The 222,110-nt window shown below is 67.6% G+C and carries 215 protein-coding genes and 2 pseudogenes (2 of these 217 running past the window's edge); 123 read left to right on the top strand and 94 right to left on the bottom strand.

The window, feature by feature from the left end; translation table 11 throughout:
• Positions 1–231 carry the final stretch of a GNAT family N-acetyltransferase gene (locus BA022_RS15580; RefSeq protein WP_088888049.1) on the top strand. The gene continues 270 nt to the left of window position 1, outside the view, so the window shows 231 of its 501 coding nt (coding positions 271–501); its start codon lies beyond the left edge, outside the window; it ends in the stop codon at positions 229–231.
• A gap of 106 nt (positions 232–337) precedes the next feature.
• On the opposite strand, the gene BA022_RS15585 is transcribed toward BA022_RS15580, so the two are convergent.
• A complete protein-coding gene (locus BA022_RS15585) occupies positions 338–2,434 on the bottom strand; it encodes a TonB-dependent copper receptor (protein ID WP_041836130.1) in 2,097 nt (698 codons plus the stop codon).
• Positions 2,435–2,535: 101 nt separating this feature from the next.
• Positions 2,536–2,922: a hypothetical protein gene (locus BA022_RS15590; RefSeq protein ID WP_088888050.1), complete on the bottom strand. Its 387-nt coding sequence runs from the start codon at positions 2,920–2,922 to the stop codon at positions 2,536–2,538.
• 103 nt (positions 2,923–3,025) lie between these two features.
• Here BA022_RS15590 and BA022_RS15595 point away from each other — a divergent pair, with 103 nt between their 5' ends.
• Entirely contained in the window at positions 3,026–3,511 is a 486-nt protein-coding gene (locus tag BA022_RS15595; protein WP_011807154.1) for an NUDIX hydrolase, read from the top strand.
• Between the two features lie 30 nt (positions 3,512–3,541).
• Here BA022_RS15595 and BA022_RS15600 read toward each other — a convergent pair whose 3' ends face one another.
• The 6 genes from BA022_RS15600 to BA022_RS15625 form a co-directional block, all read right to left on the bottom strand.
• Entirely contained in the window at positions 3,542–3,976 is a 435-nt protein-coding gene (locus BA022_RS15600; RefSeq protein ID WP_015914634.1) for a PaaI family thioesterase, read from the bottom strand.
• A complete protein-coding gene (locus BA022_RS15605; protein ID WP_015914633.1) occupies positions 3,973–4,185 on the bottom strand; it encodes an acyl-CoA carboxylase biotin carboxyl carrier protein subunit in 213 nt (70 codons plus the stop codon). Before BA022_RS15605 ends, BA022_RS15600 begins: the two co-directional genes overlap by 4 nt.
• A gap of 11 nt (positions 4,186–4,196) precedes the next feature.
• Positions 4,197–5,558, bottom strand: a complete 1,362-nt coding sequence (locus BA022_RS15610; RefSeq protein WP_088888051.1) for an acetyl-CoA carboxylase biotin carboxylase subunit — start codon at positions 5,556–5,558, stop codon at positions 4,197–4,199.
• Entirely contained in the window at positions 5,555–7,627 is a 2,073-nt protein-coding gene (locus tag BA022_RS15615; protein ID WP_088888052.1) for an acetate--CoA ligase family protein, read from the bottom strand. Before BA022_RS15615 ends, BA022_RS15610 begins: the two co-directional genes overlap by 4 nt.
• Before the next feature lie 13 nt (positions 7,628–7,640).
• A complete protein-coding gene (locus tag BA022_RS15620) occupies positions 7,641–8,642 on the bottom strand; it encodes a tripartite tricarboxylate transporter substrate binding protein (protein ID WP_088888053.1) in 1,002 nt (333 codons plus the stop codon).
• Positions 8,643–8,722: 80 nt separating this feature from the next.
• A complete protein-coding gene (locus BA022_RS15625) occupies positions 8,723–10,270 on the bottom strand; it encodes an acyl-CoA carboxylase subunit beta (protein ID WP_088888054.1) in 1,548 nt (515 codons plus the stop codon).
• A gap of 162 nt (positions 10,271–10,432) precedes the next feature.
• Here BA022_RS15625 and BA022_RS15630 point away from each other — a divergent pair, with 162 nt between their 5' ends.
• Positions 10,433–12,082, top strand: a complete 1,650-nt coding sequence (locus tag BA022_RS15630; protein ID WP_088888055.1) for a sigma-54 interaction domain-containing protein — start codon at positions 10,433–10,435, stop codon at positions 12,080–12,082.
• Between the two features lie 32 nt (positions 12,083–12,114).
• On the opposite strand, the gene BA022_RS15635 is transcribed toward BA022_RS15630, so the two are convergent.
• The 4 genes from BA022_RS15635 to BA022_RS15650 all read right to left on the bottom strand — a co-directional run bounded on the left by BA022_RS15635 (position 12,115) and on the right by BA022_RS15650 (position 16,979).
• Positions 12,115–13,092, bottom strand: coding sequence for a Bug family tripartite tricarboxylate transporter substrate binding protein (locus BA022_RS15635; protein WP_088888056.1), 978 nt, complete (start codon positions 13,090–13,092; stop codon positions 12,115–12,117).
• A gap of 84 nt (positions 13,093–13,176) precedes the next feature.
• On the bottom strand, positions 13,177–14,403 hold the full coding sequence (gene tcuB, locus BA022_RS15640; protein WP_047349259.1) for a tricarballylate utilization 4Fe-4S protein TcuB: 1,227 nt from the start codon (positions 14,401–14,403) through the stop codon (positions 13,177–13,179).
• A gap of 5 nt (positions 14,404–14,408) precedes the next feature.
• Positions 14,409–15,833: an FAD-dependent tricarballylate dehydrogenase TcuA gene (gene tcuA, locus BA022_RS15645; protein WP_418236223.1), complete on the bottom strand. Its 1,425-nt coding sequence runs from the start codon at positions 15,831–15,833 to the stop codon at positions 14,409–14,411.
• A 171-nt stretch (positions 15,834–16,004) separates the two neighbouring features.
• Positions 16,005–16,979 carry a LysR substrate-binding domain-containing protein gene (locus BA022_RS15650; protein WP_088888058.1) on the bottom strand — a complete coding sequence of 325 codons (975 nt, stop codon included), beginning with the start codon at positions 16,977–16,979 and terminating at the stop codon, positions 16,005–16,007.
• Positions 16,980–17,128: 149 nt separating this feature from the next.
• On the opposite strand from BA022_RS15650, the gene mnmA reads away from it, so the two are divergent.
• A complete protein-coding gene (gene mnmA / locus BA022_RS15655; RefSeq protein ID WP_088888059.1) occupies positions 17,129–18,241 on the top strand; it encodes a tRNA 2-thiouridine(34) synthase MnmA in 1,113 nt (370 codons plus the stop codon).
• Between the two features lie 237 nt (positions 18,242–18,478).
• Positions 18,479–20,140: an L-lactate permease gene (locus BA022_RS15660; protein ID WP_088888060.1), complete on the top strand. Its 1,662-nt coding sequence runs from the start codon at positions 18,479–18,481 to the stop codon at positions 20,138–20,140.
• A 107-nt stretch (positions 20,141–20,247) separates the two neighbouring features.
• Here the strand turns inward: BA022_RS15660 and ssb are convergent, their stop codons facing one another.
• Complete coding sequence (gene ssb, locus BA022_RS15665) at positions 20,248–20,793, bottom strand: single-stranded DNA-binding protein (RefSeq protein WP_011807147.1); 546 nt, start codon at positions 20,791–20,793, stop codon at positions 20,248–20,250.
• 134 nt (positions 20,794–20,927) lie between these two features.
• The gene (locus tag BA022_RS15670; protein WP_088888644.1) at positions 20,928–22,109 is read right to left on the bottom strand and encodes an MFS transporter; all 1,182 of its coding nucleotides are present in this window, start codon (positions 22,107–22,109) and stop codon (positions 20,928–20,930) included.
• A 289-nt stretch (positions 22,110–22,398) separates the two neighbouring features.
• Here BA022_RS15670 and uvrA point away from each other — a divergent pair, with 289 nt between their 5' ends.
• Complete coding sequence (gene uvrA / locus BA022_RS15675; protein ID WP_088888061.1) at positions 22,399–25,488, top strand: excinuclease ABC subunit UvrA; 3,090 nt, start codon at positions 22,399–22,401, stop codon at positions 25,486–25,488.
• Between the two features lie 233 nt (positions 25,489–25,721).
• Entirely contained in the window at positions 25,722–27,215 is a 1,494-nt protein-coding gene (gene putP, locus BA022_RS15680; RefSeq protein WP_088888062.1) for a sodium/proline symporter PutP, read from the top strand.
• A 61-nt stretch (positions 27,216–27,276) separates the two neighbouring features.
• Here the strand turns inward: putP and BA022_RS15685 are convergent, their stop codons facing one another.
• The 5 genes from BA022_RS15685 to pyrF form a co-directional block, all read right to left on the bottom strand.
• The gene (locus tag BA022_RS15685; protein ID WP_088888063.1) at positions 27,277–29,238 is read right to left on the bottom strand and encodes a methyl-accepting chemotaxis protein; all 1,962 of its coding nucleotides are present in this window, start codon (positions 29,236–29,238) and stop codon (positions 27,277–27,279) included.
• Positions 29,239–29,550: 312 nt separating this feature from the next.
• Positions 29,551–30,525, bottom strand: coding sequence for a M14 family metallopeptidase (locus BA022_RS15690; protein WP_088888064.1), 975 nt, complete (start codon positions 30,523–30,525; stop codon positions 29,551–29,553).
• Positions 30,522–31,514, bottom strand: coding sequence for a Bug family tripartite tricarboxylate transporter substrate binding protein (locus tag BA022_RS15695; protein ID WP_041836128.1), 993 nt, complete (start codon positions 31,512–31,514; stop codon positions 30,522–30,524). Before BA022_RS15695 ends, BA022_RS15690 begins: the two co-directional genes overlap by 4 nt.
• 121 nt (positions 31,515–31,635) lie before the next feature.
• Positions 31,636–32,532 carry a LysR family transcriptional regulator gene (locus BA022_RS15700; RefSeq protein ID WP_088888065.1) on the bottom strand — a complete coding sequence of 299 codons (897 nt, stop codon included), beginning with the start codon at positions 32,530–32,532 and terminating at the stop codon, positions 31,636–31,638.
• Positions 32,533–32,549: 17 nt separating this feature from the next.
• Positions 32,550–33,374, bottom strand: coding sequence for an orotidine-5'-phosphate decarboxylase (gene pyrF / locus BA022_RS15705; RefSeq protein ID WP_088888645.1), 825 nt, complete (start codon positions 33,372–33,374; stop codon positions 32,550–32,552).
• Positions 33,375–33,481: 107 nt separating this feature from the next.
• Between pyrF and BA022_RS15710 the strand changes: the two genes are divergently transcribed.
• Positions 33,482–34,381, top strand: coding sequence for a DMT family transporter (locus BA022_RS15710; protein ID WP_088888066.1), 900 nt, complete (start codon positions 33,482–33,484; stop codon positions 34,379–34,381).
• A gap of 67 nt (positions 34,382–34,448) precedes the next feature.
• On the opposite strand, the gene BA022_RS15715 is transcribed toward BA022_RS15710, so the two are convergent.
• The 6 genes from BA022_RS15715 to def all read right to left on the bottom strand — a co-directional run bounded on the left by BA022_RS15715 (position 34,449) and on the right by def (position 38,839).
• Positions 34,449–35,642 carry a phosphoglycerate kinase gene (locus tag BA022_RS15715; RefSeq protein ID WP_088888067.1) on the bottom strand — a complete coding sequence of 398 codons (1,194 nt, stop codon included), beginning with the start codon at positions 35,640–35,642 and terminating at the stop codon, positions 34,449–34,451.
• 89 nt (positions 35,643–35,731) lie between these two features.
• Positions 35,732–36,067, bottom strand: coding sequence for an AzlD domain-containing protein (locus tag BA022_RS15720; protein ID WP_011807136.1), 336 nt, complete (start codon positions 36,065–36,067; stop codon positions 35,732–35,734).
• A complete protein-coding gene (locus tag BA022_RS15725; protein ID WP_088888068.1) occupies positions 36,064–36,813 on the bottom strand; it encodes an AzlC family ABC transporter permease in 750 nt (249 codons plus the stop codon). The genes BA022_RS15720 and BA022_RS15725 overlap by 4 nt, the downstream gene beginning before the upstream one ends.
• Positions 36,810–37,781 (bottom strand): methionyl-tRNA formyltransferase, encoded by a 972-nt coding sequence (gene fmt / locus BA022_RS15730; RefSeq protein ID WP_088888069.1) that lies wholly within the window; start codon positions 37,779–37,781, stop codon positions 36,810–36,812. The genes BA022_RS15725 and fmt overlap by 4 nt, the downstream gene beginning before the upstream one ends.
• Before the next feature lie 33 nt (positions 37,782–37,814).
• On the bottom strand, positions 37,815–38,330 hold the full coding sequence (locus BA022_RS15735; RefSeq protein WP_088888070.1) for a hypothetical protein: 516 nt from the start codon (positions 38,328–38,330) through the stop codon (positions 37,815–37,817).
• Complete coding sequence (def, locus tag BA022_RS15740) at positions 38,327–38,839, bottom strand: peptide deformylase (RefSeq protein WP_011807132.1); 513 nt, start codon at positions 38,837–38,839, stop codon at positions 38,327–38,329. The genes BA022_RS15735 and def overlap by 4 nt, the downstream gene beginning before the upstream one ends.
• Before the next feature lie 202 nt (positions 38,840–39,041).
• Here def and BA022_RS15745 point away from each other — a divergent pair, with 202 nt between their 5' ends.
• Together BA022_RS15745 and dprA are read left to right on the top strand one after the other, a co-directional pair.
• Positions 39,042–40,301 (top strand): LysM peptidoglycan-binding domain-containing protein, encoded by a 1,260-nt coding sequence (locus BA022_RS15745; protein ID WP_228403629.1) that lies wholly within the window; start codon positions 39,042–39,044, stop codon positions 40,299–40,301.
• 52 nt (positions 40,302–40,353) lie between these two features.
• Complete coding sequence (gene dprA, locus BA022_RS15750; protein ID WP_088888072.1) at positions 40,354–41,514, top strand: DNA-processing protein DprA; 1,161 nt, start codon at positions 40,354–40,356, stop codon at positions 41,512–41,514.
• Positions 41,515–41,721: 207 nt separating this feature from the next.
• On the opposite strand, the gene argC is transcribed toward dprA, so the two are convergent.
• On the bottom strand, positions 41,722–42,654 hold the full coding sequence (argC, locus tag BA022_RS15755) for an N-acetyl-gamma-glutamyl-phosphate reductase (RefSeq protein WP_088888073.1): 933 nt from the start codon (positions 42,652–42,654) through the stop codon (positions 41,722–41,724).
• A gap of 176 nt (positions 42,655–42,830) precedes the next feature.
• Between argC and sucC the strand changes: the two genes are divergently transcribed.
• The 8 genes from sucC to BA022_RS15795 all read left to right on the top strand — a co-directional run bounded on the left by sucC (position 42,831) and on the right by BA022_RS15795 (position 50,665).
• Complete coding sequence (sucC, locus tag BA022_RS15760) at positions 42,831–43,991, top strand: ADP-forming succinate--CoA ligase subunit beta (RefSeq protein ID WP_011807128.1); 1,161 nt, start codon at positions 42,831–42,833, stop codon at positions 43,989–43,991.
• A 19-nt stretch (positions 43,992–44,010) separates the two neighbouring features.
• Complete coding sequence (sucD, locus tag BA022_RS15765) at positions 44,011–44,904, top strand: succinate--CoA ligase subunit alpha (RefSeq protein WP_011807127.1); 894 nt, start codon at positions 44,011–44,013, stop codon at positions 44,902–44,904.
• A gap of 156 nt (positions 44,905–45,060) precedes the next feature.
• Positions 45,061–45,744: a TerC family protein gene (locus tag BA022_RS15770; RefSeq protein ID WP_088888074.1), complete on the top strand. Its 684-nt coding sequence runs from the start codon at positions 45,061–45,063 to the stop codon at positions 45,742–45,744.
• Between the two features lie 281 nt (positions 45,745–46,025).
• Entirely contained in the window at positions 46,026–46,841 is an 816-nt protein-coding gene (locus tag BA022_RS15775) for a Stp1/IreP family PP2C-type Ser/Thr phosphatase (RefSeq protein WP_088888075.1), read from the top strand.
• A gap of 104 nt (positions 46,842–46,945) precedes the next feature.
• Positions 46,946–47,599: an FHA domain-containing protein gene (locus tag BA022_RS15780; RefSeq protein ID WP_088888076.1), complete on the top strand. Its 654-nt coding sequence runs from the start codon at positions 46,946–46,948 to the stop codon at positions 47,597–47,599.
• A gap of 201 nt (positions 47,600–47,800) precedes the next feature.
• Complete coding sequence (locus tag BA022_RS15785; protein ID WP_088888077.1) at positions 47,801–48,304, top strand: pilin; 504 nt, start codon at positions 47,801–47,803, stop codon at positions 48,302–48,304.
• 57 nt (positions 48,305–48,361) lie between these two features.
• Positions 48,362–49,141, top strand: a complete 780-nt coding sequence (gene tfpZ / locus BA022_RS15790; RefSeq protein ID WP_148665186.1) for a TfpX/TfpZ family type IV pilin accessory protein — start codon at positions 48,362–48,364, stop codon at positions 49,139–49,141.
• A gap of 45 nt (positions 49,142–49,186) precedes the next feature.
• Positions 49,187–50,665, top strand: coding sequence for a PglL family O-oligosaccharyltransferase (locus tag BA022_RS15795; RefSeq protein ID WP_187305977.1), 1,479 nt, complete (start codon positions 49,187–49,189; stop codon positions 50,663–50,665).
• A 24-nt stretch (positions 50,666–50,689) separates the two neighbouring features.
• Here the strand turns inward: BA022_RS15795 and moaC are convergent, their stop codons facing one another.
• Positions 50,690–51,193 carry a cyclic pyranopterin monophosphate synthase MoaC gene (moaC, locus tag BA022_RS15800; RefSeq protein WP_088888080.1) on the bottom strand — a complete coding sequence of 168 codons (504 nt, stop codon included), beginning with the start codon at positions 51,191–51,193 and terminating at the stop codon, positions 50,690–50,692.
• 111 nt (positions 51,194–51,304) lie between these two features.
• Here moaC and BA022_RS15805 point away from each other — a divergent pair.
• A pseudogene (locus BA022_RS15805) lies at positions 51,305–52,869 on the top strand (M48 family metalloprotease).
• Here the strand turns inward: BA022_RS15805 and BA022_RS15810 are convergent.
• The 3 genes from BA022_RS15810 to BA022_RS15820 all read right to left on the bottom strand — a co-directional run bounded on the left by BA022_RS15810 (position 52,837) and on the right by BA022_RS15820 (position 54,590).
• Positions 52,837–53,193: a phage holin family protein gene (locus BA022_RS15810; RefSeq protein WP_041836445.1), complete on the bottom strand. Its 357-nt coding sequence runs from the start codon at positions 53,191–53,193 to the stop codon at positions 52,837–52,839. The pseudogene BA022_RS15805 and the gene BA022_RS15810 sit on opposite strands and share 33 nt — an antisense overlap.
• A gap of 143 nt (positions 53,194–53,336) precedes the next feature.
• Positions 53,337–53,810, bottom strand: a complete 474-nt coding sequence (locus BA022_RS15815) for a hypothetical protein (RefSeq protein WP_088888081.1) — start codon at positions 53,808–53,810, stop codon at positions 53,337–53,339.
• Positions 53,811–53,858: 48 nt separating this feature from the next.
• A complete protein-coding gene (locus BA022_RS15820; RefSeq protein ID WP_011807113.1) occupies positions 53,859–54,590 on the bottom strand; it encodes a TerC family protein in 732 nt (243 codons plus the stop codon).
• Between the two features lie 523 nt (positions 54,591–55,113).
• On the opposite strand from BA022_RS15820, the gene BA022_RS15825 reads away from it, so the two are divergent.
• Both BA022_RS15825 and BA022_RS15830 read left to right on the top strand, forming a co-directional pair.
• Complete coding sequence (locus BA022_RS15825) at positions 55,114–55,557, top strand: DUF3717 domain-containing protein (RefSeq protein WP_088888082.1); 444 nt, start codon at positions 55,114–55,116, stop codon at positions 55,555–55,557.
• 40 nt (positions 55,558–55,597) lie between these two features.
• Positions 55,598–55,903: a putative signal transducing protein gene (locus BA022_RS15830; protein WP_011807111.1), complete on the top strand. Its 306-nt coding sequence runs from the start codon at positions 55,598–55,600 to the stop codon at positions 55,901–55,903.
• 73 nt (positions 55,904–55,976) lie between these two features.
• Here BA022_RS15830 and BA022_RS15835 read toward each other — a convergent pair whose 3' ends face one another.
• On the bottom strand, positions 55,977–56,537 hold the full coding sequence (locus BA022_RS15835) for a YaeQ family protein (protein ID WP_011807110.1): 561 nt from the start codon (positions 56,535–56,537) through the stop codon (positions 55,977–55,979).
• Positions 56,538–56,613: 76 nt separating this feature from the next.
• The gene (gene purB / locus BA022_RS15840; RefSeq protein ID WP_088888083.1) at positions 56,614–57,993 is read right to left on the bottom strand and encodes an adenylosuccinate lyase; all 1,380 of its coding nucleotides are present in this window, start codon (positions 57,991–57,993) and stop codon (positions 56,614–56,616) included.
• Positions 57,994–58,109: 116 nt separating this feature from the next.
• Here purB and BA022_RS15845 point away from each other — a divergent pair, with 116 nt between their 5' ends.
• Positions 58,110–58,724: a glutathione S-transferase family protein gene (locus tag BA022_RS15845; RefSeq protein ID WP_011807108.1), complete on the top strand. Its 615-nt coding sequence runs from the start codon at positions 58,110–58,112 to the stop codon at positions 58,722–58,724.
• 294 nt (positions 58,725–59,018) lie between these two features.
• Here BA022_RS15845 and BA022_RS15850 read toward each other — a convergent pair whose 3' ends face one another.
• The 6 genes from BA022_RS15850 to glnE all read right to left on the bottom strand — a co-directional run bounded on the left by BA022_RS15850 (position 59,019) and on the right by glnE (position 69,228).
• Positions 59,019–59,606 (bottom strand): glutathione peroxidase, encoded by a 588-nt coding sequence (locus BA022_RS15850; RefSeq protein WP_041836126.1) that lies wholly within the window; start codon positions 59,604–59,606, stop codon positions 59,019–59,021.
• A gap of 213 nt (positions 59,607–59,819) precedes the next feature.
• Positions 59,820–62,915, bottom strand: a complete 3,096-nt coding sequence (locus BA022_RS15855; protein ID WP_088888084.1) for an efflux RND transporter permease subunit — start codon at positions 62,913–62,915, stop codon at positions 59,820–59,822.
• 9 nt (positions 62,916–62,924) lie between these two features.
• On the bottom strand, positions 62,925–64,097 hold the full coding sequence (locus BA022_RS15860; RefSeq protein ID WP_088888085.1) for an efflux RND transporter periplasmic adaptor subunit: 1,173 nt from the start codon (positions 64,095–64,097) through the stop codon (positions 62,925–62,927).
• Between the two features lie 16 nt (positions 64,098–64,113).
• Positions 64,114–65,568: an efflux transporter outer membrane subunit gene (locus BA022_RS15865; RefSeq protein WP_088888086.1), complete on the bottom strand. Its 1,455-nt coding sequence runs from the start codon at positions 65,566–65,568 to the stop codon at positions 64,114–64,116.
• Positions 65,565–66,332, bottom strand: coding sequence for a CerR family C-terminal domain-containing protein (locus BA022_RS15870; RefSeq protein ID WP_187305978.1), 768 nt, complete (start codon positions 66,330–66,332; stop codon positions 65,565–65,567). Before BA022_RS15870 ends, BA022_RS15865 begins: the two co-directional genes overlap by 4 nt.
• A gap of 157 nt (positions 66,333–66,489) precedes the next feature.
• The gene (glnE, locus tag BA022_RS15875) at positions 66,490–69,228 is read right to left on the bottom strand and encodes a bifunctional [glutamate--ammonia ligase]-adenylyl-L-tyrosine phosphorylase/[glutamate--ammonia-ligase] adenylyltransferase (RefSeq protein WP_088888087.1); all 2,739 of its coding nucleotides are present in this window, start codon (positions 69,226–69,228) and stop codon (positions 66,490–66,492) included.
• A gap of 122 nt (positions 69,229–69,350) precedes the next feature.
• Here glnE and BA022_RS15880 point away from each other — a divergent pair, with 122 nt between their 5' ends.
• Genes BA022_RS15880 through BA022_RS15895 form a run of 4 tightly spaced genes read left to right on the top strand, consistent with a single transcriptional unit; the run spans position 69,351 to position 77,081 of the window.
• Complete coding sequence (locus tag BA022_RS15880; protein ID WP_088888088.1) at positions 69,351–73,469, top strand: YhdP family protein; 4,119 nt, start codon at positions 69,351–69,353, stop codon at positions 73,467–73,469.
• A complete protein-coding gene (locus BA022_RS15885) occupies positions 73,466–74,281 on the top strand; it encodes a carbon-nitrogen hydrolase family protein (protein ID WP_011807100.1) in 816 nt (271 codons plus the stop codon). Before BA022_RS15880 ends, BA022_RS15885 begins: the two co-directional genes overlap by 4 nt.
• Positions 74,281–76,431: a two-component system sensor histidine kinase NtrB gene (locus BA022_RS15890; protein WP_088888089.1), complete on the top strand. Its 2,151-nt coding sequence runs from the start codon at positions 74,281–74,283 to the stop codon at positions 76,429–76,431. The genes BA022_RS15885 and BA022_RS15890 overlap by 1 nt, the downstream gene beginning before the upstream one ends.
• Entirely contained in the window at positions 76,431–77,081 is a 651-nt protein-coding gene (locus BA022_RS15895; RefSeq protein WP_011807098.1) for a response regulator transcription factor, read from the top strand. Before BA022_RS15890 ends, BA022_RS15895 begins: the two co-directional genes overlap by 1 nt.
• Before the next feature lie 88 nt (positions 77,082–77,169).
• Here the strand turns inward: BA022_RS15895 and BA022_RS15900 are convergent, their stop codons facing one another.
• A complete protein-coding gene (locus BA022_RS15900) occupies positions 77,170–77,820 on the bottom strand; it encodes a YiaD family glycine zipper/OmpA-like lipoprotein (protein ID WP_088888090.1) in 651 nt (216 codons plus the stop codon).
• A gap of 190 nt (positions 77,821–78,010) precedes the next feature.
• Positions 78,011–78,160 (bottom strand): hypothetical protein, encoded by a 150-nt coding sequence (locus tag BA022_RS19345; RefSeq protein WP_187148588.1) that lies wholly within the window; start codon positions 78,158–78,160, stop codon positions 78,011–78,013.
• Here BA022_RS19345 and mltA point away from each other — a divergent pair.
• Positions 78,093–79,301: a murein transglycosylase A gene (mltA, locus tag BA022_RS15905; RefSeq protein ID WP_187305979.1), complete on the top strand. Its 1,209-nt coding sequence runs from the start codon at positions 78,093–78,095 to the stop codon at positions 79,299–79,301. The genes BA022_RS19345 and mltA overlap by 68 nt on opposite strands.
• Positions 79,302–79,409: 108 nt before the next feature.
• Here the strand turns inward: mltA and BA022_RS15910 are convergent, their stop codons facing one another.
• The 4 genes from BA022_RS15910 to BA022_RS15925 form a co-directional block, all read right to left on the bottom strand.
• Positions 79,410–81,119 carry an MFS transporter gene (locus BA022_RS15910; protein ID WP_088888092.1) on the bottom strand — a complete coding sequence of 570 codons (1,710 nt, stop codon included), beginning with the start codon at positions 81,117–81,119 and terminating at the stop codon, positions 79,410–79,412.
• Positions 81,120–81,193: 74 nt separating this feature from the next.
• Positions 81,194–82,474, bottom strand: a complete 1,281-nt coding sequence (locus BA022_RS15915; protein ID WP_228403631.1) for a DUF5666 domain-containing protein — start codon at positions 82,472–82,474, stop codon at positions 81,194–81,196.
• A 20-nt stretch (positions 82,475–82,494) separates the two neighbouring features.
• Positions 82,495–83,352, bottom strand: a complete 858-nt coding sequence (locus BA022_RS15920; protein WP_088888094.1) for a DUF6502 family protein — start codon at positions 83,350–83,352, stop codon at positions 82,495–82,497.
• Between the two features lie 300 nt (positions 83,353–83,652).
• Positions 83,653–84,159: an Lrp/AsnC family transcriptional regulator gene (locus BA022_RS15925; RefSeq protein WP_011807092.1), complete on the bottom strand. Its 507-nt coding sequence runs from the start codon at positions 84,157–84,159 to the stop codon at positions 83,653–83,655.
• A 176-nt stretch (positions 84,160–84,335) separates the two neighbouring features.
• On the opposite strand from BA022_RS15925, the gene BA022_RS15930 reads away from it, so the two are divergent.
• Positions 84,336–87,956: an indolepyruvate ferredoxin oxidoreductase family protein gene (locus BA022_RS15930; protein WP_088888095.1), complete on the top strand. Its 3,621-nt coding sequence runs from the start codon at positions 84,336–84,338 to the stop codon at positions 87,954–87,956.
• Between the two features lie 85 nt (positions 87,957–88,041).
• Here the strand turns inward: BA022_RS15930 and BA022_RS15935 are convergent, their stop codons facing one another.
• The gene (locus tag BA022_RS15935) at positions 88,042–89,172 is read right to left on the bottom strand and encodes a mechanosensitive ion channel family protein (protein WP_088888096.1); all 1,131 of its coding nucleotides are present in this window, start codon (positions 89,170–89,172) and stop codon (positions 88,042–88,044) included.
• A gap of 391 nt (positions 89,173–89,563) precedes the next feature.
• Between BA022_RS15935 and yajC the strand changes: the two genes are divergently transcribed.
• From yajC to BA022_RS15955, 4 genes are all read left to right on the top strand, one after another.
• On the top strand, positions 89,564–89,896 hold the full coding sequence (gene yajC, locus BA022_RS15940; protein ID WP_015914577.1) for a preprotein translocase subunit YajC: 333 nt from the start codon (positions 89,564–89,566) through the stop codon (positions 89,894–89,896).
• A 94-nt stretch (positions 89,897–89,990) separates the two neighbouring features.
• The gene (gene secD, locus BA022_RS15945) at positions 89,991–91,889 is read left to right on the top strand and encodes a protein translocase subunit SecD (RefSeq protein WP_088888097.1); all 1,899 of its coding nucleotides are present in this window, start codon (positions 89,991–89,993) and stop codon (positions 91,887–91,889) included.
• Positions 91,890–91,903: 14 nt separating this feature from the next.
• The gene (gene secF, locus BA022_RS15950) at positions 91,904–92,857 is read left to right on the top strand and encodes a protein translocase subunit SecF (RefSeq protein WP_015914575.1); all 954 of its coding nucleotides are present in this window, start codon (positions 91,904–91,906) and stop codon (positions 92,855–92,857) included.
• Between the two features lie 83 nt (positions 92,858–92,940).
• Positions 92,941–95,295, top strand: a complete 2,355-nt coding sequence (locus tag BA022_RS15955) for a DUF1631 family protein (protein WP_088888098.1) — start codon at positions 92,941–92,943, stop codon at positions 95,293–95,295.
• 241 nt (positions 95,296–95,536) lie between these two features.
• On the opposite strand, the gene recX is transcribed toward BA022_RS15955, so the two are convergent.
• Both recX and recA read right to left on the bottom strand, forming a co-directional pair.
• Positions 95,537–95,992, bottom strand: a complete 456-nt coding sequence (gene recX / locus BA022_RS15960; RefSeq protein ID WP_088888099.1) for a recombination regulator RecX — start codon at positions 95,990–95,992, stop codon at positions 95,537–95,539.
• Positions 95,993–96,073: 81 nt separating this feature from the next.
• Positions 96,074–97,195 (bottom strand): recombinase RecA, encoded by a 1,122-nt coding sequence (gene recA / locus BA022_RS15965; protein WP_011807084.1) that lies wholly within the window; start codon positions 97,193–97,195, stop codon positions 96,074–96,076.
• A 154-nt stretch (positions 97,196–97,349) separates the two neighbouring features.
• On the opposite strand from recA, the gene BA022_RS15970 reads away from it, so the two are divergent.
• The 3 genes from BA022_RS15970 to BA022_RS15980 all read left to right on the top strand — a co-directional run bounded on the left by BA022_RS15970 (position 97,350) and on the right by BA022_RS15980 (position 100,093).
• Positions 97,350–97,844: a MarR family winged helix-turn-helix transcriptional regulator gene (locus BA022_RS15970; RefSeq protein WP_088888100.1), complete on the top strand. Its 495-nt coding sequence runs from the start codon at positions 97,350–97,352 to the stop codon at positions 97,842–97,844.
• Between the two features lie 49 nt (positions 97,845–97,893).
• Positions 97,894–98,568 carry a response regulator gene (locus tag BA022_RS15975; RefSeq protein WP_011807082.1) on the top strand — a complete coding sequence of 225 codons (675 nt, stop codon included), beginning with the start codon at positions 97,894–97,896 and terminating at the stop codon, positions 98,566–98,568.
• A gap of 79 nt (positions 98,569–98,647) precedes the next feature.
• Entirely contained in the window at positions 98,648–100,093 is a 1,446-nt protein-coding gene (locus BA022_RS15980; RefSeq protein ID WP_088888101.1) for a sensor histidine kinase, read from the top strand.
• Between the two features lie 81 nt (positions 100,094–100,174).
• Here BA022_RS15980 and BA022_RS15985 read toward each other — a convergent pair whose 3' ends face one another.
• Complete coding sequence (locus tag BA022_RS15985) at positions 100,175–101,101, bottom strand: LysR substrate-binding domain-containing protein (protein WP_015914570.1); 927 nt, start codon at positions 101,099–101,101, stop codon at positions 100,175–100,177.
• Between the two features lie 110 nt (positions 101,102–101,211).
• Between BA022_RS15985 and BA022_RS15990 the strand changes: the two genes are divergently transcribed.
• The 3 genes from BA022_RS15990 to BA022_RS16000 all read left to right on the top strand — a co-directional run bounded on the left by BA022_RS15990 (position 101,212) and on the right by BA022_RS16000 (position 104,417).
• Entirely contained in the window at positions 101,212–102,177 is a 966-nt protein-coding gene (locus BA022_RS15990; protein WP_011807079.1) for a Bug family tripartite tricarboxylate transporter substrate binding protein, read from the top strand.
• A gap of 18 nt (positions 102,178–102,195) precedes the next feature.
• Positions 102,196–103,134, top strand: coding sequence for an N-formylglutamate amidohydrolase (locus BA022_RS15995; RefSeq protein WP_088888102.1), 939 nt, complete (start codon positions 102,196–102,198; stop codon positions 103,132–103,134).
• 314 nt (positions 103,135–103,448) lie between these two features.
• Complete coding sequence (locus tag BA022_RS16000) at positions 103,449–104,417, top strand: tripartite tricarboxylate transporter substrate binding protein BugE (protein ID WP_088888103.1); 969 nt, start codon at positions 103,449–103,451, stop codon at positions 104,415–104,417.
• Between the two features lie 128 nt (positions 104,418–104,545).
• Here the strand turns inward: BA022_RS16000 and BA022_RS16005 are convergent, their stop codons facing one another.
• The 3 genes from BA022_RS16005 to BA022_RS16015 are packed head-to-tail and all read right to left on the bottom strand — an operon-like array spanning position 104,546 to position 106,832.
• Positions 104,546–105,277 carry a sporulation protein gene (locus tag BA022_RS16005; protein ID WP_088888104.1) on the bottom strand — a complete coding sequence of 244 codons (732 nt, stop codon included), beginning with the start codon at positions 105,275–105,277 and terminating at the stop codon, positions 104,546–104,548.
• A 59-nt stretch (positions 105,278–105,336) separates the two neighbouring features.
• Positions 105,337–106,194 carry a biotin--[acetyl-CoA-carboxylase] ligase gene (locus tag BA022_RS16010; protein ID WP_088888105.1) on the bottom strand — a complete coding sequence of 286 codons (858 nt, stop codon included), beginning with the start codon at positions 106,192–106,194 and terminating at the stop codon, positions 105,337–105,339.
• Entirely contained in the window at positions 106,191–106,832 is a 642-nt protein-coding gene (locus BA022_RS16015) for an SET domain-containing protein (RefSeq protein WP_088888106.1), read from the bottom strand. Before BA022_RS16015 ends, BA022_RS16010 begins: the two co-directional genes overlap by 4 nt.
• A 110-nt stretch (positions 106,833–106,942) precedes the next feature.
• Between BA022_RS16015 and BA022_RS16020 the strand changes: the two genes are divergently transcribed.
• The 13 genes and pseudogenes from BA022_RS16020 (at position 106,943) to BA022_RS16065 (ending at position 118,115) form a co-directional block, all read left to right on the top strand.
• Positions 106,943–109,888 carry a DNA topoisomerase III gene (locus BA022_RS16020; protein WP_088888107.1) on the top strand — a complete coding sequence of 982 codons (2,946 nt, stop codon included), beginning with the start codon at positions 106,943–106,945 and terminating at the stop codon, positions 109,886–109,888.
• 4 nt (positions 109,889–109,892) lie between these two features.
• Positions 109,893–110,243, top strand: a complete 351-nt coding sequence (locus BA022_RS16025) for a DUF4124 domain-containing protein (protein ID WP_088888108.1) — start codon at positions 109,893–109,895, stop codon at positions 110,241–110,243.
• Positions 110,244–110,515: 272 nt separating this feature from the next.
• A pseudogene (locus BA022_RS19220) lies at positions 110,516–110,677 on the top strand (nuclease-related domain-containing protein); the annotation flags it as partial.
• Positions 110,678–110,887: 210 nt separating this feature from the next.
• Complete coding sequence (locus BA022_RS16030; protein ID WP_088888109.1) at positions 110,888–111,592, top strand: hypothetical protein; 705 nt, start codon at positions 110,888–110,890, stop codon at positions 111,590–111,592.
• 81 nt (positions 111,593–111,673) lie between these two features.
• Complete coding sequence (locus BA022_RS16035; protein WP_088888110.1) at positions 111,674–111,919, top strand: DUF1010 domain-containing protein; 246 nt, start codon at positions 111,674–111,676, stop codon at positions 111,917–111,919.
• Positions 111,920–111,935: 16 nt separating this feature from the next.
• Complete coding sequence (locus tag BA022_RS16040; protein WP_088888111.1) at positions 111,936–112,181, top strand: DUF1010 domain-containing protein; 246 nt, start codon at positions 111,936–111,938, stop codon at positions 112,179–112,181.
• Positions 112,182–112,241: 60 nt separating this feature from the next.
• On the top strand, positions 112,242–113,690 hold the full coding sequence (locus tag BA022_RS19225; RefSeq protein ID WP_148665188.1) for a P-loop ATPase, Sll1717 family: 1,449 nt from the start codon (positions 112,242–112,244) through the stop codon (positions 113,688–113,690).
• Positions 113,691–114,035: 345 nt separating this feature from the next.
• Entirely contained in the window at positions 114,036–115,148 is a 1,113-nt protein-coding gene (locus tag BA022_RS19230) for a hypothetical protein (protein WP_148665189.1), read from the top strand.
• An 86-nt stretch (positions 115,149–115,234) separates the two neighbouring features.
• Positions 115,235–115,687 (top strand): hypothetical protein, encoded by a 453-nt coding sequence (locus BA022_RS16045; protein WP_088888112.1) that lies wholly within the window; start codon positions 115,235–115,237, stop codon positions 115,685–115,687.
• A 9-nt stretch (positions 115,688–115,696) separates the two neighbouring features.
• On the top strand, positions 115,697–115,987 hold the full coding sequence (locus tag BA022_RS16050; protein ID WP_088888113.1) for a hypothetical protein: 291 nt from the start codon (positions 115,697–115,699) through the stop codon (positions 115,985–115,987).
• Between the two features lie 242 nt (positions 115,988–116,229).
• Entirely contained in the window at positions 116,230–116,622 is a 393-nt protein-coding gene (locus tag BA022_RS16055; RefSeq protein ID WP_088888114.1) for a VOC family protein, read from the top strand.
• Between the two features lie 18 nt (positions 116,623–116,640).
• A complete protein-coding gene (locus tag BA022_RS16060; RefSeq protein ID WP_088888115.1) occupies positions 116,641–117,402 on the top strand; it encodes a 3-oxoacyl-ACP reductase in 762 nt (253 codons plus the stop codon).
• Positions 117,403–117,416: 14 nt separating this feature from the next.
• A complete protein-coding gene (locus tag BA022_RS16065; protein ID WP_088888116.1) occupies positions 117,417–118,115 on the top strand; it encodes a glutathione S-transferase N-terminal domain-containing protein in 699 nt (232 codons plus the stop codon).
• Between the two features lie 204 nt (positions 118,116–118,319).
• Here BA022_RS16065 and BA022_RS16070 read toward each other — a convergent pair whose 3' ends face one another.
• The 4 genes from BA022_RS16070 to BA022_RS16085 all read right to left on the bottom strand — a co-directional run bounded on the left by BA022_RS16070 (position 118,320) and on the right by BA022_RS16085 (position 123,313).
• Complete coding sequence (locus BA022_RS16070; protein ID WP_088888117.1) at positions 118,320–120,407, bottom strand: acetate--CoA ligase family protein; 2,088 nt, start codon at positions 120,405–120,407, stop codon at positions 118,320–118,322.
• Between the two features lie 203 nt (positions 120,408–120,610).
• Positions 120,611–121,597 carry a tripartite tricarboxylate transporter substrate binding protein gene (locus BA022_RS16075; RefSeq protein WP_088888118.1) on the bottom strand — a complete coding sequence of 329 codons (987 nt, stop codon included), beginning with the start codon at positions 121,595–121,597 and terminating at the stop codon, positions 120,611–120,613.
• A gap of 181 nt (positions 121,598–121,778) precedes the next feature.
• Positions 121,779–122,156 carry a Zn-ribbon domain-containing OB-fold protein gene (locus BA022_RS16080; protein ID WP_088888119.1) on the bottom strand — a complete coding sequence of 126 codons (378 nt, stop codon included), beginning with the start codon at positions 122,154–122,156 and terminating at the stop codon, positions 121,779–121,781.
• Positions 122,157–122,161: 5 nt separating this feature from the next.
• Entirely contained in the window at positions 122,162–123,313 is a 1,152-nt protein-coding gene (locus BA022_RS16085; protein WP_088888120.1) for a thiolase family protein, read from the bottom strand.
• A gap of 235 nt (positions 123,314–123,548) precedes the next feature.
• On the opposite strand from BA022_RS16085, the gene BA022_RS16090 reads away from it, so the two are divergent.
• Entirely contained in the window at positions 123,549–123,746 is a 198-nt protein-coding gene (locus BA022_RS16090; RefSeq protein WP_088888121.1) for a hypothetical protein, read from the top strand.
• An 8-nt stretch (positions 123,747–123,754) separates the two neighbouring features.
• Here BA022_RS16090 and BA022_RS16095 read toward each other — a convergent pair whose 3' ends face one another.
• The 13 genes from BA022_RS16095 to BA022_RS16150 form a co-directional block, all read right to left on the bottom strand.
• Positions 123,755–124,300, bottom strand: a complete 546-nt coding sequence (locus BA022_RS16095; RefSeq protein ID WP_088888122.1) for a phage virion morphogenesis protein — start codon at positions 124,298–124,300, stop codon at positions 123,755–123,757.
• Positions 124,301–124,403: 103 nt separating this feature from the next.
• Positions 124,404–125,597, bottom strand: a complete 1,194-nt coding sequence (locus tag BA022_RS16100) for a phage minor head protein (protein WP_088888123.1) — start codon at positions 125,595–125,597, stop codon at positions 124,404–124,406.
• A complete protein-coding gene (locus BA022_RS16105) occupies positions 125,590–127,071 on the bottom strand; it encodes a DUF935 domain-containing protein (protein WP_088888124.1) in 1,482 nt (493 codons plus the stop codon). The genes BA022_RS16100 and BA022_RS16105 overlap by 8 nt, the downstream gene beginning before the upstream one ends.
• Positions 127,072–128,538 (bottom strand): terminase large subunit domain-containing protein, encoded by a 1,467-nt coding sequence (locus tag BA022_RS16110; RefSeq protein WP_088888125.1) that lies wholly within the window; start codon positions 128,536–128,538, stop codon positions 127,072–127,074.
• Complete coding sequence (locus tag BA022_RS16115; RefSeq protein ID WP_088888126.1) at positions 128,538–129,083, bottom strand: phage protein Gp27 family protein; 546 nt, start codon at positions 129,081–129,083, stop codon at positions 128,538–128,540. The genes BA022_RS16110 and BA022_RS16115 overlap by 1 nt, the downstream gene beginning before the upstream one ends.
• Positions 129,084–129,086: 3 nt before the next feature.
• Positions 129,087–129,395 (bottom strand): hypothetical protein, encoded by a 309-nt coding sequence (locus BA022_RS16120; protein WP_088888127.1) that lies wholly within the window; start codon positions 129,393–129,395, stop codon positions 129,087–129,089.
• Positions 129,395–129,739 carry a hypothetical protein gene (locus tag BA022_RS16125; protein ID WP_088888128.1) on the bottom strand — a complete coding sequence of 115 codons (345 nt, stop codon included), beginning with the start codon at positions 129,737–129,739 and terminating at the stop codon, positions 129,395–129,397. The genes BA022_RS16120 and BA022_RS16125 overlap by 1 nt, the downstream gene beginning before the upstream one ends.
• Positions 129,729–130,313, bottom strand: coding sequence for a DUF2514 domain-containing protein (locus tag BA022_RS16130; RefSeq protein ID WP_088888129.1), 585 nt, complete (start codon positions 130,311–130,313; stop codon positions 129,729–129,731). The genes BA022_RS16125 and BA022_RS16130 overlap by 11 nt, the downstream gene beginning before the upstream one ends.
• On the bottom strand, positions 130,310–130,852 hold the full coding sequence (locus BA022_RS16135; protein ID WP_088888130.1) for a lysozyme: 543 nt from the start codon (positions 130,850–130,852) through the stop codon (positions 130,310–130,312). The genes BA022_RS16130 and BA022_RS16135 overlap by 4 nt, the downstream gene beginning before the upstream one ends.
• 117 nt (positions 130,853–130,969) lie before the next feature.
• Positions 130,970–131,836 carry a hypothetical protein gene (locus BA022_RS19235; RefSeq protein ID WP_148665191.1) on the bottom strand — a complete coding sequence of 289 codons (867 nt, stop codon included), beginning with the start codon at positions 131,834–131,836 and terminating at the stop codon, positions 130,970–130,972.
• Between the two features lie 11 nt (positions 131,837–131,847).
• On the bottom strand, positions 131,848–132,360 hold the full coding sequence (locus tag BA022_RS19350) for a DUF4124 domain-containing protein (RefSeq protein WP_187305980.1): 513 nt from the start codon (positions 132,358–132,360) through the stop codon (positions 131,848–131,850).
• Positions 132,357–132,791 (bottom strand): hypothetical protein, encoded by a 435-nt coding sequence (locus tag BA022_RS16145; RefSeq protein WP_148665192.1) that lies wholly within the window; start codon positions 132,789–132,791, stop codon positions 132,357–132,359. Before BA022_RS16145 ends, BA022_RS19350 begins: the two co-directional genes overlap by 4 nt.
• Positions 132,792–132,801: 10 nt before the next feature.
• Complete coding sequence (locus BA022_RS16150; protein WP_088888132.1) at positions 132,802–133,182, bottom strand: helix-turn-helix domain-containing protein; 381 nt, start codon at positions 133,180–133,182, stop codon at positions 132,802–132,804.
• A 163-nt stretch (positions 133,183–133,345) separates the two neighbouring features.
• Between BA022_RS16150 and BA022_RS16155 the strand changes: the two genes are divergently transcribed.
• Complete coding sequence (locus BA022_RS16155) at positions 133,346–133,579, top strand: helix-turn-helix domain-containing protein (protein WP_088888133.1); 234 nt, start codon at positions 133,346–133,348, stop codon at positions 133,577–133,579.
• Positions 133,580–133,657: 78 nt separating this feature from the next.
• Here the strand turns inward: BA022_RS16155 and BA022_RS16160 are convergent, their stop codons facing one another.
• Positions 133,658–133,930: a hypothetical protein gene (locus BA022_RS16160; protein ID WP_088888134.1), complete on the bottom strand. Its 273-nt coding sequence runs from the start codon at positions 133,928–133,930 to the stop codon at positions 133,658–133,660.
• A gap of 107 nt (positions 133,931–134,037) precedes the next feature.
• Between BA022_RS16160 and BA022_RS16165 the strand changes: the two genes are divergently transcribed.
• From BA022_RS16165 to BA022_RS16315, 34 genes are all read left to right on the top strand, one after another.
• On the top strand, positions 134,038–134,508 hold the full coding sequence (locus BA022_RS16165; RefSeq protein WP_013516994.1) for a hypothetical protein: 471 nt from the start codon (positions 134,038–134,040) through the stop codon (positions 134,506–134,508).
• Positions 134,509–134,511: 3 nt separating this feature from the next.
• The gene (locus tag BA022_RS16170; RefSeq protein ID WP_013516993.1) at positions 134,512–134,697 is read left to right on the top strand and encodes a hypothetical protein; all 186 of its coding nucleotides are present in this window, start codon (positions 134,512–134,514) and stop codon (positions 134,695–134,697) included.
• Positions 134,698–134,708: 11 nt separating this feature from the next.
• Positions 134,709–135,023, top strand: a complete 315-nt coding sequence (locus BA022_RS16175; protein ID WP_088888135.1) for a helix-turn-helix domain-containing protein — start codon at positions 134,709–134,711, stop codon at positions 135,021–135,023.
• Positions 135,024–135,034: 11 nt separating this feature from the next.
• Positions 135,035–135,973: a hypothetical protein gene (locus BA022_RS16180; protein WP_088888136.1), complete on the top strand. Its 939-nt coding sequence runs from the start codon at positions 135,035–135,037 to the stop codon at positions 135,971–135,973.
• A 10-nt stretch (positions 135,974–135,983) separates the two neighbouring features.
• A complete protein-coding gene (locus BA022_RS16185; RefSeq protein WP_088888137.1) occupies positions 135,984–137,732 on the top strand; it encodes a DDE-type integrase/transposase/recombinase in 1,749 nt (582 codons plus the stop codon).
• Positions 137,729–138,937 (top strand): AAA family ATPase, encoded by a 1,209-nt coding sequence (locus tag BA022_RS16190; RefSeq protein ID WP_088888138.1) that lies wholly within the window; start codon positions 137,729–137,731, stop codon positions 138,935–138,937. The genes BA022_RS16185 and BA022_RS16190 overlap by 4 nt, the downstream gene beginning before the upstream one ends.
• Before the next feature lie 3 nt (positions 138,938–138,940).
• Positions 138,941–139,093, top strand: a complete 153-nt coding sequence (locus BA022_RS19355; RefSeq protein ID WP_187305981.1) for a hypothetical protein — start codon at positions 138,941–138,943, stop codon at positions 139,091–139,093.
• Positions 139,090–139,356 carry a hypothetical protein gene (locus tag BA022_RS16195; protein ID WP_088888139.1) on the top strand — a complete coding sequence of 89 codons (267 nt, stop codon included), beginning with the start codon at positions 139,090–139,092 and terminating at the stop codon, positions 139,354–139,356. Before BA022_RS19355 ends, BA022_RS16195 begins: the two co-directional genes overlap by 4 nt.
• Entirely contained in the window at positions 139,353–139,964 is a 612-nt protein-coding gene (locus BA022_RS16200) for a hypothetical protein (protein ID WP_088888140.1), read from the top strand. Before BA022_RS16195 ends, BA022_RS16200 begins: the two co-directional genes overlap by 4 nt.
• Positions 139,961–140,161 (top strand): hypothetical protein, encoded by a 201-nt coding sequence (locus BA022_RS19240; protein ID WP_148665193.1) that lies wholly within the window; start codon positions 139,961–139,963, stop codon positions 140,159–140,161. Before BA022_RS16200 ends, BA022_RS19240 begins: the two co-directional genes overlap by 4 nt.
• Positions 140,162–140,172: 11 nt before the next feature.
• Positions 140,173–140,427 (top strand): hypothetical protein, encoded by a 255-nt coding sequence (locus BA022_RS19360; RefSeq protein WP_187305982.1) that lies wholly within the window; start codon positions 140,173–140,175, stop codon positions 140,425–140,427.
• 11 nt (positions 140,428–140,438) lie between these two features.
• Entirely contained in the window at positions 140,439–140,963 is a 525-nt protein-coding gene (locus tag BA022_RS19365) for a host-nuclease inhibitor Gam family protein (protein WP_187305983.1), read from the top strand.
• A 3-nt stretch (positions 140,964–140,966) separates the two neighbouring features.
• Positions 140,967–141,185, top strand: a complete 219-nt coding sequence (locus BA022_RS16210) for a hypothetical protein (protein WP_148665195.1) — start codon at positions 140,967–140,969, stop codon at positions 141,183–141,185.
• Positions 141,182–142,084: a recombination-associated protein RdgC gene (locus BA022_RS16215; protein WP_088888143.1), complete on the top strand. Its 903-nt coding sequence runs from the start codon at positions 141,182–141,184 to the stop codon at positions 142,082–142,084. Before BA022_RS16210 ends, BA022_RS16215 begins: the two co-directional genes overlap by 4 nt.
• On the top strand, positions 142,081–142,425 hold the full coding sequence (locus BA022_RS16220; RefSeq protein WP_228403635.1) for a hypothetical protein: 345 nt from the start codon (positions 142,081–142,083) through the stop codon (positions 142,423–142,425). The genes BA022_RS16215 and BA022_RS16220 overlap by 4 nt, the downstream gene beginning before the upstream one ends.
• Before the next feature lie 3 nt (positions 142,426–142,428).
• Positions 142,429–142,668, top strand: coding sequence for a hypothetical protein (locus BA022_RS16225; protein WP_088888144.1), 240 nt, complete (start codon positions 142,429–142,431; stop codon positions 142,666–142,668).
• Positions 142,665–143,111 (top strand): regulatory protein GemA, encoded by a 447-nt coding sequence (locus tag BA022_RS16230; protein ID WP_088888145.1) that lies wholly within the window; start codon positions 142,665–142,667, stop codon positions 143,109–143,111. The genes BA022_RS16225 and BA022_RS16230 overlap by 4 nt, the downstream gene beginning before the upstream one ends.
• Positions 143,104–143,529 carry a Mor transcription activator family protein gene (locus tag BA022_RS16235; protein WP_088888146.1) on the top strand — a complete coding sequence of 142 codons (426 nt, stop codon included), beginning with the start codon at positions 143,104–143,106 and terminating at the stop codon, positions 143,527–143,529. The genes BA022_RS16230 and BA022_RS16235 overlap by 8 nt, the downstream gene beginning before the upstream one ends.
• Before the next feature lie 120 nt (positions 143,530–143,649).
• Positions 143,650–144,843, top strand: a complete 1,194-nt coding sequence (locus BA022_RS16240) for a peptidase (protein WP_088888147.1) — start codon at positions 143,650–143,652, stop codon at positions 144,841–144,843.
• 33 nt (positions 144,844–144,876) lie between these two features.
• Complete coding sequence (locus BA022_RS16245; protein WP_088888148.1) at positions 144,877–145,812, top strand: major capsid protein; 936 nt, start codon at positions 144,877–144,879, stop codon at positions 145,810–145,812.
• A gap of 2 nt (positions 145,813–145,814) precedes the next feature.
• Positions 145,815–146,159: a hypothetical protein gene (locus BA022_RS16250; RefSeq protein ID WP_088888149.1), complete on the top strand. Its 345-nt coding sequence runs from the start codon at positions 145,815–145,817 to the stop codon at positions 146,157–146,159.
• Positions 146,160–146,165: 6 nt separating this feature from the next.
• Positions 146,166–146,504 (top strand): capsid cement protein, encoded by a 339-nt coding sequence (locus tag BA022_RS16255; protein WP_088888150.1) that lies wholly within the window; start codon positions 146,166–146,168, stop codon positions 146,502–146,504.
• Positions 146,505–146,509: 5 nt separating this feature from the next.
• Positions 146,510–147,025 (top strand): phage protein Gp36 family protein, encoded by a 516-nt coding sequence (locus BA022_RS16260; RefSeq protein ID WP_088888151.1) that lies wholly within the window; start codon positions 146,510–146,512, stop codon positions 147,023–147,025.
• A gap of 1 nt (position 147,026) precedes the next feature.
• Positions 147,027–147,506, top strand: coding sequence for a phage tail terminator protein (locus BA022_RS16265; protein ID WP_088888152.1), 480 nt, complete (start codon positions 147,027–147,029; stop codon positions 147,504–147,506).
• Positions 147,507–147,508: 2 nt separating this feature from the next.
• The gene (locus BA022_RS16270; protein ID WP_088888153.1) at positions 147,509–148,276 is read left to right on the top strand and encodes a phage tail tube protein; all 768 of its coding nucleotides are present in this window, start codon (positions 147,509–147,511) and stop codon (positions 148,274–148,276) included.
• An 84-nt stretch (positions 148,277–148,360) separates the two neighbouring features.
• Positions 148,361–151,405, top strand: coding sequence for a tape measure protein (locus tag BA022_RS16275; protein WP_088888154.1), 3,045 nt, complete (start codon positions 148,361–148,363; stop codon positions 151,403–151,405).
• Entirely contained in the window at positions 151,402–151,785 is a 384-nt protein-coding gene (locus BA022_RS16280; RefSeq protein WP_088888155.1) for a hypothetical protein, read from the top strand. Before BA022_RS16275 ends, BA022_RS16280 begins: the two co-directional genes overlap by 4 nt.
• 6 nt (positions 151,786–151,791) lie before the next feature.
• On the top strand, positions 151,792–155,367 hold the full coding sequence (locus BA022_RS16285; protein ID WP_088888156.1) for a hypothetical protein: 3,576 nt from the start codon (positions 151,792–151,794) through the stop codon (positions 155,365–155,367).
• Positions 155,368–155,378: 11 nt separating this feature from the next.
• Entirely contained in the window at positions 155,379–156,557 is a 1,179-nt protein-coding gene (locus BA022_RS16290; protein ID WP_088888157.1) for a hypothetical protein, read from the top strand.
• A 3-nt stretch (positions 156,558–156,560) separates the two neighbouring features.
• Positions 156,561–157,955, top strand: a complete 1,395-nt coding sequence (locus BA022_RS19370) for a hypothetical protein (RefSeq protein WP_187305984.1) — start codon at positions 156,561–156,563, stop codon at positions 157,953–157,955.
• Positions 157,952–158,377 (top strand): hypothetical protein, encoded by a 426-nt coding sequence (locus BA022_RS16300; protein WP_088888158.1) that lies wholly within the window; start codon positions 157,952–157,954, stop codon positions 158,375–158,377. Before BA022_RS19370 ends, BA022_RS16300 begins: the two co-directional genes overlap by 4 nt.
• Positions 158,378–158,387: 10 nt before the next feature.
• On the top strand, positions 158,388–160,292 hold the full coding sequence (locus BA022_RS16305; protein WP_088888159.1) for a hypothetical protein: 1,905 nt from the start codon (positions 158,388–158,390) through the stop codon (positions 160,290–160,292).
• Positions 160,285–160,506: a hypothetical protein gene (locus tag BA022_RS16310; RefSeq protein WP_088888160.1), complete on the top strand. Its 222-nt coding sequence runs from the start codon at positions 160,285–160,287 to the stop codon at positions 160,504–160,506. Before BA022_RS16305 ends, BA022_RS16310 begins: the two co-directional genes overlap by 8 nt.
• 148 nt (positions 160,507–160,654) lie before the next feature.
• Positions 160,655–161,446, top strand: coding sequence for a DNA adenine methylase (locus tag BA022_RS16315; protein ID WP_088888161.1), 792 nt, complete (start codon positions 160,655–160,657; stop codon positions 161,444–161,446).
• Between the two features lie 81 nt (positions 161,447–161,527).
• On the opposite strand, the gene BA022_RS16320 is transcribed toward BA022_RS16315, so the two are convergent.
• Positions 161,528–162,343 carry an IclR family transcriptional regulator gene (locus tag BA022_RS16320; protein WP_088888162.1) on the bottom strand — a complete coding sequence of 272 codons (816 nt, stop codon included), beginning with the start codon at positions 162,341–162,343 and terminating at the stop codon, positions 161,528–161,530.
• Between the two features lie 219 nt (positions 162,344–162,562).
• Here BA022_RS16320 and BA022_RS16325 point away from each other — a divergent pair, with 219 nt between their 5' ends.
• The 7 genes from BA022_RS16325 (at position 162,563) to BA022_RS16355 (ending at position 168,071) form a co-directional block, all read left to right on the top strand.
• On the top strand, positions 162,563–163,324 hold the full coding sequence (locus BA022_RS16325) for a tRNA-uridine aminocarboxypropyltransferase (protein WP_088888163.1): 762 nt from the start codon (positions 162,563–162,565) through the stop codon (positions 163,322–163,324).
• 64 nt (positions 163,325–163,388) lie between these two features.
• A complete protein-coding gene (locus BA022_RS16330) occupies positions 163,389–163,949 on the top strand; it encodes a hypothetical protein (protein ID WP_011807054.1) in 561 nt (186 codons plus the stop codon).
• 171 nt (positions 163,950–164,120) lie between these two features.
• Entirely contained in the window at positions 164,121–165,125 is a 1,005-nt protein-coding gene (locus tag BA022_RS16335; protein ID WP_088888164.1) for an SDR family oxidoreductase, read from the top strand.
• 178 nt (positions 165,126–165,303) lie between these two features.
• On the top strand, positions 165,304–165,705 hold the full coding sequence (locus BA022_RS16340; protein WP_088888165.1) for a hypothetical protein: 402 nt from the start codon (positions 165,304–165,306) through the stop codon (positions 165,703–165,705).
• Between the two features lie 42 nt (positions 165,706–165,747).
• Positions 165,748–166,176 carry a VOC family protein gene (locus tag BA022_RS16345; RefSeq protein ID WP_011807051.1) on the top strand — a complete coding sequence of 143 codons (429 nt, stop codon included), beginning with the start codon at positions 165,748–165,750 and terminating at the stop codon, positions 166,174–166,176.
• Positions 166,177–166,442: 266 nt separating this feature from the next.
• Entirely contained in the window at positions 166,443–167,486 is a 1,044-nt protein-coding gene (locus BA022_RS16350) for a pirin family protein (protein WP_088888166.1), read from the top strand.
• A gap of 111 nt (positions 167,487–167,597) precedes the next feature.
• Positions 167,598–168,071: an FKBP-type peptidyl-prolyl cis-trans isomerase gene (locus BA022_RS16355; RefSeq protein WP_011807049.1), complete on the top strand. Its 474-nt coding sequence runs from the start codon at positions 167,598–167,600 to the stop codon at positions 168,069–168,071.
• Between the two features lie 58 nt (positions 168,072–168,129).
• Here BA022_RS16355 and BA022_RS16360 read toward each other — a convergent pair whose 3' ends face one another.
• Complete coding sequence (locus BA022_RS16360; protein ID WP_011807048.1) at positions 168,130–169,047, bottom strand: gamma-glutamyl-gamma-aminobutyrate hydrolase family protein; 918 nt, start codon at positions 169,045–169,047, stop codon at positions 168,130–168,132.
• Positions 169,048–169,219: 172 nt separating this feature from the next.
• Here BA022_RS16360 and BA022_RS16365 point away from each other — a divergent pair, with 172 nt between their 5' ends.
• Positions 169,220–169,564, top strand: coding sequence for an HPF/RaiA family ribosome-associated protein (locus BA022_RS16365; protein ID WP_015914545.1), 345 nt, complete (start codon positions 169,220–169,222; stop codon positions 169,562–169,564).
• Positions 169,565–169,662: 98 nt separating this feature from the next.
• Here the strand turns inward: BA022_RS16365 and BA022_RS16370 are convergent, their stop codons facing one another.
• The 3 genes from BA022_RS16370 to tkt all read right to left on the bottom strand — a co-directional run bounded on the left by BA022_RS16370 (position 169,663) and on the right by tkt (position 173,458).
• Positions 169,663–170,223 (bottom strand): DUF924 family protein, encoded by a 561-nt coding sequence (locus BA022_RS16370; RefSeq protein ID WP_047351172.1) that lies wholly within the window; start codon positions 170,221–170,223, stop codon positions 169,663–169,665.
• 144 nt (positions 170,224–170,367) lie between these two features.
• The gene (gene gap / locus BA022_RS16375; protein ID WP_088888167.1) at positions 170,368–171,369 is read right to left on the bottom strand and encodes a type I glyceraldehyde-3-phosphate dehydrogenase; all 1,002 of its coding nucleotides are present in this window, start codon (positions 171,367–171,369) and stop codon (positions 170,368–170,370) included.
• Positions 171,370–171,421: 52 nt separating this feature from the next.
• A complete protein-coding gene (gene tkt, locus BA022_RS16380) occupies positions 171,422–173,458 on the bottom strand; it encodes a transketolase (RefSeq protein ID WP_088888168.1) in 2,037 nt (678 codons plus the stop codon).
• A 163-nt stretch (positions 173,459–173,621) separates the two neighbouring features.
• Here tkt and BA022_RS16385 point away from each other — a divergent pair, with 163 nt between their 5' ends.
• Complete coding sequence (locus BA022_RS16385; protein ID WP_088888169.1) at positions 173,622–174,437, top strand: nucleotidyltransferase family protein; 816 nt, start codon at positions 173,622–173,624, stop codon at positions 174,435–174,437.
• A gap of 23 nt (positions 174,438–174,460) precedes the next feature.
• Here the strand turns inward: BA022_RS16385 and BA022_RS16390 are convergent, their stop codons facing one another.
• Positions 174,461–175,300, bottom strand: coding sequence for a hypothetical protein (locus BA022_RS16390; RefSeq protein ID WP_088888648.1), 840 nt, complete (start codon positions 175,298–175,300; stop codon positions 174,461–174,463).
• A gap of 66 nt (positions 175,301–175,366) precedes the next feature.
• Here BA022_RS16390 and BA022_RS16395 point away from each other — a divergent pair, with 66 nt between their 5' ends.
• From BA022_RS16395 to BA022_RS16435, 9 genes are all read left to right on the top strand, one after another.
• Complete coding sequence (locus BA022_RS16395; RefSeq protein ID WP_088888170.1) at positions 175,367–176,758, top strand: aminopeptidase P N-terminal domain-containing protein; 1,392 nt, start codon at positions 175,367–175,369, stop codon at positions 176,756–176,758.
• 83 nt (positions 176,759–176,841) lie between these two features.
• Complete coding sequence (gene pyk / locus BA022_RS16400; protein WP_015914538.1) at positions 176,842–178,278, top strand: pyruvate kinase; 1,437 nt, start codon at positions 176,842–176,844, stop codon at positions 178,276–178,278.
• A gap of 153 nt (positions 178,279–178,431) precedes the next feature.
• Positions 178,432–179,496, top strand: coding sequence for a class II fructose-bisphosphate aldolase (gene fba, locus BA022_RS16405; RefSeq protein WP_015914537.1), 1,065 nt, complete (start codon positions 178,432–178,434; stop codon positions 179,494–179,496).
• Between the two features lie 211 nt (positions 179,497–179,707).
• Positions 179,708–180,823, top strand: coding sequence for a Re/Si-specific NAD(P)(+) transhydrogenase subunit alpha (locus tag BA022_RS16410; RefSeq protein WP_088888171.1), 1,116 nt, complete (start codon positions 179,708–179,710; stop codon positions 180,821–180,823).
• 24 nt (positions 180,824–180,847) lie between these two features.
• Complete coding sequence (locus tag BA022_RS16415; RefSeq protein ID WP_228403637.1) at positions 180,848–181,567, top strand: hypothetical protein; 720 nt, start codon at positions 180,848–180,850, stop codon at positions 181,565–181,567.
• 48 nt (positions 181,568–181,615) lie between these two features.
• Positions 181,616–181,945: an NAD(P) transhydrogenase subunit alpha part 2 gene (locus tag BA022_RS16420; protein ID WP_015914535.1), complete on the top strand. Its 330-nt coding sequence runs from the start codon at positions 181,616–181,618 to the stop codon at positions 181,943–181,945.
• A gap of 11 nt (positions 181,946–181,956) precedes the next feature.
• Positions 181,957–183,381, top strand: coding sequence for an NAD(P)(+) transhydrogenase (Re/Si-specific) subunit beta (locus tag BA022_RS16425; protein WP_088888172.1), 1,425 nt, complete (start codon positions 181,957–181,959; stop codon positions 183,379–183,381).
• 129 nt (positions 183,382–183,510) lie between these two features.
• Positions 183,511–185,190 (top strand): long-chain-fatty-acid--CoA ligase, encoded by a 1,680-nt coding sequence (locus BA022_RS16430; RefSeq protein ID WP_015914533.1) that lies wholly within the window; start codon positions 183,511–183,513, stop codon positions 185,188–185,190.
• Between the two features lie 248 nt (positions 185,191–185,438).
• Positions 185,439–186,194, top strand: coding sequence for a 5'-methylthioadenosine/adenosylhomocysteine nucleosidase (locus tag BA022_RS16435; RefSeq protein ID WP_088888173.1), 756 nt, complete (start codon positions 185,439–185,441; stop codon positions 186,192–186,194).
• Between the two features lie 213 nt (positions 186,195–186,407).
• On the opposite strand, the gene corA is transcribed toward BA022_RS16435, so the two are convergent.
• The 9 genes from corA to tsaB form a co-directional block, all read right to left on the bottom strand.
• Positions 186,408–187,394, bottom strand: a complete 987-nt coding sequence (corA, locus tag BA022_RS16440) for a magnesium/cobalt transporter CorA (protein ID WP_015914531.1) — start codon at positions 187,392–187,394, stop codon at positions 186,408–186,410.
• A gap of 231 nt (positions 187,395–187,625) precedes the next feature.
• Entirely contained in the window at positions 187,626–187,925 is a 300-nt protein-coding gene (locus BA022_RS16445; protein ID WP_228403640.1) for a hypothetical protein, read from the bottom strand.
• Between the two features lie 29 nt (positions 187,926–187,954).
• Positions 187,955–188,209: a sulfur carrier protein ThiS gene (gene thiS / locus BA022_RS16450; protein WP_088888175.1), complete on the bottom strand. Its 255-nt coding sequence runs from the start codon at positions 188,207–188,209 to the stop codon at positions 187,955–187,957.
• 89 nt (positions 188,210–188,298) lie between these two features.
• Positions 188,299–189,588 carry an NAD(P)/FAD-dependent oxidoreductase gene (locus BA022_RS16455; protein WP_088888176.1) on the bottom strand — a complete coding sequence of 430 codons (1,290 nt, stop codon included), beginning with the start codon at positions 189,586–189,588 and terminating at the stop codon, positions 188,299–188,301.
• Between the two features lie 123 nt (positions 189,589–189,711).
• Entirely contained in the window at positions 189,712–191,559 is a 1,848-nt protein-coding gene (locus BA022_RS16460; protein ID WP_088888177.1) for an aldehyde ferredoxin oxidoreductase family protein, read from the bottom strand.
• Positions 191,560–191,599: 40 nt separating this feature from the next.
• The gene (locus BA022_RS16465; protein WP_047351546.1) at positions 191,600–192,094 is read right to left on the bottom strand and encodes a 4Fe-4S dicluster domain-containing protein; all 495 of its coding nucleotides are present in this window, start codon (positions 192,092–192,094) and stop codon (positions 191,600–191,602) included.
• A gap of 194 nt (positions 192,095–192,288) precedes the next feature.
• Positions 192,289–193,062, bottom strand: a complete 774-nt coding sequence (locus BA022_RS16470) for a uracil-DNA glycosylase family protein (RefSeq protein WP_088888178.1) — start codon at positions 193,060–193,062, stop codon at positions 192,289–192,291.
• The gene (gene rimI / locus BA022_RS16475) at positions 193,059–193,535 is read right to left on the bottom strand and encodes a ribosomal protein S18-alanine N-acetyltransferase (protein WP_011807026.1); all 477 of its coding nucleotides are present in this window, start codon (positions 193,533–193,535) and stop codon (positions 193,059–193,061) included. Before rimI ends, BA022_RS16470 begins: the two co-directional genes overlap by 4 nt.
• Entirely contained in the window at positions 193,532–194,242 is a 711-nt protein-coding gene (gene tsaB, locus BA022_RS16480) for a tRNA (adenosine(37)-N6)-threonylcarbamoyltransferase complex dimerization subunit type 1 TsaB (protein ID WP_088888179.1), read from the bottom strand. The genes rimI and tsaB overlap by 4 nt, the downstream gene beginning before the upstream one ends.
• 50 nt (positions 194,243–194,292) lie before the next feature.
• Here tsaB and dacB point away from each other — a divergent pair, with 50 nt between their 5' ends.
• The 3 genes from dacB to BA022_RS16495 all read left to right on the top strand — a co-directional run bounded on the left by dacB (position 194,293) and on the right by BA022_RS16495 (position 197,808).
• Positions 194,293–195,774, top strand: coding sequence for a D-alanyl-D-alanine carboxypeptidase/D-alanyl-D-alanine endopeptidase (dacB, locus tag BA022_RS16485; protein ID WP_418236097.1), 1,482 nt, complete (start codon positions 194,293–194,295; stop codon positions 195,772–195,774).
• Positions 195,775–195,959: 185 nt separating this feature from the next.
• Positions 195,960–197,099 carry an SGNH/GDSL hydrolase family protein gene (locus BA022_RS16490; RefSeq protein WP_088888181.1) on the top strand — a complete coding sequence of 380 codons (1,140 nt, stop codon included), beginning with the start codon at positions 195,960–195,962 and terminating at the stop codon, positions 197,097–197,099.
• Between the two features lie 34 nt (positions 197,100–197,133).
• Positions 197,134–197,808 (top strand): OmpW/AlkL family protein, encoded by a 675-nt coding sequence (locus tag BA022_RS16495; RefSeq protein WP_088888182.1) that lies wholly within the window; start codon positions 197,134–197,136, stop codon positions 197,806–197,808.
• Positions 197,809–198,029: 221 nt separating this feature from the next.
• Here the strand turns inward: BA022_RS16495 and BA022_RS16500 are convergent, their stop codons facing one another.
• The 6 genes from BA022_RS16500 to BA022_RS16525 form a co-directional block, all read right to left on the bottom strand.
• Positions 198,030–198,983 (bottom strand): SGNH/GDSL hydrolase family protein, encoded by a 954-nt coding sequence (locus tag BA022_RS16500; RefSeq protein ID WP_015914520.1) that lies wholly within the window; start codon positions 198,981–198,983, stop codon positions 198,030–198,032.
• Between the two features lie 72 nt (positions 198,984–199,055).
• On the bottom strand, positions 199,056–200,054 hold the full coding sequence (locus tag BA022_RS16505; RefSeq protein ID WP_088888183.1) for an L-threonylcarbamoyladenylate synthase: 999 nt from the start codon (positions 200,052–200,054) through the stop codon (positions 199,056–199,058).
• Between the two features lie 11 nt (positions 200,055–200,065).
• Positions 200,066–201,241, bottom strand: a complete 1,176-nt coding sequence (locus tag BA022_RS16510) for a 5-(carboxyamino)imidazole ribonucleotide synthase (protein WP_088888184.1) — start codon at positions 201,239–201,241, stop codon at positions 200,066–200,068.
• On the bottom strand, positions 201,238–201,735 hold the full coding sequence (purE, locus tag BA022_RS16515; protein WP_088888185.1) for a 5-(carboxyamino)imidazole ribonucleotide mutase: 498 nt from the start codon (positions 201,733–201,735) through the stop codon (positions 201,238–201,240). The genes BA022_RS16510 and purE overlap by 4 nt, the downstream gene beginning before the upstream one ends.
• 71 nt (positions 201,736–201,806) lie before the next feature.
• The gene (locus BA022_RS16520) at positions 201,807–202,148 is read right to left on the bottom strand and encodes a ribbon-helix-helix domain-containing protein (RefSeq protein ID WP_015914516.1); all 342 of its coding nucleotides are present in this window, start codon (positions 202,146–202,148) and stop codon (positions 201,807–201,809) included.
• A 135-nt stretch (positions 202,149–202,283) separates the two neighbouring features.
• Positions 202,284–202,865, bottom strand: coding sequence for a DJ-1/PfpI family protein (locus BA022_RS16525; protein ID WP_088888186.1), 582 nt, complete (start codon positions 202,863–202,865; stop codon positions 202,284–202,286).
• A gap of 184 nt (positions 202,866–203,049) precedes the next feature.
• Here BA022_RS16525 and trxA point away from each other — a divergent pair, with 184 nt between their 5' ends.
• The 3 genes from trxA (at position 203,050) to BA022_RS16540 (ending at position 207,146) form a co-directional block, all read left to right on the top strand.
• A complete protein-coding gene (gene trxA / locus BA022_RS16530; protein WP_088888187.1) occupies positions 203,050–203,958 on the top strand; it encodes a thioredoxin in 909 nt (302 codons plus the stop codon).
• Positions 203,959–203,981: 23 nt separating this feature from the next.
• The gene (locus BA022_RS16535; protein WP_088888188.1) at positions 203,982–204,824 is read left to right on the top strand and encodes a YbaY family lipoprotein; all 843 of its coding nucleotides are present in this window, start codon (positions 203,982–203,984) and stop codon (positions 204,822–204,824) included.
• A 213-nt stretch (positions 204,825–205,037) separates the two neighbouring features.
• Positions 205,038–207,146: a TonB-dependent siderophore receptor gene (locus BA022_RS16540; protein WP_088888189.1), complete on the top strand. Its 2,109-nt coding sequence runs from the start codon at positions 205,038–205,040 to the stop codon at positions 207,144–207,146.
• Positions 207,147–207,199: 53 nt separating this feature from the next.
• On the opposite strand, the gene BA022_RS16545 is transcribed toward BA022_RS16540, so the two are convergent.
• On the bottom strand, positions 207,200–208,120 hold the full coding sequence (locus tag BA022_RS16545) for a phosphoribosylaminoimidazolesuccinocarboxamide synthase (protein ID WP_011807013.1): 921 nt from the start codon (positions 208,118–208,120) through the stop codon (positions 207,200–207,202).
• A gap of 376 nt (positions 208,121–208,496) precedes the next feature.
• Between BA022_RS16545 and hpf the strand changes: the two genes are divergently transcribed.
• The 3 genes from hpf (at position 208,497) to hprK (ending at position 210,429) form a co-directional block, all read left to right on the top strand.
• Entirely contained in the window at positions 208,497–208,850 is a 354-nt protein-coding gene (hpf, locus tag BA022_RS16550; RefSeq protein ID WP_011807012.1) for a ribosome hibernation-promoting factor, HPF/YfiA family, read from the top strand.
• A 133-nt stretch (positions 208,851–208,983) separates the two neighbouring features.
• Entirely contained in the window at positions 208,984–209,451 is a 468-nt protein-coding gene (locus BA022_RS16555) for a PTS sugar transporter subunit IIA (protein ID WP_011807011.1), read from the top strand.
• Positions 209,452–209,472: 21 nt separating this feature from the next.
• Complete coding sequence (hprK, locus tag BA022_RS16560) at positions 209,473–210,429, top strand: HPr(Ser) kinase/phosphatase (protein ID WP_011807010.1); 957 nt, start codon at positions 209,473–209,475, stop codon at positions 210,427–210,429.
• Positions 210,430–210,442: 13 nt separating this feature from the next.
• Here the strand turns inward: hprK and fur are convergent, their stop codons facing one another.
• Positions 210,443–210,859 (bottom strand): ferric iron uptake transcriptional regulator, encoded by a 417-nt coding sequence (fur, locus tag BA022_RS16565; protein ID WP_088888190.1) that lies wholly within the window; start codon positions 210,857–210,859, stop codon positions 210,443–210,445.
• Positions 210,860–210,972: 113 nt separating this feature from the next.
• On the opposite strand from fur, the gene BA022_RS16570 reads away from it, so the two are divergent.
• From BA022_RS16570 to BA022_RS16585, 4 genes are all read left to right on the top strand, one after another.
• Positions 210,973–211,512, top strand: coding sequence for an outer membrane protein assembly factor BamE (locus tag BA022_RS16570; RefSeq protein WP_418236098.1), 540 nt, complete (start codon positions 210,973–210,975; stop codon positions 211,510–211,512).
• A gap of 76 nt (positions 211,513–211,588) precedes the next feature.
• Positions 211,589–212,410, top strand: coding sequence for a 4-hydroxy-tetrahydrodipicolinate reductase (dapB, locus tag BA022_RS16575; RefSeq protein WP_088888192.1), 822 nt, complete (start codon positions 211,589–211,591; stop codon positions 212,408–212,410).
• 7 nt (positions 212,411–212,417) lie between these two features.
• A complete protein-coding gene (locus tag BA022_RS16580) occupies positions 212,418–213,077 on the top strand; it encodes a MotA/TolQ/ExbB proton channel family protein (RefSeq protein ID WP_088888193.1) in 660 nt (219 codons plus the stop codon).
• Positions 213,078–213,091: 14 nt separating this feature from the next.
• On the top strand, positions 213,092–213,532 hold the full coding sequence (locus BA022_RS16585; protein ID WP_047351530.1) for an ExbD/TolR family protein: 441 nt from the start codon (positions 213,092–213,094) through the stop codon (positions 213,530–213,532).
• Positions 213,533–213,616: 84 nt separating this feature from the next.
• On the opposite strand, the gene BA022_RS16590 is transcribed toward BA022_RS16585, so the two are convergent.
• Entirely contained in the window at positions 213,617–214,897 is a 1,281-nt protein-coding gene (locus BA022_RS16590) for a mechanosensitive ion channel family protein (protein ID WP_088888194.1), read from the bottom strand.
• A gap of 143 nt (positions 214,898–215,040) precedes the next feature.
• Here BA022_RS16590 and leuS point away from each other — a divergent pair, with 143 nt between their 5' ends.
• From leuS to holA, 3 genes are all read left to right on the top strand, one after another.
• Positions 215,041–217,773, top strand: coding sequence for a leucine--tRNA ligase (gene leuS, locus BA022_RS16595; protein ID WP_088888195.1), 2,733 nt, complete (start codon positions 215,041–215,043; stop codon positions 217,771–217,773).
• Positions 217,774–217,786: 13 nt separating this feature from the next.
• On the top strand, positions 217,787–218,296 hold the full coding sequence (locus tag BA022_RS16600) for an LPS-assembly lipoprotein LptE (RefSeq protein WP_011807002.1): 510 nt from the start codon (positions 217,787–217,789) through the stop codon (positions 218,294–218,296).
• Between the two features lie 73 nt (positions 218,297–218,369).
• Positions 218,370–219,416: a DNA polymerase III subunit delta gene (gene holA, locus BA022_RS16605; protein WP_011807001.1), complete on the top strand. Its 1,047-nt coding sequence runs from the start codon at positions 218,370–218,372 to the stop codon at positions 219,414–219,416.
• A gap of 57 nt (positions 219,417–219,473) precedes the next feature.
• Here the strand turns inward: holA and BA022_RS16610 are convergent, their stop codons facing one another.
• Entirely contained in the window at positions 219,474–219,767 is a 294-nt protein-coding gene (locus BA022_RS16610; RefSeq protein ID WP_015914502.1) for a hypothetical protein, read from the bottom strand.
• Between the two features lie 90 nt (positions 219,768–219,857).
• Here BA022_RS16610 and BA022_RS16615 point away from each other — a divergent pair, with 90 nt between their 5' ends.
• Positions 219,858–221,138 carry a glutamate-5-semialdehyde dehydrogenase gene (locus BA022_RS16615; protein ID WP_088888196.1) on the top strand — a complete coding sequence of 427 codons (1,281 nt, stop codon included), beginning with the start codon at positions 219,858–219,860 and terminating at the stop codon, positions 221,136–221,138.
• Positions 221,139–221,202: 64 nt separating this feature from the next.
• On the top strand, positions 221,203–222,110 hold the 5' portion of the coding sequence (gene trkA, locus BA022_RS16620; RefSeq protein ID WP_088888197.1) for a Trk system potassium transporter TrkA. The gene runs 547 nt beyond the window's last position; the window shows 908 of its 1,455 coding nt (coding positions 1–908); its start codon is at positions 221,203–221,205; its stop codon lies off the right edge, out of view.

Consider the following 222,110-nt stretch of genomic DNA (forward strand, 5'->3'; position numbering starts at 1 on the left):
GCGGTGCTGCCCGCCTGCGCCGGCCGGGGCCTGGCGCGTGCGTTGCTTACGCGGCTGCTGCCGCGGGCCCGCGCGGCGGGGCTGCGCCACACGGCACTGGTGTCGGTGCAGGGCTCGCAGGCCTACTGGGCGCGCCAGGGCTACGCCGCACACCCGGTGCATGACGCCGCGCAGCGGCACCACCTGGACAGCTACGGCGCTGGCGCGGTGTACATGGTGCAGGCACTGTAAAAACGATAGCTGTTAGCGCTTGCCATCAAAGGGTTTCAGAACGTTTTCTTCCTGAATGCGCCATTCGGCAAGCGCGACCAGCTATCTTTTTAATTACCTCCGAAGCCTAGAACTGCAGGTCCGCGCGCAGCCACAGCGTGCGGCCGGGTTCGTTGATGCGCACGCCGCCCGGGTAGCCGAAGCCGGCGTTGCCCGCCAGGTTCAGGTGCTCGGCGTAGTTCTTGTCCAGCAGGTTGTCCACCCCGGCGGCAAGCTTCAGCTGCGCGTTGATGCGGTAGCCCGCGTGCAGCGACAGCACGCCGAAGCCGGCGCTTGCGCCCAGGTCGCGGCCCACCACGTTGCCCTGGCCGTTGGCATGGCGGTGCTGCGCGGCCACCAGGCGCCACAGGCCGCCGGCGCTCCACGGGCCCTGGGCGTATTCCAGGCCCAGGCGCGCCTCCAGCGGCGGCATCTGCGGCAGCGGGCGGCCTTCACTGGTGTTGCGGCCCCAGCTGTAGGCCAGCGTGCCCTGCGCCGTCCACGCCGTGCCCAGGCGCTGGCTGGCGCCCAGCTCCAGCCCGGCGGTGCGGGCGTCGACGTTGCGCACGGCCGATTTCATGCCGGTGTAGTCGAACAGGATGTAGTCGCGCACCACGCCCACATAGGCCGAGGTCCACAGCTGCCAGTCCGCGCCCTTCCACTGGGCGCCCATGTCCAGCTGCGTGGTCTTCTCGGGGCGCAGCGTGGCGAAGGCGTTGCCGGCGCTGGCCGCGCTGTTGCCGGGGGAGATCAGCTCCCAGTAGTCCGGAAAGCGCTGCACGTGCCCCAGGCCCGCGTAGACCAGCGCGCCCTGCGGCGCCAGCGTGCGTTCCCAGCGCACGAAGCCGCTGGGCATGGCCGAGCGCGTGCGGTGGTCCGCGCCGGCCGCCGGGGCCATGCCGCCCATGCCGCTCGGGGCAGGGTAGCGCCAGGCCTCGGCGCGGTCCAGGCGCAGGCCGCCCACCCAGCGCGTGTCGGCCTGGGCCTGCCATGACAGTTCGGCAAATGCGCCCAGGTTCTCGAACTTGGCGTCGCGCATCCAGGGCTTGCTGTCGTAGGGCACGCTGGGCGTGCCGCTGCGCTTGTCGTGCGGGCTGCGCTGTGCGTCCAGGCCGGTCTCCAGCTGCCAGTCGGGCTGCCACTGCAGCGTGGCGGCCACGCGCGCGCCCTCAGTGGTGCGCCGCACGTTGCTGGCCATGGGCATGGACATGCTGCCGCCGGGCTGGAAGGTGCGCAGCGTGAAGTTGTCCATCACGTGGTCGGCGCGATTGCCGTAGACCTGTGCCTGCAGCTTGGCCAGCCAGGGTGTGAGGTGGCGCTTCTCGAAGCGCAGGCCCCAGCTCTCGCGCTTGAACTGCGTACCGTCCATGCCGCGCCCGCCGTAGCGCGCCTCGCCGTCGCCCGTGCCGGCGCTCAGCTCCAGCAGCGTGTCGGCGTCGGGCGTGAAGCCCAGCGCCACGTCGGTGTTCCATTTGTCCCAGGCCGAGGGCACGCGCCGTCCGTCGCCGTCCTTGTAGTCCTGGCCGTGGGAATGGTTGGCGGTCACGCGCACGTACACCTGCGCGTTGCCGGCCTGAAAGTCCACGTTCTGGTCGTTGCGCCCGGCGCTGGCGCCCAGCAGGCTGGCGCTGAGGCGCACGCCGGGTTCGGTGAAGTCAGGGCGCTCGCGGTCAAAGCGCACCACGCCGGCCGAGGTGCCCGGCCCCCAGACGACGGTCTGCGGCCCCTTGACGACGGTGAGCGTGTCGTAGGTCTCGGGCGAGATGTAGGAGCTGGGCGCGTCCATGCGCCCCGGGCAGGCGCCCAGCAGCTGCGTGCCGTTGGTCAGCAGCGGCAGGCGCGAGCCGAACTGGCCGCGGAACACCGGGTCGCCGTTGGAGCCACCGCTGCGGATGGCCGAGAAGCCCGGGATGGTCTTGAGGTAGTCGGCCGCGTCGCTGGCCGGCACGGGCTGGCGCGGCTGCTTGGGGTCGGCCACCACCTGCACGGGCGAGTGGTCGTGCACGGCCGTGACGACCACGTCGCGCAGCGTGTGCTCGGGGGCCGCAGCCGCGTTGTTCACGGCGTCGCTCGCGGCCAGGGCCGGGCCGGCCAGCAGCAGCGCGCAGGCCAGCGCGCAGGGGGTGAGGTGCGAGGACAGGGGCGCGCACCGCAAGGCAGGCGCGCGGAAGGAATATGCAGTCATGAGAAATCCACGCCCGGCGCTGCTCGGCCGCGGGGGCGGCAGATCAGCGCGCAGGCAAACAACGGAAGGCGCCTGCCCCAGGGGCCGGCGGGTGGTTGCAGTCAGGCGTGGGTGGAAGGCGGGCCGCGCGGGGGCAGCGGCGCCTGGGCGCGCCAGGCCGCCACGGCCGGCGCGCGGCTGCGCTGGGCGGGGTGCACGCGCGGGGCGGGCGGGCGCATGGCGGCCAGTGCCAAGGCTGGCGGTGTGGCCAGGGCAATGCACAGCAGGCAGCCGGGGTCGGCATGGTGGCTGTCGTGCGCAGCCGGGTCGGCGTGCGGCGCGGGGCCACCCGCGGGTGCGGCGAAGCAGACGTCCAGGTGCGCCAGGTCGACTGCCGGCAGCGCCTGGCGCACCTGCACGTTGGCCCACAGCGCCACCAGCCACGCACACACGAACACCGCGAGGACCGCGGAGCCCAGGCGTCGGTGGTGGCGAATGCGCTGCAGCATGGGGTGGGGATTATCCCGAGCGCTGCACGTTCGGGGCGCGCCGGAACTTGACCCAGCGCAAGCCGTAAGAAAGTGTCCACATGCGCTGGTGATAATCGCGGCCATGCCAAACCGCTGGAAACCCAACGTCACCGTGGCCGCCATCGTCGAGCGCGAGGGCCGCTTTCTGTTCGTCGAGGAAGACACGGCCGACGGGCTGCGGCTGAACAACCCCGCGGGCCACCTGGACCCGGGCGAGTCGCCCATCCAGGCCTGCGTGCGCGAGGTGCTGGAGGAGACGGCCTACGACTTCGAGCCCACGGCGCTGGTGGGCGTGTACCTGAACCGCTTCACCCGCACGCGCACGGGGGATGACATCACCTACCTGCGCTTTGCGTTTGCGGGCAATGTGGGCGCGCACCACGCCTGGCGGTCGCTGGACGACGGCATCCTGCGCGCCGTGTGGCTCACGCCCGACGAGCTGCGCAGCTGCAGCGCGCGCCACCGCAGCCCGCTGGTGCTGCAGTCCGTCGAGGATTACCTGGCGGGCCGGCGCGCGCCGCTGGACTTGATCCACACCGACGCCAGCGTGCTGCAGACGCCGGGCTGATGGCGTCTGGCGGCGCTTCAATGAGCGGGATCAGCCCAGCGCCACCAGCTTGAACACCGCGCGCGCCGTGCAGACCACATTGCCGGCGGTGTCGATGACGTTGCCCTCGCAGAACACGGTGCGCGCGCCGCCGCGCAGGATGCGGGCCTCGATCAGCAGGTCGGTCGTGGCCGTGGCGAGAAAGTGGGTGTTCATCTCGATGGTGATGACGCCCAGTCCCAGCGGGTCGTGCGAGCGCGCGGCGGCACTCAGCGTGAAGTCCAGCGCGCTCATCATCGCGCCGCCGTGGCCATGGCCGCGGCTGTTGGCCAGTTCCGGCCGCAGCGGCAGGCGCGTGCGCGCCAGGCCGGGTGCCAGGCTCACAGGCGTGAGGCCGATGTGGCGCATGAACGGCACGTCGATGCCGAAGTAGCCGCGCGCCAGCGCGGCGGCCTGCAGCTCGTCAGGCGGTGCGGTGGCGCTCATTCGATCTCCGCAACGGCCTGGCCTTCGGCGATCTGCTCGCCTACGGCGACGAGCAGCTTGCGCACGATGCCGGCGGCCTCGGCCTCGACGGGGATTTCCATCTTCATCGACTCGACGATGATGAGGGTGGCACCGGCGTCGATGGCGGCGCCTTCGGCGGCTTCGATGGCGGCGACCAGGCCGGCGATGGGGCTTGCAATGGTGGTCATGGCGGGTTCCTTCAAGGTTGGGGGCTCAGCACGCGCTGGGCGATGCCGGTGTCGATGCGGCCAGCCACGAAGTCGGCGTGGGCCAGGATGCGCTGGATGAACGGGATGTTCGTCTTCACGCCCTCGATGCGGGTCTGTGCCAGCGCCGCCTGCAGGCGCGCGATGGCGTCCCTGCGGTCGTGGCCATGGGCCACGAGCTTGGCGATCATGGGGTCGTAGAACGGCGTGACGGACGCGCCCTGGGCATAGCCGGTCTCCACGCGGATACCGTCGCCCGTGGGCAGTTCGAAGCGTGCCAGCGGCCCCGGCGAGGGCAGGAAGCGCACCGGGTCTTCGGCATAGATGCGCGCCTCGATGGCATGGCCGCTGGCCTGCATCGGGCCGGGCAGCACCTGGCGCATGTGCATGCCGGCAGCCAGGCGGATCTGGGCTTCGACGATGTCGATGCCGGTGATCTCCTCGGTCACTGCATGCTCGACCTGCAGGCGGGTATTCATTTCCAGGAACACGAAGCCGTCTTGCGGTGTGTAGAGCATTTCCACCGTGCCGATCACGTCGTAGCCGATGCGCGCCAGTAGGCCCGACAGCAGCAAGCGCATGTCGGCCAGCTGCGCCTCGGGAATGCCCACGGGGCGGGCTTCCTCCAGCACCTTTTGGTGGCGGCGCTGCACCGAGCAGTCACGCTCGAACAGGATGCGCACCTCGCCGTGGCGGTCGGCCAGCACCTGGAATTCGATGTGGCGCGGCGCCTCGATCAGCCTTTCCAGGTACAACTCGGCCGAGCCGAAGAACTTGGCGGCGATGCCGCTGGCCTTGGCCCAGGCGGCGGCCAGCGCCTGCGCATCGCGCGCGGGCAGCATGCCGATGCCGCCACCACCGCCGGCGGGCTTGACCAGCACCGGGTAGCCGATGCGCGCGGCCGCGGCCAGCGCCTCATCGCTGCTCGCCAGCACCGGCGAGCTGGCGGCCTGGGGCATGCCTTGCCCGGCCATGAAGGCGCGCGCCTGCGTCTTGTGGCCCAGTTCGCGTATCCAGCGCGGCGATGGGCCGATGAAGCACAGGCCCTGCCGCTGCACGGCCTCGGCGAAGCCGGCGTTCTCGGACAGAAAACCGTAGCCCGGATGCACCGCGTCGGCGCCGCTCTCGCGCGCCACGTCGAGCAGGCGCGCCTGGTTCAGATAGCTCTGCTGGGCGGGCGCGGGGCCGATGGCCACGGCCCGGTCGGCGGCGCCCACATAAGGCAGGCCGGCATCGGCCTCGGAATACACGGCCACCGATTCGATACCCATGTGGCGCAGCGTGCGGATCACGCGCGCGGCCACGGCGCCCCGGTTGGCGACGAGCACGCGGCGGGGCAGGCGAGCCTCGGTCATACGGCACCCTCCAGCGCCATGGCGACGACGGCATCGACGATCACGGGCGCCTGCGCGCCGCGCGCCACCAGCACCGGGTTGGCATCGACCGACTGCACCTGGCCCGCCTGGGACAGCATCCAGTCGCCCAGGCGCACCATCATGTCGGCCAGCGGCTCCAATGCCACCGCGGGCATGCCGCGCACGGCGGCGAACGCGGGCGCGATGGCCAGGCGCTCGATGGCGGCCAGCGCCTGCGCGCGGCCGAAGGGCGCGACCAGGAATTGCACGTCCCTGAGCGTCTCGACCAACACGCCGCCCTGGCCGATCATCACGGCCACACCGAATTCGGCATCGACATGCGCGCCCAGCGCCAGCTCGAAATCCGCCTTGTGCTGCGCGCCCAGCAGCAGGCCGCCGTCCTGCGCGCCCAGGCCGCGCAGCGTGGCCGCGAAGTCGTGCAAGGCCTGCACGGCCTGGTCCGCCTCGCGCAGGTTCAGCCGTACCAGGCCATGCTCGGACTTGTGCGCCAGGTCGGCCGACACGCCCTTGGCCACCAGCGGCGCGGACAGCGTGCCGAAGGCGGCGCGCACCTGCTCCTCGCTGGTGGCGACCGTATGGCGCATCACCGGCAGGCCGGCGGCTTGCAGCCGGGCCAGGCTGGAAGGTTCGTTCAGCGTGGTGGATGCGGCTGCCTTGGGTGCGGAAATGGCCGGGGGCTGGGCGGCAGCGCCCGCCTGCTCGGCCAGCAGCGCCAGGCCGCGCATGGCGGCGCGCTCGCTCCAGAAGGTAGGCACGCCCTGGGCCTGGAAGGCCTGGGCCACCCAGTCCTGGTTCACGCTGACGGCGATCGGCATGCCGCTGTCCTGTGCGAAGCGGCTGGCCTGGGCGGCGAAATCGGCAAAGTCGTAGCCCTCGCCGCCGATCGGAAAACCCACATGCACCAGGTCGGCCGCGCCGCTGCCGGACAGCGCCCGCAGCGTGTTGCCGAAGGTCTCGGGCTTGCCCAGCAGGGCCGTGGTCATGTCGATGGGGTTACGCGCCGTCACGTAGGACGGCAGGGCCTGCTGGAGCCCTGCGAGCGTGGCGGCGTCGAACTGCTCCACGGCCAGGCCGAACTCCTCGGCCGCATCCGCCGCGAGCACGCAGGTGGCGCCGGAATTGCTGATGCTGACCACCCGGGGGCCGCGCGCGGCGGGTTGCGAGAGAAACAGCGGCGCGTAGTCGATCAGCTCGCGGAAGTCCGCCAGGCGCGGTATGCCGTGCTGGCGCAAGAAGGCATCGGCCAGCGCGTCCTCGGCCGCCAGCGCGCCGGTGTGCGAGCTGGCCGTGGCCTGGCCGGCGCTGGTGCGCCCGGCCTTGACGGCCAGGATGGTGACGCCGCGCTCGCGCGCCAGCCGCGCGGCCTCGGCCAGGTAGGCACTTTGGCGCAAGGTCTCGACGTAGAGCACGACGAGGCGGATGCGCTCGTCCTGCACCACGGCGCGCACGGCCTCGGCGGCGCAGATGTCGGCCTCGTTGCCGGTGGAGACCATGTAGCGCACGCCTATGCCCGCACGGCGCAGCCCGCCGTAGAGAATGGCCGCGCCCGCGCCGCTCTGGCTGACGATGGCCACGGGGCCGTCGCCCGGCGGGCTCTCGTTGATCATGGTCGAGAAGTTGAGGATGGCGCCGCTGGCGAAGTTGGCCACGCCCTGGCAATTGGGGCCAAACAGGCGTAGCCCGCCACGCCGGGCGCGGGCTAGCAGATCGGCCTGTTGCGCGCGGCCCGCATCGCCCAGTTCGGCAAAGCCGGACGAGTAGATCACCGCCGCCTTGGCGCCCACGGCCACGCAGTCGTCGATGGCGGCGGCCACGTCTTCGCTGGGCAGGCTGATGACCACGGCGTCGGGCGCCTCGGGCAGCGCCCGCAGCGATGCGTAGGCGGGCAGGCCCTGCACCTCGCTGCGGTTCGGGTTGATCGGGAAGATGCGGCCCGCGTAGCCGTGGCGGCGCATGTAATCGATGGGCCGGCCACCGGCCTTGATGGGGTTGTCCGACGCGCCGAGGATGGCCACGGCGCGGGGGCTCAGTGCGTACAGCACAGACATGCCTGGCTCCTTTTCAATCCAGCGCGATGGCTTCGCGCTGGATCACCTGCTTCCAGTCCGCCACCTCCTTGGCGATGCGCTGGCCGAAGGGCTCGGGCGCCAGCATCACCATGTCGCCCTGTTTGCTGAGCACGTTGCGCGCATGCTCGTTCTGGAGCATGCTTTTCGTTGCCTCGTAGAGCTTGTCCACGATGGCCGGCGGCGTGCCGGCCGGCGCGAACAGCCCGGCCCAGAAGGTGACGTTGAAGTCGGCGTAGCCGGCCTCGGCCATGGTGGGCACGTTGGGCAGCTGCTTCATGCGCTGGGGCGCGGTGACGGCCAGCGGCAGCAGCTTGCTGGCGGCGATTTGCGGCAGCGCGCTCCAGGTGTCGAACTGGGTGTCCAGCTCGCCGCTGAGCACCGCCAGCTGCGCCTGCGAGGCGCTCTTGTACGGCACATGCGTGGTCTTGACGCCGGTACGGTTGCTCCACTGTGCAAACGCCAGATGGGCGATGTTGCCGGGGCCGGCCGAGCCGTAGCTGATCTTGTCGGGGTTGCGCTTGGCGTAGGCGATCACGTCCTGCGCGCTGCGGATCTGGTGCTTGCTGGCCCAGTCCGGGTTGGCGGTGAGGATGAAGGGCGCGTCCAGCAGCATGGTGACGGGCGCGAAGTCCTTGGGCTGGTAGGTGATCTTCTTGTAGATCTGCGGGTTGATGGTGATGCTGCTGGAGTTGGTGACCAGCAGCGTGTAGCCATCGGGCGCGGAGCGGGCCACCTCGCCCACGCCGATGGCGCCGTTGGCGCCGGGCTTGTTGTCCACGATCACTGGCTGGCCGAGCTGCTTGCTGAGCTGATCCGACACGGCGCGGGCAATGGTGTCGGTGAACGAGCCTGCCGGAAAGCCCACCACGATGCGGATGGGCTTGGCGGGCCAGTTGTCAGCCTGAGCATGTGCGGGCGCGGCGGCCAGCCACGATGCGGCCAGGCACAGCGCCAGGGTGGCGCGGCGTGTCGGTTGCCAGTGTTTTGCGGTCATTGTGTCTCCTTGGGGTTTTAGTGGAATCGGCCTCCAACGCTTGCATATCAAGCGCTGACAGCTATGGTTTTTGGTATGGATCAGGGGCGCAGGCCAAAGCGCGGCGCCCCGGCCTCGCGCAGCGGCGCGGCCAGGTTGGCGAACTCGCACAGCAGCCGGCGCGTGTCGCGCGGGTCGATCACCTCGTCGATGCCGAAGGCCTCGGCCGTGCGGAACGGCGAGGTCAGGCTGCGCACGCGCTGCTCGATCTCGGCGCGCTTTTGCATCGGGTCGTCGGCGCCTTCGATCTCGGCCTTGTAGGCCACCTCGAGCCCGCCCTCTATGGGCAGCGAGCCCCAGTTGGCCGAGGGCCAGGCATAGCGGAAATTGAAGCGCCCCATGTGCTGGTGGCCGGCGGCGGCCACCCCATAGGCGCGGCGCACGATGATGCTGCACCAGGGCACCGTGGCCTGGTAGACGGCGGCCAGCGCGCGCGCGCCGTAGCGCATGATGCCGGCCCGCTCGGCCTCGACGCCGATCTGGAAGCCGGCGATGTCCACCAGGTTCAGCACCGGCAGGTGGAAGGTCTGGGCCAGGTCGACGAAGCGCGTGAACTTCTCGGCCGAGGGGCCGTCCCAGCCGCCGCCGTAGAAATACGGGTCGCTGGCCACCACGGCCACGGGCCAGCCGTCGATGCGTGCCAGGCCCGTGACGATGGCGCGGCCCCACTGGCGGCCCATCTCCAGAAACGAGCCCTGGTCCACCAGGCATTCGACGATGGGCCGGATCTTGTAGACCTTGCGGCCGTCGCGCGGAATGGCCGAGAGCAGCCATTCGTCGCGGCGCGCGGCATCGTCCCGCACCTCGCCGCGCGCGGGCAGCTCGTGCACCGACGGCGGCAGGTAGGACAGGAAACGGCGCACGCGCTCGAAGGCCTCCTCCTCGCTGGCCACCTCGTCGTCCACCACGCCGTTGCGCGTGTGGATCTGGCTGCCGCCCAGCTCCTCCTTGGTCACGTTCTGACCGATGCGCGCCACCACCGGCGGCCCGGCGTTGAACAGCTGGGCCGTGCCCTTGACCATCAGCGAGTAGTGGCTGGACGCCACGCGCGCCGCGCCCATGCCGGCCACCGAGCCCAGCGCCAGCGACACCACGGGCACGGTGGAGAGGTTTTCGACCACCTGGCTCCAGACCTTCATGGTCGGCACGCTGGTATAGCCCTTGGTCTCGATGTTGCGCACCGAGCCGCCGCCGCCCGTGCCGTCCACCAGACGCACCATGGGCAGGCGCAGGTCGTGCGCCATCTTTTCGGCAAAGATCAGCTTGTCGCCCACGGCGCCGTCGTTGGCGCCGCCGCGTACGGTGAAGTCGTCGCCCACCACCACCACGGGGCGCCCGCCGATGCGTGCGCGTCCCATCACCAGGTTGGACGGGGTGAACTCCACCAAGCGGCCCAGGCTGTCGTACTGGCCCGAGCCGGTGAGCGAGCCCACTTCCGTGAAGGAATCCGGGTCCGTGCAGGCGCTGATGCGCTCGCGCACCGTCAGCTTGCCCGCGGCCTTGTGGCGCGCCACCTTGTCGTCTCCGCCCATCTTCGCCGCCAGCGCATGGCGGTATGCGATCTCATCCACTTCGGGTTGCCAACTCATGTCATTGCCTCCTGTGCACAAGACAAAGCACAACCCATGCCAGTTCGCAAATGATTGATTTTTATTGGGTTTTTTTGGTGGCCAGAATAAGTGTCCTTTTTGTGGACACAAACAGTGGACGCCGAGGACAATGTGTCCGCCAAAAACACACTACCGATACCGATGCAGACAGTCTTTCTTTCCGAGCAGCGGCTTGGCGTCCTCGTCTGGCAGCGCGGTGAGCCCGCACCCGTGGCGCGGCTTGGGCTGGCGCGCGATCCGCTGCTGTGCGCCGCCGTGACTGAGAAGTGGGCCGCGCGCGAGCCGGGGCCGGGCACACTGTTCCATGTCGATGTGCCCGGTGGGCGCGGCGCCAGCGCACGCTACGCGGTGGTGGCGCTGGGCGACGAGGCCGTGGAAGTCGCCCTGGTGCGCCCGGCCGACGCATCGGCCGCGCTGCTCGACTTCGTGGCGTCCGTGCCGTTTGCATTCGCCATCCTGAACATGTTCCTCACCAACCCGTACCAGGCCATCACCGTGGCCGACCACGAGGGCCTGATGCGCTACATCAGCCCGGTGCACGAGAAGTTCCTCGGGCTGGCGCCGGGCGCGGCCATGGGCCGCAGGGCCGAGGAGGTGATCCCCAACTCGCGCCTGCCGCAGGTGGCCCGCAGCGGCAAGGCCGAGATCGGCGAAATGCTGCAGCTCGGCCCCGGCGTGACGCGCATCGTCAACCGCATGCCGGTCTTCGAGGGCGGCGCGCTGGTGGGCGCGGTGGGCCAGGTCAGCTTCAGCGGCATGCCGGCGCTCAACCGCATGCAGCAGCGCCTGAACCAGCTGCACGATGAGGTGCAGCATTACAAGCGCGAACTGCACCAGCTCAAGCGCACGCCCTCCTCTGGTGCCATGGTGGGCAGCAGCGCGCCCATGCAGCGCCTGGCGCGCGAGATCGACGCCGTGGCGCCGCTGGACGTGCCCGTGCTGATCCTCGGCGAAAGCGGCAGCGGCAAGGAGCTGGTGGCCCAGGCCCTGCATGCGCGCGGGCGCGATGCCCAGGCGCCGCTGGTGAGCCTGAACCTGGCCGCGCTGCCTGCGACGCTGATCGAGGCCGAGCTCTTCGGCTACGAGGCCGGCGCCTTCACCGGCGCCAAGAGGCAGGGCCAGCCCGGCAAGCTGGAGCAGGCCGAGGGCGGCACGCTGTTCCTCGACGAGGTCGCCGACATACCGATGGAGATCCAGGTCAAGCTGCTGCGCGTGCTGGAGGACCGGCAGGTGCAGCGCCTGGGCGCAAGCGAAGGGCGGCGCGTGAACTTCCGCATCGTCGCCGCCACGCACCGCGACCTGCGCGCACTGATCGACAGCGGGCGCTTCCGGCTGGATCTGTACTACCGCTTGAGCGGCGTCGTGCTGCAGGTGCCGGCGCTGCGCCAGCGCGTGGAGGATATTCCGGCCCTGATGCAGCGCTTCGCCGAGTCGTTCTGCGAGCGCAATGGCCTCGCCCTGCCGCGCATAGCGCCGGGCGTCATCAGCTACCTGGCGCAGCAGAGCTGGCCGGGCAATGTGCGCCAGCTGCGCCAGCGCGTCGAGGAGGCGCTGGTGTTCTGCGACGGCCAGCTGCTGAGCGTCGAGAACTTTGCCCGCCACCAGGATCTGCCGGCCCGGCCGGCGCAGCCGCCCATGGCGCCGCCTGCGCCTGCGGCGATGCCTTTGAGGAGCCTGGAGCACGCGGCCATCCTCGACGCCATTGCGCGCCATGGCGGCAACAAGAAGCGTGCGGCACAGGAGCTGGGCATCTCGCGCTCCTACCTCTACAAGGTATTGGCAGGCGGCTGAGTCCAGAAGCCGTCAGTGCGTGGCAGCGGCGCTCACTGCGCCGTGATCCTGCGCTCGCGCACGATGGCGCCCCACTGGTCGTATTCCTTCTTCATGAAGCTGGCGAGCTCGGCGCGCGTGGTGGGGTGGGGCGACAGGCCGTGCTTGTTCAGGGCCTCCTTCACGCCGGCGTCGTTCAGCGCCTTCACGATCTCCTTGTTCCAGCGGTCCAGCAGCGGCGCGGGCGTCTTGCCCGAGGCCACGAAGGCGTACCAGTTCAGCGCCTGAAAGCCCGGGAAGCCCGACTCCGCCACCGTGGGGATGTTCGGCAGGTAGGCCGGGCGCGTCAGGCCGGTGGTGGCCAGCGGAATCAGCTTGCCCGCCTCCACGTGCGGCATGGCGGTGGGCGGCGCGGCGAAGTAGCTGGTCACGCGCTCGCCCAGCAGGTCCTGCAGCGCGGGGGCGCCGCCCTTGTAGGGCACGTGGACCATGTCGATGCCGGCACGCTGGTTGAACAGCTCGCCCGCCAGGTGCGAGGCCGAGCCCGCGCCGGTGGAGGCATAGTCCACGCTGCCGGGCTTGGCCTTGGACAGTTGCACGAACTCGGCCAGGGTCTTCACGCCCGCGCCCTTGTGCACCACCAGCACGTTGGGGAAGTACACCCCGCCCGAGATCGGCGCCAGGTCCTTGAACGGGTCGTAGGGCAGCTTCATGAGGTGCGGCGCGATGGTCAGCGGACCCACCGAGCCGAACAGCAGCACCGTGCCATCCGATGCGCCCGCGGCCACCTGCTGGTGGGCGATATTGCCGCCCGCGCCGCCCTTGTTCTCCACCACCACGGACTGGCCGATGTTCTCGGCCAGCTTCTTGGCGATCAGGCGGGCCGCCGCGTCGGCTGCGCCCCCGGGCGCAAAGCCCACGACCAGCGTGACCGGCTTGGCCGGCGGAAAGTCCTGCGCCAGTGCCGGGCCGGCCCAGGCGACGGAGGTGAGGGCCACGGCGGCGGCCTGGATCAGGGTGCGTTTTTTCATGGCGAGGCTCCTTTAGTCGTTGTAAGTCAAATGGTGCTCTAGCGTTTATCCATCAAGCGCTAGCAGCTATGGTTTTAGAAGCAATCAATCGCTGCCCAGCCCGATCGGGTTGGGCTGGCGCTTTTCGGTGGTGTGGCGCAGCAGCGCCGCCGTGCGGAACACGCCGTGGGCGAACTTGCCGTAGGGCAGCGTGGCAAAGAGGGCCATCACCGCGCCCAGGTGCAGGCACAGCACCAGGGCCAGCGCGGGCGCGGCCGACGGGGTGATGCGCACCAGCCACAGCGCCAGGCCGCTGGCGGCCACCAGGAACAGCAGGGCGATGAAGCCCAGGTCCATGGGTTTTTGCGCGGCGTCGCCGTGTGCGGGGTGGCGCGTGCGGTTCAGGTACCACAGGCCGATCGTGCCCAGCACCAGCATCACGCCGCCCGCCACGCCCAGCAGTTTGGGAATGCTGGGTGCCTCGTAGGGCGCCGGCCAGCCGAAAACGTAGTGGTACACCGTGGCCAGCGAGGTCGCGGCAAAGCACAGCAGGAAGCCGTAGAACGTGAGGTGGTGCGCGCGGCGGCGCTTGAGGGTGTAGGCGTCGTCCTCGTTGTGGCAGCCGTCGCCATGGCCGCCGTCCAGGTACTTCAGGCGCAGCACGTCGTGCGCGGCCTCGGTGGCGGCGGGGGCGCTCACGTCGGCGCCGCTGGTGGCGGGCTTCACGTCCTTCCAGAAGCGGCGCACGCCCATGGACAAGGCCAACACCACGAACAGGAACACCGGCGCGAACAGGCCCACCAGCAGGTTGTGCGGGAACAGGCGGTAGAAGTTGCCGCCCAGGTCCGCGCCCCACAGCGCGCCGAGCCCGCCGCCCTGCAGCGCGGCGCCCAGCACCAGGAACAGCGTGAGCGCGACCACGAGGGCCAGCGACAGCGTGAGGCCGTTGCGGCGGTACAGCCGGCCCAGCGCGGGCGGCCAGGCGTAGTCGGCGTAGGTCTGGCCGCGCACCTGGGCCATGGCTTGCGGGATGTTCACGGCGAATTCGTGCGGCGGCGCGTACTGGCAGGCGTGCAGGCAGGCGCCGCAGTTGTGGCACAGGTTGGCCAGGTAGTGCACGTCGGCCTGGGTGAAGTCCAGGCGGCGCGTCATGGCCGGGAACACGGCGCAAAAGCCCTCGCAGTAGCGGCAGGCGTTGCAGATCTGCATCTGCCGCGCCACCTCGGTCTCGGCGGCGCTCTGCGCCGGCGCGGGCACGATGGGAATCACGCGGGCGGGCCCGCCCTGGGCCAGGCCTATCGCTTCGTCGGTCAGGGATTTCAGGGTTTGCATGGTGTTCAGCCCTCGTCGTTCACCGCGCCGTGCGCGGCAGCCTGGCCCGCGGCGGCCAGCGCGGCGTTGCGCCCGGCGATGCGACCGAAGGCCGTGCCGATCGACATGCCCACGCCCGCGGTGTAGCCCTTGCCCAGCACGTTGCCGGCCATCATTTCGCCCGCCACGAACAGGTTGCGGCTGGGTTGGTCGGCGAAGCGCACGGCGGCGGTGTCGTCGGTGTGCAGGCCCAGGTAGGTGAAGGTGACGCCGGGCTTGAGCGCGTAGCCGTAGAACGGCGCGGTGTCGATGGGCCGCGCCCAGTGGGTCTTGGCGGGCGTCAGGCCCTCGGTATGGCAGTCGTCCAGCGTGGTGTGGTCGAACTGGCCCACGCGGCAGGCGGCGTTGTAGGCGTTCAGCGTCTGCATGAAGGTCTCTGCGGGCAGGCCGAGCTTTTCGGCCAGCGCGGGCAGGCTGTCCGCCTTCACCCCGGGGAACACCGGCGGCATGAAGCGGCCGATGGCCTTGCTGTCGATGATGGAGTAGCCGATCTGCCCCGGCTGCTGCGCCACCAGGCGGCCCCAGATGGCATAGCGCTTGGGCCAGAAGTCTTCGCCCTCGTCGTAGAAGCGCTCGCCCTCGCGGTTGACCACCACGCCCAGCGAAACGCAGTCGATGCGGGTGCAGATGCCGCCGTCGTACAGTGGCGCGCGTGCGTCGATGGCCACCATGTGCGCCTGCGTGGGGTCGCCGATGCCGTCGGCGCCGTGGTCGTCGAGCAGGTGCTTGAGCAGCACGCCGCGGTTGTAGGCCGTGCCGCGGATCAGGAAGTTGTCGGCCGGCCACTCGCCGCGCGCGTTCTGGCCCCAGGCCTCGCGCAGCCATTCGCGGTTGGACTCGAAGCCGCCGGCGGCCAGCACGCAACTCTTGGCGGTGATGCGCTGGCCCTTCACCCAAGCGGCCTGGAAGGTGCCGTTCTCGATCTCGATGCGCTCCACGGGCGATTCGTAGCGCACCTGCACGCCCAGCGCCTCGGCGCTGCGGTAGTAGGCATTCACCAGCGCCTTGCCGCCGCCCATGAAGAAGGCATTGGTGCGCGCCACGTGCAGCGTGCCGGCCAGCGCGGGCTGAAAGTGCACCCCGTGGCGGCGCATCCAGGGACGGCAGGTGCTGGACGCGCGGATCACCAGGCGCGCCAGGTGCTCGTTGGTCTGGCCGCCGGTCACCTTCAGCAGGTCCTGCCAGTACTCTTCTTCAGGGTAGGCATCGACCAGCACGTCCTGCGGCGCGTCGTGCATGCAGCGCAGGTTGCGGGTGTGGGCGGAGTTGCCGCCGCGCCAGGCGCGCGGGGCCGATTCCAGCAGCAGCACGCGGCTGCCGGCCTCGCGGGCCATCAGCGCGGCGCACAGGGCGGCATTGCCGCCGCCGATGACCAGGACATCGGTGTCCATCGGGGGAGATTGCATAGATTTCGCTCGTGGGGGCGCACCCCGGGGCGAGGGGCGCAGCAGTCGAGCGTGGACTGTAGGCAGCGGCCCGCCAGCCGTGCAGCCGCGGGCGGGTATGGGGGTATCACGAACGGTGATGGCTGCGCGCCCGGGCGCGACGCCCGAAAGCAGCCGCTACGGGGCGGGAACCCCTGCCGGTGCCTGCGCCAGCAGTGAGGTGCCGATCCAGCGGCCCTCCGTGACCAGGCCGCGTGCACAGTCCAGCAGCACCACGCGCGCGGCCAGTGCGGCGGGGGACAGCTCTTCGTCCGGCAGGCTGCACAGCAGGTTCACGCGCCGCGCCGGCGCGCCCGTGAGGCGCGCGCACTGAAAGCGCGTGGCCGCGTCCGGGTAGCGGCCCAGTGCCGCCCAGGGCTGCAGCGTGGAGCCCAGGCCGGCGTCCACCGCGGCCATCACCATGGCCAGCGAGTCCACTTCCAGCACCACATGCGGGGCGATGCCCGCGCTGGCAAAGGCCGTGTCCAGCGTGCTGCGCAGGCCGTGCGGGCCGGTGGGCAGGATGAGCGGCTCCTCGCGTAGCTCGGTGATCGCCACCTCGGCGGCCAAGCGCGGGGCGGCGGCGCCGCGCATCAGGAACAGGTCTTCCTCCAGCAGTGGCTGGATTTGCCAGCGCTGGGTGCGCCCGGCCAGCTGCGCCTGGTGCAGGCGCGAGTCGAACAGCACGGCCAGGTCCAGCTCGCGCGCATGCAGCATGGCCGAGAGGTGGCCCGACATGCCCTCCACCATGTGCAGCCGCACGTCGGGGTAGCGCGCGCGCATGGCCTGCATCAGCGGCAGCCCCAACAGCGCCGAGGTGGTGGGCGCCAGGCCCACGGTGACGGTGCCCGACAGCCGCGCCTGCTGGGCGGCGCGCACGGCCTGCTCGGCATGGCGCAGGGTGAGTTGCGCCTCGCGGAAGAACGCGGCCCCGGCCTCGGTGGGGGCCACGCCGCGCGGCGTGCGGTGCAGCAGGCGCGTGGCCAGCTCGCCCTCCAGCCGCGTGATCTGCTGGCTCAGCGCGGACTGCACCAGGTTCAGGTCGAGCGCGGCGCGGCTCATGGAGCCCAGCTCCACCACCCGCACGAAATATCGCAATTGCCGCAGTTCCATCGTCTCCAACACCCGGTTGACCCCAGGCGCCGCCCGGCCGGGGTGGGCTGGGATAATCGCACACCTATGAAATATGCCCCCCACGCTCCCCACTTCGTGTGGTCGCTGCCCCCCAAGGGGGCCGCTTTTCATCTTGGGGCGGCCCGGCGATGAAAAAACACCGGGTCGTGGTGGGCCTGTCGGGGGGCGTGGACTCCGCCGTCACGGCGCACCTTCTCAAGCAACAGGGCCACGAGGTGGTCGGCATCTTCATGAAGAACTGGGAAGATGACGACGACAGCGAGTTCTGCTCCAGCCGCCAGGACTTCCTGGACGCGGCCAGCGTGGCCGACGTGATCGGCATCGAGATCGAGCACGTCAACTTTGCCGCCGAGTACAAGGACCGGGTGTTCGCCGAGTTCCTGCGCGAATACCAGGCCGGCCGCACGCCCAACCCGGACGTGCTGTGCAACGCCGAGATCAAGTTCAAGGCCTTCCTGGACCACGCCATGCGCCTGGGCGCCGAGAAGATCGCCACCGGCCACTACGCGCGCGTGCGGCAGAACCCGGCCACGGGCCTGTTCGAGCTGCTCAAGGGGTTGGACCCGTCCAAGGACCAGAGCTACTTTCTGCACCGCCTGAACCAGGCGCAGCTGTCCAAGACGCTGTTCCCCGTGGGCGAGCTGCACAAGACCGAGGTGCGCCGCATCGCTGCCGACATCGGCCTGCCCAACGCCAAGAAGAAGGACTCCACCGGCATCTGCTTCATCGGCGAGCGGCCATTCCGCGAGTTCCTCAACCGCTACATCCAGCATGCGCCCGGCCCCATCCTGGACGACCGCGGGCGCAAGCTGGGCCGCCACGTGGGCCTGTCGTTCTACACGCTGGGCCAGCGGCAGGGCTTGGGGATCGGCGGTGTCAAGGAAAAAGGCGCGCAGCGCGGCGCGGGCGACCATGCGCCCTGGTTCGTGGCCCGCAAGGAGCTGGAGACGAACACCCTGCGCGTGGTGCAGGGCCACGAGCACCCGTGGCTGCTGTCGCACCGACTGGATGCGCAGGACGCGAGCTGGATTGCCGGCCATCCGCCCGCAGCAGGCGCCTGCGCGGCCAAGACGCGCTACCGCCAGCAGGACGCCGCCTGCACGGTGCTGGCCGCACAGGGCGACGCCTTCAGCCTGCACTTCCCTGAGGCGCAGTGGGCCGTGACGCCGGGCCAGTCGGCCGTGCTGTACGACGGTGAGGTGTGCCTGGGCGGTGGGGTGATTGCGGCCGTGAACGGCTGAAAGCCCGCCCGGGGGGCGTGGGCGGCATCAGGGGATACCCGAATAGCCGGGATGCCGGACCTGCGTCCTTGCTATGGTGTGAAATTGCTTCAGTACCGGCCTCCGGTTTTTTCACGCTGCGTCGCGGGCGGGCTTTCTACAGTCTCGTCCGCGCCGCTCCAGCCGGTTGACCTCCGGTACTGGGCGTGCGAGGCATTTCTCCTTCCAAAACCGGGACAACAACAGGGGGCACAGGCTATGGTCTGGCAACAAATCTACGACCCACTGGGCAATATGGTCATCTCCACCGCACTGGCCGCGCTGCCGGTGGTGGTCATGCTCGCGGCCTTGGGCTTTTTCCACATCAAGGCGCATATCGCGGCAGGCATGGGCCTGATCACGGCGCTGCTCGTGGCGGTCTTCGTCTACGGCATGCCGGGCGACATGGCCGGCCGTGCGGCGCTGTTCGGTGGTTTCACCGGCCTGCTGCCCATCGGCTGGATCGTGCTGAACATCATCTTCCTGCACCAGCTCACCGAGCAGAACGGCAGCTTCGCCGTGCTGCAGGATTCGCTCTCGGGCATCACCGAGGACCGCCGCATCCAGCTCTTGCTGATCGCCTTTTGCTTCGGCGCGTTCTTTGAAGGCGCGGCCGGCTTCGGCACCCCCGTGGCGGTGACGGCGGCCATCCTGATCGGCCTGGGCTTCTCGCCGCTGGCGGCCTCGGGCCTGTCGCTGATCGCCAATACGGCGCCGGTGGCCTTTGGCGCCCTGGGCACGCCGGTGATCACGCTGGCCAAGGTGCACGGCTACGACCTGATGGAGGTGACGGCCATGATCGGCCGCCAGCTGCCCTTCTTCTCGCTGCTGGTGCCGTTTTGGCTGATCTGGGCCTTCGCCGGCCGCAAGGGCATGATGGAAATCTGGCCGGCCATCCTGGTGACGGGCGTGTCCTTCGCCATTCCTCAGTTCCTGGTGTCCAACTTCATCGGGCCCGAACTGGTGGACATCATCGCCGCCATCGTCTCCATGGTCTGCCTGGTGGCCTTCCTGCGCGTGTGGAAGCCCAAGACGGTGTGGACGTCGCCCTCGCTGCGCGGGCATGACCCCAGCGCCGCAGAGGCCAAGCCGCCGCAGCCGGTCAAGCGCCACAGCACCCAGGCGCTGGTGGCCGCCTGGACCCCCTGGGTCATCCTGTCGGTGTTCGTGTTCATCTGGGGCCTGCCCTCGGTCAAGGCCTGGCTCAATGGCATCTTCGCGCCGGCCTTCCCCATGGCCGGGCTGCACAACCTGATCGAGAAGGTGCCGCCCGTGGTGCCCGCGCCGCACAAGGAGGCCGCCGTCTACACGCTGAACCTGCTGTCGGCCACCGGCACGGGCATCCTGCTGTCGGCCGTGGTGAGCGCGCTGGTCATGAAGTACAACCCGGTGGCCATCGTCACCACGTTCTTCCGCACCTTCTGGCTGGTGCGCTACTCGCTGCTCACCATCGTGCTGATGCTGGCGCTGGGTACGCTCACGCGCTATTCGGGCACCGACACCACGCTGGGCCTGGCTTTTGCCAATACCGGCGTGCTGTACCCGTTCTTTGGCACGCTCATGGGCTGGATCGGCGTGGCGCTCACGGGATCGGACACGGCCTCCAACGTGCTCTTCGGTGGCATGCAGAAGGTGGCAGCCGAGCAATTGGGCCTGTCGGCCAACCTGATGGGCGCAGCCAACAGCTCGGGCGGCGTGATGGGCAAGATGATCGACGCGCAGTCCATCGTCGTGGCCTCCACCGCCACCCGCTGGTTCGACCACGAGGGCGACATCCTGCGCTACGTGTTCTTCCACTCCATCGCGCTGGCCTGCCTGGTGGGCCTGTACGTGACGATGCAGGCCTATGTCTGGCCGTTCTCGCTCATGGTGGTGCACTGATTTGAGTGTTTTTGGGCTGCAGCGCTTGTCCATCCAGCGCGAGCAGCTATCACTGCAATAGCAAACGGGCGCCCTGGGGCGCCCGTTGTGCTTGGTGCGAGGCCGAATCAGAACGGAATGTCGTCGTCCATGTCGTCAAAGCCCGATGCGGCGCGCGGCGGCTGTGCCACGGGCGCGGGGGCGGGGCGGGCCGCGGGGGGGGCGGGGCGCGGCGCGGGTGCGGCGCGGCGCGGGGCCTCGTAGCCGCCACCACCGCCGCCGCCGTTGTCGCCGTAGCCGCTGTCGTCATAGCCGCCGCCCTGGCCGCCGCCCATGCCCTGGCGGCTGCCCAGCATCTGCATGGTGTCGGCGCGGATTTCGGTGGTGTAGCGCTCCTGGCCGCTCTGGTCGGTCCATTTGCGGGTGCGCAGGCTGCCTTCCACGTAGACCTGGGAGCCCTTGCGCAGGTACTGGCCCACGATCTCGGCCAGGCGGCCGTTGAAGACCACGCTGTGCCATTCGGTGGCTTCCTTGTTCTCGCCGGTGTTCTTGTCGCGCCAGCGGTCCGTCGTGGCGATGCGCACGTTGGCGACCTGGTCGCCGCTGGGGAAGGTGCGCATCTCGGGGTCGCGCCCCAGGTTGCCGACGATGATGACTTTGTTCACGGATGCCATGAAAAATCCTTGTGCTTAGCCCGGACGGCAGGGAAGGGTTCCGGGCCAGATGAGTCCAACAGGCGACCCCTGCGAGGCCGCAGGTGCGCAGCATAGCGGCTTGCACGCCGCCGGTGCGCCGGAGGGTGAAAAAATCAGTGGCCGCCGCCGCGTCCCACCGGCCGCAGCGGCCAGGTGATGAGCAACCACAGGGCCGTGAGCACGGCGGTGGCGGTGAACAATCCCGGCGCGCCTGCCCACTTCGCCAGCGCGCCGCCCAGCGCACCGCCCGCGAACAGGCCCAGCGACTGCAGCGTGTTGTAGGCGCCCAGCGCCGCGCCGCGCAGGTTGGCCGGCGCCATGCGCGACACCAGACTGGGCTGCGTGGCTTCCAGCGCGTTGAAGCCGCAGAAGAAGATGAACAGCAGCGCCGCCACCGGCATCAGCGATGGCGCAGCGCCTCCGGCCGCCAGCAGGCCAAAGCCCATCTGCACCACCAGCACCAGTCCAATGGCGACCAGCAGCGCCGCGCGCAGCCGCCCGCGCCGCTCCATGGCAAACAGCCCGCCCATGGCGACGAAGGACAGCACCACGGCCGGCAGGTACACCTGCCAGTGCGCGTCCTTGGGCAAGCCGGCCTGCACCAGCAGGGCCGGCACGGCCACCCACATGGCCATCTGCACCGTGTGCAGCACGAACACGCCCAGGTTCAGGCGCAGCAGGTCGGCATGGCGCCACACGTCGGCCAGGCGCCCGCGCGGTGCGTCGGCATGCTGCACCGGCTCGGGCGGCACCATCCACAGCACCACGGCCACGCCGCCCAGCGCCAGCGCGCAGGTCAGGCCGAAGAGGCCGGCCAGGCCGATGTGCGCGGCCAGCAGCGGCGCCGCCACCAGGGCGATGGCGAACATCAGCCCGATGCTGGCGCCCACCAGTGCCATGGCCTTGGTGCGCACCGCGTCGCGCGTCTGGTCGGCCAGCAGCGCCGTGACGGCGGCGGACACCGCGCCCGCACCCTGCAGCGCGCGCCCCACCAGCAGCCCCATCACCGAGTCGGCCAGCGCGGCGAGCAGGCTGCCCGCGGCGAAGACCAGCAGCCCCAGGACGATGACACGCTTGCGCCCGAAGCGGTCCGACGCCATGCCCAGCGGCAGCTGCAACACCGCCTGCGTGAGCCCGTAGATTCCCATGGCCAGCCCCACCAGTGCGGGGTCATCGCCGCCCGGGTACTTGCGTGCCTCCAGCGCGAACACGGGCAGCACCAGGAACAGGCCCAGCATGCGCAGCGCGAAGATCAGCGCCAGGCTGACGCTGGCGCGGCGCTCCAGTGGGGTCATGGCGGTGGAGGGCGGAGTGGGTGTGGTGGTGTCCGGCACGGGCGCGGGGGCAAGTCAAAGCACGGATTCTCACCCATGGCCGGGCCGCACGCGGCAGGGCGGGCCATCGCGGCGTGTGGCGAATTGGGCATGAAATCGCGGTCAGATGCAATACAGATGAGCGCAAACAGCTATTTTTTGGGAGCATCTGCATGGCTTACCAGACTGACGCCCAGGGTGCTCCGGCCGCGGCTTCTGCGCGGGCGGGGTGGGTGACCTATCATCGTACGTTTGCCTCCAGGCACGCGCGATGCCCACCTTCGAGCCACCCTCCGACGATCGCCACCCTTCGCCTGCCGATGCGGCCGGAGGGCGCCCACTGGCGCAGGTCCTGCGCGAGCAGCGCATCAGCATCCGCGGGGCGCGCACGCACAACCTCAAGAACATCGACCTGGACATCCCGCGCAACCAGCTCGTGGTGATCACCGGGCTGTCGGGCTCGGGCAAGTCCAGCCTGGCGTTCGACACGCTGTATGCCGAAGGGCAGCGCCGCTATGTGGAGAGCCTGTCGGCCTATGCGCGGCAGTTCCTGGGGCGGCTGGACAAGCCCGATGTGGACCTGATCGAGGGTCTGTCGCCGGCCATTTCCATCGAGCAGAAGGCCACCAGCCACAACCCGCGCTCCACCGTGGGCACGGTGACCGAGATCCACGACTACCTGCGCCTGCTGTTCGCGCGCGCGGGCACGCCGTACTGCCCGGACCACGGCCTGCCGCTGTCGTCGCAGACCGTGAGCCAGATGGTGGATGCGGTGCTGGCCTTGCCCGAGGACACCAAGCTCATGTTGCTGGCGCCCGTGGCACGCCAGAAGAAGGGTGAGTTCACCGAGCTGTTCACGCAGATGCAGGCGCTGGGCTACGTGCGCTTTCGCGTGGACGGGCAGATCTACGAGCACGAAAGCCTGCCGCAGCTCAAGAAGACCGAGAAGCACGACATCGACGTGGTGATCGACCGCTTGAAGGTGCGCCCCGACGCCCAGCAGCGCCTGGCCGAGAGCATCGAGGCCGCCCTGCGGGTGGGCGGGCACGAGGGCAACGGCCGGGTACTGGCGCTGGAGATCGACTCGGGCCAGGAGCACCTGTTTTCCAGCAAGTTCGCCTGCCCGGTGTGCAGCTACTCGCTGCCCGAGCTGGAGCCGCGCCTGTTCTCGTTCAACTCGCCCACGGGCGCCTGCCCCGCGTGCGACGGCCTGGGCCAGCAGGAGGTGTTCGACCCCGCGCGCGTGGTGGCTTTCCCGGCCATCAGCCTCGCCAGCGGCGCCATCAAGGGCTGGGATCGGCGCAACGGCTACTACTTCGCCATGCTGGAGAGCCTGGCGCGGCATTACGGCTTTGATGTGGAGACGCCCTTCGAGGAGTTGCCCGAACGCGTGCGCGAGGTCATCCTGCACGGTTCGGGCGAGGAAGAGATCGCCTTCAGCTACCTGCTGGACAGCGGCCCGAACAAGGGCAAGCCCATCGTCAAGAAGCACCCCTTCGAGGGCATCCTGCCCAACATGGCGCGGCGCTACCGTGACACGGACTCGGCCGTGGTGCGCGAAGACCTCGCGCGCTACCGCAGCGCGCAGCCCTGCCCCGAATGCCACGGCGCACGCCTGCGCCGCGAGGCGCGCCATGTAAAGGTGGGCGAGGGCGACGCCGCGCTCGGCATCTACGATGTGAGCCACCGCACGCTGGCGGACGCGCTGCAGTGGTTCGCATCGCTGCAGCTGGCCGGCGCCAAGGCCGAGATCGCCGGCAAGATCGTGCGCGAGATCGCCGCGCGCCTCACCTTCCTGAACGACGTGGGCCTGTCCTACCTGAGCCTGGACCGCAGCGCCGAGACGCTCTCGGGCGGCGAGGCGCAGCGCATTCGCCTGGCCTCGCAGATCGGCAGCGGCCTGACCGGCGTGATGTACGTGCTGGACGAGCCCAGCATCGGCCTGCACCAGCGCGACAACGACCGGCTGATCGCCACCCTCACGCGGCTGCGCGACCTGGGCAACAGCGTGATCGTGGTGGAGCACGACGAGGACATGATCCGCGCCGCCGACCACTGCGTGGACATGGGGCCCGGCGCGGGCGTGCATGGCGGGCGCGTGATGGCGCAGGGCACCTACGACGAGCTGTGCGCCAACCCGCAATCGCTCACCGGCCAGTACCTGAGCGGCGCCAAGACCCTGCCGGTGCCTGCGCGGCGCACGCCCTGGCTGCCCGTGTTGCAACAGAGCGCCGCAGCGCCCGAACCCGACAAGAAGCCCAAGTCGCGTTTTCCCGAGACGGCAGCCAGCCTGCGCAAGAAGGAGCGCCTGGCCGAGCACCGCGCCACGCAAGGGCAATTGCAGGCGCTGCGCGTGGTGGGCGCCACGGGGCACAACCTGAAGGGCGTGAGCGTGCAGTTCCCGGTGGGCCTGTTCACCTGCGTGACGGGCGTGTCCGGCTCGGGCAAGAGCACGCTGGTCAACGACACGCTGCACAAGGCCGTGGCGCGCCAGCTCTACCGCGCGCACGACGAGCCCGAAACGCATGAAACCATCGAGGGGCTGGAGTATTTCGACAAGGTCATCAACGTCGACCAGAGCCCCATCGGCCGCACGCCGCGCAGCAACCCGGCCACCTACACGGGCCTGTTCACGCCGATCCGCGAACTGATGGCCGAGACCACCACCGCCAAGGAGCGCGGCTACGGCCCTGGGCGCTTCTCCTTCAACGTGGCGCAGGGCTCGGGGGGCGGGCGCTGCGAGGCCTGCCAGGGCGACGGCGTGGTGAAGGTGGAAATGCACTTCCTGCCCGACGTATACGTGCCCTGCGACGTGTGCCACGGCCAGCGCTACAACCGCGAGACGCTGGAGGTGCAGTGGAAGGGCAAGAACATCGCCCAGATCCTGGACCTGACGGTGGAGGACGCCCACGCCTTCTTCAAGGACGTGCCCACGATCGCGCGCAAGCTGCAGACGCTGCTGGACGTCGGCTTGTCCTATATCCGCCTGGGCCAGAGCGCCACCACGCTCTCGGGCGGCGAAGCGCAGCGCGTGAAGCTGGCGCAGGAGCTCTCCAAGCGCGACACCGGCCGCACGCTCTACATCCTGGACGAGCCCACCACCGGCCTGCATTTCGCCGACATCGACCTGCTGCTCAAGGTATTGCTGCAGCTGCGCGACGCGGGCAACACCATCATCGTCATCGAGCACAACCTGGACGTCATCAAGACCGCCGACTGGGTCATCGACATGGGCCCCGAGGGCGGGGCCGGCGGCGGCACCGTGGTGGCCGAGGGCACGCCCGAGCAGGTGGCCCACAATGCGGCCAGCCACACGGGCCGCTACCTGGCGCCATACCTGTCTGCCGCCCCAAATCAGTAGTAACCCTGAGGTTTTGCGCCGCCGGCAGTTACAGTTGCGCGCCGCGGCGGAGTGTTTCACTACGCCAGCGCGGCTTTATGGCGAATGATTGGGCGCGGGCTCTGGAATCATCGCGCCACTTCGCTGGCCGGCGCTTGCCGGCACGGCAGCCCCCGGCCTCCGCGCCGGCTTCTCCTCCACTTTTTTGGCAGGACTTCGCGGCGCGCAGCGCGCCCCGCGGGCCTGGACGTTTCATGAACCTGCTAGACCCGACCGTCATCACCTTCGGCATCTACCTGCTGGCCATGCTGTTCATCGGCTGGCTGGGCTACCGCGCGACGACCGACCTCTCCGACTACATCCTGGGCGGGCGCAGCCTGGGCAGCTTCGTCACCGCGCTGTCGGCCGGCGCGTCCGACATGAGCGGCTGGCTGCTCATGGGCCTGCCCGGCGCGGTGTACCTGAGCGGACTGAGCGAGGCGTGGATCGCCATCGGCCTGACCATCGGCGCCTACCTCAACTGGCGCCTCGTGGCCGCGCGGCTGCGCCTGTACACCGAGCGCACCAACAATGCCCTCACGCTGCCCGACTACCTGGCCTCGCGCTTCGAGGACGGCGCCAACGTGCTGCGTCTGGTGACCACGGCGGTGATCCTGGTGTTCTTCACCATCTACTGCGCCTCGGGCGTGGTGGCGGGGGCGCGCCTGTTCGAGAGCATGTTCGGCCTGCCCTACCAGACGGCCCTGTGGGTCGGGGCGCTGTGCACCATCGCCTACGTGTTCATCGGCGGCTTCCTGGCGGTGAGCTGGACGGACACCATCCAGGCCTCGCTGATGATCACCGCGCTGATCCTGGCGCCCGTGGTGGCCTACTTCGCCGTCACCGGCGAACTGCAGGCCGGCCAGAGCCTCACCGAGATGATCGGTGCGCAGAAGCTCGACCTGATGCACAACGCCAGCGTGATCGGCGTGGTCTCGCTCATGGCCTGGGGCCTGGGCTACTTCGGCCAGCCGCACATTCTGGTGCGCTTCATGGCGGCGGATTCGGTGGCCTCCATCCCGCGCGCGCGCCGCATCGGCATGACCTGGATGGTGCTGTGCCTGGGCGGCGCGGTGGCTGTGGGCCTGGTCGGCATCCCGTACTTCGCGGTGCACACGCAGCAGGCCACCGGCGTGCAGGCCAATGCCGAGACGGTGTTCATCGAGATCGCGCGCCAGCTCTTCAACCCCTGGATCGCCGGCCTGCTGCTGGCGGCCATTCTGGCGGCGGTGATGAGCACGCTGTCGTGCCAGCTGCTGGTGTGCTCCAGCGCGCTGACCGAGGACATCTACCGCGTGTTCCTGCGCAAGAACGCCACGCAGCGCGAGCTGGTGTGGGTGGGCCGGGCGATGGTGTTCGCCATCGCCGTGGTGGCGATCGTCATCGCGGGCAACCCCAACAGCCGCGTGCTGTCGATGGTGAGCTACGCCTGGGCGGGCTTCGGCGCGGCGTTCGGGCCGGTCATCCTGCTGTCGCTGTTCTGGCGCGGCATGACGCGCAACGGCGCGCTGGCCGGCATCGTGGTCGGTGCCGTGACGGTGGTGGTGTGGAAGCAGGGCGGCTGGCTGGGGCTGTACGAGATCGTGCCCGGCTTCGTTCTGGGCGCGCTGGCCGTGGTGCTGGTGAGCAAGCTGGGCAAGCAACCCTCGCCCGCCATGCTGCAGCGCCACGACGCGGTGGACGCCGAGATGGCGCGTCTGCAGGCCTGAGGTGATTGCGGGTTTGAGGAAAAGTGGCCTCAAACCCTTTCTGGATAAGCGCTAACAGCTATTAATTAGGTAGCGCAACGGCGTGCGGTCGTTCGCCCAGCTTGAACACCGCCACGCCTGCCACCAGCTCCTGCGCCTGGCTGCGCAGGCTGGCGGCGGCGGCAGCCATTTCTTCGACCAGCGCGGCGTTCTGCTGCGTGGTCTGGTCCATCTGGCTCACGGCCTCGCCCACCTGGGCCACGCCCAGCGACTGTTCGCGGCTGGCGTTGCTGATCTCGCCCATGATGTCGTTGACGCGGCGCACGGCGGTCACCACGTCTTCCATGGTCTTGCCGGCGCGCTCCACCAGCGCATTGCCGCGTTCCACGTCATGCACGCTGGCGGAGATCAGCTCCTTGATCTCGCGCGCAGCGCCCGCGCTGCGCTGCGCCAGGCTGCGCACCTCGCTGGCCACCACGGCAAAGCCGCGGCCCTGCTCGCCGGCGCGCGCGGCCTCCACGGCGGCGTTCAGCGCCAGGATGTTGGTCTGGAACGCGATCGAATCGATCACCCCGATGATGTCCGCGATCTTGCCGGACGAGCTGTGGATGCCGTGCATGGTCTGCACCACCTGCGCCACCACCTCCCCACCCTGCGCGGCCACGCCGCTGGCGCTGGTGGCCAGCTCGCTGGCACGCGCGGCGCTGTCGGCGTTCTGGCGCACGGTCGCGGTCATCTGCTCCATCGATGCGGCGGTCTCTTCCAGAGCGCTGGCCTGGCTTTCGGTGCGGGCGGCCAGGTCGGTGTTGCCCTGCGCGATCTGCGCGCTGGCCGTGGCCACGCCCTCCGCGCCCTGGCGCACGCGGCCCACCACCTCGGTGAGCTGGCGGCGCATCTGCAACAGCGCGGCGATCAGGCGGCCCATCTCGTTGCTGCCGTGGGCGATGTCGCTGCCCGACAGGTCACCGCGCGCCACGGCGCGGGCCAGCTCCACGGCCTGCGCCACCGGCTGCGTGATGGAGCGCACGAAGACCAGCATCAGCACCGTGGCGCCCGCCAGCGTGCCCAGCAGCGCCAGCGCCTGCCACGCCAGCGTGGCGCGCAGGCGGTCGATGCGCGCCTGCAGGGCCTCGTCCACGCCCTGCATGGCCTGGGCGTTCAGTGCGTACAGCGCGTCGATGGTGCGGGTGTAGGTGTCGAAATACTCCTGTGCCGGCAGCGTCAGCGTGTCGGCCTGCAGCAGGGCCTTGTCGGCCAGGGCCAGCGTGGCCGTGATTTGCGCGTCCAGCGTGCGCGCGGGCGCGCCCAGCGTGGCAGCAAAGGCAGGGCTCGCCTCGGTGGCGCGCGCCAGGTTGCGCAGCGTGTCCCCCTGCAGCTCCACTACGCGCTGGCGCAGCGACTGCAGCAGCCCCTTGGCCTCCAGCGGCAGCTCGCCGCCGCGGCCCAGGAAGCCCGCGCCCTGGGCGCGCATCACGCCCAGCTTCTCACCCAGCTGCGGCGCATGCACCAGCGAGGCCTGGATCAGCGCGTTGGTGGCGAAGTCGGGGTCCAGCTGCAGTTCGTAGCTGTGCAGCAGTTGCTCGCCGGTCTGCAGCAGCGACGTGATCAGCGCCGTGTGCTGCGCCGTGCTTTGCGCGGCGGGCAGCGAGCGCGCGGCCACGGCCGGCTCCAGCTGTTGCCAGGCCTGCTGGGCGCGCTGCCAGGCGTCGCGCTGGGCCGCGGGCACCTGCGCCGCGTCCAGGCGGGCGGTGGCCTCGGCGAAGGCTTTGTTCACCGCATCGCGCGCGGCCGGGCGCCGGGCGGCCAGCGTCTCGTCGCCGCCCAGCATGCCGTTGGACAGGCCGCGGTGCACCTGCAGCCCCTGCACCACCTTGTGCAGCGCCAGCAGCGGCGGGGCGCCACGGGCCTCGTGGCGGGCGCGCGCCAGGTCGTCGAGCGCGCCGCTCACGAACAGCCAGGTGGGCACGGCGCTCATGAGGATGCCGGCGAGGCCCAGGATGAGGAACTTGTAAAGCAGCGGCAGGCGCTGAGAAAGCGAGGTCATAGCGGGAACCTTTCCTTGTCCGCGAGACCGCCTAGTGGGCGGGCGAGACAAAGAGATGTCAAGGACGTGTAACGTAATGTTATTCGGCAAAAACCTGCCTGTCCTTGAACGAGTTCAGCTTTTTGGGCGCGCAGGGGCTCCATCCCGTCCCAGAGGTGTTGCGACGGGTTTAAGGGTGTTTTTGACCTCTAAACCAATAAATACGGGCGCTAGCAGCTATCAGTATGGAAGCGAAACCTGCGCATGCCCCAGACGCTGCCACGCGGCCGGCCTGCCCTGCGCGGGCGAAGCACCGGCCGCTGGTCGTGCCGCCTACAGCGGCCGCCGCGTGGCGAAGCGCACCACCGTCACGCCGGCACGCGCCTGGCGGGTGCTGGGCATGACCAGCACGCAGTCGTCGTACGGCGTGGTGACGGGCTCGCCATCGTTGTCGCCGATGACGGTACCGGCCTGGGGAATCACCTCCAGGCCCGTGAAGGGCTGGGTGAAACGAAAGCGCTCGCTCCTGGCGACCACCGGGCCGGTGACTTCCAGTGCCCACTGGCGCGGCGCGTCGGGCAGGCGCCAGCCGGGCAGCCCACGTGCCAGGGCGGCGTAATCCACCACGCCGGCCGCTTGCAGGAAGCGCACGCACTGGTCCTGCGCCACGGCGCGGCTGGCCGGGTCGCCATGGAAGCCGCATTCGACGAGCAGCGAGCGCGTGTCGCCGCCCTCGGCATCGGGCTGGCCGAAGCGGCCATAGTCGCGCATGCGGGTGCCGTCCTTGTGGCCCGCGTCCACCACGATGTGCTCGGGCGCGGCCAGGGTGCGCGCGAGGTGCAGGTTGCGCGGCTGCATGCCGGTGAGCAGCAGCGGCGCGCAGGGCTCGTGCATGGAGTGCAGGTCCAGCAGCCAGTCGGCCTCGGCCACGAAGGGGCGCAGCGCGGCCGCGCGCCGGCGCTCCAGCGTGTCGCCGGCGTCCATGCGCGCATCCACCCACTGGCGGTTGAGGTCTTCGTCCACGAAGCGGGCGGCGTCGTGGTGGTGGGGGTCGAACCGGTCGAACGCGGCCAGATTGCACAGCGCCAGCGTCAGCGTGCCGCGCGCGGGGCGCAGGCCGGCTTCCAGCAGGCCCTTGAGCGCCCAGGCGCCGCACAGTTCGTTGCCGTGCACGAGGGCGCTGATCATCACGTGGCGGCCCGGCGTGCCGGAGTCGAAGCGCCACACGCCCTCGGTGCCGGTGTTGCCGGCCCGCCAGGCGCCGAGGTCGGGCGCGGTCAAAGTGAAAGGCAGGGGAGCGCTCATCATTCTTCGATCTTGGCGAACTCGATGATCTTCTTGTACTTGGCGACCTCTGCGGCGAGGAACTTGTCCACGTCCAGGCTGGGGGATGCCACGGTGGAGCCCGCGGCTTCCATTCGCTTGCGGAAGTCCGGCGACTCCAGCGTCTCGTTGAGCGCCTTCTTGAGCCGCTCGGCCACGGGCTTGGGCAGGTGGGCGGGCGCCATGAGGGCGAACCAGGTGCCGATGTCCACGTTCTTGTACTGCGCCGATTCGGCCAGCGCCGGAATGTCGGGCGCGACGGTCGAGCGCTTGGCCTCGGTGGTGCCCAGGGCGATCACTTTGCCGCTCTTGATGTGCGGCAGGCCGCTGGAGAGCACGAACACGCCGAACTCCAGGTTGTTGCCCACCAGGTCGTTGGTGAGCGGCGCCACGCCGCGGTAGGGGATGTGCGTCATGAACAGCTGGCCCTGTTCCTTGATCATCTCGCCGGCCAGGTGCAGCGAGGTGCCCACGCCCGAGCTGCCATAGCTGAGCTTGCCGGGGTTCTTGCGCACGCGTTCGGTGAACTCGGCCAGGTTCTTCACGCCGGTGCCGGTGCTGGCCACCAGCACCAGGGGCTGCGAGGCCACGAGGCCGATGGCGGTGAAGTCCTTGATGTCGTACTTGACCTTCTTGGTCACCAGCTTGTTGATGGCGATCTCGTTGCTGGCGCCGACCAGCAGCGTGTAGCCGTCGGGCGCGCTGCTGGCCACCTTCTGCGCGCCAATGGCGCCGCCCGCGCCGCCCAGGTTCTCGATCACCACGGGCACGCCCAGGCGGTTGGACAGCTCCGCGCCCACGGCGCGGCCGGTCAGGTCGGTGCTGCCGCCGGGCGGATAGCCCACGACGATGGTGATGGGCTTGCTGGGGTAGGCGGGCGCTTGCGCGAAAGCGGCAGGGCTGGCAGCGGCAAGCAGCGCGGCGCTGGCCAGCAGCGCGCGGCGCAACGGGGCGGGGGTGCGGGAAGTGTGCATGGCGTTTTCCATAGGCAGGTCGAGGTGGGTGCCATTGTGAAAAGCGCATCGTGGCGGCGTCGTGCCGAAGTGGCACCAGGCCGTGCATTGTGGGCACGCGGCCCGCGGGTTTATCCGGGGATCACTGGCGCGCCAATGTGGCCCACAGCGCCTCGGCCCAGGGCGAGAGCCGGCGCTTGGGCCGGTACATGCGCACGTCGAAGCGCACCTGCATGCGCTCGTCGCCCGCGCGGGCCAACCGCCCGGACTGGCAGTCGGCATGCACCATGGACCAGGGCAGCCAGGCCACGCCCAGGCCGCGCAGCACGTACTCGTACTGCGCGTCGGCCGAGTCGCATTCCACCACGCGCGCCAGGCGCGGCGCCAGCGGGTCATGCGCCAGGCGGTCTTCCACCAGCCGGCCGAGCGCCAGCGTGTGCGAGTAGGCGAGGTAGGGCACCGCATCCGTGCCGCCAAAGTGGTGCAGCGGCGCACCGCCGGCGCGGGCGCGGGAGACAGGCACCAGGCGGTCGCTGGCGAGTGTGAGGTGGGTGAACTGCCGTGCGTCCAGGCGCACGGCGAGCGAGGTGTGGTGGTAGGCCAGGGTGAAGTCGGCCTCGCCACGCTCGATCATGGCCACGGACTCATCCAGCGCACAGGTGCGCACGCGCAGCTCGCCGCCCGCCAACACGGGCTGTATGCGGGCCAGCCAGTCGGCCACCACGGTGCGTGCCAGGGTACGACCGGTGGCCAGGGTGACCGTGCGCGCCTGCCGCCCTGCGATCGCACGCAACTCCTCGTGCGAATGGGCCAGGTTCTGCGCCATCTGCTGCGCGGTTTCCAGGAAGGCCTGCCCCGCGGGCGTAAGCCGCACGGGCCCGCCGCCGTCGCGCTCCGTCAGCGGCGTGCCGGCCCACGCCTCCAGCGCGCGGATGCGCCGTCCGAACGCCGGGTGCGTCACATGGCGCAGTTCCGCCGCGCGGGTGAAGCTGCGCTCATGCGCCAGGGCGATGAAGTCCTCCAGCCACTTGAGTTGCATGGCCGGAAAACGCTGGGCTAGGCGCGCGCGGCGTTGAGCGCGGCGCGCGTGGCCTGGGCTGCGCTGCGTGCGGCCGCGGCAAAGTCCGCACCGCTGGATGCGTAGAGCACGGCGCGCGAGGAGTTCACGATGATTGGCCCGTCGGCGCGCAGCCCGGCGCGCACCGTGGCGGCTGCGTCGCCGCCCTGCGCGCCCACGCCGGGGATCAACAGCGGCAGCGTGGGTGCCAGCGCACGCACGCGCTCTATTTCTTGTGGGTACGTGGCGCCCACCACCAGGCCGAGCTGGCCGTTCTTGTTCCAGGGGCCCTGCGCCTGGCGGGCCACGTGCTCGTACAGCAGCGGCTGGCCTTCGACGCTGGCCAGGCGCTGGGCCTGCAGGTCATCGCCACCGGGGTTGGAGGTGCGGCACAGCAGAAAGGCACCCTTGCCGTGGTAGGCGAGGTAGGGCTCGATGGAGTCAAAGCCCATGAAGGGCGAGAGCGTCACGGCATCCGCGCCATAGCGCTCGAAGGCTTCCTTGGCGTACTGCTCGGCGGTGGAGCCGATGTCGCCGCGCTTGGCGTCCAGGATCACGGGCACATGCGGGGCGTTGCAGCGCATGTGCTGCATCAGGCGCTCCAGCTGGTCCTCGGCACGGTGCGCAGCGAAGTAGGCGATCTGCGGCTTGAAGGCGCACACCAGGTCGGCCGTGGCGTCCACGATGGCGGCACAGAAGTCGTAGATCTTGTGCGTCTCGCCACGCACGGACTCGGGAAAGCGCGTGGGTTCGGGGTCCAGGCCCACGCACAGCAGGGAGTCGTTGCGCGTGGTGGCGTCGCGCAGCATGTCAAGAAAAGTCATGTCCGTGATTTTAGGCAACACCGTGCCGCTGCCGTGCGCCATGGCGTCCTGGTGTTTTCGCGGGCGGCTTCGGCAAGGACGGCGCCTGCCCGGCACAATCGCCGCCCATGCCTGCTCTTTCCCGCCGCCAGCTCGTCGTTCTTGCCCTGTTGACCCTGGTGTGGGGCCTCAACTGGCCGGTGATGAAGATGGGTGTGGCGCACTTTCCGCCGCTCACCTTTCGCATGGCGTCGCTGTGGCTGGGCCTGCCCATCCTGGCCGCGGTGATAGGGGTGCGCAAGCTGCCCTTCACTATTGCGCGCGCGCATTGGGGCCGCGTGGCGCTGCTGGCGCTGACCAACATGGTGCTGTGGCATGTACTCATGATCCTGGCGATCCCGCAGCTGTCCAGCGGACGCGCGGCCATCCTGGGCTACACCATGCCCATCTTCTCGGCCGTGCTGGGCGCGCTGGTGTTCGGCGACCGCCTGGCCGGTCGTGCGTGGGTGGGCGTGGGCGCGGCGCTGGTGGGCGTGTTGCTGCTGCTGTGGCATGAGATCGGCGCGCTGGGCGGCAGGCCCCTGGGCGTGACGTTGATGCTGGTGTCTGCCGCGAGCTGGGCCATGGGCACGCAGCTGTTGCGGCGCCTGACCGTGCCGGTGCCGCTGCTTACGCTGTCGTTCTGGATGGTGGCCATCACCTGCGTGGTACTCACCGTGCTGGCGGTGGCGTTCGAGCGCGAGCGCTGGGTGGCACCCGACGCCCAGGCCTGGGCCGCCATTCTCTACAACGGGCTGCTGGCGCTGGGCTTTGCGCAGACGGCGTGGTTCTTCCTGGTGCGCACGCTGCCGCCCGTGGCCTCCACGCTCAGCGTGATGATGATTCCGGTGCTGGGGGTGTTCAGCGGCGCGCTGTGGCTGGGCGAGGTGCTGCATTGGCAGGACTGGACCGCCGTGGGCCTGATGGCCGTGGCCATCGGCACCGTGCTGTGGCCGGCCCGCGCCGTGCAGGCGCAGGAGTTCAAGTAAAAAGAGCTGCTAGCGCTTATGCAATAAGCGCCAGCAGCTCTGATTTTTATAGCGTTCTGGGGCGGGATCAGCCTGCCGCGCGCTTTTGCAGTATTTCGATGGCCGGCAGGGTCTTGCCCTCCAGCACCTCCAGGAACGCGCCACCGCCGGTGGAGATGTAGCCCACGTCCTTCTCGATGCCGTACTTGGCAATCGCCGCCAGGGTGTCGCCACCGCCGGCGATGCTGAAGGCGCTGGATTCGGCGATGGCCTGCGCGATGGCCTTGGTGCCGCCCGCGAACTGGTCGAATTCGAACACGCCCACGGGGCCGTTCCAGACGATGGTGCCCGCGGCCTTGAGCTGCGCGGCCAGTTGGGCCGCCGTCTCGGGGCCGATGTCCAGGATCAGGTCGTCCTCGGCCACTTCGCTGGCCTTCTTCACGGTGGCGGGCGCGTCCGCGGCGAAGGCCTTGGCGACCACCACATCGGTGGGGATCGGCACCTCGGCGCCGCGCGCGGCCATGGCGGCGATCACGGCCTTGGCTTCGTTCACCAGGTCGGGCTCGGCCAGGCTCTTGCCGATGGGCAGGCCGGCCGCCAGCATGAAGGTGTTGGCAATGCCGCCGCCCACCACCAGGCCGTCCACGTTCTTGGACAGGCTTTGCAGGATGGTCAGCTTGGTCGAGACCTTGGAGCCGGCCACGATGGCGACCAGCGGGCGCTTCGGGTTGGCCAGCGCGGTCTGGATGGCGTCGATCTCGGCGGCCAGCAGCGGGCCGGCGCAGGCCACCTTCGCGTACTCGGCGATGCCGTAGGTCGTGCCCTCGGCGCGGTGGGCGGTGCCGAAGGCGTCGTTCACGTAGATGTCGCACAGCTGGGCCATCTTCTTCGCCAGCTCGGGGTTGTTTTTCTTCTCGCCCTTGTTCACGCGGCAGTTTTCCAGCAGCACGACCTGGCCGGGCTGCACCTGCACACCGTCCACCCAGTCGGCCACCAGCGGCACCTCGCGCCCGAGCAGCTCGGACAGGCGCTGGGCCACCGGGGCCAGCGAATCCTCGGGCTTGAACTCGCCTTCGGTGGGGCGGCCCAGGTGGCTGGTCACCATCACGGCGGCGCCGGCTTCCAGCGCCATCTGGATGCAGGGCACGGAGGCACGGATGCGCGTGTCCTCGGTGATGCGGCCGGCGTCGTCTTGCGGCACGTTCAGGTCGGCACGGATGAACACGCGCTGGCCACGGGCCTGGCCCTGGGCGCAAAGGTCGGAAAAGCGAAGGATGTGCATGGGAACAGTGGGTGAGTGTGCCGCGCCGTCACGGTGCGGTCATGAAAACTGCGCGGATTGTAGGCGCCTGGTAACCGCGCCGTAACTCTCTACCAGCCCAGCCCGATGTGCAGCGGCAGGTACACCGCCATACCCACGACGATGGTGCCCAGGATGCCGCGGCGCCAGAAGTAGTAGCCCGCGGCGGCAGCCACGGCGGGCAGCCGTGCGTCCTGCAGCGTCTGGATCAGCGCGCCCTGGCTCATGACCAGCTCGGGCGCGATGACCCCGGCCAGCGCGGCCAGCGGCGCGTACTTCAGGCCGCGGCGCAGCCAGTCGGGCATCGGCAGGTCGCGCTCGGGGATCATGAAGAACGCGCGCGTGAGCAGGGTGATGCCCGCCAGCCCCAGGATGGCGATGGCCGGCTCGATCCAGGCACCGTTCATGTGTCGCCCCCCGCGGCGCGGGTACGCGCACGCCGCAGCGCACGCTCGGCCGCTTCGGCGGCCAGCCCTGCTGTGACGGCTGCGGCGATCGCCACCAGGATGTTGAGCTTGAGCGGCAGCGCGAAGGTGGCCACCGCCGCCGTGCAGGCCACGGCCGTGGCGAGCCAGGTGGCGCGGTCGTTCAGCATGGACAGCAGGATGCCCAGCAGCGCCAGCACGCCCGCAAAGCCCAGCCCCCAGGACAGCGGGATGGCGTTGGCCAGCACGATGCCTGCAATGGACGGCACCTGCCAGGCCAGCCAGTTGGCCGAGGCCGCGCCCCAGAAATAGGGCACCTGCTCGGGCGCAGGCACGGGCTTGGGAAAACGCTTCATGAAGCTCACGAAGATCACATCGCCGCTGAAGTAGCCCAGCGCCAGCCGGTGGCGGCGCGGCAGGTGGGCGAAGTAGCTGCGCCACATGCTGCTGAAGATCACGAAGCGCAGGTTCACACAGGTGGCCGTGAGCCACACCACCCACAGCGGTGCGCCCGCCACCATCAGCGGCAGCACGGCCAGCTGTGCGCTGCCGGCATACACCGCCAGCGACATGAACAGCGCCATCGGCAGCGACATGCCGCTCTTGGCCATGGCTACGCCCGTCACCAGGCCCCAGGCGCCGATGCCCAGGCAGGTGCCGGCCATGTCACTGGCGCCCTGGCGGAAGGCCGGGTCGCGCAGCTGGGCGCGCAGGAAAGGCAGACTCATGGGGCGGCGCCCAGCACCATGCCTGGCGCCAGCGGGAAGCCGCGCAGGAAGTCCGCGGCGGGCAGCCGCTTGCCGCCCGCGCGTTGCAGCACCGTCAAGCGCAGCAGGCTGCCGGCGCCGCAGGCCACGCCGATGCCGTCGGCATCTATAGACAAAATCTGGCCGCAGGCCGCATCCAGCGTGCGCGAGCAGCTATCTATTTCGCAGCTCCATACCTTGATGGCATCGGCCCCCAGCGTGGTGGCCGCGCCGGGGAAGGGGTCGAAGGCACGCACGCGCCGGGCGATCACCTCCGCCGGCTGGTTCCAGTCGATGGTGCTTTCCGCCTTGTCGATCTTGTGCGCGTAGGTCACGCCCTCGGCCGGCTGCGGTGTGGGTTTGAGGCCCCCGCAGGCGGCCAGCTCCAGCGCCTCCACGATCAGCCGCCCGCCCAGCTGCGCCAGCCGGTCGTGCAGCGTGGCGGTGGTATCGGCGGGGCTGATGGCGGTCTTTTCCAGCAACAGCATGTCGCCGGTATCCAGGCCCGCGTCCATCTGCATGATGGTCACGCCGGTTTCCGCGTCGCCGGCCTCGATGGCGCGGTGGATGGGCGCCGCGCCGCGCCAGCGCGGCAGCAGGCTGGCGTGGATGTTCAGGCAGCCGAGCCGGGGCGTGTTGAGCACCCACTGCGGCAGGATCAGCCCATAGGCGGCCACCACCATCACATCGGCCTGCGCAGCCTCGATGGCGGCTTTGGCGGCCGCTGCGTCCTCGGGGTATTTGCCATCCAGGCGCAGGCTCAGCGGCTGCGCCACGGCGATGCCGTGCTGCAGCGCGCACTGCTTGACGGGTGAAGCCTGCAGTTTCATGCCGCGGCCCGCGGGGCGGTCGGGCTGGGTCAGCACCAGGGGCACGGTGAATCCCGCGGTCAGCAGGCGTTCCAGGGCCACGCGCGCAAACTCGGGCGTGCCGGCAAAAATGACTCTCATACAACGCGTGGAATAGCGGCCCCGGGGTGGGGCTCAGTGAAAGGGGTCGTTGTCGTTCAGCCGCTCGTCCGTGAACATCACGCGCTGCACGACGCCCGCTGGGTCGATGTGCACATGGGCCTGGCGGGGCTCTCCATTGTCACGAAAGCGGTAGGTCCAGATATCGCCATTGAAGCGCGCCACCTTCTCCACCAGCGCAGGCGGGCCGAAGGTGCGTCGCACGGCTGCGCGCGTATCGACGCCATTGCGCAGCGCATGGAAGTGCTCCAGCGTCAGTACCTGCTCCACCCGCACCAGGCGTTGCTGGGCGTCAAAGTCGAGGTGGTAGACCTGTTGGCCTGCGGGCTGGCGGCTGTAGACCAGCCGTTCTCCGCCTTCCGGGAGCATTACGGTCAGCGTGGGTGCGCCCATGGTGCGCTCGATGTCCGCACGCGGCGTGCCTGCTTTCTGCCATTCGGGTACGGCGCAGCCCGCCATAAAAAAAGCCAGCAGCAGTGCGCTCCAGCGGAGCCGGCGCGGTGCGGTTGCGTGCGCCGGCAGCGGGGTCATGCGCGTTCGGCCTGCTTCTGCTGCTTCAGCAGCTTGGTCTTGATGCGGTTGCGCTTCAAGGGCGACAGGTATTCCACGAACACCTTGCCCAGCAGGTGGTCCATCTCGTGCTGGATGCACACGGCCAGCAGGCCCTCGGCCTCGATCACGCGCGGCTGGCCGTCGCGGTCCAGCGCGCGCACGTGCACGGCAGTGGAGCGCTCCACGCCATCGTAGATGCCAGGCACCGACAGGCAGCCCTCGTCGCCCACCTGTTTCTCGGCACTGGCCCAGGTGATCTCTGGGTTGATCAGCACCAGCGGCGTGTCGCGCTCTTCGGAGACGTCGATCACCACGATGCGCTCGTGCACATCGACCTGCGTGGCGGCCAGGCCAATGCCATGGGCGTCGTACATGGTGGCGAACATATCGTCCACGATGGCGCGCACGCGCTCATCCACCGCCGTCACGGGCTGGGCTACCTTGTGCAGGCGAGGATCGGGGTAACAGAGAATCGGAAGAATTGCCATGGCAGAGCGCTCAATATGTCGCTATTTTCGCCACTTTTGCCCGCCATTGCGGGGCCCAATCACAATAATCGTTGCCCGATCAAGGGCTTGGGCACAGAATCTCAAATGGTTTGTAATGTATTCGCGGCAGTTTCTTCTGTAAAACAATTAACTGCACCGCAGCGAGAGGGGCGTTTTTCCAATGAATGACACGAGGAACAATATGGCGGCTCAGGCCCGTATGCGCGTGACGGCGCTCGGCGCACTGGCTTTGTTGGCGGGTGCCGCCATGGCACCGGCGGCGCAGGCCCAGAATTACCCGATTACCTCCGAGCAGCGCGCCACCGCGCAGCAGGTGGCCTCACGCGGCGTTCCCCTGTCCGAATTGGCCGCCAATGCGCCCGATACCTACGTGGTGAAACGCGGAGACACGCTGTGGGGTATTTCCGGTATGTATTTGAAGCGCCCCTGGCGCTGGCCGGAGCTGTGGGGCATGAATCTGCAGTCCATTCCCAACCCGCACCTGATTTTCCCGGGCCAGACGCTGTACCTGGAAAAGGCGGACGGCTATGCCCGCCTGAGCACCAGCCGCAAAGGCGCACCCGAGACCGTGCGCGTGTCGCCGCGCACGCGCTATGACAGCCTGGCCGGCACGGCGCTGCCCACGCTCAAACCGCACCTGATCGAACCCTTCCTCGTCGAGCCTCTGGTGGTGGACGAGCTCACGCTGCAGCAGGCCCCGCGCATCGTGGCCACGCGCGACGAACGCATGATCATGGCCAACGGCGACCGCGCCTACGTGCGCGGCCCTGAAGGCAGCCCCCTCGTGATGGCGCCTGGCGTGCCGCGCCAGTACCGTGTGTTCCGCAACGCCATTCCGCTGAAGGATCCGCACACTGGTGAGGTGCTGGGCTACGAAGCGCAGTATGTCGGCCGCGCCGAACTGGTGCGCAGTGAAACTACCACTCCCGTGCCCCAGAGCGATGTAGCGCGGGGCAAGAGTTCCAGCGAGGGCCGGGGGGAAGTGCTGGAGGGGCAAGCCGACGGCACAGCGGTGGACATCGTTCCCGCCACGGTGGACCTGAGGGGCGCGAAGGAAGAGATCCGCGCCGGCGACCGCCTGCTGCCCGCACCACAGCGCAGCTTCAACAGCTACACCCCGCGGGCACCGCTGGGCCCCGTGGATGCCAGCGTGGTATCGATCTACGGCAGCGCGGCCGTGGCCAACGCCGGCCAGAACCAGGTGATCACCATCAACCGCGGTACGCGCGACGGCATGGAAGCCGGCCATGTGCTGCAGCTGCTCACCAAGGGCGAGCGCTTCAAGGACAAGACCGACGAGCAGCGCGCCATGGTGCGCCTGCCCAGCGAGAGCAATGGCGTGGCGATGGTGTTCCTCACGTTCGACCGCGTGTCCTACGCCCTGATCCTGCAGTCGCAGCAGGCGGTGCGTGTGGGCGACCGTCTGGTCAACCCCGAGTAAGCCCCGGGCGCCGCCACCTGCGGGCGGCCGCTCCCCCGCCTTGTCACCGCGCATGCAACGCGACGAACTGGCCGCCTGGCTGCGACTGACGCTCACGCCTGGCGTGGGCAACGGTGCCGCGCGCAGGCTGCTGGCCGCGTTCGGCCTTCCCCAGAACATCTTTGCGCAGGGCGAGAGGGACTGGCAGTCCTGCGTCACCACCGCGCAGGCGCGCGCGCTCGCCCGCGTGCCCGAGGAGCTGGAGTCGCTGACCGAGCGGACGTGGCAGTGGCTGCTGGACGGGCGGGCGCCCGCGCAGCCGGCGCACGGCATCGTCACGCTGGGTGACGAGGCCTATCCTCCTGCGTTGCTGGCCACCGAGGATCCGCCGCTGCTGCTGTACCTGCTGGGTGCTCCGCAGTTCGTGCAGGGCGGCGCGCCGTTCGCGCCGGCGCACAGCCTGGCCATGGTGGGTAGCCGCAACCCCACGGCCCAGGGGGCGGACCATGCGCGGCAGTTCGCACGCGCTCTGCGGGAGGCGGGTTTGTGCATCGTTTCGGGCCTGGCGTTGGGCATCGACGCGGCGGCGCACGAGGGCGCGCTGATCGATCCGCCCGACGGCGCCGCGCCCGCCACCATTGCCATCGTGGGCACCGGGCTGGACCGGGTGTACCCGCGTGCCAACAAGGAGCTGGCCCACCGCATCGCACGCCACGGCCTGCTGGTCAGCGAATACCCGCTGGGCACGCCGCCGTTGCCGGCCAATTTTCCCAAGCGCAACCGCATCATCTCCGGCCTGTCGCAGGGCACCCTGGTGGTGGAGGCGGCGCTGGCCTCGGGCTCGCTGATCACCGCGCGGCTCGCGGCCGAGCAGGGGCGCGAGGTGTTCGCCATACCCGGCTCCATCCACGCGCCCCAGTCGCGTGGCTGCCACGCGCTGATACGCCAGGGCGCCAAGCTGGTGGAGTCGGCGCAGGACGTACTGGAAGAACTGCGCTGGCATGCGCCGGCAGCCGCCATCCCTGCGGAACAGCCCGCACCCGAGGAGCCCCTCGCGCCGTCGTATCAATGTGTGCTGGATGCGCTGGGGTTCGATCCGCTGGGGCTGGACGCACTGGTGGCGCGCACCGGGCTGGATGCCGCCACGCTGCAAGTACGGCTGCTGGAACTGGAACTGGAGGGGCGTGTGGCGCGCCTGCCCGGCGGGCTGTTCCAGCGCGTGGGGCAGGCCTGAAAGCAGCGCCGCCAGCGCTTTGCGGTGCCCGCCTTCGGGGCGGGGGCTTGCCGCGCGGCCTTGACCGCTCGGCGGATCAGCCGGCGCGGTACGGGTACGTGTTTGCTATATAAAAATGAGCTGTTTCCGCTTGCTGTACATCCATTTCAAAGGATTTTTCCGTTGAAACCTGGATGAAATAAGCGCAGGCAGCTATATTTTTTGATGTTATAGCCCGAGCATCAACCGCAGGTTCTGCACCGCGGCGCCGCTCGCGCCCTTGCCCAGGTTGTCCAGGCGCGCCACCAGCACGGCGTGGCGGTAGCTCTCATTGGCGAACACGCGCAGTTCCAACTGGTTGGTGTCGTTGAGCGCCAGGGCATCGAGCTTGCCGTCCTGGGTGGGCGGCAGCACCTTCACCCACTGCTCGGGCGTATTGCTCTTGGCGTAATGGGCCGCCAGTGCGTCGTGCAGGTCCGCCGCCTTCGGCTGGCCGGGCAGCAGGTCCAGATGCAGCGGCAGTTGCACCAGCATGCCCTGGCGGAAGTTGCCCACCGAGGGGATGAAGATCGGGCGGCGCGTGAGCCCGGTGTACTTCAGGATCTCGGGCAGGTGCTTGTGCGACAGGCCCAGCGCATACAGCTCAAAGGGCGCCGCCTGGCCTTGCTCATAGGCCTCGATCATCGTACGGCCGCCGCCGGAGTAGCCGCTCACCGACGGCAGCGCCAGTGGGTGGTCGGCGGGCACCAGGCCGGCGTCGACCAGCGGGCGCAGCAGGGCGATGGCGCCGGTGGCATAGCAGCCGGGGTTGGATACGCGCGTGGCGCTGCGCACGGCATCCACCTGGCCGGGTGCCAGTTCGGGAAAGCCGAACACCCAGCCCGGCGCCGTGCGGTGGGCGGTGGAGGCATCAATGATCTTGATGGCGCGGCCGGTCTCGGCAGTGATGGCGTCCACCAGCGCGACTGTTTCGCGCGCGGCATCGTCGTGCAGGCACAGCACGACCAGGTCCACACCGGCGATCAGTGCGCGCTTGGCGGCGGCGTCCTTGCGCAGTTCGGGGGCGATGCTGACCAACTCCACCTGGGGCATGGCCTGCAGGCGCTCACGAATTTGCAGGCCGGTGGTGCCTGCCTCGCCATCAATAAAGACCTTGGACATCGAGTAGCTCCTGCAAGGGCCGGCCCAGGGAGGGGGCCGGGGGCGTAAGTTATATCCACATCAATGGTGCGTCGCAGCATGATACATTTACCGGCTGCCATTCCCGAGCATGCGGCTGTATTTCCGCTCTTCGGCAGAACGGGTACAAACACCATCCTTCCCCTGAGAGAGACCTCATGAAGATTCACGAATACCAAGGCAAGGAAATCTTGCGCAGTTTCGGCGTGCCCGTCCCGCGTGGCATCCCCGCTTTCACGGTGCAAGAAGCCGTGGAAGCCGCACAAAAGCTCGGCGGCCCCGTGTGGGTCGTGAAGGCCCAGATACACGCCGGTGGCCGTGGCAAGGGCGGTGGCGTGAAGGTGGCCAAGACCATTGATGACGTGAAGGCACGCGCCAGCGAGATCCTGGGCATGCAACTGGTCACGCACCAGACCGGCCCTGAAGGGCAGAAGGTGCGCCGCCTGTACATTGAAGATGGCGCCGACATCAAGAACGAACTGTATGTGTCTCTGGTCACCGACCGTGGCACGCAGAAAGTGGCGCTGATCGCTTCCAGCGAAGGCGGCATGGACATCGAGGAAGTGGCCCACTCCACGCCCGAGAAGATCATCACCGAGATGATCGATCCCCTGACCGGCATCACGCCCGAGCAGTCCAAGAAGGTGGCCGCAGCCATCGGCCTGACGGGTGCTTCGGTGGACCAGGCGGTGGACCTGTTCGCCAAGCTCTACAAGTGCTACATGGACACCGACGCGTCCCTGGTCGAGATCAACCCGCTGAATTGCGACTCCAAGGGCAACCTGATGGCCCTGGACGCGAAGTTCAACTTCGACGCCAACGCGCTGTTCCGCCACCCGGAAATCGTGGCCCTGCGCGACCTGGACGAGGAAGATCCGGCGGAAGTCGAGGCCTCCAAGTTCGACCTGGCCTACATCTCCCTGGACGGCAACATCGGCTGCCTGGTGAACGGCGCGGGCCTGGCCATGGCCACCATGGACACCATCAAGCTGTTTGGCGGCGAGCCGGCCAACTTCCTGGACGTGGGTGGCGGCGCCACCCCCGAGAAGGTCACCGAAGCCTTCAAGATCATGCTCAAGAACCCCAAGGTCAAGGGCATTCTGGTCAACATCTTCGGCGGCATCATGAAGTGCGACACCATCGCCACCGGCGTGATCACCGCCTGCAAGGCCGTGAACCTGCAGGTGCCGCTGGTCGTGCGCATGAAGGGCACGAACGAAGAGCTGGGCAAGAAGATGCTGGCCGAGTCCGGCCTGCCCATCATCAGCGCCGACACCATGGCGGAAGCCGCCACGAAGATTGTCGAAGCCGTCCGTTAAGCAGGCCCGGAGATAAAACATGTCGATCTACATCAACAAAGACACCAAGGTCATCACCCAGGGCATCACCGGCAAGACCGGTCAGTTCCACACGGAAAAGTGCCAGGAATACGCCAACGGCAAGAACTGCTTCGTGGCGGGTGTGAACCCCAAGAAGGCCGGCGAGAAGATTTTTGACATTCCAATCTTTGGGTCGGTCAAGGATGCCGCCAAGGAAACCGGTGCTACCGTCTCCGTGATCTACGTGCCGCCCGCAGGCGCGGCCGCCGCCATCTGGGAAGCCGTCGAGGCCGACCTGGACCTGGCGATCTGCATCACCGAAGGCATTCCCGTGCGCGACATGCTTGAAGTGCGCAACAAGATGAAGGCCAAGGAAGCCGCCGGCGGCAAGCGCACGCTGCTGCTGGGCCCCAACTGCCCTGGCCTGATCACGCCGGACGAGATCAAGATCGGCATCATGCCCGGTCACATCCACAAGAAGGGCCGTGTGGGCGTGGTGAGCCGTTCCGGCACGCTGACCTACGAAGCCGTGGCACAGTTGACCGAACTGGGCATCGGCCAGTCGTCCGCCGTCGGCATCGGCGGCGACCCGATCAATGGCCTCAAGCACATCGACGTGATGAAGGCTTTCAACGACGATCCTGACACCGACGCCGTGATCATGATCGGCGAGATCGGCGGCCCCGACGAGGCAGAAGCTGCCCGCTGGTGCAAGGCCAATATGAAGAAGCCCATCGTGGGCTTCATTGCCGGCGTGACCGCTCCTCCGGGCAAGCGCATGGGCCATGCGGGCGCGCTGATCTCCGGCGGCGCCGATACAGCCGACGCCAAGCTGGCCATCATGGAAGAGTGCGGTTTCACCATTACCCGCAATCCTTCCGAGATGGCTCGTCTGCTCAAGGGCCTGCTGTAATCCGCGAGCGTGGCGCGGTGTAGCACGCCAGGTTACGCAAAATTACGCACGCGCGAGAGGGTCTACCCTCTCTACACTGTCTAGCTCCAACACAAAAGAAACGCCAGCTTGGTTAACCCAGGCTGGCGTTTTCGATTCATAACACTGGAGCCATCAATGGAGTACTTGAGCAATGCCGATTTCTGGATCGGCCTGGTGAAGATCGTCTGGATCAACATCATTTTGTCGGGCGACAACGCTGTCGTCATCGCCTTGGCGGCGCGTTCGCTGCCTCCGCAGCAGCAGAAGAAGGCCGTCATGTTCGGCTCCGGCGCGGCAGTGGTGTTGCGCATCGTATTGACGGTAGTGGCGGCCAAGCTGCTGGAGCTGTCCTTCCTGCAGATCGTCGGGGGCTGTCTGCTGCTGTGGATTGGTTATCAACTCCTCACGGGCGAAGAGGAAGATGACGGCGCATCCAAATCCGCAGGGGGCATGTTCGCGGCCATCCGCACCATCCTGATTGCCGACCTGGTGATGAGCCTGGACAACGTCATAGCCGTCGCCGCCACTGCCCAGGGGAACATGGTGCTGCTCGTCCTGGGGCTGGCCATCAGCATACCGCTGGTGATCTTCGGCTCCACCCTGATGATCAAGCTCATGGAACGCTTTCCCGTCATCGTCACGCTGGGGGCCGCGTTGATCGGTTGGGTGGGAGGCGAGACCATCGTCAACGACAACTTGCTTCACGATTACGCGATGGGTCATCCGTGGCTCCACTACATAGCGGCCATAGCGGGCGCCGTGCTGGTGGTGATGGTGGGCAAGCTGATGCAATCCCGCGGCGAACCTCGGCAGGCCTGAAAAGGCTGGCGCGCGTTAGTGCGACGGGAATGTGCCGCGACCTGACGGACATGTACTTGAAGTAGCAAAAATGGCAGGCGAAGGGGCTGCGTAGGGCCTCTTTTGCAACACACGTCAACGGGCCTGGCTTGCATGCGTTCAACATCATGACGGACCTGTCGCCCCGTGCGCCTCGACTATGATGCGCAGTCCCGCAATGCCGGTTGTGAGGGATATGCAGCGATGCCCTCCTCAACCGCATGTAAAGCGCCTTCGCGTGAGGCGTCTCGCGGGAGTCTCTTATGAAACCTCTGCCGATGCTGAGCTACGAATTCTGCGCGTTGACGGACACGGGGCGGGTGCGCTCCAACAACGAAGACGCTGTGGCCATCCATGAGACGGCGCAGATGGTCATCCTGGCCGACGGCATGGGGGGCTACAACGCGGGCGAGGTGGCTGCCGGGATGGCGATCACCTACATCGGCACCGAGATGGTCCGCTGGCTGCAAGGCGACGGCTCCGCGGCATCACCTTCGGATGTACGGCATGCACTAGAGGCCTGCGTGGACAACGCGAACCACGCGATCCTCGGTGCCTCGATGTCCAACCCGCAGTACCTGGGAATGGGTACCACGCTGGTCGTCGGCGTGTTCCGTGACGACCGGCTCATTCTCGGCCACATCGGTGATTCGCGCTGCTACCGGTGGCGCGAGGGCCTCTTGCGGCAGATCACGCGCGACCACTCGTGGTTGCAGGAGCAGATCGACCTGGGACTGCTCACGCCGGCACAAGCAGCCGTTTCGGGGCAGCGCAACCTGGTTACACGGGCGCTGGGGGTGGATGTGTCCGTGCACATAGAAATCAACGAATTTCCTGTCGAGCCCGGTGACTTGTTCATTCTTTGCTCCGACGGCCTGACGGATATGTTGAGTGACGAAGATTTGGCCGAACTGGCGCGGATGCCCATTGCGCTACAAGATAAAGCGGCGCGCATGGTGGCCATGGCCAACGCCATGGGAGGGCGGGACAACATCAGCGTAGTGCTGGCGCAAACGCAACTCGCTCAGGACGCCAAAAAACGCGGCGGCCTCATGGCGCGCCTGCTGCGCACCTCGTGACCCTTCCGCCAAGCTCAGCCCGACCGCCAGGGCTTCATTTGCCTGTGCCCGGAAATTGCTACTTCCCTCTACTAGCTAAGTTGTTTGGATAAGGAAAAGTGATCATGCCCAGAATGGTCGTGTCGATCGATGGAGTTGTCATCAAGGAAGTTACCTTCACCAAGGAACGCACAACGGTAGGCCGCCGCCCCTACAACGACGTGGTCATCGACAACCTTGCCGTCAGTGGTGAACATGCGGTCTTCCTCATGATTGGGGATGATGTGGAAGTGGAGGACCTCGGCAGCACCAACGGCACCTATGTCAACGGCAAGGCCATCAAGCGACAGCCTTTGCGCAACGGCGATACGGTGGAATTGGGGAAATACAAGATCCGCTTCCTGCACGAAGAGCCTGGTCATGACTATGAGAAGACGATGGTCTTCAAGCCCGGCATGCTGCCGCCCTTCAGGCCGGAGACTCCAGCGCCTGCACCGGCACTCGCAGCAATCACGGCTTCCGTGCGGGTGATGACAGGCCCTGCGGCGGGCCGCGAAGTAGCCCTTGCAAAAGTCGTCACTACTATTGGAAAACCTGGAGTGGCCGTAGCGTCCATCACGAAGCGACATGGCGGCTTCGTGTTGGCGCATGTGGAAGGCGGGGGTGTCCCCCTGTTGAATGGCGAGCCTGTGAGCGATAGGCCTGTCGCTCTCAAGAATGGCGATCGGATCGCTTTGGCCAGCACGGAAATGGAATTCGTGCAAAGCGCGAATCGGTAACTGAACATTTGTGCGCGACAAATGTGTCGTTTTGTGATGTTTGTGCAGACCGTTTAGGAGGGGTGTGCGTACTTCCCTCGGTTCAATTGTGGCGAAAGAAATATTTAGTTTCAAATAAGGAGTGGCACGAAAGCTGCTCCCTTGTAGCCAACCCGCGGGCTTTTCTGCGGGGGGCTAACTATCTAATCCGAGGAGGAATTTATGAAGCGTATGCTCCAACAGGGTTTCACCCTGATCGAACTGATGATCGTGGTAGCCATCATCGGTATTCTGGCTGCTGTGGCACTGCCTGCTTATCAAGACTACACCGTGCGCGCTCGCGTGTCGGAAGGTCTGGTGATGGCTTCTGCCGCCAAAGTGAACGTGCAGGACGTGCTGGCCTCCGGTAACCCGCAAGACGACGCCAGTGGGTATGCAACGGGCTATACGGCTCCTGCGGCAACGCGCAACGTGGCTAGCGTGGGTATTGATCCCACGACCGGCAGAATTACTGTCTCGACCACTGCTGCGGCAGGTGCTGGCACCGTGATCATCACTCCCAACGCTCCGGCAGGCTCGGCTCTGCCTTCGGGTGTTGATCCCTTCACGCCTCCTGCACAATCGGTCGCTTGGCGTTGCATGGTTGCCGGCGCGCAGGCGGGCTCCTTCGTTGGTACGCAAACCGGCACCCTGGCGGCTCGTTTCGCGCCCTCTGAGTGCAAGTAAGCTGCCGGCATTCGCCCTAAAAGAGCGCTGCGGCGCTCTTTTTATTATCCGTTTAACATGCAGTGGCGTTCGCGTTTTCATGAGGCTGTAAAGCCTGCCTTGTTCCATCTGGCTTGTAGCGCCTTGATTGCGTTGCTGGCAGCTTCCCTGGTTTTTGGGGTCTGGTATCCATCACCCTATGACCAGCTTGCGGGCGGCCGTGATTTGCTGCGCTACATCGTACTCGTAGACGTAATTTGCGGTCCCCTGCTGACATTTTTGGTGTTTGATCGCCAAAAGTCGCGCAGAGCTCTGGTGACGGACATCGGCGCGATCGTGTTGCTGCAACTGCTGGCCCTGGGCTACGGGCTCCATAGCATGGCGCAGGCTCGGCCGGTGTTTCTGGCGTACGAGGGAAGCCGCTATCGGCTGGTCAGTGCGGCGGACGTGGACAAGGAGTCTCTACCGCTCGCGCGACCGGAGTTTCAGTCGCTGCCTCTTACGGGCCCACAGTGGATAGGCGTGCGCGTCAGCCAAGAGACAGACAGGGACTTTCCGGCGAGCGTGCAGTTGTCTCTGGCTGGTTTGCATTCCGCGTTTCGTCCCCAGCGTTGGGTGCCTTATGACAATCAAGTGGATGCGGTACGCGCCGCGTTGCTACCGCTGGAGAACCTCCTAGCGAAGCATCCTGATGATCGGGAGCTTGTGAACGCGGCACTTCTGAAGCATGGTTTGAAGCCTCAGCAGGTCGGCTATCTGCCGCTGTCGGCCGAGAAAGCAAGCTCCCCGGATTGGGTGGTTCTCGTGGAACGAAAATCTGGTGAACCCAGCGGCTTTCTCCCGCTCGATGGGTGGTAGCCGACAATGAATATGCAACACCGTGTACGACAAATAGTAGTCGTATTGTTACTGATCAGCCCATGGCTGTGGCCCCTGACATTTGGTCCTTATGCCGAAGCCATGCCCTGGCTTTTTTCGTTAGGGGTGGCAGCACTGCTGTTGGCACTGTGGCCTCAGGGTGAGGTTACTCGGCTGCTGGCATTGGCCTGGGTGTGGGCTGCCACCCTGAGCGTGTTACCTGAGATGCTGCAGTATTTCGGCTTGGCTCGTCTTGAATTCTTTTGGCCATGGATCCGAGATACGGCGCCGGGTTATGCCAGTGGCAACATCGGCCAACCCAACCAACAAGCGACCTTGCTGGGAATGGGGCTGTGGGCGTCATGCTGGTTAATACGCTCGCAGGGCCGCTTTTGGGCTTTGGGGGTAGCAGGTGCCATTATTGCCGTCGGCATGGCTGCCACGGCATCGCGCATTGGTACTGTGCATTTGGTTGCCGTTCTGTTGTTGATCCTTCTGTGGGGAGGCCAGGACCGTAGGTGCATGCTCCAGTGGTATGCCGTAGTGCTGGCTTTTTATCTTGCGGGAGCGTTGGCGCTGCCACTTTTGGCATCGCAGGTCGGCATAGAGGACGCACGTAGTCTCTGGATCCGGATTCAGAATGGTGAGGGCAGTTGCGGTAGCCGGCGCTTGCTGTGGGGGAATGTGTTGGAACTGATTGCTGCCAAGCCCTGGTTGGGATGGGGCTGGGGCGACCTGCGGTACGCGCAATACATGACGTTGTTCAAAGGCCCCCGGTGGTGCGCCGTCTTGGGTAATGCCCACAATCTGCCTTTGCATCTGGCGGTAACTCTTGGGGTCCCCGCCGCATTGTTTTTTTGCACCTTGGTTGCGCTTGTCGTGTTACGTGAGAGACCTTGGCGCGAGCGTGATTCGCGCCGTCAGCTTGCGTGGGGCGTTCTGGTACTGTTTGCGTTGCATAGCTTGGTAGAGTTCCCACTCTGGTATGGCCCTTTTCAGATTGCCGCCGTGGCTTGCATCTACGTGCTGTGGAAGACCAGGAATTCAGAGGGTTGGGCTTGCGTCGCCCCAACGAAACGGGGTGAGGTGTTGCGCTACGGCGCAGCAGCAGCGATGCTAGGGGCGAGTATTTTTGGATTCAGTGACTACTGGCGTGTAAGCCAGCCGTATTTGCCCCCTGAGCATCGTGTAGAAGGGCTACGAGGGAACCACGATGGGCAGAAGACACTTGTCTATGCTTCCAAAACTGTCTTCTTTCAGAACCAAGCGCTATTTGCGCGGTTGAATGCGCTCACTGTCGATAATGATAATGCGCTGGTTGTTAACCAACTTGCGACCTATCTGCTGCATTTCTCGCCAGAACCACGCGTGCTGGAGAAGTTACTAGATAGCGCATTTTTTCTGAATGAGATGGAACAGGCGAGGTTCCACTCGGTACGGTTTCGAGCGGCATACCCCAAGGAATATTCCGCATGGGTCAAGTCCCGCTTCCCGTCTGGAGGGTGGGATGTAACCTCTCACTGAGTGGACATTGGCGCTGCGGAGGACCTATTCATTGTCACGCTCCGCAGCCACAAACGTTCCCGATTTCCCGCCGTGCTTCTCCAGCACCCTGACCCCCGTCATCACCATCCGCTTGTCCGCCGCCTTGCACATGTCATAAACGGTGAGCAGCGCTACCTGCACGGCGGTCAGGGCCTCCATCTCCACCCCGGTAGGCCCCACGGTTTCCACCGTAGCCGTGCATTGCACAGCGCTGTCGGAAGGCAGCAGTTCGAACTCCACGGCCACGCGGGTAAGGGCCAGGGGATGGCATAGCGGGATCAGTTCGCTGGTCTTCTTGGCTGCCATGATGCCGGCGATGCGCGCTACGCCGAGCACGTCGCCCTTCTTGGCGGTGCCCGACTCGACCAGCACGAGTGTGGCGGGCTGCATCTCGATGCGGCCCGTGGCAATGGCCACGCGGTGCGTGGCCGGTTTGGCGCCGACGTCCACCATGTGGGCTTGGCCTTGGGCGTCGAAGTGGGTGAGGGGAGAGGGGGACGTTGTCATAAGGCGGGTTTACAACCGGGTGCGAAACATTCCAATGGCCGGGGCATCATACGGCCATGTGCAGATGGCCGCGATTGATGGCCGGCCCGTTCCCGCGGGTGGAGGAGTTGTGTGCAAGGTTTTCTACAAAATTGGCTCCCAGCGCCCAGCTGGAAAGCGCTGACAGCTTCTTTTTTTATAGCATTTGGCTCCCTGCAAGCACCGGCTGTGGTGGCACAGCCATCGCTGCCCACACTGGGAGATGGCCTGGAGATGACGACCAGCGCCGAGCGCAAGCTGGGCGACCGCATCATCCGCGAGCTGTACCGCGACCCGGATTACATCGATGACGCGGTGCTGAATGAGTATGTGCAGGGCCTGTTTCAGCCACTGGTGCAGGCTGCCAAGGCGCGGGGGGAATTGTCGCCCGAACTCGAGGAACGCTTTGCCTGGGAGATCTTGCTGGGCCGCGACCGTACGGTGAACGCATTTGCCCTGCCGGGCGGCTACTTCGGCGTGCATCTCGGGCTGATCGGTGTGGTGAGCACGCGCGACGAACTCGCGTCGGTGCTGGCACACGAACTCAGCCATGTCACTCAGCGCCATATTTCACGCCTGATCGCGCAGCAGGGGCGGCAGACGCCGCTGATGCTGGGTGCGCTGATCCTCGGCGCGCTGGCGGCGAGCCGCAGCCCCGATGCGGCCCAGGCCCTGATGGTGGGCGGGCAGGCGCTGGCCGTGCAGAGCCAACTGAACTTCTCGCGCGACATGGAGCGCGAGGCCGACCGTGTGGGCTACGGCCTGATGGCGCCCGCCGGCTTTGCGCCGCAGGGCTTCGTGGGCATGTTCGACAAGCTGCAGCAGGCCAACCGCATCAACGACAACGGCAGTTGGCCCTACCTGCGCAGCCACCCCTTGACCACGCAGCGCATTGCGGACATGCACAGCCGCATTCCGCCGGGTGCGGCGCAGCCCGCGCAGGCTACGCTGGAGCACCTGATGATGGCTGCGCGCGCGCGCGTGCTGATGCGCCCCGGTGTCGACGCTTGGCGACAGTGGGTTGCCGAGCCGCAGGACGCCGGCTTTGCCGCACGGCCCGCACGGCAGCGGGTGGCGGCCTGGTATGCGGCCACCCTCAGCGCGGTGCAGTTGGGCGACATGGCGGCTGCGCGCAAGGCGTTGCGTGCGCTGCAGTCCAGCGCAGGTACCGATGCTGCCGCGTTGCGCCAGGCGCGCCTGCTGGGTGCCGAGCTGGAGCTGGCTGCGGGCGACGCGCCCGCGGCGCTGACGTACCTGCAGGGCAGCGTCGTCACGGAAGGCAGCGGTGTGCCCAGCGCGCCCGCGCCCGCACGGCCAGAGATGCTGCTGCGCACCCAGGCCCTGCTGCGCACGGGCGCGGCAGGCGAGATGGCGGGGCCCTTGCAGACCTGGGTAGCCACGCATCCTCGGGACGCGACCGTCTGGCAAGCGCTGGCGCAGGTATGGCAACAGCAGGGGCAGTCCCTGCGCGCCGTGCGCGCCGAGGCCGAGGCACACGCCGCACGCTATGACTACGCGGCCGCGGTGGATCGTTTCAAGGCGGGGCAGGACCTTGCGCGGCGCAGCAGCGCGGCGGGGATTACATCGAAGCGTCGATCATCGACACGCGGCTGCGTGCCGTGGAGTCACTTCTTAAGGAACAGGCCGCCGAGCGCTGATTCAATCAGCATGCCCAGCAGAGAGTAGATCAGCGAACCGATCAGCGCGGCGGTAAAGCCGTGTACCTGAAAACCGTCGCCCAGCACCGAGGCGGCGGCCCAGAACATGAGCGCGTTGATCACGAAGAGGAACAGCCCGATGGTGACGATGGTCACCGGCAGCGTCAGCACCACGAGGACCGGGCGCAGCACCACGTTGAACAGGCCAATCACAAAGGCTGCGATCAGTGCAGCGCCGAAGCTGCGCACCTCCACGCCGCTGTAGAGGTAGGCCACGCAAAGCAGGGCGGCCGCGCTCAGCAGCCATTTGAGCAGTAGTCGCATGGCGCGCAGCATAGCACCGGGCCGGCGAATGCGCCGCGCCGCATGCGGCATGAGAGCGTGTAAAAAAAAGCCGGCCCATCTGCGCTTGCACGCGATGGGCCGGCTGGGCTGAACAGTGGTTTTGCCGAGTCCTGCCGTGCCGATCAGTCGGCGGCCAGCATGAACAGCAGGCCCAGGCTGGCGAGCGAGCCGGGCACCGTCCAGCGCCGTGGCGGTTTGCGCACGATGACCGGCGCGGCGGCGGGCGCTGCGTCGGTCGGGGTGTTCACCTCCTGTTCCAGCTTGGGGCGACGGGCGTCTACCACCCTGCACGCGCCATGCTCGGCCTGCAGCTGCGCCAGCAGCTCGGGCAGCGGCCCCTTGGCCAGTACCGTGCTGATGGGCGCACCCTCCGCCCGCAGCCAGGGCTGCAGCTGGGCAAACAGCTTGTCCGCCCATTTGGCGCGCCAGTTCTCGCGTGCGCTATGGCTCACCCATTTGCTGATGCGGTGCGTCATGCGCGGTGCGCAGGCCACCAGCACCCAGTGGATCGTGCCCGCAGTGGCGGGGGCCGTCAGCGGCTCCAGGACTTGCCGCGCGTAGGCTGCGTCGTCCACATACACGATGACCTTGTCCATGGCGGATCTCCTGTCGGGCCTATGGGTGCGTGTGCAGGAAGGCCTGTTTCAGCCGTGCTGTGCAGGGGCCGTCTTGCCGCGCTGCGCGACGATGGCCTTGCCGACCACCAGCACCAGCAGGGCGCCGGCCACGCTGGCGGCGTACTTCAGAGTGTCGGACTGCTCCAGCTTGAACATCCACTGCCACTTGTCGGGGTTGGCCAGCGCGGGGTCAGAGACCAGCATGCCGCCGGCGATCCAGCCCAGCAGCATGCCGCCGGCGGTGATGATGACCGGGAAGCGCTCCATGAGCTTGATGACCAGTTGGCTGCCCCACACGATGATCGGGATGGAGATCAGCAGGCCCAGCACCACCAGCAGCAGCGAATGGTCGCCCGCATTCTGCGCGGCGCCGGCAATGGCGATCACGTTGTCCACGCTCATCACCAGGTCGGCCACGATGATGGTCTTGATGGCGGCCAGCAGCTTGTCGCTCTCGGCCACGCTGCCGTGGCCGTCCTCGTCGGGGGCCAGCAGCTTCACGCCGATCCACACCAGCAGGATGGCGCCCACCACTTTCAGGAAGGGCAGGTTCAGCAGCGTCATCGCGAAGGCGATCAGGACCACGCGCAGGATGATGGCGCCCGCCGTGCCCCAGATGATGCCCTTGGTGCGCTGCGCGGGCGGCAGCTTGCGGCAGGCCAGGGCGATCACCACGGCGTTGTCACCACCGAGCAGGATGTCGATGATGATGATCTGCCCCAGTGCAACCCAGAACTCGGGTGAAGTCAGAAATTCCATAAAGTCCTCGTTATCAGTAACCGAAAGGAGGCCCGCAGCCACTGTAGGTGGCGGTGGGCGGCTCCGCAAGAGAGACACTGCACGGTGACCAGGGACTCGTCCACCCGCGTGGGTTGCGACGCGCGAAGAGGTAAGGACGGCCTTGATCAGCCCCGCAGGGCCATCAAAGGTCTTGCTCAGCCCGCATGCGATGCGTGGCGCATGCCGGGCCCGGGCTGCCGGAAGCGGTGCGCTTCGTACTGACGACAGACCGAGAGCCTCCGCACCCCGGGGCCGATGGCCGTCAGGACTTGGAGGTCAGGAGCTACTCCCCTTCGAACCTGCGATTGGAACATGCCACGAGGGCGGCGCGCAAGCGGCAGGCGTTTTTTGCGCAAGGCGGTTTGAAGAAAATGTTGCCAGATGCGCGACGGAATATGTCTGCCATGCTAGTTAAAACATAGCGAATGGCCCTGGCGACCCCGCCGCCATGCGCATGGAACACACCGGGACTGGCGGTATCATCGGCGCGCCCCTACCTGCCATGTCCTGCATCCACGTCGCCGATATCGAAGCCGCCATCAACCATTGGCGCGCCCGCGCCCCATCGCCCGATGGCGTGGGACTGGCGCCGGAAATCGAGGCGCTGGCCGAGGTGTATGGCCGCATGGTGTTTGCGCGGGCCGAGGACGTGGCGCCGCAGCAGATGCCCGCCGCGGCGCTGGCGGCGTGGCTGGCCTGGTATGAGACCACGCCCGACACACCGTGCATCGCCATCTGCTCCACCAGCCAGGGGGATGAATGGTGCAAGGGCTGCGGGCGCAGCTTTGCCGAGGTGCAGCACTGGTTGGCGATGAGCCCGATGGACAAGCGCGCCGTGTGGCGGCGCATCACCCGCGAGGGCGCGGCGCTGCGCTTCACGCGCTATGCCGAACGTGCGGCTGAGCGCCCCGCCGATTGCGCCGGCGGCGCTCCCGGCGCTGGTTGACCGGCTTTACGGCGGGGCGCGCGCCGGCTAAGGTGGCCGCATGCTGCGTTTGACCCAGGCCCCCGATATCGCCATGGCCACGCTGTGGCGCGACCTGCTGTGCGAGGCCGGCATGCCCGCCAGCGTGCAGCGCCAGCATCTGGGCGCGGCGGCGGGCCACCTGCCGCCAGGAGAGTGCCTGCCCGAGATCTGGCTCACGTACCCCGAACATGCAGAACGCGCCCGTGCGCTGCTGCGGGAGTTCCAGCATCTGCCGCAGCGCCAGTGGCGCTGCCACGCGTGCGGCGAGGCGATCGAGGGCGGCTTCGAGCAGTGCTGGAATTGCGGCGCCTTGATGCCGCAGTAGATTGCTATTTATTCAGGAGCTGGTGGCGCTTGTTGGTCGGGCGCTAGAGGTGTTTTTTGCTCAAAACGCCACGTTACTTCCAGCGCAGCGGTTCCACATGCACGCTGCCCAGGGTGCTGCTCAGCGTGAGGCCGCCTTCCTGTACTGTCGCCTGCAGCTGCATGCTGCGCTCGGCCAGTGTCGCCAGCTGCTGGGCGGCGTCGGCGGGCAGGCGCCAGACCTGCAGCTTGTCCAGCCGCGTGAGCTTGTTCTCGATGCCCTTCCACCACACTTCGGCTGCGTGGTGAAAGCAATAAACGATGACCGCATCGGATTTGCTGCAGGCCTTGGTCAGCGGCTTGTCCTCGGGCTGCCCGACCTCGATCCACAACCGCTTGCGACCCGTGAAGTCGGTCAGCGATACGTCCGGGTCCTCCGGATCGGACAGGCCCGCGCCGAACGCCAGCGTGCCATCGCCCTGGCAGGTGTCCTGCAGTTCATGGGCCTGCAGCGCCAAGGCGGCCAGCCGCACCATCATGCGCTCGTCGGTCTCGCTGGGGTGGCGCGCCAGGGTGAGTGCATGGTCGGCGTAGTAGCCGTGGTCGATGTCCGCGATTTGCAGGTTCGCCTTGAAGATGGTGGACTTGAGGGCCATGGGATGCTTTCAAAATGAGAGCTGCCCGCGCTTGACTGGCAAGCGCGGGCAGGCAAAAAGGCTCAAACCGGCTGGATCAGACGCGGCGCGCCAGCTCGGCCGCCTTGCCGGTATAGCTGCCCGGCGTCATGGCCAGCAGGCGGTCCTTGTCGGCTTGGGGGATCTCCAGGCCGTTGATCAGCGCGTGCAGCGCCTCGGCCGTCACGGTCTTGCCGCGCGTGACTTCCTTGAGCTTCTCGTACGCGCCCTGCACGCCGTAGCGGCGCATCACGGTCTGGATGGGCTCGGCCAGCACTTCCCAGCTGGTGTTGAGGTCGTCGGCCAGGGCTTCTTCGTTCAGCTCCAGCTTGTTCAGGCCGGTCATCAGCGAGGTATAGGCCAGCGTGGCGTAGCCCAGCGCCACGCCGATGTTGCGCAGCACGGTGCTGTCGGTGAGGTCGCGCTGCCAGCGGCTGATGGGCAGCTTTTCGGACAGGTGCCTGAGCAGCGCATTGGCCAGGCCCAGGTTGCCCTCGGCGTTCTCGAAGTCGATGGGATTGACTTTGTGGGGCATGGTGGACGAGCCGATCTCGCCCGCCTTGAGCTTTTGCTTGAAGTAGCCCAGGCTCACGTAGCCCCAGATGTCGCGCGAGAGGTCCACCAGGATGGTGTTGGCGCGGGCGATGGCGTCGAACAGCTCGGCCATGTAGTCGTGCGGCTCGATCTGGATGCTGTAGGGCTGGAAGGTGAGGCCCAGGCCCAGCGGCTCGGGCGTCTCCACGACCTTGCGGCTGAAGGCTTCCCAGTCGAAGTCGGGCCAGGCCGACAGGTGGGCGTTGTAGTTGCCCACGGCGCCGTTCATCTTGCCCAGGATCTTCACCGCCGCGATGCGCTCGCAGGCTGCCTGCAGGCGCACGACCACGTTGGCCAGCTCCTTGCCCACCGTGGTGGGGCTGGCGGTCTGGCCGTGGGTGCGGCTGAGCATGGGCACGTCGGCAAACTGGTGGGCCATCTCGCGCAGCTTGAGCACGATGCGGTCCAGGCCCGGCAGGATGACCTGGTCGCGGCCCGAGCGGATCTGCAGCGCATGGCTGGTGTTGTTGATGTCCTCACTGGTGCAGGCGAAGTGCACGAACTCGGCAGCCTTCTCCAGTTCGGGGCGGGCCTCGAACTTGGACTTGATCCAGTATTCGACCGCCTTCACGTCGTGGTTGGTGGTCTTCTCGATGTCCTTGATGGCGCTCGCGTCGGCCTCGGAGAAGTTCTTCACCAGGCCCAGCAGGTAGGCGCGCGCGCCGGTGGACAGTGGCTTGAACTCCGCAAATCCCGCGTCCGACAGCGCGATGAACCAGGCCACCTCCACCTGCACGCGGCGGTGCATGTAGCCGTGCTCGCTCATGATGGGACGCAGGGCGGAGAGTTTGGCGGCGTAGCGGCCGTCAAGGGGCGACAGGGCGGTGATGGTGGACAGGCTCATGGGCCGTCATTGTAGGTGGGCGCCTGGAATGCTGAGGGGCTGCGGCCGGCCGGCGCGCCCGCCCTAGAATCGCGCTCACCCGACCAACCCCATCCTCCCAGGCGCTGCACACCACCATGAAACTGATCGGATCAAATACGAGCCCCTACGTGCGCAAGGTGCGCGTGGTGCTGGCCGAGAAAAAGCTGGATTACCAGTTCGTCGAGGAGAACGTGTGGGCCGACGACACGGCCATCAGCGCGTCCAACCCGCTGGGCAAGGTGCCCTGCCTGATCATGGAGGGCGGTGAGGCGGTGTTCGATTCGCGCGTGATCGTGGAATACCTGGACACGCTGTCCCCCGTGGGCAAGCTCATTCCCGCCCTGGGGCGCGAGCGCGCCGAGGTCAAGACCTGGGAGGCGCTGGCCGACGGCCTGCTGGACGCCGCCATCCTCGCGCGCCTGGAGGCCACCTGGGCCGGCCGTCAGGACGGTGAGCGCAGCCAGGCGTGGATCGACCGGCAGCTCGCCAAGGCGCGCGCCAGCCTGCAGTCCATGAGCAAGGGGCTGGGCGACAAGCCTTATTGCAGCGGCATCCACCTTACGCTGTCGGACATTGCCGTCGGCAGCGCGCTCGGGTGGCTGGAGTTCCGCTTTCCTGACATCGCCTGGCGCACGGACCACCCCAACCTGGCCCGCCTGATGGACAAGCTGATGCAGCGCCAGAGTTTCATCGACACCCAGCCGCGCTGAACCGCCGACCCACTGGGCCTAAAGAAAAAGCGCGCCTTCCGTGAGGAAGTGCGCGCTTTTTGCTGCGGAATAAAAAAAGTTGCGAAGCGCCCCGAAACGAATGAAGAGAGGGAGGGAGGAGAAGCGCCCCAGGGTTGCAGCCAGGCCGGGCCTGGAAGGCTTCGCAACTTTAAAAACGGTTATTCGGATCACGCCGCGATGGACTCGCGGCCACGGTTAGCTCCTAGAGTGGGGGTGATGGTAAAAAGTTCCAGATCTCACCCATAAAAAAATTCAAAAAAATTTCACCAAGCCTCAACGCGGTGCCGCCAGTTGCTGCTCGATGGCCTGGATCAGCGCTTTGCTGTGGGGTTCCACCGAACTTCCGTAGCTTCCCACCACCTTGCCCGAACGGCTGACCAGGTACTTGTGGAAGTTCCAGCGTGGCGTCTGCCCCGCGGACGCTGCGGCGAGCTGGCGGTACAGCGGCAGGGCTTCGCCGCCCTTCACGTGGCTCTTGGCAAACATCGGGAAGCGCACGCCAAACGTGTTTTCGCAGAACTGGGCGATCTCGGTGTTACTGCCGGTTTCTTGTGCAAAGTCGTTCGACGGAAAGCCCAGCACCACCAGCCCTTGGTCGCGGTAGCGCGCGTACAGCTCTTCCAGGCCCTGGTATTGGCCGGTGAAGCCGCAGTAGCTGGCCGTGTTGACCACCAGCAGCACCTTGCCGGCGTATTGGCACAAGGCCTGCGGCGCCTCGTCCTGCAGGCGCGGCACGGTGTGCTGCAGCAGGGCGGGGCAGGCCTGGGCGTCTACTGCGGGAGTTGCCGCAACATCCGCCGCCTGGGCGGCGGGGCCCAGCAGCGTGGCGCATAGGAGCAGCGGCAAGGTCAGGCGTGGCATGGTGCAGGGATGGCGGGGAGGGCAAAAGCCCGTACACGCCGCCATTGCACCATGTCTGCAGGCGGCGAAAAAGTTTTTGGCTATCGACCATGCTGAAAGCATGGGTTTCACCTTGTTGCGATCTGACCGCCCGCGATGCCGCGTAATTGCTATTAAAAATATAGCTTCCAGCGCTTGCTGTCAAAGCGCTGGAGCCCTAAAACATGCTAGACCCTAGCTGGGTGCCCGCGCCTCGGCTGCCGGCGCCTCGCGCGCATGGGGACGACGCAGTACCCGGTGGCGCAGCCATTGCTCGAAGTCGTCCACATAGGTGAACACCGCCGGCACCACCAGCAGGCTGAGCACCGTGGAGGTGATGAGGCCGCCGATCACGGCCACGGCCATGGGGGAGCGGAAACTCATGTCCGCGCCGCCCAGCGCCAGGGCAATGGGCATCATGCCGGCGCCCATGGCCAGCGTGGTCATGATGATGGGGCGCGCGCGCTTGTGGCAGGCGTCCAGCAGCGCGTCCATGCGGCTCATGCCGTGGCGCCGCGCCACGATGGCGTATTCCACGAGCAGGATGGAGTTCTTCGTGGCGATGCCCATGAGCATGATGAGCCCGATGAGCGACGGCATGGAGAAGCTCTTGCCGGCCAGCAGCAGCGCCACGAACGCCCCGCCCAGCGACAGCGGCAGCGCCGCGAGGATGGTGACCGGCTGCAGGAAGTCCTTGAACAGCAGCACCAGCACGATATAGATGCACACCACGCCGGTGAGCATGGCCAGGCCGAAGCTGGCGAACAGCTCGCCCATCATCTCGGCGTCGCCCACGTCGATCAGGCGCACGCTGGCGGGCAGGCCCCGTACGGCGGGCAGCTGGCGTACGGCCTCGGTGACCTCGCCCAGGCCGCGCTCGCCCAACTCGATCTCGAAGTTCACGTTGCGCGAGCGGTCGTAGCGGCTGATGACCGCGGGGCCGCCGGCCAGCGACAGCTCGGCCACCTCGCCCAGGCGCACCGGGCCGTGCGTGCCGGGCAGCGTGAGGCGCTCCAGCACCGACAGGTCTTCGCGCGCAGCATCCTCCAGGCGCACGACGATGGGCACCTGCCGCTGCGCCAGGTTGAGCTTGGGCAGGTACTGGTCGTAGTCGCCCACGGTGGCCACGCGCAGCGTCTCGGCGATGGCGCTGCTGGTGACCCCCAGGTCGGCGGCGCGGGCGAAGTCGGGGCGCACGGCGATCTCCGGGCGCACCAGGCTGGCAGTGGAGCTCACGCCGCCGATGCCCGCGATGGTGCGGATGTCCCGCTCCACAGCGCGGGCGGCGGCCGCAAGCGCCTGCGGGTCTTCGCTGGCCAGCGCCAGGATGTACTTGTCGTTGGAGCCGCCCAGGCCCACCTTCACGCGCACGCCGGGCAGCTCTTGCATGGCGGCGCGCAGGCGCTGCTCGATCTCCTGCTTGCGCGGGCGCTCGCCCCGCGGCGTCATGCGCAGCGTGAGCGTGGCCTTGCGCGGGTCGCCCGCGCCCGCGCCGGCGAAGGGGTCGGCCCCGGCCGAGCCGCCGCCGATCGTGGTGTAGATGCTCTCCACATGGCCCACGCCCATGGCGCGCTCGGTGGCCAGGGCTACCACGGCGCGCGTGTCGGCCAGCTTCGCGCCGGGCGGCAGCTCCAGCGTGACCTGGGTCTGGGCGTTGTCGTCCGCCGGGATGAAACCCGAAGGCAGCAGCGGGATCAGTGCCAGCGAGCCGACGAAGAACAGCAGCGCGCCCAGCAGCGTGAGGACGCGGTGCTTCAGGCACCAGTGCGAGGCGCGCATGTACGCGGCCAGCCAGCGCGGCTCCTTCTCGTGGTCCACCATGGGCTTCATGATGTAGGCGGCCATCATCGGCGTGAGCAGGCGCGCCACGACCAGCGAGGCGAACACCGCCAGCGCCGCCGTCCAGCCGAACTGCTTGAAGAACCGCCCGGCAATGCCGCTCATGAATGCGGTGGGCAGGAACACGGCGATCAGCGTGAAGGTGGTGGCGATCACGGCCAGGCCGATCTCGTCGGCGGCCTCCATGGCCGCCTGGTACGGCGTCTTGCCCATGCGCAGGTGGCGCACGATGTTCTCCACCTCCACGATGGCATCGTCCACCAGGATGCCCACCACCAGCGACAGCGCCAGCAGCGTGATGATGTTGATGGAAAAGCCCAGCAGGTGCATGCCGATGAAGGCCGGTATCACCGACAGCGGCAGCGCCACGGCGGACACGATGGTGGCGCGCCAGTCGCGCAGGAACAGCCACACCACCACCACCGCGAGGATGGCGCCCTCGTACAGCAGCTTCATCGAGCTGTCGTACTCGTCCTGTGCGATGTCCACGAAATCCACCGTGCGCGTGAGCTGCAGGTGCGGGTGCTCGGCCATCAACTGGTCCAGCGCGCGCTGCACGCCCGCGCCCACCTCCACTTCGCTGGCGCCGCGGCTGCGCGAGACCTCGAAGCCGATCACCGGTTTGTCGCCCAGCAGCGCGGCGGTGCGCGGCTCGGCCACGGTGTCGGTCACGGTGGCCACCTGGTCCAGGCGGACATGGCGACCGCCGGACAGCGCGATCTCCAGCGCCGCGATCTCCTGCGCCGTCTGCACCGTGGCCAGCGTGCGCAGCGGCTGCTCGGCCCCGCCCAGCTCGGCGCGGCCGCCCGCGCTTTCCACCTGCACCTGGCGCAGCTGGCGCGAGACTTCGGCCGCGGTGGCGCCCAGCGCCTGCAGCTTGAGCGGGTCCAGCGCCACGCGCACCTCGCGCGCCACGCCGCCCACGCGGTTGACCGCGCCCACGCCGGGCACGGCCAGCAGCCGGCGCGTGAGGGTGTCGTCCACGAACCAGGACAGCGCCTCGTCGTCCAGCTGGTTCGAGGCGATGGCGAACGCCAGGATGGGCTGGCTGGACAGTTCCAGCTTGGTGATGATGGGGTCGCGCAGGTCCGCGGGCAGATCGGAGCGCACGCGCGAGACGGCCGAGCGCACGTCGTCCACCGCCTCCTGCACGGGTTTTTCAAGCTGGAACTCTGCCGCGATGGTGGCTGTGCCGTCGGTCAGCGTGGAGGTGATGTGCTTGAGCCCCTGGGTGGTGGCGATGGCGTTCTCGATCTTGCGCGCCACGTCGCTCTCCAGCTGCCCCGGCGCCGCGCCGGGCAGGGAGGCCGTGACCATGACCACGGGCAGGTCCATGTCGGGAAAGTTCTGCACCTTCATGGACCGGAAGGCCAGCAGTCCGGCCAGCGTGAGCAGCACGAACAGCATGGCCGCCGGGATGGGGTTGCGGATCGACCAGGCGGAGAGGTTCATGGTCGCTCCTTATTTGCTAGCTGCTTGCGCTTGAGGGACGGGCGCTGCAGCCTCTTTTGGTGCTGAATCTGCGGCAGGCGCAGCCTGCACTCGCACCAGGTCGCCGTCGTTCAGGAAGGCGCCGCCGCGCGCCACGATGCGCGCCTGGGGCGCCAGGCCCGAGGTGATGGCCACGCGCTCGCCGCTGCGCGCACCGGTCTGCACGCGGTGCATGGCCACGCGCGAGTCCGTGCCTACCTCGAACACGTGCGAGAAGCCGTCGCGCACCACCACGGCCGACAGGGGTACCAGCAGCGCGTCGCGCTCGCCCAGCAGGAACTCGCCGCGCGCGAACATGCCCGCCCTTATCTCGGGGTGCGCCGGCAGGTCCACGTACACCAGCGCATTGCGCGTCTGCGGGTCCACCGTCGGGGCCAGCATGCGCACCGTGCCTTCCACCTGCGCGCCGCTGGCGGCCGTCACCACCGCCTTGGCACCGGGACGGATGCGGGGCAACTCGCTGGAGGTGACCTCCGCGCGCCACTCCAGCCGGCCCTTGCGCACCATGCGAAACAGCTCGGTGCCTGCACCCACCACCGCGCCCACGGTGGCCGTGCGCGCGGAGATCACGCCACTGTCGGGCGCCAATACCTGGGTGTGTTTCAGACGCAGCTGCTGGGCGTTGAGCGCCGCCTGTGCCGCCGCCACGCGGGCCTGCGCGGTCTGCGCGCCGGTGGCGTATTGCTGGATCTGCTGCTGGCTCAGCGCACCCGAGGCGCTCAGGGTGTTGGCGCGGTCGGCGTTGGCCTGCGCCTCGGCCTGGGCGGCGCGGGCCTCCAGCAGGCTGGCGCGGGCCTGGGCCACGTCGGCCTCGATGGTCTCGGGCGCGAAGGTGGCCAGCACCTGGCCGGCGCGCACCGTGTCGCCCACGTTCACGCGCACGTCGGTCAGCCGCAGGCCGCTCACCTCGGCGCCAATGCTGGCCTCCTGCCACGCGGCCACGTTGCCGTTGGCCGGCAGGCGCTGGGTCACGTTGCCGCGCTGCGGCTGGGTGGTGGCCACGGTGAGGGCGGGGCGGGGCCCCTCGGCCTGTGCGGAGTCCTCGGCATGGGTGGGGCCGCTGCCCAGCAGGACGGCGGTGGTCGCGGCAAGCCCCAGCAAAGCCAGGGCGATCAGGGTGCGGGTCGGTGTCAGGCGCGGCATGGCGGTCGAAAAGGATTTAGTGCGAAGAAGAAGGGGGGGTGGTGGCCGCCTGCGTGGAGGTCTGGGCCGCCGGCGCGTCGGCCTCGGGCGTCCAGCCGCCGCCGGCCGCGCGGTACAGCGCCACCCAGGCGGCCATGCGCTCTTGCTCCAGCGCGACCACGGCGGTGTCCGAGGCGAGGGCGGTGCGGCGGGCATCCTCCAGTTCCACCAGGCTCGCCAGGCCAGCGCGCCAGCGCTCCTGCGTGGCGGTGAAGGAGCGGCGGTAGTCCTCGGCGGCGCGCCGGGCGTCGGTGCTGCGGCGCGCGGTGCTGTCCAGCCGCGCCAGGGCCTGCTCCACCTCGCTCACGGCCTGGCGCACCTGCGCGCGGTAGGCCTGCGCGGCGCTGTCGTAGCGCGCACGGGCGGCATCCACCTGTGCGGCGCGGCGACCGCCGTCGAACAGCGGCAGCGTGACGGCCAGCGGGCCGATGGACCAGGTGTTGCTGGTGGCTTGCACCCCCGCGGTGCGCACCAACCCGCGGCCAATGGTGCCGCTGAGCGTGAGGCGTGGGTAGCGCTGCGCCTGGGCGTCGCCCACCTCGGCACTGGCGGCCGCCACCTCGCGCTCGGCGGCGTACACGTCGGGCCGCTGCGCCAGCGTCTGCGCGGGCAGGCCGTCGATGCTGAACAGCTGCTCGGGCGGGTGCAGCGGCGGCGCGGCAGCCAGCTGCGTGCGCAGCAGGGGCTCGTCTCGCCCGGTGAGGGCGACCAGTGTCTTGACGATCACCTCGCACTGCAGGCGCTGCTGCTCGGCGCGCACCGCGCTGTCGGCCTGGCTGGCGGTGGCCAGCGCGGCAGTGGCGGGGGCGGTGAAGCCGGCACGTTCGCTCTCGCGCGTGAGGCGGGCCGTTTCGCCGCGCGAGCGCGCATCGGCCTGCGCCACTTGCAACTGGCGCGCGCAGTGGTGCCAATTGCTGTACTGCAGAGCCGTCTCGGCCGCCACGGAAACGCGGGCCTCGTGCCACTGCGCCTGCGCACCGGCCAGGCGCTCGCGCGCGGCGTCCGCCACGGCGGCGTTGCGGCCGAACAGGTCGATCTCCCAGCCGGCCTGCAAACCCGCCTGGGCGGTGGTGGCCACGCCGCGCACCTGCTCGTTGAAGCCGCGGCTGGCGCTGGCCTGCGCGTCCAGGCTGGGCAGCAGCGCCGCGCGTGCGGCCGTCTGCTGCGCGCGGGCCTGTGCCAGACGGGCGCCGGCCTCGGCCACCGTGGGGCTGAGGGCCTGTGCGTCCACGATCAGCGCGCCCAGCAGCGGGTCGCTGTGGCGCTGCCACCAGTCGGCCAGATCGGCCACGCTGCCTTGGTGGGGCAGCGGTGCGTGCCAGGCGGCGGGCGCGGGCGCCTGCACCGCCGCGGGCGGGCGTTGCACGGCGCAGGCGGCCAGTGCCAGGGGCAGGGTGGAAAGCGCAAGGCGCTGGAGGACGGGGCGCTTCATGGTGCGGTAGACCTGCGGGCGGTGCGCCGGCGGGGGGGGGAAGAGGTCGAAGGGGAGGGCGAGGCCGGGGCCGAAGGGGCGGCAGGCTGAGCGCGCGTACGCCGGCGCCGCTCGGTGGCCACCATGGCCATGGCGTAGTCGGCCAGGCGTTCCGCCCACTGGTCCACGGCCGCCGGGGATGCGAGCAGCTGTGGCTGCATGGCGCACACCACTTCCTGGTGGCTCCACAGCTGAAAGGCCAGTCCGGTGACGGTGAGCGTGAGGCGGTGCAGGTCGTCGTCGGCCTGCGGTAGCTCCAGGTGCCGGCACAGCAGCGCGGCCATGGCCTCGTTGGGTGCGCGCACGTCTTTTTCCAGCTCGATCTGCCACTGCGCCGTGGGCTCCAGCATTTCACGGATGTGCAGCCGCACCACCTGGCGTGCCATCTCGCCGTCGTGCAGCGGCCCCAGCGCGCCCTGGTAGAAGCAGTGCAGCGCGGCGCGCAGGGACAGGCCGGGGCGCATGAAGTCGGGCACCAGCGATTGCAGCGAGCCGAAGGGCGCGGAAAACAGCGCCGCGTACAGCGCGGCCTTGTCGCCGAAGTAGTAGCTCACCGAGGCCACGTTGACCTGGGCCTCGGCGGCGATCGCGCGGATCGAGGTCTTGGCGTAGCCCTGTTCGGAAAACAGTTTGAGCGCCGCCATCAGCAGCCGGGTGCGCGCCGGCGGCGGGCTGTCGCCGGTGGCGCCGGGGCGGGGGGGCGAGAGGGGGGCGGACGTCGTCATCGCGGCGCATTAGACCACGATGAATCAAACGTTTGTTTGATTTTTACGGGGCGCTACATCTGCGCACGAATGGAAATTCCATGTATCAAAAGTGCCCATTGCGCTTTATGGATAAGCGCTAATAGCTATGAAAATATAGCTAACTGCCGTAGCCGACTCAGCCGAACACGGCGCGCCACAGCGCGCGCACGGCGCCTTGCTCGGCGGCTAGCGTCTCGGGCGGCACGCGGGTGGGCTCTTCGTTGAGCCGCGCGCGGTGCTGCACGTGGCGCAGCGTGCGGTAGGCGTCGGCGGCGGCGCGGCCTACGCCTGCAGGCAACAGGCCGGCGGCCTCGGCGCGCTGCAGCAGCGCGATGTTGCCCACGTTGCCCTGCAGCTCGGGGTGCGCCGCGGAGTGTGCCAGCACCAGGTACTGCACGGCGAACTCGGCATCCACCATGCCGCCGGGGCTGTGCTTCACGTCGAACTGGTCCGCCGGCGCCGGGTGGGCACTGCGCACGCGCTCGCGCATGGCGACGATCTCGCTGCGCAGCGCGGCGGCATCCCGCGGCGCGGTGATCACGGCCTGGCGCACGGCGTCGAAGCGCGCGTGCAGGCCTTCGCTGCCCATCACGAAACGCGCGCGCGTCATGGCTTGGTGCTCCCAGGTCCAGGCGGTGTTGCTGCCGCGCTGCTGCTGGTAGTCGGCATAGGCCTGGAAGCTGGTCACCAGCAGGCCCGAATTGCCGTTGGGCCGCAGGGCGGTGTCGATCTCGAACAGGTCGCCCTCGCCGGTTTTCACGGTGAGCCAGTTGATGAGCTTGCGCACGAAGGCGGCGTAGACCTCGGGGGCACGCTCGTCGTCGTCGTCGAACACGAAGACGATGTCCAGGTCGCTGCCGTAGCCCAGTTCCTTGCCCCCCAGCTTGCCGTAGCCAATGACGGCGAACTGCGGCTGCTCACGGTGGCGGTTGCGCAGCCGGCCCCAGCACCACTCGGCCGTGACGCGCAGCACGCTGTCGGCCAGCGCGGACAGGTCGTCCGCCACCTGCTCCACGGTGATGCGTCGCTCCACGTCGCGCGCCAGCGTGCGGAAGGTCTCGGCATGGTGGGCACGGCGCAGCAGGTCGAGCAGGTTCTCGTCGTCGTCCTCGCCCGTGGACTGCAGCGCGGCCAGGCGCAGCCCCAGTTCGCGTTCGAAGTCGGCGGGCACGAAGCGCTCGGACAGCAGGGCGTCGCCCGCCAGCTCGTCGATCACTCCGGGGTGCTGCAGCATGTAGCGCGCGGGCCACCTGGCCGCGCCCAGCAGGTGCAGCAGATGCTCGTGCACCGAGGGGCGCTCCAGCAGCAGCGCCAGGTAGCTCTCGCGGCGCAGCAGTGGCTCCAGCCAGCCCACCAGGCGCACGGCGGCGTCCTCGTTGACCTGGCCCTCGGCCAGCCAGCGCCCGGTGCGTTGCACGATGCGAAACAGCCGCGCGCGCGCTTCATCGCGCAGGCCCTGCACGCGCGGATGGGTGCGCCACTCGGCCACGCGCTCGCGCACCTTGGCAGGCAGTTGCTCCAGCAGCGCCTCCAGGTCGGGGGCGGGCGACGCAGCCGCTGCGGCGCGCGGGCCGCCGCATCCGCCATTGCTGCATTGCTTGTGGCCCGTGCCGCCGAGCAGGATGTCGAACTCCTGGGCCACCAGCTCGCGGTGCGCGTCCAGCGCGCGCAGGAAGTCGCAGCAGTTCAGGCCCAGGGTGCGTGCGATCCAGGCCAGATCATCGTCGCGCGTGGGCAGCACATGGGTCTGCTGGTCGTCCAGGTACTGGATGCGGTGCTCCACGCGGCGCAGGAAGGTATAGGCGGCCGCCAGCTGCTCGGCCGTCTCCTGCGGCATGAGGCCGGCACGGGCCAGGCGTTCCAGGGCCTCCAGCGTGGGGCGGCAGCGCAGTTCGGGGAACTGGCCGCCGCGCACCACTTGCAGCAGTTGCACGGTGAACTCGATCTCGCGGATGCCGCCGCGCGAAAGCTTCACGTCGTTGGCGCGCTCGGGGTGGCCGGCGCTGCGCTTGGCGGCATGGTCGCGGATCTGGCGGTGCAGCGAACGCAGTGCGTCGAACACGCTGTAGTCCAGGTAGCGGCGGAAGACGAAGGGCAGCACCACGCCGCGCAGCGCCTGCACGTTCGGCATGCCCAGGCAGTCCAGCGGCGCCACCACGCGGCTCTTGAGCCAGGCAAAGCGTTCCCATTCGCGGCCATGCACCAGCAGGTATTCCTCCAGCGACGCCAGCGACACGGCCGGTGGCCCCGAGTTGCCGTGCGGGCGCAGGGCCAGGTCTACGCGGAACACGAATCCGTGCTCGGTGGTGTCGCCCACCAGGCTGTAGATGGCCTTGACCGCGCGGGCAAAGTATTCGTGGTTGGAGAGCTTGCCGCGCCCGTCGGGCTGGCCGGCGGTTTCGCCCTCGTGTTCGTAGACGTAGATCAGGTCGATGTCGCTGGAGACGTTCAGCTCGCGCGCGCCGAGCTTGCCCATGCCCACGATCCACAGCTGCACGGGCTGGCCCAGGGGCCCCAGCGGCGCGCCGTGGCGCGCGTCCAGCTCGGTGCGGGCGTGGCGGCAGGCGCGGTCCAGTGCCAACTCTGCCAGCCGGGTCACGGCCAGGGTGATGTCGGACAGCGGTGCGGCCTGGTCGCAATCCAGTGTGATCAGCCGCTCCATCACCAGTTGGCGCAGGATGCGCAGCGCCGCGCCCAGGTCGTGGCCGCGCGCCAGCAGGGCGTCGCAGGCCTGGGCCATGGTCTCGCGGGTGGGCACGCCCGGTGGCAGCAGAGCCAGCTCGGCCTGGTAACGGCGGTGCAGGCGCTGGTGGAAGCGCGAGTATTCCGACGGCGGGCTGCCGGCGGTCACGGGATCAGTCGAAGGCATCTGCATGGCAAGGGCTGCTCGGTGCGCTCGCGGGCCACGCCGGGGCGCGGCCGTACATAACGACACCGTGGGGTGCTGAACCCTCAGGGGATGTGCGGGTCATAATTCCTGCCATCGTTTCGCCCGCCATGACAGAGTCTCCTCCCCATCCCTCCCGCCTTCTCAAACTCGTGGCGGGCTGTGCGCGATGGGGATTGGTCGCCTTGGTGACCTTCTGGTTGCTGCTGGCGGCCGCCTGGGGGGGGCTGCATGGCTGGATTGTGCCGCGTATCGGCGACTTCCGTCCGCAGCTGGAACAGCAGGCCCAACGCGCACTGGGGGTACCTGTGCGCATCCATTCCATCAGCGCGCGCAGCGAGGGGCTGATCCCCTCGGTGGAGCTGAGGGACGTGGCCCTGCTGGACGCCCAGGGACGCGAGGCGCTGCGCCTGCCGCGCGTGGTGGTGGCGCTGTCGCCGCGCTCGCTGCTGCGCTTTGGGTTCGAGCAGATCTATATCGAAGGCCCCGAGCTGGACATGCGCCGTGAGCGCGACGGGCGCATCGTCATCGCGGGCCTGGCCTTCCGCGACAGCGCCGAGGGCGACAGTGCGGCGGCCGACTGGCTGTTCTCCCAGGCCGAGGTGGCGATTCGCGGCGGCACGCTGCGCTGGACCGACGAGCAGCGTAGCGCCGAGCCGCTGGCGCTCACTGAGGTGAGCGTGGTGCTGCGCAACAGCGCGCGCCGCCACCAGGTGCGCCTGGACGCCACGCCACCCGCCGAATGGGGCGCACCCTTTACCTTGCGCGGCCAGTTCCGCCAGCCGTTGCTGTCCACGCATAGCGGCGACTGGCAGCGCTGGAGCGGCGAGCTGTTCGCCCACTTCCCGCGCGTGGACGTGTCGCGCCTGCACCGGCACGCCGATCTGGAGGGGCTGCAGGTCGCGCAGGGCCGGGGCGCCGTGCGCGCGTGGGTGGATGTGCAGCGCGGCCAGATCGGCGGCGGCACGGTGGACATGGCACTCGACGAGGTCAACGCTACCCTGGGCAAGAACCTGCGCCCACTGGCGCTGCGCACGGTGACGGGGCGGGTGGGCGGTCGCTGGCTGGACGACGGCTTTGAGCTGTCCACCCAGAATCTGCAGTTCGTGGCCGACGATGGCCTGCGCTGGCCCGGCGGCAATCTGGCGCTGCGCCACAGCGGACAAGGCCAGGCCGGCCGAGAGCGTGGCGAACTGCAGGCCGACCGGCTGGACCTGGCCGCCCTGGCGCAGATCGCGAGCCGGCTGCCCCTGGGCGACACCGTGCACGGCGCGGTGCGCGACTATGCGCCGCGCGGTCTGGTGGAGCAGTTGCGGGCCGAATGGCAAGGGCCGCTGGCGCAGCCGCAGAAGTACCAGGTTCGCGGCAAGGTCGCAGGGTTGGCGCTGGCGGCGGACGACGCCGTGCCTACCGTCGCCGGCCTCAGTGGTGCGCAGGTGTCTTTCGATCTCACCCAGGCGGGGGGGCAGGCCGAGTTGGCCATGGCCGACGGGACGCTGCGCCTGCCCGGCGTGTTTGAAGAGCCCGTAGTGCCCGTGCAGCGGCTGGAAGCGGGGGTGCGCTGGCAGATCGAGGGCGAGCGCATCGCGGTCCAGACCAGCCAGCTGCGCTTTGCCAATGCGGACGCCCAGGGCGAGGCGCGGCTGAGCTGGCACACGGGCGACCCTGCGGCGTCGCCTGCGCGCGCGCGCTTTCCTGGGGTGCTGGACCTTTCGGGCACGCTGTCGCGGGCCGATGGCACGCGCGTACACCGCTACCTGCCGCTCACCGTGCCTGCGGAGTCGCGGCACTATGTGCGCGACGCCATCCTTGCGGGGACCGCCAGCCAGGTGCAGTTCCGCGTGAAGGGCGATCTGCACGACTTTCCCTATGGCCGTGTTCCGCGCGAGGGCGAATTCCACATCGCAGCGCGTGTCAAGGACGTGACGTACGGCTACGTGCCACCGGCGCTGCTGCACGCGGGCGACCGGCCCTGGCCGGCTCTCACGGCGCTGTCGGGGGAGCTGGTGTTTGACCGCGCGGGCATGGAAGTGCGCAACGCCACGGGGCGCTTTGCCGGGTATCCCGCGCTGCGGGTGCAGAAGGTGAACGCGAAGATCGCGGACCTGCAGCACACCGAAGTGGTGGTCGGGGCCGACGTGCGCGGCCCGCTGCCCGACATGCTGGCGCTGGTGAGCGCCTCGCCCATCTCCCGGCTTACGCAGGGGGCGCTGGACCGGGCCGCCGCCACCGGCGTGGCCGAACTGCAGCTGGGCCTGACGCTGCCCATCAGCCGTATCGACCAGTCCACCGTGCGCGGCAGCGTCACCCTGGCGGGCAACGACGTGCACTTTGTGCCCGAGGCGCCCCTGGTGAACGCTGCCCGGGGCGTGGTGCAGTTCAGCCAGAGCGGTTTCACGCTGGTCGGCGTGCAGGGACGCGCCCTGGGGGGCGAGGTACGGCTGGAAGGCGGCATGAATGCGGGGCAGGCGGGGGCTGGGGAGTCCTCGGTGCGCGTGCGTGCGCGCGGCACAGCCACTGCCGAGGGTCTGCGCGATGCACAGCAGCTGGGCCTGGTGTCGCGGCTGGTGCGCGGCGCCAGTGGCAGCGCCGCCTACACGGTGGCCGTGGGGGTGCGGCGGGGAGTGGCCGAACTGCAGGTGGCCAGCGACCTCGTCGGTCTTTCGCTGACGGCGCCCGCGCCGCTGGGCAAGGCAGCGCAGGCCCCGTTACCCGTGCGCTTCGAGAACCGCTTGACGCCCGAGGCCGCAGCCTCGGATACCGCACCCTTGCAGGACGAATTGACGCTGGAGTTGGGCGACGTGGGCAGGCTCAACTACCAGCGCGCACTGGACGGGCCGCAGGCGCGCGTGCTGCGCGGCGCGCTCGCCATCGGCGTGCCGCCGGCGCAGATGCCCGCGCCTCCCGCCCAGGGTGTCGCGGCACACGCCGTGTTGGGTGCGCTGGACGTGGATGCGTGGACGGCGCTGTTGCAGGAACCCTCGGCACCGTCGGCACAGGCACAGGCAGTAGTGCCGACACCCGCGCCCTCCGGGGAGGCGCTGACCACCGATTACCTGCCCACCAGCCTGGCCGTGCGTGCCGCCACGCTCACGCTGCATGGGCGCACGCTGCACGACGTGGTGGTGGGGGCGTCGCGGCAGGGCGCCGTGTGGCGCGCCAACGTGGATGCCGATGAGCTGGACGGGTACCTGGAGTACCGCCCTGCCGGCGCGTCCGCGCCGCGTGCCGATGCGGCCCAGGGGCTGCTGCACGCCCGGCTGGCGCGGCTGGCCATTCCGCAGATGGCCGAGACGCAGGTCAACGCGCTGCTCGATGCGCGCGAACCGGGCACGCTGCCGGCGCTGGACATCGTGGTGGAGGATTTCGAGTTGCGCGGGCGGCGCCTGGGGCGCATCGAGATCGAGGCGCGCAACCGCGGCACGGAGGGCGGCCAGCGCGAGTGGCGCCTGTCCAAGTTCAATCTGACCGCCCCCGAGGCCGTGCTGACCTCGCAGGGCCACTGGGCGCTGGTGGGCAGCGGGGCGCAGGCGCAACGGCGCACGGTGATGGACTTCGAGCTGGACATCCGCGATTCCGGCGCATTGCTGGCACGCTTTGGCATGGACGGCGTGGTGCGCCACGGCAAGGGACGCATCGGGGGCCAGGTGGGTTGGCTGGGCTCGCCGTTGTCACCCGACTACCGCACCATGAGCGGCCAGATGAACGTGAACGTGGAGGCAGGCCAGTTCCTCCAGGCCGACCCGGGACTGGCCAAGCTGCTGAGCGTGTTGAGCCTGCAATCCCTGCCGCGGCGCTTCGCGTTGGACTTCCGCGACGTGTTCAGCGAAGGCTTCGCATTCGACTTCGTGCGTGGCGACATGCGCATCGAGAACGGTGTGGCCACCACCAACAATCTGCAGATGAAGGGCGTGAATGCCGCCGTGCTCATGGAAGGCAGCGCCGACATCGAACGCGAGACGCAGGACCTGCACGTGGTGGTCGTGCCCGAAATCAACGCCATGACGGCTTCCCTCGTGGCCACGGCGATCAACCCCGTCATCGGCCTGGGCAGTTTCCTCGCGCAGGTTTTCCTGCGCGGCCCGCTGATCCAGGCCGCCACGCAGGAATTCCGCATCGACGGCACCTGGTCAGAACCGCGTGTGGAGCGCATCCAGCGCCGCAAGAGCGCTGCGCCGGAAGGCGCAGCGAGCCCTGCCGTTCCACCGGCATCAGGAGACAAACCATGAAAGTCGCAGCCTTGCAAATGGTCTCGGGCGTCGCGCTGCAGGCCAACCTGGCGCAGGCGCGCCATCTGCTGGAGCAGGCCGCGCAGGCGGGCGCGGAGCTGGCGGTGCTGCCCGAGTATTTCTGCGCCATGGGCCTGGCCGATGCGGACAAGCTGGCGCTGCGCGAAACCATGGGCGACGGCGTGGTCCAGCGGTTTCTGGCGCAAGCGGCGCGCGAGCTGGGCCTGTGGGTGGTGGGCGGCACGCTGCCGCTGGTGTGCGACAGCGAAGAGCGCGTGCACAACACCACGCTGGTGTTCTCGCCCGCGGGGGACTGCGTGGCGCGTTACGACAAGATCCACCTGTTCCGCTTCGACAATGGCACTGAATGCTTCGATGAGGCGCGCGTGATCCAGGCGGGGCGCGAGAGCGTGCGCTTTGCCCTGCCGGCGCGGGATGGCAACGTGTGGCGCGTGGGGTTGTCGGTGTGCTACGACCTGCGCTTCCCCGAGCTGTACCGCCAGCACGCGCGCGCGGGTGCCGACCTGCTGCTGGTGCCCAGCGCCTTCACCTACACCACCGGCCGGGCACACTGGGAGGTGCTGCTGCGTGCGCGCGCCGTGGAGAACCTGGCCTATGTGCTGGCGCCGGCGCAGGGCGGAACGCACGAGAACGGCCGGCGCACCTGGGGCCACAGCATGCTGGTGGACCCCTGGGGCAGCGTGCTGGCCCAGCAGCCCGAGGGCGCGGGCGTGGTCCTGGGTACGCTGGATGCGGCGCATCTGCGCCAGGTACGCCGCCAGCTGCCGGCGCTTGAGCATTGCGTGCTCTGATGGGCGGCACCGTGGAGCACGGCGGATCGGCGGGCGGACGGGACAGGGGTGCTGCGGGCCGGCAGCAGGGCCCGCAGTCGCTGCTGCCCCCTTCGGCGCCTGAAGACGGGCCCCAGGACAAGGTACCCCGCCGGTGGCGCCGCTGGGTGGGTGCGTGGCGGCGCTGGTCCCTGTGGACGCTGCTGGTGGCGCTGGTGGCGGGCATGCTGGTCACCCAGGTATGGCTGGCTGGCCGCTACGAGGCCAGCCAGGTGCAAAGCCGCCTGGAACGCGACACTGCCGACGCCGTGGCCGACATCCGCAACGCCTTCGCGCACAACCTGCAGAACCTGCAGGCGCTGCAGGCGGGCGACCCCGACCTGGCCGCGTGGGAGGCGCGCGCGGCCGAGCTGCTGAGCACGCGCCGCGAGCTGGTGCGCATCGAATGGCGCGACACGCAGCTGCTGCTGCGCGCACATGCGGAGTCGCCCTATCGCCCCCTGCCGTGGGACGCCACCACGCGCAGCGGCACGCATTCGGAGACCATGCTGGCCTGTACCAACGCCCGGCGCATCACCGGCCCGTCGTACTCCAGCAGCTATTTCCAGCCCCTGCCCGACGGCATGGGCGCCGAGATGATGGAGGTCTGCCTGCCGTTGATCCAGGACGGACGCGTGCGCGGCTTCCTGGTGGCTACCTACGCGCTGCAGACCGTGCTGCAGGACTTGGTGGCGCCCAGCCTGCAGCGCACCCAGGAGGTGTCGTTCACCGAGGCCGACGGCACGCGGCTGGCGCTGGTGGGCGCGCTGCGCCGCGGCTCGCGCATGTTCACGGCGCAGCAGCTGTTCGACCTGCCGGGCAACACCCTGGTGCTGCGCATGGACGGCTGGCACGCCGCGCCCAGCGTGTTTCCCAACGTCCTCACGGCCCTGGTCACGGCCATGTCGATCGCGCTGGTGTCGGTGCTGGTGGTGCTGGTGCGCGACAACCGGCGCCGCCTGCGCGCCGAGCGCGACCTGGGCGACGCGCTGGCCTTTCGCAAGGCGATGGAGGATTCGCTGGTCACGGGCCTGCGCGCGCGGGATCTCAACGGCCGCATCACCTATGTGAACCCGGCGTTCTGCGACATGGTGGGCTTTCCCGCTTCCGAACTGGTGGGCCAGACGTCGCCGCTGCCCTACTGGCCGCCCGAGCATGCGCAGGAATATGCGGAGCGGCAGGTGGTGCGCATGTCGGGCCGGCTCGACCCGCCGCGCGAAGGGTACGAATCCACCTTCATGCGCAGGGACGGCACGCGCTTTCCCGTCATGATCTACGAAGCGCCGTTGATCAACGCACAGGGCCTGCACACGGGGTGGATGGGCTCGTTTCTCGACGTGAGCGAGCAGCGGCGCGTGGAGGAGCTGTCGCGCACCTCGCAGGAGCGCCTGCAGGCCACAGCACGCCTGGCCACGGTAGGGGAGATGGCATCGCTGCTGAGCCATGAACTGAACCAGCCGCTGGCGGCCATCTCCAGCTATGCCAACGGCTCGCTCAACCTGCTGGAGCCGGCGCCGGGCGCCGAGTTGCCGTCGCCCCAGGACCTGCAGGACGTGCGCGTGGGCGTGCAGCGCATTGCAGCGCAGGCCGAGCGCGCGGGCCGCGTGATCAAGAGCGTGCACGACTTCGTGCGGCGCCGCGACCAGACCCGCGAGCCGGTCACCGCGCAGGACCTGTTCGACGCGGTGCTGCCCATCATCCGGCTGCAGGCGCGCAAGCTGGGCGTGCGCGTGGTGCTGTCGATCGAGGACGGCCTGCCGCCCGCGCTGTGCGACCGCACCATGGTCGAGCAGGTGCTGTTGAACCTCACGCGCAACGCCATGCAGTCCATGGACGACCCGCAGATCCATCCGCGCATCCTCGACCTGCGGGTGCGGCGCGCGGCCTCCAATGCGTCCAACAGCTGGCTGGAGTTCTCGGTGGCCGACATGGGCATGGGCATTCCCGAGGACGTGGCCGAGCGTCTGTTCACGCCGTTCTACACCACGCGCGTCGAAGGCATGGGCCTGGGGCTGAGCCTGTGCCGCACCGTGGTGGAGCAGCATGGGGGCTTTCTGGACCATGCGGCGCGTGAGCCGCGTGGTACGGTATTCACTTTCACCCTGCCCGCATTTCAGAAAGCCGACCCCTGATGGAACCCGCCTCCAACGCCACTGTGTACATCGTGGACGACGACGCCGAGGTGCGCGAGGCGCTGGCTTGGCTGCTGCGCTCGCGCCGTGTGCTCAGCGAGGCGTTCGCCAGCGCCGAAGCGTTCGAGACCATGCTGGCCGAGCGCACCGCCAGCGGCCTCATGCAGCGCCAGCCCTGCTGCCTGCTGCTGGACGTGCGCATGCCGGGCGGCATGAGCGGCCTGGCGCTGTTCGACAAGATGGTGGAGCGCGGCGACACCGCGGGCATGCCGGTGATCTTCCTCACGGGCCACGCCGACGTGCCCACCGCCGTGGCCACGGTCAAGCGCGGCGCGTTCGACTTCTGCGAGAAGCCGTTTTCCGACAATCAGCTCGTGGACCGCATACAAGCAGCGCTGGAGCTGTCGGCCCGGCACATCGAGGCCTGCCGCGCGCGCCACGAACTGCAGGACCGGCTGGCCGACCTGACCGACCGCGAGCGCGATGTGATGCGGTTGGTGGTCGAAGGCCTGCCCAACAAGCTCATCGCCGATCAGCTGGACATCAGCGTGCGCACGGTGGAGGTGCACCGCGCGCGCGTGTTCGACAAGATGCAGGTCAAGTCGGCGGTGGAGCTTGCCAACCTGCTGCGCGCCGCGCCACCGGCGTAAAAAAAGACGCGGGCCCTTGCGGGCGCGCGTCGTCTTCGTCTTCACATCGTCGGCGGGCAGGATTGCCGCGCCGACGGCCCGCCGCAGATCAGCCGCGGCCCTGGCGCTCACCCACATAGATCTCCACGCGGCGGTTGCGGGCGCGCCCGTCGGAGGTGTCGTTGGAGGCCACAGGTTCACGCGAGCCACGGCCTTCCACGTGGATGCGGTTGCCGTTCACGCCACGCGCCGTAAGGTAGTTGCGCGTGCTCTCGGCGCGGTCCAGCGACAGCGGGTTGTTGATCGCATCGCTGCCGGTGGAGTCGGTGTGGCCGACGATGCGCACCTCGGTGTTCGGATTGTTGCGCAGGCCGTCGGCAAAGCGGTCCAGAATGGGGCGGAAGTTGGGCTGGATGTCCGAACGGTTGGTGGCGAACGAGATATCGCTCGGGATGTCCAGCTTGAGCTGGTTGTCCGGCGTCTGCGTCACCGTCACACCGGTGCCCTGGGTGGCAGCCTGCATGTCCTGCTTTTGGCGCTCCATGTGCTGGGACCAGATGTAGGTGCCCAGGGCGCCCACGCCCGCGCCGATCACGGCGCCCTGCGCCGCATGGCCGCCCGTCATGGCGCCGATGGCTGCGCCGCCCAGCGCGCCCACGCCGGCGCCGGTGGCGGTGCGGCGCTGGGTGTCGGTCATGTTGGCACAGCCCGTGGCCAGCATGACCACCGCGAGACTGCCGATGAGGAGAGGTTTGCGCATGAGAGAACTCCTTTGTTGTTGCTCGGTCGGCTCGCAGCCCTCCAGCGGGCGGCTGGGCCAGTGCGAGCAGCGTAGCAATCCAGCGGTGCCGCGTCTGTAGGACGCGGCGCAACGCGCGTGCGCGGCCTGGGGCCGATCGGCCTGCGTTCGATGGGCCGCGCAGATGCCAGGCCACAACCCGAGAACGACCTCAGCCGTTGGGCGGGGCGTCGTCCCGCGAGGGGGGCTCGCTGGGGGCCGCTGGCGGCTCGCCGCCCTTGCGGCCGCTGAACATGGTCCACCAGACAATGCCCACGAGGAGCACCAGTGCAAGCAATGCTTCAAGCAAAATCAGCCCCATGAATCTTCGTCTCCTGCGCCTGGTGGTATCGGCGCTGATTGTAGGAACGCTGGCCGCGTGCTCCACCCGTCCTCCGGCGCCCGTGGCGCCCAGCGTGCCGTCCGTGCAGCCGCCCGCCGCGCCCACTGTACCGGTGCCTGTGCCGGGCACGCTCACGCAGTCCAAAAGCCGCTGGGTACCGGTGGGCTGGGGCGAGCTGCCGGGCTTTGAGGGCGATGCACTGCACGAGGCCTGGAACGCCTGGCTGCGCAGCTGCGAGCGCCCCGCGCCGGCGTTCGCGCCGCTGTGCGGCGATGTGCGCCGCCTGAGCATCGCGTCGCCCGAGGAGCAGCGCGGCTGGATGATGCAGCGCCTGCAGCCCTACCGCGTCGAGTCGCTGGACGGAGCGGCCGACGGCCTGCTCACGGGCTACTTTGAGCCCTATCTGGACGCCGCGCGCCAACCGGGCAACGGCTTCAGCGTGCCTTTGTATGCACCCCCGGCCGATCTGGCGGCGCGCAAGCCCTGGTACACGCGCCAGCAGATCGACACCCTGCCGCAGGCCCAGGCCGCCCTGGCCGGCCGCGCGATCGCCTGGGTGCGCGACCCGGTGGAAGCCATGGTGCTGCACATCCAGGGCTCGGGCCGGCTGCGCGTGCAGGAGGCGGACGGCAGCGTGCGCGTGGTGCGCCTGGCCTTCGCGGGCACCAACGACCAGCCGTACAAGAGCGTGGGCAAGTGGCTGCTGGACCAGGGCCTGGTGCGCGATGCCACCTGGCCCGGCATCACCGCCTGGGTGCGGGCCAATCCGCAGCGCGTGAACGAGATGCTGTGGTCCAACCCGCGCTACGTGTTCTTTCGCGAGGAGCCGCTGGACGCGCTGGACGCCGCCTTCGGGCCCAAGGGCGCGCAGGGCGTGCCGCTCACGCCGGGGCGCTCGATCGCCGTGGACCGCCAGAGCATCCCCTACGGAACGCCGGTGTGGCTGGCCTCCAGCGGCCCCACGGCGCAGTTGTCGCGCCTGGTGCTGGCGCAGGACACGGGCAGCGCCATCCTGGGCGCGGTGCGCGCGGATTACTTCACCGGCTGGGGCCCCGAGGCGGGCGAGATTGCCGGGCGCCTGAAGCAGGGCCTGCGCCTGTGGGCGTTGTGGCCGCGGTAGTGCTATTGATTTAGAAGCTGTTCGCGCTTGATTTATGGCGCTTTCAATGCAAATTAATACTGAAATGCTTGTAACGAAAGCGCTGCAAGCTATCAATATGGTAGTGATTCATTCGCCCTCGACCACGTAGCGCGACACCACGGGCGGCGCGTCGCCCACGTGGAAGGCAAAGCGCCGGTCGCGCAGCGCCACGTCGGAGGCGGTGACGCGGTCAAAGCGCCGCAGGTGCTCCGTCCAGGATTCGTCCACCACGCGCTCCACGTAGCGGCGCGGGTCGGCGATGTCGTGCTGCAGCTCCCAGCTCAAGGCGCCCTGGCGCAGGCGCGCGCGGCGGCTTTCCTGCATCACGGCGCGGAATTCTGCCGCCCGCGCGGGGTTGATGAAGTATTCGATGCTGACCACCAGCCGCAGGCCGGCGGCGGGCGGGCTGTCGGCCCGCGGTGCCTGGAAGGCGCGCGAGGCGCTCAGGTCCTCCTCGCCATGGCGGTTGCTCACCAGGCGCTGTACCAGCGCCATCACCAGCACCCCGGTGAGTGCCGCCAATCCCAGGCTCATGTGCACGCTGGAGAGTGCGGCGACCTGCCCCCACAGCGCCGCGCCCACGGCCGTGGCGCCCATGATGGACATCTGGTAGATGGACATGCCGCGCGCGCGCACCCAGTTGGGCAGCGCCAGCTGTGCGGCCACCGTGAGCGAATTGGCGGTGGTGATCCACGCCGCCCCGCCCACCAGCATCGCCGGCACGGCCACGTACACGTTGGGCGCAATGGCGACCACGGCCGTGGCCAGCGCCTGCAGCAGCGTGCCGCGCGCCACCAGCTGGTCCAGCGACATCATCTGGCGCAGGCGCGGCAGGAACATGGCAGCGCTCACGGCGCCCGCGCCCATGGAGGCCAGCAGCAGCGTGAAGGTGCCTGCGCCGCCGCCCTGCAGGTCGCGCGCCACCAACGGCAGCAGCGCCAGCAGCGCCGTGGCATGCAGGAAGAAGATCGAGATGCGCCACAGCACGGCGCGCATCGGGGGCGACTCGCGCACGAACTGCAGACCCACGCGCATGGCACTGGTCAGGCGCTCGCGCCCCAGCGGGTTGGGCATGGGCTGGCGCCGCCAGCGCATGATGGTGAAACCCGCCACCAGCGACAGCACGGCATTCAGCACGAACACCCAGGCGCTGCCCGCGCTGGCGATGATGGCGCCGGCCACCAGCGGGCCAATGATGCGCGAGGCGTTCATGGCCACGCCATTGAGCGCCAGCGCCGCGGGCAACTGTTGGCGGTTCACCAGCTCCGGCACGATGGCCGCAAACACCGGCCAGCGCATCGCCAGCCCGATGCCGTTGGCGAACGTCAGCGCCAGCAGCAGGTAGGGGTTGAGCCCGCCCCAGAGGATGGCCACGCACAGCACCACCGCCACGGCCGCCACCCAAAACTGCGTGACCATGAAGTAGCGCCGCCGGTCCAGGATGTCAGCCAGCGCGCCGCTGGGCAGGCCCAGCAGGAAAACGGGCAGCGTCGAGGCCGTCTGCACCAGCGCCACCAGGGCAGGCGAATCGGTCAGCGTGGTCATCAGCCAGGCCGTGGCCACGTCGTTCATCCACATGCAGGTGTTGGCCGCCAGCCAGGTGAGCCACAGCATGCGGAACACCGGCACCGACAGCGGCGCGAAGGGCGACTGCGGCGCACGCTGCGCCGCGCTGTGCTGCAACTCGGCTGTGGCGGCGGCCTCGGCGGTGTGGGCGGCGGCGGAGGCCGCGTCGGGGCCTGGCGGTGTGGGCTGTGAACTCAGCGGTCCGCTGTCATGGAGGGGCTGGGGCGGCATGTGCGGCCATTGTGACGGGAATGCGGCGCGCTTGCTGCGCCGGGGCCGCAATCCCGGCGGGTGCGAAACGGTGTTCAGCCTCTGTTGGAATTGCCGTTGCCGTTGCCGTTGCCGTTGCCGTTGCCGTTGCCGTTGCCGTTGCCGTTGCCGTTGCCTCCGGCGTTCCCATTGCCATTGCCATTGCCATTGCCATTGCCTCCGGCATTCCCATTGCCATTGCCTCCGGCATTCCCATTGCCATTGCCTCCGGCATTCCCGTTGCCATTGCCCCCGGCATTCCCGTTGCCATTGCCCCCGGCATTCCCATTGCCGTTCCCGTTGCCGTTGGTGTTTGCGGGAGGAGGCAACGCGGATGGAGGGTCAACTACAGCCCTTTGCCGCACGCGTATCCGCTGCGCGACCAGCACGCCGTTGGCAGACATCCGGCCCGCCAATTCCAGCGTTGCGCCGTTGCGGATGTCATCAGCCCGCCCCCCGGTTATTTGCGCGCCCGAGGCATCGATATCCGTGCCTTGCAGCGCAAAGGATTGTGCAGAGGCGAAGTTCGTCACCACACCTTCCAGCACGACGGGCGCGTCTGCCTGGCGTGAGAGGCTGTGCGCTGGCCGCAGGAAGCGGGCCACGAGCACGTTGCCGGACGGTGCCTGGGCTGCATGCACATACAGCGGCATGCCGTTGTCCAGCATGCCCGCCTCCAGACCGTTCAAAAAGGCAGCCTGTGCATACTGGATCTGCATCGTGCCCAACTGGAACCGGCGGGCCACCGTATCGAGGGCCTGCACGCTGCCCCACAGCACGGGCTGTACCGAGGGGAGCGTGACAGTGGTCAGCTGCAGCCGGGTCGCGCGCATCAGCCCACTGCTGGTGGGCAACGCATGTACCTGCACGATCTGGCCGACTTGCAAGGCGGCCAAGCCGGACAGTCCGTCGAGCACGGTCTCGTCATCGACATATACCCGCGCACCCATTACCTCGATGCGCCCCAGCGCCGCGTCCACGGCATCCACCGCCCCCCGTAGCTCCGGTATCGACAGTACGTGCGCGGCCGTACCCGTGCTGAATCCGGTGTCGAGGGTGCCGTTCACTTGCACGGTCATGCCAGGTTTCAGGCTGCTCTGGCCGCTCTTCAGGCTTTGCTGACCATTGGCGTCTTCCTGCGAGACGCCTTCCACTTCCACCTGGGCGTGGCTGATATCGAAGCGCACGCCGTTCACAACCATGTACGACCCGCTGGGTGATTCGCCGAGGCTGTCGACGCTGCCAATGGCCACGGAAGACATGGCGATGCCGGTGCCGCCCGAGCCCACGCCGTCGCCGCCTCCACAGGCTGCGAGCACCAGCCCCAGCGTGGTCATCAGCGCGTATATCCCAGTCCTCATGTTGTCTTCCTGCGCTTTGCAGAGCCTGCACGGGTGGTCGGTTTCAGGTCCGGCGGCTCGTCCTCATGGTAGACATACACCCCTACGCGCATGCGTGCCGTTCCCATGCCTGCCGCAGAGGCATGGGCTTGGGTCATTTCCCGTACCAGGCGGTAATGCACGGAATCCCAATGTTCCCGTGCCATCTGGTGGATGCGTTCGCACTCCGACACGGTCAAGCCCGAGGCATAGACGGAGCGTTCCAGCATCCGGGGCTGCTGTCCCAAGGTATTGCTGACGGCGGCCAGCAGATGGTCCCGCACATTGTCCCCGGTGAAGGCCAGCATGTCCCGCAGGCTGGTGGCCGGGATGAAACCGTCGCCCACCAGTTCCACCTCGCCTTCGCCGTCGCCCGTCAGCCCCCTGACCAGATTCAGGCGCTGAAGCTCCTCCAGCAGGGTTCTGTGGTGCACATCGCCGCGGGTGGCGAGACGCGCCACCAGTTCAAAGGAGGGGCCATGGCCGGTGTCCACAATAGGAAGGCGGCGCCGGCTGGGCTCCTCGGCGGCAAGCTGCAACCAGGCCGTGAAAGCCTTGGCGGCCGACGACCCTTCGGTGGCAGGCAAAGGGTCGCGTACTTGGCGCACTCTGGCGGTCACGTCCTTGCGATTGAGACCGGTGGTGACCGAGATCTGGCTCAGGTTGGGGTCGGGAATGCCTTGGCTGCGCCAGAGATGGCGCGCTTCCTCCAGCAGCAGGTCCCTCAGGATTTCTTCGAGTTGGGCGTGCTTCAGTCCCATCGCCAACGCCAGCCTGACCGCGGGGCGAAGGATTCGTACCAGCGCGGACTGCGTCCATTTCAGGCGGTCTTGCATGGGAAGGTGAAAGGGCGAGAGGCTCGTCGCTCAAGTGTGACTGCTTATGCAGCCAGCGGTGCCTAAAAAATGCGAGTGTGCCATCTGCCTGACACCAGGAGAAGGACCGCCAGGCGCGGTGGCCGTTGGCGTCATGTTCCCTGAACGCGCTGGAGTTTGACCTCGCTGGAACGAAGCCGCCCCGATGCGCGGCCGCTTCAGCGGGTTGCTGGCATCGTGGCGCCCGGGCAGCAGTTGCAATGAAAATGCGGTCAAACCCTTATGGGGAAAGCGGTGCAAGCTACCGAATTAGGAGTGGTCCTACGCTGCGGCGCCACGCACCACGGGCCGCACCGGGCCCAGGTGCGCCAACGGCAGCGCGCCGCCTGCCTTGACCTCGCCCAGCGAGAAGCTGGTGTGCATGTCCTTCACGTTGGGCAGGTTCAGCAGCACGGTGCGTGCGAACTGCGAGAAGCTGTCCAGGTCGCGCGCCACCACCTGCAGCTCGAAGGTACCGGTGCCGCTGATGTAGTGGCATGAGACCACTTCGGGGATCTGGGCAATGGCCTGCTCCATGGCCAGCGTCAGGTCGCCGGTGTTGCGCTCGGCGTCCAGGCGCACGAACGCCAGCACGCCCAGGCCGATCTTGTGGCGGTCGATTTCCGCGTGATAGCCGCGGATGTAACCCGCTTCCTCCAGGGCGCGTACGCGCCGCCAGCACGGTGCAGCGGACAGGCCTACGCGTTGCGCCAGCTCGGCGTTGGTCAGGCGCGCCTCGGCCTGCAGCTCGCGCAGGATGGCGATGTCGTATTTGTCCAAGGTTTCCATTTTTGGATTGTTTTAAGAAAGAAGCTTTCGCGCATCAGGGTAAACGCGGCAAATAAAGCAAACACATATCGGTGTCTCGCGCATACACTGCGCAGATCGGGTGGCGCCCACACGGCACCGTCCCGCACGCCGCGCCCAACAGAGGCGGCGGATCACAGAACCCACGGAGACAAGACATGAATGCCCCGCTGCCCGAACACGTCCGCCGCGCGCTGGAGACGGTCACCCTTGAGGACAAATACACGCTGGGCCACGGCCGCGCTTTCATGAGTGGGGTGCAGGCCCTCGTGCGCCTGCCCATGCTGCAGCGCCAGCGCGATGCCGCCGTGGGCCTGAATACCGCGGGCTTCGTGAGCGGCTACCGTGGCTCGCCCCTGGGCGGCTACGACCAGGCCCTGTGGGGCGCCCGCAAGCACCTGGCCGAGCACCACGTGGTCTTCCAGCCCGGCGTGAACGAGGAGCTGGCCGCCACTGCCGTCTGGGGCACGCAGCAACTGGACATCTACCCCCAGTCCAAGAAGTACGACGGCGTGTTTGGCATCTGGTACGGCAAGGGCCCGGGCGTGGACCGCTGCTCCGACGTGTTCAAGCATGCCAACATGGCCGGCACGGCGCGGCATGGCGGCGTGATCGCCGTGGCGGGCGACGACCACATCAGCAAGAGCAGCACGGCGGCGCACCAGAGCGACCACATCTTCAAGGCCTGCGGCCTGCCGGTGTTCTTCCCCAGCAGCGTGCAGGACATTCTGGACATGGGGCTGCACGCCTTTGCCCTGAGCCGCTTCTCGGGCCTGTGGTCCGGACTCAAGACCATCCAGGAGGTGGTGGAGTCGTCCAGCAGCATCTCCGTGGACCCCGACCGCGTGAAGATCGTCATGCCCGAGGACTTCACCATGCCGCCCGGCGGCCTGCACATCCGCTGGCCCGATGCGCCGCTGGAGCAGGAGGCGCGCCTCATGGACTACAAGTGGTACGCGGCACTGGCGTACATCCGCGCCAACAAGCTCAACTACAACGTGATCCAGGGCCCGCAGGACCGCTTCGGCATCATCGCCAGCGGCAAGGCGTACAACGACACGCGCCAGGCACTGGTGGACCTGGGCCTGGACGACGACACCTGCCGTCAGCTGGGCATCCGCGTGCACAAGGTCAACGTGGTGTGGCCGCTCGAAGCCACCATCACGCGCGACTTCGCGCAGGGCCTGCAGGAGATCCTGGTGGTGGAGGAAAAACGCCAGGTCATCGAATACCAGATCAAGGAAGAGCTCTACAACTGGCGCGCCGACGTGCGTCCCAACGTGCTGGGCAAGTTCGACGAGATCGAGGGTGACAACTCCGGCGGCGAATGGAGCATGCCCAATCCCAGCCAGAACTGGCTGCTGCGGCCCAAGGCCGACCTGACGCCGGCCATCATCGCCAAGGCGATCGCCAAACGCCTGAAGAAGCTGGGCGTGCCCGAGGACATCGTGGCGCGCATGGACGCGCGCATCTCCGTGGTGGAGGCGCGCGAACGCGGCCTGCTGGAGGTGAAGACCGACACCGGCGAGCGCATGCCGTGGTTCTGCAGCGGCTGCCCGCACAACACCAGCACCCGCGTGCCCGAAGGCTCGCGCGCCGTGGCCGGCATTGGTTGCCACTACATGGCCAACTGGATGCCCGACCGCGCCACGAGCACCTTCACGCAGATGGGCGGCGAGGGCGTGACCTGGGTGGGTCAGGCGCCGTTCACCAAGGACAAGCACGTGTTCGCCAACCTGGGCGACGGCACCTACTTCCACAGCGGCCTGCTGGCGATTCGCCAGAGCATCGCCTCGGGCGCCAACATCACCTACAAGATCCTCTACAACGACGCCGTGGCCATGACCGGCGGCCAGCAGGTGGGCGAGCGCCCCGAGGGGCATTCGGTGGCGCAGATCGCCCACAGCCTGCGCGCCGAGGGCGTGGTCCGGCTGGTGGTGGTGACGGACGAGCCCGAGAAGTACCACGGCCGCACGCACCCGGCCAACGCCGCGCGCGCCGGCCACCCCGAGCTGCTCAACGACCTGCCGCCGGGCGTTGAAGTCTTCCACCGCGACGAGCTGGACCGCATCCAGCGTGAGTTCCGCGAGATCGCAGGCTGCACGGCCATCATCTATGACCAGACCTGCGCGACCGAGAAGCGCCGCCGCAGGAAGCGCGGCCTGCTGGCCACACCCGCCAAGACCGTGGTCATCAACGAGCTGGTGTGCGAGGGCTGCGGCGATTGCTCGGTGCAGTCCAACTGCCTGTCGGTGGAGCCGGTGGAGACCGAGTTCGGCCGCAAGCGCCGCATCAACCAGAGCACCTGCAACAAGGACTATTCCTGCGTGAAGGGCTTCTGCCCGAGCTTCGTCACCGTCGAGGGCGGCCAGCTCAAGAAGCCCAAGAAGGAGAAGAAGGGCGACCTGTCCACGATGGCGCCCATCCCCGAGCCGGTGCTGCCGGCGGCCGAAGCCGCGTGGGGCATCGTCGTGGCTGGCGTGGGCGGCACGGGCGTGATCACCATCGGGTCCCTGCTGGGCATGGCCGCGCACCTGGAGGGCAAGGGCGTCATCACGCAGGACGCGGCGGGCCTGGCGCAAAAGGGTGGCTCCACCTGGAGCCATGTGCAGATCGCCAACCGCCCCGAGGCCATCCACACCACCAAGGTGGACACGGCCAAGGCGGACCTGGTGATCGGCTGCGACCCCATCGTTGCCGCGAACAAGGCCACGTTGGCCGCCATGCAGCCGGGGCGCACCTTTGTCGCCCTCAACAGCCACGGCACACCGGCCGCGGCCTTTGTGCACAACCCCAATTGGCAGTTCCCGGCCGACGGCTGCGAGGCCGCCATCGCACAGGCCGTGGGCGCCGAGTTGCTGGGTGTGTTCGACGCCGAGCAGGTGGCCAGCCAGTTGCTGGGTGACAGCATTTACACCAACCCGCTGATGCTGGGCTATGCGTGGCAAAAGGGCCGCGTGCCGCTGTCCCACGCCGCGCTCATGCGCGCCATGGAGCTCAACGGCGTGCAGGTGGAGAACAACAAGGCCGCCTTCGAATGGGGACGCCGCTGCGCGCACAACCTGGCCGAGGTGCAGGCGCTGTTCCAGGCCGCGCAGGTGATCCAGTTCGTGAAGAAGCCCGGCTTGGCCGAGATGGTCGCCAAGCGTGTGGACTTCCTCACGGGCTACCAGAACGCCGCCTATGCGGCCGAGTACCAGGCCTTCGTGGACAAGGTGCGCGCGGCCGAGGATTCACTGGGCCAGGGCACGCGCCTCACTGAGGCGGTGGCGCGCTACCTGTTCAAGCTGATGGCCTACAAGGACGAGTACGAAGTGGCGCGGCTGCACACCGACAAGGCGTTCACCGACAAGATCGCCGCGATGTACGAAGGCGACTACAAGCTGGTGCACCACCTGGCGCCCCCGCTGCTGGCCAAGCACAACGACAAGGGCGAGTTGGTCAAGCAAAGCTACGGGCCCTGGATGCGCAAGGCCTTCGGCGTGCTGGCTCGCATGAAGGGGCTGCGCGGCACGGCGCTCGATGTCTTCGGCCGGACCGAGGAGCGCAAGACCGAGCGCGCGCTGATCCGCGAATACCGTGCCTGCATCGAGGAACTGCTGAAGGGCCTGACGGCCGAGCGCCTGGCGCTGGCGGTGGAGATCGCGCGTATCCCTGAGGACATCCGCGGCTACGGCCATGTGAAGGAGCGCCACCTGCAGGCCGCGCGCAAGAAGTGGTTCGCGCTCATGGACCGCTGGCGCGCCCCACACGCGGGTGCGCCCCGCCAAGTGGCCTGAGACGGTGGGCGGGCCTGTCATGCCCGCCCATTCCTTCTGACCCCGCCCGTCGCCGCCCGCCCCCGCCCGAGGGCAACGCAGTCGTTCACGCGTTTTGAGGAATGGGCATGCCGGCCACACTGGACGGGCCTTCTTGCCCGGCCGGCGGGTCGGCCAGCTGCACGCGGCTGACCGGCACCGCCAGCCGCATGCCCAGCGCCTGCAGCCGGCCCAGCAACGCCAGGTTGATGCGCTGCTGCAGGTCCATGTAGAGGTTGTAGCCCGGGTCTTTGACGATGTAGACCACTTCGTAGTCGAGTGAGCTGGCGCCAAAGCCCTTGAAGTGCGCGCGGTCGAAGCGCAGCTGCGGTTCGGCCTCGATGATGTCACGCACCGCTTGTGCCAGGGCCTGCGCCTGCGCGGGCGAGGTGTCCTGCGCCACGCCAAAGCCAAACACGATGCGGCGCTCGCGCATGTGGCGATAGTTGTTGATGGTCTGCTTGAGCAGCTCGGTGTTGCTCATCACCACCTGTTCCCCGCTCAGGGCGCGGATGCGCGTGGTCTTCACGCCCACCTGCTGCACGGTGCCTGCGATGGGACCCACGACGATGAAGTCGCCCACCTCGAAGGGCTTGTCCACCGCGATCGCCATGGAGGCGAACAGATCGCCCAGCACGCTTTGCACCGCCAGCGCCACCGCAATGCCGCCTACGCCCAGGCTGGCCACGAAGGCGGTGATGTTCACCCCCAGGTTCGAGAGGATGGCCAGCAGCACCGTGGCCCACACCAGCGTGCGCAGCCCCCAGGACATGAGCGTGGCCGAGGCACTGATCTGCCCCGTGCCCGCGGCGCCATGGTGGCGCCGGTAGCGCTCGACCCCCAGACTGATGGCGCGCGTGCCCCACAGCCCCAACTGCACCGCCACGGCCAGGAACCAGAGCTGGCTCACACGGTCATGCCAACGCCCGGGCAGGTCCAGCATGCCGGCGCCCACCAGCAGCGCTGCCAGCAGGATGAGCAGATGGCTGGTTCCGGCGAGCACCTGCGCCAGCAGGCTTGCCGCGCCGGCATCGCCGCCGCCGGATTTGCGGTCGGCATGCGCGACGGCCCAGCGCAGCAGCAGCGTGAGCGTCAGGTAGATGCCCATGGCCGTGGCCGCCGCCGCCAATACTTCGGCAGCAGACATGCCCCAGAACCACTCTGTCTCCAGCCAGGCGGATACCGATGCGAAATCCATGGAAAGCGTTTCCTTTCTTGATACGGGGGGTGGGAGAGAAGGGGCCGCGGCGCGGCGCCGGCCGCCGCGGGCGGCACACAGGCATGCTACGAAGCCCTGCCAGGCGCCGGCGTAGGCCCAGGCCGACGATGGGCGCGTCGCATCCGATGCATTAACCGCCCCTGGTCCGGGGCTTTATGCTATATATGTGATAGCTGCTGGCGCTCACTGGGCGGGCGTTGCAAGGTGTTTTGATGCTGAATCCTAGAGGGCGCCCCCAGCCCGCCGGCCGCCGGTGCGCGCAGCCCTGGCCGGCAGCCCCCCGCATACAATGGCCGGCTCACCGCCCGCAGGCCCTGGCGCCTCCCGGCGGAGCCCCTTTGCACTTATTACTACCAGTGGAGTCCTTCCCGTGTTGATTTCTTCTGCCTTTGCACAGACCGCCCCCGCCGCAGCCGCCGAGGCCGGCCTGATGGGATCGCTCACCAGCATGCTGCCGCTGGTGCTGATGTTCGTGGTGCTGTACTTCATCATGATCCGTCCCCAGATGAAGCGCCAGAAGGAGCACCGCGCCATGATCGACGCGCTGGCCAAGGGCGACGAAGTGGCCACGGCCGGCGGCTTGCTGGGCAAGGTGGCGGGCCTGAGCGAAGGCTACCTGCAACTGGAGATTGCGCCTGGCGTGCAGGTGCAGGTGCAGCGCAGCGCCGTGGCCCAGGTGCTGCCCAAGGGCACGGTCAAGTAAACCGTCCCAGCTGTAGGCCCACGGGCCTTGTTATGAGGGCAGTGCTGCGCCGCATCCCGCGGCCGCTGCCCCGCATGGATTGAAGAGCGCGATCATGAACCGTTATCCGGTCTGGAAGTACGCGATCCTGGTGATCGTGTTGCTCATTGGGGCCCTGTATACCCTGCCCAACTTCTTTGGCGAGGCGCCCGCGGTGCAGGTGTCGTCGGCCAAGGCCACGCTGAAGGTCGACGCCGCGGTCCAGCAGCGCGTCGAGGACGCGCTGAAAGCCGCCAACGTGGCCTCGGACTCCATCGTGTTCGACGGCAACTCGGTGCGCGCGCGCTTTGACACGCCGGACAACCAGCTCAAGGCCAAGGACGCGATCGAGAAGGCCCTGATCCCCGACCCGAGCGATCCTTCCTACATCGTGGCGCTGAACCTCGTGTCGCGCTCGCCCGACTGGCTCACCGCGCTGCATGCACGGCCCATGTACCTCGGCCTGGACCTGCGCGGCGGCGTGCACTTCATGCTGCAGGTGGACATGCAGGCGGCGATCACGAAGAAGATCGAGTCGTACGCAGGCGACCTGCGCAGCGCGCTGCGCGAGAAGAACATCCGGCACGGCGGCATCGGCCGCGAAGGGCAGGCCGTGGACATCCGCGTGCGCGACGAGGCCACGCTCACGGCGGCACGCAACCTGATCGCCGACCAGTTCCAGGACCTGGCGGTCGTGAGCAGCGCCGACGGCGACGGCATGCGCCTGCGCGCCACCATCAAGCCCGAGGCCCTGCGCAAGGTGCAAGAGCAGGCCTTGAAGCAGAACATGGTCACGCTGCACAACCGCATCAACGAGCTGGGCGTGGCCGAGCCGGTGATCCAGCAGCAGGGCCTGGACCGCATCGTGGTGCAGCTGCCCGGCGTGCAGGACACGGCCAAGGCCAAGGACATCCTGGGCCGCACCGCCACGCTGGAAGTGCGCATGGTGGACGAGGGCACCGAGGCGCGCGCCGCCGAAATGGGCACGGGCCCCGTGCCGTTCGGTGCCGAGAAATACCTGGACCGCAACGGCCAGGCCGTGATCGTGAAGAAGCAGGTCGTGCTGACCGGCGAGAACCTCACCGACGCGCAGCCAGGATTCGACGGCCAGACCCAGGAGCCCACCGTGAACCTCACGCTGGACGCCAAGGGCTCGCGCATCTTCAAGGACATCACGCGCGAGAACGTGGGCAAGCGCATGGCCATCGTGCTGTTCGAAAAGGGCAAGGGCGAGGTGGTGACCGCGCCCGTGATCCGCAGCGAGATTGGCGGTGGTCGCGTGCAGATCTCCGGCCGCATGACCACGGCCGAGGCCAACGACACCGCACTGCTGCTGCGTGCCGGCTCGCTGGCCGCGCCCATGGAGATCATCGAGGAATACACCATCGGCCCGAGCCTGGGCGCCGACAACATCGACCGGGGTATCCAGTCGGTGGTCTGGGGCATGGTGGCCATCGCGGCCTTCATGTGCGTGTACTACATGCTGTTCGGCGTGTTCTCCACGATCGCGCTGGGCGTGAACGTGCTGCTGCTGATCGCCATCCTGTCGATGCTGCAGGCCACGCTGACCCTGCCCGGCATCGCCGCCATGGCCCTGGCGCTGGGCGTGGCCATCGACTCCAACGTGCTGATCAACGAGCGCATCCGCGAGGAGCTGCGCGCTGGCGTGGCCCCGCAGGCGGCGATCGCCACGGGCTACGAGCGCGCCTGGGCCACCATCCTGGACTCCAACGTCACCACGCTGATCGCGGGCCTGGCGCTGCTGGCCTTCGGCACGGGGCCGGTGCGCGGCTTTGCCGTGGTGCACTGCATCGGCATCCTGACCAGCATGTTCTCTGCGGTGTTCTTCTCGCGTGGCCTGGTCAACCTCTGGTATGGCCGCAAGAAGAAGCTCAAGAGCGTGTCCATCGGCCAGGTGTGGAAGCCCGAGGGCGATGAGCACCGCTCGGTGGCTGCCCGCGGCAACAGCAACTAAGAAAGGGGAAAACCATGGAGTTTTTCCGCATCAAAAAAGACATCCCGTTCATGAAGTACGCGTTGGTGCTCAACGCGGTGTCTTTCATCACTTTCGCGCTGGCGGTGTTCTTCCTGGTCACGCGGGGCCTGCACCTGTCGGTGGAGTTCACGGGTGGCACCGTCATGGAGGTGGCCTACACGCAGACGGCCGACATCGGCAAGGTGCGCGACACCGTCGCGGGCCTGGGCTATGCCGACGTGGTGGTGCAGAACTTCGGCACCTCGCGCGACGTGATGGTCCGCCTGCCCGTGCAAAAGGGCGTCACCTCGGCCCAGCAAAGCGAGCAGGTGCTGAGCGCGCTGAAGGCGCAGGACCCCGAGGTCACGCTGCGGCGCACCGAGTTCGTGGGCCCGCAGGTGGGCGAGGAACTGGTGCACGGCGGCCTGATGGCGCTGGGCATGGTGGTGCTGGGCATCGTGATCTACCTGGCCTTCCGCTTCGAGTGGAAGTTCGGCGTGGCAGCGGTGATCGCCAACCTGCACGACGTGGTCATCATTCTGGGCTTCTTTGCGTTCTTCCAGTGGGAGTTCTCGCTGTCGGTGCTGGCCGGAGTGCTGGCGGTGCTGGGCTATTCGGTGAACGAGTCGGTGGTGATCTTCGACCGTATCCGCGAGGCCTTCCGCAAGTTCCGCAAGCTCAACACGCATGAGGTGATCGACCACGCCATCACCTCCACCATGAGCCGCACCATCATCACCCACGCCTCCACCGAGGCCATGGTGCTGTCCATGTTCTTCTTCGGGGGCCCCAGCCTGCACTACTTCGCACTGGCGCTGACCATCGGCATCCTGTTCGGTATCTATTCGTCGGTGTTCGTTGCCGCGGCCATCGCCATGTGGCTGGGCGTCAAGCGCGAGGACCTGGTCAAGGCGCCGACCCGCAAGGAAGGCGACCCGGCCGACCCGAACTCCGGCGCCGTGGTCTGACGATGCGCGTGCGCAGCCGCCTTGTCCGCGTGCCGATGCAAAGGCCGGGGCGCGACAGCGGCTGGGGCTAATATCGGAGCCCTATGGATTTTTCGCCCACTTCCACTGCCCACCGACGGCTGGCCCACCTGGCCCGCCAGCGTTTCGTGGAGGGGCTGTGCGCCGGCTTGCCGGCGCTGGACAAAACAGTCCATGACTTCCTGACCGAGTTGATGGGGCAGACCGCCACGCAGCGCGACATGCAGTTGCGGCGCGATGCCTGGATGGGCCATCAGGCCCACCGCAAGACCTGGGTGGAACACCTGGGCCGGGCCTGGCGGGAAAGCCTGGCGCCCCCGCCCGTCACGGGGCGCGGCACCCTCAACGCGTCGAAGGCGTTCGATGGGCTTGAACTGCTGGGCGACGACGTGCTGGAGAACAAGATCATCGCCTCGCGCATGGCGCTGACCCTCACCGAGCATGTGGCCGCTCCCTTCGATGCCGCGCGGCAGCGCACACAGCATCTGGAAGGCCGCGAGTTGGCCGGCACCGATATCCTGCGCCCCGAAACCCTGTGCCTGCATCTGGTCGAGCAGTGGTTGGAGGTGGGCCTGCAGCGCGACCATTTGCAGATGGTGATCGACCCGCTGCAGCGCGAACTGGCGGCGCTGGCGCTGGCGCAGTACCAGGCCCTTGTGAAGCTGTACGACGAACAGGGCGTCGTGGCGCAGGACGACCTGCGCGCCCGCGTGCGCCGCGCGGCCGCCGGCCCCAACACCGGCAGCCCCGCCGAGCCGCCGCCCGCGTCCGGTCCCGTGGGGCTGGCCTCGCAGGCATTGCAGCAGTCGCGCGCCGCGCTGGGGCGGCCCACGGAATTTGCCCCCACGCGCCAGGCGGCGTCGGCCTTCATGCCTCCGCCCCCCGGCATGCGCGGACAGCCGGCGATGGCCGGCATGGGCAGCCCGCTGGTGCGCGCGCGCCAGCGCGCCCAGGGCGTGATGATGCAGCTGCGGCGCTTGCTCACGCAGCCCACCACGGGCTACGACATGGTCAAGGCACCCCCCGCGTCCGCGGCGCTGGCCCATGCGCTGGCGGCGCACCGCGTCTCGGCCGACAGCTACTACAGCGACGTGGCCACGCTGGTCGAGGACTACAGCCCACAGGCCGTGGTCCGCGTGGCGAGCGCCGTGCGCGAGCGGTCCGTGGAGTTCAAGAAGAAGGCCAGTACCGCCAGCGAGAAGGCCATCATCGAGGTGGTGGCGCTGATGTTCCAGAGCATCCTGAGCGAAGACCGCATCCCGCCCTCGGTACGCGTGTGGTTTGCACGCCTGCAGGTGCCGGTGCTGCGCGTGGCGCTGGCCGAGCCCGAGTTCTTCAGCAACCTCACGCACCCCGCGCGCCAGCTCATCGACCGCATGGGCGCCTGCGTGCTGGGCTTTGACGCCAGCTCCATCAACGGCAGCGCGCTGGAGGCCGAGATCCGCCGCATCGTGCAGGTGATCGAGCAGTACCCCGAGACCGGCCAGCGCGTATTCCAGCTGGTGCACGACGAGTTCGAGAAATTCCTCGCCAAATTCCTCACCGAGAAGCAGGGCACCTCGCGCATCGTCAGCGTGGCCCAGCAGGTGGAGCAGCGCGAGACGCTGGCGATCCAGTACACCATCGAACTGCGCGCGCTGCTCAAGGACATGCCGGTGCGCGACGAAATCCGCGAGTTCTTGTTCAAGACATGGGCCGAGGTGCTGGCGATGTCGGCCGTGCGCGACGGGGCCCAGCATGCCAGTACCGCCGCCTTCAAGCGCGCCGCGGCCGACCTGGTGTGGGCGGCGGGCGCCAAGCCCAACCGCGCCGACCGCGCACTGGTCATCCAGAACCTGCCGGCGCTGCTGCAGAGCCTGCGCCAGGGGCTGGCGCTGATCGGCGTGGCGGGGCCCGAGCAGGACGCACAGATCAAGGGAATCACCGACACGCTGGCCGACGCTTTCCTCTCCAAGACGGCCTCGATCCCGCAGGCGCACATCGATGCCATGGCCAAACGCCTGGCGAACCTGGAGGACTACATCGGCGATGAGGCGCTGGGCGACATGCCGCTGAGTGCGGACAACATCGAGATGCTGCTGGGCATCGACGCCTCGTCCATCCACGTCATCGCCGACAACGGTGCGCCTGTGCAGGACGACATGGTGGCCTGGGCGCAGCAGCTGCCGCTGGGCACGTGGTTCACGCTGGACCACAACGGCGCGTCCACGCAGGTGCAATACGCCTGGCACAGCCAGCGCAAGCAGCTGCACCTGTTTGCCACGCGCGATGGCGGCAGCTACCTCATCCAGCTGCGCCGGCTGGGGGCCTACCTGCAGGCGGGCCTGCTGGTGGCGCAGGAGGAGGAGAGCCTCACGCTGCGCGCCACGCGCGATGCGCTCACCAAGCTGGACGCCAACCCGGAGCGCCTGCTGGGTTGAGTGGTCGCGCAGCGGCCCAACGCGCACAACGGGGGCCGGCTGCGCACAGCCGCGCCGCGGGCCTCAAGCCTCAAGCCTCTGGCATGTCCGTGGCGGCGCTGAAGCCATCGCGCGTATTGCGCGGCCTGGCATTGCACGACGGCGCGGCGTTGCGGGGTGCGACCGGTGGCGGACTGCGCGTCGACAGCTGCTATGGATGAAATAGCTTTTGACGCTGGACAGCAGCGCGCCAAGCCCCGTTCTATTCCCATTCATCACCACCCCGCACCACGCGGCGCACCACGTCGGCGGCGAAGCCACGCGTGGCCAGAAAGCGCATCTGGCGCGCACGCTCCTGCGGCGTGTCGGCGGGCTGGTCGCCAAAGCGCTGGCCCCACACGGCCCGGGCGCGCTGCAGTTCGGTGCCCGCCAGCTGGGCGGCGGTGCTGCGCACCAAATCCTCGTCCAGCCCCTTGCGCCGCAGCTCCTGCAGCACGCGCTGGGTGCCGAAGCGCTCCGCGCGGCGGTGCACCACGGACTCGGCCACGCGCTCTGCATTGATGAAGTCGCGCGCCTGCAGCTCGTCCAGCAGCGCCGGCAGATCTTCGCCCTCCTGCACGTGGCGCGCCAGCTTGGCCTGCAGTTCGCTGCGCGAATGCTCGCGCTGGGCAAGCAGGCGCAGCGCACGGCCCTTGAGGGAGAGGGCGGTGAATCCCATGAATGCTATTGAAAAAAGAGCTTCCAGCGCTTGATGGTCAAGCGCTGGAGGCAGATTTCGTTCAAGAACTCCGGTGCGTGGTTACGCTTCGATCTCGCCCGTCTTGTCGGCCTTCTTGCCGCGCGCAGGCTTGTCTTCGGGCAGATCGGCCGCCGGGCTGGCGTGGCCCGTGGGCAGCAGCGCGATGCCCAGACTTTCGCGCACCTTGTTCTCGATCTCCACGGCCAGGCCGGGGTTCTCGCGCAGGAACTCGCGGGCGTTGTCGCGGCCCTGGCCGATTTTCTCGCCGTTGTAGGCATACCAGGCGCCACTCTTTTCCAGGATGCGCGCGTTCACGCCCATGTCGATGATCTCGCCCTCGCGCGAGATGCCCTCGCCGAACAGGATGTCGAACTCGGCCGTCTTGAACGGGGGCGAGACCTTGTTCTTCACCACCTTCACCTTGGTCTCGTTGCCGATCGCCTCGTCGCCCTTCTTGATGGTGCCGGTGCGGCGGATGTCCAGGCGTACCGAGGCGTAGAACTTCAGCGCGTTGCCGCCGGTGGTGGTCTCGGGGCTGCCGAACATCACGCCGATCTTCATGCGGATCTGGTTGATGAAGATGACCATGCAGTTGGTCTTCTTGATGGTGGCGGTGAGCTTGCGCAGTGCCTGGCTCATCAGGCGTGCCTGCAGGCCGGGCAGGGCGTCGCCCATCTCGCCCTCGATTTCGGCCTTGGGCGTGAGCGCGGCGACCGAGTCCACCACGATCAGGTCCACGGCGCCCGAGCGCACCAGGCTGTCCACGATCTCCAGCGCCTGCTCGCCCGTGTCCGGCTGGCTGATTAGCAGGTCGGTGAGCTGAACGCCGAGCTTGCTGGCGTACTGCACATCCAGCGCATGCTCGGCATCCACGAAAGCGCACTGGCCGCCTTGCTTCTGCATCTCGGCGATGACCTGCAGCGTGAGCGTGGTCTTGCCCGAGCTTTCCGGACCGTAGATCTCGATCACGCGGCCGCGCGGCAGGCCGCCCACGCCCAGGGCGATGTCCAGACCCAGCGAGCCGGTGGAGACCACCTGGATGTCCTCAATGGCCTCGCCCTCGCCCAGGCGCATGATGGTGCCCTTGCCAAACTGCTTTTCGATCTGCGCGAGGGCGGCTTGCAGGGCCTTGGCCTTTTCGCTGTTGACGGCGGTTGCGTTGCCTTTGACGGTGGCGTCCATGAAATGCTCCTTCGGGTCGGGTCGAGGTCACGGTGAAATCGTGTGCCTGCCTGGAAACTGTTTCCAATGACAGGCTGGATGCTTGAACAGTAGTTTATGGGCGGTTGATGCGTTATCCAATCAATTTTTGGTCAGTTTGGCTGACAATATGCGGATGACCGCTCCCCCCAGCCTCGACGACCGCTGGCGCCAGACCCACCTGGGCCGCCTGCTGGGCCATGCCATGCGGCGCTTCGATGCGCGCGTGCTGCAGCTCATGGCGCGCGACGTGCAGGTGCCGCTGGCGCTGTCCAACCTCGCGGCGCGCGACCAGGTGAGCGCCGCGCACATCCACATCACGCGGCATCTGTCGCTGCAGGGGGACCGCCTCACCGACCTGGCCGAGCGCGCGGGCATGGCCAAGCAGTCCATGGCCGCGCTGGTGGAGCAGTGCGCGGCCTGGGGCCTGGTCACGCGCGAGCCCGATCCGCGCGATGCGCGTGCGCGCCTGGTGCGTTTCACGCCCACGGGACTGGCGTGGCTGCAGGCGTTTCGCGCGGCGGTGGCGCAGGCCGAGGGCGAGTTCCGCGCCGAGGTGGGGCAGGACGTGGCCACGGTGGTTGCGCTGGGTCTGGAGGCCTATGCCGGCGGCGAGGGCACGGCGGCCTAAAATTCAGGCAGAGCGCAGGCCGGCGCACGACAACCAGGAGAGACACCCCATGCGCATCCTCATCGCCGAAGACGACCAGGTGCTTGCCGACGGGCTGCTGCGCACGCTGCGCGGCTCGGGCGCCGTGGTGGACCATGTGGCCAGCGGCACCGAGGTCGATACCGCGCTCCTGACCAACAACGAGTTCGACCTGCTGATCCTCGACCTGGGTCTGCCCAAGATGCACGGCCTGGAGGTGCTCAAGCGCCTGCGCGGGCGCGGCTCGGCGCTGCCGGTGCTGATCCTCACGGCGGCCGACAGCGTGGACGAGCGCGTGAAGGGCCTGGACCTGGGCGCCGACGACTACATGGCCAAGCCGTTCGCGCTGTCGGAGCTGGAGGCGCGCGTGCGTGCGCTCACGCGCCGCGGCATGGGCGGCACCAGCAGCGCCATCCGCCACGGGCCCCTGGTGTACGACCAGGCGGGCCGCGTGGCCACCATCGACGGCAAGATGGTGGAGCTGTCCGCGCGCGAGCTGGGCCTGCTGGAGGTGCTGCTGCAGCGCGCCGGCCGCCTGGTGAGCAAGGAGCAGCTGGTGGAGCGCCTGTGCGAGTGGGGCGAGGAGGTGAGCAACAACGCCATCGAGGTCTACATCCACCGCCTGCGCAAGAAGATCGAGCGCGGGCCGATCCGCATCGCCACCGTGCGCGGCCTGGGCTACTGCCTGGAAAAGATCCCCGGCTGACAGCACCCGTGGATGCTCTGTTATTGATAGCTGCTTGCGCTTGATGCATAAGCGCTATCGGCCAAAAACGCCCACCACCTTGAAAATCTTCCAGCGCGAGCAGCGCTCCCTCTTCGGCGAAATCCTGGACTGGATGCTCACGCCGCTGCTGCTGCTGTGGCCGGTGAGCCTGGCGCTGACCTGGCTGGTGGCCCAGGGCCTGGCCAACAAGCCCTTCGACCGCGCGCTGGAGTACAACGCCCATGCGTTGGCGCAGCTCGTCACGGTGCACGACGGCAAGGTGCTGTTCAACCTGCCCCAGCCCGCCAGCGAGATCCTGCGCGCCGACGAGTCCGACATCGTCTATTACCAGGTGCTCTCGCCCACGGGCGACTACCTCTCGGGCGAGCGCGACCTGCCGCGCCCGCCGCCCGAGGAGCAGGCGTTCTCCGGCGAGGTGCGGCTGCGCGATGCCGAGCTGCGCGGCATCGACATCCGCGTGGCCTACATCTGGGTGCGCGTGCCGCTGCCCGACGCGCCCGCCGCGCTGGTGCAGGTGGCCGAGACACGCGCCAAGCGCAGCGTGCTGGCCACCGAGATCATCAAGGGCGTGATGCTGCCGCAGTTCGTCATCCTGCCGCTGGCGGTGCTGCTGGTCTGGCTGGCGCTGGCGCGCGGCATCAAGCCGCTGCACCAGCTGGAGGAGCGCATCCGCGCGCGCAAGCCCGACGACCTCTCGCCGCTGGACCACAAGGCCGTGCCGATGGAAGTGGCGCCGCTGGTGGATTCGGTGAACGACCTGCTGCGGCGCCTGTCGGAATCCATGGCCACGCAAAAGCGCTTCCTGGCCGACGCCGCGCACCAGCTCAAGACCCCCCTGGCCGGCCTGCGCATGCAGGCCGACCTGGCGCAGCGCGAGGGCACCAGTACCGAGGAGCTGAAGCAGTCGCTCAAGCAGATCGGGCGTTCGTCCATCCGCGCCACGCACACCGTCAACCAGTTGCTGGCGCTGGCACGGGCCGAGGGCGGCAGCGCCGTGGTGCAGCGCCAGCCGCTGGACCTGGCGCGGCTGGTGATCGAGGTGGTGCGCGACAGCGTGCCGCGCGCCATGGACAAGCACATCGACCTGGGCTACGACGGCGTCGAGCCCGGCACCAATGGCGTGTGGATGGACGGCAACCCCACGCTGCTGAAGGAACTGGTGCGCAACCTGGTGGACAACGCCATCAACTACACCCCGTCCAGCGCGCAGCAGCCCGGCGTGATCACCGCGCGCGTGCTGCCCGACCCGTTCAGCCATGTGCTGCTGCTGCAGGTGGAGGACTCGGGCCCCGGCGTGCCCGAGGCTGAGCGCGAACTGGTCTTCCAGCCCTTCTACCGCGCGCTGGGGACGGACGCCGACGGCTCCGGCCTGGGCCTGCCCATCGTGCGCGAGATCGCGCGCCAGCACGGTGCCGAGGTGGAGCTGGAGGACGTGCGCCCCGGCGCGGCCATGCCCGGCGCGCGCTTCAGCGTGCGGTTCGCGGCACGCGAATCGGGGCCATAGCGCTGCCGCTGTCCGATGCTATCGATAAAATAGCTGCTTGCGCTTGATGGGTAAGCGCTGGAGGCCATTTTGGAGGTGGATTCAAGCAGCCGGTGCGGCCGTGCCCGCCGCGGGGTCTGCCAGCGCCAGCAGCCAGTCGCGAAAGCGCACCAGCGTGGCCAGCTGCGCACGCGACTCGGGGTAGCACAGCCAGTAGCCCAGGTCGCTCGTGTAGCCGCCGCCGGGCAGCGGCTCGGTGACGGTGCCGGCGGCAATCTCGTCCTGCACCAGGCAGCGCGGCACCAGGGCCAGGCCCATGCCCACCGACACCGCACGGATGATGGTCTGGAACTGGTCGAACTGCGGGCCGGCCAGCGGGTCCAGGCCGTTCACGCCATGCGCCTCGGCCCAGTGCTGCCAGGCACCGGGCACGCTCACGTGGCGCAGCAGCGTGTGGCGTGCCACGTCCTGCGGGCTGTGCAGGGGCGGCGCGCCGGCCAGCCCGGCGCGCGGGCCGATCAGGGCCACGTCGTTGCCTGTCAGGTAGTGCGCGCGTGCGCCCGGCCAATGCCCGTCGCCGAACAGGATGGAGCAGTCCAGCTCGGGGTCGGCAAAGTCGTAGCCGTGCACGTAGGGCACGAAGTGCAGCGTGATCTGCGGGTGCTGCGCACGCAGCTGCGGCAGGCGCGGAATCAGCCACTTGGCGGCCAGCGTGGGCAGCACCGACAGGTGCAGCGCGCCGCCCTCGTCGCCGCTGGTGATCAGCTCCAGCGTGGCCGCCTCCAAGCGGGCGAGCAGGGCGCTCACGGCCTTTTCGTAGCGCTCCCCAGCGGGCGTGAGCGACAGGCGCTTGCGGCTGCGCTCGAACAGCGGAACGCCCACCCAGCGCTCCAGCTCCTGCACCTGCTTGCTCACCGCGCTCTGGGTGAGGTGCAGCGCCTCGGCTGCGCGCGAGATGCCCCCGAAGCGGGCCACGGTACAGAACGCCCGCAGCAGGTGCAGCGGCGGGTGAAGGCGGCGCAGGATCATGGGGTTTGCCGATCAAAACATTCCACAATGGAATGATAACAGGCACAGCTATTGCTTTTCCGTCCGCACCCCTTCGTTTATCTTTCGTGCACCATCAAAGGAGTGAGTCCATGCAACGTCGCAAACTGATTGCCGCGCTGGCGGTTACCTCTGTAGTTTCTGGAATGACCTTCGCCCAGGACAACAGCCGTCCCCTGCGCATCGTCGTGCCCTTCCCGCCGGGCGGCGCCACCGACATTGCCGGCCGCTCGCTGCAGGAACCCCTGCAGCGCCTGCTGGGCCAGCCGGTGGTGATCGAGAACAAGGCCGGTGCGGGCGGCTCCATCGGCATGGCCGAGGTGGCGCGCGCCACCGACGGGCTGACCTTCGGCGTGGCCACGCTGTCCACCCACGGCGTGAACCCGGCCGTGCTGGGCAAGCTGCCCTATGACCCCATCAAGGACTTCGTCGGCGTGACCGAGATCGTCAAGGCGCCCGGCATCATCGTGGTCAACCCCAAGGTGCTGCCCGTCAAGGACTTCGCCGACCTCGTGAAGCACCTGAAGGCCCATCCCGGCAAGGTGGAATACGCCACGCCGGGCAACGGCACCATCGGCCACATGTGGGGTGAGCTGTTCAAGAGCGCCACGGGCACCAGCATGGTGCACATCCCCTACCGCGGTGCGGGCCCGGCCACCAACGACGTGCTGGGCGGCCAGGTGCCGGTGTACTTCGACCAGGTGGCCTCGTCGCTGCCGCACGTGAAGGCCGGCAAGCTCAAGGCCTTGGCCGTGTCCTGGCACGAACGCCTGGCCGTGCTGCCCGACGTGCCCACCTATGCCGAGCTGGGCTACAAGCAGGCCAACGATGCGTCGTGGTTCGGCCTGGTGGCGCCTAAATCCACCCCCGCGGCCCAGGTGCAGCGCGTGCAACAGGCCGTGGCCCAGGCCCTCAAGGAGCCGGCGGTGCGCGATCGCTTGGCGGCCCAGGGGCTGTATGCGTCGGGCACCACGCCCGCCGAGTTCTCCGCGCAGATCGCGCGTGAAATTGACAAGATGAAACAGGTGGCAGCCTATGCCAAGATCAAACTGGATTGATTTTCACGGAGTGTGCCTATGCAAGCAGTGCTGAAACTGATCCACAGCCAGTACCTGCAGGCCGAGCCCGGCGCAGCCGGCGCCCCTGCGGCGCCGCCCGCTGCGTCACCCGCACGCATGGTCTCCCGCATCGCGGGGCGCACGCCCCTGGTGCTGGATTCGCCGCACAGCGGCACCGTCTACCCCGCCGACTTCCGCGCTGCGCTGGACCTGCCCGTGCTGCGCCGTGCGGAAGACACCCACGTCGAAAAGCTCTACGCCTTCGCGCCCGGGCTGGGCGTGGGCTGGGTGGAGGCGCACTTCCCGCGCATCTACCTGGACGCCAACCGCGACACCACCGAACTGGACGCCACCCTGCTGGACGCGCCCTGGCCCGACCCGGTCACCACCGACCCCGTGGTGCTGCAGAAGGTGCGCCTGGGCAAGGGGCTGATCTGGAAGTTCACCGACGAGGGCGAGCCCATCTACGACCGTCCGCTGGGCGTGGACGAGGTGCGTGCACGCATCGATCGCTGCTGGCGGCCCTACCACGCGGCGGTGGCGGCCGAGATCGACGCCGCCCACGCGCGCCATGGCTACAGCATCCACCTCAACTGCCACTCCATGCCCGCCGTGGCCGCCAGCCACGCCACGCTCTACCCGGGCCTGCACCATGCCGACTTCGTCGTGGGCGACCGCGACGGGGCCACCGCCAGCCCGGCGCTGTCGCAGCAGATCTGCGCGTTCCTGCGCGAGCGCGGCTACAGCGTGGACTACAACCATCCCTACAAGGGTGTGGAACTGGTGCGCCGCTACGGCAACCCGGCGCAGCATCGCCACAGCATCCAGGTGGAGATCAACCGCAAGCTCTACATGGATGAGCAGACGCTGGACATCCTGCCGGCAGGGTTCGACCGGCTGCGCGCCGACCTGCGCGCGCTGGTGGAGTCTCTGCTGGCGACCGACCCGCGCGGCTGACCGCTGGCGGCGGCCTCGGCAGCGAAGGGGCCGCGGCTGTACCGAGGTTCCCAACGCAAGGCCCGTTCCCATGAACGGGCCTTTGTCAGTCCACGCGCTTGTGCAGGCCAGTAGCGATAAAAACATAGCTGCTGGCGCTTATCAGGCAAGGGTAAATGCGGGATTCTTTCGCGGCGGCCACCGGGCGCTGCCGCGGTGTGCGCCGGCAGTGCATTCCGCATTGGAATGAGATGCGTCGCAATGCTCATTGGTCAGCGGCCCGCGGGGTTACCAGAATGGTTTGTTACCAAAGACCAACCTTGAGGGAGCATTGCATGCAGCGTAGAGACATCCTGACACTGGCGGCCGCTGGCGCCATCCCGGGCCTGGCGAGCGCCCAGGCCTCCAGCAGCACCCTGCGGTTGGTGGTCCCCTTCCCGCAGGGCGGCGCCACCGACATCACCGCGCGTGTGCTGGCCGCGCCGCTGTCGCGCATCCTCGGCATGCCCGTGAAGGTGGACAACCTGCCCGGCGCGGGCGGCGCCACCGGCATGCAGGCGGTGGCCAAGGCCGCGGCCGACGGGATGACGCTGGGCGTGGCCACGCTCTCCACGCACGGCGTGAACCCCGCCGTGTACAAGAAGCTGCCCTACGACGCGATCAAGGACTTTGCGGCGGTGACCGAGATCGTCAAGGCCCCGGGCGTGCTGGTGGTGCACCCCAGCGTGCCGGCGCAAAACTTCGAGCAGTTCATCAAGCTGCTCAAGAGCCAGCCGGGCAAGATCACCTATGCCACGCCCGGTGCGGGCACCATCGGCCACATGTGGGCCGAGTTGCTGCAAAGCACCACTGGCACGTCCATGAAGCACGTGCCCTTCCGCGGCGCGGCGCCCGCCGTGGCCGACCTGCTGGAGGGCAAGGTGCAGGTGTACTGCGACCAGGTGGCGTCGTCGCTGCCGCACATCCAGTCGGGCAAGCTGCGCGCGCTGGCCGTGTCGTGGAACCAGCGCCTGGCCGTGCTGCCCAAGGTGCCCACCTATGCCGAGCTGAGCCTGTTCACCAACAACGATCCGTCGTGGTTCGGTCTGGTGGCACCCGCCGGCACGCCCGCCGTCGTGGTCCGCGCGCGCCGCAATGCCGTCGCACAGGCGCTGGAGGAGCCCGCCGTGCGCAAGGCGCTGGCCGACCACGGGCTGTTCCCCTCGGGTTCGCTGCCCGCGGAATTCGGGGCCCAGATCCAGAAGGAAGTGGACAAGATGCGGCGCGTGAGCCGCTTTGCGCAGATCAGCTTGGACGCGGGCTGACGGCTGACGGCTGACGGCGGGCCGGCAGCGGCGCTGCCGGCGCGAAGGCCGCCATCCATCAAGGCTGCCGCGCGCCATGCCGCGCAGGCCACGGCGGTCGGCAAACCGCGCTGGCGGCGTGCCAGGGATCAGGCGCAGGGGCGCAGCGTCTTGCCGGCCAGCGCCGGCTGCAGCGTGGTGTCCAGGCGTGTGCGCAGCGCGTCGTTCACGGCGGGCAGGCGCAGCATGAAGCCGGGCGCGTCGGCGCGCTCCTGCACCACGCGCGCGGTGCGTACGCCCTGGTTGGCCAGCAGGGTCATGCCGCGCTGCGCGGCCTCCTCGGTGGAAAAGCGCCCCAGCGACAGCCCCGGCTCCAGTGCCGCGCCGGGCCGGTCGTAGGGGATCTTGAGCGCACGCAGCTCGGCGCGCTTCTTGGCCACCGCCTCTTCGTCGGGAAAGCGCCCCATGTACACCATCCAGCGGCCCGTGATCGGCGTGGGCTCCAGGGTCCAGCTGCCCTCGGGCAAGACGGCCGCCGCCTGGCGCAGCGCGTCGGCCTGGCGCGCGTCGAACACGCCCGCCTGCAGGCAGGCCGGGGGCTCCGCGGGCGCGGCGGCGGTTGCGGGGGACGATGCCGCCCCGCTGGCGGCGGGTGTGGAGGCCGGCGCGGAAGACGCCGGGCCCGCCGGTGCCGCGGACGACGCGGCCCCCTTGCCGCCCTGGGGCAGCAGGCGCAGGTTCTGTGGGGCGATCTGCTGCTCCATGCGCTGCGGCTCGGACTCATCCACCGGCGCCAGGCCCCAGCCGCGCAGCAGCCCTTGCGACCAGGCGTAGTAGCCGGCGTTGGCCAGCAGCAGAAGCACGACGGCAAGGCGCAGCATGGCTCAGTCCTTCAGGGTGCGGGGGGCGCGCAAAAAGCGCGGGGAACGCGGCGTGGCGGTCATTGCGGGCGCACGCTGATCTCGGCGCTGGTGACGGGCTGCATGCCCCGCGCGGTGTGCACCAGCAGGGTGCCGTCCTCGGTCACGCCATGGGCCGTGCCCTGCGTGCCGTCGCTCAGCGTGACGGCGCGCCCGGCCAGCAGATCGCGCTGCGCAAAGCGCGCCTGGAAGGGGGCGAAGCCATGCTCGGCAAAACCCAGCAGCGCATGCACCAGTGGCGGCGCGATGCGCTGCAGCGCGCTGGCCGCGGTGAGCGTGGTGTCCACCTCGCGCAGGCACGCGGGGGGCGTGCGCAGCCCGTCGGCCAGCACGGGCAACACGTTCAGCCCGATGCCCACCACCACGTAGCGGCTCTGGCCCGCCACCAGCGGCGGCACGGCCGCGCCGGGCGCGGTCAGGGTGGCCGTCTCCACCAGGATGCCGCCGAGCTTGCGCCCATCCTGAAGCCACAGGTCGTTGGGCCACTTGAGCAGGACGCGCGGGTGCCCGCTGCCTTCGGGGGGCAGGACGGGCTGCAGCGCCTGCGCCACGCTCACGCCCACGGCCAGCGACAGGCCCGACCAGTCGTGCGGCGCCAGCGGCAGACCCAGCGAAAACGTGAGCGCGGGCACCACGCCGGTGTCGCGGTAGGTGGCGGCGCTGTGCCAGTCGCGCCCCAGGCGGCCGCGGCCGGCGGTCTGCTCCTCCGTCACCAGCAGCGTGGGCTCCAGCCGGCCGTCGCGCGCGCGGCGCATGAGCTCGCTGTTGGTGGAGTCGATGCTGGGCAAGACCTCCACGGTGAAGCCGGGCAGCAGCGGCGCAATCGCCTCCCACAGGGCCTCGGCCGGCCAGCGCACGGGGGTGGCGGCGGGGCTCACCGCTGGGCGCTCCTGCGGCCCTGGCGGGGTTTCGCGGATTTGGCGGGCTTGCCGGCCTTGTCACTGCCCTTGGCTTCCTCGGCCTTGCGGGTCTTTGGGGCCTTCCCGGCTTTCTCGGTGGGAGGTTGGGGCGCCAGGCCCGGCGGCGCCCAGCCGCGCTTGGGCGCCAGCAGGGTGCCGCGGCAGTTCTTGCTGCCGCACCAGCAGGGGTATTCGGCCTTCAGCTTGGGCGTGTAGCGCTCTTCGATGATCAGGCCGTAGTCGTAGTTCAGTTCCTCGCCCGCGCGGATGTTGCGCAGCGCGGTGATGAAGATGCGGCCGCCCCGCTCGTCGGCAAAGCAGTTGGGGTCGCAGCTGTGGTTGATCCAGCGCGAGGAATTGCCGCCGAACTTTGCGTCGATCACACGGTCTTCATCCACGTGGAAGTAGAAGGTGTGGTTGGGCTGCGCGGGGTCGTGCGGGTGGCGGTCCTGGGCTTCCTGCCAGCTGATGACCTCGCCCGTGTACTCGACGATGACCTCGCCCTCGGCAATGTCCTGCACGGCGAACACACCCTTGCCATGCACGCCCGAGCGCCGGGTCTGGATGCGCCGACCGGCGGCGGGCGTGGGGGCGGCGGTGGAAGCGGTGCGGGGCATGGGGAAACTCTGTTACTTTGAATGTGTGCACACATGCGTGCGCGTGCGCGCGTGTGAGGCGGATTGTAGAAGCGCCAGCAGGGCGCGGTATGGCGTAAGAGACCCACAAAATGACCAAAACACTGGTAATTGCAGAAAAGCCCTCGGTGGCGCAGGACATCGTGCGCGCCCTCACGCCGGTTGCCGGCAAGTTCGAGAAGCACGAGGACCATTTCGAGAATGAGCGCTATGTGGTCACCAGCGCCGTGGGCCACCTGGTGGAGATCCAGGCGCCCGAGGAATTCGACGTCAAGCGCGGCAAGTGGAGCTTTGCCCACCTGCCGGTGATCCCGCCGTATTTCGACCTCAAGCCCGTGGACAAGACCAAGAGCCGCCTGAACGCGGTGGTCAAGCAGGCCAAGCGCAAGGACGTGACCGAACTGGTCAACGCCTGTGACGCGGGCCGCGAGGGGGAGCTGATCTTCCGCCTGATCGAGCAGTACGCCGGCGGCGCCAAGGGGACGTTGGCCAAACCCGTCCGTCGCCTGTGGCTGCAGAGCATGACGCCGCAGGCCATCCGCGACGGCTTCGAGAACCTGCGCAGCGACCAGCAGATGCAGGGCCTGGCCAGCGCCGCGCGCAGCCGCTCCGAGGCCGACTGGCTGGTGGGCATCAACGGCACGCGCGCCATGACGGCCTTCAACTCGCGCGACGGCGGTTTCTTTTTGACCACCGTGGGCCGCGTGCAGACGCCCACGCTGTCGCTGGTGGTGGAGCGCGAGGAAAAAATCCGCAAGTTCGTCAGCCGCGACTACTGGGAAATCCACGCGGGCTTTCATGCCGAAGCCGGCGAATACCTGGGCAAGTGGTTCGACCCCAAGTGGAAGAAGAGCGACGACCCCGAGGCCCGCGCCGACCGTGTCTGGTCGCACCACCAGGCCAAGGACATCGCCGACGCCGTGCGCGGCAAGGCCGCCACCGTCACCGAGGAAAGCAAGCCCACCACCCAGGCATCGCCGCTGCTGTTCGACCTGACCAGCCTGCAGCGCGAGGCCAACGGCAAGTTCGGCTTCTCCGCCAAGACCACGCTGGCCCTGGCGCAAAGCCTGTACGAGCGCCACAAGGCGCTGACCTACCCGCGTACCGACTCGCGCGCGCTGCCCGAGGACTACCTGCCCGTGGCCAGGCAGACCTTCGGCATGCTGGCCGGCAGCGGCATGCGCCACCTGGCGCCGTTCGCGCAGCAGGCGCTGGACGACGGCTACGTGCGCCCGTCCAAGCGCATCTTCGACAACAGCAAGGTGAGCGACCACTTTGCCATCATCCCCACCACGCAGGCGCCCAGCGGGCTGTCCGAGGCCGAGCAAAAGCTCTACGACCTGGTGGTGCGCCGCTTCATGGCGGTGTTCTTCCCCAGTGCCGAATACCAGGTCACCACGCGCATCAGCCAGGTGGTGGGCCACTCGTTCAAGACCGAGGGCAAGGTGCTGGTCAAGCCCGGCTGGCTGGCCATCTACGGCAAGGAGGCCGCCAACGAGGTCGAAGACGGCAAGGCTGGCGACAAGGGCCAGCCGCTGGTGCCCGTCAAGCCCGGCGAGATGACCCACACCGAGTTCGCCGAGGCCAAGGGCCTGAAAACCAAGCCGCCCGCGCGCTATAGCGAAGCCACGCTGCTGGGTGCCATGGAAAGTGCCGGCAAGCAGATCGACGACGACGAACTGCGCGAGGCCATGCAGGAGAAGGGCCTGGGCACGCCGGCTACGCGCGCGGCCATCATCGAAGGCCTGTTGACCGAGAAATACATGCTGCGCGAAGGCCGCGAGCTGATCCCCACGGCCAAGGCCTTCCAGCTCATGACGCTGCTGCGCGGCCTGGATGTGCAGGAGCTGTGCCGCGCCGACCTGACGGGCGAGTGGGAATTCAAGCTCGCGCAAATGGAAAAGGGCCAGCTGAGCCGCGAAGCCTTTATGCAGCAGATCCAGGCCATGACCGAGAAGCTGGTCAAGAAGGCCAAGGAATACGACCGCGACACCATTCCCGGCGACTACGCCACCCTGTCCACGCCGTGCCCCAACTGCGGCGGTGTGGTGAAGGAGAACTACCGCCGCTACGCCTGCACGGGCGCGAACGGCGCGGGCGAGGGCTGCGGCTTCTCGTTCACCAAGTCGCCTGCGGGCCGCACGTTTGAAACCGCCGAGGCCGAGCAGCTATTGCGCGACCGCCGCATCGGCCCGCTGGAGGGCTTCCGCTCCAAGGCCGGCTGGCCCTTCGTGGCCGAGGTCACCATTGCCCGCGACGAAGAGGCGGGCAACTACAAGCTCGAATTCGACTTTGGCGACGACAAAAACGCCGAGGAATCGGGCGAGATCGTGGACTTTGCCGGCCAGGAAAGCTTAGGTGCCTGCCCCAGCTGCGGCGCCCCCGTGTATGAACACGGCAGCAACTACGTGTGCAGCAAATCGGTGCCCACCGCCCAGCAGCCCACGCCGTCGTGCACCTTCAAGAGCGGCAAGGTCATCCTGCAGCAGCCCGTGGAGCGCGCGCAGATGCAAAAGCTGCTGGCCACCGGCAAGACCGACCTGCTGGACAAGTTTGTCAGCATGCGCACGCGCCGCGCGTTCAAGGCCTTCCTGGCCTGGGACAAAGAGGCGGGCAAGGTCAACTTCGAGTTCGAGCAGCGCGAATCCAAATACCCGCCGCGCAAGACGGCCGCTGCAAAAACAGGAGCTGCCAGCGCACGTGGGACGGGCGCTGGAGCCGTAAAAGCCTCTAAACCCGCCACCAAGGCCGCCGCCAAGAAGGCCGCCGCCAAAACCACGGCCGCCAAAACCCCGCGCAAGGCCAGCACCGCCGCCGGCAAGGCGCCCAGCGCCCAACTGGCCGCCGTGATTGGCACTGAACCCGTGGCGCGCCCCGAGGCCGTCAAGAAGATGTGGGACTACATCAAGGCCCACAACCTGCAGGACCCGCAGGACAAGCGCACCATCGTCGCCGACGACAAGCTGCGCGCCGTCTTCGGCAAGGACCGCATCGGCATGTTCGAGCTGGCCGGCATCCTGGGCCAGCACCTGGCCTGACGCCATGCTGAGCCGCGGCGAGCGCATCTTCTGGGGCGGCCTGGCCGCCGTCGTCATTGCCGGCGCCGCCGCCGCGTGGTGGACGGCCGACCAATGGACGCCCCACGCCGCCCCCTGGGCCGCGCAGATGTGGCGCAAGATCACCCGCCCCGGCCCCGACACCCTGCCGCGCGACAAGGCCGGCCGGCCCACGCCCGCCGCACAGGGCGCGGCCGGTGCCGCGTCGGCGCCCCTGGCGCCGCCGCGCAAATGCCAGCAACCCGACGGCCGCGTGATCTACACCGACCAGCCGTGCCCACGGGGCAGCCGGGAGCAGACGGTGGACGGGGCGGTCACGTCCTTGCCTGCGCGCTGAGCGGGCTTTGCCGCGCCGCCGGGGTGTGGTGCTCCCCTGCGCTTGGTGCGGTGCCGTGTCTGTCGGGCATTTGACGCCCTGAATTCAAATTGCTCCTGATTAAATAGCTATTAGCGCTTACTGCATAAGCGCTAGGGGCTGTTTTCGTCTTAAGCCGCGCACCGTGCCCCCATCCAGCCGGATGCCGCTGGTTCGGGGTTTTCGTCAGTTTGGAATCAGCTTCGCCGCCTATAAGGTTTCAATCCGAAACAAATGGGCTGGGCGGGGGAGGAATGGCGACGTTGATACCCGCACTTGGCTCATGCGCGGGGCGCATGCAGTCGGGTGAACGCAGGCTGGCCGAGCGGCTGGAACAGAAACTCGAAGACGACTACCTGCTGTGGTGGGACGTGCCCATTGGCCCCAAGCAGACCTTCACCGAATGCGTGGTAGTGCCTCGCGCTTAATTCAACGTTTCAGCATCACGGAATAAAAGGGAGGAATGCAGTGCGTGTGCATCGGCTAAATTTTAGGCGGTCTAAATTTCTCAATGCTCAGAAATATGCGGTGCTGTATGCGCCGCACGGATGTTTGGCACGCCTTTGACTGCGTTCGCACGATTGTCTAATTCTAGTTAGGGCGCAGCGACAGCACGCGGAGGCCGGATGATTGATGTTGTAAATACCTCGTTCTATCTGAAGGCGCCGTTCTTCGACAAAGGTGCGTTCGAGCGTTACTCCTCTGAGCTCTTTGACGAGTGGGACTCCCAAGTAGGGATCTATCTCAACCTCCCGGATTACGCACTCACTCTCGTACTTGAAGAAGGTTCAATTAAGGGCAGGGGCACCATTGCCGCTGCTGTAGCAGCACTTTATATCGGCATTGGGGAATACGGAGACTTCGTGTCCGGTCTTCGGACAATCCACGAGCAAGCGTCGTACGTCTCGGCTGCGCTATTTCAGGAAGCGAAGGAGCGCTTCGCTTGTACGAGCGAGCGTGGAAACACGAAGCGAACAGATGGAGAGATCGTGTACCTGCGTAGGCTCTTCGAACGTGTCCAAGCGGGCGCGGTCACGCCTGACCAAGCAGTTGAAGAGGTCAGGTCCCGCTGGGGAGAGGAGGCAAGCAATTCTCCGGAGTTCCTGAGCACCCTGGCGTCTAGCCTAGAGGCAGCGCCTCGCCACCCGGATCAACTCACGCTGTCCGATGAATCGTGGCCAGATTGCTTGCTACCGGAGACGCTTGAGCGAGATCCTCAGCCGCGGGCGCCGCGTCGCCCCGAGCTTCCAATTCCCCAACACTATCGCATTGAGATCTCTCGCCCGAGCAGAGGCGAGCAAAAGAAGGTCAAGCTCACGAAAGTTCGATAGCCTTGCGCCCTAACAATTCGTCCAAGCCGACGCCACTTCGTGGCGCGGCTTAACTCAGGTGTTAGTCCCATCACCCGCTTTATGCGCGCAGTCACTTGCTCCAGCGCTCGGCCCTGTTCCAAAGGCTTTCAAGCCTTTTTGGCCTCCAGCGCTTTTGCAGCAAGCGCTACCAGCTATCATTCTTGCAGCGCTGCGCCGCTTTCGTGGGCCAGCGCTTTTTCGTGGGCTGCGCCCGTGTCCAAGTCCGGGCGCTCCCTTTTGGCCTTCGGGTCTAACCCGGCGCTCAAGCCGACCCGCCTACGGCGGGCGGCTTACCTTGGCCGTTAGTCCCATCACCCGCTTTATGCGCGCAGCCACTTATTCCAGCGCTCCGCCCTGTTCCAAAGGCTTCCAAGCCTTATTGGCCTCTAGCGCTTGTGTAGCAAGCGCCACCAGCTATCATTCTTGCAGCGCTGCGCCGCTTTCGTGGCCCAGCGCTTTTTCGTGGGCTGCGCCCTTGTCCAAGTCCGGGCGCTCCCTTCTGGCCTTCGGGTCTAACCCGGCGTTCAAGCCGACCCGCCTACGGCGGGCGGCTTACCTTGGCCGTTAGGCCACACTGAACATCGCCAGCAATTCTTTTGTTTTCCACATTCACAACGGGATATTAGCAATGCAGGATTTCAGATTGGTAGACTGGGGCCCAGATGAGGCAAAAAACGACCAGAATCTACCCGAATACTTTGTTTCAACTCCGGAATTCTCTGCAATTGAAAATGGCGACATTCGATATGTTATTGGACGCAAAGGAACCGGAAAAACTGCAATTGTTGAGAAAATTCGCCAACAGGTCGCAACCGATCCTATGGGTTTTCATGAAAACTTAAGTCTAAAAAACTTCCCAATTCAGGAATTTCGAGAGCTTCGCGATAAAAGCTATCGCGATAAATCACAATTCGTCTCGATTTGGAGTTTTTTGATTTATATTGAGTTGGCAAAAATAATCGCAAGAGATCAGGGCGCCCATCAATCAGATGGGATCAATGAGCTACATCAATTCCTATCAGAAAATGGTCTGAATGCCGAAGCAGGGTTTGTTTCTACAGTGACCATACTTAGAAAGTCAGATTCAAAAGTAAAAGTTTCCGGAAAATGGATTGAGGCTGAAACATCAAAAGGCTCGCAATCACAATTCTCGGCTCCAATTCACTATCAAAAGATAGTTGAAAAACTCGCCCAATTCATTAAGTCAACCGCATCAGAATCCGAGTATTGGCTATTTATCGATGAACTCGATGAAGGCTTTCGAGCGGGAGATCAAAGTCTCCGATTGGTGCTGCTTGGGTTATTGCGAGCAGTGGAAGACACTGCCCTCGCACTCAAGTTTTCAACCATAAAATATCGCCCACTTGTTGCGTTGCGATCGGACATATTCGATCGACTTGAAGATAATGATCTAAACAAGCTTGATGACTATGTATACAGGATAAGCTGGACATCAAGAGAGGAACAAGATAGTCACGCCCTTAAATTGATTGCCGATGCTCGAATTAAAAAATCAATACCATCACTGAAATCATCAAATGATCCTTGGGGGGAAATTGTTAATAACCTAGACACCAAATTGCCGCACTATATAGACTCCGTCTGGGCCTTCATGGCTTCCAGAACCTACGATCGCCCAAGAGACATTATAAAATTTTTGAAATCATGTAGAAAACACTCCCCGTCAGGGCAGCTTTCATTCGAATCCGCAAAAATGGCTGAAGACACATACTCTGATTGGCTTTATAGGGAGATCAGGGATGAAATACATAGCTACCTCCCCTGTTGGAGGGAGGCAATGCAATGCATTACTCGAATCGGCTTTGGTCGTTTCGAGAGCCATAAACTCTACGCAGAATTTCGGTCTGAGCGCGTTGTCTCCAAATGGATGTCAGATAACAACAAAGAACCCGAGGATGTGGCTGAAACTCTTTATGACTTTGGAGTAATTGGCAGTTATGACGATGGGCGTTGGCTCTTCAAATATAAAGACGAAGACCTTGCATGGAGTCCCAACGGTGAACTAATTGTGCACTTTGGGCTTTGCAAGAAATTACGTGTCACGAGAAGCGCCTAATGCGTAGATAGCCACGTAATGTGCAACGCCTTGCCTTCGCGCACCGGCCTAGCATCGCATGGTCGCCGCTCAAAGTCTCAAGCCAAATTGGTCGTTTGCGCCCGCTCTGCTTACGGGGGCCACTATGGTTTTGGTAGCGACAGATTCAAAGGTTCGCGCACTTCGCGCGAGCGCGGTTGTTCGGCTCCTGCGCACCCATCTTTCCATGCGCCTAACCCGGCGTTGCAGTGGACTGCCTACGGCAGCCACTGAACTTGTTCGTTATGCGTCATTGGGGGGAGTAGCAAACTCCGACGCTGAAACAGCAGAATGGCAATTTCAGAATACGTTCAACGGGAGGCATAAATGACACAAGCAAATGAAGGAACAAATCAATCGATAAATCAGCTGCAGGCTGATGCAAGCGAGTTGATCGCAACCCTAAAGGCAAAGTTGGTCGAAGCAGAGTCTTTGCAATCTCGCATTATTGATGTTTTTAATGCGGCCGAGTCTAAGGGCGCTGAGATCGGCGCTATTGCCACAGCTGCACTTGCAGCGAAAACTCAGATAACTGATGGCCAAGCAGTAATATCTACGAAGTCCTCTCATATTCAGGATGCGCAGATTCATGCTGACGCAGTTCGAGCAGAGCTTGATCGACTCCAAACTGTTGTAACTCAGAAGGCGACAGAAACCGAGGGACAGTACCAGCGGGCTGAAGCAGCGAAAGATGCTGCCGCCGAAGCTCTGGCTGAAATACGCGCGCACAAGACGGCAGCAGAAGCGGATGCAACTGTCGCGGCAAGTTCTCGCGATGCCGCCGAGGCCGCAACCGCAGCCAGCAAGAAACTTGCAGACAAAGCGGAAACTGTCGAAAAAAAGATCACGGCCTATGAAAATCGTTTGGCCGAGCTTGATAATCAATGCAACGAAAAGCTAGAAACCATCACAGGCCTTCTCCCCGGAGCCACAGCGGCTGGCCTTGCTCATGCATTCGACGATCGCCGCAAAACATTCCTGAAACCAGGAACGCGATGGCAATGGTTATTTGTTGGTTCTGTCAGCTTTATCGTTCTACTTGCTCTCACAGGTCTTTGGCATGTCTACAAGTCTGGTACGCCATTAACCTGGGACGAACTTGCACGCCTGTGGGTTGCACGCCTGCCAATCGCTGGCGCGTTAGTTTGGCTAGCACTCCATGCAAGCCGCGAATCCGCGCTTGCCAAACGCCTTGAAGAAGACTACGGGTACAAAGCCGCCATCGCGGCGTCGTTTCAAGGTTTCCAAAAGCAGATGGCGGACCTTGGAAGCTCCGTTCAAGAGAGCTCCCCGCTCAGTAAGCTTTGCGGCGATACGCTGGCAACAATCGCCAGTCCTCCCGGGCGTATCTACGAGAAGCACCAACTCACCGTGACCGCCAGTGGTGAACTTGCAGCTGCTGCGGCTGAGGTTATGAAGCGAGAAAAGGTCGCCAAATAAATCTCAGATGGGACATAACACCTTTATTTCACCGGACAGCCTGCGGCTGCCGGTGAATTTGAACGTTAGACCTCACAGGCGACTCCATGCCAGACCTCACAGCTATTGGCGCCGTCCTTGGCAGCCTCAAGACAGCAACGGAGATCGCAAAGTTCATTCGCGAGAGCGATGTCTCAATCGAACGAGCCGAGTTGAAGCTGAAGGTGGCTGATCTGATCGGGGCTCTCGCAGACGTAAAGCTAGAACTGGTTGAACTACAAGACTCGTTCGCGGCAAAGGACCAGCGGATTAAAGAACTCGAGGAAGCTTTCGAGGCGAAGGATTCAATGGTTCGGAAGTACGACGCGTACTACAACGCTGGCCCAGACGGCGATCCATTCGGGGCACCATACTGCCTGCGCTGCTGGGAGAGCGACCATAAGCGCCGCTTGCTCGTCCACGATGCGAAGGACTTCAGGACTCGCCTTTGCACGAGTTGCGGTCACAAGTACGAAGGCAGACTTGCCGGCGACATCCAGCCTTTAAAGTCCACCGGTTGAGACGGCAGAATGAAATCAGAGCTGTTAGAAGCAATTGATGCCAAAAAGACTGTCGAACTCCGTTACCACCGGTATGCGCGCACCGTCGAGCCACATGCCTACGGCCGGGACAAGAACGGAGACGAGATTCTCAGGTGCTTTCAAATATCTGGTGGCAGCAAGAGCGGTGAACCCATTGGCTGGAAGCTACTGAAGGTTGCTGAGGTTTACACCATCCATGTTGAGAATTCCACTTTTCAGACTAGGGACGGTTACCGCACGAACGATAAGGCAATGGAATATATCTTTCGTCAGGTGTAGCGTGAGGCCTAACCCTCGCTGCAGCGGAGCGCCTTCGGCGCTCGCTGAGCTGTGACGTTAGGGTTAGGCATACGACTCGTCCCACGACCATCGGCTGCGAGTAGGGACTGCTCGTTGATACCTCCTTGTAGCTTTCCTGCGGCCCAGCGCTTCGCCCGCTACTATCTGTGCCCGCGGCGCATGTGCCGCGCGCCTGTCCTCCAGGTGCCCACCAAGCATTTCACCAAGGAGACCCACCCCCCATGTTCAGCCACGTCATGCTGGGAGCCAGCAACCCCGACCAATCCAAGCAGTTCTACGACGCCTTTCTGGGCGCCCTGGGCTGCAAGCCTGGCTTCACCGACCCCAAGGGCCGCACCTTCTGGCGCCACGCGAGCAACACCTTTGCCATTTCCGCGCCCATCAACGGCGAGCCGGCCTGCTTTGGTAACGGCGCTACGACGGGCTTTGCGGCCGAGTCGCCCGAGCAGGTGGATGCGGCGCACGCGGCAGGCGTGGCCAGCGGCGGCGTGACGTGTGAAGACCCGCCGGGCTGGCGCGAGCATGCGCCGGGCGGGCGGCTGTACCTGGCCTATCTGCGCGACCCGGCCGGCAACAAGCTGTGCGTGCTGCACCGTCCGCCCAAGGCCGCCTGACCCCCGGAGCGTTCACGCATGCAACTGTCTGAACAATGGGTGCTGGTCACGGGCGGCGCCCGGGGCCTGGGCCAGGCCATCACGCGCGCCGTGGCGCGCGAGGGCGCGGGCGTGGTCATCAACTACCACCGCAGCGATGCCGCCGCCAAGGCGCTGGCCGACGAGCTGGGCCCGCGCGCCATCGCGCTGCAGGCCGACGTGACCGACGCCGCCGCCGTGCAGCGCCTGTTTGCCACCGCGCGCGAGCGCACGGGCGCCCCCATCAGCGCCGTGGTGAACAACGCGCTGGCGCAGTTCTCGTTCGACGGCGATGCGCGCCCCAAGCTGGGCGAGATCACCTGGGAGCGCTTCAGCCAGCAGATCGAGGGCGCGGTCAAGGGCGCGCTCAACACCATGCAGGCCGCGCTGCCCGCCATGCGCGCGCAGGGCTTCGGGCGTGTCGTGAACGTGGGCACCAACCTGTTCCAGAACCCGGTGGTGCCGTACCACGACTACACGGCGGCCAAGGCCGCGCTGCTGTCGCTCACGCGCACGGCGGCGCACGACCTGGGGCCGGATGGGATCACGGTGAACATGGTGTCGGGCGGGTTGCTGCGTACCACCGACGCCAGCAGTGCCACGCCCGAGGCGGTGTTCGATCTGATCGCCAGCATGACCCCGCTGCGCCGCGTGACCACGCCGGCCGAGTTTGCCGACGCGGTGCTGTTCTTCCTCTCGCCGTGGGGCCGCGCCGTGACGGGGCAGAACCTGGTGGTGGACTGCGGCCTCGTCAAGGATTGAACAAGGAGTTGCCCATGGCATGGACCCACCCCATCACGGCCAAATGGCCCGCCGTGCACCCCGACCGGCTGCAGCTGTATTCGCTGCCCACGCCCAACGGCGTGAAGGTGTCGATCCTGCTGGAAGAGACGGGGCTGCCGTACGAGCCGCACCTGGTGAGCTTTGAGACCAACGACCAGCTCTCGCCCGAATTCCTCGCGCTCAACCCCAACAACAAGATCCCCGCCATCCTCGACCCCCATGGCCCCGGCGGCCAGCCGCTGGCGCTGTTCGAGTCCGGCGCCATCCTGGTCTACCTGGCCGAGAAGACCGGGCGCTTTCTGCCGCAGGACGCCGCCGCGCGCTACGAGACGCTGCAGTGGCTGATGTGGCAGATGGGTGGCGTGGGGCCGATGTTTGGGCAGCTCGGGTTCTTCCACAAGTTCGCGGGCAAGGACTACGAGGACAAGCGCCCGCGCGACCGCTACGTGGCCGAATCCAAGCGCCTGCTGGGCGTGCTGGAGCAACGCCTGACGGGCCGCGACTGGATCATGGGCAGCGACTACACCATCGCCGACATCGCCGTGTTCCCCTGGGTGCGCAACCTGGTGGGCTTCTACGGCGCGGGCGATCTGGTGGGCTTTGACGCCTTCCCGCAGGTGCAGCGCGTGCTGGCGGCCTTCGTGGCACGCCCCGCCGTGCAGCGGGGGCTGGAGATTCCGGCGCGGGGCTAACCCGGCGCGGGGCATCCCGGCGCGGGGCTGACCCGCCCGAGGCTCACCCCACCCAGGGCGCTCGCGTGACGCGGTGAGCCCTCACGCATCCGGCCCGGCGCAGCACAAGCGCACGCACCAGAGGTGGGCGTGCGCCGCACCCCGGCCAGCGCGCCGGTTCATGGTAAAAAACGGCTCTAGCGCTTATGTAGCAAGCGCGAGCAGCTATGCTTTTGATACTTCCACCAGCGCATCCACCACCACGGCGCCCTGGCCTGCGGCGCCCACCATCACCGGGTTCAGGTCCAGCGATGCAATGGCGCCGCCGGCACCCGCGATCACCTGGCCTACGGCCACGGCGATGCGCGACAGGGCGGCCACGTCCAGCGGCGGCTCGCCGCGCACGCCATCCAGCAGCGGGGCGATGCGCAGCGTGCGCAGCGCGGCCTGCACGTCGGCCTCGGAGAACGGGGGCAGCAGCACGGCGCAGTCCTTGAGCGCTTCCACGTACTTGCCGCCGTCGCCCACCACCACCACGGGGCCAAAGATCGGGTCCATGCGCGCGCCCACCATGAACTCGTGCTGGCCCTTGCGCGTGGCCGCCACGATCACGCCGTCGCGCTGCACGCCCATCGCGTCCATCTTGGCCCAGAAGCGCTCGAACAGCTCGGCCGCCTGCTCGCGCGTCTGCACGTTGAGAGCCACCAGCCCGTGCTCGGACTTGTGCGGCACCTCGGCCGAGCAGGCCTTGACGACCGCGGGCGCGCCGATGGCGTCAAACGCTGTGCGCGCCTGGTCGGCGGTACGGCACAAGTGCATGGGCACCGTGGGCACGCCGTGGCGCGCCAGCAGGCCCAGGCTGTCCACCTCGTTCAGAAAGCCCTGTGTGCCGGCAGGCACCTGCACGTGGGGCAATGCGGGCCACGTGGCGCGCGGCTGGCGCATCCGTTCCGTGTGGCCGGCCACCTGGGCCAGCACGGCAATGGCCTCGCCCTCGTTGGGGAAGGTGGCGATGCCGTGCGCGCGAAAGGGCGCCGCCACGCTCTCTTGCCACGCGGCCACGGCCACGGGTTTGCCCGTCGCGGCCTCGAAGGTCGCGGCGTCGCGGGCGAAACGGTCCACGTCGTAGCCCGCGCCGGCCACGGGAATGTTCAAAAAGAACAGGTCCGCCGCCGGGTCCTGCGCCACGGCGGGCAGCACGTCGCCGAACAGGCCGCTGTTGGACAGCAGTGCGGCTGTGACGTCGATGGGGTTGCTGGCGGTGGCAAAGCCCGGCAGCTTGGAGGCCACGTCGGCCTGCGTGGCGGGGCTCAGCTCCGCCAGGGACAGGCCCATGTCTTCGGCGGCGTCGGCGCCCATCACGCAGCTGGCGCCGGAGTTGCTGATCACCACCAGGCGGCGGCCCTCGGGGCGCCAGCCCTTCAGGTAGGCGTGCGCGGCGCGTGCCTGCTCATGCGGGTCGCGCACGCGCCAGATGCCGTGGTGCTTGAAGAAGGCGTCCACCGTGCGGTCCTCGTTGGCCAGCGCGCCCGTGTGGGACGACGCGGCCTTTTGCCCGCTGGCCGACCGCCCGGCCTTCACCGCGACGATGGGCAGGTCGCGCTCGCGTGCATAGGCGGCGGTGGCGGCCAGCATCTCGGGGTGGGCGATGTTCTCCAGGTACAGCAGCAGCAGTTGCACATCGGGGTCGTGCGCCACGGCCCAGGCCATCTCGGACGCGGTCACGTCGGCCTCGTTGCCCGTGGCATGCACATGGCGCACGCCCAGGCCGCGCCCGCGCAGCAGGCCGTAGGCCATGGCGCTCATGCCGCCGCTCTGGCTCACGATGCCCACGGGGCCGTCCATGGGCGGCACTTCGATGAACATGGTGGAAAAGCCCGCGATGGCGCCCGTGCCGAAGTTGGCCAGGCCCTGGGTGTTGGGGCCGTACAGGCGCATGCCGGCGGCGCGCGCGGTGGCCACCATGTGGTCCTGCAGCTCGCGCCCGGCGGGGCCCGTCTCACCAAAGCCCGAGGCGATCACCACGGCGGACTTCACGCCGCGTGCGGCGCATTCTTCCACGGCGGCGACGGTCTTGTCGCCGCCCACGGCGATCAGCGCCAGGTCGGGCACCTCGGGCAGCGCGGCCAGGCCGGCGTAGCTCTTGTGGCCCTGCACTTCCTCGCGCGCCGGGTTGATGGGATAGATGGTGCCCCGGTAGCCGTGGCGCTGCATGTAGTGGATGGGCCGGCCGCCGATCTTGTGGATGTTCTCGGAGGCGCCAACGATGGCGACCGAGCGGGGGTTGAGTGCGGAGGTAAGAAGGTCAGACATGATGGGTCGCGAGACGTTGGGCGTTCAGTCGCCCCGCCGCTGGCAGGGGCGTGGAATGCAATGGCAGGGACAGTGGCGCGGCGCAGGCAGTTAGCACACGCCAGCTCGGCGGCAACCCGCCCGGGGCCTGAAGCCGGCCGCGCCGCCCCCGCAGCGCCCAGCGGGGCGAGCGTGTAGCGCGCGGCGCGGTCATTCAGCGGGCCTCAGTCAATCTTTGCGCCGGAGGCCTTGACCACCTTGCCCCACTTGTCCACCTCGGCCTGCAGGAAGCCGGCGTAGGCGGTGGGCGTGTTCCAGGCGGCGGCAAAGCCCTGGGCCTCAAAGCGCTGCTTCACCTCGGGGTTGTCCAGCGCCTTCTTCAGCTCGGCGTTCAGGCGGTCCACCACCTCCTTGGGCGTGCCCGCGGGCGCCAGCACGCCGTTCCAGGCGATGGCCTCGTAGCCGGGCAGGCCGGACTCGGCCACCGTGGGGATGTCCGGCGCGCTGGGCGAGCGCTGGCTGCTGGTGACGGCCAGCGCTTTCAACTTGCCGGCCTTCACGTGCGGCATGGACGAGAGCATGGTGTCGAACATCAGGTCCGCCTGGCCGCCCATCACGTCGGTGAGTGCGGGCGCGCTGCCCTTGTACGGCACATGCGCCATCTTCACGCCGGCCGACGCGCTGAACAGCTCGGCCGACAGGTGCGTGGACTGCCCGTTGCCGGACGACGCGTAGTTGAGCCCGCCCTGCTTGGACTTGGCCAGCGCGATCAGCTCCTTCACGTTGTTGGCGGGCGTGGCGGGGTGGGTCACGATGACCAGCGGCCCGCTGGTGAGCTGCGAGACGGGCGCGAAGTCCTTGGTGATGGAGTAGTTGAGCTTGCTGAACAGCGAGGGGTTGATGGCGTGTGCCGTGGTGGCCACCACCAGCGTGTAGCCGTCCGCGGGGCTGCGGGCCACGGCCTCGGCGCCGATGTTGGCACCCGCGCCGGGGCGGTTGTCGATCACGAAGGGCTGGCCCATCTGCTCCTGGAGCTTTTGCGCCACCACGCGCGCCACGATGTCGGTGGGGCCGCCGGGCGGGTAGGGCACGACCAGCTTCACGGGCTTGTTCGGGTAGTCGCTGGCCCAGGCAAACGGCATGGCGGCGGCGCACAGCGCGGCGCAGGCCAGGCCCGTGAAGCGGCGGCGGTGTAAAGAGGTGAATGGCATGGTTTGTCTCCTTGTGATCTTTCAGTCGATGGATGAAAAGCGCGGCCGATGCAACTGGCGCAACCGAAACCAGGGCAGCCGAGCAAGGGCCTGGGCCGGCCGCGCCGCCCCGCAGCGAGGGCTCAGTCCCCCTGCCCGCGTTGCGCAGCAATGCGAGAGCGGGGGGAGGACGCGAAGCGTCTCAGGGGGGTGTTGCTTCATCTGGCACGAAGCGCAGCAGCGGCCGACCCAGGTGCTCGAAGAATTCGGCGCGCACGCGCTCGCCGATCTGCACGCCCGCGGCCGCGTGGCCCATGAGGCGCGGGCCCTCGTCGAGCTGCACGATCGCGAGCGTGTAGGGCGCCAGCGCGCGGAAGTCCTCCGAGGGCGCGCGCGCCACCACCGTGGTGGCGCGCACGGTGGCGGTGCCGGCGGCGTCGCGCCAGTCCAGCCCCTCGTGGCCGCAGCGTTGGCACGCGTAGCGCGCCAGGGTCTGGGCATGGCCGCAGGCGGCGCAGCTTTGAAAGCGCACCACGCCCGCGCGCAGGCCGTCGTTGAAAGGGGTTGCCAGCGAGGTCATGGCGGTCAGCCCTCCGTTGAAAGAATGAGGCTCACGTGGGACGACATCACGCCCCCGTCGGCATGGATGAAGGTGCGTTGCGGCGCACGGATCTGCCGCTCGCCCGCCTGGCCCGTCATCTGCCGCCAGGCCTCCACGGTGTGGGCCATGCCGCCGGCCACGCCGCAGTGGCCGAACGACAGCAGGCCGCCGTGCGTGTTCAGCGGCAGCGTGCCCGTGGGCGCGAAGTCGCCCGCGCGGGCCCGTGCGGCGGCGCCGGCGCGCGGCGCGAAGCCGATCTCTTCGAGCAGCATCACCAGCGTGATCGTGAATGAGTCGTAGATGCCCAGGTAGTCGATGTCCGGCGGGCTCAGGCCGGCCTCGGCAAAGGCCTGGGCGGCGGCATCGGATGCGCCGCACCGCATCACGTCGGCCATGGCGGTGAGGTGCTGGTGGCGGTGTGCCTGGCCCGCGCCCGCCAGGCGCACCGGGGCGTGCGGGCCGGGCTCGGCCGAGACGACGAACGCCATGGCGCCGTCGGAAATGGGGCAGCAGTCCAGCAGCGACAGCGGCGCGGCGATGGGCTTGGCGGCCAGCACCTCGGCATGGGTGATGGGCGTGCGCAGGTGCGCCTCGGGGTGGCGCGCGGCGTTGGCGCGCATGAGCACGGCGAACTCGGCCAGGTCGGCGCTGGTGACGCCCGTGCGGTGCATGTATTCCGAGGCCATCAGCGCGTAGTACGCGGGCACGCTGGCGCCGTTGGGCACCTCGTAGTCGGCGTCGCCCACCTGGGCGAGGGTCTGGATGGAGCTGTCGCGCGACTGACCCGTGAGGCGGTTCTCGCCCGCCACCACCAGCACGTTGCGGCAGCGGCCCGAGCGCACCAGCTCACGCGCGGCCATCAGCATGGCCGCGCCCGTGGCCCCGCCCAGCTGCATGCTGTGCGCGTAGTGCGGCGCCAGTGCGAAGCGCTCGCAGAACAGCGTGGAGAGCATCAGGTGCGGCAGCGTGGTGGCGTAGCCGCACAGCACGCCGTCGATGTCGGCGCGCGCCAGGCCGGCGCTGGCCAGCGCCTGGCGCGCGGCGCCGGCCATCAGGTCGAGCGCGCCGCGCCCTTCGTGGCGGCCAAAGGGTGTGCTGCCCGCGCCGCGCAGGTAGGCGGGGGAGGGTGGGGTCATCGCGGGGTCTCCGGGAGGGTTCTTGAGGGGGAGGCTGCGCCGGCCTGGCGGCGGCTGGTTGAACGGGAGTGAGATAAAGGAAGAGTGAGAGGCGCGATAAATCGGGATTTTCGGGGCAGTTCCGGGATGAAACGGGACGGAGTTTTGAAAATCTCTTTTGCATCAGGAAAGAGATGCGCTGGTCGTGACAGCATCATTGCGTCGCCGCATCTTTGCGGTGCAACAGAGAACTCTCATGATGAGCGTTAGCCTCCAAGACGCCCTGACACTCAAAGCTGCTCTGCAACAGGCCCGAGCGCTCCCGCAAGGGTACTTGCTCCGCGAGCAACTACTTGCCGAGCTGGAACTCAAACAGCAACTCTATATCGACCAGCTTGTGCTTGAGAATGCACCGGAAGACGATCTAGCTCTGATCGAGTTGCGCTCAATTTAGCGCTCCCGCTATTCACCCGCAAGGTAGCTGCGGATCAGCTCAGCGATGTTGGTCCGGTCATCCGCCGACAGCCCGAGAAACGGCCGCGCCGGGATGTCGCCCCAAGGGATCGGGAAGCTGCCATTGCGGGTGGCGTACATGCCAAAGCCGAATTCCCCTGACTTGGCTCCGTAGTGGAAGGTGCTGGCATAGACCATGGGGCTGCCTATGCTCACCGCGTCGTCGCCCTGCGGCTGGTAGTTGATCGTCGTGGCCAGCATGCGGGTCTCGCCGGTGCCGGGCTTCTTGCTCGCTAGCTTCTGCTCGCTGCGCTTGGTGAGCGATCCGTCCTTCTTGCGGGCGAACAGCGCACCGTAGTTCGCCAGCGTGACCGCGCTGTTGGGTGCCCAGGCCTCGCCGTCTGGCCCTGTGGCGGTAGAAAACCGCTGCTTTGTCGCCTCAGCCTGGTCCTCGCCGATTTCCCTCAGCAGCGGCTGCAGGTTCTGACCGCGCTTAACCAAGCCGTGCAGGTAGTCCAGGCCGCTGCGGTTGGTCAGTTCGATGATTTGCGGCATGGCGCCTCCCTGCGTAAAATCAGTCCAGCCTTGTGCAGCATCGGCCCCCGGTAGTGAACGCCGGACTCGTCTTGGACGTAATGGTCGGGGGTACAAGGCTTTTTCATTGGCGGGCCCGCGTTTTGATCACCAGGCTCAGCAGCTGCAGCGAGCGGTTGCGCTTGCCCGATAACACCTCCCACACCGTCCTGAACGTCTCGCCGTCAATCGCCTTGGTGGCGACCAACGTGGGGTTGCCTTTCTTGGAGCGATCGCCGGCCCGCAATGCGTCAGGGTCGTTCAGCACCTCCTCCAGCACCGCATAGTCCCGCGGAACTGCCGGCCGCTGCCCCGAGCCATCAAAACCGTGAGAACTCAGCGCATGCCGTGGCGCATCAGCCGGCAGAAGCACCGTGTATCCCTGCGCGTTGACCCCGGTCGCATCCTGAATCCAGTCGGGACGTTCGGCGAACCCCAGCCACAGCGGCTCCCGCTTTTGGCGATTGGCGAGTACTTCACGCACGAAGTCCGGCACCAGCGTCTCGGTGTCGATGGTGCGGTTCACGTCGGCGGAAAGCGCCTTGCTGATCGCCGGCGGATAGTCGACCAGCTTGTCCTGAACAAAGCTGCGCAGCTCGTCATCGGCCCGCGCGCCAGGCGCATAGTCCCAGCCTGCATCCAGGCCCACCGCAGTGCCGGTGCGCGGGTCGGTGGCATCCCAGCCGTCCGGCGGCGCGCTGGCATCGCCCTCCCCGGGCTCGGCCACCGCCACTACGCGGCACTTGCACCCCCAGCCATTCGGCGGAAAGTGGGTCTCCCAGAAGGGATGATCGTGGCGCAGCGTCAGCCGCATGTCGCCCCACTGCTTGTGGTGCGGTCGCGGGTGGGTGACGCTGTCGTTGTGCACATAGCGCCAGTACGGGCGCCGCTGCAGCAAGTCCGGGTCCAGCAGCTGGGCGCGGCGCCCGGCCGCATAGGCCGTGGTCATGTTGGTCTGGTAAATCACCCGCGTGCGCCACGCCTCGCCGGCCGCGCTGCCCTCGCCAGTCCAGCCGGTCCAGCCGTGCTTGGCCACGATATCCGCAAAATGCTTGCGAAACTCGCCGATGGAGCCACCCTGCACGGCCTCGTCAACGGCGCGGCGCAGGTCAGCCAGCAGATCGGCCTTCATGACACCTGCCACCATGAAGGCGCGATCGTGCGCCGCACGCTGAATATCGCGCCAGGTCTCGCTGGGCAGATTCAGCTTGTTCCTGAAGAACGCGATCTGCTCGGCAAACTGCTGCCGCGCACCGTTGATCACGTCGGCATCAGCCACGACGCGCCTCCTGATCGGCCTGGTCGCGTCCCTGCAGGTGGGCCAGCTCGAACGCCATGGCCATCAACTCCGTCAGCTGCTCGGTGGGCAACTCGCTATATGCATCCAGCAAAGCGTCCTGCAGGGCCTGCAGGTCGGTGTGCGACTGCACCAGGCTGCGCACCTGGTCCACCCATGCGTCCACTATCGGTGCGGCTCCATCGCCCAGCTGCTGTACACCCGCAGCCTGGTTAGCGCCTGGGCTATCGGCAAACTCCACGGGGGCGGCGGCCGGCGCAGGCGCCTCCTCGATGTCGCCTTCCTCCAGCTTGTAGGCGCGCATCCAGTAGCGCCGCGTGAGCCTGACGCCCGAGCGCGTGAGCGATTCGTCCCGGTCGGCCTGTTCCTTGTTGACCTGCTCCTCCTCGTACAACTCCACCTTGGGCGCGGGGGCGTCCGTGCCTTCGTTCACATCCACCACCCAGCGCAGCAGTTGGTTCAGCGTAGCCTCCACCATGCGCGCGTCGCCGTCGCGGATCTCCCTGGCCACTTCCAAACCGGCCGTAGCGCTGGCATGGGTGCTGCTGGCCTCGGTGCTCTGGTTCTGCCCCAGCAGCGCGATCGCTACCTCCGAGCGGCAGAACATCAGCAGTTCCTTGTACATCTCCGCGCTCGCACTGCGGTCGCTGGCCTCCAGCGTGTCCACGCTGGCATCGTCTGGAATCACCGCCACCGCGTCCTGGATCATCGACTCCAGCTTGTCCAGCAGCTCATCGTTCTGGTGCTGCGGTGTGCCACGCGGCGTTTTGGCCACCAGCCAGGGCGTGCCGTACTTCTCGGTGAAGGTCACCCAGAACTTCAGCCCGCCACGCTTGAACACCGTGGGCCAGAAGCACATGGACAGATCTGCGAACCCGTAGGGGTTGGCATAGCTCGGCTCCTGCCTGGCCAGCAGAAATTTGCGGATCGGCAGCTCCTCCCCGGTCAACGGTTGCGCACGGCTCTTGAAGCGCAGCTGTGCCTCCTGGTCGAACATGAACCACTCGCCCGGTTTGCCCACCACCTGCAGCGGCGCCAGCGCACCGCCCGTCCAGCCCCACTCCAGCTCCAGCGGTTGCCAGCCGAACAGCACGGCGTCCAGAATCTCATTGCACAGGCGGTCCATGTCCAGGCCGCTGAAAATGTCGCTGGCCAGGCGCGTGGCGCGCGCGCTGGCCTTGTCGCGCAGCACGCGCCGCTCCAGTGACTTCACCGCCGCCTTGCGCCGACGGATGCAGCCGCCCACGTGCGCATCGCTGCGCAGATCGCGGTACACGCGAATGTCCTTACCCTGCTTTTTCAGGATTGGGTCAGGGTTGGGCAGCATGAAGCCCAAGCCAAACAGGTCGCCCGAGCGGGCGCGCGTGGCGATCTCATCGACCAAGGGCGCATGGGGCTTCTTCGTCTCGGCGAACGAGACGAACTCGGTGGGGGAAACGTAGATTCCGCGGGTCATTCAATAGCCTTCCAGGGAGATGTCCAGGCGACTCGCGCGCGGGCGGCTGGCGACGTGCACTGGCCCCCAATCCATGCGGGCCGCGGCGTGCGAATAGATGCAGGCCATCGTGCTGTCACCGTGGCCGATTTCCTTGTCGGTAGATTCGGGCATGCGGGGCACGCCGCGGATCAGGCGAATGGCGCGGTGGCCCTGCAGCAGGCCATCGTGCTTGGGCACCAGGATGGTTCCGTCCTCCAGCGCCGCTTTGTAGGGCGGCATGTTGTCGCGGTACCAGCCCTCGGTAGGCATTAGCCGCTGCACCACCGATCCGTACTTGTCGTGCGCCGCCTCGCCCACATAGCTGCCGTTGCCTCGGCTGTCGATCACCATGCCACACTTGCGCGGCAGTGCATCGCCGATCGCAAACAGCACCTGCAGCTGCTGGTTGTAGGGCACGTTCTTCATCTCGGCGATGAAGGGGATGCGCTGGTGCAGGTTCGTCTCGATCTCGTTCGGAGCGATAGACGACAGGTCTCCGGTGCGCGCGAAATCCATGCCCAATGCGTGACGAAGTCCAGGCTCGAACTTGAGCAGCGGCTGCAGCACGTCGCCGATCCAGTCCCCCATGATTCGCTTGCGCAGATCCGGCGTGGCGTTGTTGAACTCCTGCGTACCGTTGAAGCGGATCACCGGCCATTCGCGCATGCGGCTTTCCACCAGCGCGCGTGTGAGCCAGGCGCCGCCGCCCTGGGCTGGAATACAGAACAGCTCCTCGTCCTCGTTTGGACGATAGCGGTCGATCGTCGCCTTGCGCCAGGCCGCCTCGGCCTCGAGCGACCACACGCGGCCAGTAACCGTGCAGATCTTGCGGTACAGGCCATCGCGCAGTGCATCGTCGAGCGTCACTCGGTGCAGGCTGTAGTCGTAGCGGCCGGCGCGCACGTCGTTGATCAGCTCGTTGAACGGGTTGTCCGCCCCGTCGTGCGTGCTGATGATGCGGATCTGGCCGCCCCACATGGTCATGGCCATGGCCGCCTTCAGCAGTTCCTTGATGTCGTCCACGAAGGCGGCTTCGTCGATCACCAGCCGCTCGCCGGGTCGCCCCTTGCTGCGCAAGTTGCGCGGGTTGCTGGTGAAGGCCTGGATCATGTGCCCGCTGTCGAACTTGATCGTGTAGGTGAGGATTTGCTTGTCCTCTTCTTCGATCACCGACTCCTCGATCTGCCCGGCTGCCGCGTTGAATGCCTTCGCCCATGTGGCGCAGTCGCTGATGAAGCCCGCCGTCATGTCCTTGTTGTAGGAGATGTAATAGACGTTGGCTCCCTGAGCGCTGGCGGCGTACAGCACATCGTCGGCCGCCTCGGCATAGCTGATACCGATACGGCGCGACTTCTCGATGATCTTCACCGGGGACTGATCTGCGATCCAGTCCACCTGGTACTGCATCAGGATGCGCGCGGCCTGGGCGACGGCGGTGTGCTGCATCAGAGCTGCCCCATGATGGCGGCGCGCAGCGCACCGACGCCCTCCGCCGACAGGCCTTGCTGCTTCGCGGTAGCCGCTGCGGTGGCACTGGCATCTTCCAACGCCTTGCGCCGCGCCTCGGCCTCGATGGCCGCGCGAGCCTCCATGCTGAAGCGCTTCTGCGTCACGCTGGCCTTGCCGATCTCGGCCGCGTTCTTGAACAGCTTGTTCACGTCCACGTCCTCGGCGTTGATATCCAACTCCATCAGCAGGCTGAAAATCTTCTCCTGCGTCATGCGCACCACGGCAGCGCCCAGCTTGTCCTCCTCGTCCGGTGCGGCGTCCACCAGGGCACGGGCCTGTTCGCTGGCCATCTTCAGCTGGGCCATGCGCTGCTCAAAGGGTGAGCCATAGCGCTGCAGTGCTGACTTGGAGATATCGGCACCGCGCTTCTTCAGGTCTTGCGCCAGCTGCACATAGTCGCCAAAGCCGCGCTTCACCAGCTCGGCGTCCAGCCACTCCTTCAGCTCGGGCGGCAGCTCATGCACTTTGCTGCGACGAGGCATGGCTTACACCTGCGTGATCTTGGGGCGCGCCACGCCGGGCTGCGCGTCGATCGTGTACTCCACGAAGTCGATGCCCGTGCGGGTCAGATCCACCATCCAGCGGTCCATGGCGTCCTTGGTGATGCGCACCATCTCGCGCTCCTCCAGATAGTCCAGGTTCAGGCGCACCTCCTGGTGGGTCGCATCGGGGTACACCGAGCGCACGATCACCAGCAGCGGCTCCGTGTAGATGCCCACGGGGCGGCTCAAATTGATGGCCTGCAGCAGGTGCCAGCGAATGTCCTCGCGGCGGATTTTGGCGATATCGATCATTACTTCTTCACTCCCAACTGATCCAGGCTCCGCTCCATGCGCAGCGCGAAGTTGTCGATGCGCGTCTCGATGATTCCCACGTGCCGCACGAAGTCGTCGCGCCGCAGGTACTCACGCGCCATGTCGGCCTGGTGCTTGCGGAACTCCCTCTCCAGCTCCAGCGTGGCCGAGGCGTTGCGGTCCTGCGTTTTGGCGATGTCTGCCATCACCTTGCCCAGCGCGTCGAAGCGCTCGCTGATGCGCTTCTCGCCCTGGTGGCTGATCACCTTCAGCAGTGCCCATAGCGCCGCAATGAACAAGGCGGCCACCGTGATGACGTTGGTCATCGTCAGTTCAAAGATCATGAGAAAGGGGCTCCTGGGCGTTGGGAACAACGGTGCGCAAGAAGTCCTGCAACCCGCTCACTTGGGTGCCGAGTCGGTCAGCCTCTGCTGCCACTGCTGCATATCTGCGGCTGCAGCTTCCAAGAAGCTCGCGGGCGGTGCGGGCTGCATCAACGAGGGCGGCGGTGTCGGCACTCTGGCTGGCGCTGGGCATGTCATTGCCACCAGGGGCGAGTTGCGCGTTGAGCTCGGCGATGGTGTCGAGCAGGCTGCGGTTGCGAGCGTCAGCGCGGCCAAGAGCAGCGCGCAGAGCGCCCTCACGTTGTGCTTGTTCATGGGCGATCCTTTCGGTTTGAATCTGCTTGGCCTGCTCATCCTCCCGAGCAAGGGTCTCGGCCAGGGCGCGGCGCCGCCCGGCTTCGGCCTCGGCTTCCTTTTCTTTGGCGCGTCGCTCGGTCTCAGCCAGGTGCCACTCCTGGCGTACGCGCTCAGCACCCTGGGTATCGCCGAGGGCTATCAGGTGCGCGTTCCAAGCGCGCACGCCCAGCACTACGGCCAGGGTCAGTACCGCGGCAGCTATGACGCGCAGACTCATGGCGTGGCCTCCAGGGGTTCACCCAGGCACATGGCACGCAGGTGCTTGCGATCGGTCCACACGCCCCTGCAGGTGCGGTTGTCGGGGTGGCTGCAGCGGTCCCGCGGCTGGCGCACGGGGCCGGCACGGTCGTAGAGCAAGATTGCGTCACAGGCGCCGGGGTAGTCACCGGCCTGCAGGCGTTGCACCAGCGTGCTGGGGCCGGTGCGGTCGTTGTTCTTGCACACCGTGGGTGCGCCTACGTTGTAGGCCAGGCCTACATAGGCGTCCCATTCGCGCTGGTGCAGCGGGACAGCCAGGCAGCGCTTCAAGGCCACCTCGTATTCGTTCGCGTCGGCGCGCAATCGCACCAGCGCGCGCACGGGCGTGGTGCTGTCGCCCATCTTCACGCCGGCCGTGGAGCCGAAGCCCACCGTGGGCACCTTGGCGCCATGCACGGGGTCGGGGTATGCGCGATCGCTGTAGCCCTCGCGCTGGGCGATATAGACCAGCCCGGTGGCGGATAGCGCCAGAGCCGCTATGGCAATGCGGTTATCCATGGGGCACCTCTGCGCTGGGGTGCCCTGTGCGGACGTGAGGGGAAGTCATGCACGGCAGGATGCCGTGCGCGCGCGATCAGCGATAAATGTCGCGCGACATTGTTTGAAGATGGGGCTTCAAACCGATGACTGAGATATTCCGTTAGCGATATAGACGCCAGCCTCATGCGCCTTTCCGAGGAGGTAGCCATAGCCCTTACTGAGCTTCTCGACGTCCCCAACGAGCGTTGCCGCACTCTTAAGAGCGTTGCCCATTTTTTGCCGGAGAGTTTCTACTTCAGGCTTGTTGTCATTTTCCTCAAATTCCGCCTTGAGACTTTCTTCCTCAAAGTGAGCGTTTGAAACTGCCTGTCTGACAGTTTGCTGCAGAGGCTTTATCCCCTGAATGGGGAACAAGAAAAGCGCACTCTCCAAACCACGGAGAACCTCTTCTGCATACGCACGAAAATGGGGTGGGATTCCCTCCAGCGCAAGCGCCTCTTCTAGTTCGCGGATCTGGTGCCGCAAAACATCCATTGCTTCAGAGGAGACAACATCATCTTCATCGGGCAGCACAATAGAGCACCACCGTAGCGTCAGCAAAGCTTCATTGTTGACGTATTGCAGCGTGTGGTCTCTTCCCTGATTAAACAGGTTGAGACTGAGCGCACCGCGAAGGTGGTTCAAGTGTGACGATGTCAACGAATCAGGCACCCCATGTGCCCGAACAGCTGAAGCAATTGCGTCGATTTCCCGGCTAATGGCGTCATGCGCTCGACCGATCGCATGCTCATCACGTGCATCGTTGTGCTTTTCGTTGATGTGTAGTGCTTCCTGCCAATTGTCTCGAATAGCAGCATGGCTGGTCGCTCTTCGTTTGAAGTTGCTGAAGAAATTGAAGAGACGGCCTGCAGCGTTATTGCCGACTTCTCTCGGGGAGCTCTGAGAGGAACTATTAGAGGCTTGCGGATGAGTCTTAGGCATACCAAAAAAATCTGTATTCATGGCTTGCACGGTTAGTTAACGCTCCACTCCAGCCGCTTCGCCTGAATCTTTGTCCATTCGGCGCTGAGCTTTCCGTTGTCAAATTCGCATGCAGCCATACGCGTGACCACGCCTCCGAAGCCATTCGTGGCATGCAGCGTCATGCGTAGAACGCGCTTGTCTTGAAACTTGGGCTCGGAGTAATAGGCGCTTGCTGGATCACGCAGCAATGGCCTATACCATGCAAGGCATTGATCCGCCTGCGACTCAAGGACGGACTTCATCGGGGCGACTGGAACTGGCGCCGGAAGCGCTGCAGGTGCTGGTGACGGAGCAGGTGCTTGTGACACCGTAGGCACAGAGGACGCAGGATACGGAGGGCGGGCCGTATGACCAGACGCCGGCCGTACTTCGATCTTCTCGCCTTGCCCCATGCAAGGCGCATCCTGAAACACGACCTTGCCATCAGGCCCCTTGCATTTGTTAATGGCCCAACTGGGAAAGGCCAGCGCCAGTGCACACATAACAACGGCTTGCTTGATCATGCTCGGTTCCTCTCCTCATTGCGTTGGATGGCCTCTACGTATCGGCGCACGCGGTAAAGCTGTTGGCTGTTCAACTGGTTGACCAGGCCGGTGTTGAACTCGCTGCGCATGAATGCCACCACCTTGTTGTAGGTGCGCGGCTGCAGTTGTTTCATTCGTGCGAACACATCGCGTTGCTCAGGCGTGGTGAGGCGACCGCAATCGTTCGAAGCAGGAGGGCTGCCGGTAGGAGCCTGTGAGGGCGTCGCTGCGACTGCATAAAAGTGCTGGTGTGTCACTTGCGTCACGTGCACGGCGCTGCTGTGCGTGCTTCGGTCCATATGCAGCCCGCCCTGGACCTTGCCTACCTGCACTGCGTTGTCGCCTACGACTTTCTGTTGCGGCAGCAGCTTGGCCAGCCAGGCCAGCAACTGCCTCGGTAGCTCACTCACACCTTGGTCCTCACCTGTTCTTGATACGCGCCTTGCCCGTCACGCTGCCAATCTGAATCGCGTCGTCGCCCACCACGGATTGGCCACCGCTGCTGCCTGCCCCACGGGCGGATGCGGGCGGCATGCCTGCGGCCAGCAGCGCGGCCGTCTGGATCAGGTGCTGGCGCGCCTGGGCGTTGCAGCGGCGGTAGCTGTCCAGCAACACCTGCTCCGCAGCGTCATGCGCGGGGTGGGCGCCGCTGCGCTCGCCGGTGAGGACGTAGAGCACATCCACACCGGCAGCTGGAAGAGCTGCCAAGTAACCCGCGTCAGGCAAACGCTCGCCTGATTCGTAGTTCCTTTGAGAGCGCGCGGTGACGCCGCACTGCTCAGCCAGCGCTTGTTGGCTCATGCCAAGCGTTTCCCTCGTCTCTCGCAATCGATCTGCAATAGAAGGCACAAATATTCCTAATCACCTATTGCAATGCGGAACATTCGTGCCGCATAATTCGCACAACAACAAACCAACCAATGCAACAGAGCCAACTGCTGCACAACAAATAGGACGCACCGCCATGACGAAATCTCGCGCGCAGGTACGTGCCGAGTTCGCCCGCAAGGGCTGGTCCATCTCGGCCTGGGCCAAGAAGAACGGCTACTCGCCCAACATGGTCATCGCCATTCTGGCTGACGACGAAGTCAATCCCCGTCTCAAGTGCCTACGCGGCGATGCGCACAACATCGCAGTCACGTTGGGTCTTAAGGCTGGTGAGGTCTCGCGGGAAACCCGCCGCACCGCGGTTGCGTGAGGGTCATTTTCATGTGTCCCGCACCCAATGTAACAAATTGCCGTAACGCGAAGCTGACGCCCACCGAGGCCCAGCGCATCAGCGACGTGCTGATGGCCCAGCATGCGCGAGCAATAGCACCCTTGACAGCTCTTCGAGCCCGGATTGCCAAGCTGGCTCTGGCTGCGTCTGCGCCAGCATCTCCAGATCACGCGCCAGTTGCGGCAGGTCTGCATGGCCAGCCTTTGAAAGATGGCGGGCCAGTGCCACAAACGCCGCACGCTGCACCGCCTGCGCTGCATTCAGCTCGCGCACTTGGTCCAGCAGTTCCTCCAGCACATCCGGCAGGTCTTGAGGGTGTTGCATGTTCATCCTTCCAGGGTGGGGTGTGACATGGCTGCACTTTGCCACCCTGAAAGCTGCTTTCAGCATTTCCACGCCGGCATTTGTTTGGACGCCGCCCGCGAAGGGGGCTTCCAATGATCCGCAGAGATTGGAAACGCCTGCGCGCCAGCAGCCTGGTGCACGCCATGCGCCTGTGCAAGGAGTACGCCCAGGCCAAGCACAACCTGAGCGTGGAGCGCATCGCAGACCGCATGGGTGCCACCCACGACACGCTCTACAAGTGGCTGGCCACGGGGCGCATGCCCGCCATCCTGATCCCAGCCTACGAGCTGGCCTGCGGCTGCCACTACATCAGCGACTGGCTGGCCGCCAGCGCCGGCCGCCTGGTGGTGCCCATGCCCACCGGCCGCAAAGCCGAGGGCACAGAACTACTGGACATGAACAGCAGCTGCGCCGCCGCCCTGCAACTGCTCACCGCCTTCTACCAAGCACCCACGGAGGCCGACACCGAAGCCACCCTGGCCGCCCTGCGTCTGCACCTAGAGCAGGTGGCCTACCACCACCACAACGTGGCGCAGTACGCCACCCCTGAACTGGAGTTTTGAGCCATGGACGAACTTGACATCACCTATGCCCTGTCCAAACAGATCCCGGACATGGAGCGCGGCTTCACCATCAGCACCAGCTATGGCGACTTGGTGGTGGAGGCCCATGAGGCGGCTGCCTTCGTAGAGGCGGCCAACCTGCTGATGTTCCAGCGCCTGGCCGCCCTGCGTGGCTCGAAACAGTCGTGAGGGAGCCAGGCATGAGCCGCGCCACCGACTACACCAACGCCGCGCAGCAGCGCATCTTGCACCTGCAGCTGGCCCTGTTCGGCGACGTGGTCCATGGGTACCCGCCCAGCAAGCTTGCCGAGCTGCTGCGCGTGCCAGCTAGCGCCATCACCCGCGACCTGGACAACCTGCGGACTGCCGGCCTGGCCGAGCGTGACGAATCCACCGGCCACTGGCGCCTTACGCCCCGCCTGCCGCAGCAGGCCATCAAGGTCTTCAACGCCATCGACACGGCCCAGCGCCGCGTGGATGAAGCCCGCAACCGATTCACCCGCAACCCCGACTGAGAAAGAAGCCCATGGCACGCCAACCCAAGAAGATCGAAGCGCAAGACGTGGATGACAAGACCATCGACCAGGAGAAGTTCACAGGCGCCATGGCGGTGATGCGCGCCGACGAAGGCGCCCAGGCCCTCGCGCTGTCCCAGCGCGAGACCACCGTACGCGCCGTGGCCCAGCAACTTGGCTACCAGCTGCCGGCAGACGCCACCGACCCCGACCTGATCCAGCGCGACATTGCCGCCAACATGCGCCGCAGCGTGGAGGCCTGCCTGGAGGTGGGCCGTGGGCTGGCAGTACTGAAATCAGCTTGCGAGCACGGCCAATTTGTCGCTCGCCTTGATGTTCTCGGTCTGGAGCGGTCCGTGGCAGTCCGGTTTATGCAAGCAGCGACCAAGTTCTCAAATGCTGCGACGTCGCAACATTTGGTCAAGGCCATCGGAAACCAATCCAAGCTGTTCGAGATGCTCGTCCTTGACGACGAGCAGATCGAGGAGCTGGAACTTACTGGCCATACCGGCGAGCTGTCCCTCGACGACGTGGCCACCATGAGCGTGAAAGAGTTGCGCGCCGCGCTGCGCGAGTCCCGCGCCGAGCATGACGCCACCAAGGCCGTCATGACCAAGAAGCAGGCCCGCATCGACCAGCTCGAACGCGCTCAGGCGCGCATTGCCAAGCTGCCACCGGACGAGGAGCTGGAGAAGCTCCAACAGGAGGCCACCACACACCTGCTCGCAGCACAGGGCGCCATCCGCGGTCAGCTGCGCGCAGCGCTGATCGCCCTGCAGAACCACCAGGAGGACAACAGCACCTTCATGGCCGGCATGGTGGGGCAGCTCATGGCCGACCTGACCCTGCTGCGCGACGAGTTCAACCTGCCCAGCCTGGCAGACGGCGCCCAGCCTGAGTGGCAGCGCTGGGCCGCCGCGCAAGGCGCTGGAGCCGCTCAAGCGAACTGAAGGCTGCTGCATGAGCCCCGCACTCATCGAAGCCCTGCTGGACGTGGCTCGCCGCGCCCAGGAGGCTGGCCACGGTGGCAAGGAAGCCGTCTACGCCGCCGCCTGCCAGCACCTGGGTCTGTCGCGCGCCACGCTCATGCGCCGCATCAAGGAGGTCACCGTGAAACCCGAACGCAAGCGCCGCTCCGACGCGGGCGCCACCGCCCTGAGCCTGCCCGATGCGCAGCTGCTGAGCACCACGCTCATGGAAGGCTACCGCGCCAACGACAAGGCCATCCATGCGCTCAAGCTGGCGCTGGTGCGGCTGCGCGCCAACCGGCCGCACTTTGCCTGCACGCTGGATGCGACGACCGGCGAGATCCGGCCGCTGTCCGACAGCGCCTGCGCCCGCGCGCTGCGCACCTATCGGCTGCACCCCGACCAACTGCGCCAGCCCGAGCCGGTGCAGGCCCTGGCCAGCGAGCACCCCAACGACGTCTGGCAGATCGACGCCTCCATCAGCACATTGTTTTATGTGCCCGAGGGCGGCGTGGCCGACATGGACAAGGCGGTGTTCTACAAAAACAAGCCCGAGAACTTCGAGAAGATCAAGCGCCAGCGACTCACGCGCTACGTGCTCACCGACCACTGCAGCGGCGCCATCTTCGTGCACTACGTGGCCGGGGGAGAGTCCATCGTCAACATGGCCGAGGCCTTCCTGGCCGCGATTGCCCAGCGCCCCGGCCAGCAGATGTACGGCGTACCGTTCCACCTGATGATGGACCCGGGCAGCGCCGGCATTGGCGGCGCGTTCAAGACCCTGCTGCGCCGCCTGCAGGTCAAGCCCGTGGTGAACGAGGCGGGCAACCCGCGCGCCAAGGGCCAGGTGGAAAACGCCCATAACCTGGTCGAGACCAACTTCGAGAGCGGCTTCAAGTTCCAGCACGTGCCCAGCATCGCATGGATCAACGAGCAGGCCGCCTTGTGGATGCGCTACTACAACAGCGTGCGCGTGCACAGCCGCCACGGCCTGACGCGCTGGGCCAAGTGGATGGAGATCACCCAGCAGCAGTTGCGCCTGGTAGGTGCTGACCTGGCGCGCCAGCTGCTCACCCACGAGCCGGCCACCCCGAAGGTGGACCGCGAACTGTGCGTGCGCTTCAACGGCCGGGTTTGGTCGGTCAAGCACGTACCGGGCGTGATGGTGGGCGAGAAGCTCACCGTCACCTTCAACCCCTTCAACCCAGCCACCGCCTACGTGCTGGACCGTGACGCACAGGGCGACGAGGTATTGATCGAAGTGCCCGAGGTGCTGCGCGATGCGCACGGCTTTGCCGAAGGCGCCGCGTTGATCGGCCGCGAGCACAAGGCGCTGCCCGAGACCGCGGCAGACGCCAACCGCAAGCTGGTGGAACGCATTGCCACCGGCGCGCAGACCGATGAGCAAGCCGCCGCCGCGCGCAAGGCCAAGGCGCTGCCCCTCGGCGGCACCCTCGACCCGTACAAGCACCACGCGGACCTGCCCGACGTGGCCATGTTGCCGCGCCGCGGCACCGAGCTGCAGACCGGCGTGGCCACCCACAAGGCCCCGGCCCGCGTGCTCTCTGGATTCGAGGCCGCGGCCGAGCTGCGCCGCATGGGCCTGGAGATGGATCGCGAGAAAACCGCCCAGTTGCGCGCCTGGTACCCCGATGGTGTGCCCGAGGACCAACTGCAGGCCCTGATGGAGCGCCTCACGGTGCGCGCCGGGCTGCGCGTGGTGGCAGGGGGTGGCGCATGAGCCTCTCAGCCTTGTTCTCCGAATTTGGCGTGCCCCAGTCCGATCTGCGCCGCGCCACCGGCCTATCGCGCTCGGCCGTCAGCCGCCTGGTAGCGCATGGGCAGTGGCCGGCGCGTGGCGCGCGCCAGGTCATCGACCGCATTGCCACCTATCTGCAGCAGCGGGGCCTGACGGCCGCGCAGCTCAAGACCGCGCAGCTGGCCTTGCTGGTCAGCAGCACCACGAAGTTGGCCCCGGTGAGTTCGCACCTCACCGAGGCCGCCCCTGAAGTCCCGAAACCAACCGAAACCCCCGAGGAGGAAACCATGCTACTGCAAAACGAAGCCCTGTCCCCTGAAGCGCGCAAGCACTTCAACCTGCCGCGCAACCCGTTCCAGGACGATGTGCAGACACCCGACGACGTGTACCAGACGCCCAGCGTGCGCTACGTGCGCGCGGCGCTCAACGACTGCGCGCAGCACCACGGCTTCCTGGCGGTGGTGGGCGAGAGCGGCGCGGGCAAGAGCACCCTGGCCGAAGACCTGGAGGAGCGCTTGAAGGCCGACAAGAAGGACGTGTTGATCATCCGCCCCTACGTGCTGGCCATGGAGGCCAGCGATGCCAAGGGCAAGACCCTGAAGGCCAGCCACATCGCCGAATCCATCGCCGCGGCACTGGACCCGCAGCTCAAGGTCAAGAGCAGCCCTGAGGCGCGTTTTCGCCAGGTGCACGAGCTGCTCAAGGCCAGCCACCGCGCCGGCCGCCGCCACCTGTTGCTGATCGAGGAGGCGCACTGCCTGCCTGGCGCCACGCTCAAGCACCTGAAGCGCTTCATTGAGCTGAAGGACGGCATGCGCCGCCTGATCGGCGTGGCCCTGGTCGGCCAACCCGAGCTGCGCGACCGCCTGTCCAGCCAGAACGCCGAGGTGCGCGAGGTGGCCCAGCGCTGCGAGATCGTGGAACTGGAGCCGCTGGACGCTGAACTGGAGGGCTACCTGCGCCACAAGTTCGCCCGCTTTGACCTGCGGTACGAGGACGTGATGGCCCCCGACGCGGCCGACGCCATCCGCACGCGCCTGGTGCACATCCCCCGCGGCGGCAAGCCGCAGGACGCGCGCAGCGAGTGCTACCCACTCGTGGTCAACAACCTGGTCTGCCGCGCCATGAACGCCGCCACGCGCGCCGGCTGGCCCGTGGTGGATGCCCAGGTCATCGCAGGGTGCTGAACCATGGCCATCTACCGCATCACCATCAAAACAGCGCAGGCGCGCTGGTCCATCACGGGCCTGTTCGCCAGCAGCTGCGAGGCCGTCATTCAGACGCTGGCCGATTGGCCGGAGGCGCGCTGCATCTCGGCCCGCTGCATCAGGAGCGTGCAATGACCACGAAACGAACCTGCCACCAGCTCGGCGTGTGCCACGGCCGCCCCGGCGTGGGCTGCACCTGCAACCAGGACGCGCGCCACGACGCGCACCAACTGCCACCTGGTGGCTTTTACTTCGCGCCAGGCGCGGTGGAGCAGCAGCCGCGCGCTGGCCGCGTTCCCCGCTGGCTGGTGCTGCTGGTGGAGGTGGCCCTGCTGCTCGCCATCGCAGCCTCTCTGGGTGTGGCCAGCGGCTGGCTCCATGCGAAAGGCCTGATGTGAGCGACCTGTCCTGCCCCAGCTGCGGCGCGGAGTTCGACCTGGCAGTGGCCTTCTCCCACGAGGTGGACCAGCGCGCCCTGGCCCGCTTGGCCAGCGTCAGCATCCCCCTTGGCGCCCGAGTCCTGCAATACGTGGGGCTGTTCACTCCTCCGAAGCAGCGCCTCACCGCCGCCAAGAAGATCAAGCTGATCCTGCAGCTGCTACCCGACCTGGAGCGCCAGGCCATCACCTGGAAGGGTCGGGACTGGGCGGCGCCGCTCGCGGCCTGGGCTCAGGCGATAGACCAGATGCTGGACGCGCGCACCGCAGGGCGTCTGGAGCTGCCCATGAAGGGCCACGGCTATCTCTACGCCATCTTGAGCGGCATGGCCGACAAGCACGAGGCCGCGGCCGAACACCAGCGCGAAGCCGACTTGCGCCAAGCAGGCCGCGCGCACTCCAGCGATGCGCCCACACAGGTGGGCCAGTTGCTGCAGACCGGCGCTACGCCTCCCACCAGCACCACGGCCGCGCCACGGCCCGCCACCGCACCGGCAGCTGCCGGCATGTCCCCCACCGTACGCGCCATGCGCGCAGCCATCCAAGCGAAGAAAGGCGAGCAGCCGTGAACCCGACCACCCAGCAACTCCCTGGCCGCGGCCGCCCTCGCGGCAAGGTGCAGCCGACGCCGCGCCTTGCAGGCGCCGTGCCACCCGCGCAGTACGACGTGATGCGCGCGCCCACCTGGACCACCAGTCCGGCGCCTGCGGCCCGTGCGGGTGCAGATGACCACAAGCGCATCCAGAGCCGCGGCTTTCGGTGCTGAGGAGGCTCGACATGCCCAACAAGCAACTAAGCAAAGCCGAGTTCTCGGCCCAGGCCGACGCCATGGCTCGCCAAATCATCCAGGCACTGAGCGGAGAACAACGCGCCTTCCTGGTTCTGGAAGCTCTCTGCCGTGTCCACCGTTTTACCTGCATGCACCTGCCTCCCGAGGCGCTGGGTGCCGCTGGCTTCGCACTCGGCAGTTACGCCGGCGAGCTCATGCAGGCCTCTGCAACCGGAAGCCGGTTGAATTCCACCGTTCATTGATAGGAGCATCAATGCCCACCGCAATCGAATCCATCAACAAGCACGCCGAGGTGTATGCCAAGGCCCGTGCGCTGCTGGCCGAGAAGGTCACTGCGCTCAATGACGGCATCGCCGCGCTGCGCCGCGACCACCTGGCCGACATCCGCCGCGCAGTGACCCGCGCTGCCGAGGCTGAGGACGCGCTGCGCGCCCTGGTCGAAGCCCACCCTGAGTGCTTCATGAAGCCTAAGACGCAGGTGCTGGCGGGCGTCAAGCTCGGCTACCAAAAGGGCAAAGGCGCCATCTCATTCGATGACGCCGACGCTGTGGTGGCCCGCATCAAGAAGCACCTGCCCGAACAGGCCGACGTGCTGATCCGCACCAAGGAGGCCCCGGTGAAGGAAGCGCTGGCGCAGCTCACCGCCGCCGAGCTCAAGAAGATCGGCGTGACGATCGAGGACGCGGGCGACACGGTGGTCATCAAGCCCGTGGACAGCGAGGTGGACAAGCTGGTGGACGCGCTGCTCAAGGGCGCGGCACAGGAAGGCGAGGCGTAGGCCATGGGGAGCATCCAGTCACGCCAGGCCGCTATGGCCTTTCGCAACGCCAGCGCACGTCCCGCGTGCCGCAACTGCAAGCACGGCCAGCAGGCCTATGTGGACCGTATGCCGCCCTACGACCGCGCAGGGTGGGAATGCACCAAGGGCGGATTCAAGGTCTCTGCCATGGCCATCTGTGACAAGCACGAGCTCAAGGGGCATAGGGAGGAAGTTCGATGATCAAGAATGCCATCATCTACAGCATCGCGCCGCAATGGCAGATGGAATGGAGCCAGCTGGAAGAAGCGCTGGCCAAGGCACCCTTCCAGGAATGCAGCGCCACGCAGGAAAAGTCCAGCGGCTGGGTGCCCCCGCGCGGCGAGGCCCACGGGCTGCTGGCCGAGAGCGTGGGCGGCCACTGGATGCTGCGCTTCCAATGGGAAGCCAAGATGCTCCCGGCCACCGTGCTGGCGCGCAAGGTGAAGGAAAAGGCCGCGCGCATCGAGCAGGAAACCGGCCGCAAGCCCGGCAAGAAGGAAACCAAGGAGCTCAAGGAAGAGGCCAAGCTGGACCTGCTGCCCATGGCCTTCACCAAGCAGGGCGGCACCTGGGTGTGGATCGACCCGCAGGCGCGCCTGCTGGTGCTGGATACCGGCGCCCAGGGCCGTGCTGACGAGGTGGTGAGCCTGCTGGTGGAGCACCTGCCCGGCCTGTCGCTGGCGCTGCTGGACACGCAGACCAGCCCCCAGGCGGCGATGGCGCTGTGGCTCAAGGAGCAGGAGCCGCCGGCGGGCTTTTCCATCGACCGCGAGTGCGAGCTGAAGGCGCCCGACGAGACCAAGGCCGTGGTGCGCTACGGCCGGCACCCGCTGGACATTGCCGAAGTGCAGGAGCACATCCAGGCCGGAAAGCTGCCCACCAAGCTCGCCATGAGCTGGGACGACCGCGTGAGCTTCGTGCTGACCGAGGGGCTTCAGCTCAAGAAGGTGGCGTTCCTGGACACGGTGTTCGAGGGCGAGGCGCAGGACGATGGCGGCTTCGATGCCGACGTGGCGATCGCCACGGGGGAGCTGTCCAAGCTGATCCCCGACCTGGTCAAAGCTCTGGGAGGTGAAGCAAGCGCCAGAGGTGCAGCATGACGCTCCGCGAAGCCATGGAAACCCGTCCCAAAACGTCCCAAACGCAAAACGCAGGGGGTTGCCGCTCCTGCGGCGCCCAGGCCCTCCAAACGCCCGCGCGCCAGGAAGTGCTGGCGGTGTCCATCCTGGGCTCCATCTTCGGGGTGCTGGGCGCGCTGCTGCTGGCCATGCCCGCATTGCCGGGCTGGGGCTTCGGCGCCTTCCTGGTCAGCAACGTGGCGTGGCTGATCGCCAGCGCCTGGCAACGCCAGTGGCCCCTGCACGCACAACAGTGGGTGTTCCTGGCCTGCAGCTTGCTGGGCCTGTGGAACTGGTGGCTCGGTCCGCTGCTGCGGGGGTAGGACATGGTCGAAGCGGAAAAGCACTGCAATGGCTGCGATGAGTCGTGGCCAGCCGATCTGGAGTTCTTCTACTCCGATCCCAACAGCAAGGACGGCCTGTACTACCGCTGTAAGGCCTGCTATCGGGAGTGGCTTGCGCAGAGCCCCAAACGTCAGACGGCGCCTAGCAAGCTGCCGCACATCAGCGATGGCCTCGCGCCGTTGCTGACCACCGCGCAATTCATGGGAGGCCCCCAGCCGTGACCACCAACCACGTCGCCGCCATCCACGTGCTCAAGGGCAAGCTGGCCCTGCAGGATGACGACTACCGCGCACTGCTGCTTAACCTGACGGGCAAATCCAGCAGCAAGGCCATGAACCAGGCCGAGCGGCGCCAGGTGCGCGAACACATGCAGGGCCTGGCAGAGCGCCTGGGCCTGGCGCAACCCACGCGCCGCCGCCCGCTCACGGGCGAGCAGTTCGCCAAGGCCAAATCTGCCGCGAGCCCGAAGGAGCGCAAGGTGTGGGCGCTGTGGCACCAGTTGCACCGCGACGGCCTGGTCAACAACCCCGGCCGCGCCGCGTTGGATGCGTGGGTGGAGCGCACTGTGCACGTGACGGCGCTGCGCTTTTGCACCCCCGCGCAGCTGGACACCTGCATCGAAGCCCTGAAGGCCTGGCAGACCCGAGGAGACCACCATGCTTGAGATGTTCGATCGCCTGGACCTGGCCGAGCTCACGGCCGAGCAGCTTGCGCCCCTTGAGGCGCTGATGACGCCGGCCTGGTCAGACACCTGGCGCGACCTGGCCACCAGCCACTACCTCACGCTGCTGTCGGCGCCTGAATCGGAGACCACCGACACGGCGGCGATCGCCAGGTTGGCCGTGGCCCTCACCATGGGCCTGGCCCAGGACCTGGGCGGCACGCAGCCGTATATTCCCGTGGGCGCTGACATGATGAGCAGCGCCCGCACGCGCCGCGTGATCGAGATGCTCGCAGCCGGCCTGCCGTATAAAGACGTGGCCGACGCCTGCGGCATCACCGCGAGCCGCGTGCGCAACATTGAGCGCGCCTGGCGCCGTGAACAGATGGCACTGCGCCAGGGGTCTCTGGCGCTGGACTAGCCCGCCAACGCGCCGCCCCTTCAAAGGCCCCGATCGCCGCCGCGACGGGGCTTTTTTGTTCGTGAATATGTGGAGCGCGGCATTTAAGGAAAGCGCAGGGTGCGCGCGAGAGTAGCGCCCATGCCTCAAGCCGCCTCTACACCCAAGCCGCTTCACATCTTCAAGCCTGGCCGCTGGACCACCATGCATGGTGAATCCATAGAGTTCAGCGAGGCCGATCTGCAGGCCATCGCGCAGGCATACGACCCGAAGGTTTCCAAGGCACCGCTGGTTGTAGGCCACCCGAAAACGGACGACCCCGCCAAGGGCTGGGCCAAGTCGCTCACCGCCACTGAACGCGGCCTGTATGCCACAACTGACAAGGTGGACCCCGAGTTTGCAGAGGCCGTGCGCAGCGGCGCCTACGGCACCGTGAGCGCCAAGTTCTACCGCCCCACAGACCCAAACAACCCCACGCCCGGCGTCTGGTACCTGCGCCACATCGGCTTCCTGGGCGCGCAGTCGCCCGCCGTGAAGGGGCTGGACGCACCCGAGTTCGCCGGCGCTGATGACGACGGCTGCGTGTGCTTTCAGGAGGGTGTGGCCTTTGGTGAATGGGATGCCATGACATCCGCAAACCTCTGGCGGCAGATGCGCGATTGGATGGTCGCCAAGTTCGGCCTGGAAGAGGCTGACAAGGTGCTGCCCAACTACGACGTGCGCGCCCTGGAGCTGGGCGCTCAGGAAGAAATCAACGCGCGGCGTGATCGCGCGGATACAGCCGCCAGTTCCGGCCCCGCCTTCGCCGAGAGCTCCGCTTCATCCACCACTCAACCACCACAGGAGTCCGCAGTGACCGATCAGGAAGCCGCGCAATTGCGCGAACAGAACGCCGCCCTGCAGCGGCAAAACGAGGAGCTGCGCCGCTCCGAACAGGCGCGTCTGGCAGAGGCCATCCGCCAGGACAACGTGGCCTTCGCCGAGAGCATGGCCACCCAGGCGCGTATCCCTGCCGCCATGAAGGATCAGGTGGCGGCCATCGGCGCGCAGCTGCAGGCCACGCACGATGTGGAGTTCGGCGAGGGCGATGCCAAGAAGCCCATGCACCAGGTGTTCCGCGAGTTTATTCAGGCGCTGCCGCCCGCGGTGGAGTTTGGCGAGCACGCGACGCGCGGGCGTGCGGCCGCTGGCGCTGATGGTGCCGACGCTGGCGACGAAGGCGCGGCCTTTTCCGAAGCCGACCCGGACCGCCTGGCGCAGCACAACAAGGCGTTGGCTTATGCCAAGAAACACGGCGTGCCGTACGCGCAGGCCGCGGCCGCCGTCATCAAGTAATCCCCAACCCCTGATTGCAAGGAGCACATCAACATGGGACGTTTGAGCAAACTGCGCGTGGTGGACCCGGTCCTGTCCACGCTGGCCACTGGTTACAGCAACGATGAGTTCGTGGGCGATCGACTGCTGCCGTTCGTGGGCGTGGATAAGGAGGGCGTGAAGATCCCGAAATTCGGGAAAGACGCTTTCACCATCTACAACACTGAGCGCGCGTTGCGTGCGAAGAGCAACCGCATCGTGCCCGAAGACATCGACAGCGTGACCGTCGCGCTCGATGAGCACGATCTGGAATACCCCATCGACTACCGCGAGGACGCCGAGGCCGCTTTCCCGCTGCAGGCGCATGCCACCTGGCGTGTGACCGAGGGCATCCGCCTGCGCCACGAGAAGATGGTGGCCGACCTGGTGCAGGACGCCAACAACTATGGCGCCGCAAACAAGGTGGCCCTGTCGGGTACCGATCTTTTTGACAACGACGCCAGCGACCCCGAGGGTGTGGTGGATACCGCCAAGGCCGCCGTGCGCTCCTCAGTGGTCAAGGAGCCCAACACCCTGGTGCTCGGCTATGCCGTGTGGCGGGCGTTGAAGCGCCACCCCAAGCTCAAGGCCATCTTGAGCGACACGCGCCCACGCCTGGTGCAGATCGCCGATCTGCGCGAGATCTTCGAGATCGAAAACATCTACGTGGGCCGCGCCGTGTACCAGACCGATGCGGGCGTGCAGGCCGACCTGTGGGGCAAGACCATGGTGTTTGGCTACGTGCCGGCTGGCGCGCCCGCCCAGGCGGGAAATGCACCCGTGCGCTCGGCCTACGAACCCTCGTTCGGCTACACGCTGCGCAAGGGCAGTCCGGTGGTGGATACGCGCACCGAAGACGGCAAGCTGGAGATCGTCCGCAACACGGACATCTTCAAGCCCTACATCCTGGGTGCCGGCGCGGGCTACCTGGTTAGCAACGCGGTGTCTTGATCATGGCCACGAAGAAATCTACCCCCGCAGCGCACCCTGAAACGGCTGCCGCCCCCGCCGATCTGGCGCCACAGCAGACGCCGCAGAGCGAGTCGGTCGATGCGGTGGCCTCCACCACCGCGGCCGATGCCGCGCATGCCGCAGACCTGGCGGGTGCTGATGCGACCACAGCGGCACCGCCCGTCAACGACGTCGACCAGGCCATCGGCACCTACCAGGTGGGCTCGGTACCGATTCGCCACAACGGCAAGTTCTACGACGTGGGCGCCGCGATTTCGCTCACAGACGCCGAGGCCCGCCGCCTCGACGGCCTGGTGATCCCGGCCCCACTGATTCACAAGGAGTAAGCACCGATGAAGACCGAACATCTCGTTCTCACGCTCTCCGTCCAGGCCGCAACGGGTGGCCTGGCAAAGAAGCGTTTCGTGACCTTCGCTGGCGCAAAGTTCGCCGCCGGCACCGCTGGCACCGCCACACTGGGAGTGGCCAATGCCGACTATGACGCGGGCGAGCAGGCCGGCGTGGACGCGCAGGGCTCCATCCTGGTCGAGGCCGGTGGTGCCATCACAGCCGGGGCCGAGGTGGAGGCTGATGCCGACGGCCGCGCCGTGGCCAAGACCACCGGTGTGGCCGCTGGCCGCGCCCGCGATGCCGCCACGGCTGCTGGCGAGTTCATCCGCATCCTGCGCTGATCGCCATGGCCATCGGTTCGTCCTACGCCTCCATCACCGATCTGGTCAACGCCGCAACGGGTGGCTGGATCGAGCTGGCCCAGCGCTCCGCGCCTGAGGCCGTGCTCGATGCCGAGCTCCTGCGCCTGGTGGCCACGGCTGGCGACGTGAGCGCGTGGACGGCCGATGCGATCGCCGTGGCCACGGCCGCTCTGGGGCGTCTGCAGGACGCGCTGGAGCGCGCCAGCCGTCATGCCGACACGTACCTGTTCCCGCGCTACCGCGCTCGCATGCCGCTACCTGCCGACCTTGTGCAGGGCAGCAGCCTGCCCGGTGCAGTGGCAGCCATTGCGCTCAAGCGCCTGTACGGCACCTCGGTGCCCGAGGAGCTGCGCCGTGGCGCCGCCTGGGCCGACCAGTACTTGGTAGACCTGGCCAAGGGTGTCGTGAGCCTGGGCGGTGGCGACACCGACGTGGCGCAGCCGCCGGGGCGCATGGCTATCCGTGCACCTGGCAGCACGTTTGACTGGAGGGCGTACTGACATGGCCACCACACCAGCCGCGGTGCACCCCAACAACTTCCTGGAGCCCGAGCCGCACATCGTGGCAAGGCTCAAGGCAATGCTGCCGGGAGTGCACGTGCTGACAGCCGCAGACCTGAATGCCACCAAGGAAGAGGCGCAGCCTGTGCCCGCGGTGCATGTGGTCTGGAACGGCTTTCGGGTGCTGGACACGCGCAGCGATGGGCGGGCTTCCCGCCTGGACCATGAGTGGCTGATCGTGTCAGCTGTGCGCAATGTGCGTGGCCTCAAGAGCGGGGCCGACGCACGGGGCGAGGCAGGCGAGCTTGCTGCACGCGCTGGGGCCGCAGTGATGGGCTTTAGGCCACCGAACGTGAACGGGCCTATGCGCCTGGCGCCAGCACCTGGCGCTGGCTACAGCCAGGCCGGCTATCTCTATCTGCCGCTCGCCTTTCTGGTCGAGACGGTTTTTCACAGTGCTGACTATTTCAAAGGAGCCTGAACATGGCTGTCGAAGTTCTCAAGAAGGTCTACAAGCCCTCCATGACGGTGGGCCAGGTGTACGCCAAGCCCTATAGCAGCAGCAGCGCCCCCGCGCCCATTGGCAACGTGCTGGAGCTGGGCCTGGAGCACACCGAGGATGTGCAGCGCCAGGACGACATGACGCAGTTGGGCGGCGGCACGCACGCCGAGGTGCGCCGCGTCACCGAGGTGAAGGTGACCATGAAGCTGGCAGACCTGAACGTGGTGAACCTGGCGCGCGCCACGCTGGGCACGGTGGCAGGTGTCGAGTCCGGTACCGTGACCGACGAGCCCTTCACGGTCAGCGGGCTGGGCGTGCTGCTGCCCCTGGCTCATATCGACCCCACGGCGGTGACGGTGAAGAAAGGTGCGGACGCCCTGAGTGCAACGCCTGTCGACATGGCGGGCAACTACCTGATCAAGCCTGAGGGCATCGTGCTGCTTGACGGCGCACCAGGCATCACTGCAGCCGACAAGCTGTGGGTGAGCTACAGCTATGGCGCCTATGCCGCCATCGAAGCGCTGACAACGAAGGCACCCGAACTGCAGCTGATTTTTGGGGGGCTTAACGAAGCGGACAGCGGCAAGCCCGTGATCGTGGACATCTGGCGCTGCAGCCAGGGTGTGACGCAGGCACTGACGCTCATCAACAGCGGCTTCGGCTCCCTGGATGTCGAGGGCACTGTGCTGCAGGACCCCACCAAGACGGGAGCGGGCATCAGCAAGTACTACCGCACTCGCATGAGCTGATCGCGCGATCAGGCACCCGGGCCGCTGCCGCTTCAGTAGGGGCGGCGGCCCTTTGTATTTCGGCTCTTTCCTCACATTGCTCTCATGGACAACGACAACAAGATCGACTTCACAGTCCGCGTCAATCGCGAGGGAGTGGGTGAGCTTGCGCAGGATCTGGGCAAGGTTGAAGAACACGCCCGAGGCCTGGGAGCGGCATCCACGGATGCGGGCAATGGCCTTGACTCCATGGAGCAAGCCGCGAAGGGCGCGGCGGGAGAAGCACACGGGCTAGGCAAAGCCCTTGACGACACGTCCACGCAAACGACGGGCCTGGAAGGCACGCTTTCGCAACTGGGCAAGACGCTGGCAGGCCTGTTTGCCGCCAGGGAAATTGTCGGCTTTGCCAAGAATGCCATTGAGGTAGCCGATGCCTATGGCCAGATGGCCGAACGCATCCGCATGGCCACGGGCAGCACCGAGGAATACGAGCTGGTGCAAAAGCGCCTGCTGGAATCGGCCAACATCACCTACCGCTCGCTATCGGAGCAGCAGGAGCTGTACATACAGACCGGGGATGCGCTGCGCTCCATGGGGTATGAAACCAGCCAGGTGTTGGACATCACCGACAGCTTCAGCTATCTGCTGGCGACCAATGCCGCCAGCGCTGAGAAGGGCCGTAACGCGATTGACGCGTACACCAAGTCCATCCAATCCGGGAAGGTGGAGGCGGATAGCTGGCAGTCCATCATGGCCGCCACGCCAACCATCGTCGATGCCATCGCAACGTCCACAGGCAAGACAGCTGCGGAGATTCGCAACTTGGGCGTTACGGGGCAGCTGACAGTCACCGATCTGAACGAGGGCCTGCGGCAGACGATGGAGGTGAACAAGTCTGCCACCGCAGGCATGGTGACCACCGTGAACGACGCCATGACGCGTCTGCACAACACGTGGAGCGCCTACATTGGCGAGGCGAACCGCGCCACGCAGAGCACCCAGAAGATCGTGGCGTTGATTGACACGCTGTCCAACAACCTGGACACCGTAGTGTCTGCGGCGATAGTGGCGGGCGATGTGATGGTGGCCGTTTGGGGTGTGCGAGCGCTCGGTGCGCTCAAGGCCTACACGGCGCAGCTTTCGATCGCGGCGGCCGAGACCACTGCCCTGATGGCCTCGACTACGGCCGCTGGCGCAAAGATGGCCGCCGGCCTCGCGACGGCTGGCAAGCTGGCTGGTGCGGCGTGGGTGGGATGGGAGATCGGCACGTTCCTACGCTCCGAGTTCGAGGTGGTCGAGCAAGCCGGCATTGCGCTGGCTGCCGGTCTCACCAAGGCTGCGGCGATCGCGCAATCCGGTTGGGAGATGACCAAGGCGGCGTTCACCGATGACACCATCGAAGCTGCGCAGGAGCGCCTGAGCAAGAAGCTCCAGGAAATCGACGACAGCTATGCAGACCTTTTTGCATCGGCAGGCCGCGCTGGCGACAAGCAACAGGAGGTTGGCCAGAAAACCGCATCAGCGGGTGCGGCCGCGCAGAACGCGAGTGTGCAGTGGGAGGGCTTGCGCACCAGCTACGCTTTGGTTCACAAAGAGCTGGAGTCCCAAGCAGCCCTGGTCGATAAGGTCGCCACGCTGAAGAACGCAGAAAGTGCCGCGGCTGTCACGATGGCCCAGGCACTGGGCACCGAGACCGAGCAGCGTGCCGCCCAGGCGGCTGCTGCAGCCACCCAGGCACAGCAACTGGCCAACGTCGCCCTGCAGCGCCAGACAGAAGTGAACGTACTCAAGGCGGAGCGCGATGCACTGATGGCGGTCGGGGAGGAACTGCTGCGCAGCAATCCCGAGAAGAAAAAGCAACTGGACGATCTGAACCAGCAGATCGCCCTACGGGAGGCCGACGCTGGCGCAGCCATGGCCCAGGCGCGTGCCGCACAAGCGTCGGCCGTGGCGGCGCAGGCCGAAGCCGAGGCGCAGCGCGACAACAGCGCTCGCGTGCACGAACTGCGTGCCGCCTATGAGCAGGCCAAGGCAAAGATGGAAGAGGTACGAGCTGCCAAAGCTGCAGGCAAAGCCACCACTGAAGATGTCACCAAGGCCGAGCTCGAGGCCGGCAAGGCCGCGCTGCTGTACCGCGACGCAGTGCAGGACCAACTCAAGGCTATCGACGCACGTGCGCGAGCCCAGCGCGCCGATCTGGACGTGCAGGCAGCAGGCGTGCAGTTGGCGATAGAGCAGCAACGCACGATCCTTGAAGTGGCGCGCGCCCGTGGCGATGAGACCGGCGCGATGCGCGCACAAGAGAACATTCGCCGCCTGGAGATCCAGCTTCTTGAGCTGTCAGCCCAGGCCAAGCGCGCTGAGGCCGACGCCGCCATTGCGACCGCCCAGGCCAAGAAGGCCGAGCTGATCGCCAGCGGCGAATACAACGGCGTGAAGAAGCTGGAGATCGAGGCGGCCATCAAAGCCGCGGAAGTCAAGCGCGTTGAGGGTCAGATCGCCCAGGAAACAGCCAGCCGCTTGCGCCAGCTGGGCGATGCCCAGGGGAGCCTGAAGCAAAAGGTCGAAGACGCGACGGGCTCCCTTGTCAAGCAAGTAGGTACCCTCGAGCGCCTGGCCGACGGTGTCGACCGCGTCGGTGCGGGGTTCCGCAACAAAGACGGGTTTACGTCAGATGCACAAGGCAACGTGCAACAGCAATTCGCTTGGACCCGGACTTCCATCATTGACTACCTCAAGCAGGCCGGGCTAGACGAACTGCTCGCAGCGCGTCTCTCGCAGCAGTTCCTTAATGATCAGGGTGGCGTGAACTATGAAGCCAGTGCCGCGCAGATCCAGTGGGGCGGTAAGTACTCCACGCTCGCAGGGGCGCTGGGCAAGATGGCCGAGTACTACAAGTACGACACCTCAGGTAAGCAGCAGGCCGCGCAGATGCTGGAGTACGAGCAGAGGAACAACGCCAAGCCGTCGTTTGCAACCCCTGCGCCCACATCCACGGGTTCCAGCAGCAGCCGCTCGGGCGCCAGCTATGTCTCCAATATCACGATCAATGGCCAGCGCAAGAGCTTGGAGTTCGCCGATCGGCAAAGCCAGCTTGACGGGGAGACGCTGATCCGCGCACTGGCGGAAGGTAAGGGGGTCGCTCAATGATCACGCTGACCTATTCCGGTGCTACCGCAACGCTATCTGACCGCCTCATCTGGACCGATGAGTACGCCTGGTCGCCAGTTGTCACGGAGACGCGCACAGGCACCAATGGCGCGCTGCACGTGCACGTTGGAAAGCGGCTGGCCGGGCGACCTATCACCCTGGATGGCCGCGATAGCAGCGCCTGGATTACGCGGGCGCTGTGCAACCAGTTGCAGGCCTGGGCCGCCATCCCTGGCGCCACGTTTGACCTGGTGCTGCGCGGCGTGCCGCACATCGTGATGTTTACGGAATTTCAGGCCGCTCCCATCTGGCGCCTCGTCGACGGCGAGCACACCGCCGACCTGCAATACGTCCCCTTCTTCAAATTCATTGAGGTGTAGAGCCCCATGACCATCCTCGAACAAGACCTCAAGCTGCTCGCCTCGCGCGTCATGGCCGACGTGCCCGACGGCGGTCGCGGCCCCACGGGCACCGAAATTCCCTACGGCGGCTCCAACGCGGTATTCACCGACGTGACCGAGGCCGACCGCGCCGGCGGCAACGTCTCCATCCGCCAGCTGCACATGGGGGTGCTCACGCCCAACACTGAAACGCTCATGGGGCCCAGCGTGATCCTGTCAGCGCTGCCTACCGACGCCAGCGTGTCGGTCACACTGGCCAAGTGCGGCCTGTTCGCACGCCGCAGCGAGATCGCCGCTGCCATCGCCAGCTACCTGATCGAGGGCGTGCCCTGGTCCGCCGTGCTGTTGGAAGACCACGTGATCGGCATGCGCAGCCTGCAGCTGTTTCACCGGCCGGGCACCCCCGCGCCGGACATCAACCGCACCCTGGTGTTGGCCTACCAGGCCGGCACGGTGAACGAGCGCATCCAGTTCGTGCGCGTCACCGGCACCAGCACCGAGGCGCGCACATTCACCTACCTGGTCAACGGCACCTATGTGGACTACCAGGGCAGCGTGACCAAGGTGGACCTGTCCGACACGCTGCGCTACGCATTCCCGGGCAGCAGCCCGGCGCGCGACTTTTCTGTGGGCTCTGGCAAGACGATCGTGCGCGACACCACCGTCGCCGACGCCGCCGTTTACTACGGCGCCAGCACGCTTACCGCCGCGGCCAGCCTGGGCGACACCCAGCTGCGCGTGGCCAGCATCTACAGCCAGATCGTGCCCAACAGCCGGACCGAAGTGACGGCCCTGGACCAGTACCCCGCCGCCACGCGCACCGTGGTGCTGGCCGAGTCTCCGCGCCGCATCGAGGTGCCCGTGGCCGCCCATACCCAGCGCATCAAGATCGGGCAGAGCAACCGGGGGTTCTCCTTCGTCGCCATGCTGCGCCCGCTGCCTGATGCCGGCAGCGTCACCATCAGCTACCGGGCGCTGGGCAACTGGTACACGCTCAGCGATGACGGCCAGGGCGTGCTGTCCGGCTACGGCTCGGGGCGCGTGATCTACACCACGGGCAGCCTGGACATGACGCTGCAGGCCCTGCCGGATGACGGCAGCTCCATCATCATCCAGTGGGCCGAGAAGGTTGGATACACCGACCGCACCGGCCAGGGCGCTCAGGTGCGCGCGCCCGAGTACTCGTTCAGCCTGCAGCAAATGGGCTACGAGCGCGGCACGCTGGTCATCACCTGGACCAGCGGCGGCGTGCTGCGCACTGCGACGGCCACTGCCGGGGGCAAGTTCACCGGCGACGCCGACGGCGAAGTGGACGCGCCCAGCGGCACCGTGTATCTGCGGCCCAAGCACATGATCGACGCCGGTGGGCAGTTCTCGCTTGCGTACGACACCAGCACGCAGCAGACCGAGATCCTGTCGGTGCCGGCGCTGGATGCCGGCGGATTCGGTTTGCTCACCCTGGCCCAGCAGCCCGTGGCGGGCACGCTGGACATCAGCTGGGCCACCGTGCAGGAGGTCACTACGTCCTCGGGCGGCCACCTGAACAGCGAAAGCTCCAACAAGAGCGCCGACAGCAAAGTCATCAGCTCGCGCATTTACTCCACCGAGTGGGCTACCCACCTCAGCGCGGTGGGCGCTCCCATCGTGAAGCCGATCAATGGTTCCTGGGCCAGCGTCACCTACACGTCGCAGCGCAGCGACAGCAGCAGCAGCGTCTACAACCGCACCAGCTCACAGGAGGAAGCCAACAAGCTCATCACCCTGCACACGGTATCCGACGACGGCGTGGGTGCTTTCATCGGCGGGATGGGCACGGTCAACTACACCGGCAAGCAGATCAGCCTGCGCATGGTTACCGCTGGGCGCAGCGTGACAAGCTACAAGAGCGACTACGTCAACGCATCGGAGTTCGAGGCCACCACCAGCGGCCAGCCCAGCAGCGGTGGTGCCACATCGCGCGGCGGCGACTACAGCACCACCACCATGGGTGAGTCCATGCTGGCCGGCACCAGCGTCGTCGCGCGCTACAAGGTCGGCACCAGTACGCCGGTGCATGTCGTCGAGACCTATACCCCGCCCGACGTCACCATCGACCTGTGTCCCTACACCCAGCACCGCATCGTGCCGGGCAGTGTCGCGTTCACGTGGATGGGTGTGGACTATCAGGACTTCGAGGGCACGCTCTACCGCGGCCGCACCGCCAGCAGCCCAGGCATCGCCAGTGGCACGGTGGATTACGCCGCGGGCCTGGCGCTGCTCAGCGACTACGTGGTCAGCGGCTCGCCCACGGCCTTCACGCTCACCAGCCTGTGGACCCGCCACGCGCCCTGGAGCACGGCCAGCGTGTTCTTTCGCACGCAGTCATCGCCGATCAAGCCGGGCGGCATCACACTGCTGCTTGTGGACCTTGCCGGTGCGGCCCTGACTGCCGTCGCCGACAACGCGGGAAACTTCACCGGCACGCACATGCGCGGGCGCATGGACTTCGAGCACGGCGTGGGCGAGCTGCAGTTCGGCGACTATGTGCTGGACAGCGCGCTGACCGCGGCAGAGAAGGCCGAGTGGTGGTACGACGCCGCCGACGTTGGCGCAGTGGAAGTGGGCAAGATCTGGCGCCCCTGGCCCGTGGACCCCACGACGCTGCGCTACAACAGCGTGGCATTCTTCTATCTGCCGCTGGACGCGGACATCCTGGGCCTGGACCCGGTACGCCTGCCGCCCGATGGGCGTGTGCCCGTGTTCCGCGTGGGCAGCTATGTCGTCATCGGGCACACGGGCGTGGTGGCCGCCGCCAACTATGCCAACGGCGCCAGCATCAACACCGGGCGCACGCGCCTGTCACGCGTGTACCTGGTCAACGCGCTGGGCCAGCTCATCACTGGCGGCTACACCGTGGACCTGGACGCGGGCCTGATCAGTGTGGTGGACACCACCGGCTGGGTGCAGCCCGTCACCGTCAAGCACCGCATCGAGCAGATGCTGCGCTTGTCTGACGTGCAAATCGACGGCCGTCTGCAGCTCACCGGCCAGCTGTCGCATGACTTCCCGCCGGGCTCTGTCGTCTCCAGCGCGATCATGACCGGCAACCTGGCCGCCCGCGCGCTGCCGGTGTTTGACCAGCAGAGCTGGGACGGCGTCACCTGGTCCGACGGCGCTATCGGCAGCCCGGCATCCGCCACCTACAACGACGGCGCATACCCGGTGGGCGTGACCAACGAGGGCACGATGACCGAGCGCTTCGCCCTGCGCGTGCTCACCGGCGGTACCGACGTGGAGGTGATCGGCGAGCACGTGGGCAACCTGGGCACGTTCTCGCGCAACGCGGCCATTGCGCCCATCAACCCCGTGAGCAATGCGCCGTACTTCACGCTGGCGCCGGCCGGCTGGGGCAACGGCTGGGCCGCAGGCAATGTGCTTTTCGTGCACACCGTGGGCACCTACTACCCCTTCGCCGCCATCCGCGCGGTGCAGCCGGGCCCCGCGCCCATCGGCACCGACTATGCGTTTGACATCACCCTGCGCGGCGATGTGGACCGCGCCCCTGTCGCCCCCGTCATCTGAGGACCACCTGCATGATCTACAACTTTGACTCCAGTCAGACCGGCGCGCCGGTCCTCTCCGGCACCGCGGGAGCGCTGCGTGCACTGCTCAAGGCCTGCCTGGTGGATGGCTTCGGCGCGGGTGCCGTGGCCACGCTCACCGTCTCCGCTGGCGTGGCCACGGCCACCTACGCGGGCGCGCATCCCTTTGCACCAGGCCGCGTGGCAGAAATCTCCGGCGCCACGCCGGCAGAGCTCAACGGCAAGAAGATCGTCACCACCACCACGGGTAGCAGCATCACTTTCCCGGCGCCGGGCGTTCCCGATGGTTCGGCCACCGGCACCATCAGCAGCAAGGCCGCCGCACCGGGCTGGCTGGAGCTGTTCGCCGGCGCGCTCACCAACGTGATCGCCATGAAGCCATCTGCGCCCGAGGCCACGGGCTGCGTGCTGCGTGTGGATGACACTGGCACCACGACAGCGCGCCTGGTGGGCTATGAAAGCATGGACGGCATCAGCTCTGGAGTCGGGGCCTATCCGTCCGCCGTGCAGCAGTCTGGAGGCGTTTTTTGGCCCAAGAGCGATGCGGCATCCAGCGCTGCCAGGCCGTGGCGTATGTTCGCCGATGAACGCGCCTTCGCGCTGTGGGTGGCTCCGAGCGGCGCACAGATTGGCCACGGCGTGTTTTTTGGGTTCGGCGACTTCATTTCGGACAAGTCCGGTGATGCCTATGGCTGCTACCTGCCCGGCGGCGCGCTCGCGGCGGACGTCACGACATCCAGCACAGCGGTGGGTGCCTGCCTTGGATACGCCAACGCGGCCGCAGCGGCCAGTGTCTACGTGCCCAGGGCATACACCGGCGTGGGCGGCTCGCAGGCCGCGCGCAAGTCGTCTGCGTATGCCGCGGCAGCGGCTTATTCAGGCCTCGCGGGCTACAGCAATCAGGGGATTCCGTACCCCAACCCCGCGGACAACAGCCTGCGCGTCTCTCGGCTTGATCTGCTTATCGGTTCCACGGGCTTTCGCGGCCGCATCCCCGGCATCTATCACACGCCGCACGTCGTCGGGGAGGCGTTCGTGACCGGCGATCTGGTGGCGGGATCTGGTGAGTTCGCGGGCAAGACATTGATGGCCCTGCGTTGCGGGCCACCTGGAGCGGCCATTGCGAATGCGGGTTGCGTGTTTGTGGATCTGACCGGCCCCTGGAGGTAGCGCATGGCTGTAGCGCGATATTGGCGCATCGTCGGGATCGCGGTGCGCGGCGGTGGAGACCTGGAGCTGAGCGGGCTGCACCTATACGGCGCCGCGGGCCGTCTGGATACGGTGGCTGTGCTCAGTGCATCCATTGCCCCCACGGCCGGGCAGATCGATGCCCTGCAGGATGGCGTAACGACCACCACGTGCCGTTTTCCCGCCGCGGCAGTCCAGTCGCCGGGGTTTGCGCTCGTGTGGGACTTTGCGGGCGCGCCCGCCGATGTGACAGGCCTGCGCCTCGGCTCTAGCGATGTCGTTGACACCTTCCCCGCAGGGCTGCTGCTGCAATCGTCTTCTGACGCTGCAGTGTGGAACACGGTGCTCGTGATCAACCGCCAGATCGTCTGGCCCGGCCCTCGGTCCATGACCGTGACGGTGACGGACATGTGGGTCGAAAACTGGTTCGAGTCGTTCGATGCGGGCATCCCCCCAGGATTCGCGTCTGTGCTCACGGATTCAGGCGCGCTGGCTGTCGCGCACGATGCGGCCAAAGGAGCGGTCAGCCTGGACGCCACGGGCTACAACACGGCATGGATGTTCAACTTAGCAGGCCCGCAGATCGGCCTGCGGCTTGAGTTCGATCTTGAGATCGTCGTGCCGACATACAACAACAATCCCATGATCGGTCTCGTCTTGTCCGGCGGGCCGCAGCTGCTGCAAAACATACTGTCCGTGGGAGGGACTGCAGCGGTTTCGTATCGATCCGCCAGCGCCACGGATCTCGCGCTTGTGAGTCCTCCCCTGGCCAGTGGGGCCATGCCTGCCAGCAACCCCAGTTCAGGGCGCACGCAGTGGGCCTTCTCCAGCGCGCCGGCCCCGGATGGGTTGGCCAGGAATTACGTGTTCGCCGTAGCGGGCAATGAGCTGGTGCTCAACCACGGCCACACTGCCGCAACCACCGCATTGAAGCCGGGGTTGTTTTTACGTTCATGCAAGGTGCTGCTGCACAGCGTGCGCGGCTACTACCTTGCGATGGCCGGCACGGAAGCGCTTCCGGTGCGCGCATTCGAGCGAGGGCTGCGGCGCGTTGTGCAGGCGCCGGTTGGCGCGTTCCAGTTGCAATCCGTGTTCGGGACTCGGGTCGCCAGAGATGTCGAGTTCGGTGGCGCCGGTCGCATCTGGGGCACCACCAAAACCAAAGCCACGCCGAGCAACCTGCCGACGAAGGCCCGCGTAGTGCTGCTGCATCAACGCAGCAAGCAGCTCGTGCGTGAGACATGGAGCGATCCCGTTACCGGTGCCTTCGCCTTCGAGGGCATCGACACGGAGCAGGAATTTCTGACACTTGCCGAAGACGCCGCGGGCGCCTACCGCCCAGTGGCCGCCAACCGGCTTGTGCCCGAGGTGACGGCATGACGTGGCGCATCGGTTCGGCGCTCTCGCAAGCGCAGCTGCAGGCCACGCTCACGCTGGCAGACACCGGCGCGGGCAACGCTCGCGTGCGCCTATACACCACGGCCCGCCCGGACACGCTTGGCAGCCACAGCGACACGCCCCAAGCGGACGTGGTGCTGGCCAAGCCCTGCGGCGCCATCGTCGGCGGCGTGCTGGTGCTGTACCCGCTGGACGCCGCCGGCACACTGGTGATGGCCGCAGGCCTGCCGCGCTGGGGCGAGTGGGTCAGCGCCACCGGTGCGGTGCTGCTGGACGGCACCGTGACCGACATGGACAACGGAGGTGACATTCGCGTGGAGGGTGCGCAGACGCCAGCGGGCGAGACCTCGCCGATGTTCTACGCCGGCGGCCTGGTGCAACTGGGCACCACCGCTTTGACGTGAGGACCATTGTGTGGCCGCGACCGACCTCGAATTCAGCCAGAGCCCCCTCGGGTCTGGCAGCCCTGTCGAGATCGTCTTCGGCGACGACTCGGGGGCACCCGCCGGCACGGCTGTGCTGCACATCGCCGGCAGCATCACCGGCCTGCACGGCCACATCACGGCGCGCACTTTTGCGCTGGCGCATGCGGCGGGCAGCATCACCGGCCTGCGCGGCCACATCACGGCGCACCACGACATCAACGTCTCTCGCCCCCTTGCTCGTACCGGGCGAGATGCGTGGCAGCCCGCCGCCCCGCTGCGCGCCGGCACACAGGTGCGCTTTGAGCAATCGCGGGCCATCGGCGCGGCACTGCGCGCGCAGTGGCAGCAATCCGTGCAGATCGGCGCAGCCCTGCGCGCTCAGTGGCAGGCCACAGACCCCGTGCAGCGCGCCACGCGCCTGCAATACCAGCAAGCCCTGCGGCTGGACGCCGCGCCGGTACGCCAGCGCTTCGAGGACGCGGCACGCATCCAGCACTTGCGCCGCCATCAATACCAGCATGCCCGCAGCTTGGCCGCGACCCCAGTGCAGCAGCGCTTTGAAGACGCCGAGAGCCTGCGCCGCCTGGTGCGCCAGCAGTACCAGCGCGCCGTACCTCTTGCTGCTGCCATCGCACAGCGCTTCGGTATCGCCGATCACCTCGGCGTGGTGCGTCGCGCCCAGTACCAGCAGGCTCAAAAGCCGCTGCCGGGCGTCACGCCAGGCACCCAACCGCCCGCGCCAGACCCGTGCTATGTGCCAAAACTGCCGGCAGAGCTGGTGTTTGACCTCGCAGCAGACGCTGCGCTGCCATTGGGCCTGCTCTTTGTGTGTGAACGCGGCGGTTCTCTCCCGCCACCAGCAGGCATCGTGGTGCCGCCTCGCAGGACCTACATCGTGATCAACTCCATTGAAATTCGCCGTGCCGATGATCTTGCAGGCGACCCGCTTCCGTCAGAGACCTTTCAGATGCAGCTTGATCGGCAGAGCTGGACCTGGACTTTCTCCGCTAGCTTTCATGCGTCGGCTCGTGATGCGATCGCGCCTGGCCCCGGTGGTCAGCCCGTGGAGTTGGAAGTGCGCGTTAATGGGCAACCATTTCGCTTACAGGCCGAGCGCATCGGCCGCAGCAAGCGTTTCCCTGGCAATATGGTGACGGCCTCTGGCCGTGGCCTCGCAGCCGTGCTGGACGCACCACATGCTCAGGTACAGACGTTCAGCCAAACGCAGGATCGCACGGCGCAGCAGCTGATGGCTGAAGTGCTGACAGTCAATGGAGTGGGCTTCGGCTGGACTGTCGACTGGCAGATCACCGACTGGCTAGTGCCAGGGGGTATCTGGATGCACCAGGGCACGTGGATAAGCGCATTGAAAGACATTGCTGGCAGTGTTGGAGCCTACTTACAGCCGCACGACACAGCGCCAATCCTGCGCGTGCTTCCCGCCTGGCCTGAGCCGTGGTGGCGATGGGACACGCTGGTGCCAGGCGTTGAACTACCCGAGGGGATCGCCGAGGTAGGCGACACAGAGGTCGTCGATCTGCCGGGCTACGACAGGATTTTTGTTGCGGGCGAGGCTGGGGGCATTCAAGCCGACCTCACGCGCAATGGGCTGCCGGGCACGATGCTCAAGCAGCCTATGGCCGTGCATCCATTGATTACAGAGATCGTTGCCGCAAAACAGCGTGCCACAGCCGAGCTCGCCGAGTCAGGGCGCATGCTTAAACACAAGATGACGCTACCCGTGCTGCCCGCCACGGGCGTGATCAAGCCAGGGACAGTGCTGCGCTATGTGGACGACGCGTCTACGCAGCGCATCGGCATCGTTCGCTCGACAGCCATCAACCAGCAGTTCCCGGTGCTCACCCAGTCGCTGGAGATCGACAGCCATGCCTAACCTGTACCAGCAACTCAAGGAACTGCTCGCACCTGGCCGGGTGCAGATCGGGGAGGTAGTGGCCTATGCGGATGGCGTGGCCACGATCAATCTGCCCGGCGCGGGCCAGATCCGCGCGCGTGGCGAGGCCACGGTGGGCGGCAAGGTGTTCGTGCAAGACGGGGTGATCCAGGGGCCGGCTCCCAATCTACCCGTGTTTGTGGACGTGATCTAAAAAAACGGGCGACCTGGCAAGGTGCGGGAACACCAAGCCAGGACCCTAACCTGCAGGTATGAGCTGCAAGCCAGGCGAAGACCCGCCACTCTCGCGAGAGCGGGTGAAGCCTAACAGATGTTTCACCACAGAAAAGAGGCTTGCAATAATGGCAAATCCAATCGTCCCGTGGATCGGCGGCAAACGCCGCCTGGTGGACCTGCTGCTCAGCAGGTTTCCGTCCCACGAGTGCTACTGCGAGGTGTTCGCCGGCGGTGCGGCGGTGTTCTTCGCGCGCAACCCCGCGCCCGTCGAGGTACTCAACGATGTCAATGGCGACCTGGTCAATCTGTACCGGGTCGTCACCCATCATCTGGAAGAATTCGTGCGCCAGTTCAAATGGGCGCTGACGAGCAGGTTGGTGTTCAAGTGGCTACAGGAAACCCGCCCTGAGACGTTGACCGACGTGCAGCGCGCGGCGCGCTTCTTCTACCTTCAACAGCAGTCCTTCGGCGGCAAGGTAGCCGGACAGACCTGGGGCACGGCGACCACAGCACCGGCGATCAATCTGTTGCGTATCGAGGAGAACCTCTCGGCCGCGCATTTGCGCCTGGCGAGTGGCGTTTACATCGAGCAGCTCGACTGGGCCGCATGCATCGATCGCTACGACCGAGCCCACACGCTGTTCTATCTCGACCCGCCTTATTGGGAGACCGAAGGCTACGGCGTCCCATTCCCCTGGGCGCAGTACGTGGCCATGGCTGCGAAGCTCAGGGCGATCAAGGGCAAGGCTGTAGTGAGCATCAACGATCACCCGGCCATCCGCGAGTGTTTCGCAGGCTTCGACATGGAGTCGCTCAAGCTGGACTACACCGTGGGCGGCGGTGCAAACAGGGTCGAGCGTGGAGAGCTGGTGATCTACAACTGGGACCGCCAAGTGGAACCAGCCGGCTTGTTCTGACGCGCAATTTACTTTCCTGACGCGAAAGTAAACTGACGGCAATTTATCTCAGCGCTGCGGCTTCAAATATCGCGGCGCGCTTCAGCTGGTGCGCACGGCCTCGGACCAGCGCACCTGGCATACGGTGGATTCGCGCATCAGCGCCTGGGCCATGGCGGCTTCCCGCGCGAGGATGCGGTCGTTCAGCGCGGCAATGCTCAGGGCTGCCACGGGGCGGCCCTCGGGGTCGAGCACGGGCACGGCGATGCCGCCCATGCGCTCGACCACCACGTCCAGCAGCACCACGTGGCCGCGTTCGCGCGCGTCGGCGATGCGCTCGCGCAGCAGCGCGGGCGTGATGCGCGGGTAGCGGCTCATCTGGTTGGCGAGGATCTCCAGCGCCGCCTCGCGCTCGGCCTCGGGCATCCAGGCCAGCAGCGCCAGGCTGCCGGCCCCGGCGCCCAGCGGGCGGCGGCTGCCCACGCGCAGGTAGTTGGCGCGGATGGGGTAGGTGCCTTCCTCCACGTCGATGCACAGCGACTCCACGCCGCTGGGGATGGACAGCACCACGCTGTCCTCGAACTGGCCCACCAGCCGCAGCAGGCTGGGGCGCGCCAGCGGCCGCGGGTCAAAGCGCCGCAGCGCGGCCGCGCCCAGCACCATGAGTTCGGGCCCCAGCGAGAACTGCTTGCTCTGCGCATCGCGCGCGACGAAGCCGTCGCGCACCATCACCTCCAGCAGGCGCAGTGTGGTGGCCTTGTCCAGTTCGGCCGCGGCGGCAATGTCGGTCAGGCGCGCGTTGCCGCCCTCGGACATCACCCGCAGCACGCGCATGGCGCGCTCCACGGTGGACGTGCTGCCACCGGGCAGGTGGTTCACCACGGCCTTGGGGCGTGCGCTGGAGGGGGTGGGGGGCATGGCGGGTGTTTCTTTGGATGAAACGTGATTTGTCATGAAATTTAGGTGTGGGTGCGATGGTTGGTCAAAGACCGTGTTTTAAATTTCAATGGCTAAAACAGTTGCGCCGCGATGCGAGGGCTTACCCTGATGAAAGCGGCGGCCGCGCCGCGCGCATGCCCCACAATCGCCGGCTTGCCGACCCTTGTGCGCGCCCGTTGCGGCGCACGCCGCCCTTCCATGCCCCATGCCGTTTCCTTGCTGCGCGCCGCGCGCCTGGCCCGCAGCGCCAAGCCGTTCCTGGCGCGCGGCGGCTCGCGCCGCGAGCGTTGCGAGGGCTGCCGCCTGCCGCTGAGCCACTGCCAGTGCGCGCTGCGCCCGCAGCCCGCGGTGCGCGCGGGTATGTGCCTGCTGATGGCGGACACCGAGCCGCTCAAGCCCAGCAACACGGGCTGGCTGATCGCCGACCTGGTGCCCGACACCCACGCGTTTGGCTGGGCGCGCACCGAGGTCGATCCCGCCTTGCTGGCGCTGCTGGCCGACCCGCAGTGGCAGCCCTACGTGGTGTTCCCGGGTGAGTTCGCGCAGGCCGCGCGCGTGGTGCAGGCCGTGGCGCCACAGGCCGACGCGGCTGCGCCCGCCGCTGCGCCGCAGGGCCCGCGCCCGCTGTTCGTGCTGCTGGACGCCACCTGGCCCGAGGCGCGCAAGATGTTCCGCAAAAGCCCCTATCTGGACCGCTTCCCGGTGCTGAGCCTGCACAGCGACGAGGCCTCGCGCTACCGGCTGCGCCGCTCCAAGCGCAGCGACCATTTCTGCACCGCCGAGGTGGCGGCGCTGTGCCTGGCGCAGGCGGGCGACACGCACGCTGCCGCGTTGCTGCTGGCCTGGCTGGACGTGTTCAGCGAGCGCTACCTGCTGGCCAAGCACCAGCGCCCCGTGGACCTGGACAGCGCTGCGCACCAGCAGCTGCGCGCGCTGGCCGGCGCGCAGCACACCGGTTGACGCAGTTGGTTGCACTGCGGGCCGCGGCGCTGCGCACAATGCCAGGTCTTTCGCTGACAACGCCATGCACCGCCGACTCGCCCTCTCGCACGCACTGACCGCCGCCCTGGCCCTGGCCGCCGGCTGCGCCAGCGCGCAGCCCAGCTACACCATCAGCACCCAGCAGCTGCAGCAGGCACTGGCCGAGCGTTTCCCGCGCAGCTACCCGCTGGGCGGGCTGCTGGACCTGCAGTTGCAGACGCCGCAACTCACGCTGCTGCCCGAGCGCAACCGCCTCAACGCCGTGCTGGACGTGGCGGCCAGCGGCGCGCTGCTGCAGGCGCGGCGATACACGGGCGCGTTCGATGTGGACTTCGGCCTGCGCTACGAACCCACCGACCGCACCATCCGCGCGCACGACCTGCATGTGAACGCGCTGCGCCTGGACGGTGTGCAGCCCTCTGCCGCCGGCATGCTGCAGCGCTACGGCCAGCAGTTGGCCGACCAGTCGCTGCGCGAGGTGGTGCTGCACCAGCTGCGCGACAAAGACCTGGCGCTGGCCGACGGCATGGGCCTGCAGCCCGAGAGCATCACCGTCACTCCGCGCGGGTTGCTGGTGCGCTTCGGCACCAAGCCGCTGTCGTGAATGCTGCGCTACTCATAGCGCTTCACGCTGGATACGCAAGCGCTGCAGCCTGTTTGGATGGAAATGCGCAGCGCGAGGGCGGCTGTCCTACGCCGTTGCGCCGCCAGCGCGGTTACAAATAGGGTTTTGCCCTTCGTTGCGCCGCGCAGCGTCTGCGCGGCCCGCCGCACCATGACCACAGCTTTGCCCGCCAGTCCGTCCAGCGTCTTTGCGTCCTCGCCCAATCCGGTGGTGGTGATCACCGGCGCCTCCAGCGGCATCGGCCATGCCACGGCGCTGGCGTTTGCGCGCCGCGGCGCGCGCCTGGTGCTGGCCGCGCGCAACCCTGACACGCTGGCCCCTGTGGCGCTGGCCTGCCGCGCCGAGGGTGGGCAGGCGCTGGGCATTCCCACCGACGTGACCGACGCCGACGCGGTGCAGGCCCTGGCCGACAAGGCGGTGCGCCACTTCGGGCGCATCGATGTGTGGATCAACGGCGTGGGCGTGGGAGCCGTGGGGCGCTTTGACGATGTGCCGCTGGCCGCGCACCGCCGCGTGATCGAGTCCAACCTGCTGGGCCACGTGCACGGCGCGCACGCGGCGCTCACGCGCTTTCGCGCGCAGGGCCACGGCCTGCTGGTGAATCTGATCTCGCTGGGCGGCTGGGTGCCCGCGCCCTACGCGGCCGCCTACACGGCCAGCAAGTTCGGCCTGCGCGGCCTGTCCGAAAGCCTGCGCGCCGAGGTGGTCGACCTGCCCCAGGTGCATGTGTGCGACGTGGCGCCCACGTTCGTCGATTCGCCGGGCCTGTCGCACGGCGCCAACTACACGGGCCGGCGCATCCGTCCGCCGCTGCCCATGGTGGACCCGCGCGCGGTGGCCCAGGCCATCGTGGACCTGGCCGATGCGGTCCAGCCGCGCGCCGTCACCTGGCTGGGCCTGGGCGCGATGCCCGGGCGTGTGGCGCATGCCCTGGCGCCGCAGGGCACGGCACGCGCCATGCGCTGGTTCAGCGACCTGGGGCTGCGCCGCGCAGCGCCCGCGCCGCTCACCCATGGCAATCTGTTTGCCCCCTCGCACCAGACTTCCATCGACGGCGGCCACCGTCAGCGCATGGCGGGATCGGCCACGGTGGTGGCGGTACTCGGTGTGGTCGGCCTGGCGGTGGGTTGGTGGTGGGGGCGCGGACGGCGCTGATGCTCCTATTTGCATAGCTGTCAGCGCTTGATGGGCGGGCGCTGCAGGCCTTTTTTATGCAAGCAGCAGCGCCCGGCGTTTTCCTACAGCCCGCGCGCGGCCGGCTGCCTACGATGGCGCTGCCGGGGCCGCACCATGTGTGGCGCGGCATCCCACCTGCCACCGCCAGGACGCCGCCATGACCTCTCGCCCCTCCCACACCGACGCCACCGACGCCGCGCCGCCGCCGGCCGAAAGCCACCCCGCCCACACCTTCACGCTGTACGCGTCGGGCGGGCGCGTGTACGCCAGCAATGTGCGCGACAAGCTCATCGACCTGGGAGCCCTCGCACCGCAGGCGCAGGGCTGGGCCTACCAGCTGGATGGCGACGAGCGCGTGGAGGCCGAAGGCTTTGACGATGCGCGGCAGGCGCTGGCCCACATCGCCGCCAGCATCACCTTCCTGTACCTAGACGGGCAGTTCACCGCGCTGCAGGACCTGGGCGACCGCGCCCGCCCCGACGTGCGCGGGGCGCCGCAGATCCAGGTGGCGCTGGACCCGCGCGGACAGGCCCGGCCCGCCATCGGCGCGGCGGCGTAGGCGGTGCCTTTCAACCCCACGGCCCTTTGTGCGGAGAACGCGATGCAAGTCCAACCCTATCTGATGTTCGATGGCCGCTGCGAAGAGGCGCTGGCGTTCTACGCCCAGGCGCTGGGCGCGCAGACGCAGTTGCTGATGCGCTTTCGGGACAGCCCCGAGCCGCCCGCGGGCGAATGCTCCGCGTCGGCCGCCGTGCCCGGCGACAAGGTCATGCATGCGGAGCTGCGCGTGGGGGAGACGACCCTCATGGCCTCGGACGGCATGGCGGGCGGCCACCCGGTGTTCAACGGCATCTCGCTCACGCTCTCGGTGGCCAGCGAGGTGGAGGCGCGCAGCAGGTTCGACGCGCTGGCCGACGGCGGCACGGTGGTGGCGCCGATGGCCAAGACCTTCTTTTCGCCCGCGTTCGGCATGGTCAACGACCGTTTTGGCGTGTCGTGGATGGTGCTGGCGGACTCCGCGCCGGGCTGAAGGCGCGGGGCAGGTGCCGCGGGCCGGTGGGCCGTCGCTGCTGGAGCTGGTCCCGCGTACAGGGCGCCAGGTTGCTCATGAAAAAGTAGCTGCCAGCGCTCACCCCCAATGCCTTTGCGACGGTTTTTGCTCGAAGATTGCGCTGCCATCGTTCCACGCATGGGCCGCAGTGTCGCGCCGGCGCCCGCTGGGCAAGCGGCCTTCCGTCCCCACATGATGCACAGTGCCTGCGCCGTGTCGCCGCGCCGGCCTTGGAAAGGAACCCCATGAACACCCGCGCCAGTCCCGTCCTGCAATCCCAGCCCCTGGGGCCGCTGTGGCCCACGCTCGATCCGTTCCTGTTCTGCGCCCACCATGACGACGCCTACCCCGCCGGCAACGGCGCCATGGGCGTGCAGGCGGTGGCGCTGGAGGGGCGCCAGATGGGCAGCGACTTCAGCCGCAAGGACGGCTTTTCGATGTACCACGGCGAGCACGTGCCCGGCTTTCCCGGCCACCCGCACCGGGGCTTTGAGACCGTCACGCTGGTGCGCAAGGGCCTGATCGACCATGCCGACTCGCTGGGCGCGGCCGCGCGCTTCGGCGGCGGCGACGTGCAGTGGGTCACCGCCGGCGCGGGCATCATGCATTCGGAGATGTTCCCGCTGCTGAACACCGACGCGCCCAACCCGCTGGAGCTGTTCCAGATCTGGCTGAACCTGCCCGCGCGCCACAAGATGGTGCAGCCGCACTTCACCATGCTGTGGAACGAACGCATCCCGCGCCTGGAGCATGCCGACGCGGCAGGCCTGCGCACCACGGTCACCGTGGTCGCCGGCGCGCTGGACGGCGCCGGTGCGCCGCTGCCGCCGCCCCCCGAGTCCTGGGCCGCGCAGGCGGACGCCGACGTCGCCATCTGGACGCTGCGCATGGAGCCCGGCGCGCATTGGACGCTGCCGGCGGCCCGCGGACAGGGCACGCGCCGCATGCTGTACTGGTTCGTGGGCGAAGGGCTCTCGATCGCCGGCGAGCCCCAGGGCGGCCACGCGGCGCTGGAGGTGGCGGCCGATCGGGCGCTGGAGCTGGTCAACACCGGCGGCGACACCGTGGAATGCCTGCTGCTGCAGGGCCGCCCCATCGGCGAGCCGGTGGTGCAGTACGGCCCGTTCGTGATGAACACCCAGCAGGAAATCATGCAGGCCATGCAGGACTTTCGCCGCACGCAGTTCGGCGGCTGGCCCTGGGACGCGAGCGACCCGGTGCACGGCAGCGCCCCCCGGCGCTTTGCGCGCCACCCGGGCAGCGCGCAGGACGAGGTGCCGCAGGCCTGAACGCCTGCGCAGCGGCCGGCCCGGCCGCCCGCGCGGCCTTGGCGTGTGCGGGACAATGGCGGCCTTGCGGCGGCGCCTGTCCGCGCCGCCGCCCTCCACGGAAACCAAGCCATGAACATCACCCAAGACACCGCCGTCACGCTCAGCTACCGCGTCACCGATCCCGCCACGGGCAAGCCGCTCGATGCCGGCAATGTGGCCTACCTGCACGGCGGCTATGAGAACATCTTCCCCAAGGTCGAGGCCGCGCTGGAAGGCCAGGCCCCGGGCCATGCGGTCACGCTGGACCTGGCGGTGGAGGACGCATTCGGCGCGCGCGACGAGAGCCTGGTGCGCACCATCCCCAAGAGCGAGTTCCCCCCCGGCGTGAAGGTGGGAGGCCAGTTGCAGGGGCCCGGCGCCGACGGCCAGCCGCAGATGTTCCACGTGGTCAAGATCAAGGGCCCCGTGGTGCACCTGGACGGCAACCACCCGCTGGCCGGCAAGGCGCTGCGTTTTGCCTGCAAGGTGACCGAGGTGCGCGCCGCCACGGCCGAGGAGATCGCCCACCGCCATGTGCATGGCGGGCACGGGCACCACCATTGATGCTGCGTTATTGATAGCTGTCAGCGCTTGCCCATCAAGCGCCAGCGGCCATTTTTGGCTAACGCCTGCGCAGCAGCGCGCGGCGCAGCAGACGCTCCGCGCGGTCGCGGATCTGCAGCGGGCTGTGGCCGGGCCGGGGCAGCACGCGCGCCCGGCTGCAGGCGGCCAGGAAGTCGTGCAGCAGCGGCGAGTCGTCCAGCGTGACGGCCGCGCTGGCGCGGAACTCCGGGTGCCACTGCGTCGCCGCGATGTAGCCGCGCCCGTGGCTCGGGTTGCGGCGTATCGCCTCGGGCACGCCGTCGGGGTAGCTCCAGGCCTCGATGTCGAAGCCGGGCGCCAGATTCTTGATGCCCTGGTGGTGGATGCTGTTCACGGTGACGCGCGGCTGCTCCGGGTACAGCCGCGCCAGCCGCGTGCCGGGCACGATGTCCACCTCGTGGAAGTGTTGGTCGTAGGTGCTCGGGTTGCGGTGCTGCAGCGCGCCGGGGTGCTGGGTCTCGATGTCCTGGTACAGCGTGCCGCCAAAAGCCACGTTGATGAGCTGCAGCCCGCGGCACACGCCGAAGATGGGCTTGCCGGCCTGCTCGAAGGCCTCCACCACCGCCAGGTCGTACAGGTCGCGCACGCGGTCGCCCAGCCAAGCGTCCTTGAGCGGCACCTCGCCGTAGCTGCCGGGCCAGACGTCCGCCCCGCCGTGCATCACCACGCCGTCGAGCCACTCGGCATAGTGCTTGAGCGTGACGTCGCCGCGAGCGGTCTCGCCCGTGGGGCAGGGCACCATCACCACCAGCGCACCGGCCGACATGATCCAGTGCGCGATGGACTGCTCCACGTACTGCAGGGTCTTGTTGGTGAACAGCGGCCGGCCCGGGTCCGCATGCGAAAAGCACGCGGACAGGCCGATCTTCAGGCGCGGCTGGGAGGGCGTCACCGACGGCATGCGGTCGGGCTGTAGCCAGGGCGGCAGGACAGTCATCGGCTCAGTTGTAACACCGCGCTTGCCCGCACGCTGTAGGAACGAGCCGCAGAGCGCGGCTGTGCGTTTTGCTTGATGCGAATCAAGCGTGCAGGCGCCTACTGGGGCATGATGAAGACGAGGGGCGCTACCGTCCGCCCCATTGACCTATCCACTTCACGAAGGAGAAAACATGCAGATCCAGGTGCATACCGACGACCACATCCAGGGCGGCGAATCGCTGGCCCGCTGGGTGCAGGAAGAAGCCACCGCCAAGCTGGCGCGCTTTCGCGAGCACGTGACGCGCGTGGAGGTGTTCCTGTCCGACGTGGACGGCGGCAAGTCCGGCGCGGCCGACAAGCGCTGCGTGATCGAGGTGCGCCCCGCTGGCCGCCAGCCTGTGGCTGCGCGTGCCGAGGCGGCCAAGGTGGCCGATGCTTTCACGGCGGCCGTGGAGAAGCTGGTGCGCGCGCTGGGCGACGACATCGAGCGCGCCAAGGACCGCAACGGCCGCGACACCATCCGCACGGCGGAGTGAGCGGGCGCTATTGATGCAATAGCTGCCGGCGCCCGACAGCAGGGCGCTGCAACGCGCAAAAGGCCGCAGGAGCGTTGGCTCCTGCGGCCTTTTGCCTTTCAGAAGCTGCTGCCCGGCTGCTGCAGGAAGGCGAGCTCCTCGGCCGTGCTGGCGCGGCCCAGTGCGGCGTTGCGGTGCGGATAGCGGCCAAAGCGCGCAATGATGTCCCGGTGCGCATGCGCGAAGTGCAGGCTGCCCGGGTTGCCCAGCGCGGTGAACAGGCGCACCGATTCTTCCTGCACGCGCGGCGACTCGCTGTGCATGTAGGGCATGTACAGGAAGGCGCGCTGCGCGGGCTCCAGCCGCGCGTCCAGACCCTGTGCCAAGGCCTCCTGCGCCAGCACCAGGGCCATGCCGTCCTGCGCGAAGGCGGCGGGGGTGTCGCGGTGCAGGTTGCGCGAAAACTGGTCGAGCACCAGGATTTCCGCCAGGCGGCCCTGGGCATCACCGCGCCAGTGCCACAACTCCCCCTGCGCGGCCTGCGCATGCAGCGCGGCGAAGCGGGTGCGGATGGCGGCGTCGAACGCGGCGTCCTTGGCGAACCATTGCTGCGGCGTGGCCTCGTCGAACCAGAAGCGCAGCACGTCGGCGGCGGTGGGGAGGGCGGGAGAGGTGGTCATGCCGCAAGTATGGAGTGCCGGCCGTGGATGTACTTTGCTATTGAATAAATAGCTGCATGCGCTTGATGGATAAGCGCCAGAGGCATATTTGATATAAAAAACGCGCCCGAAGGCGCGTTCTCTGTGAGCGGCGGAGGCTGCGGCTTACTTGCCGGCCATCACGCGCACCATCTCCAGGCACTTGTTGGAGTAGCCCCACTCGTTGTCGTACCAGGCCACGACCTTCACGAAGGTCTTGTCCAGGGCGATGCCGGCGTCGGCGTCGAACACCGAGGTGTGGGTCTCGCCCACGAAGTCGGTGGCCACCACCTTGTCCTCGGTATAGGCCAGCACGCCCTTCAGCGCGCCCTGCGACTGGGCCTTCATCTCGGCCTTGATCTCGTCGTAGCTGGCTTCCTTCTCCAGCTCCACCGTCAGGTCCACCACCGACACGTCGGAGGTGGGCACGCGGAAGGACATGCCGGTCAGCTTCTTGTTCAGCGACGGGATCACCACGCCCACGGCCTTGGCGGCGCCGGTGGAGCTGGGGATGATGTTTTCCAGAATGCCGCGGCCGCCGCGCCAGTCCTTGTTGCTCGGGCCGTCCACGGTCTTTTGCGTGGCGGTGGCGGCGTGCACGGTGGTCATCAGGCCGCGCTTGATGCCCCACTTGTCATGCAGCACCTTGGCCACGGGGGCCAGGCAGTTGGTGGTGCAGGACGCGTTGGAGATGATGGCCTGGCCGGCGTAGGTGGCGTGGTTCACGCCGAACACGAACATGGGCGTGTCGTCCTTGGACGGGGCCGACATCAGCACCTTCTTGGCGCCGGCAGCGATGTGCTTCTCGGCGCTGGCCTTGTCCAGGAACAGGCCGGTGGACTCGATCACGATGTCGGCGCCGACTTCGTTCCACTTCAGGTTGGCGGGGTCGCGCTCCTGCGTCAGGCGGATCTTCTTGCCATTGACGATCAGCGTGTTGCCCTCGACCGAGACCTCGCCCTTGAAGCGGCCATGCACGCTGTCATAGCGCAGCATGTACGCGAGGTAATCGGGCTCCAGCAGGTCGTTGATGCCAACGACTTCGATGTCGGAAAAGTTCTGCACGGCCGAGCGCAGTACGTTGCGGCCGATGCGGCCGAAGCCGTTGATGCCAATCTTGATCGTCATGGTGTGAGCCTCTAGGGATGGATGGATTGCAAAAAACGAGAACCGGGAGGGATCAGCGCGCGCGCTGCAGCGCGGCCAGCACCGTGTCAGCGACGTTCTCGGCCGTGAAGCCGAAGTGCTTGAACAGCACGCCGGCCGGGGCCGACTCGCCATAGGTGTCGATGCCGACCACCGCGGCGCAGCCGTACTTCCACCAGAAGTCGGACACGCCCATCTCGACGGCGATGCGCGGGATGCCGGCGGGCAGCACCAGTTGCTTGTACTTGGTGTCCTCGCGGTCGAAAGTGGTGGTGCTGGGCATGGAGACCACGCGCACGGCGATCTTCTTGGCGGCCAGCAGTTGCTGCGCGGCCAGGGCCAGCTGCACCTCGGAGCCGGTGGCGATGATCACGGCCTGGGCCTTCTTCTTCAGACCCACGGCGGCGGGCTCGGAGAGGATGTAGGCGCCGCGCGAGATGTCGCCCAGGTCGCTCTTGGGCGCGTAGGGCAGGTTCTGGCGGGACAGCAGCAGCGCGGTGGGCTTGTCGCGGTTGGACAGGGCCACGCTCCAGGCCACGGCGGTCTCGGCCGTGTCGGCGGGGCGCCACACGTCCAGGCCGGGGATCAGGCGCAGGCTGGCGGCGTGCTCGATCGACTGGTGCGTGGGGCCGTCCTCGCCCAGGCCGATGGAGTCGTGCGTGAACACGTGGATCACGCGCTGCTTCATCAGCGCGGCCATGCGGATGGCGTTGCGGCTGTAGTCGCTGAACGTGAGGAAGGTGCCGCCGTAGGGGATGAAACCGCCGTGCAGCGCCAGGCCGTTCATGATGGCCGCCATGCCGAACTCGCGCACGCCGTAGTTGATGTGGCGGCCCACCTGGCCGGCCTCGGTCTTGGCCACGGCGCCGTTGGCTTCCATGCGCAGCGCGGGCGTGCTCTTGGTGTTGGTGAGGTTGGAGCCGGTCAGGTCGGCGCTGCCGCCCAGCAGTTCAGGCAGTGCGGCGGTGAAGGCTTCCAGCGCGATCTGGCTGGCCTTGCGGCTGGCCACGGTCTCGGCCTTGGTGTGCGCGGCCACCACGGTGTCCACCGCCACCTGGGCGAAGTGCTTGGGCAGGTCGCCAGCCATGCGGCGGGACAGCTCGAATGCCAGCTCGGGGTAGGCGGCCTCGTAGGCGGCAAAGCGCAGCGTCCACTCGGCTTCGGCGGCCTGGCCGGCCGCCTTGGCATCCCAGTCGGCGTACACCGACTCGGGGATCGCGAAGGGCTCGTGCGACCAGCCCAGGGCAGCGCGCGTGAGGTTGATTTCCTCGGCGCCCAGGGGCTCACCATGGGCCTTGGCCGTGTTGGCGCGGTTGGGACTGCCCTTGCCGATGGCGGTCTTGCAGACGATCAGCGTGGGCTTGTCGGCGCTGGCCTTGGCTTGGCCGATGGCGGCGGCCACGGCTTCCACGTCATGCCCGTCCACGGCGTCGATCACGTTCCAGCCGCAGGCCATGAAGCGCTGCGGGGTGTTGTCGATGAACCAGGGCGCCACCTGGCCGTCGATGCTGATGCCGTTGTCGTCGTACAGCGCGATGAGCTTGTTGAGCTTCCACGCGCCGGCGAGAGCCACGGCCTCATGGCTGATGCCTTCCATCAGGCAGCCGTCGCCCAGGAACACGTAGGTGTGGTGGTCCACCACGGCGTGGCCTTCGCGGTTGAACTCGGCGGCCAGCAGCTTCTCGGCCAGCGCAAAGCCCACGGCGTTGGTCACGCCCTGGCCCAGCGGGCCGGTGGTGGTCTCCACGCCGGGGGTGATGCCGTGCTCGGGGTGGCCGGCGGTCTTGCTGTGCAGCTGGCGGAAGTTCTTCAGCTCCTGCAGGGGCAGGTCATAGCCCGTGAGGTGCAGCAGCGAGTACAGCAGCATCGACGCGTGGCCGTTGGACAGCACGAAACGGTCGCGGTCCATCCACTGGGGGTTGGTGGGGTTGTGCTTCAGGTGCCGGCCCCACAACGCCACGGCCATGTCGGCCATGCCCATGGGGGCGCCGGGGTGGCCGGAGTTGGCTTGTTGAACGGCATCCATTGCGAGTGCGCGGATCGCATTCGCCATTTGTTGAGAGTTGGCCATGAGGGGTGGCTCCGCAGAGGGGGCGGTGTTCTTGTGAAGAAACCCGGGATTTTACCGGGGGCCCCGCAGCCTGGGCGGCGCGGAGGCTGATGGGCTGGTTGGCGGGGCGGCTGGCTGGCCTGTTGCACGGTTGCGCGGGGCGCATGCACTACAGTGCGCAGCCATGCCCACGGTGCCTTCCTGCTTCGCAGATTCCTCCCTCACGACAGCCCCCGGCCCGGCGCACGGCTGGGCGCAAGTGCCGGCCCTGCTGCTCGCCGCCGGCCGCGGCGAGCGCATGCGCCCGCTGACCGACGCCTGTCCCAAGCCATTGCTCGAAGTGCGTGGTCGGCCGCTGCTGGAGTGGCACCTGCGTGCGTTGGTCGAAGCGGGTGTCGAGCGCGCCGTGATCAACACCGCGTGGCTGGGCGAGCAGATTGGCCACCGATTTTCAGATGTTTTTGCCGTCGAAGGCAAGCGGGAAAAGCGCGAGCAGCTATCAATTTCATACTCCCATGAAGGCCGGGATTTCGGTCGCGCGCTGGAGACGGCCGGCGGTATCGCACGCGCGCTGCCGCAGCTGGGGCCGGTGTTCTGGCTGGCGGCGGGCGATGTGTTCGCGCCCGACTTCACCTTCGAGGCGCAGGCCGTGCAGCGGTTCGTGGCCGGCGATGCCCTGGCCCATCTGTGGCTCGTGCCCAACCCGCCGCACCACCCGCGCGGCGACTTTGGCCTGTCGCCCGAGGGGTTGGCGCTGAATCTGCCGGCGCAGGACCCGCGGCCGCGCTACACCTACAGCACCATCGCCCTGCTGCGCGCCGAGCTGTTCACCGCGCCCTGGAGCGACATCGCGCCCGGCAACCCCGAGGGCGTGGCCGCGCCGCTGGCGCCGCTGCTGCGCCGCGCCATGGATGCGGGGCGGGTGACGGCGACGCTCCATACCGGGCGCTGGACCGATGTGGGTACGCCAGAGCGGCTGGCCGAGCTGAACGCCGGCTGAGGCAGCGTCCGTCGCCCAGCGGTTCAGGCGCCTGGTGCGGATGCGGGGGCCGAGGCGGCGCCCGACGCGGGATCGGCGGGGTCTGATGCCGGCTCGGCGGGCGGCGGCGGAGGCAGCAACTCGGGCGCGGGCGCCAGCGCGGTGGCCGATGCGGGATGGGCGGGCTGCACATCGATGGCCGGGCCGTTCTCGCAGTTGCGGAACTGCCACTGGCTGGGCAGAAAGCGGGCCTGCGGCCCGTCGGGTGCGGGCTTGCCCACCTCGGCCTGCACGTCGTAGGGGATGTGCGGCACCTGGAACAGGGCGATCTGGCCCTGGCGGCACAGCAGCGCGGGTACCACCTTGTTCAGCTCCCAGTCCTTGGTGTCGGTGTTGTAGCGGTACAGCGGGCCAATACGCTGGTCCTGGGCCAGTTCTACGCGCATCGGCAGCACCTGCATCGCCTGGGCCCATACGCCGGCCACGAGCACGGGCTGCGAAAAGCGTACCGCCTCCAGGCCGCGCAGGGACACGGGCTGCACCGGCGCGCCGTTGTCGAAGGGGTCCAGCCGGTTGATCAGGCTGCCCGCGGGAATCACCAGTTCGCCGTACTGCACGTCGTGCGGCAGCACGAAGCGTTCGCGGTGGGTGCGATGCACGGCGCTGTCCTGGCGCGTCTGCTGCGCGCGACCCGACAGGTACAGGCGCAGGCCCAGCCAGGCATCGCACACCACGGCCAGGGCGCACAGGGCGACCAGCACGCGCCGGTCCAGCCGCGGCTTGTTGGGAACATCGATATACCGCGCATAGAACGCGTAGGAAAGCAGGGCCACGGTCAGCACCAGGCCCAGCAGGGGGATGAGGGTGGTCAGCAGGAAGGACATGCGGCGAGTCTGCCACGGCGCCTGGGTGCCGCCGCGCGCGCCGGCCGTTGGGCCCACAATGGCAGCATGACCACGCCCAGCTCCCTCTACGCGCAGCGTCGCGCCCGCCTTGCCGCCCAGTTGGGCGCGGGCGGCATCGCCATCGTGCCCACCGCCCCGCTGCAGCAGCGCAACCGCGACAGCGAGTTTCTCTACCGCCACGACAGCTACTTCTACTACCTCACGGGCTTTGCCGAGCCGGGCGCGTGGCTGGTGCTGACCGCGGAAGGCCACAGCACGCTGTTTTGCCAGCCCAAGGACCTGGAACGGGAGATCTGGGATGGCTACCGCCTGGGGCCCGAGGCGGCCCTGGCCACCCTGGGCGTGGACGCCGCGCACTCCGTGGCCGATATCGACGCGCGCTTGCCGCGCCTGCTGGAAAACCGCGGTAGCGTCTGGTTCCCCTTCGCCACCCACCCAGGACTGGCTGCGCGTGTGGAAGGCTGGCTGAACCAGGTGCGCGCACGCGTGCGGTACGGCGCGCTGTGCCCCGCTCAGCAGGGCGACCTGTGCACGCTGCTCGACGAGATGCGCCTGATCAAGGACGCGCATGAGCAAGATCTGATGCGCCGTGCCGCCGCCATCAGCGCCCGCGCCCATGTGCGCGCCATGCAAAGAAGCGCCCGCATGCTGCGCGCCGGCCAGGACGTGCGCGAATACCACCTGGATGCGGAGCTGCTGCACGCGTTCCGCGAAGAGGGCTCGCAGTGCCCGGCGTATGGCTCCATCGTGGCTGCGGGGGCCAACGCCTGCGTGCTGCACTACCGCGCCGATGCCGCGCCGGTGCGCGCGGGCGAGCTGGTGCTGATCGACGCGGGCTGCGAGCTGGACGGCTACGCCTCGGACATCACGCGCACCTTTCCGGCCGATGGCCGCTTCACCGGCCCGCAGCGCGCGCTGTACGACCTGGTGCTGGAGAGCCAGAAGGCGGCCATCGCCGCCACGCGTGCGGGCAACCGCTTCAACGACCCGCACGACGCCACGGTGGCCGTGCTGGCGCAGGGCATGCTGGACTTGGGCCTGCTGGACGCCAACAAGGTCGGCAGCGTGCAGGACGTGATCGCGAGCCGTGCGTACTTCCAGTTCTACATGCACCGCACCGGCCACTGGCTGGGCATGGATGTGCATGACTGCGGCAGCTACGTCGAGCCCTCAGAAGTGGGCCAGGTGAGCGAGCGGCGCGACCCGCTGTCGGGCGAGCTGATACAGAACCGCCCCAGCCGTATCCTGCGCCCAGGCATGGTGCTGACCATCGAGCCCGGCTTGTACGTGCGCCCCGCGCCGGGCGTGCCGGAGGCCTTCCACCACATCGGCATCCGCATCGAGGACGACGCCATCGTCACCGAGACCGGCTGCGAACTGATCACCCGCGGGGTGCCCGTGGAGGGCGACGAGATCGAGGCGCTGATGCGCGGCTGAGCGGGTGTTTTCAGGAACCGCGATGTAACTGATTTTGTGCAAAAATCGAAACTCGATTACATCCACGGAAAAGAGACACCCCCATGCAGATCCGCCGCGCCACCAAGATCGTTGCCACCCTGGGCCCCGCCTCCAGCGACCCGCAACTGCTGGAGCAGATGATCGCGGCGGGCGTGAACGTGGTGCGCCTGAACTTCAGCCACGGCAAGGCGCAGGACCATGTGGAGCGCGCCGCCATGGTGCGCGAGGCCGCCCAGCGCGCCGGGCGCGAGGTCGCCATCATGGCCGACCTGCAGGGGCCGAAGATTCGCGTGGGCAAGTTTGCCGAAGGGCGGGTGATGCTGGAGCCGGGCCTGCCTTTCGTGCTGGACGCGTCGCGCAGCGAGCCCGGCGACCTGCAGGGCGTGGGCCTGGACTACAAGGAACTTCCCCGTGACGTGAAGCCCGGCGACGTGCTGCTGCTGAACGACGGCCTCATCGTGCTGCAGGTGGATGCCGTGCGCGGCGAGGCCGTGTACACCACCGTGAAGATCGGCGGCGAGCTGTCCAACAACAAGGGCATCAACAAGCAGGGGGGAGGCCTCACGGCGCCTGCCCTCACGGCCAAGGACATGGAGGACATCAAGACCGCCATGAGCTTCCAGGCCGACTATGTGGCCGTGAGCTTCCCCAAGAACGCCACCGACATGGAGATGGCGCGCCAGCTGTGCAACGTGGCCGCGGCCGAGTTCCGCCACAAGCCCGGCCTGATCGCGAAGATCGAGCGTGCAGAGGCCGTGCCGCTGCTGGAGGAGATCCTGCGCGTGTCCGACGGCATCATGGTGGCGCGCGGCGACCTGGCCGTGGAGGTGGGCAACGCCGCGGTGCCCGCGCTGCAGAAAAAGATGATCCGCATGGCGCGCGACATGGACAAAGTAGTGATCACCGCGACCCAGATGATGGAGAGCATGATCGCCAACCCCGTGCCCACGCGCGCCGAAGTGAGCGACGTGGCCAACGCCGTGCTGGACGGCACCGACGCCGTGATGCTCAGCGCCGAGACGGCTGCCGGCAAGTACCCGCTGGACACGGTGCGGGAGATGGCCACCATCTGCGCCGCCGCGGAAGCGGCCGAAGACCTGGAGCGCGACTCCGACTTCATCGGCCAGACCCTGGGCCGCATCGACCAGTCCATCGCCATGGGCGCGCTGTTCACGGCGCACCACCTGGGTGCCAAGGCCATCGTGGCGATGACCGACAGCGGCTCCACGGCACTGTGGATGAGCCGCCACCGCATCCACATTCCCATCTATGCATTGACGCCGAAGGTGGCCACGCAGCGGCGCATGGCGATGTTCCGCAACGTGCGCCCGTTGCTCATGGACACCAGCGCCGACCGCGACACTGCGCTGGACCAGGCCGAGAGCCACCTGAAGATGCGCAACATCGTGCAACAGGGCGACCTGTACGTGATCACCTGTGGCGAGCCCATGGGTGCGCCCGGCGGCACCAACATGCTCAAGATCTGCCGCGCACGATGAAAGCGCGGTAGCGCATCCTTTCACCCCATGAACGCAGTCGGGGCGATGGGGGGTATTGGGGGCATGGGTCCAGGAAGCGGCAGGGCGGCTAAAATTACGGGTTACCAAGCGGTTACCGCCGCTCATCCATCAACCCTCGAACGGATCCACCCCATGCCTCTCGTCTCGATGCGCGAACTGCTCGACCATGCCGCCGACCACGGCTATGGCATTCCCGCCTTCAACGTCAACAACCTGGAGCAGGTGCAGGCCGTGATGGCCGCTGCCGACGAGGTGGGCGCGCCGGTGATCCTGCAAGCCAGCGCCGGCGCCCGCAAGTACGCCGGCGAGAGCTTTATCAAGCACCTGATCGCCGCCGCTGCCGAGGCGTATCCGCACATCCCCCTGGTCATGCACCAGGACCACGGCACCAGCCCCGCCATCTGCAAGGGCGCGCTGGAGCTGGGCTTCGGCTCGGTGATGATGGACGGCTCGCTGCGCGAAGACGGCAAGACCCCCGCAGACTTCGACTACAACGTGCGCGTCACCCAGGAAGTGGTGGCCATGGCGCACAAGATCGGCGCTACCGTCGAAGGCGAACTGGGCTGCCTGGGCAGCCTGGAGACCGGCGAGGCGGGTGAGGAAGACGGCGTCGGGGCGGCTGGCAAGCTCAGCCACGCCCAGCTGCTCACGGACCCCGAGGAGGCTGCGCAGTTCGTCAAGGCCACGCAACTGGACGCCCTGGCGATCGCCATCGGTACCAGCCATGGGGCCTACAAGTTCTCCCGCCCGCCCACGGGCGATGTGCTGTCGATCCAGCGCGTCAAGGAAATCCACGCGCGCATTCCCAACACCCACCTGGTGATGCATGGCTCGTCCAGCGTGCCGCAGGATCTGCTGGCCCTCATCAACCAGTTTGGCGGCAAGATGAAGGAAACCTACGGCGTGCCCGTGGCCGAGATCCAGGAAGCCATCAAGCACGGCGTGCGCAAGATCAACATCGACACCGATATCCGCTTGGCCATGACCGGGGCGGTGCGCAAGTTCCAAGCCGAGAACCCGGACAAATTCGACATGCGCGAGTGGATGAAGCCCGCGCGCGAAGCCGCCAAGGCCATCTGCAAGCAACGCTACCTGGAGTTTGGCTGCGAGGGCCAGGGCGCGAAGGTGAAGGGCTATACCCTCAGCGAAATGGCTGCCAAATACGCCAGCGGCGCGCTGCAGCAGGTCGTGAACTGACGCAATGAGGCGCGCGGCGGAGCCGTCTGCCGCCCACGCTTTCCCAAGCCCGGCGCCCCATGGCCGCCGGGCTTTTTCTTTGGCCTCACTCCGTGCCATGTCGCGCGTGCGTCGAAGGTGTGAAATTCTTCATGTAAGCTCACGGTAAGTAGAAATACGCAATGCTGCGTGGACCAACGCCGTAGGGCGCTCGCGTGCAGGAGGAGATGACATGCTGATAGGTGTGCCCGCCGAAACCCTGGCAGGCGAGACGCGGGTGGCCGCCACGCCAGAAACCGTCAAGAAACTCGTGGCCCAAGGCCACACGGTGCGGGTGCAGTCAGGCGCCGGCGTCTGCGCCAGCGTCACCGATGCCGGCTTTGCCGCCGTGGGAGCCGAGATCACCGACGCGGCCGGCGCCTGGGGCTGCGACCTGGTGCTCAAGGTGCGCGCGCCGCAAGAGTCCGAAGCCGGCCTGCTGCGCCCGGGCAGTACCTTGGTCGGCATGCTGAATCCGTTCGACGCCGCAGGTCTGCACCGCCTGGCCGCTGCCGGCGTCACCGCCTATGCACTGGAAGCTGCGCCGCGCACCACACGCGCGCAGAGCATGGACGTACTCTCCTCGCAGGCCAACATCGCCGGCTACAAGGCCGTGGTGATGGCCGCTGATCGCTACCAGCGCTTCTTTCCCATGCTCATGACTGCGGCGGGCACCGTGAAGGCGGCCCGCGTGGTCATCCTGGGCGTGGGCGTGGCGGGCCTGCAGGCGATTGCCACGGCCAAGCGCCTGGGCGCGGTGATCGAGGCCAGCGATGTGCGCCCCAGCGTCAAGGAGCAGGTGGAGTCGCTGGGCGCGAAGTTCATCGACGTGCCCTACGAAACCGCCGAGGAGAAAGAAGCTGCCGAGGGCGTGGGCGGTTACGCCCGCCCCATGCCGCAAAGCTGGCTGGACCGCCAGAAGGCCGAGGTTGCCAAGCGTGTCGCACAGGCCGACGTGGTCATCACCACGGCGCTGATCCCCGGTCGCGCCGCGCCGGTGCTCGTCACGCAGGAGATGGTGGAGTCCATGAAACCCGGCTCCGTCATCGTGGACCTGGCGGCCGCGCAGGGGGGCAACTGCCCGCTGACCCAGCCGGGTCAGACCGTCGTGCACCACGGCGTGACCCTGGTCGGCGAGACCAACCTGCCCGCGCTCGTGGCGGCTGATGCCTCCGCGCTGTACGCGCGCAACGTGCTCGACTTTTTGAAACTCATCATCAACCCCGAAGGCGCCCTGCACCTCAACCGCGATGACGACATCGTGGTGGCCTGCTTGGTGGCGCATGAGGGGGCCGTCACGCGCGCGTGACCCTGTTCTGCCCGCAACCTTGGAGTGACTTTCTTGCGTCTTCGTTGGAACCCCTTTGTCCCCGCCATCGCGGCCCTGCTGTCGCTCGTTGCATGCGCGCCAGTGCAGCCGGACCTCGTACGGGTGGGCCGTGCCGAACTGCAGTTGCCCGCGGGCACCTGGCAGCCTTTGGGCGGCAACGCCGAGCAGTTTGACGTCCGCCCCGATGACACCGCGCACGATCTGCCCATGCAGACCCGCGCAGTGGCCCTTCGCGGCCGGGCCAAGGAACCGCTGGCGGTTCTGGTGGTGCAGACCAATGCCAGCAACCACCCGCGCGACACCACGCTGTGGACCGCGGCCTGCCTGCCGCAAAAGGGCGTGCAGGTGGAAGACGCGGCGCGCGGCAGTCCGGTGCGCATCGACTGCCTGCGCTACAAGCGCAGCGCGGGCACCGACGGCTACCTGGCCAGCGCGCGTCCGGCGCTTGCCCAGTGGCTGACGCAGCAGCAGGCCGTGCCAGCCAACCCGTATTCCCACGTCTCGTACCGCTACTCCACCCCCGAAGGTGGCTATGTGTCCGTGGATGTGCTGGCCGATCGGCGGTTGCTGCGGCCTACCGTGCGCAACAACGAGGAGTTCCTGCGTGCAGGCCGTCCCGCGCAGGCGTGGATGGAGCAACTCGCCCAAGCGGCCCGCCAGAGCATCACCATGCTGGATGGCCGTTTCGTGGTGCCCCCGTTCCCCCAGGCCTTGCCCGAATAGCTGTCAATTGGGGCCGTGTAGAGGCCCCCTTTCCGAAGGAGCGTCGAGATGGAGTCGGTTTCGCCCACGCTGATCAACCTGATCATCTTCGTGCTGGCCATCTACGTGGGCTACCACGTGGTCTGGAACGTCACGCCCGCGTTGCACACGCCCTTGATGGCGGTGACCAATGCCATCTCGGCCATCGTCATCGTCGGGGCCATGCTGGCCGCGGCGCTCACCGAAACGCCACTGGGCAAGACCATGGGCGTGCTGGCCGTGGCGCTGGCGGCGGTGAACGTGTTCGGCGGCTTCCTGGTCACCCGGCGCATGCTGGAGATGTTCAAGAAGAAAGAGCGCAAGGCGCCCGCCGAACAAGCGAAAGCAGCTACGAAATAAGGAGCGTTGGCATGAGCATGAACCTTGTCACGCTGCTGTACCTGGTCGCCAGCGTCTGTTTCATCCAGGCGCTCAAAGGCCTGTCGCACCCCACCACGTCGATCCGCGGCAACCTGTTCGGCATGGCGGGCATGGCGATCGCCGTGCTGACCACGGCGGCGCTCATCGTGGAGCTGGCCAGTGACAAGGGCGTGGGCATGACCTACGTGCTGGCCGGCCTGGTGGTGGGCGGTGGCGCGGGCGCGGTGATGGCCCAGCGCGTGGAGATGACCAAGATGCCCGAGCTGGTGGCTTTCATGCACAGCATGATCGGCCTGGCGGCGGTGTTCATCGCCGTGGCGGCCGTGGCCGAGCCCTGGGCCTTCCAGATCGTGGCGCATGGCCAGCCGATCCCCCTGGGCAACCGTCTGGAGCTGTTCCTGGGCGCGGCCATCGGCGCCATCACCTTCAGTGGCTCGGTGATCGCCTTCGGCAAGCTCTCGGGCAAGTACAAGTTCCGCCTGTTCCAGGGCGCGCCGGTGGTCTTCAAGGGACAGCACCTGCTGAACCTGGTGCTGGGCCTGGCCACCGTCGGCCTGGGGCTGGTGTTCATGCTCACCGAGCGCTGGGATGCCTTCTTCGCCATGCTGGCGCTCGCCTTCGTGATGGGCGTGCTCATCATCATTCCCATCGGCGGCGCCGACATGCCTGTGGTGGTGTCCATGCTCAACAGCTACTCGGGCTGGGCAGCGGCGGGCATCGGCTTCTCGCTGAACAACAGCATGCTCATCATCGCGGGCTCGCTGGTAGGCAGCTCGGGCGCGATCCTGAGCTACATCATGTGCAAGGCCATGAACCGCTCGTTCTTCAACGTGATCCTGGGGGGATTCGGGGGTGATGCCGCCGCTGCGGCTGCGGGCGGCGCCGTGCAGCGCACGGCCAAGAGCGGCAGCGCCGACGATGCGGCCTTCATCCTGAGCCAGGCGGAGACCGTGGTCATCGTCCCCGGCTACGGCCTGGCCGTGGCGCGCGCGCAGCATGCGGTGAAGGAGCTGGCGCAAAAGCTCACCGACAAGGGCATCACCGTCAAGTACGCCATCCATCCGGTGGCGGGCCGCATGCCCGGCCATATGAACGTGCTGCTGGCCGAGGCCGAGGTGCCCTACGACCAGGTGTTCGAGATGGAGGACATCAACGGCGAGTTCGGCCAGGTCGACGTGGCCATCGTGCTGGGCGCCAACGATGTGGTGAACCCCGCCGCGCTGCACAAGGGCAGCCCCATCTACGGCATGCCGATCCTGGAGGCTTACAAGGCCAAGACCGTGATCGTCAACAAGCGCTCCATGGCCGCGGGCTACGCCGGCCTGGACAACGAACTGTTCTACATGGACAAGACCATGATGGTCTTCGGCGACGCCAAGAAGGTGGTCGAAGACATTGGCAAGGCCGTGGAGTAGTGCCGCATCCGCGCATGCCGGCGGGGCCGGCACGCTAGGGTAATTCCAGACGCGCGAAGGCTGCAGGCCATCCACAATGCGCCGCACTTTGCCGTCATTCGTAACTAGAAGATTCCAGGAGAGACATCTATGACCGACCGCCCATGGCTTGGCGCCTACCCGCAGGGCGTTCCTGCCGACATCGACCCGACGCAGTACACGTCGCTGGTGGAGCTGATGGAGCAGGCCTTCCGCGACTATGCGGACCGCACGGCCTACAGCTTCATGGGCAAGGAGACCAGCTACCGCGAGACGGACGCGCTGAGTCGCCAGTTCGCGGCCTACCTGCAGAGCCTGGGCCTGGTGCGCGGCGACCGCGTGGCGCTCATGATGCCCAACGTGCCGCAGTACCCGATCGCCGTGGCGGCCGTGCTGCGCGCGGGTTTCGTGGTGGTCAACGTGAACCCGCTGTACACCCCGCGCGAACTGGAGCACCAGCTCAAGGACTCGGGTGCCAAGGCCATCGTCATCATCGAGAACTTCGCCGCCACGCTGCAGGCCTGCATCGCCAACACCCCCGTGCAGCACGTGGTGCTGTGTGCCATGGGCGACCGGCTGGGCCTGCTCAAGGGCCTGCTGGTCAACTACGTGGTGCGCAACGTCAAGAAGCTGGTGCCGGCCTACCAGCTTCCCGGCGCAGTGCGCTTCAACGACGCGCTGGCCAAGGGCGCCGGCCTGCAGTTGAACAAGCCGTCTTTGAAGAGCGACGACATCGCACTGCTGCAGTACACCGGCGGCACCACGGGCGTGAGCAAGGGCGCCGTGCTGCTGCACCGCAACGTGATCGCCAACGTGCTGCAGTCCGAGGCCTGGAACAAGCCCGCGACGAGCAAGATCCCCGAGAGCGAGCAGCCCACGGCCGTGTGCGCGCTGCCGCTGTACCACATCTTCGCGTTCACGGTGAACATGATGCTGTCCATGCGCACGGGCGGCAAAACCATCCTCATTCCTAATCCACGCGATCTGCCGGCCGTGCTCAAGGAGCTGTCCAAGCACACGTTCCACAGCTTCCCGGCGGTGAACACGTTGTTCAACGGCCTGGCCAACCATCCCGACTTCAACACGGTCAACTGGAAGAACCTCAAGGTTTCCGTGGGCGGCGGCATGGCTGTGCAGGCGGCCGTGGCCAAGCTCTGGCTGGACAAGACCGGCTGTCCCATCTGCGAAGGCTATGGCCTGTCGGAGACCAGCCCGTCGGCCAGTTGCAACCCGGTCACCGCCACGGAGTTCTCGGGCACCATCGGCGTGCCGTTGCCCAGCACCTCCATGCGCATCCTGGACGACGAGGGGCACGACATCTCCGCCACCGGCCAGGCGGGCGAGATCGCCATCAAGGGCCCGCAGGTCATGGCCGGCTACTGGCAGCGCCCCGACGAGACCGCCAAGGTCATGACCGAGGATGGCTACTTCAAGACCGGCGACATCGGCGTGATGGACGCACGCGGCTACTTCAAGGTGGTGGACCGCAAGAAGGACATGGTGCTGGTCAGCGGCTTCAACGTCTACCCCAACGAGGTGGAGGACGTGGTGGCGCTGATGCCCGGCGTGCTGGAATGCGCGGTGGTGGGCGTGCCCGACGAGAAGACGGGCGAGGCCGTGAAGCTGGTCATCGTCAAGAAGGACCCGGCGCTCACCGAGGCGCAGGTCAAGGACTTCTGCCGCGCCAACCTCACGGGCTACAAGCAGCCCAAGGTGATCGAGTTCCGTACCGAACTGCCCAAGACCCCCGTCGGCAAGATCCTGCGCCGCGAGCTGCGCGACAAGAAATAAGCCGAGAACCCGAGGGCCCCGCGCGGGCTCTTGGGACGTGTTCACGATCTTTTCATAGAGCCCGTTGCCCCGCCAAAGTGGCCTCTGCGGCGTTGCAAAGGCTCGCCGGGCCACCAGCCCGGCTGCGCTTTGCGCCTTGCATCCGCCGCTTTGGCGGGGCAACGGGCTCCATGAAAAGCTCGTGAACACGTTCGTACATTCCCCCAGCCGGGATAATCCCGGCTTTTTTACGTCCGGCCCTCACCCTCATGACCACTGCCATCCTCAGCGCCCTGCCCGAAGAGCAGGGCGGCCTCATGCACGCCCTGCAGCAACCTGAGCAACTGGAGCATGCGGGCCGCGTCTTCTGGCGCGGCCACCTGCATGGGCAGCCCGTGGTGCTGGCACTGTCGGGCATTGGCAAGGTGGCGGCGGCCACCACGGCCGCAGCGCTGGCCGAGCGCTTTGGCGTGGCGCGCATGGTGTTCACCGGCGTGGCCGGCGGCGTGGGCGAGGGCGTGCAAGTGGGCGATGTGGTGGTCGCGCAGGACTACCTGCAGCATGACTTTGATGCCTCGCCCATCTTCCCGCGCTGGGAAGTGCCGGGCTACGGCCGTGCGCGCATGGACTGCGATGCGGCGCTGAATGCTCTGCTTTTGGAAGCTGCTCGCGCTTACCTGGCGGACGCTGGAGCCCATTTCGTTGCTGATCTTCCCAACGCTGCGCGCGCCCCGCAGGTGCACCACGGCCTGATGGCCAGCGGCGACCGCTTCGTCTCCACGGCGCAGGAATCCAGCGCGTTGCGCGCGGCGCTGCTGGCGTCGGACCACGACGTGCTGGCCGTGGAGATGGAAGGCGCCGCCGTGGCCCAGGTCTGCCGCGACTACGCCCTGCCGTTTGCGGCGGTGCGCACCATCTCCGACCGCGCGGACGACAGTGCGCATGTCGACTTCGCCCACTTCGTGCAGAACGTGGCCAGCCGCTATGCGGACCACATCGTGCAGCGCTTCGTGCGGATGCTCTGAAAACAGGAGCTATCAGCGCTTGCTATATAAGCGCTAGAGGCCAATTTCTTCAAAACTGTCACACGCCTCGACAGTCCGATGGCCGCGGAGCAGGCCGCCCCAGCGGACGCCGTGGAACGGGCTTCGCCAGGCCACCGGCGTCGTCCCCCTTCCCGCAGCGCGCAGCGGTGCGAGAGAAGGGGGAAGCGGCGCAGCCGCTCAGGGGAATGTTCCCTATTTCAACCAGCCCCGCTTGCGGAAGTACAGCATCGGCCCCAGCGCGCTGGCCACCATCAGTGCCAGCACGTAGGGGTAGCCGTACTGCCAGTCCAGCTCGGGCATGAACTTGAAGTTCATGCCGTAGACGCTGGCGATCAGCGTCGGTGGCAGCAGGGCCACGCTGGCCACGGAGAAGATCTTGATGATCTTGTTCTGGTTGATGTTGATGAAACCGACCGTGGCGTCCATCAGGAAGTTGATCTTGTCGAACAGGAAGGCCGTGTGGCTGTCCAGCGACTCGATGTCGCGCAGGATCTGGCGCGCGTCCTCGAACTGCTCGGAGCTGAGCATGCGGCTGCGCATCATGAAGCTCACCGCGCGGCGCGTGTCCATCACGTTGCGGCGGATGCGGCCGTTCAAGTCCTCCTGCCGCGCAATGGCCGCCAGCACCTCGCCGGCGCGTGCGTCGGTCACGTTGCCGGCCAGCACCTGGGTGCTCACCTCTTCCAGGTCGTCGTAGATGCCCTCCAGCGTATCGGCGGAATACTCGGCATCGGTGTCGAAGAGGCTCAGCAGCACGTCCTTGGCATCGTCGATCAGGCCGGGGGCGCGGCGTGCGCGCATGCGCAGCAGGCGAAAGACGGGGATGTCCTCGTCGTGGATGGAAAACAGCACGCCCTTGCTCTTGAGGGTGTCGTTGACCAGGTTCAGGATGAAAGCCACGCGGGCCGAGGCGGGCTCGTCGTCCACATCCACCAGAAAGTCGCTGCGGATGTGCAGCTCGCCGTTGTCTTCCTCGTAAAAGCGCGCGGACTCTTCGATGTCCTCGTCCATCGCATCTTCGGGGATGGACAGGCCGTAGTGCTGCTTGATCCAGCGCTTTTCTTCCAGCGTGGGGGACTCCAGGTCCACCCAGATCGGCTGAAAGCGCGCCAGCTCTTCCAGGGACTCGATTTCTTCCTGGACGAGCCGGCCGTTGGCGAGCGTAAAGATGTTGAGCATGGCTCACTCTCCCGGTTGTCTTGTGGCGTCTGCAAAAGGGGCGGGGGGCGCTTTCAGTCCCTTCGGCATGTCAATGGGCCGGGAGGCTGAAAGCTACCAACTAGGGTAGGTTTCCACGGAGCTGTCTCCATACGTTGTGCAAGACGGGAATTATCGCATCCGCTCCCCAATGGAAGCACCGCCGCATGACACGTTCTTGGCGCCTTTTCGGGGGAAAGGCGCCGCACCGCATCACCCCCCGCCGCGGTGCGTGTGCAGGTCCAGGTGCCGCATGAAAGCCTGGCGCTCGGCGGGCGGGACGCCGTCGAACGCAAAGTGCAGGTGCAGCGTGGGCAGGCGCAGCAGCGCGATCTGGCGCGCAGGCCCCGGCGCCCACTGCAGCGTGAGCGCGCCCCCCGCGAGCGCGATGCGTACCTGGGCGTCGCCCTGTGCGGCCCAGTCGTGCCCCGCCAGCGCCCGCTGCAGCAGCCGCTGCCATTCGGCGGGCGCGCAGCTCATGTCGCGCGTGAAGTGGTCAGGCCAATCGCTCAAAAGGTGCGGGGAGGGTAGGAGGCTGCGATTCAGCCGCCGGCGATCGGCGGCCAGATGGCGAGCGCGTCGCCCTCGTGCAGCGTGGTGGTGGCGCGCGCCGCGGGGGCGATGTAGCGGCCGTTGACCAGCACCAGGTGCACCATGTCCGGCGGCAGGCGGAAAGGCGCGATGATCTGGCTGATGCTCTGCGTGGGGGCGACTTCCAGCGCCATCTGGTTGCCTGGGCGCACCTCGGGCGGCAGGTAGTCGGTGAGCGAGGCAAAGAGCTTGAAAGTGATGCGCATGTGCCTATCCGGTTTTCATGCCAAATCAGCCGTTTGCGCTTGTGGGATAAGCGCTGACAGCTACTTTTAGCATAGCAAATTCCCTGGCCTCAGCGCCGGCGCGCGTCCTGTGCGCCGCTCCAGTGCCCCTGCGCCTGGGCGCAGGCCAGGTAGGCCTCCATCAGCCGCGTGGGGTCGCGGCGCAGGTGTTCCTTCCAGGGGCCCAGGCGCACCTGGCCTTCCACCAGGCCGCGCATGGCGCCCACGTGCTGCGTCATGCCCACGGAGTTGCAGCCGATGAGCCGGTCGCCCTCGAACTGCAGGCTCAGGTGTTTGCCGGCCGCCGCGTCGGTCAGCGCCACCTGTTCGCCGCCGGGCACGCCCTGCCAGTTGCCGAAGCTGGTGGAGATGAGCCCCAGCGTGTCCAGCACGTTGATCTGCGTGACCACCGCCAGCGCCGCGGGAAGCCCCAGCATGTTGAGCGCCGCCACGCGCGCCTGCTCGGCCGCGTTGGGCTGGATGGCGCTGACCACGGTCTTGCGCGTGAAAGGGTCGAACGCCTCGGCGCAGTCGCCCGCGGCATAGATGCCGGGCACGTTGGTCTGCATGCGCTCGTCGGTCAACACGCCCTGCAGGCAGGTGACGCCACTGCCCGCCAGAAAGCCAATGGCCGGGCGCACGCCCGTGGCGCTGATGACGAGGTCGGCATCCAGCACCCTGCCGCCCGACAGGTGCACGCGCAGCGCGTCGCCGCCTTCACCTTGTGCGCGGGCGATGCGTTCGACCTTGTGGCCCGTGAACACCTGCACGCCCTGGCGCTCGCACCAGTCGCGGATCATGCCGCCGGCCACCGCGCCCATCATGCGCGGGACCATGCGGTCGCCCATCTCGACCACGCTGAGCTGCACGCCGCGCTTTTGCAACGCCTCCATGATGATGCAGCCGATGAAGCCCGCGCCCATTTGCAGCACGCGCGCGCCGCGCCGGGCGCGCGCGGCGATGGCACGCGCATCGGCCAGCGTCCAGCAGGTCTGCACGCCCGGCAGGTCCAGCCCGGGGATGGGCGGGCGCACGGGGTGGGAGCCGGTGGCGATGAGCAGCCGGTCGAAAGCCAGCGTGACGCCACCCTCCAGCGTGACGGTGCGGGCCTGCACATCCACGCCCGCGGCGCGCGCGCTCAGGCGGTCGATGCGCTGCTGTGCGAAGTGGTCGGCGCGCTTGCGCAGGTAGGTGCCGCGCTCGTCGATGTCGCCCACCAGCAGGTAGGGGATGGCCATGCGCGAGTAGGGCGGCTCGGCCTCGTCGCCCACGAGGGTGATGCGGTCGCCCGGCGCATGCTTGCGCAGGGTTTCCGCGGCGATGACGCCGGCCGGGCCGGCCCCGAGGATCAGGTGGTGCATAGGGATGCTCGGTTGCTGCAGTATTGATAGCTGCTAACGCAGGATAGGTATGCGCTGCATGCCGATTTGCCTTTTATCCTTGCGCCGCGGGCAGGCCCCTGCCGTGGCCCGCGGCAGGTGGCCTCACAGTCCCAGGCGCGCGCGCGTCTCGGGTGTGGGCCGGCCTTCGGGGTCCCAGCCGCGCACGGCGTAATACTTGGGCAGCATTTCGGGCAGGTGGCTCACCGTGCCCTTGGAGCCGCCGGTCTTGGCCGCCTCGGTCAGCAGGCGCCGGGGCAGGCTGTCGTCGGCCTTGGTGAAGCCGGCGGCGTTGTTGAACTCGCGCTCCATGTTCCAGATGCGCTCGCCGATCTTCTCCAGCTCCGGCACCGTGAAGCCTTCGTCGCACGCCGCCTGCAGTTGAGGGGCGAGGTCGGGCAGGCTCCAGGCGAAGGTGGTGAAGATGCACACGCCGGCCGAGTCAAACGCCGCCGTCGCATCCTGGAAAGCCTTGACCAGCTCGGGCTTGCCCTCGGTGGCCGTAGGCTCGGTCTTGACGGGGATGCCCAGGATCTCGGACGCGATGGTGTAGCCGCGCAGGTGGCAGCCGCCGCGGTTGCTGGTGGCGTAGGCCAGGCCGATGCCCTGGATGGCGCGGCCGTCGTAGGCGGGGAACTCCTGGCCCTTGGAGGACATGGACAAATCAGGATGGCCGTACTTGGTGCACAGGCGCTTGGAGCCCTGGCCCACCTCCTTGCCAAAGCCGCGGCCGTGGATGGTTTCTTCGGCCAGGAAGGCCAGCGCCTTGGCCGAGCCGAAGGGCGCCTCAATGCCGATCTGCTCGCGGGTGAGCACGCCCATTTCGTACAGCTCCATCACCGCGCCCACGGTGGCGCCGAAGCTGATGGGGTCGATCCCTTGCTCGTTGCACAGCAGGTTCACGTACTGCAGGCATTCCAGGTCGTTCACGCCGTTGGCCGCACCCAGGGCCCAGGCGGCCTCGTATTCCAGGCCGCCGCTGGCGCCCCAGTACTGCGGCTTGTTGACCACGGTGAAGTGCGTCTCGTCGATCTTGCTGATGCGCCCGCAGGCGATGGTGCAGCCAAAGCACGCCTGGTTGGTCACCAGGTGCTTCTTGCCGTCGCTGGCGCGCGGCGTGGCCATGGCCTCGGCGGAGATGTCCTTGGCGCCTTCGAACTGCACGTCGCGGTGGTTGCGCGTGGGCAGGGCGCCCACCTCGTTGATCACGTTCATCAGCACCTGCGTGCCGTAGGTGGGCAGGCCCTGGCCGGTGACGGCGTTGTCGTGCAGGATCTTCTTGCGCGCGAAGGTCTCGGCCATGAAGGCCTTGGGATCGCGGATGTTGCCCACGCCCTTGGTGCCGCGCACGGCGATGGCCTTGAGGTTCTTGCTGCCCATGACCGCGCCCACGCCCGAGCGGCCCGCGGCGCGGTGCAGGTCATTGACCACGGCGGCGAACAGTACCTGGTTCTCGCCCGCGCGGCCGATGCCGGAGATGCGCGTGAGCGGGTCCTGCAGCGTGGTCTTGAGGTGCTCCTCGGTCTCCCACACGCTCTTGCCCCAGAGGTCGGCGGCGTCGCGCAGCTCGGCCACGTCGTCGTTGATGTACAGGTACACGGGCTTGGGGGACTTGCCTTCGAAGATGACCATGTCCCAGCCGGCCATCTTCAGCTCGGCACCCCAGTAGCCGCCCGAGTTGGAGCAGGCGATGGCGCCGGTGAGCGGCCCCTTGGTGATGACGGTGTAGCGCCCGCCCGTGGAGGCCATGGTGCCCGTGAGCGGACCCGTGGCCCAGATGATCTTGTTGTCCGGCGACAGCGGGTCGACCTGGGGGTCGATCTCGCTGACCAGGTACTTGGTGCCCAGGCCGCGCGAACCCAGGTACTGGCGTGCCCAGTCCATGTTCAGCGGCTCGGGGGTAACGGTGCCCGCGCTCAGGTTGACGCGCAGAATCTTGCCAGCCCAGGACATGATGTGTGCTCCTTGATTGATAGCTGCTAGCGTTTGGTGGTCAAGCGCCAGCGGGCTGATTGGCTTGATTGCCCAGCTTGTCGGCCCATTGCTTCATGCGCTCCAGGCCGGTCCAGTTGGCGTCGATGTAGGTGATGGCCGTGGTCGGGCAGGCCTCCACGCAGGCCGGGCCCTCGGCGCGGTCGTGGCACAGGTCGCACTTTTGCACCTTGCCCGTGTCGGCCACGTAGTTGATGGTGCCGAAGGGGCAGGCGATGGTGCAGACCTTGCAGCCCACGCAGGTGGACTCGGACACGATCTTGGCGCCGCTCAGCTTGTCCACCGTGATCGCCTCCACCGGGCAGGCGTGCAGGCACCAGGCCTCGTCGCACTGGGTGCAGGTGTAGGGCACCTTCTTGCCCGTGGTATGGAAGTCGAACACCTTGATGCGCGATTTGGCGGTGGCGTAGACGCCGTAGTTCTCGAAAGAGCAGGCCATCTCGCACTGCAGGCAGCCGGTGCACTTGTCGGCGTTGATGTGCAACACCTTTTGCATGAATGTCTCCTTGGGTACCGGCGCCCAGGGCAGGGGACGCCTTGCCTATGAAAAGATTTGCATAGGTATTGTGGGCAGCCCAGGGGAGGGGACTTGCAGAGGGGAAACCCGCGTCGGGTATTGGGTGCGCGCCGTACCCCGCCAGGCGCGTGCCGGGCGGGCCGTCCGGTCGCGGCGGATCAGGGTGCGGCGGGTCAGGGTGCGGTGCTGCGCCGCACCAGGGCCAGCGCGCGGCACAGGTCGGCCCAGGCGGCGGCCTTGGCATCGGGTGCGCGCAGCAGGTAGGCGGGGTCGTAGCTCACCACGGCGGGCGTGCCGTCTGGCAGGTGGTGCGCGGTGGCGCGCAGGCGCCCCAGGGGCTCGCGGCTGCCCAGCACCACGCGCGCCGCGCCCAGGCCCAGCACCAGCACCAGGGAGGGGCGCAGCGTCTGCAGCGCCTGTTGCAGGCCGGCGGCGGGCTCCAACCCCTCGGCGGTCAGGCCCGGCGCGTGCCGGTTCAGCGTGGCGACGAAGGTGCGCGGGTGCCGGTGCAGGCGCATGGCGCGCAGCATGTTGTCCAGCAGGCGGCCGCTGTCGCCCGCCAGCGGCTCGGCTGGCGTGGGGCTTTCCAGCACCACCAGCCAGCCGGCGCCCAGCTCGGGCGGAACGGCCTGGGCGTCGGCCTGCGGGTACAGCGCCACGGGCGCGCGCAGCAGCAGGCCGGTGGGCGCGGCGCCGGCCGTGCGCGGCTCGGACGCGGGTGCGGCAGGGGCAGCGGCATGCGCGGGCTGGCGCGGGGCGGATGGCGCGGCTGGCGTGGGTTGTGCGTGCAGCACTGGCGTGGGCGCGGCGGCGGATGCGATGGCCGCTTCCGCTTGCGCAGGCGCGGCCACTGGGGGCGGCAGCGGGCGTGCGGGCGGCGGCGCCCAGACGGTGACGCCCATCTCTTGCAGCATGGCGCGTTGGCGCGCGTCCAGGGACAGGCTCATAGCAGCAGGCTCATCACCACGGCGTCCTCGCGCTCGCCGTCCGCGGCGGGGTAGTAGCGCTTGCGCTCGCCCACACGGCGGTAGCCGTGGACTTCATAGATGCGCCGCGCGCGCTCGTTGCTCGCGCGCACCTCCAGCCACAGCCATTGCGCGCCCTGGCCGCGCGCCCACACGGCCAGCGCGTCCAGCATCACATGGGCCCAGCCCTGGCGCTGGAAGGCGGGCGCCACGGTGATGTTGAGCAGGTGCACCTCGTCCACGCCGCGCATGGCGACGAAGTAGCCCAGGATCTGTCCATCGGCCACGAGCAACTGGGCCTGGTAGCCGGCGGCCATGGCGTCGATGAAGTTGCCGCGTGTCCAGGGATGGCTATAGGCGCTGTTCTCGATGGCCAGGAGCGCATCCAGCCGCGCGGGCGTCAGCGGCTCAAAGGCGGCTTCGAAGGCGTGGGGGGGCTGGACGATGGCGCTCATGTCTGGGGGGCCGGCGCGGCTTGGCGGGCGGCTTCTCGCTCGGCGGTGGTTTGCGCCACTTTATCGCGGATGTAGCGCGGCAGCGCTGCGTCGGCCGCCACGCCCGCGCCCGCGGCCAGCAGCGCCGGTGTCAGCCGCAGCAGGGCCGCCGCCGTAGGCAGGGCGTGCATGTGCGGGGCCTGCGGCGCGAGGCGCTCGCCATAGGCGGCGTGGGCATTGCCGGCAACCGTCCAGCCATCCGCCACGGCCAGGGCCTCGGGCGCCAGCAGCTGGAAGTCCTGCGGCACCTGCCAGCGGCCGTCGGCCTGCCACTCAAAGGGTGCCGCGTAGACCTCGTTCATACGGGCGTCCAGCGTCGCCACCACCCGCGTGCAGCCGTGCTGCGCGCGGGCCTCTTCGGCCACGGCGAGCAGCGTGTCCACCGGCAGCACGGGAACGCCTTGCCCGCCGCGCGCGCCAAAGGCCAGGCCCTGGGCCACCGCGCACGCGGTGCGCAGCCCCGTGAACGAGCCCGGGCCGCGCCCGAACACCACGGCATCCAGCTGATCGAACGACAGTCCGGCCTGCGCGAGCAAGTCGCGGATGGCCGGGATCAGCGTGGCCGAGGCCTGTGCGCCGCCGGCGCCGCTGTGCTGCCACACGCGCGCGCCGTGTTGCACGGCGATGGACAGCGCGTCGGTACTGGTGTCGAAGGCAAGCAGGTTCATGGAGGGCGTGATTATCGGCTGCGCGCCAAGCCATGGCGGGGCGGGCGGCCATGGCGCCCCCTAAACTTGCCGCCATGTCGTTTTCTTTCCTTGGGCAGGCCCGCCGCCTGCGCTGTGCGGCCGGGTGGGCGCTGGCCCTGGCCTTCCTGACGCCCTGGGCGGGCGCCCAGCCTGTGCCCGCCGATGCATCGGCCTTGCCCCCTTCCGTCGAGGCCGCGCTGCAGCGCGCCAAGGTGCCGCGCGAAGCACTCTCCGCCTTGGTGGTGGAGGTCGAGGGGCGCCAGCCGCGCCTGGCCCACCGCGCCGATGCGCCCGCCAACCCGGCCTCGGTCATGAAGCTGGTCACGACGTATGCGGCGCTGGACCTGCTGGGGCCGGCATTCACCTGGGACACGCCCGTGTACCTGGACGCCGCGCCCCAGGGCGGCAGCCTGCGCGGCAACGTGTACATCAAGGGGCAGGGCGACCCCAAGCTGGTGGTGGAGCGCCTGTGGCTGCTCATGCGCCGCCTGCGTGCGACGGGGGTCGAGGTGATCCTGGGCGACATCGTGCTGGACCGCAGCGCCTTCGCGCTGCCGGCGCACGATCCGGCGCTGTTCGACGGCGAGCCCTGGCGTCCCTACAACGCCGCGCCCGACGCGCTGCTGCTCAACTACAAGGCGGTGTCCATCGGCTTCGTGCCGGATCTGGCGGCCGGCGTGGCGCGGCTGCGCTATGAGCCGCCGCTGGCCCAGGTGGAACTGCCCGCCACCGTGCCGCTGGCGGCGCAGGGCGCGGCCTGCGGCGATTGGCGTGCAGGGCTGCGGGCGGATTTCGCGGACCCTGCGCGCATCGCCTTCCAGGGCGTGTACCCGGCGGCCTGCGGCGAACGCGAGTGGTCCATCGCACCGGCCGACCCCGGCGGCTACGCGGCGCGCGCGGTGGAAGGCATGTGGCGCGAACTGGGCGGCAAGCTCACCGGCCGCGTGCGCGACGGCAAGGTGCCCGCGGGGCTGGCGCCGGCATTCGGCAGTACCTCGCCGCCGTTGTCGGAGGTGGTGCGCGACATCAACAAGTACAGCAACAACGTCATGACGCAGCAGGTGTTTTTGACGCTGGGGCTGCAAAAAGCCGGCGCAGGCAGCTTCGACCAGGCGCGCAGCGTGCTTGCACAGTGGTGGCGCCAGCGCCTGGGCGCCGCCGAGATGCCGGTGGTGGACAACGGCGCCGGCTTGAGCCGCGAGGCGCGCGTGAGCGCGCGGGCGCTTGCGCGCATGCTGCAGCATGCCTGGGCGTCGCCGGTGATGCCGGAATTCATGGCATCGCTGCCCATTGCCGGGGTGGACGGGACGCTGCGCCGCCGCCAGGGCCAGGCTGCGGGCTTCGCGCACCTCAAGACGGGTGCGCTGCGCGACGTGGTGGCGCTGGCCGGCTATGTGCATGCCGCGGGCGGCCGGCGCTATGTGCTGGTGGGCTTCGTCAACCACCCGAATGCCTCCGCGGCACGCCCGGCCCTGGACGCGCTGGTGGACTGGGCCGCGAGCGACCGCTGAGCCGGCGCAGCCGCCGTCCGCCATCGAACGCCCGGGCCGGCCCACCGGCAGACGTGTCGTGCTGCCCGCGCGGCGCGGCGGGATGCCTCCGATGTTGGTATTTACCCGCAGACGGCCTGTCGCGCTTCATCGGTAATATTCCTGAAAAAAACGAACGTTCGTTCTATTCATAACAGGAGTTCCTGATGAAACCACGCATGCAGTGGGTAGCCGTTGCCGTTTCCGCCGCCGTTCTGGCGGCCTGCGGGGGCGGCGGCGCCGACACCACGCCCGCCACGGCGGTCACCGCAGTCAAGGTGATGGGCGACAGCCTGGCGGACAGCGGCACCTTCGGGCTGAAGTTCACGGTCCAGGGCACGGCCCCTACGGGCGCGGGCTCCACGGCCATCTGGCCCGAGCGCGTGGCCGCCAGTTATGGCCGCACGCTGTGCCCGCACTATGTTTCCGCGGGAGGCAGCTTCAGCGCCAAGGCCGACTGCACCAACTACGCGGTAGGCGGCGGGCGCATCAACAACTTCACGGCGCCCACCTCGCCCGTGTCCATCCTCCAACAGCTCAAGGATGCGGGCGCCGCCGGCTATGCCGCGGGTGACCTGGTGCTCATCGACGGTGGCGGCAACGATGCGGCCGACCTGATCGGCGCCTACCTGGGGGCTTCAAGGGACGGCGGCAAGGCCTACGCGGCCCTGCTGGGCACGGTGCTGGACGCCGCCACGGTGAACAGCCTGCTCGCGGGCGGCGCCACCGGCATGGCCCAGGCAGGCGGCGCCTACATGCAGGCGCTGGCCACCCAGTTCGCGGCCACGATCAAGGCGCAGACGCTGGACAAGGGCGCGACGCGCGTGGCCGTGCTGAACATGCCCGGCGTGACGCTCACGCCCAAGTTCCGCATGGTGCTGGCATCCATTTCCGCCGCCAACGGCGCGGCGGCCGCGGCCCAGGCGCAGACGCTGTTCGATGGCTGGGTGCAGGCCTTCAACGCCAAGCTGGCCGCGGCGCTGGCGGGCGATGGGCGTCTCACCGTGGTGGATTTCTATGCCTCGTTCAAGGACCAGGCCGAGCATCCCGCGCAGTACGCCTACACCAACGTGACCACGCCGGCCTGCCCCGCTACCGGCGTGGGCAGCGACGGCCTGCCCACCTACAGTTTCCCCACCTGCACGGCGGCCGCGCTGTCGGCCATGACGCCGCCGGCCGGCGCCACCGGCGGGGCCGACTGGTGGAAGAGCTACGGCTTTGCCGACAGCTTCCACCCCACGCCCTTCGGCCATCAGCTGATGGGGCAACTGGTGTCGCGTTCGCTGTCCCAGGCGGGCTGGCTCTGAGCGCTTTTGCGCAGACATTTCTCACAACCGATCCATGACACAGCAATTCTTGCGGGCCGGCTGCGTGCTGGCCCTGGCCGCCGCGTGCGCTGCGGCCCAGGCCCAGCAGGCCGGTACGTTCAGTGTGCGCGCAGGCTTCACACGCATCATGCCGCAGACCAAAAGCGGCGACCTGAGCGAGCCGAGCTTTCCCCACACCCATGTGGACGTGGGTGCGGACACGGCACTCACAGGCGGCATCAACTACATGCTCACCGACCATTGGGCGCTGGACTTGCCCGTGGGCCTGCCGTTCCAGCATTCGTTCTACGGCGACGGCGCGATCGCCGGCGTGGGCAAGCTCGGCCAGACGAAGGTGGTGCCGGCCACGCTGTTCGCGCAGTACCGCTTCGGCGAGGCCCAGGCCGCGCTGCGGCCGTACCTGGGCTTGGGCGTGACCTACAGCAAGTTCTTCAAGAACCGCAGCACGGCGGCGCTGACGGCCGTCACGGGCGGCTCGCCCGCCAACCCCACCACGGCCCACATCGACAACAAATGGGGCTTTACGGCGCAGGTGGGTTTTGTCTGGAACTTCAGCGAGCGCTGGTTCCTGGACGTCGCGTACTACAAGAGCTTCCTCAAGACCACGGCCCACTTGTCCAGCGGCCAGAGCATCGGCATGCGGCTGAACCCCAACGTGGTGGCGGTGGGGGTGGGCTACCGGTTCTGAGAGCGCCCCAGGCGCCGAGGGAGGGGGCGCGCCGCGGGGTGCGCGAAGTGCCCCAGGTTTTCGTCTCCGAGGCTTGAAAGGCCGGCTCCTTGCGGGGCTGGCCTCTTTTTTTTGGGGGCTCTGACGATCAGGGGAGCGAACGGGGGCGGATGCGCCCCCGTGGCTGGCCGGCGCAGCACCGGTGTGGCCGCCGGCGGGTGCCCCGCGGGCGGCGTACTTGCTTACCAGCGGTTGCGCAGGCGGTCGTAGGCGTAGTTGCCGAATTCGCGGTGCGCGGCCGGAGTGATGTACACCTTGTCGGCGAACAGGAAGCGGTCCGGGTTGGCGTTGGGCAGCAGCGTGGCGGTGGTGCACAGCGCGGAGTTCACCTCGCCCGCGCCGATGCCGATGCCCGGGCCTGCGTCCACCGACGTGCACACGGGTGTGCTGCTGTCGGTGAAGCCGTACCCGCCGGGCGAGCCCTCGAACAGGTTCACGTAGTAGGCCACGTCCACGTAGAGCACGGTCTTGCCCATGTCCACGATGTTGACCAGCAGGTCGTCATTGAAGCGGCGGCTGGCGCTGCTGATGAGGCTTTCCTTCTTGATGGCCTTGGCCCAGGGTGTGCGGCTCAGGTCGTAGGTGCCGGTCATCAGGATGTGCTTGGCGCCCGCGTCCGACAGGCGGCGCACTTGCGCGGCCAGCTCCTGGCCTGCCTTGCCAGCGGCAGCCACGTACTGCTCTTCGGTGAGCGTTCCGGCCTGCACAGCGGCCATGCCGGCGATGATGTCGCTCCCACCGGCGCTCAGCATCACCAGATCGGTGTCGGCAAACTTGTTGGCAGCCAGGAACTGGTCGATCTGCTGCGTGACCGTGGGGGTGGCGGCGTTGCCTGCGGCGTCGGGGGTGGCCGTCACGCGGGCATTGCCCTGCGCGTAGCTCAAGCCGCCTGCCGACACGGGCTTCAAGGTGCCGCCGTAGTTGGAGGAAATGCGCAGCATCCAGTTGTTGATGCTGCCGTCGTTGATCGTGTAGCTGGAGCCCTTCTGGCCCACGTCGGCCAGGCCGTCGCCGAAGGCGATGAAGCGCTGGGGCGAGATTGCCGATTCAGTGCTGCTGGAACCGCAGGCCGCGAGCAGCGCGGCCGATGCACAGGCGGCGGCCACAAGAGTGCGGCGCATCCAATTTGCTGCCATGTATTTCTCCGATTGAAGTGGGCGAGAGTGTAACGAGGGTGCGGACAAGGCTTGTAGCTTGATGTAGGCGCGTCAGCCCGCGGCCGCGGCGCGCTGCAGGCGGTCGCGCACGCCTTCCCATGCGGGCGCATCGGGCGGCGTTTCGATCCAGATCAGCTTCACTCCGGCCTCGTCGAAGCCGCGCAGCGCGGCGAACAGCTGCTGCGCGGTGGCGGCGGCGTCATCGGGCATGCGCCGCACAAGGATCTTCGACGACGCCGCGCGCAGCGGCGCGCGTGCATACACGGCGATGTGGGCCGCGTCCGCCCCCAGCACATCCAGTCCGGCCTGCAGCTGCTTGGCGTCCATCAGGCGCACGCGCGCCGTTGGGGCGTAATGGGCTAAAAGTGTGCCTGAAGCCCGTGGGGTCAGCGCTGGCAGCTCTTCTTTCGATAGCGGTCGTTGGCCGCAGGCGCGCTGCACGTCCTCGCGCGAGATGGCGCCGGGGCGCAGCACCACGGGCACGCCGCGCGTGCAGTCGATGATGGTGGACTCGATGCCGACGGTGCAGGCGCCGCCGTCCAGCACCAGCAGGCCGTCGCCGAATTCCTCGGCCACATGCTGCGCGGTGGTCGGGCTCACGCGGCCGAAATGGTTGGCGCTGGGCGCGGCCACGCCCCACACGGGGGGCTCCAGCCGCTGGCAGGCCGCCAGCACGGCATGGGCCACGGCGTGCGCGGGGCAGCGCAGGCCCACGCTGTCCTGCCCGCCCGTGGAGGCCACGGCGGCGTGGGGCAGGCGCGGCAGGATGAGCGTGAGCGGGCCGGGCCAGAAGGCGTCGATGAGTTGCTGCGCGAACAGCGGCACTTCCTTGGCGTAGCGGGTGATGGCCGCGGCGTCGGCCACGTGCACGATCAGCGGGTGGCTGGCGGGGCGTCCCTTGGCGGCAAAGATCTGCGCCACGGCCGCGTCGTTGTCGGCGTCGGCCGCCAGGCCGTACACCGTCTCGGTGGGCAGGCCCAGCAGTTCGCCGCGCGCCAGGGCCTGCGCGGCGGCCTGCACCGAGGCGTCAAGGCGTCCATCCAGAATCATGCGGGCCTCGTTCAGAACGGCGCGATGCCGAGGAGGGCCGCCGCCTGCAGCGCCGTGGTGCGCACCGCCTCGGGCGTGGTGCCGGTGATGTTCAGGTGGCCCATCTTGCGGCCGCGCTTGGCCTCCACCTTGCCGTACAGGTGCAGGTGGCAGCCGGGCAGGGCCAGCACCGCATCCCACGCGGGGGGAGTCGGCGCCACGGGCTGGTCCCCCGTGAACCACAGGTCGCCCAGCAGATTGAGCATGATGGCGGGGCTGTGCAGGCGCGGCTGGACCAGCGGCAGGCCGGTCATGCAGCGCACCTGCAGCTCGAACTGCGAGACGTCGCACGCGTTCTGGCTGTAGTGGCCGCTGTTGTGCGGGCGCGGGGCGATCTCGTTGACCACCAACGTGCCGTCCTGCAGCACGAAGAACTCCACGCACAGCACGCCCACGTAGTTCAGACCGTCTGCTACTGATTTTGCAGCTATCAGCGCTTGACTGGTCTGCGCTGGAGGCAGATTTCCTTCGTAGACCTCGGTCACGGCCAGGATGCCGTCCCGGTGCAGGTTGCGCTGCACGGGCAGGTGCACCACGGTGCCGTCACGCCCGCGCGCGACGATGACGGAGCACTCGTGCGCCAGCGGCAGCATCTTTTCCAGCACGCAGGGCACGCGGCCCAGTTGCTCCCAGGCGCCGGCCAACTCGGCGGGCGTGGCCACGCGCACCTGGCCCTTGCCGTCGTAGCCCATGCGGGCGGTTTTCAGAATGCCCGGCAGCAGATCAGCGGGAACGGCGGCGAGCTGCGCGGCGGTTTCGATCACTGTATGCGGCGCCACGGGCACGCCGCACTGCACGAAGTGCGCCTTTTCGCGTGCGCGGTCCTGGGCGATGGCCACGGCGCTGCCGGCGGGCGACACCGGCAGGCTGCGCGCCAGGGTGTCCAGCGCGGCGGCGGGCACGTTTTCAAACTCGGTGGTCACGGCGGCGCAGGCGCGGGCCAGCGTGGCCAGGCCCTGCGGGTCTTCGTAGCCGGTGCGGATGTGGTGGTGGCTCACCAGGCCGGCGGGGCTGGCCGCGTCCTCGTCCAGCACCGCGGTGAAGTAGCCCATGGCCTGGGCGGCGTGCACGAACATGCGCCCCAGCTGCCCGCCGCCCAGCACGCCCAGCGTGGCGCCGGGCAGGATCACGGTCTGGCGCTCGTTCATGCGGACACCGGCGGCAGCGTCATGGCGCGGGCGGCGGCGGTCTGCTTGGCGCGGAAGGCGTCCAGCTGCTCGCGCAGCGCCGGGTTCTCGTTGGCCAGCAGCGCCACGGCGAACAGCGCCGCGTTGGCCGCGCCGGCCGCGCCGATGGCGAACGTGGCCACGGGCACGCCCTTGGGCATCTGCACGATGGAGTGCAGCGAGTCCACACCCTGCAGGTGGCGGCTGGCGACCGGCACCCCCAGCACCGGCACGGTGGTCTTGGCGGCGATCATGCCGGGCAGGTGCGCGGCGCCGCCGGCGCCCGCGATGATGGCCTTCAGGCCCCGGCCGGCGGCGGCCTCGGCGTAGCGGAACATGTCGTCGGGCATGCGGTGGGCGGAGACCACCTGCGCCTCGTGCGCGATGCCGAATTGCTGGAGGATGGCAACTGCGTGCTGCATGGTCTCCCAGTCGCTGCTGGAGCCCATGACCACGCCGATCTGGATGGGGTTCATGTGGGGGTGCGCGCGGTGCGCTCGCCGGGGGTGAAGCCCGCGATTTTACTTTTTGTGCGCCTGCCCGGGGGTCAATGCGCCAGCAGGGCGGCGCTGGCGCCCAGCGTGATCGAGCGGACGGGCACGCGCGCGTCGCGCGGAATCTCGCCGGACAGCTGCAGCGCCAGGTAGCGCGTGCAGCACACGCGCAGGAACGAGGTGAAGTTGTCCACCGCGCCGTGCTCGGCCACCAGCTCGTCGTAGAGCTTGGTGCACAGCTGGGCCACGCTGTAGCCGTCGCGCGCGGCGATCTCCTGCAGCACCTGCCAGAACAGGTTCTCCAGCCGGATGCTCGTGGCCACCCCGTGCAGCCGCACGGAGCGGGCGCGGTAGGCGTAGAGCTGCGGGTCGGCGCTGATGAAGACCTGGCACACGGCGGAACTCCTTCGGGCGTGGGGACGGCGGGCCATGGTGCGGCCCGCCGCTGGCGCCGTCAAGTCAGGAGATGTGTGCTTTAAAAATGATAGCTGCTTGCGCTTGATGGGTGAGCGCTGCAGCCCTTTTTGCCTTCAGAGCGTAATGCGCGTGCCCAGCAGCGCCAGGAACTGTGCGATCCACGCGGGATGCGCGGGCCAGGCGGGCGCGCTGACCAGGTTGCCCTCGGTGTGCGCCTGGTCCACGGGGATGTCGGCGTAACGGCCGCCGGCCAGTTCCACTTCGGCGCGGCAGGCGGGGTAGGCCGAGCAGGTGCGGCCCTTGAGCACGCCGGCACCCGCGAGGAGCTGGGCGCCGTGGCACACGGCGGCCACGGGCTTGCCCGCTTCGAAGAAATGGCGCACGGCGGCGCACACGGCGGCGTCGTTGCGCAGGTACTCGGGGCCGCGCCCGCCGGGGATCACCAGGGCGTCGTAGCTTTGCGCCTGGACGTCCGCGAACGTGGCGTTCAGGGTGAAGTTGTGGCCGGGCTTCTCGCTGTAGGTCTGTGCGCCCTCGAAGTCGTGGATGGCCGTCTTGATGTAGTCGCCCGCTTTCTTGCCCGGGCAGACCGCATGCACCGTGTGGCCCACGGCCTGCAGCGCCTGGAACGGCACCATGGTCTCGTAGTCCTCGCAGTAGTCGCCGCAGATCATCAGAATCTTCTTGCCTGCCATGGGAGTCTCCTTTGCTGTGGGTGGCTGGGGTACAGACCATTGTGGGCAGCCTGCAGGTGCGGCAGGTATTAACCCGCTACTACAAGGGGCCCTGCGGGCTTGTACCTGTGGCGCTCGAAATTTGCCGCAGAATCCCCGTCACCATTGACCGGCGCCGTGCGCCGCACTACCGGGACCGCTACACATGATCGACGTCACCCTAGAGAATTTTGAAACCGAGGTGGTTGCCGCCTCGATGCAAGTGCCCGTGCTGGTGGACTTCTGGGCACCTTGGTGCGGCCCCTGCAAGACGCTGGGCCCGGTGCTGGAGAAGCTGGAGGTGGAATACGCTGGCCGCTTCACCCTGGCCAAGATCGACTCCGACCAGGAGCAGCAGCTGGCCGCCATGTTCGGCATCCGCAGCATTCCCACCTGCGTGCTGATGATGAATGGCCAGCCCGTGGATGGCTTCATGGGCGCCCAACCCGAGAGCCAACTGCGCGCCTTCCTGGACAAGCATGTGCCCAGCGCCGAGGAGCTGCAGGCCGAGGAGCAGGAAGAGGAAGCCCTGGATGCGCTCGCCGAGGGCGATACCGAGGGTGCGCTGGAAAAGCTGCAGCACGCCGTCGCCACCGACCCGGCCAACGACGACGCGCGCTTTGACTACGTCAAGCTGCTGCTGCAGCTGGGCCGCGAAGACGACGCCAAGGTGGCCTTCGCGCCGGTCATCGCCAAGGCCGAGGTCTCGCGCCGCCTGGGGGCGCTCAAGGTGTGGATGGATGCTCTTGATTTCGTAGCTTCTAGCGCTTATGGGGCGGGCGCTGGAGCCGAATTTGATGCAAAAATTGCGGCCAACAAGCGCGACTTCGAGACGCGCTTTGCACGCGCACGCTGGCTCATGGCCCAGCAGCGCTGGCAGGAGGCCATGGACGAGCTGCTGGAAATTCTCATGCGCGACAAGGCCTGGAACGACGATGCCGCGCGCAAGGCCTACGTGGCCGTGCTGGAGATCATCGAGCCCCCGAAGGTCAAGGTGGCCGACGGGCAGATCCCGCCCGAGGACCCGGTGGTGGCCAGCTACCGGCGGCGCTTGTCCAGCGTGGTGCTGAGCTGACCCACGCCGGGGGCGGGCGCGCGGTGGCGGGACTGCAGCCGTTGCACGCGGCCGGGCGGGCGGCGCTGCTGCTGGCCGCCGCGTGGCTGGCCGGCTGCGCCACGGCCCCGGGGCCCGATGCGCAGATCTCCGGCACCGTGATCTCGCGCGAGCGGCTCTACGTGCCGCCCGACGCGCTGTTCGAGGCAGCGCTCGTGGACGTGACGCGCGAGGACTATCCGCCGCGGGTGCTGGGCCGCCAGCGCATCGACCCGGCCGGCCCGCTGCCCTACATGCTGCGCATTCCGTACCGCCAGGCAGACGTCCACGCCCAAGGCCGCTACGAGGTGCGCGCAGCGGTCATGCAGCAGGGGCGCCTGCTGCTGGACACACCCCGCGTGCACCCGGTGCTGATCGATCCGGCCTTCCGCCATGTGGACGTCATCCTGGCGCGCGTGCCAGCGCTGCAAGCCACGGCGGCCGCATCCGTGCCGTTGCGCCAGACCTACTGGAAACTCGTGGAGGTGGTGGACGATGCGCCGGTGGACGCGCCGGCCGAGGGGCAGGCCGCGGCCCATCTGGTGCTGCAGCGCGATGCGGGGCGCGTGAGCGGTTCGGGAGGGTGCAACCGTCTCGTGGGGCAGTACGTGCAAGAGGGCGGGCAACTGCGGCTGTCCCGCATGAGCGCATCCCTGCGCCTGTGCCTTGCGGGCGGCGGATCGGAGCCGGCCTTCTTCCAGTGCCTGGGCGCGGTGGCGTATTACCGGCAGCAAGGCCGGACGCTGGAGCTGCGCGGCGAGGACGGCACGCCCCTGCTGCGCTTCGTGGCCGAGGAATGGGGCGCGCCGCGGCCCGAGGACGACGAGCCACCCATGCAACCCCAGTGAGTGCGCTGCGACCCATGCCGCGGCGTTCGCCGTGGTTGATGCGGGTGCATGAAGAAAATTGGCCTCTAGCGCTTGGTGGGTGAGCGCCAGCCGCTACAAAAACAGAAGTTCTGATGCGTGCATCGCGGCAGGCGCGGCATTTGCGCGACAGTGTTTTTTACAAATCGAGATGATAATGATTCCCATTTGTTGAAACCAAGGGAATTGTCGTCCATGAACCCCCATCCCCTCCGCCCCGTCGTGCGCTCCATCGCACTCATGACGTTGATCGTGCAGCCGCCCTTGATGGGCGCCGCATGGGCCCAGGCGAGTGCGCCCGTCGAGCCTACGCTGAAGGAGGTAACGATTGTCCAGCAGCGCGAGGATCGGGTGAGCAGCGGGGCGACCGGGCTGGATCTGGACATCAAGGAAACGCCGCAATCCATCAGCATCGTGACCACCGAGCAAATGCGCGATTTCGGCACCAGCAATCTCAACGAAGCGCTGCGATTGAGCACCGGCATCATCGTCGACGAGTGGGAGACCAACCGCACCACGTTCACCGCGCGCGGCTTTGACATCGCCAACACGCAGATCGACGGCGTCGGCCTGCCCAATGACTGGGGCATCGTCACCGGCGCCATGGATTCCTTCGGCTACGAAAAGATCGAAGTCATCCGCGGCGCCAACGGGCTGCTGACCGGCGTGGGCAATGCGGCGGGCACGATCAACTTCGTGCGCAAGCGTCCCACCAACAAGGAGCAGGGCTCATTGGGTCTGAGCTATGGGTCCTGGGGGACCACGCGCGTCGAGGCGGACTACTCGCGGCCGCTCACCGCCGATCGCCGCTGGGCGGGCCGGGTCGTGGCGGCACGCGAAGAGGGCGGCTCGCACCTGCGCAGTTTCGACCGCGAGCGCACGTTCCTCTATGGCGTTGTGGATGGGCAGGTGGGCGACAACGGCCTGTTGACGTTGGGCCTGTCCCATCAGCAGTCCGACTCCACGGGCAACATGTGGGGCGCCCTGACCTTCATGAATGCCGATGGCACCCAGAACGCACGGGGCCGCAACGCATCCACGACGCAGGACTGGACCCGCTGGGACACCACGACCAAGACGGCCTTCGTGGAATACGCCCATCAGATCGGCATGGACTGGCAGCTCAAGCTGGCCTACAACTACCGCGCCATCGACAACGACAGCAAGCTCTTTTACGCGTTTCCCTCGGGCTCCAGTCTGGTCGGCTATGCGTGGGGCGGCAAAGACACGATGGATGCCCACCTGGCCACCGCCACCGTCAACGGTCGCTTCGACATGCTGGGACGGCAGCACGAGGCGCTGTTCGGTGTGAGCTGGGCCAAGAGCGAATACACGGGTAATGGATACGCCGGGTCGGACTGCGGCGCCAGTGCCTGCAGCGCCATCGCGCTGCCGGGCTTTCCGTACCCCGGCAACCTTGTTCCCGAGCCGCAGTGGGGCCCATTGGCCCTCGAAAGCACGCTGAACCAGAAACTGCAGCGCGCATTTGGCACCATGCGGTTCACGCTGACGGATCGGCTCAAGGCGGTGGTGGGAGTCAACCACGCGCAATACAGCCGCGACGGAACGAGCTATGGCGTGGCCTCGGACCTTTCACGCAGCAAGACCAGCCCCTATGCCGGGCTGACGTTCGAGTTCACGCCCAGCGTGCTGGGCTACGTGAGCTACTCCGACCTGTATTTCCCGCAGAGCCAGGCCGATGCGAACGACCGTTATCTCGACCCGAGCAAGGGCACCAACTACGAGGCGGGCCTGAAAGCCGACTGGCTGGACAAGCGCCTGCTGACATCGGTCGCGGTGTTCCAGGCCAAGCAGTCGGGCCTGGCCACGCCCACGGGCACCTATAACCAGAATGGCCAGGCGGTCTACGCGCCCGAAGACGTGAAGTCCACCGGCGTGGAGCTGGAAGCCGTGGGCCGGCTCAACAACCATATCGACCTGACAGCCGGCTATACCACCCTGAAGCTGACCGGCCCGGATGGCGGCGACACCTACGCCTGGGTGCCGCGCCATACGGCCAATCTCGCGCTCAAGGCGCGTCTACCGAGCCTTCCTGCACTGTCCTTCGGCACCAGCGCCCGGTGGCAGAGCAAGATCTCCAACATGGAAGCCAGCGGCTTCACCGTGCGCCAGGGCAGCTATGCCGTGCTCAACGCCTTCATCGCATGGCAGCTGCAGCCCAAGACGACGCTGCGCTTCAATGTGAACAACATCACCGACGAGAAGTACATCAACACCCTGCGCTACGCGGGCTACTACGGCGCGCCGCGCAGCTACCAGCTCTCGCTGAACCACCAGTTCTGAGCGAGCGTTGGCGATCCCCGGCCGATCCCCGGCCAGGGGCGTCGCGCAAGCAATCAGGCGGTCAGTCGCTCCAGCGCTTCGCGGTATTTGGCAGCGGTCTTTTCCACCACCTCGCGCGGCAGGCGCGGCGCGGGGGCGGTCTTGTTCCAGGGCTTGCCGCCCACCTGGGCCTGCTCCAGCCAGTCGCGCACGAACTGCTTGTCGTAGCTGGGAGGGTTCTCGCCCTTGGCCAGGGCCTCGGCATAGCCCTCCACGGGCCAGTAGCGCGAGCTGTCGGGCGTGAGCACCTCGTCCATCAGCACCAGCGTGCCGTCGGGCGCCAGGCCGAACTCGAACTTGGTGTCGGCAATGATCATGCCCTTTTCCAGCGCGATGGCGGCGGCGGCCTCGTACAGCTGGATGGAGATGTCCCGGATCCGGGTTGCCAGATCCAGGCCCACGATCTCCACGGTGCGCTCAAAGCTGATGTTCTCATCGTGCTCGCCCATGGCGGCCTTGGCGGCGGGTGTGTAGATGGTCTGTGGCAGCTTGGCGGCATTGGTCAGGCCGTCTGGCAGCGGCACGCCGCAGACGGAGCGCGATTCCTGGTACTCCTTCCAGCCACTGCCGGCCAGGTAGCCGCGCACCACGGCTTCGATGGGGATGGGCTTGAGGCGCTGCACCAGCATGGAGCGGCCCCGCACCTGGGGGGCCTCCGCGGGCGTGACCACGCTCTCGGGCGCCTCGCCCGTGAGGTGGTTGGGCACGATGTGTCCCAGTTTGCCGAACCAGAACAGCGCCATCTGGGTGAGCAACTCGCCCTTGCCGGGAATGGGCTCGCCCATGATCACGTCAAAGGCCGAGAGACGGTCGCTGGCCACCATCAGGATGCGGTCGTCACCCACGGCGTAGTTGTCGCGCACCTTGCCGCGTGCCAGGAGCGGCAGCGAGGTCAGGGCGGAGGTGTGCAGTGCAGAGGTGCTGGGCTGGGTCATGGCGGTCGTACGGAAGGCGCTCGCGCAATGCAGGCGCGCGGTGGACGTTGGGGCAAGACGCCCCGCCGGTGGCGAGGTCGAAGGAAGGGATTTTAGCGACGCGGCCCCCGTGCGGGCGCCGTGCACCCGCCACAAGGCACGCGGGTTGGAGAGGCTGGAGCCCCCGGTCGGCGCTGGAGGCAACCCAGCCATTGTGATGCGTTTCGGTCGGTTTGACACCTTCCTGTCATATCCCTTGCGCCATGCGCGGGAACGATTGATTTGCGCTGGCGGCGGGCGCATAGTGAACCCAGGCCTGAATGCATTCACGTTCGCAGACCGCCCCGCACCGGCAAGGGGCGGTGTTTTTCAACTGTGAGTCACAGGAGACTTGTCTATGAACTTGACGATCAGCGGCCATCACCTTGAAGTGACCCCCGCATTGCGCAGCTATGTGACGTCCAAGTTGGACCGCATTACCCGCCACTTCGATCAGGTGGTGGATGTCAAGGTGCTACTGACCGTGGAGAAGCAGAAGGAAAAGGAAAAGCGCCAGCGCGCTGAATGCACCGTGCATGTGAAAGGAAATGACCTGTTCGTGGAAAGCACCCATTTCGACCTGTATGCCGCCGTGGACGAATTGATGGACAAGCTCGACCGCATGGTTGTGCGCCACAAGGACCGTCTGCAGGACCACCAGGCCGGACTACGCCGCGCCACCATTCAGGCAGCAGCTGCCGCCACGGCTTGAACTGTCCCTTGACGGCCTGTGTACCGCCGGAACGCGCCGGCGGTGCCGCAACCGCCCAGCCAGGGCGGTTTTTTGTTGCCAGTGGATACACTCTCAGGGTTTCCGCTAGGCGTGCATAATCGTCGCTCAGACCATGAATCGACTTGCTTCCATACTGCCTCCCGCACAAGTGCTCGTGAGCGTCGATGCCACCAGCAAAAAACGTGCCTTTGAGGAGGCGGGCCTGTTGTTCGAAAGCCAGCACGGTTTGTCGCGGGCCTTGATCACCGACAGCCTGTTTGCGCGCGAACGCCTGGGTTCGACCGGGTTGGGCCATGGCGTGGCCATCCCCCATGGCCGCATCAAGGGGCTGAAGTCGCCCATGGCGGCGGTGTTCCAACTGGCGCAGCCGATCGGCTTCGACGCGCCCGACGAGCAACCCGTATCGCTGCTGATTTTTCTGCTGGTGCCCGAGGCGGCCACGCAAAAGCACTTGGAAATCCTCTCGGAAATCGCCGAACTGCTGAGCGACGGCGCCTTGCGCGAACGCCTCAAGACCCATACCGACGCGGCCAGCCTGCATGCGCTGATCGCGGGCTGGCAGTCCGCCCAGGGCGCCTGACGCCACCGCCATCGCGCCGCCGTGAAACCCAACGTCGTCAGCGCGGATGTGCTCTTCGAGGAGTTCCGCAACCTCCTGAAATGGGAGTGGGTGGCGGGCCTGGGCGCGTCCGAGCGGCGCTTTGCCGAGGTGGCGGTGCGTGCCGCCCGCTCGGGTGCGGACCTGGTGGGTTACCTGAACTACATCCATCCCTACCGTGCGCAGGTCCTGGGCGAGCGCGAGATTGCCTATCTGACCAACGCCACGCCGGAGGACTGCAAGCGCCGCATCGCGCGCATCGTCACGCTGGAGCCCCCCGTGCTTGTGCTGGCCGACGGCCAGGCCGCGCCGGACGAGGTGGTGTCCATGTGCGAACGCGCGCAGATCCCCATGTTTTCCACCCAGGAGTCCGCGGCCTTCGTGATCGATGTGCTGCGCGCCTACCTGTCCAAGCACTTTGCCGACCGCACCACCATGCACGGCGTGTTCATGGACATCCTGGGTCTGGGCGTGCTCATCACGGGCGAGTCGGGCCTCGGCAAGAGCGAGCTGGGGCTGGAGCTGATCACGCGCGGCAATGGCCTGGTGGCCGACGATGCGGTGGACCTGTACCGCATCAACCAGACCACCATCGAGGGCAAGTGCCCCGAGTTGCTGCAGAACCTGCTGGAGGTGCGCGGCATCGGTCTGCTGGACATTCGCGCCATCTTCGGCGAAACGGCAGTGCGCCGGCGCATGCGGCTGAAGCTCATCGTGCACCTGGTGCGCAAGGAGACGCTGGAACGCGACTACGAGCGCCTTCCCTACGAGCCGCTCACGCAGGACGTACTGGGCGTGCCGGTGCTCAAGGTGGTGATCCAGGTGGTGGCGGGCCGCAACATCGCGGTGCTGGTGGAAGCGGCTGTGCGCAACACCATCCTGCAACTGCGCGGCATCGATACCTATCAGGAGTTCGTGGAGCGCCACCGGCGCGCCATGGAGCGGGGCGGCGCCTCCTGAGGGCGCCGGGCTCTTATTTCTTCGCGCAATTAGCGCACTGGCCGTAGAGTGCCATGGCGTGGTCGTGCACCACCCAGCCCTTGGCCTGGGCGATCAGGTTCTGGCGCTTTTCGATCTCGGGGTCGTAGAACTCCTCGACCTTGCCGCAGGCGGTGCAGACGAAGTGGTCGTGGTGCTGGCCCTCGTTCAGTTCGTAAATGGCCTTGCCGCTCTCGAAATTGCTGCGGATCAGAATGCCGGCCTGCTCGAACTGCGTGAGCACGCGGTACACGGTGGCCAGCCCGATGTCCGAGCGCTCGTCCAGCAGCACGCGGAATACGTCTTCGGCTGTCATGTGGCGCTGGGCGCCTTTCTGGAAGATCTCCAGGATCTTCAGCCGGGGCAGCGTGGCCTTGAGGCCGGTGCTTTTGAGTTCGTCGATGTTCGTCATGACAAGGTCTTTCGTGTGCCAGGGCGAAACCATGGATACCGGCGGCTTGCGCGCAAGGCCCAGAAGATCCAGCCGCTACAATGGGCCGGATCATATCCCCTATGCATAAACCCATGTTTGCACCCGCCCGTTGGGGCGCCCGCTGGGGCGCCATTGTGTTGATTGGTGCCGGGATGGCCGGCTGCGCGGGCACCGGCAATCGCCTGGCCGGCATGGTCACGCCCTACAAGGTGGACGTGGTGCAGGGCAACTTCATCTCGCGCGAGCAGGTGCAGATGTTGCAGCCTGGCATGGGTCGCCAGCAGGTGCGTGAGATCCTGGGCACACCCCTTATGGTGAGCGTGTTCCACTCCGACCGCTGGGAATACGTCTTCACCCTCAAGCGCCCCGATGTCGAGGTGCAGACGCGCAAGCTCACCGTGTTCTTCAAGGACAACGTGATGGAGCGTGTCGAAGGCGACGAGATGCCCACCGAGGCCGAGTTCGTGGCCTCGCTCTCCACCAAGGTGTCCAAGCCCAAGGTGCCGCAGCTTGAGGCCACCGAGGCGCAGCTCGCGCGCTTTCCCAAGGCGGAGCCGGCCGCCGAGCCGGCCGCCGCACCCGCTCTGCCGCCCACCACGAGCTATCCGCCGCTGGAATCTCCGCGCCGTTGAACGCGGCCGGTGCGCCCGCTGCAGCGCGTCGCTCTGGACGCAGCAGAACCGCCCCCTGTTTGGATTGCGAATTGACATGACCTCTTCCTCCTCCGCTCCCCGCCGCGTGGCCGTGGCCGGCGCTTCTGGCCGCATGGGCCGCATGCTCATCGAGGCGATTCATGCGAGCGACGGCTGCGTGCTGGCCGGTGCGCTGGACCAGCCCGGCAACCCCGCCGTGGGCACGGACGCCGCCGCGTTTTTGGGGCGCGCGAGCGGTGTGGTCATCACCGCTGACCTGCGCGAGGGGCTCAAGGACGCCGACGTGCTGATCGACTTCACGCGCCCCGAGGGCACGCTGGCCCACCTGGCCGTGTGCGCGGAACTTGGCGTGCAGATGGTCATCGGCACCACGGGCTTTTCCGATGCGCAGAAGGCGCAGATCGAGGCCGCCGCGCAGAAGGTGGGCATCGTGTTCGCGCCCAACATGAGCGTGGGCGTGAACGTCACGCTCAAGCTGCTGCAGATGGCCGCGCAGGCGCTGCGCACGGGCTATGACATCGAGATCATCGAGGCGCACCACAAGCACAAGGTGGACGCCCCCTCGGGCACGGCGCTGAAGATGGGCGAAGTGATTGCCGAGGCGCAGGGCACGCGGCTCGCCGACCGTGCCGTGTACGAGCGCTACGGCCACACGGGCGAGCGCAAGGCAGACACCATTGGCTTTGCCACCGTGCGCGGCGGCGACATCGTGGGCGACCACACGGTGCTGTTCGCCGGGACGGGTGAGCGGGTGGAGATCTCGCACAAGTCCAGCAGCCGCGCCGGCTACGCCCAGGGCAGCCTGCGCGCGGTGGGCTTCCTGGCCACGCAGCGCGCGGGCCTGTTCGACATGTTCGACGTGCTGAACCTCAAGTAACCTGCCCATGGACAGCCTGCACTGGTTGCGTCAGGGTGATGCGGTCACGCAGGCGTCGGCGCTGCTGCTGCTGGCCATGTCGGTCGCCAGCTGGGTGGTGATTTTCTGGAAGCTGCGCCTGATGCGGCGCGCCCATGTGGACGTGCCGCGCAGCACGGCCGCGTTCTGGCAGGCGCCGTCGCTGGCCGCGGCGGCCGAGCGGCTGCCCGCCTTTGACCGTGAAGGGCTGGTGCTGCCGCTGGTGCATGCCGCGCAGCAGGTGGAGCAGGCCGGCGCGGCCACGCTGGCCGGGCAGGGCGGCCTGTCGCAGCGGCTCACGCGCGTGTTGCGCGATGCGCTGCATGGCGTGCTGGGCAAGCTGCAGTTCGGCCAGGTGCTGCTGGCCACCGTGGGCTCCACGGCGCCGTTCGTGGGGCTGCTGGGCACGGTGTGGGGCATCTACCATGCGCTCACGGCCATGGCCGGCGCGGGGCAGATCAGCATCGAGCGCGTCGCCGGCCCGGTGGGCGAAGCGCTCATCATGACGGCCGCGGGCCTCACGGTGGCGATCCCCGCCGTGCTCGCCTACAACTGGTTCGGGCGTGTCATCGGCCGCATCGAGGCGGACCTCGAAGGCTTTGCCCGCGACCTGCGCGAGCTGGTCATCGACACCAACGCCGCCGACTAGGGCCGGTAAACGCCATGGCATTCGGCCGACTGGAGCGCACCCCGGGCCCGCAGCCCATGAGCGAGATCAACGTCACACCGCTGGTGGACGTGATGCTGGTGCTGGTGGTGATCTTCATCCTGACCGCGCCGCTGCTGGCCAGCAGCATCCGGCTGGAGCTGCCGCGCGCCGAAGGCGCGCAACCGGGCACGCCCGCGCATGCCGTGATGCTGGTGGTGGACACCGCCGGCCAAGCCTACCTGGACGATGAGCCCGTGGGCGCCGATGCGCTGGCGCAGCGCCTGCGCCAGATCGCCGCCGAAGCGCCGGACACCGAGGTGCAACTGCGCGCCGATACCGCCGTGCCCTACGGCCGCGTGGTGGAGGTGATGGGGGCTGCCCATGCGGCGGGCCTGCAGCGCATTGGTTTCGTCACGCAGCCCACCGATGGGGCCGTGCAAGGCACTCAAAAATAGGAGCTGCTCGCGCTTGATGTGCGGGTGTTCTCGGTAGAAAAGTAGCTGAGAACGCCAGCTGGCAAGCGCTGGCAGCTCTTGTTTTTATGGCAACGCGGCCATGGCTGTTGGGGCGCCGGGGCGCAGTCCCGCGCGGATGTCGTTGCCCGTGGGGCTCTGGAACAGGTGCAGGCCGAACTCCGGCAGCACGGCGATCAGGTGGTCGAAGATGTCGCCCTGGATGGCTTCGTACTCCACCCAGGCGGTGGTGGCCGTGAAGCAGTACAGCTCCAGCGGCACCCCCTCGGCCGTGGGCTCCAGCGTGCGCACGATGAGCAGCATCTGCTGGTGGATGCGCGGGTGCGCGCGCACATAGGCCTCGCAGTAGGCGCGGAAGGTGCCGATGTTGGTCAGGCGGCGCTGGTTGGCGGGCTCCAGCGCCTGCGCACCCAACTGTGCCTGCAGGGCGGCGTTGGTCTGCTGCACGTCGCGCAGCTTGCCTTCCAGGTAGGGGCGCAGCAGCGCGATGCGCGACAGGCGCTCGATCTCCGCCTCGGTGAGAAAGCGTACCGAGTTCGTGTCCAGCCGCAACGCGCGGCGGATGCGCCGCCCGCCCGAGCTGAACATGCCGCGCCAGTTCTTGAAGCTCTCGCTCATCAGCCGCCAGGTGGGGATGGTGGTGATGGTCTTGTCCCAGTTCTGCACCTTCACGGTGTGCAGCGCGATGTCCACCACGAAGCCGTCCGCGCCCACCTGGGGCATCTCGATCCAGTCGCCCACGCGCAGCATGTCGTTGGACGACAGTTGCACGCCCGCGGTGAACGAGAGGATGGTGTCCTTGAACACCAGCATCAGCACCGCCGACATGGCGCCCAGGCCGGACAGCAGGATCAGCGGCGATCGGTCCACCAGCGCCGCCACGATGACGATGGTGCCCACCAGCGCCAGCAGCAGCTTGCCCAGCTGCACATAGCTCTTGATCGAGCGCGTGGCCGTGGGCACGCCGTCCGGGGCCTGCTCATGCTCGTGCAGCACGGCGTCCAGCAGCGCGATCAGCGTCCGCACCAGCTGCAGCACGGTGAGCGCCACGGCCACGTTGCCGATCACTGCGGCCGCCACGGGGTGCACATGGGGCACGGCGCCGATGCCTGCCTGGATGACGAGCGACGGTGCCACATGCGCCAGACGCCGCAACACCTGGTCGTGCCAGAACACCCGCGCCCAGCGCGCGCCCAGGCGTTCGCGCAGGCGCGGCACGGTGTTCAGCAGCACGTATTGGGCGACGGACTGGAGGGCGAAGGCCAGCAGCACCAGGCCGCACAGGCCCAGGGCGGCCTGCAGCCAAGGATCCAGATCGGCAATCAGGGGGGGCACGGACACAGGCAAGACAACTTTCCAGAAATGCAGGAAACAGCCGGCCCAGGCGGGGCGGCCATGCAGGGGATTGGGGGATGAACGCCTAGAATTGGGCGCAGTACAGCCCATTGTGACCACTGCGCAGGTGCGCGGTTCCCCTTTTCCCAGCTTCCATGCAAGACAAATACAACCACACCGAGGTGGAGCGCGCCGCGCATGCCCACTGGAATGCCAACGACGCCTACCGCGTGACCGAGGACCAGGCCAAGCCCAAGTTCTACGCCTGCTCCATGCTGCCCTATCCCAGCGGCAAGCTGCACATGGGCCATGTGCGCAACTACACCATCAATGACATGCTCACGCGCAGCCTGCGCATGAAGGGCCACAACGTCCTCATGCCCATGGGCTGGGATGCCTTCGGCCTGCCGGCCGAGAACGCCGCCCTCAAGAACGGCGTGCCGCCCGCGCAGTGGACCTACGACAACATCGCCTACATGAAGAAGCAGATGCAGGCGATGGGGCTGGCCATCGACTGGAGCCGCGAGGTCGCCACCTGCGACCCCGACTACTACAAGTGGAACCAGTGGCTGTTTTTGAAGATGCTGGACAAGGGCATCGCCTACCGCAAGACCCAGGTCGTGAACTGGGACCCGGTGGACCAGACCGTGCTGGCCAACGAGCAGGTGATCGACGGGCGCGGCTGGCGCACCGGCGCGCTGGTGGAAAAGCGCGAGATCCCCGGCTACTACCTGAAGATCACCGACTACGCGCAGGAGCTGCTGGACCATGTGCAGATCGGCAACGAGAAGGCCACGCTGACCGGCTGGCCCGACAAGGTGCGGCTGATGCAGGAGAACTGGATCGGCAAGTCGGCGGGCGTGCGCTTTGCGTTCCCGCACGACATCCGCAACGCCGCGGGCAAGCGGATCCAGGATGGCAAGCTGTACGTGTTCACCACGCGCGCCGACACCATCATGGGCGTGACGTTCTGCGCCGTGGCGCCCGAGCACCCGCTGGCCCAGCACGCAGCGGCGTCCAACGCCCCGCTGGCGGCCTTCATCGAGGAATGCAAGAAGGGCGGCACGACCGAGGCCGAGCTGGCCCTGAAGGAAAAAGAGGGCATGCCCACGGGCCTGTTCGTCACCCATCCGCTCACCGGCGAGCAGGTCGAGGTGTGGGTGGGCAACTACGTGCTCATGAGCTACGGCGACGGCGCCGTGATGGGCGTGCCCGCGCACGACGAGCGCGACTTTGCCTTCGCGCTCAAGTACCAGTTGCCCATCAAGCAAGTGGTGCTGGTGGACGGCGAGACCTTCGATTTCCACCAGTGGCAGGACTGGTACGGTGACAAGGAGCGCGGCGTCACCATCAATTCCGACAACTTCAGCGGTCTGTCGTACCAGGACGCCGTGGCCGCCGTGGCCCATGCGCTGGCCGAGAAGGGCCTGGGCGAGCTCAAGACCACCTGGCGCCTGCGCGACTGGGGCATCAGCCGCCAGCGCTACTGGGGCACGCCGATCCCCATCATCCACTGCGAGAGCTGCGGCGCCGTGCCCGTGCCCGAGAAGGACCTGCCCGTGGTGCTGCCACAGGACCTGGTGCCCGACGGCAGCGGCAACCCGCTGGCCAAGTGCGAGGCCTTCCTGAAGGTGGACTGCCCCTGCTGCGGCAAGCCCGCGCGCCGCGAGACCGACACCATGGACACCTTCGTGGACTCGTCCTGGTACTTCATGCGCTACTGCGACCCGAAGAGCCGCGACGCCATGGTGGCGGGCGGCACCGACTACTGGATGCGCGACCAGAAGGCCGCCACCGGCGGCAGCGGCATGGACCAGTACATCGGCGGCATCGAACACGCCATCCTGCACCTGCTGTATGCGCGCTTCTGGACCAAGGTGATGCGTGACCTGGGGCTGGTGAAGGTGGACGAGCCCTTCACCAAGCTGCTCACGCAAGGCATGGTGCTGAACCACATCTACAGCCGCCGCACGGCCAAGGGCGCCAAGGACTACTTCTGGCCGCACGACGTCGAGCACGTCTACGACGAGGCCGGCAAGATCGTTGGCGCCAAGCTCAAGAACCCCGCCGAGAGCGGCGACGGCCTGCTGCCCGTGGGCACGCCCATCGACTACGAGGGCGTGGGCACGATGTCCAAGTCCAAGAACAACGGCGTGGACCCGCAGCAGCTCATCGAGAAGTACGGCGCCGACACCGCGCGCCTGTACACCATGTTCACCGCGCCGCCCGAGCTGACGCTGGAGTGGAACGACGCCGCCGTGGAAGGCAGCTACCGCTTCCTGCGCCGCGTGTGGAACTTCGGCGTGAAGCTGTCCGCCATCGACAAGGACGCGGCCCTGGCCAGCGTGGCGGGCGCCGCCAGCCTGAAGGACGTGCAGTTCGGCAAGGAAGCCAAGGCGCTGCGCCTGGAGATCCACACCGTGCTCAAGCAGGTGGACTACGACTACCAGCGCATGCAGTACAACACCGTGGTCTCCGGCGCCATGAAGATGATCAACGCGCTGGAGGACTTCAAGGCCACGGACAGCGCCGGCGCCCAGGTGGCGCTGATCGAGGGCTTCGGCATCCTGCTGCGCGTGCTGTACCCGGCCACGCCGCACATCGCCCATGTGCTGTGGGACGAGCTGGGCTACGCGGGCACCCTGGGCGACCTGCTGGACGCCGCCTGGCCCCAGGTGGCCCCCGATGCCCTGGTGCAGGACGAGCTGGAGCTGATGCTGCAGGTCAACGGCAAGCTGCGCGGCGCGATCCGCGTGGCCGCCTCGGCCGACAAGGCTGCCATCGAGCAGGCGGCCCTGGCGAGCGAGGACTTCCACAAGTTCGCCGAGGGCAAGGCGCCCAAGAAGGTCATCATCGTGCCCGGCCGTCTGGTCAACGTCGTCGTCTGAGAGCCCTCCCGCCATGCACAAGCGCACCCTGCTCACCGCCGCGGCACTGGCGCCGCTGGCCGCCCTCACCGCCTGCGGCTTTCGCCTGCGCGGCGCGCCGCAGTTCGCCTTCCGGTCCCTGTACGTGCAGGCGCAGCCCGGCTCGCCGCTGGCACGCGAGCTGATCCGCACGCTGCAGGGTGCGGGCGGGGACCTCGTGGTGCTGACGGCGCCCGCGCAGCTACCCCAGGCCGAGGCGATCCTGGACGTGCTGTCCGAGCAGCAGGAGCGCGTGGTGGTGGGCCTGAACGCCTCGGGCCAGGTGCGCGAGCTGCAGCTGCGCCAGCGCGTGCGCATCCGCCTGCGCGGCCAGCAAGGCCAGGAATGGATCGCCGACACCGAGCTGCTGCAACAGCGCGACATCAGCTACAACGAAACCGTCGCCCTTTCCAAGGAAGGCGAGGAGGCGATGCTGTTTCGCAACATGCGCACCGACCTCGTGCAGCAGCTGATGCGCCGCCTGGCGGCAGTGAAATCGCTGTAACGATCCTTATTTGATAGCTGTTTGCGCTTGCTGCACGGGCGCTAGCGGCATATTTGTTACTAGAACAGGCCGCATGCAAATCGCTTTGAACCAGCTCGGTGCGCAGTTGCACAAAGGCCTGCGCCCGCTCTACACGCTGCACGGCGACGAGGCGCTGTTGCAGCAGGAGGCGCTGGACGCCATCCGCGCCGCGGCACGTGCGCAGGGCTATACCGAGCGCAGCAGCTTCACCGTGGCCGGCGCGCATTTCGACTGGAGCGGTGTGCTGGCCGCGGGCGGGTCGTTGAGCCTGTTCGCCGACAAGCAGATCGTGGAGATCCGCATCCCCTCGGGCAAGCCCGGCAAGGACGGCGCCGCCGCGCTGCAGCAGATGGCTGCCGCCGCGCCGGGCAACGACAGCACGCTCACCGTGGTGGTGCTGCCGCGCCTGGACAAGGCCACACGCACGGGCGCGTGGTTCGCGGCACTCGAAGCGCACGGCGCCACGGTGCAGATCGACCCCGTGGAGCGCGCCCAGCTGCCCGGCTGGATCGCCCAGCGCCTGGCCGCGCAAGGCCAGCGCGTGGTCGCGGGCGAAGAGGGGCAGCGCACGCTGCAGTTCTTCGCCGACCGGGTGGAGGGCAACCTGCTGGCCGCGCACCAGGAGATCCAGAAGCTCGCGCTGCTGCACCCCGAGGGGGAACTCACCTGGGCGCAGGTCGAAGCCGCCGTGCTCAACGTGGCGCGCTACGACGTGTTCAAGCTGTCCGAGGCGGTGCTTTCCGGCCAGGTGGCGCGCGTGCAGCGCATGCTGGACGGCCTGCAGGCCGAGGGCGAGGCCGAGGTGCTGGTGCACTGGGCGCTGGCCGAGGACATTCGCGCCCTGAAGCGCGTGAAGGACGCCATGAATGCCGGCAAGCCCCTGCCCATGGCCCTGCGCGAGAACCGCGTCTGGGGCGCGAAGGAGCGGTTGTTCGAGCGCCTGCTGCCCCAGGCCAGCGACGCCGCCCTGGCGCGGCTGCTGCAGTCCGCCCACACGGTGGACGGCATCGTCAAGGGCCTGAAGGCGCCCGACTGGCCACAGGACGGCTGGCAGGCGCTCTCGCGGCTGGCGCTGCAGATGTGCAAGCTGGCGCGCTGAGATTGCAAGGAAAATATGGCTCTGGCGCTTATGGGATAAGCGCTAGTAGCTATTGTTTCAGGAGTTTTGGGCGACCAACGCCGCACGCGCCTTGTCCGCCCACTGCTGCAGCTGGTCCACCAGGGCCTGGTGGCTGAAGGAGCAGCTCTCCTCGGTGAACAGCGCGCCGGCCTCCAGCCGGTCCAACAGGCCCAGCAGCACCTCGCCATAGCGCGGGGGCAGTGCGGCCAGCAGCACGGCGTGGCCGCGCGCGGCGGCGCTGAAGGCGTGGTTGCTGATGCGCTGCTCGCGCAGGGCGTGCAGGTCGGCCTGCAGGTTGTCGAGCTGGTGGGTGGCGAGTTCGGCGGTCATGGCGAGGGCACGGAGCGTGGCAAAGGCCTCAAGCGTAGCCGGAGTCCCCCGGCCAGCGTGGCGGCGGTGAACTGCGTCAGAATCACGCCCATGAACGCGCTGAACATCGCTGAATACACGCACACGCTTGGTTTGCAGGCAAAAACGGCCTCCGCCCAAATGGCGCGCGCGCCGGCAGCTATCAAAAACAAGGCATTGCTGGCCCTGGCGCGGTTGCTGCGCCAGAACGTGGACGCCCTGCAGGGGGACAATGCCCGCGACCTGGAGCGCGCGCGCGCCGCCGGCCTGGCTGAGCCCATGGTGGACCGCCTCAAGCTGACCCCCAAGGTGCTGGAGACCTGCGCCCAGGGCTGCGAGCAGCTGGCGGCCATGCCGGACATCATTGGCGAGATCCAGGGCATGAAGCAGCAGCCCAGCGGCATCCGCGTGGGGCAGATGCGCGTGCCGATCGGCGTGTTCGGCATGATCTACGAGAGCCGGCCCAACGTGACCATCGAGGCCGCGAGCCTGTCCATCAAGAGCGGCAACGCCTGCATCCTGCGCGGCGGCTCCGAGGCCATCGACTCCAACAAGGCGCTGGCGCGCCTCGTGGCCCAGGCGCTGGCCGAGGCCGGCCTGCCCGAGCACGGCGTGCAACTGGTGCAGACCACCGACCGCGCCGCCGTGGGCCAGCTCATCGCCATGCCGCAATACGTGGACGTGATCATCCCGCGCGGCGGCAAGGGGCTGATCGAGCGCATCAGCGCCGAGGCCAAGGTGCCCGTGATCAAGCACCTGGACGGCAATTGCCACACTTATGTGGACGACCCCTGCGACATCGCCATGGCCGTGCAGGTGGCCGACAACGCCAAGACCCAGAAGTACAGCCCGTGCAACGCCAGCGAGGGCCTGCTGGTGGCGCGCGGCGTGGCGGCCGAGTTCCTGCCGCAGATCGGCGCCGTCTACGCCGCCAAGGGCGTGGAGATGCGCGGCTGCCCCGAGGCGCTGGCCATATTGCGCGCCGTTCCGGGCGTGCAGCTGGCCGAGGCCACCGAGGCCGACTGGAGCGAGGAATACCTGGCCCCCATCATCAGCGTGAAGGTGGTGGCAGGCGTGGATGAGGCCATCGCGCACATCAACCGCTACGGCAGCCACCACACCGACGCGATCCTCACGCGCGACCACATGCACGCACAGCAGTTCCTGCGCGACGTGGATTCCGCCAGCGTGATGGTCAATGCCAGCACGCGCTTTGCCGACGGCTTCGAGTACGGGCTGGGCGCCGAGATCGGCATCAGCACCGACAAGTTCCACGCGCGCGGCCCGGTGGGCATCGAGGGCCTGACGTCGCTCAAGTGGGTGGTGTTGGGTGAGGGTGAGGTGCGGACTTGATGGGGTTGCTGCTAGTTTGATAGCTGCTGGCGCCCGTCAACATTGGGATTGAGGCCAATTTCGCATGAAGATCATCATCCTGGGAGCGGGGCGCGTGGGCTACAGCGTGGCCGACAGCCTGGTGTCGGAGAAGAACGACATCACCGTCATCGACACCGACGCCGAGCGGCTGCGCGACCTGGAGGCGCGGTTTGACCTGCGCGGGGTGGTGGGCAACGGCATCGACCCCCAGGTGCTGGCCGAGGCCGGCGCGCGCGACACCGACCTGCTCATCGCCTGCGCCGCGCAGGACGAGACCAACCTGGTGTGCTGCAAGGTCGCGCAGCTGATGTTCAACATCCCCACGCGCATCGCGCGCGTGCGCTCGTCGGGCCTGGAGCTGGAGCGCAACCAGGCGCTGCTGGGCAAGGAGGGCTTTGGCGTGGACCGCGTCATCTGCCCCGAGGAATCGCTCACGCGCTACATCGGCAAGCTGGTGGAATACCCCGAGGCGCTGCAGGTGCGCGAATTCGCGGGCGGGCGCGCCTGCCTGGTGTCGGTGCGCGCGCGCCCCGGCGCTCCCATGGTGGGCATGCGCATCGCCACCATGCGCGAAACCGCGCCCGACGTTGCCATGCGCATCGTGGCCATCTACCGGCGCTTTCCCGACGAGCCCGACCGCTTCCTGCCCTGCGACGGCGCCACGCGCGTGGAGCCGGGTGACGAGGTGTTCGTGCTGTCCGCGCGCGAGCAGATCCCGCAGGTGCTGGCCGCGCTGCACCGCCACCATGGGCACCCGGCGCGGCCCGTGCGCCGCATCATGATTGCAGGCGGCGGGCGCGTGGGCCTGCGGCTGGCGCGCCAGTTGGCCCAGCGGGGGGGCTTTCACATCAAGGTGGTGGAAGAAAGTGCCGAGCGCTGCGTGGCGCTGGCGGCCGAGTTGCCCTCCGATATCCTCGTGCTGCAGGGCGACGCCACCGACGAGGACCTGCT

The sequence above is a fragment of the Diaphorobacter nitroreducens genome (assembly GCF_002214645.1).
Classification (GTDB): Bacteria; Pseudomonadota; Gammaproteobacteria; order Burkholderiales; family Burkholderiaceae_C; genus Diaphorobacter; species Diaphorobacter nitroreducens.

What these genes read in the sequence shown, in the direction of transcription:
- BA022_RS15585 (WP_041836130.1), bottom strand. Translation starts at nt 2,434, where the DNA reads ATGACTGCATATTCCTTCCGCGCGCCTGCCTTGCGGTGCGCGCCCCTG.
- BA022_RS15590 (WP_088888050.1), bottom strand. Translation starts at nt 2,922, where the DNA reads ATGCTGCAGCGCATTCGCCACCACCGACGCCTGGGCTCCGCGGTCCTC.
- BA022_RS15595 (WP_011807154.1), top strand. Translation starts at nt 3,026, where the DNA reads ATGCCAAACCGCTGGAAACCCAACGTCACCGTGGCCGCCATCGTCGAG.
- BA022_RS15600 (WP_015914634.1), bottom strand. Translation starts at nt 3,976, where the DNA reads ATGAGCGCCACCGCACCGCCTGACGAGCTGCAGGCCGCCGCGCTGGCG.
- BA022_RS15605 (WP_015914633.1), bottom strand. Translation starts at nt 4,185, where the DNA reads ATGACCACCATTGCAAGCCCCATCGCCGGCCTGGTCGCCGCCATCGAA.
- BA022_RS15610 (WP_088888051.1), bottom strand. Translation starts at nt 5,558, where the DNA reads ATGACCGAGGCTCGCCTGCCCCGCCGCGTGCTCGTCGCCAACCGGGGC.
- BA022_RS15615 (WP_088888052.1), bottom strand. Translation starts at nt 7,627, where the DNA reads ATGTCTGTGCTGTACGCACTGAGCCCCCGCGCCGTGGCCATCCTCGGC.
- BA022_RS15620 (WP_088888053.1), bottom strand. Translation starts at nt 8,642, where the DNA reads ATGACCGCAAAACACTGGCAACCGACACGCCGCGCCACCCTGGCGCTG.
- BA022_RS15625 (WP_088888054.1), bottom strand. Translation starts at nt 10,270, where the DNA reads ATGAGTTGGCAACCCGAAGTGGATGAGATCGCATACCGCCATGCGCTG.
- BA022_RS15630 (WP_088888055.1), top strand. Translation starts at nt 10,433, where the DNA reads ATGCAGACAGTCTTTCTTTCCGAGCAGCGGCTTGGCGTCCTCGTCTGG.
- BA022_RS15635 (WP_088888056.1), bottom strand. Translation starts at nt 13,092, where the DNA reads ATGAAAAAACGCACCCTGATCCAGGCCGCCGCCGTGGCCCTCACCTCC.
- tcuB (WP_047349259.1), bottom strand. Translation starts at nt 14,403, where the DNA reads ATGCAAACCCTGAAATCCCTGACCGACGAAGCGATAGGCCTGGCCCAG.
- tcuA (WP_418236223.1), bottom strand. Translation starts at nt 15,833, where the DNA reads ATGGACACCGATGTCCTGGTCATCGGCGGCGGCAATGCCGCCCTGTGC.
- BA022_RS15650 (WP_088888058.1), bottom strand. Translation starts at nt 16,979, where the DNA reads ATGGAACTGCGGCAATTGCGATATTTCGTGCGGGTGGTGGAGCTGGGC.
- mnmA (WP_088888059.1), top strand. Translation starts at nt 17,129, where the DNA reads ATGAAAAAACACCGGGTCGTGGTGGGCCTGTCGGGGGGCGTGGACTCC.
- BA022_RS15660 (WP_088888060.1), top strand. Translation starts at nt 18,479, where the DNA reads ATGGTCTGGCAACAAATCTACGACCCACTGGGCAATATGGTCATCTCC.
- ssb (WP_011807147.1), bottom strand. Translation starts at nt 20,793, where the DNA reads ATGGCATCCGTGAACAAAGTCATCATCGTCGGCAACCTGGGGCGCGAC.
- BA022_RS15670 (WP_088888644.1), bottom strand. Translation starts at nt 22,109, where the DNA reads ATGACCCCACTGGAGCGCCGCGCCAGCGTCAGCCTGGCGCTGATCTTC.
- uvrA (WP_088888061.1), top strand. Translation starts at nt 22,399, where the DNA reads ATGCCCACCTTCGAGCCACCCTCCGACGATCGCCACCCTTCGCCTGCC.
- putP (WP_088888062.1), top strand. Translation starts at nt 25,722, where the DNA reads ATGAACCTGCTAGACCCGACCGTCATCACCTTCGGCATCTACCTGCTG.
- BA022_RS15685 (WP_088888063.1), bottom strand. Translation starts at nt 29,238, where the DNA reads ATGACCTCGCTTTCTCAGCGCCTGCCGCTGCTTTACAAGTTCCTCATC.
- BA022_RS15690 (WP_088888064.1), bottom strand. Translation starts at nt 30,525, where the DNA reads ATGATGAGCGCTCCCCTGCCTTTCACTTTGACCGCGCCCGACCTCGGC.
- BA022_RS15695 (WP_041836128.1), bottom strand. Translation starts at nt 31,514, where the DNA reads ATGCACACTTCCCGCACCCCCGCCCCGTTGCGCCGCGCGCTGCTGGCC.
- BA022_RS15700 (WP_088888065.1), bottom strand. Translation starts at nt 32,532, where the DNA reads ATGCAACTCAAGTGGCTGGAGGACTTCATCGCCCTGGCGCATGAGCGC.
- pyrF (WP_088888645.1), bottom strand. Translation starts at nt 33,374, where the DNA reads ATGACTTTTCTTGACATGCTGCGCGACGCCACCACGCGCAACGACTCC.
- BA022_RS15710 (WP_088888066.1), top strand. Translation starts at nt 33,482, where the DNA reads ATGCCTGCTCTTTCCCGCCGCCAGCTCGTCGTTCTTGCCCTGTTGACC.
- BA022_RS15715 (WP_088888067.1), bottom strand. Translation starts at nt 35,642, where the DNA reads ATGCACATCCTTCGCTTTTCCGACCTTTGCGCCCAGGGCCAGGCCCGT.
- BA022_RS15720 (WP_011807136.1), bottom strand. Translation starts at nt 36,067, where the DNA reads ATGAACGGTGCCTGGATCGAGCCGGCCATCGCCATCCTGGGGCTGGCG.
- BA022_RS15725 (WP_088888068.1), bottom strand. Translation starts at nt 36,813, where the DNA reads ATGAGTCTGCCTTTCCTGCGCGCCCAGCTGCGCGACCCGGCCTTCCGC.
- fmt (WP_088888069.1), bottom strand. Translation starts at nt 37,781, where the DNA reads ATGAGAGTCATTTTTGCCGGCACGCCCGAGTTTGCGCGCGTGGCCCTG.
- BA022_RS15735 (WP_088888070.1), bottom strand. Translation starts at nt 38,330, where the DNA reads ATGACCCCGCTGCCGGCGCACGCAACCGCACCGCGCCGGCTCCGCTGG.
- def (WP_011807132.1), bottom strand. Translation starts at nt 38,839, where the DNA reads ATGGCAATTCTTCCGATTCTCTGTTACCCCGATCCTCGCCTGCACAAG.
- BA022_RS15745 (WP_228403629.1), top strand. Translation starts at nt 39,042, where the DNA reads ATGGCGGCTCAGGCCCGTATGCGCGTGACGGCGCTCGGCGCACTGGCT.
- dprA (WP_088888072.1), top strand. Translation starts at nt 40,354, where the DNA reads ATGCAACGCGACGAACTGGCCGCCTGGCTGCGACTGACGCTCACGCCT.
- argC (WP_088888073.1), bottom strand. Translation starts at nt 42,654, where the DNA reads ATGTCCAAGGTCTTTATTGATGGCGAGGCAGGCACCACCGGCCTGCAA.
- sucC (WP_011807128.1), top strand. Translation starts at nt 42,831, where the DNA reads ATGAAGATTCACGAATACCAAGGCAAGGAAATCTTGCGCAGTTTCGGC.
- sucD (WP_011807127.1), top strand. Translation starts at nt 44,011, where the DNA reads ATGTCGATCTACATCAACAAAGACACCAAGGTCATCACCCAGGGCATC.
- BA022_RS15770 (WP_088888074.1), top strand. Translation starts at nt 45,061, where the DNA reads ATGGAGTACTTGAGCAATGCCGATTTCTGGATCGGCCTGGTGAAGATC.
- BA022_RS15775 (WP_088888075.1), top strand. Translation starts at nt 46,026, where the DNA reads ATGAAACCTCTGCCGATGCTGAGCTACGAATTCTGCGCGTTGACGGAC.
- BA022_RS15780 (WP_088888076.1), top strand. Translation starts at nt 46,946, where the DNA reads ATGCCCAGAATGGTCGTGTCGATCGATGGAGTTGTCATCAAGGAAGTT.
- BA022_RS15785 (WP_088888077.1), top strand. Translation starts at nt 47,801, where the DNA reads ATGAAGCGTATGCTCCAACAGGGTTTCACCCTGATCGAACTGATGATC.
- tfpZ (WP_148665186.1), top strand. Translation starts at nt 48,362, where the DNA reads ATGCAGTGGCGTTCGCGTTTTCATGAGGCTGTAAAGCCTGCCTTGTTC.
- moaC (WP_088888080.1), bottom strand. Translation starts at nt 51,193, where the DNA reads ATGACAACGTCCCCCTCTCCCCTCACCCACTTCGACGCCCAAGGCCAA.
- BA022_RS15810 (WP_041836445.1), bottom strand. Translation starts at nt 53,193, where the DNA reads ATGCGACTACTGCTCAAATGGCTGCTGAGCGCGGCCGCCCTGCTTTGC.
- BA022_RS15815 (WP_088888081.1), bottom strand. Translation starts at nt 53,810, where the DNA reads ATGGACAAGGTCATCGTGTATGTGGACGACGCAGCCTACGCGCGGCAA.
- BA022_RS15820 (WP_011807113.1), bottom strand. Translation starts at nt 54,590, where the DNA reads ATGGAATTTCTGACTTCACCCGAGTTCTGGGTTGCACTGGGGCAGATC.
- BA022_RS15825 (WP_088888082.1), top strand. Translation starts at nt 55,114, where the DNA reads ATGTCCTGCATCCACGTCGCCGATATCGAAGCCGCCATCAACCATTGG.
- BA022_RS15830 (WP_011807111.1), top strand. Translation starts at nt 55,598, where the DNA reads ATGCTGCGTTTGACCCAGGCCCCCGATATCGCCATGGCCACGCTGTGG.
- BA022_RS15835 (WP_011807110.1), bottom strand. Translation starts at nt 56,537, where the DNA reads ATGGCCCTCAAGTCCACCATCTTCAAGGCGAACCTGCAAATCGCGGAC.
- purB (WP_088888083.1), bottom strand. Translation starts at nt 57,993, where the DNA reads ATGAGCCTGTCCACCATCACCGCCCTGTCGCCCCTTGACGGCCGCTAC.
- BA022_RS15845 (WP_011807108.1), top strand. Translation starts at nt 58,110, where the DNA reads ATGAAACTGATCGGATCAAATACGAGCCCCTACGTGCGCAAGGTGCGC.
- BA022_RS15850 (WP_041836126.1), bottom strand. Translation starts at nt 59,606, where the DNA reads ATGCCACGCCTGACCTTGCCGCTGCTCCTATGCGCCACGCTGCTGGGC.
- BA022_RS15855 (WP_088888084.1), bottom strand. Translation starts at nt 62,915, where the DNA reads ATGAACCTCTCCGCCTGGTCGATCCGCAACCCCATCCCGGCGGCCATG.
- BA022_RS15860 (WP_088888085.1), bottom strand. Translation starts at nt 64,097, where the DNA reads ATGCCGCGCCTGACACCGACCCGCACCCTGATCGCCCTGGCTTTGCTG.
- BA022_RS15865 (WP_088888086.1), bottom strand. Translation starts at nt 65,568, where the DNA reads ATGAAGCGCCCCGTCCTCCAGCGCCTTGCGCTTTCCACCCTGCCCCTG.
- BA022_RS15870 (WP_187305978.1), bottom strand. Translation starts at nt 66,332, where the DNA reads ATGACGACGTCCGCCCCCCTCTCGCCCCCCCGCCCCGGCGCCACCGGC.
- glnE (WP_088888087.1), bottom strand. Translation starts at nt 69,228, where the DNA reads ATGCAGATGCCTTCGACTGATCCCGTGACCGCCGGCAGCCCGCCGTCG.
- BA022_RS15880 (WP_088888088.1), top strand. Translation starts at nt 69,351, where the DNA reads ATGACAGAGTCTCCTCCCCATCCCTCCCGCCTTCTCAAACTCGTGGCG.
- BA022_RS15885 (WP_011807100.1), top strand. Translation starts at nt 73,466, where the DNA reads ATGAAAGTCGCAGCCTTGCAAATGGTCTCGGGCGTCGCGCTGCAGGCC.
- BA022_RS15890 (WP_088888089.1), top strand. Translation starts at nt 74,281, where the DNA reads ATGGGCGGCACCGTGGAGCACGGCGGATCGGCGGGCGGACGGGACAGG.
- BA022_RS15895 (WP_011807098.1), top strand. Translation starts at nt 76,431, where the DNA reads ATGGAACCCGCCTCCAACGCCACTGTGTACATCGTGGACGACGACGCC.
- BA022_RS15900 (WP_088888090.1), bottom strand. Translation starts at nt 77,820, where the DNA reads ATGCGCAAACCTCTCCTCATCGGCAGTCTCGCGGTGGTCATGCTGGCC.
- mltA (WP_187305979.1), top strand. Translation starts at nt 78,093, where the DNA reads ATGGTCCACCAGACAATGCCCACGAGGAGCACCAGTGCAAGCAATGCT.
- BA022_RS19345 (WP_187148588.1), bottom strand. Translation starts at nt 78,160, where the DNA reads ATGGGGCTGATTTTGCTTGAAGCATTGCTTGCACTGGTGCTCCTCGTG.
- BA022_RS15910 (WP_088888092.1), bottom strand. Translation starts at nt 81,119, where the DNA reads ATGCCGCCCCAGCCCCTCCATGACAGCGGACCGCTGAGTTCACAGCCC.
- BA022_RS15915 (WP_228403631.1), bottom strand. Translation starts at nt 82,474, where the DNA reads ATGACCACGCTGGGGCTGGTGCTCGCAGCCTGTGGAGGCGGCGACGGC.
- BA022_RS15920 (WP_088888094.1), bottom strand. Translation starts at nt 83,352, where the DNA reads ATGCAAGACCGCCTGAAATGGACGCAGTCCGCGCTGGTACGAATCCTT.
- BA022_RS15925 (WP_011807092.1), bottom strand. Translation starts at nt 84,159, where the DNA reads ATGGAAACCTTGGACAAATACGACATCGCCATCCTGCGCGAGCTGCAG.
- BA022_RS15930 (WP_088888095.1), top strand. Translation starts at nt 84,336, where the DNA reads ATGAATGCCCCGCTGCCCGAACACGTCCGCCGCGCGCTGGAGACGGTC.
- BA022_RS15935 (WP_088888096.1), bottom strand. Translation starts at nt 89,172, where the DNA reads ATGGATTTCGCATCGGTATCCGCCTGGCTGGAGACAGAGTGGTTCTGG.
- secD (WP_088888097.1), top strand. Translation starts at nt 89,991, where the DNA reads ATGAACCGTTATCCGGTCTGGAAGTACGCGATCCTGGTGATCGTGTTG.
- secF (WP_015914575.1), top strand. Translation starts at nt 91,904, where the DNA reads ATGGAGTTTTTCCGCATCAAAAAAGACATCCCGTTCATGAAGTACGCG.
- BA022_RS15955 (WP_088888098.1), top strand. Translation starts at nt 92,941, where the DNA reads ATGGATTTTTCGCCCACTTCCACTGCCCACCGACGGCTGGCCCACCTG.
- recX (WP_088888099.1), bottom strand. Translation starts at nt 95,992, where the DNA reads ATGGGATTCACCGCCCTCTCCCTCAAGGGCCGTGCGCTGCGCCTGCTT.
- recA (WP_011807084.1), bottom strand. Translation starts at nt 97,195, where the DNA reads ATGGACGCCACCGTCAAAGGCAACGCAACCGCCGTCAACAGCGAAAAG.
- BA022_RS15970 (WP_088888100.1), top strand. Translation starts at nt 97,350, where the DNA reads ATGACCGCTCCCCCCAGCCTCGACGACCGCTGGCGCCAGACCCACCTG.
- BA022_RS15975 (WP_011807082.1), top strand. Translation starts at nt 97,894, where the DNA reads ATGCGCATCCTCATCGCCGAAGACGACCAGGTGCTTGCCGACGGGCTG.
- BA022_RS15985 (WP_015914570.1), bottom strand. Translation starts at nt 101,101, where the DNA reads ATGATCCTGCGCCGCCTTCACCCGCCGCTGCACCTGCTGCGGGCGTTC.
- BA022_RS15990 (WP_011807079.1), top strand. Translation starts at nt 101,212, where the DNA reads ATGCAACGTCGCAAACTGATTGCCGCGCTGGCGGTTACCTCTGTAGTT.
- BA022_RS15995 (WP_088888102.1), top strand. Translation starts at nt 102,196, where the DNA reads ATGCAAGCAGTGCTGAAACTGATCCACAGCCAGTACCTGCAGGCCGAG.
- BA022_RS16000 (WP_088888103.1), top strand. Translation starts at nt 103,449, where the DNA reads ATGCAGCGTAGAGACATCCTGACACTGGCGGCCGCTGGCGCCATCCCG.
- BA022_RS16005 (WP_088888104.1), bottom strand. Translation starts at nt 105,277, where the DNA reads ATGCTGCGCCTTGCCGTCGTGCTTCTGCTGCTGGCCAACGCCGGCTAC.
- BA022_RS16015 (WP_088888106.1), bottom strand. Translation starts at nt 106,832, where the DNA reads ATGCCCCGCACCGCTTCCACCGCCGCCCCCACGCCCGCCGCCGGTCGG.
- BA022_RS16020 (WP_088888107.1), top strand. Translation starts at nt 106,943, where the DNA reads ATGACCAAAACACTGGTAATTGCAGAAAAGCCCTCGGTGGCGCAGGAC.
- BA022_RS16025 (WP_088888108.1), top strand. Translation starts at nt 109,893, where the DNA reads ATGCTGAGCCGCGGCGAGCGCATCTTCTGGGGCGGCCTGGCCGCCGTC.
- BA022_RS16030 (WP_088888109.1), top strand. Translation starts at nt 110,888, where the DNA reads ATGATTGATGTTGTAAATACCTCGTTCTATCTGAAGGCGCCGTTCTTC.
- BA022_RS16035 (WP_088888110.1), top strand. Translation starts at nt 111,674, where the DNA reads ATGCGCGCAGTCACTTGCTCCAGCGCTCGGCCCTGTTCCAAAGGCTTT.
- BA022_RS16040 (WP_088888111.1), top strand. Translation starts at nt 111,936, where the DNA reads ATGCGCGCAGCCACTTATTCCAGCGCTCCGCCCTGTTCCAAAGGCTTC.
- BA022_RS19225 (WP_148665188.1), top strand. Translation starts at nt 112,242, where the DNA reads ATGCAGGATTTCAGATTGGTAGACTGGGGCCCAGATGAGGCAAAAAAC.
- BA022_RS19230 (WP_148665189.1), top strand. Translation starts at nt 114,036, where the DNA reads ATGACACAAGCAAATGAAGGAACAAATCAATCGATAAATCAGCTGCAG.
- BA022_RS16045 (WP_088888112.1), top strand. Translation starts at nt 115,235, where the DNA reads ATGCCAGACCTCACAGCTATTGGCGCCGTCCTTGGCAGCCTCAAGACA.
- BA022_RS16050 (WP_088888113.1), top strand. Translation starts at nt 115,697, where the DNA reads ATGAAATCAGAGCTGTTAGAAGCAATTGATGCCAAAAAGACTGTCGAA.
- BA022_RS16055 (WP_088888114.1), top strand. Translation starts at nt 116,230, where the DNA reads ATGTTCAGCCACGTCATGCTGGGAGCCAGCAACCCCGACCAATCCAAG.
- BA022_RS16060 (WP_088888115.1), top strand. Translation starts at nt 116,641, where the DNA reads ATGCAACTGTCTGAACAATGGGTGCTGGTCACGGGCGGCGCCCGGGGC.
- BA022_RS16065 (WP_088888116.1), top strand. Translation starts at nt 117,417, where the DNA reads ATGGCATGGACCCACCCCATCACGGCCAAATGGCCCGCCGTGCACCCC.
- BA022_RS16070 (WP_088888117.1), bottom strand. Translation starts at nt 120,407, where the DNA reads ATGTCTGACCTTCTTACCTCCGCACTCAACCCCCGCTCGGTCGCCATC.
- BA022_RS16075 (WP_088888118.1), bottom strand. Translation starts at nt 121,597, where the DNA reads ATGCCATTCACCTCTTTACACCGCCGCCGCTTCACGGGCCTGGCCTGC.
- BA022_RS16080 (WP_088888119.1), bottom strand. Translation starts at nt 122,156, where the DNA reads ATGACCTCGCTGGCAACCCCTTTCAACGACGGCCTGCGCGCGGGCGTG.
- BA022_RS16085 (WP_088888120.1), bottom strand. Translation starts at nt 123,313, where the DNA reads ATGACCCCACCCTCCCCCGCCTACCTGCGCGGCGCGGGCAGCACACCC.
- BA022_RS16090 (WP_088888121.1), top strand. Translation starts at nt 123,549, where the DNA reads ATGATGAGCGTTAGCCTCCAAGACGCCCTGACACTCAAAGCTGCTCTG.
- BA022_RS16095 (WP_088888122.1), bottom strand. Translation starts at nt 124,300, where the DNA reads ATGCCGCAAATCATCGAACTGACCAACCGCAGCGGCCTGGACTACCTG.
- BA022_RS16105 (WP_088888124.1), bottom strand. Translation starts at nt 127,071, where the DNA reads ATGACCCGCGGAATCTACGTTTCCCCCACCGAGTTCGTCTCGTTCGCC.
- BA022_RS16110 (WP_088888125.1), bottom strand. Translation starts at nt 128,538, where the DNA reads ATGCAGCACACCGCCGTCGCCCAGGCCGCGCGCATCCTGATGCAGTAC.
- BA022_RS16115 (WP_088888126.1), bottom strand. Translation starts at nt 129,083, where the DNA reads ATGCCTCGTCGCAGCAAAGTGCATGAGCTGCCGCCCGAGCTGAAGGAG.
- BA022_RS16120 (WP_088888127.1), bottom strand. Translation starts at nt 129,395, where the DNA reads ATGATCGATATCGCCAAAATCCGCCGCGAGGACATTCGCTGGCACCTG.
- BA022_RS16125 (WP_088888128.1), bottom strand. Translation starts at nt 129,739, where the DNA reads ATGATCTTTGAACTGACGATGACCAACGTCATCACGGTGGCCGCCTTG.
- BA022_RS16130 (WP_088888129.1), bottom strand. Translation starts at nt 130,313, where the DNA reads ATGAGTCTGCGCGTCATAGCTGCCGCGGTACTGACCCTGGCCGTAGTG.
- BA022_RS16135 (WP_088888130.1), bottom strand. Translation starts at nt 130,852, where the DNA reads ATGGATAACCGCATTGCCATAGCGGCTCTGGCGCTATCCGCCACCGGG.
- BA022_RS19235 (WP_148665191.1), bottom strand. Translation starts at nt 131,836, where the DNA reads ATGAATACAGATTTTTTTGGTATGCCTAAGACTCATCCGCAAGCCTCT.
- BA022_RS19350 (WP_187305980.1), bottom strand. Translation starts at nt 132,360, where the DNA reads ATGATCAAGCAAGCCGTTGTTATGTGTGCACTGGCGCTGGCCTTTCCC.
- BA022_RS16150 (WP_088888132.1), bottom strand. Translation starts at nt 133,182, where the DNA reads ATGAGCCAACAAGCGCTGGCTGAGCAGTGCGGCGTCACCGCGCGCTCT.
- BA022_RS16155 (WP_088888133.1), top strand. Translation starts at nt 133,346, where the DNA reads ATGACGAAATCTCGCGCGCAGGTACGTGCCGAGTTCGCCCGCAAGGGC.
- BA022_RS16160 (WP_088888134.1), bottom strand. Translation starts at nt 133,930, where the DNA reads ATGAACATGCAACACCCTCAAGACCTGCCGGATGTGCTGGAGGAACTG.
- BA022_RS16165 (WP_013516994.1), top strand. Translation starts at nt 134,038, where the DNA reads ATGATCCGCAGAGATTGGAAACGCCTGCGCGCCAGCAGCCTGGTGCAC.
- BA022_RS16170 (WP_013516993.1), top strand. Translation starts at nt 134,512, where the DNA reads ATGGACGAACTTGACATCACCTATGCCCTGTCCAAACAGATCCCGGAC.
- BA022_RS16175 (WP_088888135.1), top strand. Translation starts at nt 134,709, where the DNA reads ATGAGCCGCGCCACCGACTACACCAACGCCGCGCAGCAGCGCATCTTG.
- BA022_RS16180 (WP_088888136.1), top strand. Translation starts at nt 135,035, where the DNA reads ATGGCACGCCAACCCAAGAAGATCGAAGCGCAAGACGTGGATGACAAG.
- BA022_RS16185 (WP_088888137.1), top strand. Translation starts at nt 135,984, where the DNA reads ATGAGCCCCGCACTCATCGAAGCCCTGCTGGACGTGGCTCGCCGCGCC.
- BA022_RS16190 (WP_088888138.1), top strand. Translation starts at nt 137,729, where the DNA reads ATGAGCCTCTCAGCCTTGTTCTCCGAATTTGGCGTGCCCCAGTCCGAT.
- BA022_RS19355 (WP_187305981.1), top strand. Translation starts at nt 138,941, where the DNA reads ATGGCCATCTACCGCATCACCATCAAAACAGCGCAGGCGCGCTGGTCC.
- BA022_RS16195 (WP_088888139.1), top strand. Translation starts at nt 139,090, where the DNA reads ATGACCACGAAACGAACCTGCCACCAGCTCGGCGTGTGCCACGGCCGC.
- BA022_RS19360 (WP_187305982.1), top strand. Translation starts at nt 140,173, where the DNA reads ATGCCCAACAAGCAACTAAGCAAAGCCGAGTTCTCGGCCCAGGCCGAC.
- BA022_RS19365 (WP_187305983.1), top strand. Translation starts at nt 140,439, where the DNA reads ATGCCCACCGCAATCGAATCCATCAACAAGCACGCCGAGGTGTATGCC.
- BA022_RS16210 (WP_148665195.1), top strand. Translation starts at nt 140,967, where the DNA reads ATGGGGAGCATCCAGTCACGCCAGGCCGCTATGGCCTTTCGCAACGCC.
- BA022_RS16215 (WP_088888143.1), top strand. Translation starts at nt 141,182, where the DNA reads ATGATCAAGAATGCCATCATCTACAGCATCGCGCCGCAATGGCAGATG.
- BA022_RS16220 (WP_228403635.1), top strand. Translation starts at nt 142,081, where the DNA reads ATGACGCTCCGCGAAGCCATGGAAACCCGTCCCAAAACGTCCCAAACG.
- BA022_RS16225 (WP_088888144.1), top strand. Translation starts at nt 142,429, where the DNA reads ATGGTCGAAGCGGAAAAGCACTGCAATGGCTGCGATGAGTCGTGGCCA.
- BA022_RS16235 (WP_088888146.1), top strand. Translation starts at nt 143,104, where the DNA reads ATGCTTGAGATGTTCGATCGCCTGGACCTGGCCGAGCTCACGGCCGAG.
- BA022_RS16240 (WP_088888147.1), top strand. Translation starts at nt 143,650, where the DNA reads ATGCCTCAAGCCGCCTCTACACCCAAGCCGCTTCACATCTTCAAGCCT.
- BA022_RS16245 (WP_088888148.1), top strand. Translation starts at nt 144,877, where the DNA reads ATGGGACGTTTGAGCAAACTGCGCGTGGTGGACCCGGTCCTGTCCACG.
- BA022_RS16250 (WP_088888149.1), top strand. Translation starts at nt 145,815, where the DNA reads ATGGCCACGAAGAAATCTACCCCCGCAGCGCACCCTGAAACGGCTGCC.
- BA022_RS16255 (WP_088888150.1), top strand. Translation starts at nt 146,166, where the DNA reads ATGAAGACCGAACATCTCGTTCTCACGCTCTCCGTCCAGGCCGCAACG.
- BA022_RS16260 (WP_088888151.1), top strand. Translation starts at nt 146,510, where the DNA reads ATGGCCATCGGTTCGTCCTACGCCTCCATCACCGATCTGGTCAACGCC.
- BA022_RS16265 (WP_088888152.1), top strand. Translation starts at nt 147,027, where the DNA reads ATGGCCACCACACCAGCCGCGGTGCACCCCAACAACTTCCTGGAGCCC.
- BA022_RS16270 (WP_088888153.1), top strand. Translation starts at nt 147,509, where the DNA reads ATGGCTGTCGAAGTTCTCAAGAAGGTCTACAAGCCCTCCATGACGGTG.
- BA022_RS16275 (WP_088888154.1), top strand. Translation starts at nt 148,361, where the DNA reads ATGGACAACGACAACAAGATCGACTTCACAGTCCGCGTCAATCGCGAG.
- BA022_RS16280 (WP_088888155.1), top strand. Translation starts at nt 151,402, where the DNA reads ATGATCACGCTGACCTATTCCGGTGCTACCGCAACGCTATCTGACCGC.
- BA022_RS16285 (WP_088888156.1), top strand. Translation starts at nt 151,792, where the DNA reads ATGACCATCCTCGAACAAGACCTCAAGCTGCTCGCCTCGCGCGTCATG.
- BA022_RS16290 (WP_088888157.1), top strand. Translation starts at nt 155,379, where the DNA reads ATGATCTACAACTTTGACTCCAGTCAGACCGGCGCGCCGGTCCTCTCC.
- BA022_RS19370 (WP_187305984.1), top strand. Translation starts at nt 156,561, where the DNA reads ATGGCTGTAGCGCGATATTGGCGCATCGTCGGGATCGCGGTGCGCGGC.
- BA022_RS16300 (WP_088888158.1), top strand. Translation starts at nt 157,952, where the DNA reads ATGACGTGGCGCATCGGTTCGGCGCTCTCGCAAGCGCAGCTGCAGGCC.
- BA022_RS16310 (WP_088888160.1), top strand. Translation starts at nt 160,285, where the DNA reads ATGCCTAACCTGTACCAGCAACTCAAGGAACTGCTCGCACCTGGCCGG.
- BA022_RS16315 (WP_088888161.1), top strand. Translation starts at nt 160,655, where the DNA reads ATGGCAAATCCAATCGTCCCGTGGATCGGCGGCAAACGCCGCCTGGTG.
- BA022_RS16320 (WP_088888162.1), bottom strand. Translation starts at nt 162,343, where the DNA reads ATGCCCCCCACCCCCTCCAGCGCACGCCCCAAGGCCGTGGTGAACCAC.
- BA022_RS16325 (WP_088888163.1), top strand. Translation starts at nt 162,563, where the DNA reads ATGCCCCATGCCGTTTCCTTGCTGCGCGCCGCGCGCCTGGCCCGCAGC.
- BA022_RS16330 (WP_011807054.1), top strand. Translation starts at nt 163,389, where the DNA reads ATGCACCGCCGACTCGCCCTCTCGCACGCACTGACCGCCGCCCTGGCC.
- BA022_RS16335 (WP_088888164.1), top strand. Translation starts at nt 164,121, where the DNA reads ATGACCACAGCTTTGCCCGCCAGTCCGTCCAGCGTCTTTGCGTCCTCG.
- BA022_RS16340 (WP_088888165.1), top strand. Translation starts at nt 165,304, where the DNA reads ATGACCTCTCGCCCCTCCCACACCGACGCCACCGACGCCGCGCCGCCG.
- BA022_RS16345 (WP_011807051.1), top strand. Translation starts at nt 165,748, where the DNA reads ATGCAAGTCCAACCCTATCTGATGTTCGATGGCCGCTGCGAAGAGGCG.
- BA022_RS16350 (WP_088888166.1), top strand. Translation starts at nt 166,443, where the DNA reads ATGAACACCCGCGCCAGTCCCGTCCTGCAATCCCAGCCCCTGGGGCCG.
- BA022_RS16355 (WP_011807049.1), top strand. Translation starts at nt 167,598, where the DNA reads ATGAACATCACCCAAGACACCGCCGTCACGCTCAGCTACCGCGTCACC.
- BA022_RS16360 (WP_011807048.1), bottom strand. Translation starts at nt 169,047, where the DNA reads ATGACTGTCCTGCCGCCCTGGCTACAGCCCGACCGCATGCCGTCGGTG.
- BA022_RS16365 (WP_015914545.1), top strand. Translation starts at nt 169,220, where the DNA reads ATGCAGATCCAGGTGCATACCGACGACCACATCCAGGGCGGCGAATCG.
- BA022_RS16370 (WP_047351172.1), bottom strand. Translation starts at nt 170,223, where the DNA reads ATGACCACCTCTCCCGCCCTCCCCACCGCCGCCGACGTGCTGCGCTTC.
- gap (WP_088888167.1), bottom strand. Translation starts at nt 171,369, where the DNA reads ATGACGATCAAGATTGGCATCAACGGCTTCGGCCGCATCGGCCGCAAC.
- tkt (WP_088888168.1), bottom strand. Translation starts at nt 173,458, where the DNA reads ATGGCCAACTCTCAACAAATGGCGAATGCGATCCGCGCACTCGCAATG.
- BA022_RS16385 (WP_088888169.1), top strand. Translation starts at nt 173,622, where the DNA reads ATGCCCACGGTGCCTTCCTGCTTCGCAGATTCCTCCCTCACGACAGCC.
- BA022_RS16390 (WP_088888648.1), bottom strand. Translation starts at nt 175,300, where the DNA reads ATGTCCTTCCTGCTGACCACCCTCATCCCCCTGCTGGGCCTGGTGCTG.
- BA022_RS16395 (WP_088888170.1), top strand. Translation starts at nt 175,367, where the DNA reads ATGACCACGCCCAGCTCCCTCTACGCGCAGCGTCGCGCCCGCCTTGCC.
- pyk (WP_015914538.1), top strand. Translation starts at nt 176,842, where the DNA reads ATGCAGATCCGCCGCGCCACCAAGATCGTTGCCACCCTGGGCCCCGCC.
- fba (WP_015914537.1), top strand. Translation starts at nt 178,432, where the DNA reads ATGCCTCTCGTCTCGATGCGCGAACTGCTCGACCATGCCGCCGACCAC.
- BA022_RS16410 (WP_088888171.1), top strand. Translation starts at nt 179,708, where the DNA reads ATGCTGATAGGTGTGCCCGCCGAAACCCTGGCAGGCGAGACGCGGGTG.
- BA022_RS16420 (WP_015914535.1), top strand. Translation starts at nt 181,616, where the DNA reads ATGGAGTCGGTTTCGCCCACGCTGATCAACCTGATCATCTTCGTGCTG.
- BA022_RS16425 (WP_088888172.1), top strand. Translation starts at nt 181,957, where the DNA reads ATGAGCATGAACCTTGTCACGCTGCTGTACCTGGTCGCCAGCGTCTGT.
- BA022_RS16430 (WP_015914533.1), top strand. Translation starts at nt 183,511, where the DNA reads ATGACCGACCGCCCATGGCTTGGCGCCTACCCGCAGGGCGTTCCTGCC.
- BA022_RS16435 (WP_088888173.1), top strand. Translation starts at nt 185,439, where the DNA reads ATGACCACTGCCATCCTCAGCGCCCTGCCCGAAGAGCAGGGCGGCCTC.
- corA (WP_015914531.1), bottom strand. Translation starts at nt 187,394, where the DNA reads ATGCTCAACATCTTTACGCTCGCCAACGGCCGGCTCGTCCAGGAAGAA.
- thiS (WP_088888175.1), bottom strand. Translation starts at nt 188,209, where the DNA reads ATGCGCATCACTTTCAAGCTCTTTGCCTCGCTCACCGACTACCTGCCG.
- BA022_RS16455 (WP_088888176.1), bottom strand. Translation starts at nt 189,588, where the DNA reads ATGCACCACCTGATCCTCGGGGCCGGCCCGGCCGGCGTCATCGCCGCG.
- BA022_RS16460 (WP_088888177.1), bottom strand. Translation starts at nt 191,559, where the DNA reads ATGTCCTGGGCTGGCAAGATTCTGCGCGTCAACCTGAGCGCGGGCACC.
- BA022_RS16465 (WP_047351546.1), bottom strand. Translation starts at nt 192,094, where the DNA reads ATGCAAAAGGTGTTGCACATCAACGCCGACAAGTGCACCGGCTGCCTG.
- BA022_RS16470 (WP_088888178.1), bottom strand. Translation starts at nt 193,062, where the DNA reads ATGAGCCTGTCCCTGGACGCGCGCCAACGCGCCATGCTGCAAGAGATG.
- rimI (WP_011807026.1), bottom strand. Translation starts at nt 193,535, where the DNA reads ATGAGCGCCATCGTCCAGCCCCCCCACGCCTTCGAAGCCGCCTTTGAG.
- tsaB (WP_088888179.1), bottom strand. Translation starts at nt 194,242, where the DNA reads ATGAACCTGCTTGCCTTCGACACCAGTACCGACGCGCTGTCCATCGCC.
- dacB (WP_418236097.1), top strand. Translation starts at nt 194,293, where the DNA reads ATGGCGCCCCCTAAACTTGCCGCCATGTCGTTTTCTTTCCTTGGGCAG.
- BA022_RS16490 (WP_088888181.1), top strand. Translation starts at nt 195,960, where the DNA reads ATGAAACCACGCATGCAGTGGGTAGCCGTTGCCGTTTCCGCCGCCGTT.
- BA022_RS16495 (WP_088888182.1), top strand. Translation starts at nt 197,134, where the DNA reads ATGACACAGCAATTCTTGCGGGCCGGCTGCGTGCTGGCCCTGGCCGCC.
- BA022_RS16500 (WP_015914520.1), bottom strand. Translation starts at nt 198,983, where the DNA reads ATGGCAGCAAATTGGATGCGCCGCACTCTTGTGGCCGCCGCCTGTGCA.
- BA022_RS16505 (WP_088888183.1), bottom strand. Translation starts at nt 200,054, where the DNA reads ATGATTCTGGATGGACGCCTTGACGCCTCGGTGCAGGCCGCCGCGCAG.
- BA022_RS16510 (WP_088888184.1), bottom strand. Translation starts at nt 201,241, where the DNA reads ATGAACGAGCGCCAGACCGTGATCCTGCCCGGCGCCACGCTGGGCGTG.
- purE (WP_088888185.1), bottom strand. Translation starts at nt 201,735, where the DNA reads ATGAACCCCATCCAGATCGGCGTGGTCATGGGCTCCAGCAGCGACTGG.
- BA022_RS16525 (WP_088888186.1), bottom strand. Translation starts at nt 202,865, where the DNA reads ATGGCAGGCAAGAAGATTCTGATGATCTGCGGCGACTACTGCGAGGAC.
- trxA (WP_088888187.1), top strand. Translation starts at nt 203,050, where the DNA reads ATGATCGACGTCACCCTAGAGAATTTTGAAACCGAGGTGGTTGCCGCC.
- BA022_RS16540 (WP_088888189.1), top strand. Translation starts at nt 205,038, where the DNA reads ATGAACCCCCATCCCCTCCGCCCCGTCGTGCGCTCCATCGCACTCATG.
- BA022_RS16545 (WP_011807013.1), bottom strand. Translation starts at nt 208,120, where the DNA reads ATGACCCAGCCCAGCACCTCTGCACTGCACACCTCCGCCCTGACCTCG.
- hpf (WP_011807012.1), top strand. Translation starts at nt 208,497, where the DNA reads ATGAACTTGACGATCAGCGGCCATCACCTTGAAGTGACCCCCGCATTG.
- BA022_RS16555 (WP_011807011.1), top strand. Translation starts at nt 208,984, where the DNA reads ATGAATCGACTTGCTTCCATACTGCCTCCCGCACAAGTGCTCGTGAGC.
- fur (WP_088888190.1), bottom strand. Translation starts at nt 210,859, where the DNA reads ATGACGAACATCGACGAACTCAAAAGCACCGGCCTCAAGGCCACGCTG.
- BA022_RS16570 (WP_418236098.1), top strand. Translation starts at nt 210,973, where the DNA reads ATGTTTGCACCCGCCCGTTGGGGCGCCCGCTGGGGCGCCATTGTGTTG.
- dapB (WP_088888192.1), top strand. Translation starts at nt 211,589, where the DNA reads ATGACCTCTTCCTCCTCCGCTCCCCGCCGCGTGGCCGTGGCCGGCGCT.
- BA022_RS16580 (WP_088888193.1), top strand. Translation starts at nt 212,418, where the DNA reads ATGGACAGCCTGCACTGGTTGCGTCAGGGTGATGCGGTCACGCAGGCG.
- BA022_RS16585 (WP_047351530.1), top strand. Translation starts at nt 213,092, where the DNA reads ATGGCATTCGGCCGACTGGAGCGCACCCCGGGCCCGCAGCCCATGAGC.
- leuS (WP_088888195.1), top strand. Translation starts at nt 215,041, where the DNA reads ATGCAAGACAAATACAACCACACCGAGGTGGAGCGCGCCGCGCATGCC.
- BA022_RS16600 (WP_011807002.1), top strand. Translation starts at nt 217,787, where the DNA reads ATGCACAAGCGCACCCTGCTCACCGCCGCGGCACTGGCGCCGCTGGCC.
- holA (WP_011807001.1), top strand. Translation starts at nt 218,370, where the DNA reads ATGCAAATCGCTTTGAACCAGCTCGGTGCGCAGTTGCACAAAGGCCTG.
- BA022_RS16610 (WP_015914502.1), bottom strand. Translation starts at nt 219,767, where the DNA reads ATGACCGCCGAACTCGCCACCCACCAGCTCGACAACCTGCAGGCCGAC.
- BA022_RS16615 (WP_088888196.1), top strand. Translation starts at nt 219,858, where the DNA reads ATGAACGCGCTGAACATCGCTGAATACACGCACACGCTTGGTTTGCAG.